This window comes from Amphritea balenae (genome assembly GCF_003858655.1).
Lineage (GTDB): Bacteria > Pseudomonadota > Gammaproteobacteria > Pseudomonadales > Balneatricaceae > Amphritea > Amphritea balenae.
Genome location: NZ_RQXV01000006.1, coordinates 1 through 230,686, shown reverse-complemented (window position 1 = coordinate 230,686; position 230,686 = coordinate 1). Strand labels below are relative to the sequence as shown.

General features: G+C 48.4%; 202 protein-coding genes and 3 tRNA genes (1 of these 205 cut by a window edge). 106 read left to right on the top strand and 99 right to left on the bottom strand.

Annotation, left to right across the window (positions count from 1 at the left end):
* The 3 genes in view from EHS89_RS12315 to EHS89_RS12305 are tightly spaced (at most 26 nt apart) and all read right to left on the bottom strand, a layout consistent with a single transcriptional unit that may run on beyond the window.
* Window positions 1–842, bottom strand: the 5' portion of a protein-coding gene (locus EHS89_RS12315; RefSeq protein ID WP_124926451.1) for a M14 family metallopeptidase. 136 nt of this gene lie to the left of the window's left edge; the window shows 842 of its 978 coding nt (coding positions 1–842); it begins with the start codon at window positions 840–842; its stop codon lies beyond the left edge, outside the window.
* A gap of 26 nt (window positions 843–868) precedes the next feature.
* Window positions 869–2,950, bottom strand: a complete 2,082-nt coding sequence (gene recG, locus EHS89_RS12310) for an ATP-dependent DNA helicase RecG (RefSeq protein WP_211340336.1) — start codon at window positions 2,948–2,950, stop codon at window positions 869–871.
* A gap of 1 nt (window position 2,951) precedes the next feature.
* Entirely contained in the window at window positions 2,952–3,860 is a 909-nt protein-coding gene (locus EHS89_RS12305; RefSeq protein ID WP_124926450.1) for a hydrogen peroxide-inducible genes activator, read from the bottom strand.
* Window positions 3,861–3,914: 54 nt separating this feature from the next.
* Here EHS89_RS12305 and EHS89_RS12300 point away from each other — a divergent pair, with 54 nt between their 5' ends.
* On the top strand, window positions 3,915–4,775 hold the full coding sequence (locus EHS89_RS12300; RefSeq protein WP_229753574.1) for an SDR family oxidoreductase: 861 nt from the start codon (window positions 3,915–3,917) through the stop codon (window positions 4,773–4,775).
* On the opposite strand, the gene EHS89_RS12295 is transcribed toward EHS89_RS12300, so the two are convergent.
* The 6 genes from EHS89_RS12295 to hemB form a co-directional block, all read right to left on the bottom strand.
* Window positions 4,772–5,521, bottom strand: a complete 750-nt coding sequence (locus tag EHS89_RS12295) for an ABC transporter permease (RefSeq protein WP_124926449.1) — start codon at window positions 5,519–5,521, stop codon at window positions 4,772–4,774. The genes EHS89_RS12300 and EHS89_RS12295 overlap by 4 nt on opposite strands.
* Complete coding sequence (locus EHS89_RS12290) at window positions 5,518–6,210, bottom strand: ABC transporter permease (RefSeq protein ID WP_124926448.1); 693 nt, start codon at window positions 6,208–6,210, stop codon at window positions 5,518–5,520. Before EHS89_RS12290 ends, EHS89_RS12295 begins: the two co-directional genes overlap by 4 nt.
* Before the next feature lie 47 nt (window positions 6,211–6,257).
* On the bottom strand, window positions 6,258–7,016 hold the full coding sequence (locus tag EHS89_RS12285; protein WP_124926447.1) for an ABC transporter substrate-binding protein: 759 nt from the start codon (window positions 7,014–7,016) through the stop codon (window positions 6,258–6,260).
* A 44-nt stretch (window positions 7,017–7,060) separates the two neighbouring features.
* Entirely contained in the window at window positions 7,061–7,834 is a 774-nt protein-coding gene (locus EHS89_RS12280; protein ID WP_124926446.1) for an ABC transporter ATP-binding protein, read from the bottom strand.
* Window positions 7,835–8,139: 305 nt separating this feature from the next.
* A complete protein-coding gene (gene ppk1 / locus EHS89_RS12275) occupies window positions 8,140–10,281 on the bottom strand; it encodes a polyphosphate kinase 1 (protein WP_124926445.1) in 2,142 nt (713 codons plus the stop codon).
* 64 nt (window positions 10,282–10,345) lie between these two features.
* A complete protein-coding gene (hemB, locus tag EHS89_RS12270; protein ID WP_124926444.1) occupies window positions 10,346–11,356 on the bottom strand; it encodes a porphobilinogen synthase in 1,011 nt (336 codons plus the stop codon).
* Window positions 11,357–11,710: 354 nt separating this feature from the next.
* Here hemB and EHS89_RS12265 point away from each other — a divergent pair, with 354 nt between their 5' ends.
* Window positions 11,711–13,834, top strand: a complete 2,124-nt coding sequence (locus EHS89_RS12265; protein ID WP_124926443.1) for an EAL domain-containing protein — start codon at window positions 11,711–11,713, stop codon at window positions 13,832–13,834.
* A 78-nt stretch (window positions 13,835–13,912) separates the two neighbouring features.
* On the opposite strand, the gene hisF is transcribed toward EHS89_RS12265, so the two are convergent.
* The 3 genes from hisF to hisB all read right to left on the bottom strand — a co-directional run bounded on the left by hisF (window position 13,913) and on the right by hisB (window position 16,021).
* A complete protein-coding gene (gene hisF / locus EHS89_RS12260) occupies window positions 13,913–14,692 on the bottom strand; it encodes an imidazole glycerol phosphate synthase subunit HisF (protein ID WP_124926442.1) in 780 nt (259 codons plus the stop codon).
* Window positions 14,693–14,779: 87 nt separating this feature from the next.
* Window positions 14,780–15,427: an imidazole glycerol phosphate synthase subunit HisH gene (hisH, locus tag EHS89_RS12255; RefSeq protein ID WP_124926441.1), complete on the bottom strand. Its 648-nt coding sequence runs from the start codon at window positions 15,425–15,427 to the stop codon at window positions 14,780–14,782.
* On the bottom strand, window positions 15,428–16,021 hold the full coding sequence (gene hisB, locus EHS89_RS12250) for an imidazoleglycerol-phosphate dehydratase HisB (protein WP_124926440.1): 594 nt from the start codon (window positions 16,019–16,021) through the stop codon (window positions 15,428–15,430).
* A 239-nt stretch (window positions 16,022–16,260) separates the two neighbouring features.
* Between hisB and EHS89_RS12245 the strand changes: the two genes are divergently transcribed.
* The 4 genes from EHS89_RS12245 to EHS89_RS12230 all read left to right on the top strand — a co-directional run bounded on the left by EHS89_RS12245 (window position 16,261) and on the right by EHS89_RS12230 (window position 20,039).
* Window positions 16,261–18,417 carry an AsmA family protein gene (locus EHS89_RS12245; protein ID WP_124926439.1) on the top strand — a complete coding sequence of 719 codons (2,157 nt, stop codon included), beginning with the start codon at window positions 16,261–16,263 and terminating at the stop codon, window positions 18,415–18,417.
* Window positions 18,417–19,466 (top strand): A/G-specific adenine glycosylase, encoded by a 1,050-nt coding sequence (gene mutY, locus EHS89_RS12240; RefSeq protein WP_124926438.1) that lies wholly within the window; start codon window positions 18,417–18,419, stop codon window positions 19,464–19,466. Before EHS89_RS12245 ends, mutY begins: the two co-directional genes overlap by 1 nt.
* A gap of 18 nt (window positions 19,467–19,484) precedes the next feature.
* A complete protein-coding gene (locus EHS89_RS12235; protein ID WP_124926437.1) occupies window positions 19,485–19,757 on the top strand; it encodes an oxidative damage protection protein in 273 nt (90 codons plus the stop codon).
* Window positions 19,758–19,963: 206 nt separating this feature from the next.
* A tRNA-Phe gene (locus EHS89_RS12230) sits at window positions 19,964–20,039 on the top strand.
* Between the two features lie 432 nt (window positions 20,040–20,471).
* Here the strand turns inward: EHS89_RS12230 and EHS89_RS12225 are convergent.
* From EHS89_RS12225 to EHS89_RS12200, 6 genes are all read right to left on the bottom strand, one after another.
* Window positions 20,472–20,681 (bottom strand): hypothetical protein, encoded by a 210-nt coding sequence (locus EHS89_RS12225; RefSeq protein WP_124926436.1) that lies wholly within the window; start codon window positions 20,679–20,681, stop codon window positions 20,472–20,474.
* 57 nt (window positions 20,682–20,738) lie between these two features.
* Window positions 20,739–22,592, bottom strand: coding sequence for a protein kinase domain-containing protein (locus EHS89_RS12220; protein ID WP_124926435.1), 1,854 nt, complete (start codon window positions 22,590–22,592; stop codon window positions 20,739–20,741).
* Window positions 22,593–22,664: 72 nt separating this feature from the next.
* Entirely contained in the window at window positions 22,665–24,284 is a 1,620-nt protein-coding gene (locus EHS89_RS12215; protein WP_124926434.1) for a dihydrolipoyllysine-residue acetyltransferase, read from the bottom strand.
* 13 nt (window positions 24,285–24,297) lie between these two features.
* Window positions 24,298–25,275 (bottom strand): alpha-ketoacid dehydrogenase subunit beta, encoded by a 978-nt coding sequence (locus EHS89_RS12210; protein WP_124926433.1) that lies wholly within the window; start codon window positions 25,273–25,275, stop codon window positions 24,298–24,300.
* A complete protein-coding gene (locus EHS89_RS12205; RefSeq protein WP_124926432.1) occupies window positions 25,268–26,452 on the bottom strand; it encodes a thiamine pyrophosphate-dependent dehydrogenase E1 component subunit alpha in 1,185 nt (394 codons plus the stop codon). Before EHS89_RS12205 ends, EHS89_RS12210 begins: the two co-directional genes overlap by 8 nt.
* Window positions 26,453–27,093: 641 nt before the next feature.
* A complete protein-coding gene (locus EHS89_RS12200) occupies window positions 27,094–27,990 on the bottom strand; it encodes a LysR family transcriptional regulator (RefSeq protein ID WP_124926431.1) in 897 nt (298 codons plus the stop codon).
* A gap of 211 nt (window positions 27,991–28,201) precedes the next feature.
* Between EHS89_RS12200 and EHS89_RS12195 the strand changes: the two genes are divergently transcribed.
* Genes EHS89_RS12195 through EHS89_RS12185 form a run of 3 tightly spaced genes read left to right on the top strand, consistent with a single transcriptional unit; the run spans window position 28,202 to window position 32,374 of the window.
* Window positions 28,202–28,567, top strand: coding sequence for an efflux RND transporter periplasmic adaptor subunit (locus EHS89_RS12195; RefSeq protein WP_124926430.1), 366 nt, complete (start codon window positions 28,202–28,204; stop codon window positions 28,565–28,567).
* Window positions 28,568–29,299, top strand: coding sequence for an efflux RND transporter periplasmic adaptor subunit (locus EHS89_RS12190; protein WP_124926429.1), 732 nt, complete (start codon window positions 28,568–28,570; stop codon window positions 29,297–29,299).
* The gene (locus EHS89_RS12185) at window positions 29,300–32,374 is read left to right on the top strand and encodes an efflux RND transporter permease subunit (RefSeq protein ID WP_124926428.1); all 3,075 of its coding nucleotides are present in this window, start codon (window positions 29,300–29,302) and stop codon (window positions 32,372–32,374) included.
* Window positions 32,375–32,587: 213 nt separating this feature from the next.
* Here the strand turns inward: EHS89_RS12185 and EHS89_RS12180 are convergent, their stop codons facing one another.
* Window positions 32,588–32,875 carry a DsbA family protein gene (locus EHS89_RS12180; protein ID WP_229753573.1) on the bottom strand — a complete coding sequence of 96 codons (288 nt, stop codon included), beginning with the start codon at window positions 32,873–32,875 and terminating at the stop codon, window positions 32,588–32,590.
* A gap of 122 nt (window positions 32,876–32,997) precedes the next feature.
* Here EHS89_RS12180 and EHS89_RS12175 point away from each other — a divergent pair, with 122 nt between their 5' ends.
* Both EHS89_RS12175 and yghU read left to right on the top strand, forming a co-directional pair.
* On the top strand, window positions 32,998–33,672 hold the full coding sequence (locus EHS89_RS12175) for a haloacid dehalogenase type II (protein ID WP_124926427.1): 675 nt from the start codon (window positions 32,998–33,000) through the stop codon (window positions 33,670–33,672).
* Between the two features lie 74 nt (window positions 33,673–33,746).
* Window positions 33,747–34,601 carry a glutathione-dependent disulfide-bond oxidoreductase gene (gene yghU, locus EHS89_RS12170; RefSeq protein ID WP_211340335.1) on the top strand — a complete coding sequence of 285 codons (855 nt, stop codon included), beginning with the start codon at window positions 33,747–33,749 and terminating at the stop codon, window positions 34,599–34,601.
* Between the two features lie 182 nt (window positions 34,602–34,783).
* Here yghU and EHS89_RS12165 read toward each other — a convergent pair whose 3' ends face one another.
* The gene (locus EHS89_RS12165) at window positions 34,784–35,557 is read right to left on the bottom strand and encodes a substrate-binding periplasmic protein (RefSeq protein ID WP_229753571.1); all 774 of its coding nucleotides are present in this window, start codon (window positions 35,555–35,557) and stop codon (window positions 34,784–34,786) included.
* Between the two features lie 87 nt (window positions 35,558–35,644).
* Here EHS89_RS12165 and EHS89_RS12160 point away from each other — a divergent pair, with 87 nt between their 5' ends.
* Window positions 35,645–38,737 (top strand): AraC family transcriptional regulator ligand-binding domain-containing protein, encoded by a 3,093-nt coding sequence (locus tag EHS89_RS12160; protein WP_124926426.1) that lies wholly within the window; start codon window positions 35,645–35,647, stop codon window positions 38,735–38,737.
* A gap of 60 nt (window positions 38,738–38,797) precedes the next feature.
* A complete protein-coding gene (locus EHS89_RS12155) occupies window positions 38,798–39,850 on the top strand; it encodes a response regulator (RefSeq protein WP_124926425.1) in 1,053 nt (350 codons plus the stop codon).
* A 46-nt stretch (window positions 39,851–39,896) separates the two neighbouring features.
* Here the strand turns inward: EHS89_RS12155 and EHS89_RS12150 are convergent, their stop codons facing one another.
* From EHS89_RS12150 to EHS89_RS12130, 5 genes are all read right to left on the bottom strand, one after another.
* Window positions 39,897–40,115, bottom strand: a complete 219-nt coding sequence (locus tag EHS89_RS12150) for a hypothetical protein (protein ID WP_124926424.1) — start codon at window positions 40,113–40,115, stop codon at window positions 39,897–39,899.
* Window positions 40,116–40,220: 105 nt separating this feature from the next.
* On the bottom strand, window positions 40,221–45,071 hold the full coding sequence (locus EHS89_RS12145) for an NAD-glutamate dehydrogenase (RefSeq protein ID WP_124926423.1): 4,851 nt from the start codon (window positions 45,069–45,071) through the stop codon (window positions 40,221–40,223).
* A gap of 93 nt (window positions 45,072–45,164) precedes the next feature.
* The gene (locus EHS89_RS12140) at window positions 45,165–45,596 is read right to left on the bottom strand and encodes a universal stress protein (RefSeq protein ID WP_124926422.1); all 432 of its coding nucleotides are present in this window, start codon (window positions 45,594–45,596) and stop codon (window positions 45,165–45,167) included.
* 120 nt (window positions 45,597–45,716) lie between these two features.
* Window positions 45,717–48,338 carry a TRAP transporter permease gene (locus EHS89_RS12135; protein WP_124926421.1) on the bottom strand — a complete coding sequence of 874 codons (2,622 nt, stop codon included), beginning with the start codon at window positions 48,336–48,338 and terminating at the stop codon, window positions 45,717–45,719.
* Window positions 48,339–48,497: 159 nt separating this feature from the next.
* Entirely contained in the window at window positions 48,498–49,487 is a 990-nt protein-coding gene (locus EHS89_RS12130) for a TAXI family TRAP transporter solute-binding subunit (RefSeq protein ID WP_124926420.1), read from the bottom strand.
* A 331-nt stretch (window positions 49,488–49,818) separates the two neighbouring features.
* Between EHS89_RS12130 and EHS89_RS12125 the strand changes: the two genes are divergently transcribed.
* On the top strand, window positions 49,819–51,420 hold the full coding sequence (locus EHS89_RS12125; RefSeq protein WP_124926419.1) for a sensor histidine kinase: 1,602 nt from the start codon (window positions 49,819–49,821) through the stop codon (window positions 51,418–51,420).
* A gap of 401 nt (window positions 51,421–51,821) precedes the next feature.
* Here the strand turns inward: EHS89_RS12125 and EHS89_RS12120 are convergent, their stop codons facing one another.
* Both EHS89_RS12120 and EHS89_RS12115 read right to left on the bottom strand, forming a co-directional pair.
* On the bottom strand, window positions 51,822–52,775 hold the full coding sequence (locus EHS89_RS12120; RefSeq protein ID WP_124926418.1) for a TAXI family TRAP transporter solute-binding subunit: 954 nt from the start codon (window positions 52,773–52,775) through the stop codon (window positions 51,822–51,824).
* A 253-nt stretch (window positions 52,776–53,028) separates the two neighbouring features.
* The gene (locus tag EHS89_RS12115) at window positions 53,029–53,964 is read right to left on the bottom strand and encodes a LysR family transcriptional regulator (RefSeq protein WP_124926417.1); all 936 of its coding nucleotides are present in this window, start codon (window positions 53,962–53,964) and stop codon (window positions 53,029–53,031) included.
* 195 nt (window positions 53,965–54,159) lie between these two features.
* On the opposite strand from EHS89_RS12115, the gene EHS89_RS12110 reads away from it, so the two are divergent.
* From EHS89_RS12110 to EHS89_RS12090, 5 genes are all read left to right on the top strand, one after another.
* Complete coding sequence (locus tag EHS89_RS12110) at window positions 54,160–55,131, top strand: TauD/TfdA family dioxygenase (RefSeq protein ID WP_124926416.1); 972 nt, start codon at window positions 54,160–54,162, stop codon at window positions 55,129–55,131.
* A 145-nt stretch (window positions 55,132–55,276) separates the two neighbouring features.
* Window positions 55,277–56,761, top strand: a complete 1,485-nt coding sequence (locus EHS89_RS12105; RefSeq protein ID WP_124926415.1) for an FAD-linked oxidase C-terminal domain-containing protein — start codon at window positions 55,277–55,279, stop codon at window positions 56,759–56,761.
* A 2-nt stretch (window positions 56,762–56,763) separates the two neighbouring features.
* Window positions 56,764–57,897 carry a glycolate oxidase subunit GlcE gene (gene glcE, locus EHS89_RS12100; protein ID WP_124926414.1) on the top strand — a complete coding sequence of 378 codons (1,134 nt, stop codon included), beginning with the start codon at window positions 56,764–56,766 and terminating at the stop codon, window positions 57,895–57,897.
* Between the two features lie 25 nt (window positions 57,898–57,922).
* Window positions 57,923–59,158 (top strand): glycolate oxidase subunit GlcF, encoded by a 1,236-nt coding sequence (gene glcF, locus EHS89_RS12095; RefSeq protein WP_124926413.1) that lies wholly within the window; start codon window positions 57,923–57,925, stop codon window positions 59,156–59,158.
* Window positions 59,159–59,213: 55 nt separating this feature from the next.
* Window positions 59,214–60,251: a TRAP transporter substrate-binding protein gene (locus tag EHS89_RS12090; protein ID WP_170167492.1), complete on the top strand. Its 1,038-nt coding sequence runs from the start codon at window positions 59,214–59,216 to the stop codon at window positions 60,249–60,251.
* 37 nt (window positions 60,252–60,288) lie between these two features.
* On the opposite strand, the gene EHS89_RS12085 is transcribed toward EHS89_RS12090, so the two are convergent.
* Both EHS89_RS12085 and EHS89_RS12080 read right to left on the bottom strand, forming a co-directional pair.
* Window positions 60,289–61,110: an AraC family transcriptional regulator gene (locus EHS89_RS12085; RefSeq protein ID WP_124926412.1), complete on the bottom strand. Its 822-nt coding sequence runs from the start codon at window positions 61,108–61,110 to the stop codon at window positions 60,289–60,291.
* 29 nt (window positions 61,111–61,139) lie between these two features.
* Complete coding sequence (locus EHS89_RS12080; protein WP_124926411.1) at window positions 61,140–61,739, bottom strand: LysE family translocator; 600 nt, start codon at window positions 61,737–61,739, stop codon at window positions 61,140–61,142.
* Between the two features lie 151 nt (window positions 61,740–61,890).
* Here EHS89_RS12080 and EHS89_RS12075 point away from each other — a divergent pair, with 151 nt between their 5' ends.
* From EHS89_RS12075 to EHS89_RS12060, 4 genes are all read left to right on the top strand, one after another.
* A complete protein-coding gene (locus EHS89_RS12075; protein WP_124926410.1) occupies window positions 61,891–62,172 on the top strand; it encodes a hypothetical protein in 282 nt (93 codons plus the stop codon).
* Window positions 62,173–62,341: 169 nt separating this feature from the next.
* Complete coding sequence (locus tag EHS89_RS12070) at window positions 62,342–62,677, top strand: hypothetical protein (RefSeq protein WP_124926409.1); 336 nt, start codon at window positions 62,342–62,344, stop codon at window positions 62,675–62,677.
* A 52-nt stretch (window positions 62,678–62,729) separates the two neighbouring features.
* Window positions 62,730–63,464, top strand: coding sequence for a HupE/UreJ family protein (locus EHS89_RS12065; protein ID WP_124926408.1), 735 nt, complete (start codon window positions 62,730–62,732; stop codon window positions 63,462–63,464).
* A 12-nt stretch (window positions 63,465–63,476) separates the two neighbouring features.
* Entirely contained in the window at window positions 63,477–64,130 is a 654-nt protein-coding gene (locus EHS89_RS12060) for a transmembrane anchor protein (protein ID WP_124926407.1), read from the top strand.
* A 72-nt stretch (window positions 64,131–64,202) separates the two neighbouring features.
* On the opposite strand, the gene bktB is transcribed toward EHS89_RS12060, so the two are convergent.
* Genes bktB through EHS89_RS12045 form a run of 3 tightly spaced genes read right to left on the bottom strand, consistent with a single transcriptional unit; the run spans window position 64,203 to window position 67,337 of the window.
* Entirely contained in the window at window positions 64,203–65,387 is a 1,185-nt protein-coding gene (bktB, locus tag EHS89_RS12055) for a beta-ketothiolase BktB (RefSeq protein ID WP_124926406.1), read from the bottom strand.
* A 25-nt stretch (window positions 65,388–65,412) separates the two neighbouring features.
* Entirely contained in the window at window positions 65,413–66,564 is a 1,152-nt protein-coding gene (locus tag EHS89_RS12050; protein ID WP_124926405.1) for an acyl-CoA dehydrogenase family protein, read from the bottom strand.
* 11 nt (window positions 66,565–66,575) lie between these two features.
* Window positions 66,576–67,337 carry an SDR family NAD(P)-dependent oxidoreductase gene (locus EHS89_RS12045; protein WP_124926404.1) on the bottom strand — a complete coding sequence of 254 codons (762 nt, stop codon included), beginning with the start codon at window positions 67,335–67,337 and terminating at the stop codon, window positions 66,576–66,578.
* 217 nt (window positions 67,338–67,554) lie between these two features.
* Here EHS89_RS12045 and EHS89_RS12040 point away from each other — a divergent pair, with 217 nt between their 5' ends.
* The 3 genes from EHS89_RS12040 to EHS89_RS12030 all read left to right on the top strand — a co-directional run bounded on the left by EHS89_RS12040 (window position 67,555) and on the right by EHS89_RS12030 (window position 71,498).
* A complete protein-coding gene (locus tag EHS89_RS12040; RefSeq protein WP_124926403.1) occupies window positions 67,555–68,565 on the top strand; it encodes an AraC family transcriptional regulator in 1,011 nt (336 codons plus the stop codon).
* Window positions 68,566–68,672: 107 nt separating this feature from the next.
* Window positions 68,673–70,256, top strand: coding sequence for a fatty acyl-CoA synthetase (locus tag EHS89_RS12035; protein WP_124926402.1), 1,584 nt, complete (start codon window positions 68,673–68,675; stop codon window positions 70,254–70,256).
* 39 nt (window positions 70,257–70,295) lie between these two features.
* A complete protein-coding gene (locus EHS89_RS12030) occupies window positions 70,296–71,498 on the top strand; it encodes an ABC transporter substrate-binding protein (protein WP_124926401.1) in 1,203 nt (400 codons plus the stop codon).
* A 62-nt stretch (window positions 71,499–71,560) separates the two neighbouring features.
* Here the strand turns inward: EHS89_RS12030 and EHS89_RS12025 are convergent, their stop codons facing one another.
* Genes EHS89_RS12025 through EHS89_RS12015 form a run of 3 tightly spaced genes read right to left on the bottom strand, consistent with a single transcriptional unit; the run spans window position 71,561 to window position 75,890 of the window.
* On the bottom strand, window positions 71,561–72,778 hold the full coding sequence (locus EHS89_RS12025; protein ID WP_124926400.1) for an efflux RND transporter periplasmic adaptor subunit: 1,218 nt from the start codon (window positions 72,776–72,778) through the stop codon (window positions 71,561–71,563).
* Window positions 72,779–72,785: 7 nt separating this feature from the next.
* Window positions 72,786–75,167, bottom strand: a complete 2,382-nt coding sequence (locus tag EHS89_RS12020; RefSeq protein ID WP_170167491.1) for an ABC transporter permease — start codon at window positions 75,165–75,167, stop codon at window positions 72,786–72,788.
* A 3-nt stretch (window positions 75,168–75,170) separates the two neighbouring features.
* A complete protein-coding gene (locus tag EHS89_RS12015) occupies window positions 75,171–75,890 on the bottom strand; it encodes an ABC transporter ATP-binding protein (protein WP_124926399.1) in 720 nt (239 codons plus the stop codon).
* Window positions 75,891–76,567: 677 nt separating this feature from the next.
* Here EHS89_RS12015 and EHS89_RS12005 point away from each other — a divergent pair.
* Window positions 76,568–79,648 carry an EAL domain-containing protein gene (locus EHS89_RS12005; RefSeq protein WP_124926398.1) on the top strand — a complete coding sequence of 1,027 codons (3,081 nt, stop codon included), beginning with the start codon at window positions 76,568–76,570 and terminating at the stop codon, window positions 79,646–79,648.
* 49 nt (window positions 79,649–79,697) lie between these two features.
* On the opposite strand, the gene EHS89_RS12000 is transcribed toward EHS89_RS12005, so the two are convergent.
* The 7 genes from EHS89_RS12000 to EHS89_RS11970 form a co-directional block, all read right to left on the bottom strand.
* Complete coding sequence (locus tag EHS89_RS12000; RefSeq protein ID WP_124926397.1) at window positions 79,698–80,513, bottom strand: mechanosensitive ion channel family protein; 816 nt, start codon at window positions 80,511–80,513, stop codon at window positions 79,698–79,700.
* A 329-nt stretch (window positions 80,514–80,842) separates the two neighbouring features.
* Window positions 80,843–82,927, bottom strand: coding sequence for an elongation factor G (gene fusA / locus EHS89_RS11995; RefSeq protein ID WP_124926396.1), 2,085 nt, complete (start codon window positions 82,925–82,927; stop codon window positions 80,843–80,845).
* 332 nt (window positions 82,928–83,259) lie between these two features.
* The gene (locus EHS89_RS11990; protein ID WP_188885241.1) at window positions 83,260–83,823 is read right to left on the bottom strand and encodes a phosphoribosyltransferase; all 564 of its coding nucleotides are present in this window, start codon (window positions 83,821–83,823) and stop codon (window positions 83,260–83,262) included.
* Window positions 83,824–84,041: 218 nt separating this feature from the next.
* Complete coding sequence (locus EHS89_RS11985) at window positions 84,042–84,464, bottom strand: c-type cytochrome (RefSeq protein WP_211340333.1); 423 nt, start codon at window positions 84,462–84,464, stop codon at window positions 84,042–84,044.
* 2 nt (window positions 84,465–84,466) lie between these two features.
* Window positions 84,467–85,036, bottom strand: coding sequence for a DUF411 domain-containing protein (locus EHS89_RS11980; protein ID WP_229753569.1), 570 nt, complete (start codon window positions 85,034–85,036; stop codon window positions 84,467–84,469).
* Between the two features lie 3 nt (window positions 85,037–85,039).
* The gene (gene cueR, locus EHS89_RS11975) at window positions 85,040–85,456 is read right to left on the bottom strand and encodes a Cu(I)-responsive transcriptional regulator (RefSeq protein ID WP_124926394.1); all 417 of its coding nucleotides are present in this window, start codon (window positions 85,454–85,456) and stop codon (window positions 85,040–85,042) included.
* Window positions 85,457–85,514: 58 nt separating this feature from the next.
* Entirely contained in the window at window positions 85,515–85,862 is a 348-nt protein-coding gene (locus EHS89_RS11970; protein WP_124926393.1) for a hypothetical protein, read from the bottom strand.
* Between the two features lie 146 nt (window positions 85,863–86,008).
* Between EHS89_RS11970 and EHS89_RS11965 the strand changes: the two genes are divergently transcribed.
* Window positions 86,009–88,225, top strand: coding sequence for a heavy metal translocating P-type ATPase (locus EHS89_RS11965; RefSeq protein WP_124926392.1), 2,217 nt, complete (start codon window positions 86,009–86,011; stop codon window positions 88,223–88,225).
* A gap of 77 nt (window positions 88,226–88,302) precedes the next feature.
* Entirely contained in the window at window positions 88,303–88,521 is a 219-nt protein-coding gene (locus EHS89_RS11960; RefSeq protein WP_124926391.1) for a hypothetical protein, read from the top strand.
* On the opposite strand, the gene nhaB is transcribed toward EHS89_RS11960, so the two are convergent.
* Window positions 88,514–90,022: a sodium/proton antiporter NhaB gene (gene nhaB / locus EHS89_RS11955; protein WP_124926390.1), complete on the bottom strand. Its 1,509-nt coding sequence runs from the start codon at window positions 90,020–90,022 to the stop codon at window positions 88,514–88,516. The two genes, EHS89_RS11960 and nhaB, sit on opposite strands and share 8 nt — an antisense overlap.
* 228 nt (window positions 90,023–90,250) lie before the next feature.
* Between nhaB and EHS89_RS11950 the strand changes: the two genes are divergently transcribed.
* Entirely contained in the window at window positions 90,251–90,985 is a 735-nt protein-coding gene (locus EHS89_RS11950; protein ID WP_124926389.1) for a glutathione peroxidase, read from the top strand.
* 108 nt (window positions 90,986–91,093) lie between these two features.
* Here the strand turns inward: EHS89_RS11950 and gcvA are convergent, their stop codons facing one another.
* Window positions 91,094–91,999: a transcriptional regulator GcvA gene (gene gcvA, locus EHS89_RS11945; RefSeq protein WP_229753567.1), complete on the bottom strand. Its 906-nt coding sequence runs from the start codon at window positions 91,997–91,999 to the stop codon at window positions 91,094–91,096.
* Window positions 92,000–92,213: 214 nt separating this feature from the next.
* Between gcvA and EHS89_RS11940 the strand changes: the two genes are divergently transcribed.
* The gene (locus EHS89_RS11940) at window positions 92,214–92,405 is read left to right on the top strand and encodes an RSP_7527 family protein (RefSeq protein ID WP_124926388.1); all 192 of its coding nucleotides are present in this window, start codon (window positions 92,214–92,216) and stop codon (window positions 92,403–92,405) included.
* Window positions 92,406–92,535: 130 nt separating this feature from the next.
* Here EHS89_RS11940 and EHS89_RS11935 read toward each other — a convergent pair whose 3' ends face one another.
* The 7 genes from EHS89_RS11935 to EHS89_RS11905 all read right to left on the bottom strand — a co-directional run bounded on the left by EHS89_RS11935 (window position 92,536) and on the right by EHS89_RS11905 (window position 99,032).
* Window positions 92,536–92,931 (bottom strand): ribonucleotide reductase subunit alpha, encoded by a 396-nt coding sequence (locus EHS89_RS11935; RefSeq protein WP_124926387.1) that lies wholly within the window; start codon window positions 92,929–92,931, stop codon window positions 92,536–92,538.
* Window positions 92,932–93,066: 135 nt separating this feature from the next.
* Complete coding sequence (locus EHS89_RS11930) at window positions 93,067–94,035, bottom strand: DUF3179 domain-containing protein (protein ID WP_229753565.1); 969 nt, start codon at window positions 94,033–94,035, stop codon at window positions 93,067–93,069.
* Window positions 94,036–94,197: 162 nt separating this feature from the next.
* On the bottom strand, window positions 94,198–95,478 hold the full coding sequence (locus EHS89_RS11925; protein WP_124926386.1) for an NAD(P)/FAD-dependent oxidoreductase: 1,281 nt from the start codon (window positions 95,476–95,478) through the stop codon (window positions 94,198–94,200).
* Between the two features lie 124 nt (window positions 95,479–95,602).
* The gene (locus tag EHS89_RS11920) at window positions 95,603–96,913 is read right to left on the bottom strand and encodes a TRAP transporter large permease (RefSeq protein WP_124926385.1); all 1,311 of its coding nucleotides are present in this window, start codon (window positions 96,911–96,913) and stop codon (window positions 95,603–95,605) included.
* 2 nt (window positions 96,914–96,915) lie between these two features.
* Window positions 96,916–97,503, bottom strand: coding sequence for a TRAP transporter small permease (locus tag EHS89_RS11915; protein ID WP_211340332.1), 588 nt, complete (start codon window positions 97,501–97,503; stop codon window positions 96,916–96,918).
* 110 nt (window positions 97,504–97,613) lie between these two features.
* Window positions 97,614–98,603, bottom strand: coding sequence for a TRAP transporter substrate-binding protein (locus tag EHS89_RS11910; RefSeq protein ID WP_124926384.1), 990 nt, complete (start codon window positions 98,601–98,603; stop codon window positions 97,614–97,616).
* A 75-nt stretch (window positions 98,604–98,678) separates the two neighbouring features.
* The gene (locus tag EHS89_RS11905; protein ID WP_124926383.1) at window positions 98,679–99,032 is read right to left on the bottom strand and encodes a RidA family protein; all 354 of its coding nucleotides are present in this window, start codon (window positions 99,030–99,032) and stop codon (window positions 98,679–98,681) included.
* A gap of 225 nt (window positions 99,033–99,257) precedes the next feature.
* Between EHS89_RS11905 and EHS89_RS11900 the strand changes: the two genes are divergently transcribed.
* Both EHS89_RS11900 and EHS89_RS11895 read left to right on the top strand, forming a co-directional pair.
* Window positions 99,258–100,187, top strand: coding sequence for a LysR family transcriptional regulator (locus EHS89_RS11900; RefSeq protein WP_124926382.1), 930 nt, complete (start codon window positions 99,258–99,260; stop codon window positions 100,185–100,187).
* Window positions 100,188–100,359: 172 nt separating this feature from the next.
* The gene (locus EHS89_RS11895; RefSeq protein ID WP_124926381.1) at window positions 100,360–101,259 is read left to right on the top strand and encodes a DMT family transporter; all 900 of its coding nucleotides are present in this window, start codon (window positions 100,360–100,362) and stop codon (window positions 101,257–101,259) included.
* A 31-nt stretch (window positions 101,260–101,290) separates the two neighbouring features.
* Here the strand turns inward: EHS89_RS11895 and EHS89_RS11890 are convergent, their stop codons facing one another.
* The 5 genes from EHS89_RS11890 to znuA all read right to left on the bottom strand — a co-directional run bounded on the left by EHS89_RS11890 (window position 101,291) and on the right by znuA (window position 105,155).
* Window positions 101,291–102,991, bottom strand: a complete 1,701-nt coding sequence (locus EHS89_RS11890) for an amidohydrolase (protein WP_124926380.1) — start codon at window positions 102,989–102,991, stop codon at window positions 101,291–101,293.
* A 5-nt stretch (window positions 102,992–102,996) separates the two neighbouring features.
* A complete protein-coding gene (locus tag EHS89_RS11885; RefSeq protein WP_124926379.1) occupies window positions 102,997–103,605 on the bottom strand; it encodes a TVP38/TMEM64 family protein in 609 nt (202 codons plus the stop codon).
* 291 nt (window positions 103,606–103,896) lie between these two features.
* A tRNA-Leu gene (locus EHS89_RS11880) sits at window positions 103,897–103,983 on the bottom strand.
* 80 nt (window positions 103,984–104,063) lie between these two features.
* Window positions 104,064–104,150: transfer RNA gene (locus EHS89_RS11875), tRNA-Leu, on the bottom strand.
* Window positions 104,151–104,225: 75 nt separating this feature from the next.
* On the bottom strand, window positions 104,226–105,155 hold the full coding sequence (znuA, locus tag EHS89_RS11870; RefSeq protein ID WP_170167490.1) for a zinc ABC transporter substrate-binding protein ZnuA: 930 nt from the start codon (window positions 105,153–105,155) through the stop codon (window positions 104,226–104,228).
* Window positions 105,156–105,230: 75 nt separating this feature from the next.
* Here znuA and EHS89_RS11865 point away from each other — a divergent pair, with 75 nt between their 5' ends.
* From EHS89_RS11865 to znuB, 3 genes are read left to right on the top strand one after another with little or no spacing between them, the layout of a single operon-like run.
* A complete protein-coding gene (locus EHS89_RS11865) occupies window positions 105,231–105,725 on the top strand; it encodes a Fur family transcriptional regulator (protein ID WP_124926377.1) in 495 nt (164 codons plus the stop codon).
* Window positions 105,722–106,501 (top strand): zinc ABC transporter ATP-binding protein ZnuC, encoded by a 780-nt coding sequence (znuC, locus tag EHS89_RS11860; RefSeq protein WP_124926376.1) that lies wholly within the window; start codon window positions 105,722–105,724, stop codon window positions 106,499–106,501. Before EHS89_RS11865 ends, znuC begins: the two co-directional genes overlap by 4 nt.
* Window positions 106,501–107,292 carry a zinc ABC transporter permease subunit ZnuB gene (znuB, locus tag EHS89_RS11855; RefSeq protein ID WP_124926375.1) on the top strand — a complete coding sequence of 264 codons (792 nt, stop codon included), beginning with the start codon at window positions 106,501–106,503 and terminating at the stop codon, window positions 107,290–107,292. Before znuC ends, znuB begins: the two co-directional genes overlap by 1 nt.
* Window positions 107,293–107,333: 41 nt before the next feature.
* Here znuB and EHS89_RS11850 read toward each other — a convergent pair whose 3' ends face one another.
* Window positions 107,334–108,209 carry a DMT family transporter gene (locus tag EHS89_RS11850; RefSeq protein WP_124926374.1) on the bottom strand — a complete coding sequence of 292 codons (876 nt, stop codon included), beginning with the start codon at window positions 108,207–108,209 and terminating at the stop codon, window positions 107,334–107,336.
* Between the two features lie 271 nt (window positions 108,210–108,480).
* Here EHS89_RS11850 and EHS89_RS11845 point away from each other — a divergent pair, with 271 nt between their 5' ends.
* Complete coding sequence (locus EHS89_RS11845; protein ID WP_124926373.1) at window positions 108,481–109,563, top strand: PQQ-dependent sugar dehydrogenase; 1,083 nt, start codon at window positions 108,481–108,483, stop codon at window positions 109,561–109,563.
* Between the two features lie 23 nt (window positions 109,564–109,586).
* Here EHS89_RS11845 and EHS89_RS11840 read toward each other — a convergent pair whose 3' ends face one another.
* From EHS89_RS11840 to prlC, 3 genes are read right to left on the bottom strand one after another with little or no spacing between them, the layout of a single operon-like run.
* Window positions 109,587–110,174 (bottom strand): DNA-3-methyladenine glycosylase I, encoded by a 588-nt coding sequence (locus tag EHS89_RS11840; protein WP_124926372.1) that lies wholly within the window; start codon window positions 110,172–110,174, stop codon window positions 109,587–109,589.
* Between the two features lie 35 nt (window positions 110,175–110,209).
* Window positions 110,210–110,467, bottom strand: coding sequence for a YheV family putative zinc ribbon protein (locus EHS89_RS11835; RefSeq protein WP_124926371.1), 258 nt, complete (start codon window positions 110,465–110,467; stop codon window positions 110,210–110,212).
* Between the two features lie 12 nt (window positions 110,468–110,479).
* Entirely contained in the window at window positions 110,480–112,516 is a 2,037-nt protein-coding gene (prlC, locus tag EHS89_RS11830) for an oligopeptidase A (protein WP_124926370.1), read from the bottom strand.
* 228 nt (window positions 112,517–112,744) lie between these two features.
* On the opposite strand from prlC, the gene EHS89_RS11825 reads away from it, so the two are divergent.
* Together EHS89_RS11825 and EHS89_RS11820 are read left to right on the top strand one after the other, a co-directional pair.
* Complete coding sequence (locus EHS89_RS11825) at window positions 112,745–113,281, top strand: gamma carbonic anhydrase family protein (protein ID WP_124926369.1); 537 nt, start codon at window positions 112,745–112,747, stop codon at window positions 113,279–113,281.
* 45 nt (window positions 113,282–113,326) lie between these two features.
* On the top strand, window positions 113,327–113,923 hold the full coding sequence (locus EHS89_RS11820; RefSeq protein ID WP_124926368.1) for a hypothetical protein: 597 nt from the start codon (window positions 113,327–113,329) through the stop codon (window positions 113,921–113,923).
* 98 nt (window positions 113,924–114,021) lie between these two features.
* On the opposite strand, the gene EHS89_RS11815 is transcribed toward EHS89_RS11820, so the two are convergent.
* The 7 genes from EHS89_RS11815 to EHS89_RS11785 all read right to left on the bottom strand — a co-directional run bounded on the left by EHS89_RS11815 (window position 114,022) and on the right by EHS89_RS11785 (window position 121,733).
* On the bottom strand, window positions 114,022–116,397 hold the full coding sequence (locus tag EHS89_RS11815; protein ID WP_124926367.1) for a Lon protease family protein: 2,376 nt from the start codon (window positions 116,395–116,397) through the stop codon (window positions 114,022–114,024).
* A gap of 121 nt (window positions 116,398–116,518) precedes the next feature.
* Window positions 116,519–117,349, bottom strand: coding sequence for a shikimate dehydrogenase (aroE, locus tag EHS89_RS11810; RefSeq protein WP_124926366.1), 831 nt, complete (start codon window positions 117,347–117,349; stop codon window positions 116,519–116,521).
* Between the two features lies 1 nt (window position 117,350).
* Entirely contained in the window at window positions 117,351–118,265 is a 915-nt protein-coding gene (gene hemF / locus EHS89_RS11805; protein WP_124926365.1) for an oxygen-dependent coproporphyrinogen oxidase, read from the bottom strand.
* A gap of 55 nt (window positions 118,266–118,320) precedes the next feature.
* Window positions 118,321–118,878: an L-threonylcarbamoyladenylate synthase type 1 TsaC gene (gene tsaC / locus EHS89_RS11800; protein WP_124926364.1), complete on the bottom strand. Its 558-nt coding sequence runs from the start codon at window positions 118,876–118,878 to the stop codon at window positions 118,321–118,323.
* A 5-nt stretch (window positions 118,879–118,883) separates the two neighbouring features.
* Window positions 118,884–119,396, bottom strand: a complete 513-nt coding sequence (purE, locus tag EHS89_RS11795; RefSeq protein ID WP_124926363.1) for a 5-(carboxyamino)imidazole ribonucleotide mutase — start codon at window positions 119,394–119,396, stop codon at window positions 118,884–118,886.
* Between the two features lie 133 nt (window positions 119,397–119,529).
* Window positions 119,530–120,657, bottom strand: coding sequence for a DNA-processing protein DprA (dprA, locus tag EHS89_RS11790; RefSeq protein ID WP_124926362.1), 1,128 nt, complete (start codon window positions 120,655–120,657; stop codon window positions 119,530–119,532).
* 32 nt (window positions 120,658–120,689) lie between these two features.
* Window positions 120,690–121,733, bottom strand: a complete 1,044-nt coding sequence (locus EHS89_RS11785; protein WP_124926361.1) for a LysM peptidoglycan-binding domain-containing protein — start codon at window positions 121,731–121,733, stop codon at window positions 120,690–120,692.
* 144 nt (window positions 121,734–121,877) lie between these two features.
* On the opposite strand from EHS89_RS11785, the gene def reads away from it, so the two are divergent.
* The 5 genes from def to EHS89_RS11760 are packed head-to-tail and all read left to right on the top strand — an operon-like array spanning window position 121,878 to window position 127,534.
* Window positions 121,878–122,384, top strand: coding sequence for a peptide deformylase (def, locus tag EHS89_RS11780; RefSeq protein WP_124926360.1), 507 nt, complete (start codon window positions 121,878–121,880; stop codon window positions 122,382–122,384).
* 10 nt (window positions 122,385–122,394) lie between these two features.
* The gene (gene fmt / locus EHS89_RS11775) at window positions 122,395–123,354 is read left to right on the top strand and encodes a methionyl-tRNA formyltransferase (RefSeq protein WP_124926359.1); all 960 of its coding nucleotides are present in this window, start codon (window positions 122,395–122,397) and stop codon (window positions 123,352–123,354) included.
* Window positions 123,355–123,360: 6 nt separating this feature from the next.
* The gene (rsmB, locus tag EHS89_RS11770; protein WP_124926358.1) at window positions 123,361–124,659 is read left to right on the top strand and encodes a 16S rRNA (cytosine(967)-C(5))-methyltransferase RsmB; all 1,299 of its coding nucleotides are present in this window, start codon (window positions 123,361–123,363) and stop codon (window positions 124,657–124,659) included.
* A gap of 37 nt (window positions 124,660–124,696) precedes the next feature.
* Window positions 124,697–126,073: a Trk system potassium transporter TrkA gene (gene trkA / locus EHS89_RS11765; protein ID WP_124926357.1), complete on the top strand. Its 1,377-nt coding sequence runs from the start codon at window positions 124,697–124,699 to the stop codon at window positions 126,071–126,073.
* Window positions 126,074–126,085: 12 nt separating this feature from the next.
* Window positions 126,086–127,534, top strand: a complete 1,449-nt coding sequence (locus EHS89_RS11760) for a TrkH family potassium uptake protein (RefSeq protein ID WP_124926356.1) — start codon at window positions 126,086–126,088, stop codon at window positions 127,532–127,534.
* A gap of 29 nt (window positions 127,535–127,563) precedes the next feature.
* Here EHS89_RS11760 and EHS89_RS11755 read toward each other — a convergent pair whose 3' ends face one another.
* The gene (locus EHS89_RS11755) at window positions 127,564–128,451 is read right to left on the bottom strand and encodes a lysophospholipid acyltransferase family protein (protein ID WP_124926355.1); all 888 of its coding nucleotides are present in this window, start codon (window positions 128,449–128,451) and stop codon (window positions 127,564–127,566) included.
* A gap of 100 nt (window positions 128,452–128,551) precedes the next feature.
* Between EHS89_RS11755 and EHS89_RS11750 the strand changes: the two genes are divergently transcribed.
* The 5 genes from EHS89_RS11750 (at window position 128,552) to EHS89_RS11730 (ending at window position 133,235) form a co-directional block, all read left to right on the top strand.
* Window positions 128,552–128,998: a YtoQ family protein gene (locus EHS89_RS11750; RefSeq protein WP_124926354.1), complete on the top strand. Its 447-nt coding sequence runs from the start codon at window positions 128,552–128,554 to the stop codon at window positions 128,996–128,998.
* Between the two features lie 107 nt (window positions 128,999–129,105).
* The gene (glyQ, locus tag EHS89_RS11745) at window positions 129,106–130,077 is read left to right on the top strand and encodes a glycine--tRNA ligase subunit alpha (RefSeq protein WP_124926353.1); all 972 of its coding nucleotides are present in this window, start codon (window positions 129,106–129,108) and stop codon (window positions 130,075–130,077) included.
* 2 nt (window positions 130,078–130,079) lie between these two features.
* Window positions 130,080–132,170, top strand: a complete 2,091-nt coding sequence (gene glyS, locus EHS89_RS11740; protein ID WP_211340331.1) for a glycine--tRNA ligase subunit beta — start codon at window positions 130,080–130,082, stop codon at window positions 132,168–132,170.
* Between the two features lie 83 nt (window positions 132,171–132,253).
* Window positions 132,254–132,799, top strand: a complete 546-nt coding sequence (gmhB, locus tag EHS89_RS11735; protein ID WP_124926352.1) for a D-glycero-beta-D-manno-heptose 1,7-bisphosphate 7-phosphatase — start codon at window positions 132,254–132,256, stop codon at window positions 132,797–132,799.
* A 130-nt stretch (window positions 132,800–132,929) separates the two neighbouring features.
* On the top strand, window positions 132,930–133,235 hold the full coding sequence (locus EHS89_RS11730) for a hypothetical protein (protein WP_124926351.1): 306 nt from the start codon (window positions 132,930–132,932) through the stop codon (window positions 133,233–133,235).
* 1,182 nt (window positions 133,236–134,417) lie between these two features.
* Here EHS89_RS11730 and EHS89_RS11725 read toward each other — a convergent pair.
* The 6 genes from EHS89_RS11725 to dnaA form a co-directional block, all read right to left on the bottom strand.
* The gene (locus EHS89_RS11725; protein ID WP_124926350.1) at window positions 134,418–136,421 is read right to left on the bottom strand and encodes a tetratricopeptide repeat protein; all 2,004 of its coding nucleotides are present in this window, start codon (window positions 136,419–136,421) and stop codon (window positions 134,418–134,420) included.
* On the bottom strand, window positions 136,421–136,609 hold the full coding sequence (locus tag EHS89_RS11720; RefSeq protein ID WP_124926349.1) for a hypothetical protein: 189 nt from the start codon (window positions 136,607–136,609) through the stop codon (window positions 136,421–136,423). Before EHS89_RS11720 ends, EHS89_RS11725 begins: the two co-directional genes overlap by 1 nt.
* 411 nt (window positions 136,610–137,020) lie before the next feature.
* Window positions 137,021–139,447 (bottom strand): DNA topoisomerase (ATP-hydrolyzing) subunit B, encoded by a 2,427-nt coding sequence (gyrB, locus tag EHS89_RS11715; RefSeq protein ID WP_124926348.1) that lies wholly within the window; start codon window positions 139,445–139,447, stop codon window positions 137,021–137,023.
* A gap of 19 nt (window positions 139,448–139,466) precedes the next feature.
* Complete coding sequence (recF, locus tag EHS89_RS11710) at window positions 139,467–140,555, bottom strand: DNA replication/repair protein RecF (protein WP_124926347.1); 1,089 nt, start codon at window positions 140,553–140,555, stop codon at window positions 139,467–139,469.
* Between the two features lie 39 nt (window positions 140,556–140,594).
* On the bottom strand, window positions 140,595–141,698 hold the full coding sequence (gene dnaN, locus EHS89_RS11705; RefSeq protein WP_124926346.1) for a DNA polymerase III subunit beta: 1,104 nt from the start codon (window positions 141,696–141,698) through the stop codon (window positions 140,595–140,597).
* Between the two features lie 27 nt (window positions 141,699–141,725).
* The gene (gene dnaA / locus EHS89_RS11700; protein WP_124926345.1) at window positions 141,726–143,297 is read right to left on the bottom strand and encodes a chromosomal replication initiator protein DnaA; all 1,572 of its coding nucleotides are present in this window, start codon (window positions 143,295–143,297) and stop codon (window positions 141,726–141,728) included.
* Between the two features lie 513 nt (window positions 143,298–143,810).
* Here dnaA and rpmH point away from each other — a divergent pair.
* The 19 genes from rpmH to EHS89_RS11605 all read left to right on the top strand — a co-directional run bounded on the left by rpmH (window position 143,811) and on the right by EHS89_RS11605 (window position 161,616).
* The gene (gene rpmH, locus EHS89_RS11695; RefSeq protein WP_124926344.1) at window positions 143,811–143,945 is read left to right on the top strand and encodes a 50S ribosomal protein L34; all 135 of its coding nucleotides are present in this window, start codon (window positions 143,811–143,813) and stop codon (window positions 143,943–143,945) included.
* Between the two features lie 23 nt (window positions 143,946–143,968).
* On the top strand, window positions 143,969–144,349 hold the full coding sequence (gene rnpA, locus EHS89_RS11690) for a ribonuclease P protein component (RefSeq protein ID WP_124926343.1): 381 nt from the start codon (window positions 143,969–143,971) through the stop codon (window positions 144,347–144,349).
* A 17-nt stretch (window positions 144,350–144,366) separates the two neighbouring features.
* Window positions 144,367–146,037, top strand: a complete 1,671-nt coding sequence (gene yidC, locus EHS89_RS11685; protein WP_124926342.1) for a membrane protein insertase YidC — start codon at window positions 144,367–144,369, stop codon at window positions 146,035–146,037.
* Between the two features lie 108 nt (window positions 146,038–146,145).
* Window positions 146,146–147,513: a tRNA uridine-5-carboxymethylaminomethyl(34) synthesis GTPase MnmE gene (gene mnmE, locus EHS89_RS11680; protein ID WP_124926341.1), complete on the top strand. Its 1,368-nt coding sequence runs from the start codon at window positions 146,146–146,148 to the stop codon at window positions 147,511–147,513.
* A 148-nt stretch (window positions 147,514–147,661) separates the two neighbouring features.
* Entirely contained in the window at window positions 147,662–148,705 is a 1,044-nt protein-coding gene (locus EHS89_RS11675; protein ID WP_124926340.1) for a DUF4172 domain-containing protein, read from the top strand.
* A 29-nt stretch (window positions 148,706–148,734) separates the two neighbouring features.
* On the top strand, window positions 148,735–149,172 hold the full coding sequence (gene trxC, locus EHS89_RS11670; protein ID WP_124926339.1) for a thioredoxin TrxC: 438 nt from the start codon (window positions 148,735–148,737) through the stop codon (window positions 149,170–149,172).
* A 992-nt stretch (window positions 149,173–150,164) separates the two neighbouring features.
* Window positions 150,165–152,054, top strand: a complete 1,890-nt coding sequence (gene mnmG / locus EHS89_RS11665) for a tRNA uridine-5-carboxymethylaminomethyl(34) synthesis enzyme MnmG (RefSeq protein WP_124926338.1) — start codon at window positions 150,165–150,167, stop codon at window positions 152,052–152,054.
* Complete coding sequence (rsmG, locus tag EHS89_RS11660; protein ID WP_124926337.1) at window positions 152,054–152,683, top strand: 16S rRNA (guanine(527)-N(7))-methyltransferase RsmG; 630 nt, start codon at window positions 152,054–152,056, stop codon at window positions 152,681–152,683. Before mnmG ends, rsmG begins: the two co-directional genes overlap by 1 nt.
* A gap of 2 nt (window positions 152,684–152,685) precedes the next feature.
* A complete protein-coding gene (locus EHS89_RS11655; protein ID WP_124926336.1) occupies window positions 152,686–153,489 on the top strand; it encodes a ParA family protein in 804 nt (267 codons plus the stop codon).
* 3 nt (window positions 153,490–153,492) lie between these two features.
* Entirely contained in the window at window positions 153,493–154,374 is an 882-nt protein-coding gene (locus EHS89_RS11650; RefSeq protein WP_124926335.1) for a ParB/RepB/Spo0J family partition protein, read from the top strand.
* A 208-nt stretch (window positions 154,375–154,582) separates the two neighbouring features.
* Complete coding sequence (locus EHS89_RS11645; RefSeq protein ID WP_124926334.1) at window positions 154,583–154,999, top strand: ATP synthase subunit I; 417 nt, start codon at window positions 154,583–154,585, stop codon at window positions 154,997–154,999.
* Between the two features lie 16 nt (window positions 155,000–155,015).
* Window positions 155,016–155,858: a F0F1 ATP synthase subunit A gene (atpB, locus tag EHS89_RS11640; RefSeq protein ID WP_124926333.1), complete on the top strand. Its 843-nt coding sequence runs from the start codon at window positions 155,016–155,018 to the stop codon at window positions 155,856–155,858.
* A 79-nt stretch (window positions 155,859–155,937) separates the two neighbouring features.
* Window positions 155,938–156,162: a F0F1 ATP synthase subunit C gene (gene atpE / locus EHS89_RS11635; protein ID WP_425424959.1), complete on the top strand. Its 225-nt coding sequence runs from the start codon at window positions 155,938–155,940 to the stop codon at window positions 156,160–156,162.
* 63 nt (window positions 156,163–156,225) lie between these two features.
* Window positions 156,226–156,696 (top strand): F0F1 ATP synthase subunit B, encoded by a 471-nt coding sequence (locus EHS89_RS11630; protein ID WP_124926332.1) that lies wholly within the window; start codon window positions 156,226–156,228, stop codon window positions 156,694–156,696.
* Between the two features lie 12 nt (window positions 156,697–156,708).
* The gene (locus EHS89_RS11625) at window positions 156,709–157,245 is read left to right on the top strand and encodes a F0F1 ATP synthase subunit delta (protein ID WP_124926331.1); all 537 of its coding nucleotides are present in this window, start codon (window positions 156,709–156,711) and stop codon (window positions 157,243–157,245) included.
* A gap of 15 nt (window positions 157,246–157,260) precedes the next feature.
* The gene (gene atpA / locus EHS89_RS11620) at window positions 157,261–158,805 is read left to right on the top strand and encodes a F0F1 ATP synthase subunit alpha (protein ID WP_124926330.1); all 1,545 of its coding nucleotides are present in this window, start codon (window positions 157,261–157,263) and stop codon (window positions 158,803–158,805) included.
* 73 nt (window positions 158,806–158,878) lie between these two features.
* The gene (gene atpG, locus EHS89_RS11615) at window positions 158,879–159,742 is read left to right on the top strand and encodes a F0F1 ATP synthase subunit gamma (protein WP_124926329.1); all 864 of its coding nucleotides are present in this window, start codon (window positions 158,879–158,881) and stop codon (window positions 159,740–159,742) included.
* A gap of 37 nt (window positions 159,743–159,779) precedes the next feature.
* Window positions 159,780–161,156, top strand: coding sequence for a F0F1 ATP synthase subunit beta (gene atpD, locus EHS89_RS11610; protein WP_124926328.1), 1,377 nt, complete (start codon window positions 159,780–159,782; stop codon window positions 161,154–161,156).
* A gap of 34 nt (window positions 161,157–161,190) precedes the next feature.
* The gene (locus EHS89_RS11605) at window positions 161,191–161,616 is read left to right on the top strand and encodes a F0F1 ATP synthase subunit epsilon (RefSeq protein WP_124926327.1); all 426 of its coding nucleotides are present in this window, start codon (window positions 161,191–161,193) and stop codon (window positions 161,614–161,616) included.
* Window positions 161,617–161,796: 180 nt separating this feature from the next.
* On the opposite strand, the gene EHS89_RS11600 is transcribed toward EHS89_RS11605, so the two are convergent.
* The 5 genes from EHS89_RS11600 to EHS89_RS11580 all read right to left on the bottom strand — a co-directional run bounded on the left by EHS89_RS11600 (window position 161,797) and on the right by EHS89_RS11580 (window position 166,233).
* Window positions 161,797–163,557, bottom strand: coding sequence for a flotillin family protein (locus EHS89_RS11600; RefSeq protein ID WP_124926326.1), 1,761 nt, complete (start codon window positions 163,555–163,557; stop codon window positions 161,797–161,799).
* Between the two features lie 12 nt (window positions 163,558–163,569).
* Window positions 163,570–164,232: a YqiJ family protein gene (locus tag EHS89_RS11595; protein ID WP_124926325.1), complete on the bottom strand. Its 663-nt coding sequence runs from the start codon at window positions 164,230–164,232 to the stop codon at window positions 163,570–163,572.
* Complete coding sequence (locus tag EHS89_RS11590; protein WP_124926324.1) at window positions 164,225–164,914, bottom strand: PspA/IM30 family protein; 690 nt, start codon at window positions 164,912–164,914, stop codon at window positions 164,225–164,227. Before EHS89_RS11590 ends, EHS89_RS11595 begins: the two co-directional genes overlap by 8 nt.
* Window positions 164,911–165,396 carry a hypothetical protein gene (locus EHS89_RS11585; protein WP_124926323.1) on the bottom strand — a complete coding sequence of 162 codons (486 nt, stop codon included), beginning with the start codon at window positions 165,394–165,396 and terminating at the stop codon, window positions 164,911–164,913. The genes EHS89_RS11590 and EHS89_RS11585 overlap by 4 nt, the downstream gene beginning before the upstream one ends.
* A gap of 96 nt (window positions 165,397–165,492) precedes the next feature.
* Entirely contained in the window at window positions 165,493–166,233 is a 741-nt protein-coding gene (locus tag EHS89_RS11580) for a TrmB family transcriptional regulator (protein ID WP_124926322.1), read from the bottom strand.
* Window positions 166,234–166,355: 122 nt separating this feature from the next.
* On the opposite strand from EHS89_RS11580, the gene glmU reads away from it, so the two are divergent.
* From glmU to EHS89_RS11560, 4 genes are all read left to right on the top strand, one after another.
* Complete coding sequence (glmU, locus tag EHS89_RS11575; protein WP_188885239.1) at window positions 166,356–167,738, top strand: bifunctional UDP-N-acetylglucosamine diphosphorylase/glucosamine-1-phosphate N-acetyltransferase GlmU; 1,383 nt, start codon at window positions 166,356–166,358, stop codon at window positions 167,736–167,738.
* 13 nt (window positions 167,739–167,751) lie between these two features.
* Window positions 167,752–169,581, top strand: a complete 1,830-nt coding sequence (gene glmS / locus EHS89_RS11570) for a glutamine--fructose-6-phosphate transaminase (isomerizing) (protein ID WP_124926320.1) — start codon at window positions 167,752–167,754, stop codon at window positions 169,579–169,581.
* A 141-nt stretch (window positions 169,582–169,722) separates the two neighbouring features.
* Window positions 169,723–172,257, top strand: a complete 2,535-nt coding sequence (locus EHS89_RS11565) for a PDZ domain-containing protein (protein ID WP_124926319.1) — start codon at window positions 169,723–169,725, stop codon at window positions 172,255–172,257.
* A gap of 193 nt (window positions 172,258–172,450) precedes the next feature.
* Window positions 172,451–173,941, top strand: a complete 1,491-nt coding sequence (locus tag EHS89_RS11560; protein WP_124926318.1) for an FMN-binding glutamate synthase family protein — start codon at window positions 172,451–172,453, stop codon at window positions 173,939–173,941.
* A gap of 85 nt (window positions 173,942–174,026) precedes the next feature.
* Here the strand turns inward: EHS89_RS11560 and EHS89_RS11555 are convergent, their stop codons facing one another.
* Complete coding sequence (locus EHS89_RS11555) at window positions 174,027–174,233, bottom strand: PA3496 family putative envelope integrity protein (protein ID WP_124926317.1); 207 nt, start codon at window positions 174,231–174,233, stop codon at window positions 174,027–174,029.
* Window positions 174,234–174,491: 258 nt separating this feature from the next.
* A complete protein-coding gene (locus EHS89_RS11550) occupies window positions 174,492–175,373 on the bottom strand; it encodes a MurR/RpiR family transcriptional regulator (protein WP_124926316.1) in 882 nt (293 codons plus the stop codon).
* Between the two features lie 222 nt (window positions 175,374–175,595).
* On the opposite strand from EHS89_RS11550, the gene EHS89_RS11545 reads away from it, so the two are divergent.
* Entirely contained in the window at window positions 175,596–176,729 is a 1,134-nt protein-coding gene (locus tag EHS89_RS11545) for a TRAP transporter substrate-binding protein (RefSeq protein WP_124926315.1), read from the top strand.
* A gap of 56 nt (window positions 176,730–176,785) precedes the next feature.
* Here the strand turns inward: EHS89_RS11545 and EHS89_RS21595 are convergent, their stop codons facing one another.
* Window positions 176,786–177,010, bottom strand: coding sequence for an IS3 family transposase (locus EHS89_RS21595; protein WP_373290060.1), 225 nt, complete (start codon window positions 177,008–177,010; stop codon window positions 176,786–176,788).
* Between the two features lie 730 nt (window positions 177,011–177,740).
* Between EHS89_RS21595 and EHS89_RS21130 the strand changes: the two genes are divergently transcribed.
* The 3 genes from EHS89_RS21130 (at window position 177,741) to EHS89_RS21120 (ending at window position 178,677) form a co-directional block, all read left to right on the top strand.
* Complete coding sequence (locus EHS89_RS21130; protein WP_170167488.1) at window positions 177,741–177,911, top strand: hypothetical protein; 171 nt, start codon at window positions 177,741–177,743, stop codon at window positions 177,909–177,911.
* Window positions 177,912–178,093: 182 nt separating this feature from the next.
* Window positions 178,094–178,264, top strand: coding sequence for a hypothetical protein (locus tag EHS89_RS21125; RefSeq protein ID WP_170167487.1), 171 nt, complete (start codon window positions 178,094–178,096; stop codon window positions 178,262–178,264).
* 242 nt (window positions 178,265–178,506) lie between these two features.
* Window positions 178,507–178,677: a hypothetical protein gene (locus EHS89_RS21120; protein ID WP_170167486.1), complete on the top strand. Its 171-nt coding sequence runs from the start codon at window positions 178,507–178,509 to the stop codon at window positions 178,675–178,677.
* A gap of 72 nt (window positions 178,678–178,749) precedes the next feature.
* Here EHS89_RS21120 and EHS89_RS11535 read toward each other — a convergent pair whose 3' ends face one another.
* Window positions 178,750–180,129, bottom strand: coding sequence for a TRAP transporter large permease (locus EHS89_RS11535; protein WP_124926314.1), 1,380 nt, complete (start codon window positions 180,127–180,129; stop codon window positions 178,750–178,752).
* Window positions 180,126–180,680 (bottom strand): TRAP transporter small permease subunit, encoded by a 555-nt coding sequence (locus EHS89_RS11530; RefSeq protein WP_124926313.1) that lies wholly within the window; start codon window positions 180,678–180,680, stop codon window positions 180,126–180,128. Before EHS89_RS11530 ends, EHS89_RS11535 begins: the two co-directional genes overlap by 4 nt.
* Before the next feature lie 190 nt (window positions 180,681–180,870).
* On the opposite strand from EHS89_RS11530, the gene EHS89_RS11525 reads away from it, so the two are divergent.
* The 9 genes from EHS89_RS11525 (at window position 180,871) to EHS89_RS11485 (ending at window position 191,419) form a co-directional block, all read left to right on the top strand.
* Window positions 180,871–181,464 carry a YjaG family protein gene (locus EHS89_RS11525; protein WP_124926312.1) on the top strand — a complete coding sequence of 198 codons (594 nt, stop codon included), beginning with the start codon at window positions 180,871–180,873 and terminating at the stop codon, window positions 181,462–181,464.
* A 2-nt stretch (window positions 181,465–181,466) separates the two neighbouring features.
* The gene (locus EHS89_RS11520; protein WP_124926311.1) at window positions 181,467–181,727 is read left to right on the top strand and encodes a hypothetical protein; all 261 of its coding nucleotides are present in this window, start codon (window positions 181,467–181,469) and stop codon (window positions 181,725–181,727) included.
* 60 nt (window positions 181,728–181,787) lie between these two features.
* A complete protein-coding gene (locus tag EHS89_RS11515) occupies window positions 181,788–182,216 on the top strand; it encodes a hypothetical protein (protein WP_124926310.1) in 429 nt (142 codons plus the stop codon).
* Between the two features lie 571 nt (window positions 182,217–182,787).
* Complete coding sequence (locus tag EHS89_RS11510) at window positions 182,788–183,609, top strand: response regulator (RefSeq protein WP_124926309.1); 822 nt, start codon at window positions 182,788–182,790, stop codon at window positions 183,607–183,609.
* Window positions 183,610–183,662: 53 nt separating this feature from the next.
* Window positions 183,663–184,025, top strand: coding sequence for a response regulator (locus tag EHS89_RS11505; protein WP_124926308.1), 363 nt, complete (start codon window positions 183,663–183,665; stop codon window positions 184,023–184,025).
* Window positions 184,026–184,035: 10 nt separating this feature from the next.
* Window positions 184,036–184,542, top strand: coding sequence for a chemotaxis protein CheW (locus tag EHS89_RS11500; protein WP_124926307.1), 507 nt, complete (start codon window positions 184,036–184,038; stop codon window positions 184,540–184,542).
* A gap of 68 nt (window positions 184,543–184,610) precedes the next feature.
* Complete coding sequence (locus tag EHS89_RS11495) at window positions 184,611–186,755, top strand: methyl-accepting chemotaxis protein (RefSeq protein ID WP_124926306.1); 2,145 nt, start codon at window positions 184,611–184,613, stop codon at window positions 186,753–186,755.
* A 38-nt stretch (window positions 186,756–186,793) separates the two neighbouring features.
* Entirely contained in the window at window positions 186,794–190,591 is a 3,798-nt protein-coding gene (locus tag EHS89_RS11490) for a hybrid sensor histidine kinase/response regulator (protein WP_229753559.1), read from the top strand.
* Between the two features lie 15 nt (window positions 190,592–190,606).
* A complete protein-coding gene (locus EHS89_RS11485; protein WP_124926305.1) occupies window positions 190,607–191,419 on the top strand; it encodes a hypothetical protein in 813 nt (270 codons plus the stop codon).
* Between the two features lie 10 nt (window positions 191,420–191,429).
* Here the strand turns inward: EHS89_RS11485 and EHS89_RS11480 are convergent, their stop codons facing one another.
* On the bottom strand, window positions 191,430–192,368 hold the full coding sequence (locus EHS89_RS11480) for an NADP-dependent oxidoreductase (protein ID WP_124926304.1): 939 nt from the start codon (window positions 192,366–192,368) through the stop codon (window positions 191,430–191,432).
* A 143-nt stretch (window positions 192,369–192,511) separates the two neighbouring features.
* On the opposite strand from EHS89_RS11480, the gene EHS89_RS11475 reads away from it, so the two are divergent.
* Together EHS89_RS11475 and cysZ are read left to right on the top strand one after the other, a co-directional pair.
* Window positions 192,512–192,736, top strand: a complete 225-nt coding sequence (locus tag EHS89_RS11475) for a hypothetical protein (protein ID WP_124926303.1) — start codon at window positions 192,512–192,514, stop codon at window positions 192,734–192,736.
* Window positions 192,737–192,802: 66 nt separating this feature from the next.
* Window positions 192,803–193,609 carry a sulfate transporter CysZ gene (gene cysZ, locus EHS89_RS11470; RefSeq protein ID WP_124926302.1) on the top strand — a complete coding sequence of 269 codons (807 nt, stop codon included), beginning with the start codon at window positions 192,803–192,805 and terminating at the stop codon, window positions 193,607–193,609.
* A gap of 86 nt (window positions 193,610–193,695) precedes the next feature.
* Here the strand turns inward: cysZ and phoR are convergent, their stop codons facing one another.
* From phoR to EHS89_RS11450, 4 genes are all read right to left on the bottom strand, one after another.
* Window positions 193,696–195,012, bottom strand: coding sequence for a phosphate regulon sensor histidine kinase PhoR (gene phoR, locus EHS89_RS11465; RefSeq protein WP_124926301.1), 1,317 nt, complete (start codon window positions 195,010–195,012; stop codon window positions 193,696–193,698).
* A 9-nt stretch (window positions 195,013–195,021) separates the two neighbouring features.
* Complete coding sequence (gene phoB / locus EHS89_RS11460; RefSeq protein WP_124926517.1) at window positions 195,022–195,714, bottom strand: phosphate regulon transcriptional regulator PhoB; 693 nt, start codon at window positions 195,712–195,714, stop codon at window positions 195,022–195,024.
* A 172-nt stretch (window positions 195,715–195,886) separates the two neighbouring features.
* A complete protein-coding gene (gene ubiA, locus EHS89_RS11455; RefSeq protein WP_124926300.1) occupies window positions 195,887–196,777 on the bottom strand; it encodes a 4-hydroxybenzoate octaprenyltransferase in 891 nt (296 codons plus the stop codon).
* Entirely contained in the window at window positions 196,777–197,343 is a 567-nt protein-coding gene (locus EHS89_RS11450) for a chorismate--pyruvate lyase family protein (protein WP_170167485.1), read from the bottom strand. The genes ubiA and EHS89_RS11450 overlap by 1 nt, the downstream gene beginning before the upstream one ends.
* A gap of 113 nt (window positions 197,344–197,456) precedes the next feature.
* Here EHS89_RS11450 and EHS89_RS11445 point away from each other — a divergent pair, with 113 nt between their 5' ends.
* Entirely contained in the window at window positions 197,457–198,020 is a 564-nt protein-coding gene (locus tag EHS89_RS11445) for a DUF1415 domain-containing protein (RefSeq protein ID WP_124926298.1), read from the top strand.
* Between the two features lie 283 nt (window positions 198,021–198,303).
* Here EHS89_RS11445 and EHS89_RS11440 read toward each other — a convergent pair whose 3' ends face one another.
* Window positions 198,304–199,833, bottom strand: a complete 1,530-nt coding sequence (locus tag EHS89_RS11440) for a diguanylate cyclase (protein ID WP_124926297.1) — start codon at window positions 199,831–199,833, stop codon at window positions 198,304–198,306.
* Between the two features lie 235 nt (window positions 199,834–200,068).
* Between EHS89_RS11440 and EHS89_RS11435 the strand changes: the two genes are divergently transcribed.
* On the top strand, window positions 200,069–200,353 hold the full coding sequence (locus tag EHS89_RS11435; protein WP_124926296.1) for a hypothetical protein: 285 nt from the start codon (window positions 200,069–200,071) through the stop codon (window positions 200,351–200,353).
* A gap of 70 nt (window positions 200,354–200,423) precedes the next feature.
* On the opposite strand, the gene phoU is transcribed toward EHS89_RS11435, so the two are convergent.
* The 5 genes from phoU to EHS89_RS11410 form a co-directional block, all read right to left on the bottom strand.
* Window positions 200,424–201,158: a phosphate signaling complex protein PhoU gene (phoU, locus tag EHS89_RS11430; protein ID WP_124926295.1), complete on the bottom strand. Its 735-nt coding sequence runs from the start codon at window positions 201,156–201,158 to the stop codon at window positions 200,424–200,426.
* A 17-nt stretch (window positions 201,159–201,175) separates the two neighbouring features.
* Window positions 201,176–202,009, bottom strand: coding sequence for a phosphate ABC transporter ATP-binding protein PstB (pstB, locus tag EHS89_RS11425; RefSeq protein WP_124926294.1), 834 nt, complete (start codon window positions 202,007–202,009; stop codon window positions 201,176–201,178).
* A 107-nt stretch (window positions 202,010–202,116) separates the two neighbouring features.
* Complete coding sequence (gene pstA / locus EHS89_RS11420; RefSeq protein ID WP_124926293.1) at window positions 202,117–203,802, bottom strand: phosphate ABC transporter permease PstA; 1,686 nt, start codon at window positions 203,800–203,802, stop codon at window positions 202,117–202,119.
* Between the two features lie 108 nt (window positions 203,803–203,910).
* Window positions 203,911–206,187 (bottom strand): ABC transporter permease subunit, encoded by a 2,277-nt coding sequence (locus EHS89_RS11415; protein ID WP_124926292.1) that lies wholly within the window; start codon window positions 206,185–206,187, stop codon window positions 203,911–203,913.
* A gap of 157 nt (window positions 206,188–206,344) precedes the next feature.
* The gene (locus EHS89_RS11410) at window positions 206,345–207,316 is read right to left on the bottom strand and encodes a PstS family phosphate ABC transporter substrate-binding protein (RefSeq protein WP_124926291.1); all 972 of its coding nucleotides are present in this window, start codon (window positions 207,314–207,316) and stop codon (window positions 206,345–206,347) included.
* A gap of 232 nt (window positions 207,317–207,548) precedes the next feature.
* On the opposite strand from EHS89_RS11410, the gene EHS89_RS11405 reads away from it, so the two are divergent.
* Entirely contained in the window at window positions 207,549–207,947 is a 399-nt protein-coding gene (locus EHS89_RS11405) for an acyl-CoA thioesterase (RefSeq protein ID WP_124926290.1), read from the top strand.
* Between the two features lie 64 nt (window positions 207,948–208,011).
* On the opposite strand, the gene uvrD is transcribed toward EHS89_RS11405, so the two are convergent.
* Window positions 208,012–210,234, bottom strand: coding sequence for a DNA helicase II (uvrD, locus tag EHS89_RS11400; protein WP_124926289.1), 2,223 nt, complete (start codon window positions 210,232–210,234; stop codon window positions 208,012–208,014).
* Between the two features lie 235 nt (window positions 210,235–210,469).
* On the opposite strand from uvrD, the gene EHS89_RS11395 reads away from it, so the two are divergent.
* The 6 genes from EHS89_RS11395 to EHS89_RS11370 are packed head-to-tail and all read left to right on the top strand — an operon-like array spanning window position 210,470 to window position 217,925.
* A complete protein-coding gene (locus tag EHS89_RS11395; RefSeq protein WP_124926288.1) occupies window positions 210,470–211,060 on the top strand; it encodes a GspH/FimT family pseudopilin in 591 nt (196 codons plus the stop codon).
* Window positions 211,045–211,536 (top strand): type IV pilus modification protein PilV, encoded by a 492-nt coding sequence (gene pilV / locus EHS89_RS11390; protein WP_124926287.1) that lies wholly within the window; start codon window positions 211,045–211,047, stop codon window positions 211,534–211,536. Before EHS89_RS11395 ends, pilV begins: the two co-directional genes overlap by 16 nt.
* Entirely contained in the window at window positions 211,533–212,585 is a 1,053-nt protein-coding gene (locus EHS89_RS11385) for a PilW family protein (protein WP_124926286.1), read from the top strand. The genes pilV and EHS89_RS11385 overlap by 4 nt, the downstream gene beginning before the upstream one ends.
* Window positions 212,586–212,587: 2 nt before the next feature.
* On the top strand, window positions 212,588–213,070 hold the full coding sequence (locus EHS89_RS11380; protein WP_124926285.1) for a pilus assembly PilX family protein: 483 nt from the start codon (window positions 212,588–212,590) through the stop codon (window positions 213,068–213,070).
* A gap of 15 nt (window positions 213,071–213,085) precedes the next feature.
* Window positions 213,086–217,510, top strand: a complete 4,425-nt coding sequence (locus tag EHS89_RS11375) for a pilus assembly protein (RefSeq protein ID WP_124926284.1) — start codon at window positions 213,086–213,088, stop codon at window positions 217,508–217,510.
* 13 nt (window positions 217,511–217,523) lie between these two features.
* The gene (locus EHS89_RS11370; RefSeq protein WP_124926283.1) at window positions 217,524–217,925 is read left to right on the top strand and encodes a type IV pilin protein; all 402 of its coding nucleotides are present in this window, start codon (window positions 217,524–217,526) and stop codon (window positions 217,923–217,925) included.
* Between the two features lie 15 nt (window positions 217,926–217,940).
* Here the strand turns inward: EHS89_RS11370 and EHS89_RS11365 are convergent, their stop codons facing one another.
* Window positions 217,941–218,900 (bottom strand): homoserine kinase, encoded by a 960-nt coding sequence (locus EHS89_RS11365; RefSeq protein WP_124926282.1) that lies wholly within the window; start codon window positions 218,898–218,900, stop codon window positions 217,941–217,943.
* A gap of 25 nt (window positions 218,901–218,925) precedes the next feature.
* Window positions 218,926–219,213, bottom strand: coding sequence for a DUF2782 domain-containing protein (locus EHS89_RS11360; RefSeq protein WP_124926281.1), 288 nt, complete (start codon window positions 219,211–219,213; stop codon window positions 218,926–218,928).
* Between the two features lie 98 nt (window positions 219,214–219,311).
* Between EHS89_RS11360 and polA the strand changes: the two genes are divergently transcribed.
* Window positions 219,312–222,065 (top strand): DNA polymerase I, encoded by a 2,754-nt coding sequence (gene polA / locus EHS89_RS11355; RefSeq protein WP_124926280.1) that lies wholly within the window; start codon window positions 219,312–219,314, stop codon window positions 222,063–222,065.
* A 264-nt stretch (window positions 222,066–222,329) separates the two neighbouring features.
* Here polA and yihA read toward each other — a convergent pair whose 3' ends face one another.
* Window positions 222,330–222,962, bottom strand: a complete 633-nt coding sequence (gene yihA / locus EHS89_RS11350; protein WP_124926279.1) for a ribosome biogenesis GTP-binding protein YihA/YsxC — start codon at window positions 222,960–222,962, stop codon at window positions 222,330–222,332.
* A 204-nt stretch (window positions 222,963–223,166) separates the two neighbouring features.
* Here yihA and EHS89_RS11345 point away from each other — a divergent pair, with 204 nt between their 5' ends.
* From EHS89_RS11345 to tatC, 9 genes are all read left to right on the top strand, one after another.
* Window positions 223,167–223,769: a c-type cytochrome gene (locus tag EHS89_RS11345; protein ID WP_124926278.1), complete on the top strand. Its 603-nt coding sequence runs from the start codon at window positions 223,167–223,169 to the stop codon at window positions 223,767–223,769.
* A gap of 134 nt (window positions 223,770–223,903) precedes the next feature.
* Window positions 223,904–224,527 carry a thiol:disulfide interchange protein DsbA/DsbL gene (locus EHS89_RS11340; protein WP_124926277.1) on the top strand — a complete coding sequence of 208 codons (624 nt, stop codon included), beginning with the start codon at window positions 223,904–223,906 and terminating at the stop codon, window positions 224,525–224,527.
* A gap of 169 nt (window positions 224,528–224,696) precedes the next feature.
* Window positions 224,697–226,241, top strand: a complete 1,545-nt coding sequence (locus EHS89_RS11335; protein ID WP_124926276.1) for a GGDEF domain-containing protein — start codon at window positions 224,697–224,699, stop codon at window positions 226,239–226,241.
* Between the two features lie 108 nt (window positions 226,242–226,349).
* Window positions 226,350–227,987, top strand: coding sequence for a ubiquinone biosynthesis regulatory protein kinase UbiB (gene ubiB, locus EHS89_RS11330; RefSeq protein ID WP_124926275.1), 1,638 nt, complete (start codon window positions 226,350–226,352; stop codon window positions 227,985–227,987).
* A 105-nt stretch (window positions 227,988–228,092) separates the two neighbouring features.
* Complete coding sequence (hisI, locus tag EHS89_RS11325) at window positions 228,093–228,482, top strand: phosphoribosyl-AMP cyclohydrolase (protein WP_124926274.1); 390 nt, start codon at window positions 228,093–228,095, stop codon at window positions 228,480–228,482.
* Between the two features lie 9 nt (window positions 228,483–228,491).
* Complete coding sequence (locus tag EHS89_RS11320; RefSeq protein ID WP_124926273.1) at window positions 228,492–228,824, top strand: phosphoribosyl-ATP diphosphatase; 333 nt, start codon at window positions 228,492–228,494, stop codon at window positions 228,822–228,824.
* A gap of 143 nt (window positions 228,825–228,967) precedes the next feature.
* Window positions 228,968–229,210, top strand: a complete 243-nt coding sequence (tatA, locus tag EHS89_RS11315) for a Sec-independent protein translocase subunit TatA (protein WP_124926272.1) — start codon at window positions 228,968–228,970, stop codon at window positions 229,208–229,210.
* Window positions 229,211–229,224: 14 nt separating this feature from the next.
* On the top strand, window positions 229,225–229,602 hold the full coding sequence (gene tatB, locus EHS89_RS11310; RefSeq protein ID WP_124926271.1) for a Sec-independent protein translocase protein TatB: 378 nt from the start codon (window positions 229,225–229,227) through the stop codon (window positions 229,600–229,602).
* Window positions 229,595–230,410, top strand: a complete 816-nt coding sequence (gene tatC / locus EHS89_RS11305; protein ID WP_124926270.1) for a twin-arginine translocase subunit TatC — start codon at window positions 229,595–229,597, stop codon at window positions 230,408–230,410. The genes tatB and tatC overlap by 8 nt, the downstream gene beginning before the upstream one ends.
* Window positions 230,411–230,686 lie beyond the last annotated feature (276 nt).

Sequence of the window (230,686 nt, the reverse complement as noted above, 5' to 3'; positions counted from 1 at the left end):
CGGCTAAAACGCTCAAAACCACTAACCGGTTCTGCAAAGCGGAATCGCTCAGTCTGCGCCTGAAGCACCCGGTCAATACGATAATGTCCGGCGCTTTTATCGGGTGCATAACCCCAGTCAGGGATCTCAACATCAGCATCCAGCATGCCATGCAGCGCAATGAAGTGCAGTGCGGTAGCCAGTGCCTGGGCACTGGTAGCTGCAGCAAAGTGCTGACCACACTCAGCCACTAGCGAAACACCGGCATCACTGTGCCGCTCATGCTCAGAAATCAGCATCCCGGTATGATAGCTGCCCAGATCATAAAGCAGATGAGGGAATGGATACTGCATACTATCGGCAAATTCCCGGTTACGAAGGTTATCCGGGTAGATCAGCATCGGCGCGACTGCATAAGTTGTTGAATGTAGATCCAACAGGCTGTCTGCATTCTCGATATAAGGTAATAGTTCAACCGCCCGATGACTTTCCCGACTATCAGGCCTTAGCAGACTCTCTGTCTGCCAGAGACGATTCATATCTTCGTCCAGACAACGGCTGGCAAAAGGCCGCTGCGGGTCAAAGGTCTGGTAGGCTGCAACATTGGCAAAGATCAGTGTCAGGGCACCCTTTACCGGCATAACACCATGTTCCAACAGCCAGATCAGCGTATTTGCACCACAGATTTCGTTACCGTGGGTCAGTGCCTGAATCACCAGTTCCGGGCCGGGCACCCCGGAATCAAGCCGGTGCACATATTCAGTCGAGCAATTACCCTGCCGCCAAGCGCTGATATCCTGGGGTAACAGCTCTAAAGGCGCATCAGATTCAGAGATAGAAAAACGACAGGGAGGCACAGACATAGAAAGCTCTTATGATAAAAAACACATTATACCGTAGCGTACTGCTCATCGCGCCCTAACCAGCGCTGAATTATTGCATCGGTAAGTTCGACATCTTCAGCAACCTGTCCGGCCACTTGCTTCACCCGGGTCAGGAGATCCGCATCCCGCTGCAGGTCCGCCACTTTGAACGACATCATACCGGTCTGCCGGGTGCCTAACACCTCGCCCGGGCCTCGTAGTTCAAGGTCTTTTTCGGCAATACGAAAACCGTCTGTTGTTTCTCGCATTACCGCTAAGCGTTCACGCCCCTGTTGTGACAACGGCGCATGGTACATGAGTAAACAAAAGCTCTCGACCGATCCTCGTCCGACCCGACCGCGTAACTGATGCAACTGAGCCAGCCCCAGGCGCTCGGGATTTTCAATAATCATGACTGAAGCATTGGGCACATCCACCCCCACTTCAATAACGGTAGTAGCCACCAGGAGATCCAGCTCAGCAGCCTTATAACTGGCCATTATCTCGGCTTTCTCAGCCGGTTTCATCCGCCCGTGTATTAACCCGATACGCAATTCTGACAGAGCTTCACGCAACTCCTCGGCGGTTACCTCTGCCGCCTGACACTGCAAAGCCTCCGACTCTTCAATCAGGGTACAAACCCAATACACCTGCCGCCCCTGATGGCAGGCATCCTGCACTCGCTGTACCACCTCCGCCCGCCGCTGATCAGAGATCACGACGGTATTAACCGGGGTACGGCCCGGCGGTAGCTCATCTATAACCGAACAATCCAGGTCGGCATAAGCACTCATCGTCAGGGTTCTGGGTATCGGTGTCGCCGTCATAATTAACTGATGTGGTGAGCGTTTATCCTGCCGGCCTTTTTCGCGTAACGCCAAACGCTGATGCACACCAAAACGGTGCTGTTCATCCACAACCACCAGCCCCAGATTGGCAAAACTCACTTCATCCTGAAACAGCGCATGGGTACCTACAACAATCTGCGCTGAACCATCGGCGATCATCTCCAGCTGCGCCTGTCGCTTTTTACCTTTGAGCTTGCCTGCCAGCCAGGCCACTTTTAGCCCCAGCGGCTCGAGCCAGGTACTGAAATTAATATAATGCTGTTCGGCCAGGATCTCGGTCGGTGCCATAACTGCCGCCTGAAAGCCCCCTTCTACGGCCTGTAGAGCCGCCAGTGCGGCGACTACCGTTTTTCCAGACCCGACATCACCCTGTACCAGACGCAGCATAGGGTAAGGCTGTGAAAGATCAGCGCTAATCTCTGCAGCAACCCGTTGCTGTGCACCGGTTAACGGAAATGGCAGCTGCTCTAGAAATGGCTGACAATACTGTCCGGTTGAAGTTAATAATGGCGCGCCCTGCTGTCGGGTACGATTACGTAGCTTCTGGAGTGACAAGTGATGCGCCAGCAACTCTTCAAAGGCCAGTCTGCGCTGGGCCGGATGCAAACCGTCAAGCAACTGCTCCTGATCTGCTTCAACCGGTGGCCGGTGCAGATACTTAACCGCATCATTCAGTGGTGGCAGACGCCATTGTTGTCGCAATGGTTCAGGAATCAGCTCAGTCAGGGAGCCAGCTTCAAGGTAGCCAAGGGCGGCTTCTGTGAGCATCCGCAAGCGCGCCTGATTTACCCCTTCGGTGGTGGGATAGATAGGTGTCAGGGACTCTTCAACCGGACTAATAACAGATTCATCTACCCGTCTGTATTCAGGATGGTAGATCTCAAGACCACTGGCACCGGTTCTGACTTCACCGAAGCAACGAATCCTCACTCCCGACTTAAGGTTATTCTTTTGCGCAGCTGAAAAATGAAAAAAACGTAATGTGATAGTGCCAGTACCATCTTGCAATCGACAGACCATACTACGGCGGCGCCCCATCGCAATATCAGTACCTTTCACTTCGCCTTCAATCACCCCCTCATCACCCGGCCGCAATGAGCCAATAGGTATAACCCGGGTTCGATCCTGATATCGGGAAGGCAGATGAAAGAGCAGATCCTGCAAATTCTGAATATCCAGTTTCTGCAGCTTCTGCTCTAACGCAGCCCCCACCCCCTTTAAATCAGTCACGGGCAGCTGGGCGAGTGAGAGGATGCTCATATCAGTGTTCAATATCCAGTACAGGGCAACTATTCAGTGCATCAATCAACAGATCTATTGCCTGCGGCCGAGGGAAACTGGCACGCCATGCCAGACCTACTGTACGGATAGGCGGCGGCGCCTTAAACGGCTTAGTTACGACCATATCCGACCGATAGTGCCCCCCGGTAGCAGATTTAGGAATCACACTCGAACCCAGGCCTGATGCGACCATCATACGGATAGTTTCCAGTGAGCTGCCTTCAGTAACCGTATGCCGATCCGATGATGAACCTGACAACGTAGGGCAAGCCTCAAGCACCTGATCACGGAAACAGAGGCCTTCGCCCAGTAACAGCAGATCCTGCTCATGCAAGGTTTGACTGTCTATCTGTTCTTTTGCCGCAAGCGGATGCTCTTTTGGCAGCAGCATCATAAACGGCTCATCATAGAGCGGTCGGGTCAGAATATCCGGTTCATCGAACGGCAGAGCAACAATGATCGCATCCAGCTCGCCATTGCGAATCTTTGGTCGCAGATTTTCAGTAAAGTTTTCTTCGATATAGAGCGGCATATTAGGCGCCCGCTGCTGTAACTGCGGCACCAGATGGGGAAACAGGTAAGGGCCTATGGTATAGATAGCCCCCACTCGTAACGGACTGGCCAACTGATCCTTGCCTTCCTGCGCCAGATCTCTGATTGATTCCGCCTGTTCCAGTACCGTTTGCGCCTGACGTACCACTTTTTCACCAACAGGTGTGACTCTGACCGCGTGTTTACTGCGCTCGAACAAGGCAGTACCCAGCTCCTCTTCCAGCTTTTTAACCGCAATACTAAGAGTTGGCTGACTGACAAAGCAGCGCTCTGCCGCACGTCCAAAATGTTGTTCCTGAGCTAAAGTAACGATGTAACGTAACTCGGTCAGAGTCATGCAGGAGCTTCCTTTGTTATGATGCTGTCTCAGTCCGGATACAGGAACATCAGCGTGAGTACAGATCAGATATTAATTGCCGGTTGCGGTGATATAGGCGGACAGCTTGGAAAGCTGTTAATAGCACAAGGTCACCAGGTTTTTGGCCTTCGTCGTAATATAAACCAGCTACCCTCTGGTATCCAAGGGATTAACGCTGATCTGGGTCAGCCTGACACTTTGTCTGCTTTACCACAACAGACAGATACCGTTTTTTACATTGTTGCCGCCGGCGGCCGGGAAGAGCAGCGCTATCGTCAGGCCTATCCGGAAGGCTTAAACAACCTATTAACAGCATTTAAAAAACAGAATATAAGGCCCCGGCAGCTGTTTTTCATCTCCAGCACTGCGGTATATAACCAGCATAATCACGAATGGATAGATGAAAACTCAGTCACTGAACCAGACAGCTTTGCCGGACAGATTACCCTTGAAGCAGAGCAGGTTGCACTCAATAGCGGCATTCCCGCCACGGTAGTACGCTTCAGCGGTATCTACGGACCGGGACGAAATATGTTGCTCAATCAGGTGATGCAGGGCAAAGGCTACCCTGCTGAGCCGCTGCGCTACAGTAACCGGATTCATCGGGATGATTGTGTCGGTGTTTTAATGCATCTATACCAACGTTCAAAGGAACAACCACTACAGCCGGTTTACCTGGCCAGCGATTCAGAGCCGGTTCCCTTGCATGAGGTCGCCGATTGGCTGGCACAAAAGTTGAACAGCCATATCAGCGATCGTACCTCACGCAGGGCTATCGGTAGTAAGCGCTGTAATAACCAGCAGCTATCTGACAGCGGCTATCAGTTTATATACCCTGGCTATCAACAGGGATACCCTGACTTAATCAGGGCGTTTTTGGCGGACATTGATTAACGATCGATATGGGGATCCCGCAACTGCGGATCCAGATCTTTTGGTGTATCGACGTGGTTGTAATACTGATACCGGTTAAAGCGATATTCCATAAACCGGAACAGCCCGATAATCAGTGCACTGATCGCCAGATAGATCACACCTGCAGCTAAATACATTTCCATATTGGTATAAGATCTCGCACTTATTGTACGTGCCGCACCGGTCAGATCCAGCAGCGTGATAGTACTGGCCAGCGCACTGCCTTTAAGCATCAGAATCACTTCGTTACCGTAAGCGGGTAAAGCGATACCAAATGCTCTTGGCAATACAATACGGCGGATCTGTAGCGACCTGTTCATGCCTACCGCTTCAGCCGCTTCCAGTTCTCCCACCGGGATCGCCTGAATCGCACTGCGGAACAGTTCTGCACTATAAGCGGCGGTGTTAAGGCTGAAGGCAATAATGGCACACCAGTAAGCCTCTTTAAGAACGGGCCAGAGAATTGACTCCCGAATAATATCGAACTGCGAAGCGCCGTAATAGACCAGGAAGATCTGTACCAGCAGCGGTGTACCGCGAAAGAAGTAGATATAGAGAAACGGCAGCGCTTTAACCCAGTAATTATCCGATGCCCGCATCAGCGCTAAAGGAATCGCCAACGCAATACCGATTAATCCAGACACCAGCACTAACTCTAAAGTCAGCCATGCGCCTTCCAGCAGACGTGGAAGATATTGCCAGATAACACCCCATTCCCAGCTCATGAGCGGTTCCCCCGGGCAGCAGGGTTACTCATACGCTCCATCAGCATGGTAAAGCTGGTCGCCGCCGCCGTTAGCAGCAGATAGATCAGCGCTGCCACCATAAAAAAAGTAAACGGCTCTTTGGTGGAGCTGATCGCCACTTGCGACTGACGCATAATATCGTTCAGACCGACAACAGAGACCAGCGCGGTATCTTTAAGCAGTACCTGAAACAGATTACCCAGCCCCGGAATAGCCAGACGCCATACCTGTGGCAGGATAATACGAAAGAAAGTTCGCGGCTTACTCATGCCGCAGGCCAGGCCTGCCTCCCACTGTCCCTTAGGAATCGCCAGCATCGCCATTCGAAACACCTCGGTTGCATAGGCGCCAAAAGCGATCGATAGCGCAGCAACACCTGCAGTAAACTGTCCTACCTCAATAAATTCATCATAACCAAACCAGCCCGCTATCCACATCAGAATCTGAGCACCACCGAAGTAAATTGCCAGCACCAGCAACAGCTCCGGCAAGCCACGCACTAAAGTGGTATAGCCGGTTGCCAGCCAGCGGGCAATCCGGTTATCCGATAATTTTGCCGCGGCACCCATCAAACCAAATACCAGACCCACCAACAAACTGGCAATAGCCAGCTGAATAGTAATCCAGGTACCGGAGATCAGGAGATGGCCAAAGCCTTGCAGATCCATGAGAACAGCCTGATAGAACGGGGCCGGTTTGCACCGGCCCGGTTAACTTAATAGATAGAGAACGGGAAGTATTTTTCGTTGATCTTAGCGTAAGTACCGTCGGCAACGATCGCTTTAATCGCAGTGCTGAACTTACCACTCAGAGCATCACCTTTACGTACAGCAATACCGATCTCATCATTGATATCGATATCTTCACCGGTAAATGCATAGCCGGCACCTTCTTCAGTACGCAACCAGTCAAACGCTGGGAATTTATCAGATAGCAGTGCATCCAGACGACCCGCCTGCAGATCAAGATATGCATTATCCTGAGTGTCGTACAGTTTAACGTCGACTACATCACCCAGATTATCTTCCAGGAACTGACCTGCAATCGTAGCACGCTGTGCACCAACAGTTTTGCCTTTCAGGCCTGCTTTGGTTACTTCAATGTTGCTGCCATCTTTGGTTACATAGGCCAGCACATTTGAGTAATACTTTTCAGAGAAGTCGACTACACGCAGACGCTCTTCAGTGATCGACATAGACGCGATGATGGCGTCGTATTTACGGGCACGCAGACCTGGAATAATACCGTCCCAGTCCTGAGCAACAATTTCGCAGTCCGCTTTCATCTCAGCACAAAGTGCCTTAGCGATTTCAACATCAAAGCCGATCAGCTCACCATTTGAATCAACCATATTAAAGGGTGCATATGCACCTTCGGTTGCGATACGGATCTTATCGCCAGCTGTTGCACTCTGAGCAGAAACCAGACTGCCGGCAATCAACGCTGCTACGGCAAATAACTTACGCATCTTCATCTTATTATTCCCTTCACTATTATTTTTTCGGGGTTTTAACAATCTCAGCGATGACTGGACATAAAGTCCTGGACCCGCTGGGATTTAGGATTATTAAACATCTGTTCAGGCGGGCCCATCTCTTCGATCTGACCCTCATGCAAAAATACCACCTGACTGGATACATCACGGGCAAAGCGCATTTCATGGGTAACGATGAGCATGGTACGGCCTTCATCAGCCAACCCTTTCATTACCGCCAGTACTTCATTAACCAATTCGGGATCGAGTGCCGAAGTCGGTTCATCAAACAGCAATACCTGTGGATCCATCGCCAGCGTCCGGGCGATAGCAACGCGCTGTTTCTGACCACCTGACAGATTATCCGGGTAGGCATTACGCTTATCAGCCAGGCCGACTTTTTCCAGTAATTGTTCAGCCCGGGCAATCGCTTCTGCCTTTGGCTGTTTCAATACCTGAACCGGCGCTTCGATAATATTTTCGAGAATTGTCTTGTGAGGCCAGAGATTAAAACTCTGGAATACGAAACCGATACGGGAACGCATCTGCTCAAGCTGCTTACGATTCGCAGCGATCAGATTACCATCCTTGCCCGGCTTCAGTTGTAGTTCTTCCTGGCCGACCAGGATTTGTCCCTGGCTTGGATTTTCCAGCAGATTAATACAACGTAACAGGGTGCTTTTACCGGAGCCGCTGGAACCAAGAATAGAGATCACATCACCGTCATTTGCAGTCAGTGATACGCCCTTAAGAACCTTCAGGTCACCAAAGGATTTATGTATATCTTTCAGCTCTAAAGCCGTTTGCGCACTGGCCATGGTAAGGCATCCGTTTCTATTCTTATTATTCCGCGGGTAGCGGTTAATCAATGTGCAGGATAGCACCTCTGACGTCAAGCGATGTTCAACAGGATCTACTGTTGCTATCCGATCAGGACAATCAACTTATCGTCATCTGTTTCGTATAAGAAACAAAAAAGCAGCGAGCCATTCTCCACAAAACTGAGTAAGAAGCAATCAGAAAAAAATCATACAGAAAATTTCACAGGTATCACCTGATCCGTATCAAAGCATAAAAAACAACTGAGGCCCCTCTCTAGCCGCTTTTTAAATAATTCACTGTATCAACTGGCAAATGAACTCAGTAGGGCATCCTGCGCACTGATCAGCGCTTCACCTTTCGCTGGCTGATTCAGAGTATAGCTACCATCGGAGTGTAGCTCCCAGCTATGGCTGTTATCGGCCAGATAGAGATCCAGATCTTGTTTAATCCGGGCGGCCAGTTTACCGTAAAGCGGAAATCCGGTTTCAACCCGGTTGAGCATGTTGCGTTCCATCCAGTCGGCACTGGAACAGAACACTTCTGGCTCACCCTTATTGCCAAAGTAATAGACCCGGGTGTGCTCCAGAAAGCGGCCAATTATGGAGCGTACCGTGATTGTTTCAGAAATACCTTCCAGCCCTGGCCGTAACCGGCACATACCGCGTACGATCAATTCAATTTTTGTCCCTGCCTGAGATGCTCTATACAACGCCCTGATCAGCTGCGGTTCGGTCAAGCCATTCACTTTGACGATGATATGACCATCTTTGCCATGTTTCGCTTCCCGGTTAATCAGCTCGATCATCCTGGAGTGCAAGGTAAACGGCGCATTTTGTAATTTTTTAAGGCGCAGGATTTTGCCCATACCGGTGAGTTGCTGAAAGATCTTATGTACATCTTCGCCAACATCTTCATCACTGGTCATATAGCTATAGTCGGTATACAAACGGGCAGTGCCGGAGTGATAGTTTCCCGTACCAAGGTGGGAGTAACGCACTAGCTTACCCTCTTCCCGACGTACCACCAGCATCATCTTAGCGTGGGTTTTAAAATCAACTACGCCATACACTACCAGCGCACCGGCTTCCTGCAATCGCCCTGCTAGCTGCAGGTTACTCTCTTCATCAAAGCGAGCCCGCAATTCAATCACCACGGTAACCTCTTTACCGCTACGCGCGGCATCAACCAGCGCATTGACAATATCGGAGTTAACCCCGGTACGGTACAGAGTCTGCTTAATCGCCAGCACTTTGGGATCTTTTGCCGCCTGACGCAGCAGATCGACAACGGGTGCAAACGACTGAAAAGGATGGTGCAGCAGCTGATCTCTTATACGCAGGACTTCGAATACACCGCCCTGTTTAAGCTTCTTAGACATACCCGGGGTATACGGCTTCCAGCGCAACTCTTTGCGATCGACCAGATCACGCAAGGCCATCATCCGGGTCAGGTTGACCGGCCCATCCACCCGATAAGTATGGGCTTCATCAAGGCTAAACTCCTGTAACAGAAAGCTGATCAGCGCCTCCGGGGTCCGCTGATCAACCTCGAGACGGACCGCATCACCAAATTTGCGGGAATGAAGTTCACCGCGCAGAGTCCGGGCCAGATCCTCAACCTCTTCAGAATCAAACGTCAGGTCGGCGTTACGGGTTATACGGAACTGATAGCAGCCTTCTACCGTCATCCCCGGAAACAGCTCAGCTGCAAACTCGTGAATAATAGATGACAGGAAAATAAGGTTCTCGCCGCCATCACAAAGGTTATCCGGCAGGCGAATCAGACGCGGCAGCGAGCGGGGCGCGGGAATAATCGCCAGGCCGCTTTCCCGCCCGAAAGCATCTTTACCATCCAGTTCAACAATAAAGTTAAGGCTCTTATTCACCAGCCGTGGGAACGGATGGGAAGGATCCAGCCCGATTGGACTGACCACCGGCAATACTTTTTCCTCAAAGTAGACCTTGATCCACTCACGCTGTTCATCGTCCCAGTCGCGGCGACGCAGGAAATGAATATCCTCTTTTTCCAGTTCAGGAAAAATAATATCGTTGAGAATCTTATACTGACGCTCAACATGAGCGCTGCAGATCTCACCGATCCGTTTCATTACGACCTGGGGATGAAGAGCGTCAGGACCAACGGTCTCCCGGCTGTATTTCAGCTGGCGCATCAATTCGGCAACCCGAATCTCAAAAAACTCATCCAGATTACTCGAGAAGATCAACAGAAACATCAGCCGTTCCAGCACCGGATGACTTTCATCCAGCGCCTGTTCCAACACCCGGACATTGAACTGCAGATGACTCAGTTCACGATTAATATAGAGTTCAGGGGCTTTCAGATTTACCGGCGGAGCCTCTACCGGTTCAGTGACAGCGATCGGCGCCCGACTTTCCACCAGCGCAATCGATGCTTCACTTTGCTCCGCTACTTGTTCCACCATTGTGTTACTCCCTTAATTGCCAAGCCCCTGCCCTGTTAAAAATCAAGGCTACACAGTGCTCGGTTTATTCGTTCAAAACCTGCGCAGCACGCTTGGCAAAGTACGTCAGAATACCATCGCAACCCGCTCGCTTAATGCAGGTCAGAGACTCCATCATCACACTACGCTCATCCAACCAGCCATTCTGGAAAGCGGCCATATGCATCGCATACTCGCCACTGACCTGATAAACAAAAGTAGGTACTTTCAGCTCCTGCTTAACCCGGCGTACGATATCCAGGTAAGGCATACCCGGCTTCACCATGACCATGTCAGCCCCTTCAGACAGATCCATCGCGACTTCATGCAGCGCCTCATCACTGTTGGCCGGATCCATCTGGTAATTAAACTTATTACTTTTACCCAGATTAGCTGCTGAGCCTACAGCATCACGGAAAGGACCGTAGTAGGCACTCGCATACTTAGCAGAATACGCCATTATTCGGGTATTCACATGGGCACTGATTTCCAGCTCTTCGCGGATTGAGCCGATGCGACCATCCATCATATCGCTGGGTGCAACAATATCGGCGCCTGCTTCAGCATGGGATAATGCCTGCCTGACCAGGGTATCCACGGTACGATCATTCAGAACGTAGCCTTCGGCATCTATAATGCCGTCCTGTCCGTGGGTGGTGAACGGATCAAGGGCAACATCTGTAATGACACCCAGATCCGGACAAGCGTCTTTCAATGCTTTTACAGCTCGCTGCGCCAGACCATCAGGGTTATAGGCTTCTTCGGCCAGCTCGGTTTTTGCACTCAGCGGGGTAACCGGAAACAATGCCACAGCAGGCACACCCAGCGCGACAAGCTCACGGGCTTCCTGAACCAGCAGATCGATACTCATGCGCTCGACCCCTGGCATTGAAGGCACAACTTCACGCTGATTCTCACCTTCAATCACAAATACCGGGTAGATCAGGTCGTTAGGTGTCAGAACCGTTTCACGCATCATACGCCGAGAGAAATCATCAGCTCGCATACGACGCATACGGGTTTCAGGAAAAAAACGCTGGCTATTATTAAATGACACGGAAAACTTCCTCCAGGAACGGTTATTTAACCAGAAAACAATTACAGCATTATGACAGAACAGCCTTACTAACGACTATAAATAAAGCACTATACTTAACGAATATTCATTCTTTCAGGAAGAGCCCTGATCATTGAACTCACAACGTAAATGGTTAAGACATTATGGCTTGCTTAATAACAACGAGTAGCCCCCATAAAACACTTATCAGCGACAGTTCGCAGCTTCATTAATACCTGATACTATGGGTAAAGTCGTAACCGAAGGGAAGCTCTATGACAGTCATTGATGTGAAACCATGCTAATGGAATCTAATCAGACCATATGGATTAGTTTTGCAAGAGAGTGCAACTGATGTCACGCTCGCTGTCTTTCCGATTCGGCTATATCATGGCGCTGGTTGCAGCAGCTATGGCTGCAATTCTGCTGTTAGCTACGCTGTTTTTCACCAATGATTTTTACGCCAGCTCCATTGCTAATGCCGAGCACCAACTGCGCCAGACAGTGAATACACAACTGGCAAAAGATACTGAGATTCTTGCCAATACACTCGCTGTACAATTAGCCCCCTCTGTGGCGAATAAGGATATCTCTGGCATTCAACATGGTCTGCAAACGCTATCGGGTCAGCAAGGCTTAAGCTATCTCAATATTTACGATCAACAGGGCAATATTCTCTACGCACTTAAGCCTTCAGGTAATCCTGAGCATAGACATAACCTGCCTAACGTCCGCATAACTCAACAAGATAATAAAATTCTTGCTAATGTCCCGGTGCTATTCAATGAGAAAAAAGTCGGCGCTATCAGCTATGCAATTTCCCTGTCCGGGGTAGAAAAAGATATCCGACAAAACTCGGCGATATTGACGCAAAAAGCTGACGATATTATGACCCGCATGCTGATGGGACTTATCGGTGGTTTTTTTGCCTTACTGCTTCTCATGCTACCCATTTCACAAATTCTGGCCAAACGGCTACTCAAACCGCTGGATGAGCTAACTGATCGCACCCGAAGCTTTAAGGTCGATGGTGATCCGATCTCATTCCGCCTTAATCGTAGTGATGAAATTGGTGAACTGAGTAATGCCCTGCAGGATATGCAGGAACACCTTTACGATAGCCATGAGCAGATGGCGCTGATGGCTTACCGTGACCCTCTGACCAGCCTGCCTAATCGCCGCGGTCTGTATCAGGAACTACGTAAGTTAACGCTCTGGTGTAAAGAGAATGAGAAAAAGGTCGCACTACTATTTATCGATCTGGACCATTTCAAGCAGATTAACGACTCCTCCAGTCATGAATATGGCGACCTTATTCTGAAAGAAATTGCTCAGCGTCTGTTAAAAACGGTCCGGTTACAGATGAAAGATAAGCACCTACCCTTTCCCGAGGATCTGCTGTTATCCCGCATGGGAGGTGATGAATTTGTTGCTATCCTTCCTGATATTGAGTGGCTTGAGGATGCAACAGACTTCAGCCAAAACATAATAGAAGCCTTACGACAGCCTTTTGTCATTAATGATAAATACTTCACACTCTCCTGTAGTATCGGCATAACCCTCTATCCTGATGATGCCAGCAGCGCTGAAAATATGCTTAAGCATGCAGATATCGCCATGTATGAAGCCAAGCGGAGCGGCCGTAACCGGGCCCGTTTTTTCCTGCCAGAAATGCACCATCAGGTACAAGAAAGAGTCACTATTCAGCAAGGTATCGGCGCTGCCATCACTGAAAACCAACTGTTTCTGGAATATCAGCCTATCTTTGACCTGAACACTCGCACCATGATTGGCGCTGAAGCGCTGTTACGATGGAAACATCCAGAAAAAGGTAAACTAGAACCCGATACCTTTATCCCTATCGTTGAAGAATCTGATCAGATCGGCAATCTGACCCGCTGGATTATTCAGCAGGTCTGCGATGATCTGCATAGTCAGCCGGTTCTATCAAAAGCGTTGAAACTCACAATTAACATTTCCTCGGTAATTCTCAATCAACCGGAGTTGGCTCAACAGTTGAATAACACGTTGAGGCATATCAGAAGGCCTCATCAACAGATCTGTCTTGAAATCACTGAAACCAGCCTGATGAAAAACCTGGACAATACACTGCCGCTATTAAAACAATGGAAGGAAGCGGGCTACAGTATCTGGATTGATGATTTTGGTACCGGATATTCATCACTAAGCTACCTGGCTCGGCTACCAATCGACGGGGTTAAGATCGACCGAAGTTTCATTAATGATTTTGAGAATTCGAAGCCGGTTATCGAAGCGATTCTGGCACTGGCAGAAACAATGCAGCTATTGGTAGTTTCTGAAGGCATTGAGGAGCCCACTCAACAACAGGCTCTGACTGAGATGGGCTGTACTTTTGGCCAGGGCTACCTGCTATCAGGACCGGTTGATTTTAGCCGTCTGAACGAAATATTCACTCATGCCGAAAACAGCAAATCTCCGTCAAATAATAAAATCTAACGACCTGCTGCCAGCATAACCCTGGTTGTGATACAAAAATCCCCACATATCAGCGGGGATTTTTTAAAACTGAATCAATCAGATATCAAGGCGTACTTCGATACCCCGGTCTTTCATATACTGCTTGGCTTCAGGAATACTGTACTCATTAAAGTGAAAAATAGATGCTGCCAGAACCGCATCAGCTTTACCTTCGATACAGCCATCAACCAGATGATCCAGATTACCCACTCCACCGGAGGCAATAACCGGAACATTAACCGCCTCACTGATTGCCCGGGTAACACCCAGATCATAGCCATTCTTCACGCCATCCTGATCCATAGAGGTCAACAGAATCTCACCGGCCCCCAGTTCAACCATTTTCTTAGCCCACTCAACCGCATCGATACCGGTAGGCTTGCGGCCACCATGGGTAAAGATCTCCCACTTATCGGTTTCACCTGGCTGAGAGACTTTCTTCGCATCAATGGCAACCACAATACACTGAGAACCAAAACGATCCGCAGCCTCGCGAACAAACTCAGGATTAAAGACGGCAGCACTGTTAATAGATACTTTATCAGCACCGGCATTGAGCATAGTGCGGATATCATCACAGGTTCGAATGCCACCACCTACCGTCAGAGGAATAAACACCTGAGATGCCATACGCTCAACCGTATGTACCATAGTATCCCGGCCTTCATGTGTTGCCGTGATATCTAGAAAAGTAATTTCATCTGCGCCTTGCTCATCATAGCGTTTCGCAACTTCAACCGGATCACCGGCATCGCGAATATCAACAAACTGAACGCCTTTAACAACCCGCCCGTTTTCTACATCCAGACAAGGAATAATGCGTTTTGCCAATGCCATGCTAATACCTATTAAATCTTGAATTCATTAGTTAGACCGATAATCCTCAACGGGATTCCCGGACTGAGCCTCAGTCTGATAGCCGAATCAGGCTTTACCATCCCAGTTGAGAAAGTTTTTCAGTAACTGCAGACCAACAGTATGACTCTTTTCCGGGTGAAACTGCGTTGCGAAAACATTATCGCGGGCAATGGCCACATCAAAGTCCACGCCGTAATGACAGTTACCTGCCACCAACGCTTTCTCAGCCGCATCCACATAGTAACTGTGGACAAAATAGAAACGGCTGCCATCAGCAATATTCTGCCACATCGGATGATCGATGCTCTGATGTACTTCGTTCCAGCCCATATGAGGCACTTTAAGGCGTTCACCATCGGTTTCCTTCAGTTCTTCACCGAAGAACTTAACCTCACCATCGAAATGCCCAAGACAATCAACACCACCGTTCTCTTCAGAACGCTGCATCAATGCCTGATAACCAACACAGATGCCCAGAAAAGGCTTACCGGAAGCGATCGCTTCGGCAACCTCCTGATCAACACCCAGACGGCGAATTTCCGCCATACAATCGCGGATAGCACCAACACCAGGTAATAGAACCCGGTCGGCATCACGGACTTTCTGCGGATCTGCCGTAACCAGCACTTCAACACCCGGCTCAACGTGCTCTAACGCTTTTGCGACCGAGTGCAGGTTACCCATACCATAATCAATGACTGCAACACTGCTCATTTACAGCGATCCTTTGGTCGATGGCATCATGTCAGCAGCACGCTGATCTATCGTCAGCGAACTACGTAGTGCACGGCCGAACGCTTTAAAAATAGTCTCGGCCTGGTGGTGCGCATTAAAGCCTTTCAGGTTATCAATATGCAGCGTGACGCCGGCGTGATTGACAAAGCCCTGGAAAAACTCCCAGAACAGCTGAGTATCAAAGCGCCCGATATTGGCACGGGTGAACTCTACATTCATATCAAGTCCCGCACGACCGGAAAAATCCACGACTACACGCGACAGCGCTTCGTCCAATGGACAGTACGCATGCCCATAACGCTGAATACCTTTTTTATCACCGACCGCCTTATGAAAGGCCTGGCCCAGCGTAATACCAATATCTTCCACTGTGTGGTGATCATCGATATGGTTATCACCTTTAGCATTAATATCCAGATCAATCAGACCATGACGGGCAATCTGATCCAGCATGTGATCAAGAAAAGGCACACCCGTTTCAGCATTTAGCTTACCGCTGCCATCCAGATTTACTGACACAGTAATCTTAGTTTCCAGGGTATTTCGGGTGACGGTGGCTTTACGCTCAGCCATGATGATCTCCGCGACAAGTTACAGAATAAGAATTCAAAGCAGGCATTATACAACCAATATTCACCGAATGCGCACCCCTGACTACGGCTATCTCAGATGTGGACCTAAGTCATTGCTATTATTCGCCAAGCTACTGATAAAAAAGCAGTTCAGCTGTTCTTAATAGTTCGTCATTATGATCAATCTGATACTATGCTGTTTATCACGTGCTTTGCTGATACATGGTCCAAGGAGGCGTCATGAAAGGTTTGTTCAAAATTGTCGGTGGTTTGGTTGCCCTGCTACTAATACTGGTTGTGGCAGGTGGAGTCCTGCTGGGTATGTTCTTTGACCCTAACGAGTATAAACCAGAGATAAAAAAGCTAGCCCTCGAACAGGGTGGTGTTGAACTTGAGATCAGTGGCGATCTTGGCTGGTCAGTCTTTCCATGGCTGGGTATCGAAATTAATCAGATAAGCGTGAACTATCCTGGTCAGCCGCAGCTGGCTGAACTGAACCAGGCCCAGGTCTCTGTTGAACTTCCACCATTGCTGTCCGGTAATGTAAAAATGAGCAGCATCCTGTTGGATGGCCTGACCCTGAATCTGGTTAAAACTAAACAAGGCACAACCAACTGGGCTGTATCAGGCGCCGGCCAACAGGCTTCCGGCTCAGTTGCACAAGACACACCCAGCAGTAGCGAAGCAGCGGGTGGCGCTGCCATTGCGCTGGATATCGAAAGCATTGCGATAACCAATGCGAATATCAGCTATCTGGATCAGATGACCGACAGTAAAGTACTGCTGAATAACTTCAGCATGACCTCCGGTAAAGTCGTTACCGGGGCGTTTTTTCCTGCTGAGTTAAGTTTTCAGGCAGAGCAATATCAGGCTGATCAGAAACAGCTAACAGTAGACGCAGCCTTAACTGCAGAGTTCTTCCTTGATCTGGCGAAGCAGCAGTATCAGATCAAAGGGCTGGAAAGTACCCTCGACCTTAAAGGCGCTCCTTTTAACGATAAGACTGTCTCAGTAAAACTGAACTCCGATATCACCTCTGATCTGAGCAATGAAACAGCCAACCTGAAAGGCATGAAGCTGACAGCAGCAAACCTCAATGCCAGTGGTGATATTACTGTAAAAAGTTTCAGCAAACCGGTGATTACCGGTCAACTCAAAGTGGATCAATTCAGTCTTCAGGACCTGTTGACAGCACTGAGACAGCCGGCCATAGAAACAACCGATCCGTCGGTACTTAAAGCGATTAGTTTCAATGCTGAGCTGGGCGGAGCACCCAACACAGTCGGGCTGAATAAGATGAGTCTGAAACTGGATGACACCTCATTCAACGGTAGTCTGGCAATGAATCTGGCAAACGGTTCTATCGCATTCAACCTTAAAGGTGATGAACTCAACGCCGACCGTTACCTGCCTCCATCAAAAGAACAACCCGCAGAGCAGCAAAAGCAAGCCAGTAACAGCCAGTCATCCGGCTACTCAAAAGAGCCTGTTATACCGGTTGAAATGTTGAAAGGGCTGGAACTGGATGTGAATCTGGGGCTGGCTAAGCTGCTCATAAATGGGCTAACACTGACCAATCTGCAACTAGAAACCAGCGCCCATGGCGGTCTGGTTAATATGAATAAAATCAACGCCGATATGTACAGCGGCACCTTACGTAATTCTGTTGTCGTCGATGTTCGCAAATCACCCACCCGCCTGACGGTGAAAAAGAACATTAAAGGCATTGCTATCGGCGACCTGCTTCAGGACATGGCCGATACCGACCGCCTCACCGGCACCTTTAATACTCAGTCAGCTATCACCGCACGGGGTGAGTCGGTACATGCGATTATAAATAGCCTTAACGGTAATGCCGCTGTCACTATGCCGAACGGCGAAATCAAAGGTATCGATGTTGCACAAACCATCTGTCAGGGCTTTAACAACGTCGCGGCACTGGGCGTTAATGCCGATCAGGTTGATCGATCCACACCTTTCGCTGATCTGAGCAGTAACTTCAAAATTACCAACGGTGTCGTCAGCAACAATGACCTGACCACAAAGCTGGATGCTATTACTGTACGCGGTAAGGGTAAGGTTAACCTGCCGGCGGAGAACCTGGATTATCGACTGGGCCTGACCATCGAAGAAAACCTGTTCAAAAAGACCTGTGCCGTTAATAACAACCTCGAGGGTGTTGAATGGCCATTAGACTGCAAAGGCAGTTTTAATACCGAGCCATCCAAGCTATGTCGCCCCGATGCCAGTGTATTGCAAGAGATCATCAAGCAGAAGGCTAAGAAGAAGCTGGAAGGCAAGCTGATGGAAAAACTGGGCGGCGGCAACGGCGATAGCGAAGGTGACAGTAAAGTTGAAGGTGCTAAAAAATTAATAAGAGGCCTGTTCGGTAACTGATGTCCACAGAGCAATTCTCCGACGCCGTGCTGAACTGGTTTGATCAGCACGGCCGTCACGATCTACCCTGGCAGGCCACTAAAACAGCCTACTTCACCTGGTTGTCTGAGATCATGTTGCAGCAAACTCAGGTCAGCACGGTTATCCCCTATTTCGAACGATTTCGGGATCAGTACCCAACCGTAGAAGACCTGGCCGCTGCCGACCAGGATGAAGTACTGCATCTGTGGACCGGGCTGGGTTACTACGCCCGGGCCCGTAACCTCCATAAAACAGCTAAAATTATCAGCGCAGAGTTTGACGGTCATTTTCCGCAATCCGTTGACGAGCTGGAGCAACTACCGGGCATTGGCCGTTCAACAGCTGGGGCTATTCTCTCTATCTCAACCGGTAAACGTGCTGCCATTCTGGACGGTAATGTTAAACGGGTGCTGGCACGGTATTACGCCATCGAGGGCTGGCCTGGTACTACAGCAAATACCAAACAGCTTTGGCTTTACGCAGAACAGAATACGCCAACGGCAAGGGCCGGCGAATACACGCAGGCGATGATGGATATGGGAGCCACTCTCTGCACCCGGTCTAAACCTGTCTGTTTGTTATGCCCTGTCCAGCAAGGTTGCACCGCATACAGACAAGGGCGGACAGCGGAATTACCCGCATCTAAACCTAAAAAAGTCATTCCCGTTAAACAGACAATGATGTTACTCATTACTGATACTGACGGTCAGATTTTACTACGCCAAAGACCACCCAGCGGTATCTGGGGAGGGCTCTGGAGTCTGCCTGAAACCTCTGATCTGCGCGATGCAGAACAGGAAACCGGACTGGCAATAGAGCTTGATACTGCTGAACCTATGGCTCCAATACGCCATACCTTCAGCCACTTTCATCTGGACATCACTCCGGTAAAGGTCAGACTGATAGATAAAGCCCCTACAAACCGTGTCATGGAACAGCCGGCAAGTCTCTGGTATAACTTACGCCAGCCACAGAAGGTCGGACTGGCAGCACCGGTCAAGAAACTGCTGGGAAAACTGAAGACCTGATTTAATCTGGAGAAAGATATGACCCGCACCGTAATGTGCCGTAAATACAAAGAAGAGCTGGAAAGCCTTGATAGACCACCTTATCCCGGTGAAAAAGGCCAGGTGATTTACGATACTATTTCGAAAAAAGCCTGGACCGAATGGACCAACCATCAAACTATGCTGATCAATGAAAAGCATCTGAGCCTGATGGACCCTTCTACCCGGGAATTCCTGCAACAAGAGATGCAGAAGTTTATGGATGGCGAAGACTACGAAAAAGCTGAAGGCTACGTACCTCCGTCTAAATAATTCCGCTTGTCTGAGTTCTGATAATTAAAGCTCCGGCCCGGAGAAATCGACTCCGGGCTACTTCCCGGCCACACTCATTAAGCATTCGGCGTCAAAAATTTATCCTCAACGCTCTTCCCAGAAGCAGTCTAATACTCCCAGAAAAAAATCTTCATTGGCCTGTTGACACAAGAGCATGAAACCAGTTTAATACGCACCTCTTAAGTGCCCGGATAGCTCAGTCGGTAGAGCAGAGGATTGAAAATCCTCGTGTCCGTGGTTCGATTCCGCGTCCGGGCACCACTTAAGAAATCATTTAAGCCTCGTTACTCTTTATCTCAAAGAAACGGGGCTTTTTTGTGTCTGGAATTTATTGAAAGCGTCCGTGGTTCGGCTAATTACAACTTCAGGCGTCCGGGCACCATTTAAGAATCATTGAAGCCTTGCTTTCGTTCTACGTAGCAGGGCTTTTTTGTGTCTAGAACTTATTGAAAGCGTCCGTGATTCGACCGGTTATAACTTCAGGCGTCCGGGCACCACTTAAGAATCAACTAAGCCTTGCTACTCTTTAACTATAAAGAAGCAGGGCTTTTTTGTGTCCGCAAGAAAGGACTATCTCCGGTCCGTGGTTCGGCTGGTTACAACTTCAGGCGTCCGGGCACCACTTAAGAATCAACTAAGCTTTGCTACTCTTTAACTATAAAGAAGCAGGGCTTTTTGTGACTGTAAGTTAATCTAACTACCTTTCTCAGAATTCATTTTATCGATATATGCCTGCATTGAGCTCAGATTCAACTGGTCCAGCTGCCCCTGAATTTGCAGTTTTACGTTCTCTCTGGCCGTTTCGGAATAGAGCCGGTACTGAACAAAGTTCATACCCAGGGACAAGATAAACAGCAAAATAACAACGATAAGCGCATCCAGATTCAGCTCAAACTTCTTCAACTGACTATTCCTTGTAATGGTTGGAAAGCCTGAGCATAACTGAATGACATTAATTCGTCAGACTTGATTTAACACTTCAGGCTGACGCTCATGCAGTATCTGTTTCGGGTTTTTCGGATAATATTTTTCAGGCAGTCGATCGATGTGGCTGAAAAAACGGGTGTCTCGGTAAGGCATCTTCATATAACCGGAGATTCCCAGACCTGAGATCTGCGGCACTGCTGCCAGAATACGCGCCAGACAGTCACTAAACTCCCCCTCCCTTGAGGGATCCAGCAGGCGGTAGTAACTATGAATTTTCAAATGAGTCGGCAGGCTTTCAAAGATAATCAGGCCGGTATGATGAATCTGATTAAGCAGTTCCAGGTCTTTAATAATGGACTGTGGCAGTTCAAGAAATTCTTCCGGATCCTTACCGTCTTCAAAGTATGAGTGCATCCGACTCTGATCTTCAAGTTCCGGTGCCGCTGAGACTTCGTATGGTATCTGCATGCCCTGAACCGGCTGGAAAGGAATTTGAGTATTTTCCCGCTCCATATGCAGGGTATCTTTAGCGTTGAACAGGCAGCTTTTGAATACCCCCTGTCGATAAATCGCCCGGGACAGGTTAACCATATTGTTAACCGAGGTGATAAAAGAATCCTTCAGCCGGTCATCGTTCAGGTTCAGGCAGGAATCGATATACACGCCATCCGGCTCCCAGCGTACAGCAATGCCACCGACCACCGGGTATTTAGCTAAGCGGCTGATACTGGCCAGAAACGCCTTTTCCGTTTCCCCCATACCCTGCAGAAAGTTCTTATAGTAGCGATCGAATTGCACCTCATCCATATCCTGAATCGGCTCTTCTATGCCCTCCTCCTTTAAGAAAGCCTTTCGGGATGTGTAGGCAACTGTATCGATATCCTGGAGCTCGGTATGGGACCAGACCGGAATCAGATGGGGCTCCGGCGGTTCATCCAGATCAACCATCACCGTACGGGCAATAGACGCCATATTATTCAACAGATAGTCACCGGCCTGAGCCCGGATATCAGGATTTTCATCCAACAGATTTTCCAGCACCCGGGCGAACTCTAATGGTAAGCCCAAAGAGGTCGGTGGTATCGCCCGATGACCAAAGCGACAGGACTGCCCTGAGGCCAAAGCGTAAAGCGTGCCTGCCAGTCCCTGCTCATCGAACCTGGGGGATGACAATGCGCCATTGAGCTGCTCTTCACCGATAAAATACACATCTCCCAGACGCGCGTTGGTGTTTTGCAAATCGCCGGACATCAGCTCCATCACATTGTTAGAGACAAACTGTTTATGGGTATCCAGTTGAGCAAATACAGACGAACCCCAGTCGATCAGTGCGACCGCTTCTGTTTCAGGATCAATCACAATATTGGAGGGCTTTATATCGCCGTGTACCAGTGGTCTGCCCGAGCGAATAGCGGCGGATCGTAAGCCTTGAAGTATATCCACCATCTGAGCAGCTATATGCACCACCAGGCGGGGTGATAACTTTCCCTGTTGCAGCGAGAACTGTTCCAGGTCCATTCCTTTAGCCCGCTCCATCACCAGAATAGCCTGACGGCGGATGCGCTGAAACTCGACCAGCTGCGGTACTAAACCGTGCTCTACCTCACCCAGAATAAAGGCCTCTTCTTCGAGTCGATCCTGAATATGCTGCGGCAGGGTAATACGGGAGAATTTAAACACCAGTCTGCGCCCATGTGCGCTGGTACCGCCGAACACAAAACCAAAAGCGCCCTTACCGATCATTGAAATGTCGGTGTAACCCAGCTGTTCCAGCTGTTCCTGACAGAGATTAACCCAGTCTTTAAGTTTCTTGGCGTCATCGTGACTGAGCAGATAGATAGACTGCTCTTCAGGGATATAAAACTGCTGTAAGTTAGGATAATCCATAATAATCGTCAGATACCTGAACCGGGAATCAACTTAAGCTTATCCCGGTTCAGTTCTCTATAGCGAGCAGTGCTAGCTCAGATCCAATAGCATTGAGGCCGGATCTTCCAGATAGGACTGCCACAGGCCACTGAAGCGGGCGATAGTGCCGCCATCAATCACCCGGTGATCACCGGACCAACTGATATTCATGATACTACGGGCTTCAACCTGACCCGCATCATCAAAGCGTGGTAACTGCTGCACCTTACCCAGCGCGACAATCGCGACCTCCGGCGCATTAACCACCGGTACTGCATAAGTACCGCCCAGCGCGCCAATGTTGGAGATACTGATAGTACCGCCCTGCAGATCCTGCTGTTGTACCCGCCCTTCCCGGGCAGCTTCTGTCAGCCGCTGAACTTCCGCTGCAATCTCAAGGATACTCAGTTTATCAACCCGCTTGATATTAGGTACCAGCAAGCCGATCTTAGAATCTACCGCCATACCAATATTGCAGTCCGGCAGATAATGGATCTCGGTGCAGTCGGCATTAACCCGACTGTTCAGAACCGGATACTGCTGTATCGCCATCGCCATCGCTTTCATAATAAATGGCATCAGGGTCAGACGCACACCCAGCTGCTCAGCTTTAGGCTTAAGTTGCTTACGCAGTGCTAACAACGCAGTGACATTCACCTCATCACCGAAAGTGAAGTGAGGAATGGTACTGGTCGCCAGGGTCATCTGTTTCGCCATCGCCGCTTTAATGCCTCGAATAGGCTCGACCCGGATCTCTCCGGATGCAACTACTGGCGCAGAGGCAGTCGTCGGCACTGTTGGCGCAGGCTGACTCTCAGGGGCAGTTGACAGGCCATCACGATAGGCGATGACATCTTCCTTCATCACCCGTCCGTCTTTACCGCTACCCGGTATAACCTGGATATCCAGACCAAATTCGCGACAGATTCTACGCACCGCAGGACCAGCCAACGCCTTGCCCCGGCCCGCGATGGAAGCCGCAGGAGCGGGCGCAGATGCCACCGGATTAGTCGATGCAGCCAGCGCACTGGCAGGCTCAGGCTTCGATTCAAGTGCATTGGATTGAATAGCTCTGGATTCAACCGACTTAACTTCCGGAGCAGTCTGATGATCCGGCTGGATCGAGAATAATGGCTGATGTACCTGCGCAATATCCCCTTGCGGATGATATAGCTTTAATACTGTTCCAGCTGTAGGCGCTGGTATCTGTACCACCGCTTTATCGGTCATCAGATCAACCACCGGCTGATCCTCTTCGATATGATCACCCTCTTTAATCAGCCATTCGACAACTTCGCACTCAACAATACCTTCACCGATATCCGGCAGAATAAAGTCTTCGCTCTGGCTAACCACAGCTTCAGGGGGCTGTGCTGCAACCGGTTCTACAGTATGTTCAGGAGCGGAAACTACCTCCGATACCGATTCAACCCCATTCAGCTCGATCTCAAATAACCGTTCATGTACTTTGGCGCTGTCGCCCTGCTGATAATAAAGTTTACTAACCCGACCCGCATATGGCGCTGGTATCTGTACCAGCGCTTTATCGGTCATGACATCAACTATCGGCTGATCTTCTTCAATCAGATCACCCTCTTTAATCAGCCACTCAACAACTTCGCACTCTACAATGCCTTCGCCGATATCCGGCAGGATAAAATCTTTTAACATCCTCACATCCCCCCTAGAAATTGACGCTTTGTTTGATTGCTTCATAAATCTTCAGATGATCGGCAATGTATTCCTTCTCCAGCGCAAGCGGGTAAGGCGTATCCATTCCGGCCACCCGGGCAATCGGCGACTCGAGGTGAAGGAAACAACGTTCCTGAATAGCGGCAGATATTTCGCCACCGAAGCCACCGGTATAGGGCGCTTCATGGGTAATCAACAGCCGGCCGGTCTTCTTAACAGAAGCGACTACAGTATCAATATCCCAGGGTACGATAGTGCGCAAGTCGATCAGTTCGCAGGAGATGCCATCCTTTTCGGCCAGTTGATCAGCCATTTCCAGATACTCCATCTGTGCGCCCCAGGCCAGCAGCGTAATATCGCTGCCCTCTTTAACGACTTCAGCACTGCCTAATGGCAACTGATAATCTTCATCAGGCACTTCGCCCACAGAGGCTCTGTAGATACGTTTGGGCTCAAAGAAAATAACCGGGTTCGGATCGCGGATCGCGGCCAGCAACAAACCTTTCGCCTGATGAGGGTTACGGGGGACAACGACTTTCAGTCCCGGTGTTTGGGCAAAGTAAGCCTCCGGCGACTGAGAGTGATAATGCCCACCGGCGATACCACCACCGTAGGGGGTACGGATAGTCAGTCCGCCTACATTGAACAGATCACCGGAGCGGTAACGGAACTTAGCCGCCTCATTCACAATCTGATCGAAGGCCGGAAAAATATAATCGGCAAACTGGATTTCAGCCACCGGTACCGAACCCTGAGAGGCCAGACCGTTAGCAAAACCGATGATACCTTGCTCAACTAATGGTGTATTAAAACAGCGATCCCGGCCGTATTTTTCCTGCAGGTTACTGGTTGCCCGGAACACACCACCAAAGCCACCAACATCTTCACCAAAACAGATAACTTTTGGGTTATCTGCCATCGCAATATCCAGTGCATTATTAACCGCCTGAAGAAGATTCATCTTACTCATTATCTAGTCTCCCTGCGGTCTTAGGATAGGCTTCCGGATATTTACGGATATGCTCTTTAAGCTGCTCCAGCTGCTCTTTCAACAGCGGAGGTGGCACATCGTAAACATCGGTAATCATCTCTTCGAGCTTTGGAATTGGGTGCTTCTCACACTCCTTCAACGTTGCCAGCACATCGCGACGATCAATATCGTACAACTGCTTGTCTTCGTCCTCAGACCACCACTCTTGCAGCAGTAACCACTGTTTCATACGGCTCAGTGGGTCTTTACTGGCCCAGTTCTCTTCTTCCTTCTTGCTACGATAGCCAGAAGGGTCATCGGAAGATGAGTGCGCAGCAAGACGATAGCTCATCGCTTCAATCAGCACCGGCTCGTTCTCTTCGACAGCGATTCGACGCGCCTCAACGGTGGCAGCATAAACCGCCAGAATATCGTTACCATCAACCCGGATGGTGTGCATACCGTAGCCTAACGCCCGTGGCGCTATACCATCGGCTGCGAACTGCTCGTTAGACGGTGTAGAAATTGCGTAGCCATTGTTACGACACAGGAAGATAACCGGTACTTTCAGCACCGAAGCCATGTTCAGCGCAGCATGAAAATCACCTTCAGACGCAGCACCCTCACCAAATACAGTAACTGTGCATTTACCATCACCGGCCAGTTTCTGGCCGTAAGCATAACCGGTCGCCTGAGGAATCTGGGTCGCAAGTGGGGATGAGATAGTCATGTAATGCAGCTTGCTGGAGCCATAATGAATCGGCATCTGACGGCCCTTGCCGTAGTCGCGTTCATTACTGAACAGCTGATTCATAAATTCTTCAAGGGTGAAACCACGGTAAACCAGGGCACCCTGCTCGCGGTACTGAGCCATGATCATGTCTTCATCATCAAGGGCTGCAGCAAAGCCGACTGTGGTCGCTTCTTCACCGGTGGACTGCATGTAAAAGCTCAGGCGTCCCTGTCGTTGGGCTGCCAGCATGCGTTCATCCAGCACCCGGGTACGGACCATGGCTTTATAAATTCGGAGTGCGGTGTGCTTATCCAGATCAGGCAGTTTTGCTCCCTTGTAAGGAGTACCATCCTGTTTCAAGACTTTGTAAGTCGGTATCTGGAGCTCATCACCACGGATAAATCGGAGCGAATGAATCGCCCGGTTCTTAGTATCCGCTGTCATAACTTCCTCTTCATTATTTTTATGAATTCTCTGGGTAAAAAGAATCCCTAAGTGGATAGTCATAGATCCCTTTTGGGGATTTATTATTTTTAATATAGACCCGTCCGGATAAGACGGGAAAACAGTTTTAACTTACTTTTAGCCCGAGGTAAACGAAAATACGACAGAAATATTAATCACCAATCGTTGATATAACAGGTTTATTTTCTGCAATTTAGCGATAGGAAATAGAAAAAACTTTAGACACCAAAATAAGGGATTTCCCTAGTTAAGTCTTATTATTTAAACAGTTAGGCGAAAATATTGTGAAATAGCCATCCAGAGATATTCTGGATGCTGGAAATGCCAGAAGTAAAATCAGCTATCATCAAATAAAGTAAAAAAAATACTCAGTGATGCCACTTATCCCTTCTGAAAGATGGCGATAAAATTTGCTGCACCTGCGCAAAAAGTAGGTTATTTGATGGCTTATCGATCAGCTTTAAGACGCTCGAAATAACATGCCTGAATACGCCGGTTACAGATTAACCCTTAGCCCGGAAATGACCCGTGCAGGCGCTCTGCACTATCCACACTCACCATATAAACAGAGTTACCCACAGCATCCGGGGATAACTTAAAACTGAGTGAGCGAATTAAAGCTATACCGGGGTTGTCATACTGGCTTCGGCAAAGGATTGCCACAGCATACTGGCTACCGGACCTAAACTATGCTCCTGTCGACGAACCAGCCTGATCTCTCCATCGATACTGTACTCAAGGTCTTCGGGCTGCAGCCTGACCAGATCCCCACGAGCCAGCTCAGTTTGTACCATATGTTCGGGGATAAACCCCCAACCCAGCCCGGCAAGCAGCATCTGCTTCAGGGTATTGGCATCCCGGGTTTTCCATTGCCTGACCCCCTTGATCAGCATCAGACTTTCCGTATCGAAACTGAGACCACTCTCTTCCACCATCAGATGAACCTGGGACTTCAGTTGCCCGGTACTCTGCACCTCCCCCGCTTTAAACAGTTCTGGCGCAGCCACCAGCTGGATCTTAAAGTGACTGATAGCCTGGGTGTCCAAATCACCCAATGCATATAGTGTTGGCCACCAGGGACTCACTACCAGATCAGCCTGACCATTCTGCAAAAGTTTCAGCGCGCCAAAACGAGATTTACCTAACACATGTAACTCAGTATCAGGAAATTGCTGCTGGCATTTTTTCAATACTTTTAAAATCAGAGAGTGTGGGCATGTCAGATCATATGCAAAACGCACCAACGGCTCATTCCCCACGCCCAGATGCTGCCCCATCGAGCTAAGTTGATCCGCATTTAACAGTAGCTCCTGAGCCTTACGATAAAACGCTCTGCCCGCTGGCGTCAGACTCAGCCGATAACTCTCCCGGTTCAGAATCTCAAAGCCATATTCCGCTTCCAACTTCTTAATCGCCATCGACAGTGCAGGCTGAGTTTTATGCAGGCTTTCAGCTGCTTGCTTCAGGGATCCGCATTCTACAATGCGACTAAGCGTACGTAGTTGCTCTAACGTCATTAAATTTAATTTAACCTGTTGGCAATATTTTGTGAATATTATTTAAGCAAAATCTATTCTATATTTCACTTATCAATTTCTCTGAGTTAAACCGATTCGGCATCATCTATTCTTATAACTCATCCGAGTTCGCCTGAATCCGTTATTTCAGTCCAATTTTTATAAATCACTATCCGATTTAATACAGATAAAACATCTACCGAGGTTTGCCATGCACGTTTTCTATCGGCCATTTCAGTTTTCTATTCTGGCGATGCTATTCGTTCTGGTCGGCTGTAGTGACAACAGCGATCAGGCCTCAACAGCGGAGGTTATTCGTCCGGCTAAAATCTTTCAGGTCACTGATCCAACTTTATCTGCAGTGCGCAGCTTTCCTGCAGAAGTAGAAGCCAATGCCGATTCAAAACTGGCTTTCAGAGTCAGCGGTCAGATTACTGAGCTGTTAGTCAGACCCGGTAGTGAAGTCGAGCAGGGGCAGATTCTGGCACGACTGGACCCTAAAGACTTCAAGCTGAATCTGGACGACCGCCAGGCCCGTTATGAACTGGCCAGATCTCAATTTGAACGAGCCAAATAGATACTCGCCCGTAAGCTGATATCGCAGTCTAAATTTGATGAAGCCCGCGCCGAACTGAAAGTCGCCCAAGCATCATTTAATGTGGCTAAAACTGACCTGGAATACACCTACCTGCGTGCCCCCTTTACCGGCAGCGTGGCTAAGTTAATGGTGGAAAAATATGAGAACATTCAGGCCAAGCAAACCGTGCTTTTGCTACAAACCCGGGATCAGATTGATATTTCAATCCAGATGCCTGAGAACATTGTTTCGCGGATAAAGAAAGACACCGGCTATCAACCAACCGTGGTATTTGATTCCCATCCTGGCCAACGTTTTCTGGTCAGTGTAAAAGAGTGGGATACCCAGGCAGATCCCTCGACCCTGACCTATAAAGTCGTGTTTTCCCTACCCACCCCTGAATCATTTAATGTACTACCAGGGATGGCAGCCAGCATCAGTATCGATCTGTCTAAAGTCACTGATCTGAGCAATACCCGCTTAATGTTACCTGTCGGCGCAGTCTTTGCTGCTGAAGGCGAACCCCTGTCAGACAGTACCCGCTATATTTGGAAATTTGATCCGCAAACCCAACGGGTTCATCGGTTGGAAGTCACTGTCGGCGAAATTAAGCAGCAGGGTATCGAAGTCCTGAGTGGTATTGAGCCCGGCGATCAGGTTATTGCGGTGGGTGCTGGTTTCCTGACAGAAGGTCAGCAGGTTCGCCCCTGGAATCGGGAAGAGGGTCTGTAAATGAAACTGACCGAATACTCGATTAAACGTCCGGTTACCAGCTGGATGTTTGCACTGTTGCTGCTTGTTGGCGGTATCATCTCTTACAACGGTCTGGGTCGTCTTGAAGACCCTGCATTCACCCTGAAGATGGCGATGATTACCACCGCCTATCCCGGTGCGGCCCCAACCCAGGTTGAGGAGGAAGTTACCTACCCTCTGGAAAATGCGCTACAACAACTCCCATACGTTGATTTTGTGACCTCGATATCCTCTGCCGGAATGTCACAAATCATTATCGAGATGAAAGGCACTTACCGTAAAGATGATCTGCAACAGATCTGGGATGAGTTGCGCCGTAAGGTCAATGATCTTGAAGCCCAGTTACCTCCCGGCACTATGAAGCCCCGGGTTATCGACGAATTTGGTGATGTGTATGGCGTCCTGCTGGCGATCAATGGCGATGGTTACTCCTACGAAGAACTGAAAGACTATGTAGACTATCTGCGTCGTGAACTGGTGCTGATCAAAGGCGTTGGCAAAGTAACCGTTGCTGGTGAGCAGCAGGCCCAGGTCGTCGTTGAGATCGCCCGAAATAAACTCTCTGCACTGGGAATTCCGGCAGAACGAATCTATCAGCTACTTCAAACCCAGAATCAGGTATCTAATTCCGGTAGTGTGAAAGTTGATAGTGAATACATCCGTTTACACCCATCCGGCGAATTTAACAGTGTCAAAGAATTAGAAGGATTACTGGTTTCAAATTCAGGCACTTCGCAACTGGTCTATCTGGGTGATGTTGCCGAGATCAGTCGCGCCTATGCTGAAGTACCGCAGAATATTATTAACTACAACAACCATCAGGCATTACTACTGGGCATCTCGTTCAGCTCGGGGGTCAATGTTGTCGAGATCGGTCAGGCGGTAGAACAACGCATGGCTGAGCTCGAGTATGTTCGGCCCATCGGCATGGAAGTCAGTAGTGTGTATAACCAGCCAGCAGAAGTTGATAAGTCGATGCAGGGCTTTATGCTAAGTCTGGCCGAAGCTGTCGCTATCGTAATTGCCGTACTGCTGATATTCATGGGGCTTAAAAGCGGCATCTTAATCGGTCTGATCCTGCTGTTAACGGTATTAGGCAGCTTTATCTTTATGAAGCTATTTGCCATCGATCTGCAACGCATCTCGCTGGGCGCACTGATCATCGCACTGGGTATGCTGGTCGATAACGCTATCGTTATCACCGAAGGGATATTGATCGGCCTGAAAAAAGGCCAGACAAAGCTTCAGGCTGCGCTGGATATCACCCGTCAGACAAACTTGCCGCTGCTAGGTGCTACCGTCATCGCTATCACCGCGTTTGCACCTATCGGCCTCTCGGCTGATGCTACCGGTGAGTTCGCTGGCAGCCTGTTCTGGGTGCTGCTTATCTCCCTGCTCCTCAGCTGGGTTACCGCCATTACCCTGACGCCTTTTTTTGCCGATCTTATGTTCAAAGAAAACACTCAGGTCAGTAATGAAGATGAAGCTGATGCCGCTCTCTATAAAGGTGCAATTTTTACCTTCTACAAAGCGTTGCTTAACTTTTGTATGCGTTTTCGTGTCCTGACAATGATCATGATGGTGCTGCTGTTTGTTGCGGCTATCGCAGGCTTTAGCCAGGTTAAACAATCTTTTTTCCCTCCCTCAAACACACCGATGTTCTATCTGGATTACTGGCGTTATCAGGGCTCAGATATTCGTGAAACCCAGAAAGATATTGAATCTATCCAAAGCTACCTGATGCAACAGGAACGGGTGGAGCAGGTGACCACCACCACCGGCCGGGGTGCACCTCGCTTCATGCTGACCTATGCTCCGGAAAAATCCTATGCCGCTTTTGGTCAGCTGATTATCCGGGTGCAGGACCGGGATTCATTACCCGGCGTTATGGCTGATCTGCGCGATCATATGATAGGTAACTATCCTCAGGCGCAGTTTAAAGTGAAGCGCATGGAGATCGGCCCCTCTACTGATGCCAAAATCGAAGCCCGCTTTACCGGCCCTGATCCTGACCAGCTTCGTCAGCTGGCCGGCCAGGCGATTGCGGTTCTACAGGCAGATGCCGGGGCACATAATATTCGTCACGACTGGCGCCAGCGCAGTAAAGTTATTCGTCCACAGTTCAATGAAGCGATGGGGCGCAGGGTCGGCATCAGCAAACAGGACCTTGATCAACTGTTACTGACTACCTTCTCAGGCCAACAGGTCGGCCTCTATCGGGAAGGTACTCAGCTACTACCGATCATCGCCCGGCCACCTCAGGCAGAACGCCTGACTATCGATAGCCTGCCTGAACTGCAGATCTATAGTCAGGCGGCTAACGACTATGTGCCTATTACACAAGTAACCACCGGTTTTGATACCGACTGGGAAGACTCGTTGATTCTGCGTCGTGACCGTAAGCGTACTATCACCGTAATGGCCGATCACGATGTCTTAGGTGATGAGACCGCTGCAACTCTGTTTAGCCGGATAAAACCGGGCATTGAAGCGATCCCGCTCCCCCCCGGATATAAGCTGGAGTGGGGTGGTGAATACGAGTCCTCAAGAGATGCTCAGGCAGCACTGTTTGGCGGACTGCCGCTGGGCTATCTGGGTATGTTTATCATTACCGTACTGTTGTTTAATTCAGTCCGGGCTCCCCTAGTTATCTGGGCCACCGTTCCCTTGGCAGTCATCGGAGTCTCTTTCGGCTTGCTGGTCATGGGCGCCCCCTTCAGTTTCATGGCGCTGTTAGGGCTACTCAGTTTGTCCGGGATGCTAATTAAAAACGGGATTGTATTGGTCGATCAGATAAATCTCGAGCTATCCCAGGGTAAAGACCCTTATCTGGCAGTATTTCACTCTGCAGTGAGCCGGGTTCGACCGGTAGCCATGGCGGCTATCACCACGATTCTGGGTATGATCCCGTTACTGTTTGACGCCTTTTTTGAATCAATGGCGGTCACTATTATGTTCGGACTGGGCTTTGCTACTATTCTGACACTAATCGTGGTGCCAGTGCTCTTCACCCTGCTATACCGGATCCCTTATCAGCCACAGATACAACAGTAGTTAAAAAGGGCAGGTATCTGGCTCAGATACTTGCCCCCAAAACCTGTGGATAACTCTGTTCGCAAGATGAGCACTACCCCACGAAAAGCCCATCCGTGTTGATTATAAGAGATCAGGGTGTTTTATGACCGCTGTGGAAGATAGCCAGACCGCACAGCTCTGCAGCGGCCTCTGCTACGCCAGGAAAAGTACGCTTAAAACAGGATCAAATTGTCATGTAAGCGCTCTTTCAACCCAATCCAGTCGATCCTGACCGAAGTAAATTTCATCATCGACAAACATAGTCGGAGCGCCAAATACACCTCGCTCTGCTGCTTCCAGGGTAGCCTGAATCAATGCTTGCTTGTTCTCGGGTAGTGACATCGCTTCCATCACCAGAGCGGCATCAAAACCTGCGTCACTCAGCACCTCAGATATAACGTCAGCCGATGAAAGATCTTTTCCGTCCGTCCAGGCGGATTTAGGCTGGTTATGGAGCTGCCAGTACGGTTTCCTGGACATAACAAGCTATTAACAGAGTTATCGATTAATCTGAATATAAATTTATAGCCTGAACTTATTGGCAAAAAACAGCTGCTATAGCAAATTAATAGCTCTGATACAGCCTGAAAAAGGATAGTGCCATGCCACAAACTATTGGTTTTGATGTCTATGGAACCTTAGTGGACCCGGTTGAAATGGGTACCCATCTGGAAGCCCTGATAGGCGATCAGGCTAAAGAATTTGGCCAGTTATGGCACGAGAAAAAAGTTGAATACGCATTTCGCCGGAGCCTGATGCAGCAGTATCAGGATTTCAGCGTATGTACGCTTCAAGCCCTGCGATATTGTATGAAGGTTTTTAAAATCGATCTGTCAGAACAGGCACAGCAAGCCCTGATGGCTGAGTTTGCCAATCTGGCGGCATTCAACGATGTAGTCCCGGGGCTTAAGAGTTTAAAGCAGCAGGGCCATACTCTGGCTGCATTCTCTAACGGCCCGGAAGCGGCAGTACATACTCTCATGGGCAATGCCGGTGTATTACCCCTGCTGGATGATGTGATCAGTGTCGATGACATCCGTATCTATAAACCCAGTCCTCGGGTGTACCAGTATCTGATGGAGACAACCGGCTCCACTGTCGATAACTGCTGGATGGTATCCGGTAATCCCTGGGATGTTATTGGTGCTAAAGCGGCGGGTTTAAAAGCCGCCTGGATACAGAGAGACCCGGCGAAAATATTTGACCCTTGGGATATCGAACCCGATCTGGTGGTTAACGATCTGATCGAATTCAGTGAACAACTCACCGATTTTTAAGATACATAAAAATTTAATTGTTTGTCTGTTACAACTTACAGAGACAGCGGTACCAACTGTCTGAAGAGGCGATAATGAGCGAATACCAACCCCCTAAAGTCTGGACCTTTGATAGTGAAAGCGGCGGCACCTGGTCAAAACTTAACCGACCAACGGCCGGCGCGACACATGAAAAAGCACTGCCGGTAGGCAAGCATCCCTTGCAACTTCACTCTTTAGCGACGCCGAATGGCCAGAAAGTCACCATCATGCTTGAAGAACTTTTAGCGGCTGGCGAATCAGGCGCAGAATACGATGCTCATCTGATAAAAATCGGTGACGGCGACCAGTTCTCCAGTGGTTTTGTCGGTATCAACCCCAACTCTAAAATCCCCGCCCTGCTGGACTGTTCAGACGATCAGGAAATCAGAGTGTTCGAATCCGGAGCAATACTGCTTTATCTGGCTGAAAAATTCGGCCACTTTTTACCTGCAACACTTTCTGAGCGCACTGAGGTAATGAACTGGTTGTTCTGGCTCCAGGGCTCAGCACCCTATTTAGGCGGCGGCTTTGGCCACTTCTACAGCTACGCCCCGGAAAAATTTGAGTACCCGATCAATCGTTTTGCCATGGAGACCAAACGTCAGCTAGATCTGTTAAATCAACAACTGGCTGCTAATGAGTTTATCGCTGGCGAACAATACAGTATTGCCGATATGGCTATCTGGCCCTGGTATGGCAATCTGGTACGTGGACTTATTTACGATGCTGGAGAATTCCTCAATGTACAAAGCTACAGCCATGTACAGCGTTGGGCCGAACAGCTCTGGCAGCGTCCGGCGGTACAACGGGGCAATATCGTCAATAAAACCTGGGGCGAGCCCTGGCAACAACTGCCTGAAAGGCACTCCGCTTCCGATATAGATAATGTACTGAAGTTAAAGCCCTGAAATTAAAGTCCTGAAGCCTAATCTCTAAAACTTAGGCCTTAAAACTGAAGCCTGATAACAACTCAGTTTATCCGCTGGGCAGTCAGCCATTTATGCCTCACTGCCCTATTCTTCTAACTGAACTCATCCAATTAAGTTCGTTCAACATACAAATACGTATAGGACTCAGCTAAACCCGAAATTTACTCCGTAGCCGGCTGACCACAAAGATACTTACAAACAATCTGATCCAGAGTACCCCGCTCTTCTAACAGTTTAAGGCTCTGGTTTATCTGCGCCAAAAAAGGCTGACGGGAGCGGTGCAAACGAATATGCACAGGATTACTGCTATAAGGCAGTGATATCTGATAATTCAGGTGTTCATCCCGCTGATAATGAATGGCGATTGCCTCTTTCATCAAACCTATCTTGTTCCAACCCCGATGTACTCGCTGAGCAATCTGCCAGGCATTCGAAAAATCTTCTCTGATCAATGAATCAGGTACCGCAGTTCCCCTCACTGTCGCCACCCTGATCCCTTTCAGGTCATTCAGAATAAACACCGGAAAAGACAGTTCGGGGCTATAAATAATTACCTCATTGGCAATGCCAAACGGACGGCTATAAAGCGAAGCTTGCTGCAGCGGCTCGGGCTCAACAAGATTGGTAGAAACCCCCACCTCAATATCAATCTCCTGGCCAATAAAGTGACGCCTTAACCGGGCCTGGGATAGAGCAATAAACTCGAATTCAATCCCCGTCTCTGCCGCTACCGCCCTTAGAGTATCAGCGTAGATACCCTGATACCGGCCACTGTCATCACGCCAGAAAAAGGGGATCTGTCCAGGTAGCGGCATCCCCACCCGCAGCGTTTCTGCATTGACAGCACCAGCAGGCAAACCGATCCAAACACCGGCGCAGATCATCAACCAATACCGGGCCAAACAACCAATGGCACGCAAGGAGGTTTTTCTCAATCTTTTTATGCTACTGTTCAATCTATACACACTTTTATTAATTAATCCTTACATGCCATTTTCAGATAAAACCTGCTGCTTATCATTATGCCTATAGCCACCGCATCTGCCATGCTAATGGAGCCGGTATTACAGCTGGCCCGCCACTTTCATCAACATAGTGGTCAGGAATTACATACCGAGCTGTTGCAGGCGGCAGGGCTGTCTGAAGATGAGTTTACCAAACCTGGTGCACGTTTTCCGGCAGACAACTTTCCTCAGGTACTAAAAACACTGGCAGACGCCGGACAAAACCCGCTGATTGCTCTCAACCTTGGTGAGGTTACTCAACCCCGTATGCTGGGCTCAATCGGCTTCCTGATGTCCACCGCAGCAACACTGGAGCAGGCATTTGAGGCACTGATTGATTACTTTCCCCTGCTGTTTGAAGGTGCGGTTCTGGAACTTGAGCATACCCTGGAAGGAGCTCAGTTTAGCCTTGAACTGAATCAGAATTCACCACAGGTTATCGAATACCTGATGGCCTGCCTTAATAACTGGCCTCGCTGGCTGACCGGTCACCAGATACCGGCCATCGCGATCAGGCTTTCCCGACCTGAGCCAGACAGTACTCAGCCGTTTCAGCAGTTTTTTGCCGCCGAAGTTGAGTTTGACGCCCCCCGTAATCAACTACTCTTGAGTAGCGATTACCTGAATCTGCTATGTACCGATGCTAACGCTGAAATGCATCAGTTACACCGGGAGTTTGCCGACTCCCTACTGAGCAAAAGCACCCAACAAGGTGCACTCATTGCACAAACCCGTAACCTGATTCGCCAGCAACTCAGCCAGGGAGCCGGTTCAATCCGACGTGATCAGGTGGCCAGCGAGCTAGGCCTCAGTCTGCGAACACTGCAACGTAAGCTTGGCATTCTGGGTACCAGTTTTCAGGATATTTATGACCAGACCCGGCGCGAGCTCTGCCTGCAGTTGATCCAGAAAGGCCAGCTAAGTTTCGGTGAAATAGCATTCCAGCTGGGGTTTTCCAATCAGTCTGCTTTTCAAAAAGCCTTCAAGCGCTGGATGACCATCCCGCCCAGCGAATATCGACAGCAGATCCGGCCTGCCAACCTGGAAAGCGTTCAGCAGTCCACACTACCAAGCGCCGATCAACACTGGTTACAGGCTGATAACCGGAATCAGATACTGCAACAGCACCTGTCTAGTCTAAGTGTATTTGGCCGGGAACTACTGGACTGCGCCAGTGCTGCGGGTATGTACTTTGATCTAAATCTGCTCGCACTGATTACCCATAATCCGGTAGCCCGGCTGGCAATTCACTTCTGGCCTGCTGAGCGTGCCGGTCTGATCATTCGCGATAAACAAAGTGCTGAGCAGACCGCATTCCATTTCGCTAACGCCGGTATACAAGACTTCATTTACCAGCAATTGAGTCAAACTGAACAGCAGCAACTCCATCATGACTACAGTGTTGCGCTACTAACGACACTGTCTGATTCAGCTGCATTGGCTGAACTGGAAAATGTACTGCAGCACCTGCAACTGACCGATGATCCTGATTTAGATCGTCAATACCAGCGATTGAGTATCCGGGCTGCTGAACTGGCCAGTCAGCAACAGGATTATCCGCTAGCCAGCCGGTATATGCAGTTAGCTGCAGAGAATCCTGCCTGCCTGCCTGAACAACAATCCGGGTTACTACTACGTAGCGCTGAGCTACAGCTACAAGCCGGCGAACTGTTTGCCATGGACAGATCACTGACTGCGTTGGGCTCACTAACGCTATCAGCTACGGAGCAGGGTAAAAAAGCACTGCTCAGCGCTTATCTGATGCAGCAGCAGGGTAATCTGTCCGAAGCACTTGAATGCCTGCTCGTGCAGCTTGCCCAACAAGATCATTGTCTGCCCCGAAATAACCAGGCGCAGCTTAAACTGTTACTGGAACAGTTCGGCTATATCAGCCAGCACTTCAATGCACAAACCCTGACCGCCATGGCTGGTAAACGCTTTGATAAGCTTTACACCCAGCTACGCTTGCTTGAACAGATCAGCCTGCTGGCCCGTCAACTCAGTGAACCACTACTGGCGGCCTGTGCAATCGGACGGATGACAGAGATCAGTCTGCGCTACGGGCGTTCGCCATTAACGGCCTTTGCCTATACCAGCTATGCCTGGGTCGCGGGTTGGTTCTGCGCCGATTACTCTCTGGCACAAACCTTCTCGGCTCAAGGGATGCAGCTGGCTCACCGCTTCGGCGGCCTCAACAGTCAGCATACTAGTGACTCCCTCATTTCGTCCGATGATAGTGAGTTGGCCAGTAGCGCAGTGTTGGTACAAAGCAAACAGGTTTTACACTGGTTTGCACCACTACCCCAGGTGATAGAACAGTTACAGCTAATCGAGCAACGTTGTACTGAGCAGGGTTTATGGCGACAGCAGAGCGAAGCCTGGCTGCTGCTGGCGCAATTCAGGTTCATCTCAACTGAGCCTCTGGATCAGCAACGGCAGAGGGTCGAAATACAGTTGGAACAACTGGCCAGCCGCAAGCTACTGCATCAGCAAACCCAGCTACAAGATTCAATGGTTAATCTGTTTGATCAGCTACAACAAGGACACCCGGCTGCCACAACAGAGTACCGAGATGGCTGGCAAGCAATAGGTACTATCATTGGTGCTCTATTACTTAACCAGAGCCAATGCTGGCCTGAACTGTATCGCTGGGAAGCTCTGCTGGAAAATGAGCTTCCGGGCTATTTCTGTATCAGTGAAATGTTGTTCTGCACGGCGCTGATGCGGCAGATTCAGGGATTACAGCGAGGCGCTATCAGCCACCGACATCGAATTAAAGTCGAGCAGACTATCTCCCGACTGGAAATCTGGCAGCGTCACTGCCCTGAAAACTTCAGTGTTCAACTACAGCTGCTCAGGGCTGAGCAGGCCCGTTTAGATAACCACAATCCGGCTCAGTACTATGAAGCGGCACTTCAGGCGGCAACTGAATCGGGGCCAGGCTATCACCTTGCATTAGTACATGAACGCTATGCGGACTATCTGGGTTCGCAAGGACAAACAAGTCTGGCCAGGTTTTGTCTGATGCAGGCGCAGGCATTCCACCAGCAATGGCAAGCCCATGCAAAGGTAAAACAGCTGGCACAAAGCCTTAGTTTGCTGGCAGAATAACGATGGTTTTATCTGTATTCTCCCTAACTAATAATAATTATTAAGACGAATCAAACACATATGACACCCTGGAAAGTACTGGTTGTAGACGACGAAGAAGGCATTCACGGCATTACCCGGATGATTTTCCGTGGCTATGAATTTGAACAGCGTCCAATAGAGTTGATCAGTGCGATGAGTGGCGCCGAAGCCCGGGACCTGCTGACCCAACACCCAGATACTGCCCTGGCACTGTTGGATGTGGTGATGGAAACCGATCATGAAGGTCTGCAGTTAGTTGATCATATACGTAACGACCTGAATAACCGCGATATTCGAATTATTCTACGCACCGGGCATCCGGGTTACGCCCCCGAAGCACAAGTCATCGTTAACTACGATATCAATGATTATCTGAGTAAGGCCGAACTCTCAGCATCCCGTTTGCTGACCTCGGTCGTAGTAGCGCTGCGCTCTTATCGGGATATTAGAAATGCTCAACTGCAGGACTTTCAACAGCCCGGTGATACCGGCGCTGAACAGCAATTACTGCCTGAAGCTGCGTTACAACTTAAGCAACAGGTTGAGCCGGTACTGCGTCAGACAGAACGTCTGCAACAGTTTGACCTGAATCCAATAGCGAAAGATCTGTGTGCCGATATGAGTGCCTGGCAGCAACGCTTGAATAATAGTATTCAACTACTCGATAGCAGTGCGACGCAGCAACCGGAAGAAGCGATAGATCCTGCCAGCATGATGGATCAGATACTGCATATTTTTCTACCGCAAAGCCGGCGCGATGGATGGCTGCTCGATTATCGGGTTGATCCCTCATTAGCCGGACAGATCAGCCTTAATCCCGCATTGCTGCAACAACTGATGCTGACAGCAACCGAACTGGCGGTACTACAAGCGGACGGCCATGATCTGAAGCTTGGCTTGCAGGTTGCAGACCAACCTAACCATCTACTGTTCAGTGCCGGACAACTGCAGGGACAGCCACGCTTTAGCAACAATGCCTGGAACAGCCATATGCAGCGGCAACTCAAACGCTTGTGTCAGCTGCTCAACGGCCACCTGCTGGAAGCCGACGAACAGGGCACCATCCGCTGCCTGCTGCCCCTGAAGCGTTAGCCATAGCTAGCTATAAAACCAGTTATCTATAAAGCTACTGATCAGATTAATTTTCAGACAGAAGGTAAACACTGGACTCCTGGCGTACGGTATCAATCCACTGCTCCGCAGCTGCCAGTGTTTTACCAAAGAAAACCACCCGGGAGGCCGTTTTCAGGGTACCGTTCTGGCCCATCTCATAGCGATACACCCACCAGCTGGCTTCGGCGACTTCCCGAATTTTAAACACACACTGAATCGGTTTGATCGGATTAAACGCTTTCATTTTGCTTATCATCTTTAACTAAATGTTTGTAAATCAATCGCTGTGACGGCGTTAACCGCCACAGCGATGCCCATTGCTTATGCCTTAATAACTCAGCCTTTGCAGTTACTTGGCCTGAGCCAGCTCCAACAGCTCTCTGATTGCCACGGTAAAGATGGCGAAGTCCTGTTGAGCGCTGGTACGAATTTCACTTAACAGACGCTGCCAGCGAGTCAGCAACAATTCATTACTGGCAAACCAACGTTCAACCAGAGCATCGCCCTGATCTTCGGAAGGTTCTGCTGAGCAGGCTTCAGATAATTGTTCAGCATGCTGCTCAATTGATACCGCACCACTCAATACACTGAATGTGATCGCCTGTTGATGGCTGGTCAGGTCTTCCCTGAAGCCATCCCGGGCCATCGATTCCCAGTGATTTTGTGCCTCCAGCTCTTTAACCTGATGATCAAACCAGTGCAGCTGCAATCGATCACCCAAACCAAAGTGAATCCGGGCAACCATCTGCAACGACTGACCGGTCTGTTCTGCCACATGGATCACACTTAACAAGCTATAAAGACTATCAGCACCAGCAACAACGGTTGCCAACTCACTTGGTACGCCGGCAGTCACCAGTTCATCATGCTTTAGTTGCCAGCGTTCGCGGGGCTCACCTTCAAGCAGTTCGGCAAAGGATCCTCTCAATTCAGTCACCGCAGGGCGGAACTGCTCTACTGCCTCAGCCACGTTCATCGCGGAACGCTGCTGTCGCAGAAACCAGAATGTTGCCCGACGCGCCATACGGATGAGGTCTGCCATCATCTGTTGCTGCAAAGCCGCATCAACCTGGTTATCCAATGCCTCAATTGCACGCCAAAGCTGTGGAATATCGAACACATCACGGGCAATAACATAGGCAGCAGCGACTTCAGCAAAGCCGACACCGGCAATCTGAGTAATCCGTTCCGCAAAGGTAATACCCATAGTGTTAACCATGCCATTTGCCAGCTGAGTCGCAATAATTTCACGCTGCAAACGGTGCTCTTTAACCGGCTGTGGATGCTCCTGTACTAACCGCTGAGGAAAAGCAGTAACCACTTCCCGGCTCAGATACTTATCTGATGTAACCCAGGAATCACTTAACAGCTCTTTCAGTTCAGCCTTAGCGTAGGAGATAAGCACCGACAGTTCCGGACGGGTCAAGCCGGTTCCTTTCTGTTTCAACTCTTGCAGAGCCTCATCAGAGGGAATAAATTCAAGCTCCCGATCCAGTTTCCCATCAGTTTCAAGACGGTTAATCAGACGGATATATTCATCCATAGATTTCTGTGCATGACGCTGCGCAATACTGATCGCCTGCGCCTGCTCATAGTTATTCTGCAGTACCAGTTCGCTGACTTCATCGGTCATCTCTCGCAACAGGTTGTTCCGCTGCTTCATGGTCAGGTCACCATTAGCGACCACTTCATTGAGCAGAATCTTGATATTTACCTCATGGTCGGAACAATCCACACCACCGGCGTTATCGATAAAGTCAGTATTAGACTTGCCACCCCTGGCACAGAACTCCATCCGTCCCTGTTGTGTAAAGCCCAGATTACCGCCCTCACCCAACACTTTACAGCGCAGTTCACTACCATTAACCCGCAGGCTGTCATTGGCTTTATCGCCTACTTCAGCATGGGTTTCATAACTAGCCTTAACATAGGTACCGATACCGCCGTTCCAGATCAGATCGACTGGCGCTTTTAGCAGCGCATGAATCAGGTCATTAGGTGATAAGCGGTCAGCCTGAATATCAAAACGAGTCTTCATTTCGGGGGTAATATCCAGCCACTTGGCCGCCCGGGAAAAAATTCCGCCACCGGCGGAGATCAGCTCAGCGTTGTAGTCTTCCCAGCTGGAACGAGGCAGCGCAAATAACCGCTGACGCTCTGCAAAGCTGGCCGCTGTTTCAGGCTCTGGATCAATAAAGATATGCAGGTGGTTAAACGCAGCACAGAGCTGAATATGCTCTGACAGCAGCATCCCGTTACCAAACACATCGCCCGCCATATCACCGACACCGATAACACTGAAAGACTGCGACTGGGTATCCAGTCCCAGTTCACGGAAATGTAGCTTGACCGACTCCCAGGCACCTTTTGCGGTAATACCCATCCCCTTATGGTCATACCCCTGGGAGCCGCCGGATGCAAACGCATCCCCCAACCAGAAACCCCGGCTTTCGGCTATTTCGTTAGCAATATCTGAGAAGGTGGCTGTGCCTTTATCCGCCGCTACCACAAAATACGGATCATCTTCATCATGACGTACCACATCTATCGGCGGCACGACCTCACCAGCCTCTAAATTGTCGGTGATATCCAGTAACGCACTGATAAAGATACGATAGCTGGCGATGCCTTCATTGAGCCATGCTTCCCGACCACCACTGGTCGGCAGCTGTTTAGCGACAAAGCCACCTTTCGCGCCAACCGGAACAATGACCGAATTTTTTACCTGCTGAGCTTTAACCAGCCCCAACACTTCGGTGCGATAATCTTCCAGACGGTCGGACCAGCGCAAACCACCCCGGGCAACTTTACCGCCTCGCAGATGCACGCCTTCCACCCGGGCAGAGTAAACAAACACTTCAAACATTGGCCGGGGCTCAGGAATTCCCGCAATATCCCGCGGACTCAGTTTGAAAGAGAAATAGTCTTTTGCCTCCCCCTGAGCATCGCACTGGAAGAAGCTGGTACGCAGAGTCGCCTTCATCAGCTCCAGGAATTTGCGCAGGATCTGATCATCGTTAAGGTTATCCACCTTATCCAGCGCATCCAGAATGCTGGACTCAATCCTGTCCATCAGTGCGGAGACTTTCTCGCTGCTCTGACGCTGCGGTTCAAACCGAGCCCGGAACAGAGCCACCAACAACCGGGTAACCTGAACATGGCGGAACAGAGTTCCAGCGATATAGGGCTGAGAGAAGCCTAAGCGGATCTGCTGACTATAACGGGCGTAAGCACGTAGCATCGCCACTTCACGCCAGTTCAGGCCTGCACCGATCACCAGCTGATTGAATTCATCATTTTCTGCCCGACCGTTCCAGATATTGGCAAACGCCTGCTGGAATACTTCCTGTACCTGCTCTAATACAACCGGTTCTGCACCCTGATAGATCAGAGAAAAATCATGCATCCAGAACTGCTGCCCATCATTGGCACGAATCGAATAGGGGTGTTCGCCCACCACCTGCATACCCAGGTTTTCCAGCACCGGAATAACATCGGAAAGAATCAGGGGCTGATCAGCGGTAAACAGCTTAAAGCGCAACAGATCCGCGTTCTGCTCCAGCACCCGGTAGAAACTCATACTGATCGGGTTAGCATCGCTCAGCGCTTCGATACGTTGCAGATCATAGACCGCACTGGCCGGACTGAAATGTTCCCGGTAGGCGCTGTTAAAGCCGTAGCGATAACGGTGTAACAGATTATTACCCTGTTCCTCTCCACAAGCATCCATCAGCGCAGAGTGCAGCTCATCACTCCAGTCTCTGGAGATATGAACAACTTCATCTTCTAAGCGTTTCAGATCCAGCTCGACCGGATTATCCGGATCGATACGCAGAATAAACTGCACCCGGGCCAACACTGATTCACTAAAGGTGGTGGTAAATTCTGACTCAAGGGCTCCGGTGGCTTTATGTAACAGCTCCTGCACCTGCAAACGCAGTTCGGTATTAAAAATATCCCGCGGTACATAGTAGAGGAATGTAATAAACTGGTTGCAACGGTCTGCCCGCATCAGCAACCGGGCTTTACGCCGCTCATTCAGGCTGAAGATACCCATCACTATCTCAAGCAGCTGCTGCTCAGTCGCCAGAAACAGCTCATCCCTGGGCAGATCATTCATAATTTGCAGCAGTTGCTTACCATTATGACTACGTCGATCAAAACCGATCTTCTCTAATACTGCGCGGGCTTTATTGCGTACTACCGGAATCGACGCCAGCGGCTCCGAATACATCGCAGAGGTATACAAACCATGAAAACGATACTTACCGGTAACATTACCTTCAGCATCAAACTGCTTGATAATAATCCGGTCAATATACGCCGGGCGATGCACCAGAGAGTTACGGGCATCTTTAGCAAACATCAGCGGTGATGGTTCAAACAGGAACTCCCGTTCAGCCTGACGCAGACCATTCAGCGAGCTGGCTGTAGCCTCCTCTTCACCGAGGCGGAAAATACCCAGTTCACTGTCCTGCACCGATACCAGCTGATCGTCTTCGATACGGATCTCGTCATAACCCAGAAAGGTAAAACGATCATCCAGCAACCAACTAAGAAACGCAGCTTCTTCACTATCCGGGTCCTGGCCATTCAACTGTTCTAGTAGCTCAGTCGCCCGGTGCTGCATAGCTGAATAATCAGACACTGAGATATCAACATGCTCAAGTACCTGTAGCAGCTCAGTCTGTATCTGCTTAAGCTCTGTTTCATCACTGGTGCGGTCTACTTCTAAGTAGATAACCGATTCAGCCTGCGCCCCAGAGTGATCAGCCGTCAGCAATCCGGTTAACCCACCGTTATCCCGTTGTGTATGAATAATCGCATTATGGATTGTGTGGATAACCCGGCCATGACGATTTAACGCCATCCGTACCGAATCCACCAGAAACGGCATATCCCGCTGCACTATTTCAATTACCGTGTGCTGCGCGCGCCAGCCATGCTGCTCAAGATCCGGATTATAGAGATACACTTTAGGCTCACCGGCACTGAATTCCTGCAAAAACTGCCAACAGGACATAGTAGCGCCGTAAAGGTTTTCCAGCGAACGCTCGCTGAGCTCCTCACGGGTGGCGGTCTGATAATAGTATCCGGCAAAGGTATTTACCCGCTCGGCAAGATCAGCCGGCAGACGTTGATGGAGAAGATCGGTAAGGGGTGACAGCAGTGCACTGTTGTCGCACAGTGAGTCAGTCATGGTATGTTTATTTTTAACCTGTCGTCAGGGTTAAGGATAATGATTACCGACTCAGAACAAGCCGGTAACCGGTCATTTTTCAATCAGTTACTTTTAATTCTTCAGCAGTAAAACAGAACAGGTCGACCGTTCTGCTACACGGGCCGATACGGAACCCAGCAAAAACTCATCAACCGGATTACGATGATGGGCAGACATCAGCACCAGATCAATCTGCTTACGTTTAACGTAATCGACTATCAGCTCAGCCGGTGAGCCTTCGTATACTTTCAGGACGGGCTTTACCTCGTCAGGTAGCTCTGCCACAGCAAACTTTTTAAACTTCCGTGCCACTTCAGTCACTGCTTTCTTATGCTCACTTTCGCTAAAAAAAGAGGCTACAAAGGAGTTACTAAATCCAGGTACAACGGTTATCAGATGCAGTTCGGCATCGTTATCCCGTACTTCGCGCAACGCCAGTTTCAACGCCTGCTTAATGAATTCGGGCTCTGTCAGATCTACCGGTACTAATACTTTTTTAAACATATCTCATTCCCCGAGATTACCCGACCGGTGTCGATCGGGTGTGTAAGCGCCTCATTCACTATATGAGCTCACTAGATAAACTCACTAAATGAACTCACTAAATAAACAAAGCACTCACAGTTAACAGGCTGCCGTCTGAGCTTTAGCTGGAGTACTCTTACGGCGTCGACGCTGAAGCATGACCAACAACCCCAATAGCATAAAGGTTGGTATATAGATCAATTGCTTAGCCGGCTGTGCCTGAGGGACTTCAACACCCACCACAACCTGATCAAACGCTAAGCCTGCTTTTTCAGCCGGGCTATCGAAGCCAACAAAATCAATCATTGTCTTGCCACCGGTAGTCAGTAACTCAAGTCCGGTTTCAGCCATACGATCAGCACCCGTGACGCCCTCACCCAGCTCAAGTTTCACCAGGAAGGAGCGCTGATTACCGACATCGTCTTCACCATCAATCCAGAAGTTCATTACCGTACCCGGATCCAGATTATCAGCCATCTGTACCAGTTCAGTCGGTGCAACCTGCTGATAAGGATCGACGATGCGATCCATCCAGAAACCCGGGCGGAACAACGAGAATGCGATCAACAGCATCACAGCGGATTCATACCAGCGATTGCGGGTGATGAAAAAGCCCTGAGTCGCAGCGGTAAAGATCAGTATCGCAATAGTCGCGATAATGAATACCTGAATACCCTCCAGCCAGGTGACACCAATTAACAGCAGGTCGGTATTAAAGATAAACAGGAATGGCAGTGCCGCAGTTCGCAGACTGTATGCAAACGCCACAAAACCGGTGCGGATAGGATCACCGCCAGACACCGCAGCCGCCGCAAACGAGGCAAGTCCCACCGGGGGTGTTACGTCAGCCATAATGCCGAAATAGAACACAAACAGGTGCACTGCGATCAGCGGCACTATTAATCCGGATTCCTGACCCAGTGAAACAACCACCGGGGCCAACAGCGATGACACCACAATATAGTTAGCCGTCGTCGGCAGTCCCATACCCAGAATCAGACTGAGCACTGCGGTCAGCATTAGCATCAATAGCAAGTTACCCATGGACAGGATTTCAACCAGATCAGCCAGCACTGAACCAACCCCGGTCTGAGACACTGCACCCACGATAATACCGGCAGTCGCAGTCGCAATACCGATACCTATCATGTTACGGGCACCGACAATCAGGCCATCAACCAGCTCATTCGCGCCCTGTCGCAGCCGGGCTGCAATGTCGCTATGACCACGGAAAAAGGCCAGTAATGGACGTTGAGTCACCAGAATAATGATCATCAGCACTGTCGCCCAGAACGCTGACAGGCCCGGTGACAAACGCTCGATCATCAAACACCAGACCAGTACAACAACCGGCAACAGGAAATGCAGACCCGACTTTACCGTAGGACCTACTTCCGGCAACTGCAGCATCGGTGCATTAGGATCATCCAACGCAAGATCAGGTACCTTAGCGGCGAAGCGAATCAGATATAGATACACCACCCCTAGCAACGCGGCAATAACCATTCCTGCATAAGTGCCGAATACCGGTTTGATCCAGCCGATACCGAAGTAAACTCCGGCAGCAATCGCTGCGGTGACCAGAAAACCCGTTAGCATGCCGATAATACGCATCTGCCATGGCTTAACCGCTGAACGGCGAGGCAAGCCCTGCATATCCAGCTTCAATGCTTCGAGGTGTACGATATACACCAGCGCAATGTAGGAGATCAGCGCAGGCAAAAAGGCATGGGTAATAACTTCAACATAGGAGATACCCACATACTCAACCATCAGAAACGCTGCAGCACCCATAACCGGTGGCATAATCTGACCGTTAACCGAGGACGCTACCTCAACGGCACCAGCTTTCTCTGAGGAGAAACCAACCCGCTTCATCATCGGAATAGTGAAGGTACCGGTAGTTACTACGTTGGCAATCGATGAGCCTGAAATAAGGCCGGTCAGGCCTGACGAGACCACCGCTGCTTTTGCCGGTCCACCGCGCATGTGGCCCAACAGAGAAAATGCGACCTGTATGAAATAGTTACCCGCACCGGCTTTATCCAGCAATGCGCCAAAGAGTACAAACAGGAATACAAAGTTAGAAGAGACACCAAGCGCAATACCAAAAACGCCTTCAGTGGTCAGCCACTGATGGTTCACAAGCTCTTTTAGTGTAACGCCTTTATGGGCAATGATTTCTGGCATATAAGGACCAGCCAGCGAATAGGTCAGAAACACTATCGCAACAATCATCAACGGTGGCCCCAGAGTACGGCGGGCCGCTTCCAGCAGCAACAGAATACCGACAACCGATACAATCAGGTCCTGCGAATTAGGCAGACCGGTACGGCTTACAAGCTGCTCGTAAAACAGGAAGATATAAGATGCACTAAAGGCACCCAGAAGACAGAGCGCGATATCCGTTGCGGGAATATGATGCCGTGGTGAACGGGCTAAAGCGGGATACGCGGTAAAGGCCAGAAAGGTTGCAAAACCCAGATGAATAGCACGTACTTCGGTGTCATTGAAAATACCAAAGCTACCAATAATCGGCCAGTCATAAAAAGGTAATGGCGAGGCTATCCACAGCTGAAACAGTGACCATAATAGTGCTGCAGCAAGCAGTATTTTGCCCTGCCAGCCTTCAGGAATTCGGGCACCAGTATCGGTAGCCGCGACCATGTCCTGGAGTTCTTGTTCGTCGACCTCAGCCTGACTGTTATGAGTATTTGTCATGTCGGCTCCAAAAAACAGGTATAAAAAAAGAGCCTCTGGTACAGCCATTCGGATCGCTCATTAAGACAGCTATCCTTGGGTGCAGACTGAACCAGAGCCTCCGGAGAGAGCGTACCTCCTATACAGGTACGCTCTCTATACAGAACTAAATGCTTATAATTACATCCAGCCTTGTTCTTTGTAGTAACGAACCGCACCTTCATGCAGAGGAGCAGAAAGACCACCAGAGATCATCTGTTTTGGTTCCAGGTTTGCGAAAGCAGGGTGCAGACGCTTGAAACGGTCAAAGTTATCAAATACAGCTTTAACCACCTGATAAACAGTATCGGCATCAACATCAGCAGAGCTCACCATAGTCGCAGCGTTACCAAAGGTTGCTACATCGTTATCAGAGCCTTTATACAGACCACCTTTGATCAACGCCTCAGCGTAGTAATCATTTTCAGCGATCAGCTTTTCGATTGCCTTACCAGTAACAGGGATTACTTTAGAATCACAAGAAGTAGTTGCTTCTTTAATCGCACCGGACGGATGGCCAACGGAGTAGATCATCGCATCGATCTTGTTATCACACAGCGCCTGAGCCTGCTCAGAAGCTTTCAGCTCTGCCGCCAGTTTGAAAGAATCACGGGTCCAGCCTTTCTCAGCCATGATCACTTCCATAGTACCGCGCGTACCTGAACCAGGGTTATTCAGGTTAACCCGCTTACCGACCAGATCGTCAAAGGTTTCAATGCCTGAATCTGCACGGGCAACGACAGTGAACGGCTCGTTATGTACAGAGAAGAGCGCGCGCAGGTTGTCATACTTGCCCTGGGATACAAATGTATCGTGCTTAGTACCGTTCATCGCGTGGAACTGCCAGTCAGACTGAGCCATACCCAGATCCTGCTGTCCCTGACGAATCGCATTGATATTCGCTACTGAACCCCCGGTCGAAGGAGCAGTACACTTAATACCGTGAGTATCCGTCTGACGGTTAACCAGGCGGCAGATAGACTGGCCTACAACGTAGTAAACACCTGTCTGACCACCGGTACCGATAGTGACATAGGTTTGTTGTGCGCTGGCAGTGCCTGCACCAAACGCAGCGGTCAGGCCAACGGCAGAGGAGAGTAAGCTGGTTGCAAGTTTATTCTTCAGAGACATGAGATTTCCTTGTTATCGTTATTTTGCCCTCTCGGGCATAAGCGAAGAGAGCAGTAATCTCTGGAAAATAGTCGTTTCATATTTTCCGGCGATTACTGCTCCTTCTCTCAGGAGACCGAAACAAAGTAATTTAAACAAACCCACAGCCGGGCCGCCTATCGCGCCAATTAAACCTCCCAGCGTGCCAAACACCTTATGAGACGCATTAACATCACATTTTTCAGACTAAAAAAGCTGTCTCGCTTTGCATCTGGCGCTATGATTGAGGGCTATTGAGCATAGAAAGCCAACAGACAATTCCATCTGCAGAATTTAATAAAGAACCAACAATATGACTCTGCTCCAGCGTATCAACCAACTGCGATATCAAAAACCTTTGGGCATCCGCCTGCTGGCGGCCATCTTGCTCTGTAGTTCAGCCATTACCCTGATAGCCACCGGCACCCAGCTATGGCTCGATTACCGCTATGAACTATCAGCTATCGATGAGCGTCTGTTACAAATTGAAGCCAGCTCATTGAACAGTCTGTCTACTAGTCTGTGGGAGATCAGTCCTGCCCAGATACAGGTACAGCTGAACGGCCTGCATCAACTACCCGATGTTCGCTTTTTAGAGATCACATCTCAGTACGGTGATTACTATGTTGCTGGCAATAAGCCTGAAACCGGCCCGATTGTTGAACGGCAGTACCATCTTGAGCACCTCAGTAGTGACGGCACCCCCTTTGAAGTCGGTCAGCTAACCCTGATTATCGGTCTGGATGAGGTATATCGACGGCTCGCCGATAAAGTGCTGGTTATTCTGGCATCCCAGGGCATCAAAACCTTTCTGGTTTCGATCTTTATCCTGACCATCTTCCACCGTCTGGTAACCCAACACTTGGGCACTATGGCCGATTATGCCCGCCGGCTAAAACTCGACCATCTTGATCTGCCACTCATACTGCAACGCAAAGAACGACACCGGGACGATGAAATCAGTCAGGTAGTCGATGCCATGAACAGTATGCGTGAATCGATGTTGCGGGATATCAGTAAAAGGCAGCAGGCCGAAGACTCACTCGCACAGCTTAATGCCGAACTGGAACAGCGGGTAACCGACCGGACCCAACAGCTGGAAGAGCGTAACCTTGAATTACACGAGACCCTGGAAAAGCTACAGGCGACTCAAAAACAACTAGTTGAATCTAAGAAACTGGCAGCTCTCGGCGGGCTGGTTGCGGGGGTTGCCCACGAGATAAACACCCCGATAGGTATCGGCTTTACCGCCGCCTCTTACCTGTCGGATCAGGCCAAACTTCGATTGCAACAGCATCCCGATGATCCGATGGCGGATACGGCTAACGAGAGCGCCCAACTGATCTGTCAGAACCTGGAGCGGGCCAATCAGCTTATCACTGCCTTCAAACAGGTATCGGTCGACCAGTCCAGCGAGCAACGCCGTCAGTTCGACCTGATCAAATATCTGGATGAAATACTACTGTCGTTACAACCGCGACTTAAGCGCTGCAAGCCGGAAGTGATAATCGAAGGCCCCGATCACCTGATATTAGATAGTTATCCCGGTAGCTATTATCAGATCTTTACCAACCTGATACTTAACTCCCTGTTACACGGTTTTGAAAACCAGCCAGGCGGAAAAATAAGTATTCAAATGAGTCTGACCGATCAGCAGTTGCTTATTCATTACCGCGATAACGGGGTGGGAATCCCGCAGGATTGGCATGAAAAGCTGTTCGAGCCTTTTGTCACCAGCAAGCGTAACCAGGGCTGCAGTGGTTTAGGTATGCATATCACCTTTAATTTGGTGAATCAGTTACTTAACGGGCATATCCAGTCTTTGCCGAATAGCAATGGCGCACATTTCTTTCTTGAGCTGCCATTATCAGAAAACGATACCGATCAGTCCAGCAACCCGATCTCTTTGAAATAGCGCTCACCCCCCGGATGAAGAGGCGCCGCCAGCGGTGCCTTTAATTAATAATGGCCGGAGTCAGGCGAGAAAACACCGCCTGCGTTCGCCTGAAAGGTACATACTGATTGTAAAAGTAACTCGCCAGAGAGTGAGACAGTAACGCTCCTCTTTCCGGAACTATCACTCATTAAAAACGATACAGATCAGTCCAGCAATCCGATCTCTTTGAAATAGCGTTCAGCACCCGGATGAAGAGGCGCCGCCAGCGGTGCCTTTAATTAATAATGGCCGGAGTCAGGCGAGAAAACACCGCCTGCGTTCGCCTGAAAGGCACATACTGATTGTAAAAGTAACTCGCCAGAGAGAGAGACAATAACGCTCCTCTTTCCGGAACTATCACTCATTAAAAGCGATACGGATCAGTCCAGCAACCCGATCTCTTTGAAATAGCGCTCAGCACCCGGATGAAGAGGCGCCGCCAGCGGTGCCTTGATTAAGAGATCTGGTGTCAGGCGAGAAAAAGCGGGATGCATACGTCGAAACTGCTCAAACTGGCCAAACAATGATTTCACCAGCGCATAAGCGACCTCGTCGGGCATATCAGCACGGCTAATCAGCGTGGCATTCACCCCGGCGGTCAGCACATCAGTACCCGACTGATCATACAGTCCGCCATCAATATTCATCGGCTGGTAAAAGTAATTACCCAGCATCAGACTATTAATATCGCTCTGAGCCAGACCAATCAACTGACTATCACAGTCCCTTAGCGCTTCTTTAACCGCCCCACTGGGGTGGCCGACAACATAAAACGTCGCATCGATAACGTTACTACACAACGCCTTAGCCTGCTCAGCAGGCGACAGCCGATGTACTTCGGAAAAATCAGTCAGTTGCCAGCCGCGGGCTTTCATCAACAACTTAAAAGTGACTTCCTGGCTACTATTCTCCAGGCCAATATTGATACGCTTATTCGGCAAGTCAGCCAGCGAAACTATACCGCTGTCCCGACGACTGAATACCGTAATAAACTCGGGAAACAGATTAAACAGAGACCTTAGCTCAGTACCGGCAGATTCAGATATCGCAGCTTCATAAAGCTGGCCCGATTCAGCGATCCCCAGATCAAGGCTACCCTCCATTACCCGGTTTATATTGGCGACCGAACCGGGCGATGTTTTCACCGCACAGCGGATACCATGGTCCCGCCGGGTCTGATTGACCAGCCGACAGAAAGCTCCTCCGGCAGGATAATAAAGCCCTGTGAGTCCTCCGGTACCTAGTGAAACGATACGATTATCAGTCGCTGAAACAGCACCCCCTGAATAACAGAGGAGCACACTACTGAGAAAAAGCGTTAACCAGTTTTTCATTATTATATTCGTGAGTTACTGCTTCTTTTATAAATAAGACAGCTAACAAAGCTATTCTGATAACAGCCTGATAGCCCACAATGAGTCTATCTTACATCAATGACCCGTCAGTAAAGGCATTTTTCAATTTATCACTCAAGTTTTAAAACTCTTCTACAGACTGATGTAACAAAGCTCAGCCACAAAAAACCGCATTTAGCGGGCAACAGGAGCATCAGGAGAACAACGCTGACCAGGGCTGTTGAGCGGGTTCTTACTCCGATTGAATCAGCGCCTCTCCATCAAGTAAATTCTGTTCACACAAGGTGCCAATCAACTCGATAATCAACCCTTCCAGTGCACGATATGCAGTGGTCACGGGGCGGTCTTTCAAACGCACCAGTGAGTGAATTCGATCGATCGAAGGCTGGATAACTTTAAGCGCATCAAGCTCACCCCGTTGCAACTCGGCGTGCATCACATCCCGGGGAATAATCGCATTGGCGATACCGTTATTAATCAGGCACCGTAAACCCAGCCCGGTATTCTGTTCGTACTGGATATCCAGCGGTCGCCGGGTTTCCAGCGCAGTCTGCTCAATATGCATACGGATGTTATGCGGTCGGGCTGGCGCAACCAGAGGATAGTCAGCCAACTCTTCAAACGTAATTGTCTGCTGACCAGATTCAGCGCCAAGATTCTTGCCCACCAGATACAGCGATTCACGGTATACCGGTAACACCTCAACTGCACTCAGGTCCGCCGCATTGGGGATCAAGCCAAAATCAACCTTGCCATCAGCAATGTGCTGCGCTGCAACCAGACTCATCGCATCTGATACATTAAGCTGTACTTCGGGAAAGCGCCGGGCCGCCTCGGTAACCAGCAGCGGCAGCAGGGAGTAAGCTTTGGAAGCATCGATCACCAATCGCACTTCCCCCCGGGGCGAGACTGCATCGGAAATCACATCGGCCCGGGCATTTTCAACCTGACGTAGAATCAGACCGGCGTGGTGCACCAGCTTTTCCCCGGCGGGGGTCAGCTGAACCCCTTTGACGGTACGGGTAAATAGCTCAATCTCAAGTTCTTTTTCCAACGCCGAGACCTGATTACTCAGGGCTGGCTGGGCGATAAACAACTCCCGGGCAGCGGCTGAAACGCTACCCAGCTCGGCGATCCTGAGGAAATATTTCAGCTGATTAAGTTTCATTTTCGCGCTCCCACAACGACACTAAAATCTATGATATATATTTTTATATATAGTTAGATATATTAATTATGTATTTTTTTTAATGGATGATCATGATTACAGTGATTTAAATCGCTTCCCATCTGGCTTGATATAGCCCTGTTGGTTGAGTCACCAGCCGTTGTAGACAGCATCAAATAATAAGAGGAATAGATAATGAGCGTCATTCTTAAAGAAAAAATTGAAACTCCATCAGCATGGAAAGGAAAGGATATAAAGGATGACGACTCATGGATTTATCATTGGTCTGATCAATCAATCAGCGTGCTCGAAAAGGCCTTAGAAAACGTCACACAAAAAGGACTACAAGTCCCCGACTTTACTAAAGAAGATTTCCCGATTACTGAACTCTCAGAAGAGATCAGCTTCTTCAATGACGAGCTGGAAAATGGCAAGGGCTTCATCGTCATTCGCGGCTTACCCATTGAACGATATACCGATGATGAGGCCGCCATTATTCACTACGGTCTGGGCCTGCATATGGGTACGCCTGTTTCGCAAAACCTGAACGGTGATATGTTAGGGGATGTGAGAAACATCGGCGCACTAGATACCAAGCAGGTTCGTGTCTATGAAACCAATGAATACCTGCCTTATCACGCCGATCTGTCGGATGTTGTCGGCTTACTTTGCCTGCGTAAAGCTAAAGCCGGCGGTATGAGCAGCCTTTCCAGTGCGATGACCCTATACAATGAGATTCTGGAAAAGCACCCTGAGTATCTGGGCCTTCTTCATCGCCAATTCCTGTTAGAGCACCTGAATGACGGTGACGTTGGATTAACCCCAATATTCAGTTATCACAAAGGCAAGTTGAGTGCCCGATATCTGCGCCAGTATATTGAGATCGCGCAGGACAATGCCGGATTACCACTATCGAATGTCGAAGTTGAAGCCTTAGACCTTATTGATTCGATTTTAAGTGACCCGGATATCCGTTTAGATATGATGATGGAACCCGGTGATATCCAATTCGCCAATAACTATACCATCTTCCATTCCCGCACCAGTTTCGAAGATCACGAAGAAATTGAACGTCGACGCCACCTGTATAGACTGTGGTTAAAAATGCCCAATGCCCGGGAGCTGGCTGATGATTTTCCTGGCCGTAACGGTATTTCCAAACGCTAACTAGCGGCTCTTCCAGATGGTTAGATTACGTTACCCCATATCGTTTAGATATGGGATGGCGTAACCCATCTGCTTTTTACTTATACAAAATCATGATCACCCTGATTTGAGTCGCTTTCCACCTAAAAATAACCCGGATCACGCCATGACACTCAGCACCGCAACCCAGCGCGATAACCTGCTGAACAGCCTCCTGCCAGAGCTGGGTCAGCTGATCCCTGCGCAATCCATCATCACCAAAGTTGAGCAACTGCACGCTTATGAATGTGATGCCTTCACCACCATGCGTCAGCTGCCACTACTGACAGTGCTGCCGGAAACTATCGAGCAAGTGCAACATGTAATGCGTTGCTGCCACCGACTGGAGATCCCGGTCGTTGCCCGCGGTGCGGGTACGGGCCTGACGGCAGGTTCCATGCCGGTCGAGCACGGTGTACTGCTAGGCATGAGCAAATTTGATCAGATCCACGACATTGATCTTGATAACCGCACCGCCCTGATCGGGCCCGGAGTACGAAACAAAGCGGTGTCTGATGCCGCCGCTCCCCACAATCTGTATTTTGCGCCGGATCCATCATCACAACTGGCCTGCTCCGTCGGTGGCAATGTCGCCGAAAATGCCGGCGGCATACATTGCCTGAAATACGGCCTGACCGTGCATAACATCCTTGAACTTGAGTTTGTCACCATCGAAGGTGAACTGATCACTCTGGGTTGTGCGGCACTGGATGCTGCAGGATACGACCTGACCGCCATCATGACCGGCTCAGAAGGCTTACTTGGAATCCTGGTTAAGATCAGAGTAAAGCTGCTGCCTGTTCCAGCCAGTACCCGGGTCATGCTGGCCGCATTTGCCACTATAGAAGACGCAGGTAACGCCATTGCTGCAGTCATCGGTGCCGGTATTATTCCTGCCGGACTAGAGATGATAGATCAGACAGGTATCTGTGCCATCGAGGAGCTAATGCATGCGGGTTACCCGGTGGATGCCGCCGCCGTAATCATTTGTGAGCTGGATGGCAGTATCGCAGAGGTCGAAGATGAGCTAAGCAGCGTGATCCGTATCTTCACCGACCTGAACGCAACAGACATTCAGATAGCAGAGACGGCAGAAGAAAGCACCCGAATCTGGGCGGCGCGTAAAGCAGCCTTTCCAGCCCTCGCACGACTGGCACCGGACAATTATATTATGGACGGCACCATTCCTCGCCGGGCACTGGCTCAGGTATGGAAACAGATTAACCAGTTGGCAGATCAATATCAGTTACAGGTGGTTAACGTATTTCACGCCGGTGATGGCAACATGCATCCATCTATTTTGTTTGATTCCTCAGATGACGATCAGCATCGACGCGCTTTCGAACTGGGTACCCGTATTCTTGAACTCTGTATCGAGGTCGGCGGAACCATCTCCGGCGAACATGGCATCGGTCTGGAGAAGATCAATCAAATGTGCCTACAGTTTTCGGCTACCGAGTTACAACAATTTCACGCCCTCAAGCAGGCCTTTGATCCAAAGCAACTACTGAATCCCGGTAAACAGATTCCTACCCTGGCCCGTTGCGCAGAATTCAATGCTATGCATGTGCATCATGGCGAAATGCCATTCCCCCATCTGGAGCGTTTCTGATTATGGAAACAGTCGCAGCACGACAACGACCTATCACTCAGGCCCAGAGTACGGACCTGACTATAGATCAGGCTACCAATCAAACTCAGGCATTGGTCGATCAGGTGCGCCATGCATATGTCCATCAACAGCCATTAATGATTACCGGTGGCGGCAGTAAAAGCTTTTATGGCCGCTCGGTCGAAGGGGACCAACTGTCCGTCAGTGACTATCGGGGGATTATTAATTATGAGCCTTCTGAACTGGTCATTACCGCCCGGGCAGGTACGCCACTGCATATAATTGAAGCGGTACTGGCAGAAGAAGGCCAGATGCTGGGTTTCGAGCCACCTCATTATACCCCTCATGCAACTCTGGGTGGCGCCATCGCCTGCGGTCTGTCCGGTCCTCGCCGACCTTATAGTGGCGCAGCACGGGACTTTGTCCTGGGCGTCACTATGATCAACGGCAAAGGAGAGCTTCTACATTTCGGCGGCCAGGTGATGAAAAACGTGGCTGGCTACGATGTATCCCGGCTGATGTGCGGTGCCCAGGGGACCCTGGGCGTACTGCTGGATATCAGCCTTAAAGTAATTCCACAACCAGCCTCTGAACAGACCCGTATACTCAGTGGCAACCAGAAACAGATACAAAACCTGTTAAGTAAGTGGGGCCGCCTGCCGCTACCGATCTCGGCCACCCTGTTTCATAATGATCAACTTTATGTCCGACTGTCCGGCACAGAATCCGGTACCCACTCCGCCGCTCTGAGTATTGGCGGAGATCAGATAATCGAAGATCAATTGTGGCAACAGGCCAAAGAGCTACAACACCCTTTCTTTACGTCTGAGCAGACCTGCTGGCGATTATCACTGCCACCTGCCGCACCTGAAATTCCCGAATACTTGTTCAAGAACCAGCTGATTGAATGGGCTGGCGCACAGCGCTGGCTCTATAGCGAAGCCGATCACTGCAACATTATCCGATGGGCAGAAAATAATGGCGGCCACGCCAGCCTCATTGATCGTAACACCAGCGATGGTTACACCTTGTTTCATCCAATGAGCACCGGCCTGATGGCACTCAGCCAGCGAATCAAAAAAAGCTTTGATCCAGCCGGAATCCTGAATCCCGGTCGGCTGTATCCGGATTTGTAACAACATATTTAGATGGAAGAGTACTGTGCAAACCAATATCGTTGAATCACTCAAACACAGTCCGCAGGGCAAGGAAGCGGAATCGATACTGCGTAAGTGCGTCCATTGCGGTTTCTGCCTAGCCACTTGTCCCACCTATAACCTGACGGGCAATGAGCTGGACAGCCCCCGGGGCCGGATCTATCTGCTGAAACAACTGCTGGAAGGAAAACCGGTTTCCCGAAGCACCCAGCAGCATCTGGACAGTTGTCTGACTTGTCGAGCCTGCGAAACGACTTGCCCTTCTAATGTTTCGTACCACCGTCTGCTGGAAATCAGTGTCCCTCTGGTAGAGCAGGAAGTGCCCCGTAATCTGAAGCAACGGCTGTTGCGCTCAGCAATTCTTAAAATACTACCGTATCGCAACCGCTTCACTCCGTTGTTACGTAGCGCTCAGTTACTGCGCCCACTGCTGCCCCCGGCACTGAGTCATAAAATTCCGACCAAGCAAAGCTCCACGCAACCCATTGAAAATAAACCGCCACCCTACGCTCAACGCACCATGCTGGTATTAGAAGGCTGCGTACAGCCAGGTATCGACCCGACTATTAATGCGGCAGCAACCAGAGTGCTGAACCATCTTGGTATCTCACTAATCACCGCACCCAAGGCTGGATGTTGTGGTGCGCTGAGCTACCACCTGAATCAGCAACAGGATGGCCTTAACTTTATGCGCCGCAATATTGATGCCTGGTGGCCTCTGATCGAGCAAGGTTGCGAAGCTATCGTCATGACTGCCAGCGGTTGTGGCACTACGGTAAAGGAATACGGCGAGCTATTAATAAATGATCCGGATTATGCCGAGAAAGCCCGACAAGTTTCATCACTAACTATGGACCTGGTAGAAGTGCTAGGTAACGAAACGGTTGAAAACCTGCCAATCACCCCCGCTTCCAGCCTGGCATTTCAGTGCCCCTGTTCATTACAGCATGGCCAGAGCCTGCCCGGCGCGGTAGAAGCACTGCTTAGCCGAATGAGGTTTGAACTGAAACCGGTCAATGACAATCACCTTTGTTGCGGTTCCGCAGGTACCTACTCCATTTTTCAACCAGAACTGGCCACCGAGCTACGCCATAGAAAACTACAAACGCTTAAGAACTCAAAGGCCGATCAGTTTGTTTCGGCCAATATCGGATGCATAACTCACCTGTCAGAAAACTCTGATAATCCGGTCCGGCACTGGATACAGATTGTCGATGAAGCCCTGAGCGTGGCCACCTGATTTATTCAAACCTAAGCCAGAATAAAGGCAAAACAATAAAAAGAAGGTAAAAACTATGATTAAAAAAATACAGATGAAGGATTTAATTAAGCCGGTCGCCAGCCTCGTAATAGGCATGGCGCTTTCCAGTAGTGTTTTAGCTGAAACTAAAATGCGGGTTGCTAGTTGGCTACCACCAACCCACCCACAAAATGCGGTGGTGCTGGACACCTGGGGCAAGTGGATCGATGAAGCCACCGAGGGCAGAGTCAAAATGGTCATCGAATATGGTATGGGCCATCCAAAGACCATGTTCGATCTGGTTGAAGATGGTGTAGTCGATGCCAGTTGGAGTGTCCACGGCTATATACCCGGCCGCTTCAAACTGACCGAGTCGGTAGAGCTTCCTAATCTGAACGCCAGTGCAGAAGCTGCATCGGTTGCCCTGTGGCGGGTTAGCAACAAATATTATAAGCAGGCCAATGAACATGAAGGCCTGACACTGGCAGCTCTGTTTACCCATGGACCTGGCCAGATTCATTTGGCAGAACCGATCAGTTCGCTGACCGAAATGGAAGGCCGGAAGATACGCCTGGGCGGCGGTATCCAGGGCGCGTTAGGTGAGCGTATGGGCGTCACCCCTGTCGGGGCTCCTGCACCAAAAGTGTATGAGATGATGCAGCAAAGAGTGGTTGATGGTGTCTTTATTCCGGCGGGTGAACAAAAAACACTACGCCTTAATGAAGTGACCAAACAACTGGTACTCCTGCCCGGAGGCATGTACACCATGAGTTTCTCGATGTTCCTGAATCCAGACTTTATGGCAGGTCTGAGCCAGGCGGATCAGCAGGCTATTATGAAAGTATCAGGTGAAAAACTATCCGCACTGGCCGGCCGGGCCTGGGATGCTGGTGATACCGAGGGTCTGAAGATAGCTAAAGAAGCAGGCGTTTCAATTCTCGAAGTTAAGCCGGGTGATCAGATTGACCGTGAGTTCCAGGCAATGATCAAAGGGATGGATGAAGACTATCTGGCCCGGGTTGCTGATCGGAATGTAGATGCCGCAGCGGCATTGAAGGAACTACGCGACATTGCCCGTAGTTATAAACCCTAAACTGCTTAATACTTAGCCCTGATTAACGCTCAGAGAGTTAACCTGAGAAAAACGCCTGGTACTGTTTTGGTGTAACCGCCAGGCGTTTCTTAAAGTTTCGTTGAAAGTGGCTCTGATCGGCAAACCCCAGCTGAGTCGCGGTATCAACCAGACTGCTCCCCTGTTGCAGCAATGCTTTTGCTTTTTTAATACGCTGATCCAACTGAAAAGCGTGAGGAGACTGACCGTAACGCGCTTTAAAGCTACGGATCAGGTGGTAACGGCTCAGGCCCGAGCACTCGGCAAACTGATCCAGTGAAAGGTTAGTGTCTAATTGATCCAGAATCAGTTCTTTGACCCTTGTGACCCGGTGCAAATCCGGAGATTTCACCTCTTTAGCGATTGAAGCCACTGGCCAGTACCGCTGCTCAAGAAACTGAATCAGCAAACTTTCGGCCACCAGTGATGAGCCATTATCCTTCAGACTATTAAACAGAAGATCGAAGCCCTGATAGCTTTTCGGATCAGTTTCATAGAGTTCCGGAAAAGGTCGATAATCCATGCCCTGTAAATTAAACATCTCTTGCTGCAACTGGCCGATCCAGTGGCTATCGACAAACAACATACGGTACGACCAGTTTCCGGCCTGAGGATTACAAGAGTGAGCATCACCGGGATTAATGGTAACTGTCGTACCCGCACCGATCCGGTTACTACGACTCAGATTTTGGTAATCTGCAACTCCCGCGTCGATAACGCCAAACGAAAACTCATCATGAGAGTGGGTGTGATAACAGGCACTGGAACGATCTGCACTGCGCATCTCAACAAATGGCAGCGCATCGCTTCTATTAAAAAACAGTGTCTGATCCCGGGTCATCAGCTATCTCCTCTGCCTCATTAGCAGGCTTAGTTGAGAAAAATAGTAATCACGCTGCAGCTAAGTAGCAACCCCATCACCCGATTAAAGGCAACCTGATAACGATCATTAGCCAGCAATTTACGGATAAGGTGGCCGATTGCTGCCCAGGTACCGACACCGATAAAACAAACTACAAAAGAGATCAGACAAAAGACCAGCAAGTAAAAACTAGCTGGGGAATTAGCCACGACAAACAGGCTGACACCCGACATTGATACCAGCCACGCCTTGGGATTCAGCCCCTGGGCTAGTGCACCCTGCACCAGATTCGGCGGTTTCTGTTCTACCTGAGTTTCAGTTTCTGAAGGCCGAGCAGTGGCTATCTTCCAGGACATATAAAGCAGAAAGCCCCCACCCAGATACTGCAGGGCTTCTGTAATTTGAGGATAAGTTAAAAGTACTTCATTCAGACCAATACCCACCAGAAACACAATCAGGGTATAGGCAATAGTCGCCCCCAGAACATGGGGTAAGGTTCGCCAGAAACCAAAATTAGCCCCTGAACCGGTAGCGATAATATTCACAGGCCCCGGAGAGATCGCACCGATTAAGGCAAATATAAACATAGAAAAAAATACAGTTATCACCTTCAAACCACCATTCAATAACCACTTAACACTCGAAGAATTCAATAATAGACGCTGGTATAACGAAGGTATTGAACAAAATTGCGCACCGTTTATAACTATGATGATATAGGCCTTTCACTGATAAAGACCGTCTATTAAAGAGAGCCTCATGCTTAAAGTCCGGGTTTGCCCCTCCTGCCTCAACAAACGCTCAGCTGGCTTCAGCCGTGTTAGTAAGGAGATCTGGAATAGTTGCCTTAATCACCTGCTTACATCAGACAGTGCCATTATCGATACTGAGGACGGGGTGACTCAAGCGTATAGCGACTCATCCCGAATAAGCTTATTAATGACTAATGAAGATGGCTTTAATATTGAGGATGGACTGCTGCAAGAAGCTATTCTGAGCGGTTTCAGTAGTCATCGTCTGGAACCGACCACAGCAGAATAATAATCAAATTAAATTACCCAAGCGGTGAACTCCCGCGCCATTTCCGAGTCGTACCTTAGTTCCGTTTTGTCGCATCAGCGCTAGTGCTTTAGCACTGGTTAAATTGTAAGCAATTGTGACCTGTTATAGGCTGCAAGCGGTACCCTTATAAACTGAAATACTGAGTCCGATGAACAGACTTTTTCGACATAAAACCAGCCTGCTATTACTACTGGCAATGCTGTTTACCCAAGGTGGACACTTGTCCAGCCTGACGGCTGTCGTTCATGGTCTGGAGGTTGATACTTCACACTCCCACGCAGAGCAATCATTCCATCAAACCGCAGGAATCTACCACCAACACCTGCAACAGGCGCCGGATCATGTGCATGATACGCCTCAGTTATCTTCCGGCAACGGTCCAACCATACAGACTCCGAAAACCGAACAAACCGACAATTATCTGTTTCACCCTCCCATTGAACCGCTTTATCGTATCGAACGCCCTCCCCGTTTAATGGCTTAACGGTTTAATCCACTCCTTTTACAACGCCATTTTTTAAACAAGGGCTATTTTTATGTTTCCAAACGTTTGTAACGTCTGGCGCGACGACCTGCGCCATCGACGTCTGTTTTTACTTTTATCCATCACATTGATGTTATTTGTCGCTGGGCTGGATTCTGCTTTTGCCCACGGGGTTGCCCAGGGCGATAAGGGCTTTATCCAGGAGAGCAGCGGCACACTATTACTGCCGTTTATCTATCTCGGCGCTAAGCATATGGTGACCGGTTACGATCACCTGCTGTTCCTGTTCGGGGTGATATTCTTCCTCTACCGGCTGAAAGATGTCGGGCTCTACGTCACGCTGTTTGCAGTCGGCCATTCAGTCACCCTGCTGTTTGGGGTGCTGAACAATATCAGTGTCAGCGCTTATATCGTCGATGCCATCATCGGTTTTTCGGTGGTATATAAGGCGCTTGATAACCTGGGGGCCTTCCGACGCTGGTTCGGCGTACAACCCAATACCAAAATAGCGACCCTGCTGTTTGGCCTGATCCATGGCTTTGGCCTGGCCACTAAGATACAGGACTTTGAGATCTCACCGGATGGCCTGCTAGCTAATCTGATCGCCTTCAATGTTGGCGTAGAGATCGGCCAGTTGCTGGCCCTCAGCCTGATTCTGATCGGCATGGGTTACTGGCGTCGCTCCGGTGGGTTCTTCCGTCACGCTTATAGCGCCAATGTATTGATGATGAGCCTCGGCTTTCTGCTGATGGGCTACCAGATCACTGGTCTGGCTCTCTCTGCTTAAGGATAAATGACAATGTATAACGCAAATATCTCAGATACACAGCAGTTGCCAACATCCGGACAACTGATCCGTTCCACCCTGATCGCCCTGGTTATGGCCATCGTTTTATTAATCACCGTGGTAATGCCGGCAGAGTACGCCATCGATCCGACCGGTATTGGCCGGATGTTAGGCTTGACTCAGATGGGTGAGATTAAGGAACAACTGGCTGAAGAAGCGGAAAAAGACGCAATGGCCCTGGCAGCAGCGCCTGATGCTAAGGTCGAGCCAGCGGCACAGATTGAAGCCCCTGTTGTAGCTGAAACAATCGCTAAACCTGTAACGCAGGAGAAGAAAAAAGGACTGACCCACGAAATCAGTTTCCGTCTGATGCCGGGCCAGCCGGCCGAGATCAAGCTGGAGATGATAAAGGGCGCCAAAGTTAACTACAGCTGGAGTGCCAACGGTGGCAAGGTCAACTACGATACCCATGGCGATCCGTTTAATGCGCCAAAAGGTTTCTATCACGGTTACGGAAAGGGCCGTTTTCAACCTGAAGACAACGGTGTTCTGGTGGCAGCCTTTGACGGTGTGCACGGCTGGTTCTGGCGCAATCGTACCGATAAGGAGATTACCATCACTCTGAAAACTGAGGGTGATTATCAGTTTCTAGAGCGAGTCCTTTAAAAAGTCCATTAAAAAAGCACTTTAACGACCAAACAGGCCGCGTAAGCGGCCTGTTTCTTTCAGATTACCGCATTATAACCGTTCAATAATCAAAGCAATTCCCTGGCCACCGCCAATGCACATGGTGATCAGGCCATAACGCCCTTCGATTCGATCCAGCTCCGCCATGGTCTTCACAATAATAATGGAGCCAGTCGCTCCAACAGGATGGCCCAATGCCACCGCACCACCATTCGGATTCACTTTATCCACAGGTATTTCAAGCAGGTCAGTGACTGCCATCGCCTGAGCTGCAAATGCTTCGTTGGATTCAATTACATCTATATCCTGCATTCGTAAACCAGCACTCTGCAACGCCTGTTTCACCGCTGGTACCGGACCCAACCCCATCAGTTCCGGTGCAACTCCGGCAAAGGCATAACTGAGAAGACGACAGCGGGGTTTCAGCCCTCTTTGCTCTGCTTCCTGTCGGGTGGTCAGCACCATCGCCGCGGCACCATCATTCAGCCCGGATGCATTCCCAGCTGTGACGATACCATCCCGTTTAAAAGCGGGGCGTAACCGGGCCAGACTCGCTTTGGTTGTTTCTGAGCGGGGATGTTCATCGGTATTAAAGACGAACTCCTTTCTGCCTCGTTTTACAGTTACCGGGACGATCTGATCGCGGAAATAACCTTGTTCAATCGCGTGACACGCCCGGCGATGGCTCAGCTCTGCAAACGCATCCAGCTCTTCACGCTGATAGCCCTGCTGTGCCGCCACATTTTCGGCAGTGATACCCATATGACCACTACCGAACGGATCGCTGAGAATACCCAACGTCATATCCACCACTTTACTATCTCCCATCCGGGCACCGTTACGGGCATCCGGTAACAGGTAGGCGCCACGACTCATACTCTCAGCACCGCCAGCCAAAGCGATCTTACTATCGCCCATCACCAGCAACTGAGCTGCGCTGATAACCGACTGTACCGATGAACCACAGAGACGATTAACGTTCAGAGCGGCTGAAGAGTCAGGCAGTCCGGCATTCAGCGCAATATGCCGTGACAGGTATGCATCCTGCGGCGCGGTGGTGATGATATGGCCAAAGACTGCATGGTCAATATCCATCGCCGGAATCGCTGAACGACGGATCGCTTCGGTGGCTGCTGCTGTCCCCAGTTCCGCCGGAGAAAGACCAGCAAGGCTACCGCCAAACGAGCCAATGGCGGTCCGGGCCCCATCAATAATAACTACATCGCTTAATTTCATAATCTGTATTCCCTGTTAATTCCGGTTAGCGACCCAGCATCGGGCGGGCGATCATCTCTTTCATGATCTCCGAAGTACCGGCATAGATGGTCTGAACCCTGGCATCAACATAGAACCGGGAGATAGGATATTCGGTGGTATAACCATAACCGCCAAACAATTGCAGGCACTGATCTGCAGCCTGACATTGCATCTCAGTGGAGCTGAGCTTAAGCAGCGCAGCTTCCTCAACGGTCATAGTGGCTGCAATATACTTGTCCATGCATTGCCGGTAGTAAGCCCTGCACAACTCCAGCTGGGTTTTCACCTCGGCCAGCTTAAAGCGAGTGTTCTGGAAGCTTCCTATTGCCTGACCAAAGGCCCTGCGTTGCTGTACATAATCCAGCGTCAGCTCCAGAGCACCATCGGTGGCATATATGGCCTGTGTTGCACAGCCTAAACGTTCTCTTGGCAACTCTTCCATCAGGTAGAAAAAGCCCCGGTTTTCCTCCCCCAGCAAAGCATCGGCCGGGAGTCGCAGGTTATCGAAAAACAGTTCAGCGGTATCGCTGCTGTGCTGACCTATCTTGCTGATCCCTTTGCCACGGGAAAATCCGGGCAGCGAGGTATCCACCAGAAACAGAGATATCCCTTTTGATCCTGCCGACGGATCGGTAGAGGCACAGACAATCACCAGATCGGCCTGCAAGCCGTTGGTGATAAATATCTTCGAGCCGTTTAGTACCCATTCGTCACCATCACGCACGGCACTGGTACGCAGTGCAGCAAGATCACTACCTGTACCCGGTTCAGTCATAGCGATTGCGCCCACCACATCACCACTGACCATACCCGGCAGCCATTGTTGCTTCTGGGCTTCAGTACCCTGGTGCAGAATATAGGGCGCTACGATATTGGAATGGATATTAAAGCTGCTGGCGAGTCCGCCGTATCCCATCCGGGCCATCTCGCCCAGTACAAGCTGAGACACCTCAAACGAGGCTCCGGCAGCGCAATACTGTTCAGGCAGATCGACACAAAGCATGCCGGCCTGCCCCAGGGTATACCAGATCTCACGGGGCATAATGCCGGCAGCTTCCCAGGCTTCGAAATAAGGCGTTACTTCCTGCTTAAGTGCCCGACGGGTCATATCCCGGAACAGTTCTAGTTCAGCAGTATCAGTATTTACAGAGTTCATTATCAACGGCCTCACTTAGGTTCCATCCGGATACCAGCATCGAGCCGGATCACCTCAGCATTGAGATAGGGGTTATTGATAATGTGGCAGCACAGATCGGCAAACTCTTCTGGCAGGCCAAAGCGTTTTGGACTCTGAACCATCTCGATCAGAGGTTCCCGAACTTTTTCCGGCAGCGACTTCATCATCGGCGTATCAAACAGCCCCGGAGCGATAGTCATAACACGGATATTATGCGGCGCCAGATCACGGGCCAGTGGCAGGGTCATACCCGCAATAGCAGCCTTGCTGGCACTGTAAGCGGCCTGCCCGGACTGACCATCAAACGCAGCAACCGATGCTGTATTGATAATCACACCCTTCTCCGTGCCATTCTCTTTAGCTGCCATTTTCTCAGCAGCAACCCGTAATACATTAAAAGTACCGTTGAGGTTGATATTGATCGCAGTGCTAAACTGCTGCAGGGGCATTGCCCCCTCACGGCCCAGCACACGCCCGGCAGCAACAATACCCGCGCAGTTAACACAGAAATCCAGCCGGCCAAGTTGATCAACGGCTTCGCTGATTGCTTGTTCAACTGCCGTCGCATCGGTTACATCAACCTGATAAAAACGTACCTGCTGCGGGTACTGCGCCATCAGTGTCTGTCCTGCATCATCGTTCAGATCCAGCACTATCACTGCTGCACCTTCATTAATCAGGCGCAGACTGGTTGCGAGCCCAAGGCCGGATGCGCCACCACTGACGACAGCTACTTTATTCGCGATATTCATAGATAATCGGACTCCTATAGCTTCTCTTATCGTTATTGTCAGATCAGTATCAGCTGTCAGGCGCTCGCGAGACTATGATCGATACAGACAATTTATTTGATAGAAATGACCAGCCATACCTGTCAACGATGTCCGCCAACTATGTCCTCCAATTACGTTTTGTACCCGGCAGTGCAACAAGGTATGCTTTTGGAACTAGGGAAAACCACTACTCATTATGAAAAAGAAACTGGTCTCCAATCACTACATTCAGGCTTGCCTGCATGGCGTTATCCAACAGGGCTTTGATCCTCAACCCCTGCTGGATAAAGCAGCCATACCTATCGAATTGATGCACAAGCCTAAAGCGCGCATCACCGAAGTGCAGCTGGCTAATCTGATCAGGGCTGTATGGCGAACTACCGGCGATGAGTTCATGGGGCTCACTGAACACCCTTGTAACAACGGTGTATTTGCGCTGATGATGGAATCTCTGTTCCAACTGAAAACGCTGGGGGCGATGTTGCAACAAAGCATTCGTTTCTATAACGCTGTGCAGAATGAGGTCGATTTTGCCATGACCATCGAGGCTGACCAGGTGGATATCAGTATTACACTGCGGCGACCAGAATTTGATCCGGACCATCTGTTACAGGAGTTTGTTCTGCTGATTTGGCAACGCTTCTGCAGCTGGCTGATTAACTCTCAGTTATCGATACACAGCACCCGCTTTAATTACCCGCCACCAACCCACTATGAAGAGTACCCGCCGATGTTTGGCGAACAGTTACAGTTCAGTCAACCCTCTTCAGGATTCAGTTTCAGTAGCAAACAACTGACGCTGCCCCGGGTACGAGATCCGATGGAACTAGAATGCTTTCTGCGTCAGTCTCCACTAGAAGTGCTTCGGCGGGTAGGTGAGAACAATAGCCTGAGTATTCAGGTACAACGGTTGATTCTCAATAAAGGGCTGGAACAGGCACCTGCTCTGGAGGAGGTCGCCTGCTGCCTGCATATGACCTCCCGCACCCTGCGACGTAAACTGAAAGACGAAGGGGTCAGTTATCAGCAGATAAAGGACCGTATCCGCTGCGATACTGCCATTCGTTTGCTCACCGAAGAATCCCTGACCGTAGCCGAAACCAGCGAACTCATTGGTTTCACCGAACAAGCCGCCTTCTGTCGGGCATTCAAAGGCTGGACCGGCGTCGCTCCCAGTGCATATCAAAGCGGTAAAGTTGAGCCCTGATCAGCTCCTGACCTTTTTTATCAAATGCTTTGGACAGTTTGATCATTGTCTCTTAAGCATCCAGCAGACACTCTTATTGCAAAACAACAATAAGAAGGCTGACGATCATGCTACCCGAAGTAGAAATTGCCACGCTAAACACCATTGGCGACGGTTTACGCCGCGCCGCTCAACGCTTTGCAGATAAAGAGGCTGTTATATTCCAACAACGTCGCTGGACTTATCAACAGCTGGATCAATCAGTCAATCGGGTTGCAAACTATCTACTGCAGAGCGGGTTGCACCAGGGCGATAGGGTGGCGGCTTACGGCAAGAATTCAGATGCCTACCTGATACTATTTCTTGCCTGCGCCCGTGCCGGCATAATCCATGTGCCTATCAACTTTGCACTAGTGCAAGATGAGCTGTTATATCTGTTAGGACAGTCCGGCGCTGTAGCCGTCTTTATGGATGAAGATCTAAGCGACAATGTTGCCGCGATACTACCTGACACATCAGTCACCATCAGCGGCACATTGCAGGCTCAGGGCAGATCAGTAACTAGCCCCGATATTCTACAGACAGCTCTCTCAAACGCAGACCACCAGCCGCCTGCAGTAACAGTGAAAGAGACCGACCTAGCTCAGATTCTCTACACCTCAGGCACCACCTCCCATCCCAAGGGAGCGATGCATACTCACAGAGGTTTTATGGCTGAATATAACAGCTGTATTCAGCACCTCTACCTGAGTTCCGATGACCGTTCACTCTGCGCTCTACCGCTATATCACTCGGCCCAGATGCATGTATTTACTATGCCGGCACTGATGATCGGTGCCACCAGCTATATTATGCAGGCACCACTGCCTCAGCTTGTATTCGAGGCTATCAGCAATGAAAAGCTTAACTCAGTTTTCGCACCACCAACCGTCTGGATAGGTTTACTAAGAGATGATGGCTTCGATCTGCACGATCTCAGTTCGCTGGTAAACATTTACTACGGTGCTTCGATTATGCCTGAGCCGATAGTCGCTGAACTGCAGCAACGCCTGCCCGGTTGTCAGCTGTTTAACTGCTATGGCCAGAGCGAAATGGCACCTATTGCCACCGTACTGGCTCCGGAAGAACAGGAAGGCAGACTCGCTTCTATAGGAAAGCCGGTAATGTCGGTGGAAACCCGCATCGTCGATCCGGTGACGATGCAGGATTGTCCGGTGGGCGAGCGGGGCGAAATTATCCACCGTTCCCCCCATGTGATGGTTGGTTACTGGGAAAAACCGGAGCAGACCGCCGAAGCCTTTAGTGGAGGCTGGTTTCACTCCGGTGACCTGGCCTACGCCGATGAAGAGGGCTACCTCTATATCGTTGATCGAATCAAAGATGTGGTAAATACCGGCGGCGTATTGGTCGCCAGTCGTGATGTCGAGGAAGCGCTTTATCTGCATCCAGCGGTTGCCGAAGTTGCAGTGATTGGCACGCCACATGAAAGATGGATAGAAGCGATCACCGCCGTCATCGTATTTAAAGCGGGCGAGGACGCTGACAGCGATGAACTGGTCCGGCACTGTCAGCAACATCTGGCGCCTTTCAAAGTCCCTAAGTCCTTTATTTTTACCGATGCTCTGCCCAAGAATACGGCCGGCAAGCTACTGAAGCGAGCCCTGCGTGAGCAGTATAACGAAGCCCAACTGAATGCGGCTCTGTCGATTTAACCCCTTCACAACAATAAGAAAGATAAGCAGGAGTAACACATGCTAAGAATAAAAAACCAGCTAATAGCTGCCTCAATAAGTGCCATTATCGCCAGCACAGCTCAGGCCGGTGCAATATCAGACGACGTGGTCAAGATCGGCGTATTAGGTGATATGGGTGGCGTTTACGCCGATATCTGTGGCCCGGGCTGCGTCATTGCGGCGCAGATGGCGGTTGAAGATTTTGGTGGAACAGTGCTGGGTAAGCCGATCGAATTGGTCAGCGCTGACGATCAGAACAAGCCCGATGTTGGCTCCGCGAAAGTACGCCAGTGGATTGAGGATGAGCAGGTTGATACCGTCACCGGTTTGGTGGCTTCATCGGTCACTGGCGCGGTAACGAAAGTGTTAACCGACAACAAAAAGATCGCCCTTATCGGCGCATCGGCTTCCCATGCTTTCACCACAAAAGCCTGCTCACCCTACAACGCCCACTGGACCTACAATGTCGTAGCCCTGGCAAACGGTACCGTTAAACCTATGGTCGATGCGGGGAAGAAAAAGTGGTTCTTTATTACCGCCGATTACGCTTTTGGTCACGCCCTTGAAGGTGTCGCTTCTAAGGTAATCGAATCAAATGGAGGTGAAGTAGTAGGGGCCGTTCGGGCGCCACTGGGCACCACTGATTTCTCATCCTATGTACTGCAGGCACAGTCTTCCGGCGCCGATGTTGTCGCCCTGGCAAACGCCGGCGCTGACTTTATTAACGCGCTGAAGACCTCAGCAGAATTTGGCCTGACTGAAACCATGGATGTTGCCGGTCTGCTGGTATTTACTCAAAGCGCACTAGCACTGGATCCTGATATTGCCGGCGGAATGAAACTCACTACGGGTTTCTACTGGGATATGGACGATGCGACACGGCAATGGTCAGCCCGCTTCAAGAGCCTTCACGGCGGTATCCCATCGATGGCTCATGCCGGTGTTTATTCTGCCACAATGCATTATCTTAATAGCGTCAAGGTTGCCGGAACTGATGCTTCAGATGCGGTGATGGCACAGATGAAGTCCAGTAAGCCGGATGACTTCTTTGCCCGTAATGCAAAGCTGCGTAACGATGGTCGAATGGTCCACGATATGTACCAGATGCGTATAAAAACAGCTGCTGAGCGTAACGGCGATGATGACCTGTTTGTGGTTGAGAATGTAATTCCTGGAGAAGAAGCCTTCGGCCCGATGCTGGCCGAATGTGACTTTAAATAACGATTCTGCTTGAGAAACAGAGCTTCAGCCCGCAACTGCGGGCTTTTTTATAAAGGCTAGATTCAGGGACGGGCACTCACCCGGCTGCCACTGTTTAATTCTGCAGGAGGGTACAGGACGACCTGTTCATTTTCACTCAGACCGCTGAGTACCTCAGCTTTACGACCATTATTGTGGCCGACTTCAACCCGCCTTAACTCCGCATTGCCCGACTCAAGAGTATACACGGCCCAGTCAGACTCATTACGAAATAGCGCACTGGAAGGAACGATTAACGCGTCGGACTGCTCCCATATAACGATCCGTGCTTCAACTCTGAAACCATGCCCCAGACTGGCGCGCTGCTGTGCGGGATTGGTGAAGTGGATAGTTGCTTTAACCCGCTGCTCTTCCACACCCAGTGCAGAAAACTTAGTGAAGCCCCAGGGCTCTACTTTGGCCACGCGGCCCTGTAACACTTCAGGACCTCCCCAGTTATCAATGATGACCCTATCATCAGTCCGAACCTTAACTGCATCGGTGGATAACAGCTCAACCACTACTTCCAGCTCTTTTGATATATCACCAATTTCCAGGATTGCCTGACCCGCCGGCAGGGTCGTTTCACTCTCCTGCAACACCCGCAGAATACTCCCGGAATGGGGCGCCAGTATATTGATCACATCATTATCGGTCGCGGTACTGGCAACTGCACCAGGGGAAAAGGTAATTAACTCGGCCCGAGCCTTTGCCAGTGATGCCTGACGCATAGAGATAGTCGCTTGAGCCATTTCAAGTTCAGCACTGGTCGTACGCCACTTACGCTGCGCCTTATCTAATGCAGAGACACTCACTGCACTACGCTTTTTCAGATCGGTAATACGCCTTAACTCGGCGCTACTCAGCTCGGTATCGGCAATCGCTTTATTCAGCTTAGCGCGCGCCAATCGCACTGATGCTTCGGCAGATGAAACCGCTGCACGAGCTTGTTCGCGGGTACGCTGATCCAGCACTTCTGGGTTGGCCGGCAACATCTGCGCGATAATAGTTTTGCCCTTTTCCACCCGGTCACCGGGTTCTACATCGATACGCAGTAATCGGCCGTTCACAGGGGTAGAAACAACGTAGGCATCCCGCACCCGGGTTTTACCTTCATCTTCAATCGTCAGTTGCATAGCCCCTCGTGTTACCTTACCGACGTCCACCAGCAGCGGCCGCGGCATAAATGCCCAGACCAGCAGAGACAGAACCAGTGCGATACTAATCAGCAGCAATCCCCGGTGCGACTGTTTCGATGCCATAATCCTGTTACTCCCTAATCTTTAACGCAGAAACCAGATCAATCCGGTCAATATCCCGCTTTACTAACCAGCCAGAAAACAGCGCAGCAATAATGACTGCCAAAGCAGCAAAACCATAACTCTGGGGTACAAATATCGCAGAGACCTGATACAGGTCCGTGCTAAAGCCTTTGGATATTGCAAACACCAGGTAATAACCGATCAACCCGCCTAAAGGCAGCGCCAATAATGTAATAATGGCTAACTCAGCCAACAATACAAACGCCGTTTCAGACCGGCTAAAACCGATCACACGCAAGCTGGCCAGATCCCTTGCCCGCTCAGCAAAGGCAATACGAGCACTGTTATATACGATACCAAAGCTAATAACACCGGCGATTGCTGCCATCAAATAACGCACCGCTCCGGCACTGTTATCAACCAGTGTCTGAAATGCTTGTCGCGCTTTATGTTTCAGACTAACGCCCGCAATAGCAGGTAAGGCTTTAATCTTACGAAAGATCTGATCCTGTTGACTGCTATCGATACGCAGATAAGCGCCTGTGACTCTGTTGGGCTCACGCAGCACCCGGTTCAATCGATCCAGCGCCATATATGCCGGCGATCCTATTAATGTCTCTGCAACAGCGGTTACCGGTATTTGTAATTTAGGCTGTCGCCCCTCCCGGACATTCACCGTCAGCATGTCACCGGGAGATACCTGTAACAGATCTGCCAATGCACTGCCCAGCACAATACCTTCATCCTGCATCGGTATCGCTTGTTGCTCAGCATCCAGGGCCCGGTTTAATCTGACCGACGCCGGCAAGCCGGTAATCGCTCCCCGATAGCTCTGATGTCCATGGCTAAATAGCACAGCAACCGATCGCACCGGCTCAACCTCAATGACGCCTTCGATACTTTGTAATTCATACAACACTTTGTCTGACAGAGACTCAATAAAGCTTACCTGCAGATCACTCCTATCGATCAGGGTAAAGCTCAGCGCCATAGTACGGTCAAAGGAACTCATGACATTTAACATAGCTACCGCCAGCGACATTCCCGCGGCGATACCGACAATCCCTCCGGCAGCCCTGCCCGGCTGACGTAATAATCGCCGTGCAACCATACGACCGGGCTGATCAAGCCCCCGCTTCAACCAGGCTGACAGTTTGGCTGAGCGACTATAATCTGAGGGAGCCGGTGGCTGCATTGCAACCGCAGGTGTTAAGCGATACACCCCGATCAAGACCCACATACCGCCTGCAGATGCTGCCAAAACACTCACCAGGGTGCCCAACAGAAACATTGCCGGATCAACCTGAAACACTAAGAAAGGAAACTTGTAATAGCTCTGATAAAACTGTGCCAAACTGCGGCCTGACAACACCCCTAACAGACAGCCCAGTAATGCACCGCTAACAGCAATCAGCAGAATAAACTTCAAATAATGAAGACTAATCTCGCTATCCCTGTAGCCAAATGCTTTGAGTAACCCGATCTGCTCTCGCTCAGCATGAATCATGCGGGAGATAACAATATTTAGCAGGAAAGCTGCTACCGCCAGAAAAATAGGCGGCACTATGCGATTTGAAACTTTAAGGCCATTGATCTCCTCTTCCATAAAGCGGTTAGAAACATGATCAGACAGCCCGTACGCGCCTAACCCACCATAAGGTTCAAGTAACTGATCAACCCTGTCTAATATTGCTTCCGACCGCCCCTCATCGACGACGCCCAGCAGAATCTGGTTTACTGCCCCGTTCATATCATAAACCGCCGCCAAAGCGGACTGGCTCATCCAGATCACCGCAAAACGGTTATCATCAGGAATAAACTCACCCGGCGGTGCTGAGTAGAGAAACTCAGGCGCCTGGGCTAAACCGACAATATTAAACACCCTGCGAGCACCATTCATAGTTGCCGACAATCGGTCTCCAGGGCTCAGTCCATGCGCTTTGGCAAAATCCTGCAACAGTACTATTTCACTCTCGCGGGTTGGATCAGGTCGCCTCCCCGACGTCAGATAAATATCATTTAACCGGGCTTCGCCCCGATCAGGTAGTGATACAGCCTGAGCGCTAAGCGGCAGATCCTCATCTGGTAAATTAATCAGCGCACTGCCTGTTACCCGGCCAGCGACAGCCGTAACGCCTTCCAACACCACCAGACGGGCTAGTATCGATTCAGGTGCTCGCTGAAGAGGCGCGAACACCTGAGCCAGACGATGCCGTTCGTAATATGCGCGCCGGGTTTCCTCTAAGGACTGAACCAGACCGCTCATCATCACCAGCATCAGAACCCCCAGCGCGATCACTAAACCTATTGCAATTGCCTGGCCTTTTATCCGCCAAAGGTCACGCAATAACTTGCGATTAAGTGGCGAAAGTCCGATTCGGCTATACATCACTTACCAGACCAGATCCCGGGCTGAACACTTTTCGCTGTTCAATACCGTTTCTCTGATTTGTCCGTCGGCAAAATGAATCACCCGATCAGCCATACTGGCTATAGTTGCCGCATGGGTGATAATGACAACGGTTGTGCCCAGCTGCTGGTTAACCTGTTGTAGCACCTCCATCACCTGACGCCCACTTTCACTATCTAATGCACCGGTGGGTTCATCACATAATAATACCCGGGGTTGTTTGGCTACCGCTCTGGCGATAGCAACTCGTTGTTGTTCACCACCCGATAATTGCGATGGAAAATGATCCATACGCTGATCCAGGCCGACCAGGGCTAATGCTTCTTCGGGACTGATCGGACTCTCGGCTATCTCAGTCACCAGTTCAACATTCTCCTGGGCCGTCAGGCTCGGCATCAGGTTATAAAACTGGAACACAAAACCTATATGATCACGCCGGTAGAGAGTTAAAGCGGCGTCATCCATCTCATTAAGGTTCTGATAAAAAAAGCGCACCTGACCCGCACTCGGCTTATCCAAGCCTCCCAGAATATTTAAAAGGGTCGATTTTCCACTACCAGAGGGGCCCAAAAGCACAACAAACTCCCCTGACGGAATGATCAGGTCAATGCCCCGCAAAGCATGTACCGCGGCACTACCTTCACCATATACCCTGGTGAGGGCTTCAGTGCTAAAAGCGACTTCAGTATTGTCGTTATTCATAGCAGAACTCATATAAGAGCGACTCTGTCTGATGCACTCATGTGATCGGTAGTTATTGATTAGCCGCTAACTATTAAGCATACAAAAGGAATGCTTGATTAGCCTCTACGCTATCCACAATCTCTACAAGGCCGCTGATAGCTATGGGACAGATGGAAACATTTAGCCGACTGCTGATCACTCAATCCACCAAATCAAAAATCATAACTACTGTTGGTGGCCACTACGTTGTAGTCGGTATCGATCAGCACCGCCGGATCATGATAACTATCCAGTACGTTGCACATTGTTATTAGCCAGCTGGCTCGGGTCATCTCTCTGGTCCGTCAATTCTGTCGCTGATAAGTTAATCATGACAAATTGATAATCTGATAACCAGCCATGGAATGGGTAACCTGGAAAGTACTGGACTTGTTCGCTGGTTCCTGACTATCCGCTTTCAGCAACCCTCCAAATGATTTGACGCAGATCAGTTTAGCGATCAAATACAGCCAAAAAGTACTTACTAAGTTAACCATACTGGGCAGCATTCAGCATTTGTAACACGTCTGGCGTGTTAAATTCAGTCATCTTTAATTTGCCTTCAATCCGGCCTGAATCAAAAGGAAAAAACCCTGGCTCTCCGTCGCAAAATCATACTGGCATTTCTATTTTCGATCATTTTCGGAGTAGTGCTGGTGTCTCTTTTCCTTGAGCGCAGTATTAAGGGATTTGCGATTGATAACTGGTCGGATAATCAGTCTCTGGTTGTGAACACGCTTAGCAATCAGATTGATAATGAGATTAATAACGCCAGAAATCTTTTGCAATATACGGCATCCATGCCGTACTTTCAGAATCTGACAGCTGCCGATAAAGTTGACCGACAAATTAATGGATTGCCTGAACAGTTTGAACCCATTAAACGCTCGGCGCTGAAACAGCTTACCGGTAGTAACGGTCCCTTTTCAGTCGTCTTTATTCTGTTCCCCAATGGCGATCATTACCTGTCCCACCCGTTTGACGTTCAGAAAAAGCTTAAGCGCTACAATCTGGCCGATCGGGACTATTTCAAAGCTACCACAAGAACCCTAACAACCAGTATTTCCGACAGCTTTATTGGCGCCGACGGCAAACTTGCGATCGCTATTAACACACCTGTTTTTGATATTGAGAATAACCTGATTGCACATCTTGGCGGTGTATTACACCTTCAGGATCTGTCTAAATTAATCGATGCTGATAAAATTGCACCTTTCGATCAGGCGATTATTCTGGATCGTCAGGGAAAGCTGATTGCCCACTCAGATCAGACCCAGATTCTGCCAGAAAACCGGGATACTTATTCAAATGACCTGCCGTTTAAAAGTAAGCTAGAAAAGCTCGCCCGACAGGCCGATCAAAGCTATCTGATAGAACCTAGCAGTAACAAGGACAAGCAGACCCAACTCAATCTCATTACTCAACTCGGCTCGGGCTGGACGCTGATTCTGGAGCGTAGCGAAAGTAATATTCTGAATCAGTTCACCGGACATATTAACAACACCACATTACTGGTCAGCGTTATCCTGTTCTCAGTTTCAGGTTTTGGCATCTGGGTTTCAACTATTCTCAGCGGACGTTGGGCCGATACGACCCTGAAACTACAACAGTCCAATGACTCACTTGAAGACCGGGTACAGCTTCGTACTGAGGAGCTGGAACAGACTCGTCAGCAGCTAAAGTTTGCCCTGAAGGGTTCCAACCTGGGTATGTGGGACTGGCACATTGATAGTGGCGAAACCTTATTTGACGACCAGTGGAAACTCTTACTGGGTTACGTTCCCGAACACCTGCATGTCTACAACTTCTCGGTCTGGTTGGGATTAGTTTATAGTGAAGACAGGCCTTTATTGCAAAACTTTGCCAAGCAGACCCGGCATCAAAGGCATTTCCAGTGTGAGCTTCGTATGCGCCATGCTAACGGTCACTGGTGCTGGTATGAGTGCAAGGGTATGGCGGTCGAGTATGATACTGATGACAGCCCTACCCGGCTCATAGGTACTCTCCAGGAGATCTCCGAACGTAAGCTGACTGAAAACCGTTTACGTCAGTCTGCCCGGGTTTTTGAGCATGCCCACGAAGGGATCATGATCACGGATAAAGATAACCGCATCATTGATGTGAACAGAGCGTTCACTGAACTCACCGGATTCACCCTGGAAGAAGTTAAAGGTCGACAGCCTAATATGCTTAACTCGGGATACCAGTCGGAGCATTTTTATAACGATTTATGGCAGGACCTGGAGAGTCAGGGTTATTGGAAAGGGGAGATCTGGAATCGCCGTAAAGATGGTGAGCTGTTTGCTGAACAGTTAACCATAACCGCGCTGACCAATGCTCAGGGAGTAACCGATCAGTACATCGGTATTTTCTCCGACATTACCCACATGAAAGAGCAGCAGAGCCGACTGGAACAGATGGCGCACTACGATTCTCTCACCAGCCTGCCGAACCGAATTCTGCTGGCAGATCGACTGGAACAGGCGTTGTCACATACCAACCGAATGCAAAATATGCTGGCGGTAGGCTATCTCGATCTGGACAATTTCAAACCAATTAATGATCAGTTAGGGCATGCAACCGGCGACCAGCTGTTGATTGCCGTTGCCAACCGCCTGAAACAATGTGTCCGGTCTGACGATACAATCTCCCGACTTGGCGGTGATGAATTTGTATTGCTGCTACCGGATCAGGATTCTGTAGAGCAGTGCAGCCTGACCTTTGATCGCATCATCGCTAAATTAGCCGAGCCTTATTATATAAACAACCATAAGCTATCGGTGTCAGCCAGTATCGGTATTAGTCTCTATCCTATGGATAATGCTGATACTGACACCCTGCTTCGACATGCCGATCAGGCCATGTATACAGCCAAACAAAGCGGCCGTAATCAGTATCATTATTTTGACCCTAATCTCGAACTGGCCGCCAAGCAACAGCACGATGCCTTAGATGAGATCAGCACCGGGTTAACAAAGAATCAGTTTGTCCTGCACTATCAGCCAAAAGTTGATATGCGCAGCCACAAAGTACTGGGAGTAGAAGCCCTGATCCGCTGGCAACATCCTGAACGGGGGCTGTTGTTTCCTGACAGTTTCCTGCCAGCCATCGAAAACAGTGATGTCTCCATCACGCTGGGCAACTGGGTGCTGCAACAAGCCATTCAACAGGTTAGCCAACTGCATCAGCAGGGACTGAAAATAAGTGTTGGTATCAACATTGCCCCTCGCCATCTGGAGTCAAAGAGCTTTGTTTCAGACCTGACGTCGTACCTGCAGGCGGTCCCTCAGCTACCTGAAAAAACCATAGAGATAGAAATTTTGGAAACCACCGCACTAGAAGAGATGAATGGTGTATCCGATATCATAAGCCAGTGTCATCAACTGGGCCTGAGTGTAGCTTTGGATGACTTTGGCACCGGATATTCATCCCTCACCTACTTCAAACGATTACCGGTGGATACAGTGAAAGTCGATCGTTCTTTCGTTATTGATATGCTCGATGATGAGGAAGATTACACTATCGTGGCAGGCGTCATTGGATTAGCCAAAGCATTTCAGCGAACCGTCGTTGCGGAAGGGGTTGAAACGGAGCAACATGGCCAGTCATTGATGGCACTGGGTTGCGACCAGGCCCAGGGCTATGGCATTGCTAAAGCGATGCCACCTGAACAACTACCTGACTGGATCAGAGAATACGAAAACGAGTCGGTTTCACAAATTAAAAAGCCCGCATAATGCGGGCTTTTTAACGTCAGCTTATCGCTAGTCCAGCTGCTATTGCTCGTTAGTGGTTGTAAAGATGTACATCCCGCTGCGGGAAAGGAATACCGATACCATTGCTATCCAGCGCCACTTTCACCTTCTCATTAACATCAAAATGAATATCCCAGTAATCTTCTACTTTAGCCCAGGGACGCACCACCAGATTGACTGAACTATCCGCCATTTCAGTAACCCCGACAAAGGGAGCCGGATCCTGCAATACCCGGTCATCAGACTGCAGTACATCCATAATGACCTGCTTCGCTTTAGCGATATCTGCGTCGTAAGCGATGCCAATGGACAGATCGACCCGTAACGTACCTTCAGCACTGATGTTAGTGATACTGCCGTTCGACATCGCACCGTTGGGAATAATAATCCGCTTATTTTCCACGCTGATCAGAATCGTAGTAAAGACCTGAATTTCTTTCACAACTCCCAGGTGGCCCTGAGCTTCAATCAGATCACCTACTTTATAAGGCTTAAACAGGATCACCAGCACGCCGCCAGCAAAGTTTGCCAAACTACCTTGTAGGGCCAGGCCTATAGCTAAACCAGCAGCACCCAGTACGGCGATAAATGAAGTTGTCTCTATCCCTACCATCGACGCCACGCTGATCAACAGCAAGGCTTTCAGCCCCCAGGAGAGCAGACTACCAATAAAGGACACCAGCGTCTGATCCGTTTTAGACCTGGCCATCCCTTTTTCAGACAGCCGAACAACCATTCCGATCAACCACAGACCAACGATCAGAGTGACCAGAGCCAATATTAATTTCGGGGCATAACTGATCGCCAATGAGATGGCCAGATCACTGTATCTATCTAACTGTTCCATATAAATAACACTCCCTTGCTACTGAATCTCAGTTATCTTAGTCAAATTGAGCCGTCAACACGCGCTCCAGATACTAACCCTAGCGCTCCGAACGCAGGATGAACAGCACTAACAATAAATGACAGACACAAAAAAGCCTGCATTTAGCAGGCTTTTTCAACAGAACCTCAGCAACAACTATTTGTTCGCTTTACGCTCTTTCTCTTCAGCAATTACTTTCTCAGCAACTGACTCGTAGGGATAAGTGGCATGCAAGTCTGCATACTACTTAACTCAGACACAAAAAAGCCCGCGTTAAGCGGGCTTTTTTATCAGAACGTCAGCAACAATTACTTGTTAGCTTTACGCTCTTTCTCTTCAGCAATTACTTTTTCAGCAACTGAGTTAGGACATGCAGAGTAGTGTGCAAACTCCATAGAGAACTGACCACGACCAGAAGTCATAGTACGCAGAGATCCGATGTAACCGAACATCTCAGACAGAGGCACGTCAGCTTTAATACGAACACCTGAACCTGCAGCTTCCTGACCCAGGATCATGCCACGACGACGGTTAAGGTCACCGATAACATCACCTACGTGATCTTCAGGAGTAAATACGTCAACCTTCATTACCGGCTCCAGCAGCTGTGGACCCGCTTTAGGCATGGACTGACGGAATGCACCTTTTGCAGCGATTTCAAACGCAACTGCAGAGGAGTCAACCGCGTGGTAGCCACCATCGAACAGTTCGATCTCAACGTCCAGTACTGGGAAACCAGCCAGAGGACCTGTATCCATCATGCTCTTGAAGCCCTTCTCGATAGCCGGGAAAAACTCCTTAGGTACGTTACCACCAACAACGGTAGAGGAGAACGTAAAGCCAGTGTTCTGCTCACCCGGCTTAATACGGTAGTCGATCTTACCAAACTGACCAGAACCACCAGACTGCTTCTTATGAGTGTAAGAGTCTTCCAGAGGTGCTGTAATAGTTTCGCGGTAAGCAACCTGTGGCTGGCCTACTTGCAGCTCAACGCCGTAAGTACGCTTCAGGATGTCTACTTTGATATCCAGGTGCAGTTCACCCATACCTTTCAGGATAGTCTCACCAGAATCTTCGTCAGTCTCAACGATGAAGGTAGGATCTTCTGCAACCATCTTACCGATCGCGATACCCATTTTCTCAGCGCCACCTTTATCTTTAGGTGTAACTGCAATAGAGATTACCGGCTCAGGGAATACCATGGCTTCAAGAGTACATTCGTGCTTAGGATCACACAGAGTGTGACCAGTCTGAACGTTCTTCATACCAACGATTGCAATAATGTCACCGGCTTGAGCAGAACTCAGTTCTTTACGCTCATCGGCTTCCATTTCACACATACGGCCAATACGTTCAGTTTTACCTGTAAACGAGTTCAGGATAGTGTCGCCTTTATTCAACACACCCGAGTAAACACGGATAAAGGTCAGGGCGCCGAAACGGTCATCCATGATTTTGAATGCCAGTGCGCGGAAAGGCTCATCAGTGGAAACAGTAGCAACTTCACCAGTTGCTTCACCGAACTCATCTGTCAGATCTTGTGGAATAACATCTGTTGGGCTTGGCAGGTAATCAACAACCGCGTCCAGAATAAGCTGGATGCCTTTATTCTTGAATGCAGAACCACAGTAAGTTGGGAAGAATGTCAGTTCACGAGTACCCTTACGGATACAACGCTTGATGTCTTCCATAGCCGGCTCTTCGCCATCCATGTAAGCCATCATCAGGTCATCGTCCAGCTCTACAGCTGTCTCGATTAGCTGCTCACGGTACATTTCAACATCTTCTACCATGTCAGCGGGGATTTCTTCAATCTTGAAGTTCTCTGGCAGACCAGAGTCATCCCAAACGAATGCCTGACGAGTTAGCAGGTCAACAACACCTACGAAGTCTTCTTCACGACCAATAGGAAGAACCATGATGAGTGGCTTAGCAGCCAGTACATTCTCAACCTGATCTACAACTTTAAGGAAGTCTGCGCCCATACGGTCCAGCTTGTTTACGAAGATGATACGGGAAACGCCCGACTCATCTGCATAACGCCAGTTAGTCTCTGACTGAGGCTCAACACCACCAGAACCACAGAATACACCAACACCACCATCCAGTACTTTCAGGGAACGGTATACTTCAACAGTGAAGTCAACGTGTCCTGGAGTATCGATGATGTTCATGCGGTGATCTTTCCAGAAAGTGGTGATCGCCGCTGACTGGATAGTAATTCCGCGCTCAGCTTCCTGTTCCATGAAGTCGGTCGTAGATTCACCATCGTGAACCTCACCAGTCTTATGGATTTTACCTGTCAGTTTCAGGATACGTTCTGTAGTGGTGGTTTTACCCGCGTCAACGTGGGCAAAAATACCGATATTACGGTAATGAGATAAGTCAGCCATTTCTTCACTCGAATAGGTAAGGGCAAAAATTGGGCGCCATTATACAAGATTTTACGGCGCTTGTAGATACATAAAAGCAATAAAATTAATCACGTCGCTTTTGGCAAAGGATTTAACCAGAGAAAAGCGGTTTAACCGTGATTTACAACCAGATCAACAACAAAAGACACCATATTATTCAGGCGCTGTACATTTTTTAGACATTAGCTCTGAATGCCTTATTGTTTCTGGATTAAAACAGTCTGCAGGCTACAGTATTGCGGCCAAATAAGCATATAAAAGCGTTATAAAAAGGCTCGCATTACGCAAGCCTTTCAACGATAAAACAATAATTACACGCCGTACTCATCGAAAATTGCCTGCAAACCTGGCTTGTTCGCGATCATTTCTTCTCGCTCCAGGCCCTGTAATTCATGCGGAAATACCAGCCAGTCTTCCGACTTATGCAGGTAATAGTCCGGTTCCAGATCGGTTTTGTTATTCGCCGGCTTGAACCATGGGGTTGCGATACGGATATCCTGTGGCGTGTTCAGACGCGCCTTATCTTTCAGGGTATCGATCACCGCTTTGATACTCAGTCCGGTATCAAAAACATCATCCACAATTAGCAAAGAATCAGGCTGATTCACGTTACGTATCAGATAATCCAGACCGTGCACCCGCACTTCTTTATTGCGAGTACCGATACCGGTGTATGACGAAGTACGAATAGAGATATGGTCGGTTTTTACACCCATGTTATCCAGCAGTTCCTGTACCGCGATACCAACCGGCGTACCCCCACGCCATACACCAACAATAAAGTCAGGGCGAAAGCCGCTTTTTAACACTTCCAGGGCCAACCGGAATGAGTCTTCCAGCAAATCCTGCGCACTCAAATATACTTTTTTAGTCATCACTCTGCCTTGCTTGCCCGCAATATAAAATGCCGGTTATACGAAAGGTCGCTACTGTACGGTTTATGATCAACCTCTGCAACTCCGGCTATCCAGAGAAGCGGTGAATAAACCCTGTCCAGATCAATGTTTAACGAACCCGTTATCTTAGATGAAAAAAGGCGCTTTGTTTCAGAAAGCGCCTTAGGTAATTACGTTGAATTCACCAGTTCAAGCCACTAATTCAAACCACCCCGGTCAAGCCAGGCCTGATAGATGGGCTGTGGCCATTTGCTCTGAAAAAAACTAATCAGCGCGTCGAGGTCAGCCTCATTCAGCTGATCACCAAAAGCAGGCATAGTGCCGCCTAAAGGAATCCCACCGATCTGGATTGTTTTCTTCAATCCTTTAAGTGGATGATGCCAGGCATGAGCAGTGCCATTTAAAGGCGGCGGTGGGTATTTACCATTGCTAAGAGGCTTATTCCACTCAGCTGTTCCCTGCGCTGCAGCCCCATGGCAACTGGCACAGTTAGCCAGAAACAGCTGTTTGCCCTGATCAACCTGCTTCAGACTGTACCAACGTCCATCGACCTTAGGTTCAGACTCAGTACAACCCGCTAACAACAGAAGAGAAAAGATGATACTAATAAAACGCATCATCTTCAGTAATCCTTATACTGCTTATAGCTATTCACCTGGTTCTGGCTATCAACCGAAAAAACCGTAAATGCATTTTTCGGAGCCCCCGTCATATCCATTCCCGGGCCACCGGAAGGCATGCCAGGTACAGCTAATAAGCGAATATCATTTTCCGTTGCTAATAAACGCTTAATATCCTGAGCCGGCACGTGCCCTTCAATGACTTTACCGTTCACTTCAGCGGTATGACAGGAAGCCGCTTGCGTGGGCACTCCCAAACGGGTTTTATGGGGATTAACATCATTTACGACCACATCTTTAACGCTGAAATTATGATCTTTCAGATGGCTAATCCAGCCCTTACAACAGCCACAACTGGCACTGCGATAAACAGTTATTTCATAGCTATCCTGAGTTTTACCTTCCAGCCATAGCGGATTTTCTGCATAGCTATTCAGTGACAAGCTCAACATACCAGCCAGAATCAAAAACATTTTTTTCATTGTTTTACTCCGGGAAGCTATCAGCGACAGCATCGACCCCATCAATGACAAGCCCAACATGCCTGTCAGTATCACTAATATTTTTTTCATTACTTACTCCAGGGTACTGTCAGCGACAGCATCCACCCCATTTAACTGGTCCAGAATCGGACAATCAGCACTCTCATCACCCCGACACTGGTCGGCCGACTGTTGCAACAGGGCGCGCATCTGCTGCAGTGCTTCTATTTGTTGATCAATACGTTGAATCTGCTGTTCTGCTTTCTGTTTAACCGTGGCACTGGTGCGGGAAGGATTTAATGAGATCTCTAATAACTCACGACTTTCTTCTAAAGAGAACCCCATATCCCGTGCACGTTTAATGAAACGCAGCATCTCCAGCTGCTGGTCGCTATAAACACGGTAACCATTGGCCGCTCGACTAGCAGCAGGCAGTAGCCTTTGCTGCTCGTAATAGCGTATTGTTTTGCTGGTTAATCCGGTTGCGCTTGCAGCCTGGGAAATATTCATCGTTTGCTCCGGCAAACAGTTTAGAAATACAGATTAAAGATAGGCAGAATTCAACAAATTAAGAAGACAGGCGGGGAGGGTGATATACCGGTGGAGAAGTAACTGACAGATAGCTGACCCCATATAAACTCTGAACAGTCTCAGAGAGTTGGTTCAGCTTTAACTCCGTTGTAAGTACAAACATCAGGGATGATGAAAAAGAGCAGCATTCAGTAACCAGATCACACTCTGTATCGCAGTTGACCATCTCGGTCATATCGCATTCACTACTTTCACACTGCATCATCATATGCGATTCAACAGGCTGCTCCGCCGTCGCACTGGTAGCAACGGCAAAGGGGCTCAGGCTCAACATACTGATCAGCAAAATAGAAAATAAACGTCGTAGTCGAGGCAGAAGCAACATAAGCGCAATATCGAATTAAATCCGGAATAAATATTCTAAGGGTTATAGGTTCCTCCGATCCGTAATAAAATGCAACCGACCTATTGACCTTACAGCCACTGGAAGCTCTATCCTGTTATCAGATAGGAATTAAAGGGGATAGCATCATGACCACCACATTATTACTGGAAAACGTCTCCTGTGCCGGTTGCGTGAAAAAAATTGAAAAAGGTATCAACGCACTGCCCGAGGTCGAGTTGGCCTGTGTCGACTTTCCTCAGCGACGTCTTAATGTCGAAGGCAGCATCGATAGTGAGCTACTGATCAGTCAGTTAGCAGAGATTGGCTACCGGGGCCGTCTGGCGAGTAACGAAGCGGAAGATCGTGCCCGCCAAAAAGCCCAACAGGCACAGCAGTACAAGCTTCATATTCGCAATACGGTGATTGCTCTCGGGTTAGGTATCCCGCTGATGATCGCCGGTATGCTGATGGACGAGATGAGCGTCCGTACACCGCAGGATCAAGTTATCTGGGGCAGCGTAGGGCTACTGACATTGTTAGTACTGTTATTTCCTGGTCGTCATTTCTTTAGCGGCGCCTGGAGTGCTCTGAAAAATGGCGGAGCCACTATGGACACCCTTATCGCGGTCGGTACCGGTAGTGCCTGGCTGTTCTCAACAGCGGTGGTACTATTTCCAGAATTCCTGCCAGATGGCTCCCGGCACGTTTATTACGAAGCCTCGGCGATGATTATCGGCCTGGTGAATTTTGGCCTGGCGATGGAGATTCGTGCCCGGGGCCGAACCTCCGAAGCAGTTGAACGGCTACTCAATCTGCAGCCCAAAACAGCACGGGTGATCCGCAATGACAAAGAACAGGATCTACCGCTAGAACTGGTTATTACCGGTGATCTTCTCCGTATCAGACCCGGCGAACAAATCCCGGTGGATGCCATCGTAGAACAAGGCCAGAGCCTGATCGATGAATCCATGCTCAGTGGTGAGCCGCTGCCGGTAAGCAAATCCCCTGGAGACACTATCAGTGCAGGTACCCTGAACCGATCAGGCGCACTGATTGTGAAAGCTGAAAAAGTAGGGGCCGAGACCGCCCTGAGTCGTATCATCGAAATGGTAAAACAGGCGCAGGCCAGTAAACCAGAAATATCCCGGTTGGCCGATACCGTTGCCGGTATCTTTGTCCCGGTTGTTATTATCATCAGTATTGTAACCGCATTAATTTGGTACCTGCTGGGCCCCGAACCCCAGCTGGCTTATATGCTGGTAACCGCAACCACAGTACTGATTATTGCCTGCCCCTGCGCACTGGGACTGGCAACACCGATGTCTGTCATGGTGGGAGTCGGCAAAGCAGCCGAGTATGGCATCCTGATCCGCAATGGTCAGGCACTGCAGAATACATCTGAACTGGATACCCTGGTGCTGGATAAAACCGGCACTATCACCGAAGGAAAACCTGCGGTAACAGACATGCTTGGCGATAACCCAGAGCAGCTATTACAACTGGCGGCCTCGCTTGAAAGCGCATCAGAGCACCCACTTGCAGAAGCGGTCGTGAGCTACGCCGCTGAACAACAGCTTCAGATACTTCCTGTTGATAACTTTCAAAGCTATAGCGGACGCGGCATTGCAGGCCAGATAAACGAGCACAAAATCTCACTGGGCAATAAAGCCTGGATGCTTGAGCAGAATATCAGTTGTCGCGCGTACGAAAGTGAAGCAGAACAACTGGCAAAGCAGGCTAAAACACCTATCTATGTCGCCATTGATGGGAAACTTGCGGGCTTGCTAGCGATCGCTGATCCGATACGCAACGACTCGGTTGCGGCTATAGCCCGCCTGCAAGCAGCGGGCATAAAAGTGATTATGCTAACCGGTGATAATCAACATACGGCGGCAGCTGTCGCACGCAGAGTTGCTGTCGATAGTTTCATTGCTGAAGTAATGCCCGATGAAAAAGCAGCGGAAGTCGAAAAGCTGCAACAACAGGGCGCCAAGGTAGGAATGTGCGGTGACGGTATCAACGATGCTCCGGCACTGGCTCGGGCCGATACCGGTTTTGCTATTGGCAATGGCACCGATGTAGCGATAGAAAGTGCTGATATGGTGCTGATCCGTAACAGCCTGCATTCGGTGGCCGATGCGATTGAGCTATCCCAGGCAACGCTACGTAATATCCGTCAGAACCTGTTTGGCGCATTTATCTACAATACGCTGGGTATACCGGTGGCGGCAGGTATCCTGTTCCCCTTCACCGGCATGCTACTTAGCCCGGTTATCGCGGGAGCAGCGATGGCATTCTCCTCAGTTACCGTGGTCAGTAACGCTAACCGACTGCGTTTGTTTCGGCCATCAACAGAGAAATAACCGGCTTTCAGGCTGAATTCAGAGAGACACTGCATACTGGGGCTATCTCAAGAAGATGGAAAGAAGAGGTCAGCCCTATGTGCAGCTCCCCTAAAGCCAGCCCTCGCAGCTCAAAAAGACGCAGCCCGCTCGGCCATTCAACCCACCTCAGCGCGCGCCAGCAGGCAGACTATGCAACCCGTGCCAATGCCGCATGGGAAAGAAGGGAAGCGCTACGACAGCAACAGGCACAGGCAATAGCTATCGTTGCACAGCCATCATTGTTGCAGCAGTTCTGGCAATGGTTACTTAGATAAAGTAAATAACCGCCAGTAGGCCCGTTGTCGTCAGTACGATAGTGTAGGGCAGCGCCATAAAGACCATTCGCATGTAAGACAACCGTACCAAGGGCGCTACTACTGAGGTCAACAGAAACAGAAATGCTGCCTGGCCGTTTGGCGTTGCGACACTCGGTAGGTTAGTGCCGGTATTAATTGCGATAGCCAGACTATCAAAGTGATCCCGGCTGACATGCCCTAAACGAAAAGCTTCGGCAACCTCATTTATATAAACAGTCGCCACAAACACGTTATCACTGATTGCTGATAACAGGCCGTTCGCCATAAAGAACATCGCCGGCTGGCTACGCAGATCCTGTTGCAGTACCCATTCGATTATCGGGGTAAACAGATGCTGCTCGTGGATAACCGAAACGATGGTAAAAAACACCACCAGCAGGGCGGTAAAGGGCAGAGATTCTTCAAAGGCCTTACCAATACGATGCTCTTCGGTAATACCGTTAAAGCTGGTCAGTAGAACGATGACTGTCAGACCGATAATGCCGACTTCAGCCAGATGAAACGCCAGACCACAGATCAGGAAAATCGCGACGGCAAACTGCACATAGAGCTCCGCCCATTGCTTCCAGCCCCAATTGGCTTGCTGTGATTCATCGAACTCTTTCAGAATGTTATATACAGGTTCAGGAATGAGAGAGCCATAACCAAACCAGCCGGTTTTTTCCAACACAACAGTGGTCAAAACACCGGCCACCAGAACCGGCATCGATACCGGTGCTACATAAGTGAAGAAGTCGATAAAGTCCCAACCCATCTTTTCACCGATTAGCAGGTTCTGCGGTTCGCCTACTAAGGTACTCACACCCCCTAGTGCAGTACCTACAGCGCCATGCATTAGTAAGCTGCGTAGGAAAGCACGAAACCGGTTCAACTCATCCCGATGATCATCATGCAGATGATCATCATTAGAGTGATCATGATCATCACCAGGGCGGCGGCCTGAGGCGACCCGATGGTAGACCGAGTAAAAGCCTACAAATGCACTGATCAGTACGGCAGTAACGGTCAAAGCATCCAAAAACGCAGAGAGCACAGCACCCATCAGGGTAAACAGTACTGAAAGCAGGACTTTATTGCGCACGCTCAGCAATATCTTGGTAAAGACAAACAACAGCATGCTTTTCATAAAGTAGATACCTGCCACCATAAACATCAGTAGCAGAATTACCGGCAGATTCGCCGCGATTTCCCGATATATATCCAAAGGCTCGGTCAGATGTATAGCCACTGCTTCTATTGCCAGAAGTCCACCTGGCTGTAGGGGGTAACATTTCAGCGCCATCGCCAGGGTAAAGATAAACTCAAAGATCAGCACCCAACCGGTAATAACAGGTCCTGAAACCATCAGAATCAAAGGGTTAGCAATCAGAAAGCTGATGATCGTCAGCTTATACCAGGTTGGCGAATTACCCAGAAAGTTCTTATAAAGGGCCTGAATCAAGGGGTGGAGCGATTGCATGATGAAAACCGGTATTAGTTATGGCTGTGCAGAAAGGCGCACACTTTAAGCGATTTAGCCGGGTTTAACCAGCCAGCTTGCCATTCTGGCGTAAGCTCACCAACATCTAGATTGCCTATAGCTATAAAACAATTAGCTTTAATTAATTTTATTAAAAACACCGATTTTGACAATATATACCCATCGAACGAACAAAGCCGAATTCAAGCTCAAACAGAGGAAAAGACAATGCTAGCGAATAAAGAAGGTCAGGCCATACCATCTGTTACTTTTCACACACAACAGAACAACCAATGGGTAGACATTAGCAGCGATGAGCTGTTTGCAGGTAAGAAAGTCATTCTGTTTGCGCTGCCAGGTGCTTTTACACCCACCTGCTCAACGACTCATTTGCCGCGCTATAACGAACTTGCACCGGTCTTTGCCAAAGAGGGCATTGATAGCATTATCTGTCTTTCCGTTAATGATACCTTTGTCATGAATGCATGGCAGGCGGATCAGGGTGCAGAAAACATCCGCTTTATTCCCGATGGCAGCGGTGAGTTCAGCCGGGGTATGGATATGCTGGTTAATAAAGAGACACTAGGCTTTGGCGATCGTAGCTGGCGTTATTCCATGCTGGTTGTCGATGGCGTAATCGAAAAACAATTTATTGAACCCGATCTGCCAGGCGATCCATTCCAGGTTTCCGATGCTGATACCATGCTCGACTATATCAACCCGAATGCAGAGCAGCCTAAACGGGTTAGCATTCTCACAAAACCAGGTTGCCCACACTGCACCCGGGCTAAGAAACTGCTAACCGAAAAAGGTTTCAATTACGAAGAGGTTGAACTGGGTAGCAACGGTATTAGCTATAGCTCACTCACGGCTATCAGCGGTCGGGGTACTACGCCACAGGTATTCATCGATGGACAGCTAATCGGCGGTGCCGATGAGTTAGAAAACTATTTTAATAAATAAACCGAATTAAGCTATATCCGAACACAGCCCGGTATTCCTGCCGGGCTGTGCGCTAAAGCGACGCTCTAAAGAGTGTACACAATAGTTCAATCCCCTTACTTCAATCCTTTATTTTACTCCTTCGCTTAACCCCATCACATCCAGCAACCAGTCTCTGAATACCCGCATGCCATAAGTTAACTGACGGCCCTTGGGGTAGATAAGATAGAACGCTTTACCGGTTAACAACTCAGCATCGACCGGTTTAACTAACTGGCCGTACTGTAATTCCCGACTGATTAGCGCTTTATCGGACAACGCAATCCCCAGCCCTTCCAAGGCAGCGCCCAACGCCAGCTGAGTGCTGGAAAAGGACAATCCCTTTTCATGCCCGGTCATACTTACATTGGCTTGCCGTAACAGACGCTGCCATTCATTACGTCGACTGGAAACATGGATCAGGGTTTGATTGCGCAGATCGGCAATACTTTCGACCTTCTGATCATCAAGCAAGCGAGGACTACAAACTGGCACCACAACCGAGCGGTGCACCAGGTGAGATTCAACATTTTCCAGGGGCTGATCACCGAAGAACACCGCCATATCCAGATCGCTGTGATCAAAATCGATATAACTGACACCACCCGCACTAAGCCGTAGCTCCACATCCGGGTATAGTGCCTGAAAATCTTTGATCCGCGGCATCAGCCACCGGTTAAGAAAAGCGGGAGGCGCTTCAAATGTTACCGCACTGGTATTAGGGGCAGACATCAGACGTCGGGTCGCACCATCCAGCTCATCCAGTGCATGCTGCACCGCCACCAGATACTTTTCACCCGCCACCGTAATCTGCACCTGACGCTTTTCCCGATGAAAAAGCTTAAGACCCAGATATTCCTCAAGTGACTTAATCTGATGGCTGATGGCAGAAGGAGTAACAAACAGTTCCTCTGCGGCACGATTAAAGCTACCCAGGCGGGCAGCAGATTCAAAGCTACGTAAAGCATTGAGCGGGGGCAGACGTCTGATAAACACCTCACTAGTGAATATATTTCACCATTAACCTGAAAAACTGTCGTTTGTTTTATAATCAGTACGACCTTAGTATAACCATCAAATCAGAGGCGATCTAGCTTAACTCTCTGTCTGACTAAGGTTTGAGAAAACTTCTAGTTAACCCGGCAGATTGAGTCGTAGATTTCCCATCGTATTAATGACGATGTTAGTTAAATATTTCTTGGTGTAAAAAATGCAGAATTACTACGTTGATATTAAGTTAGACAAGCACGACAACATCGATACCGACTACTACATCGGTCAGGCCCACACTCTACGCGGTGAAGCTCTGGCTGAATTAGGCACATCAATTTCCAGCTGGTTTAAAAACCTGAAAGCGAAGATGTTTGCCCGCCAGGGTTTTATTCACCAGGCATCAGTTTAACAGCACTCGTTCATTCGGGACCGTAACGGTCAAAACGAGACTCCTTTGGGCTACAGATTTGTAGCCCTTTTTTTATTCTGTAAAAACAAAAAAGGCCTCTAAGAAGAGGCCTTTTTTATTTCAATGACTATTACTCTTGCATCACAATCGGATTTTCATCCCGATCAAAGATCAGGTAACGGGACAGGTCTTCACCCATGGTCAGACCGTTAGCCATCTGGTTCAGGTATGGATCAGCATCTTCTGTCGTCGGTGCCTGACCATTCTCACCAGCCAATCCGGCTACAATGATGAAATTCCACTCTTTAGAGATGTTATCCGCTTCTGCTACCAGCGCTTTGAATGATTCGATCTCTTCAGGCAACTTATCAACACACATGACTGGCTCAATAGTACCGTGCTGCTGTTTACGCTGCTTCTTCGGGTTTGATGAACCACCTTCAGCCTTAGCAAACAGCATCAGTAAGCGCTGGGGTTCATCCTGAGTAGCTGCCATCTCCAGCAGATCGGAAAACTTGGAAATCATGTTTTTTACCTCTGTTTATCACTGTGCAACAGAGTACCTGCTCTGCACATCCATGGCTTGATATATATCACCTCTTACCCCAGAACCCTGAATTCATTGGAGGTATAGGAAGTCATCAATACTGGATATTGATTTTCAATCAGTCGGTTCAGCCCGGAATATTAGGGTTGCAGGGTTGAATGCATACCAGGCAAACCAGAACAAATTGGTTGTTACCAACTCCTCTCCAGCCAGAGAGACCTTGCCTTCACGCTGCTCAGCATCATATTCAATCAGGATGGGAACGCCGCCCAGCAGGTCATCAATTGTTCCGCTATCACCTCGCTTGGCCAATTCAGAAAAAGGGTAGGCTTTAGTAATACCATTCAGCTCGATACCAATAACCCGTTCTTTCGGATGCAAAGTATTACTCAGAAACTCAACTGGAAAAAGTAACTGTGGACTCTCTTCATAGCCGTAATAAGGGTTGCGCCGATAATCCCTGACTGCACCGGTATTACGGTTCAGCACGATAGTATCCGGATATTGCTCACGCCAAACCTCCCAGCGGACATGGGAAGAGGGCAGCTGCGTCAGACGAGAACCTTTCAAGGGACCCGATATCGCCTGATTATGCAGTTGCGACCATAAAGAATCGGTCTGTCTGTCATACAGCAGGATATCATTATTGTAGAGCAGCCCGGAGACACCAAAGCTAAGGACCCTCTCGCCATCACTGCCGCGATACACCACGCCGCTGCCACACAAGGGGCAATAAGTGATCACCACCGCCTCCCCGGCAAAACGATCATTGACTATCTCATGCCAGTTAAGAATCGCGATGGGGTAAGCCTTGGCAATACCGTTATGCACTACCCCCAGCACACGACTTTCTGGGGTCAGCCAGTCAGCCGCTTTGACCGTATCAAACTCAGGCTTATCAATGGCAGGGATACCATCTTTAGCGGGCCCCCCAGGCATTATATGTCCCGAATAGATAAGACTTTCCGACAGGTCAAAACCATTCAGAGATCGGGCAAATGTACCGACAGGCTGAAGCATCAATAGCAGAAACAGTATCGACACTTTATAAGCCCACAAGCAGGTAGATTTTTCACTCCGCATATTGCTCTCCCAACCCGGACATTTGCTAGAAATGCTAAGCCGTTAGAGTTTAATCTAGGTGAAAAATTCAAATCATGCCGTTATTTGAAGAAAGGAGCTGAAGCAAAGAGCTGGAGGTAAGATCTTAAAAAGGGGCTGTGGTAACAACCCCTTATGGATGATTCAGAAACGGCTGATACTGAAGGGGGTAAGATCAATATCAGGCTGTTCACCGGTGACCAGCTGAGCGATTAATTCACCGGTATGAGGTCCAAGTGTCAGGCCCATATGCTGATGTCCAAAGGCATAAAACACATTGCCATAATTCTGCGAACAGCCGATTACCGGCAAGCTATCAGGCAGGGATGGCCTATGCCCCATCCACTCGGTGTAATCTTCAGTATTGATCTGAGGAAACAAGCGTTTGGCGTGGTAAAACAGGCGGTGGCAGAATTCCTCGTTAGGCTCAGCTTCCAGGTCGCCAAACTCCACCAGCCCGGCAAAGCGAATACCATTTTCCATCGGCGTTGCCACCAATTTACCATCGGCAAACATAATAGGGCTATGCAGGGTTATACCCGGATTACGTACCTCAATATGATAACCCCGCTCCGACTGCAGTGGGATATCACGGTCCAGCTTAGCTGCCAGCTTACGTGACCAGACACCCGCTGCGATGACCAACTGTTTAACCGGTAAAGTTTCCTTATGGGTAATCAGAGCAGAAGGCTGGCCATCGGTAATCTGAATATCTCTGATATCCGCCAACTGAATCTGGCCGCCCTTGGCAACAAAAGAGTCGGCCAGGGTTTTGACCAGTTTCTCAGGACTACGAACAAAGCCATGGTTATGCAAAGACAACGCATAATTAAACTGATCAGAGACTCCGGGTTCCTGCTGATGTAGCGCTGAACCTTGTACTACATCATAGGAGATACCTCGGCTCTCTCGAGCATTCCAGGCTACGCTGTCCGCCTTAAAATTATCTTCATCCCGATACAGATAATAGTACGGCGACGCCTTAACCCAGTCTTCTGCGTTGTTCTCACGCGCCTGTTGCAGATGTTTCTGAGTCGCGTCACGCAGAATGCTATCCAACGCATCGGCAACCCGATTAAAGTGACGGGTACGGCTATTCCAGATAAACGATAACCCCCAGGGTGCCGCCTTATGCATGTAACTCATCGGAATTGATAGCGGGCCGTGAGAATCCAGCATCAGGCCTGGCACCTTCCAGGCAAAGCCCGGCAGGTTAACGGGAACACAACCACATTCAGCAATCACACCGGCATTACCGAAAGAGGTTCCTTCACCCGGCCCCAGCTTATCCACAACCCTGACACTCAAACCTTTTTTCTGCAGCGCCAGAGCACAGGATATTCCGATAATGCCTGCGCCTACGACAGTAACATCCGCCGCTGAACTCACGGCCGGGGCCGCATCTGGACTGTTTTGTTGGCTCATAACTCACCTTGATTATCTACCCCGGACAAACGGGGGCCTTATTCCCGAAACAGTCAGGAAATATAAAGTTTCAAATCAGAGAACAACGGGGCTCAGTAAGAACCCCGCTTTTTCGGGGACTAAATCAACCCGGTGCCTGGCGCATATTTTCAGGCAGATAAGTTGCCAGTTCAGGGAAGGTGATTAGGATACCCACCATCACCACCATGATCAGGAACATCGGGAAAGCACAACGGGCGATATAACCGATCGATTTGCGAGTCATCCCCTGCAATACGAACAGATTAAAGCCGATGGGCGGCGTGATCTGCGCCATCTCTACTACGACCACGATGAAGATACCAAACCAGAGCAAGTCGATACCCGCCTGACGAACCATCGGTTCAACGACCGCCATGGTCAGCACCACCGATGAAATACCATCAAGGAAACAGCCCAGAATGATATAAAACACCATCAGAGCCAGTATCAGGGTCAGTGGCGATAGTTCCAGGTCAGCAATAAACTCAGCAGCGACCGCTGGCAGGCCGGTAAAGCCCATCGCCAGTGCCAGAAACGCTGCACCTGCCAGTATCAACGCGATCATACAAGAGGTACGGGTCGCGCCCATCAGGCTCTGAATAAAGGTATCTTTGGTCAGTGAACCCTGGAATATCGCCAGCGTCATTGCGCCGACTACACCGAAGGCGGCAGATTCAGTCGCCGTTGCAGTACCGGTATAGATTGAACCGATCACCACACCGATCAACAAAATTACCGGAATCAGGAAACGCGATTCTTTAATCTTTTGAGCCAGGTTCAATTTCGACTCGCGGGGTGGTACCTGCTCCGGCTTAAAGTATGACCAGGCAGCGACATACAACATAAACATGCCAGCCAGGGTTATGCCCGGCAGAATACCCGCCATAAACAGCTTAGAGATCGACTCATTAATGGTTACGCCATACACAATCAGTGTCAGTGATGGCGGAATCATAAGCCCCAGAGTTGCAGAGCCCACCAGCGTACCGAAGATCATAAACTCCGGATAACCGCGCTTGTTCAGCTCAGGAATCGACATCTTGCCGACCGTCGTCAGTGTCGCTGCCGATGAGCCGGATACCGCGGCAAAAATAGTCGAGCCAACCACATTAGTATGCAGCAAGCCACCCGGCAGAGGTGACATCCAGGGCGCCAGACCGCGGAACATATCTTCCGATAGTCGGGTCCGGTACAGGATCTCTCCCATCCAGATAAACAAGGGCAGGGCGGTCAGCGACCAACCCGACGAGCTGGACCAGATCGCAGTGATCATGGCATCACCCACCGGACGTGCGGTGAACAGCTCCATGCCAACATAGGCCACACCCAACAGGGCCAGACCTATCCATACGCCGCTGCCTAACAGGAAAAACAACGTAAACAGAAAAATACCGGTTGCAAGTACTTCATTCATAATCAGAACTCCTCGCCTTCTACATGATGGTCTTCGGCAAAGGTGTCATCTCTGAACAGCAATGTACGAATAAAATGGTCCCACAGGGCGATCGCAAATACCACGCTGCCGATCGCGACAGACAGCTGAGGAATCCACAGCGGCATCGCATCCTGTCCCTGGGAAATATCATGGATCAGATGTGAGATATAAACGTTCTTACAGGCATAAAATGCCAGGTAAGAGGATAGAAAACAGGCGATGCCAAGACACCAGAGGTCTGCCAGGTGACGCGGCCAGCCTTTCAGTCTAGATAAAAACAGTGTGACCCGGATGTGTGCGTTATGATTCAGCGTATAGGCCAGGGCAAAAAAGGATGCCGCTGCCATGCAGTAACCCGCATAATTGGCTGAGCCGGGAAACTGAACCCCGCTCCAGCGGGCGACCATCTGCGCAATGATGATAAACAAGATCGCCAACAGAAACAGTGCAGCAATCGCACCACAACCTTTATACAAGCCATTCAGCACTTTGCGAATCATACGGGCAGGTCCTTTTAACCGGATTGAGGATTCAGATCCTTCCAGTTTAGTCTGTGTATGCATATTCATAGAAATACCCGATAGGAAAAAATGCCGGTTACTGCATTGTCTGGGTACAGTAACCGGCGAGGTTAAAGCTTTGGGAGGGTAATAAACGTCAGCAGTATGTAACTAATTAGTTACTTAGCTGCGTTATAGTCGTTGATGATTGCCTGACCGACTTCACCAGCGCTTTCCAGCCACTCTGCGGTCATAGTCTCACCCACTTTCTTCAGATCATCACGCAGTTGATCACCCGCTTCAGTCACTGTCATTCCGTTGCTGGACAGCTGCTCAAGATACCAGCCTGTCAGCTGCTCAGAGCGAGCTGCACCGGCCTTTTCAGCCATCAGAGAGATACCACGTACGATGTTTTGAGTCTCTTCATCCAGGCCATTCCAAGCCTGTTTGTTGACGAAGATGTAGTTACGCGGCAACCAGGCATTAACCACATAGTGATGGGTCAGCTGCTCCCATACTTTACGGTCAAAGCCGGTTGCACCGGAGGATACGAATGATTCAGCAACACCGGTAGACAGCGCCTGGCTCAGTTCAGAGGCTTCAACCTGTACCGGAATCGCACCGGCCAGTTCCGCCAGACGAGCGGTGGCATTGTTATAAGAACGGAATTTCACACCACCAAGATCTGACAATGAGTTCAGCTCTTTCTTGGTATAAATACCTTGTGGAGGCCAAGGCACTGAGTACAACAGTACCAGATTGTGTTTGTCTAACAACTTTTCCAGATGCGGACGGGCTGCTTTCCACAGCGTTTCAGACTCTTCAAAAGAGGTCGCCAGGAAAGGCACTGAATCAAAGCCGAACACCGCATCTTCATTGGCATGGCCTGACAAGATACGTTCGCCGATCGGCGCCTGACCAGTCTGCACTGCACGCTTAATCTCGCTACCCTTAAACAGTGATCCGCCACCATGTACTTTAACTTCCAGCTTGCCGCTAGTAGCCATCGTGATCGCTTCGGCGAAGGATTTGCCATTCTGGGTATGGAAGTTGGAGTCGGTATAAGCCATCGGCATATCCCACTTCTCTGCCGCCATGGACAAGGTGCTGGTTACAGCGATTGATGTGATCGCTACTGCTTTCGCCAACTTACGGAGTGAGTGTCGCATTTCGATTCCTCAATTATTGTTATTGTCTATTTTAAACGTTGTTATAGTTTTCAGGCAGGAATAGCTGTCAGTAGTCTATGCATTAATTGCAGCAACGACCGACATTTCTACTTTCAATTCAGGACGCGCCATCTGTGCTTCAACGCAGGCACGGGCTGGGGCAAAACCCGGTGCAACCCAGCTATCCCAGACGGCATTCATCTCGGCAAACTCAGCCATGTTGTTAACATAGATGGTGACCGACAAAATACTTTTCTTATCACTGCCAACTTCAGCCAGCAGATCTTCGATTTTTTCCAGGACGGTAATGGTCTGACCTGTCATATCGGCCGTTTCATCTTTCGGTACCTGGCCACAAAAATAAGCGGTGCCGTTATGGATTACCGCGCGGCTCATACGGGTACCTGTTCCGATACGATCTACAGCCATTATTTACTCTCCTGTTCAATTTTTCAGAAACCTAAGCGCTCAATTACCAAGTCACTCAGTTCTCTGTGTATTCTTATTCTCGCTGGCTAATTAATAACCAGACTGTCTCTCTTGCTAAACATTATTGACAGCTCGACCGATAATTTCTAATACAATATTTATATCGATCTATCAGCCAATGTTATAGGCTATAACGATGAAATATGAGCTAAGGCAGTTAACTCTATGAATGCAAAGCAGATCTCAGCATTTCGGGCGGTCATGATATCCGGCAGTATGGTTGGGGCGGCAAAGATGCTCTACATATCTCAACCCGCGGTTACCCGGCTGATAAAAGACCTGGAGGAAACCTGCGGCTTCGCACTGTTTGAACGGCGCAGCAGCCGCTTGTTTCCCACACCGGAAGCCGAGGCACTGTATCTTGAAGTTAAGCGCCACTTTATGGGGCTTGATCAGCTATCTCAGAGCGTCGATCAGATCAAAACACTGCGTACCGGTCGACTTCGCATCGCCGCGATGCCGGCGCTGGCTTACAGTATTCTGCCCCGTGTTGTTAGCGGCTTTTTACGTCAGCATGAAGAGGTTTCGCTGACACTAAACCCCTGCACATCCATTGAGGCGGCAAAACTGATCGGTTCTCAACAATTTGATCTGGGTATTGTCATGCTGCCGGTCGATACCCGTGAGATATCTTTTTATCGCTGCTACCGAACCGCCTGTAAACTTATCTGCCGAAATGACCATCGCTTTTCAGCACAATCCAGTGTCGACGCGACAGAGTTGAACAACGAACCTTTTGTTACCATCGGCGAACAGAACCCATTAACCCGTTATCGTATCGATGCGGCGTTTCAGGCGAATAACATTAAGCCGAATCAATTAGTGGAGACGCCGATGTTTAATACCGCGCAAGCCCTGGTCAGCGAAGGGTTAGGAGTATCCATTGTCGACCCTTACACCGCCCATATGTTTACTGAGCAGGGTGGTATCAGTAGAGATTTCAATGCCGATATTCCGTTCTATTTCGGCTTCATTTACCCAATAAACAAGCAGATCTCGACTCTGGCAGAAGAGTTTATTAATAGCTTTGAAATCCAGACGGCAAATATCACCTCGACTGAGCAGATCAGCCCGGAAGATATAGATCTGAAGTGAGCAGCACTTATACCCTTGCGGGTTTAAGCCTTCCGCAGCCGGGCTGAATGCTATACCATCATCACTCTCTCTTAGAGCTGAACAGGCTCTGAAATCTTATTCTCGGAGCGGTAAATCTAACCAGATTAAAGCTCATCACTGTCTCTCAACATTAATTGTTGAGGTAGTATCAATGCTTTCTGATTCACTTTCACGTCGTAAAGGAATTGCGTTCGGCCTGTTGGCGGCCCTCATCTGGAGTGGACACAGTATCGTGTCATCGCTGGGTCTGGCGGCCGGACTCGATGCCTATGATCTGACTGCTCTCCGGATCATGGCTAATCTGGTTATTTTTCTACCGGTCATCCTGTTCAGTAAACCGCATCAGCGCGCAGGCATAACCCTACCCCGAGGTTTAATGCTGGCTCTCTGCGCTGGCGCCAGCTTCAGCGTAGTGATTACCTCAGCACTGGTGTTTGCACCGGTAACCCATTCAGCGGCAATTAGCCTGGGAACAGTGCCCCTGTTTGCATTTTTGCTGATGCTTGTGTTTGGCAATAGCCGGTTTCAGCTCAGTTTTGCCCTGGCATTAGTTCTATTGCTCTCAGGTATCATCCTGACAACCGTTGCCAGCGACCAACCTGACCTCAGAGACGACTACTGGATTGGCGATCTGATGTTTATGTGTGGCGCAATGATGTGGGCCAGCTACGCATTTCTTGGCCGGCGATGGAACATTAGCGCCATTTACGGTGTGGCAGTAACCAATTTTCTATCCGCACCTTATCTGCTGTTTTATTTCTTCTATACCGAGCCCGGCCTGAGCCAGGCCTCAATACCCCAGTTGCTGTTCCAATTGCTTTATCAGGGCCTGTTAGTCGGAGGTGTTGCACTGATCTGTTATATCCGCTCAGTCACACTGCTAGGGGTAGAGAAAGGAGCGCTCTTCACCGCTCTGGCTCCTGTGGGAGTAATGGTGCTGGGTGCGTTGATATTAGGCTATCAACCAGTCAGCGCAGAAATAATCGGTATGATACTGGTAACTGCTGGCATGGTAACGGCCCTGCTGCAGGTAAAGCAGAAAACCGACTGATTGATCAAATTACTCTGGCTGGCTAGCCTTCTTACGGCGCACTATATACGGTGACGCCGCCAACGATGGTTTCCTCAACGCTGAGTTGACGAATATCCCCGGGGGCTAACAGAGGATTACCCGACAGAATAACCAGATCGGCAAGTTTTCCCGGCTCAATCGAGCCGCGATTGTTTTCCTGAAACACCTGCCAGGCGGCATCAATCGTTATTGCTCTGAGCGCCTGCATCACAGAAATACGCTGCTCACCGCCAATCAGCTGACCGGTGACCGAACGGCGATTAACGGTGCTCCACAATAGCCCCAGCGGATCTATTGGCGTCACCGGAGCATCCGTATGTACGCTGAATTTCAGTCCCATATCAAGAGCAGAGCCTGTCGGACTCATATTCGGCCCCCGTTCCGGGCCCATAAACTGACTCAGGTGCTGATCTCCCCAAAAGTAGGTATGGGTAGGAAAGAAGCTTGGCGTGATACCTAATTGACGCATTGCCTGTAACTGATCATCTCTGGCCATCTGCGCATGGACCAGAATCATTCGCGGATCTGTCACCGGGAAACCTTTTTGCGCCGCACTGAATGCCTGAATAATATTATCGATTCCGGCATCGCCGTTACCATGAATGGCTAACTGGAAACCGGCTCGGTGATACGCCCCGATTTTAGACGTCAGGTCTGCCTGAGATATAGCAGGGAAGCCCCGATAGCCGGGCTTATCATCAGGATTTTGATAGAAAGGTTCGGTTAAAAAAGCTGTTCGGCCCTGCACACTACCATCAGCAACGATTTTCACCGGACCTATATGAAAGCGACCAGAATTAAACTCTTCGACCTTAAGCGAACCTGCCAATAACTGCTGCCCGAACCCCCTGTCTTGTGGCAAAACCACCAGCCTGAAGGGTAACTGACGTAACTCCGCCGCCCAGTATAAAGCACGCGCCAGGGGTAAACTGATGCCTCCGCTTTGAGCTGTCGTAATGCCCTGGCTCACATACTCGTTAGTCGCCTTGTCAAAAATACGGTAATAATCGATCACTGAAAATTCACTGATCAGATCATTCAGTGTCAGCGCAGCCTGCTCTTGTAGCAGGCCATTTAACCGTCCGCTTATAAGATCTCTGCCGAGCACACCGCCGGGGGGATTGACTGCAGCCTCATCAATGCCTATTTTCTCAAGCGCAACACTGTTTGCGACGCCCATGTGACCAGAGCTGTGCCAGAGATATACCGGATGGTTCGGGGCTATTTTATCTAATTCCCGGCGTTCAGGATGACGCTGCTCTTTTAGTGAAGAGTCATCGTAACCAAAGCCCAGAATCCACTCTCCCGCTGCGGTTGATTCGGTCTTCAAACGGATCTGTTCGAGTAACAGATCCATGCTCCCTGTGCTACCGACCGGAGGAGGGCTCAGGTCTGCAGAAATCGCATTAAATCCGGCAACAGGAAAGTGACTGTGCGCATCGATAAAACCTGGCAACAGGGCTTTACCCTGCAGATCGGTTACCTGCGTATCCGTCATTATCAGTTGCTGAATATCCTGATTACTACCTACGGCCTCGATAACGCCATCACGGATCGATACCGCTTCAACCACAGCGTTATTTTCATCCATAGTCAGCACCGAACCATTGATGAAGACTCGGTGCTGAGGTGAAGCGGTGTAACCACTCAGAAAAGCCATTAAAAAAAGTATCAGCAATAGCGTCGTGACTGAGACCGCAGCTTTAACCATACTTTTCAGGCTCCGCTCTGCTGCTTATGTTTATGATATATCACCAGACAAAACAGAGCGGACAGCAATAGTAACCCTGCAGCAAACAACAGCTGCCCGGTAGACCCCATATTGAAACCGTGCCCGCCCAAAACAAAGATGGCTGTTTGAGGCAGGAAACCCAAAAAGGATGCACTAAAAAATACGCCGGCTGAAAGGCTGGTCGTTCCCGCCGCCAGATTAGTTAACATATTGGTTCCCAGAGGCAGAAAGCGAATAGTCAGTATCTTCAGAAACGGCTGCTGTTCGGTAAAGTCATCTACTTTAGATATCGCTTCAGGGTAACGTTGCAGTACCCAGGGGCGGGCAATAAATCGGGCAAACCAGAATGTTAATAAGGCCCCCAGGCTAATACTGCTAATAGCTAGCAAAACCCCATGCAACAGGCCAAAACTATAGCCTGCAATCAGCGCGACCAGTTGTCGCGGCAAACCCAATGATGCTGTCATCGCACCCAGTGCGACAAACATAACCATACCGATGAAGCCCTGCTGCCTTACCCAGCCAGCCAGACTCTGGGGGTCAATATACTGCTGAAGATATTGCAGCGGAGGATAGGCATAGCTTAGCCCCACTGCAGCCAGTGAGATCAGTAAGATAATGAATAGCAGTAATCGGTTAGTGGCAGTATTGATAACTCAGCTCCCCCTTATAAGACGTTGCCTGTTGTCTGAGAATAAAAATAAGAGGAATAGTTCAACGGAACATTGCCAGTAAGAAGATCAGCCAGCCAAAACTGACCAGGATGGACAAAGCAGATACCAACAGAAACACTTAATACGAGCGAACGAAGATATATTTTCTACAAACGAACAATAAACTATTGGGGTATCAAACGAAGAGGGTAATTCTTAAGGAGAGTAAGTTGGTGCAGATGGGGAGACTCGAACTCCCACGCCCTTGCGAGCACTAGCACCTGAAGCTAGCGTGTCTACCAATTCCACCACATCTGCATAACAACTTGTCACGTTTAAGGGCGCCCCCTTGCTATAAAGTATAGCTTTCTCTACGAAGCCCAATCACCGAAAGTGATTGGTGCAGATGGGGAGACTCGAACTCCCACGCCCTTGCGAGCACTAGCACCTGAAGCTAGCGTGTCTACCAATTCCACCACATCTGCTCCGTAAAGAGGGGCGCATTATAAGGACGGCTTCTCAATTTGTGAAGAGGGACAAGCCATTTTTTTAAAAATATTTTAATTTTTCTTCAGACAACCGGAGAAGCTATCTGCCAGTGATTGTAGGTAATCCGTGTAACCAGTTGCCCCGGTAGGCGATGTTGATGCCAGAGGATCGAGGCGGCCCACATCAATATTCAGCCCCCGAATCAGGTTTTCTACCACCGGCGCTTTAAACTGTGGTTCAACAAACACACAAACGGCTTTCTGTTGCTCCAGCGCCTGACGGATCTCAGACAGGTGTTTAGCACCCGGCTTACGGCCGGGATCAACGGTAAAATACCCCAACTGCTTTAACTGATAGTGTTCAACAAAGCCGGAAAATGCATCATGGAAAACAAAGAAACCCTCATCTTTAAGTGGCTTAAGCTGTTGTTTTAAAAGTTTATCTTTTTCCTGCAATCGACTTTCAAAACGCTGATAAGCTACTCCCAATACATCAGCCTGGTCGGGCTGTAACTGAATCAACCGGTCCCGAATCTCAGCAGCGGCTTCCAGCGCCCGTTCTGGTGCCATCCAGAAATGGGGATCCCCCTGATGCTGATGGCCATGCTCATCGTGCTCATCGTGCTCATCGTGCTCATCATGCTCATCATGCTCATCATCAGAATCTGTTGCTGGCTCTAATAACGCCAGCGCCGGTTGAGATAACTGGCTCACCGGCTTACGCAGAAACATTTCCAGGTCTTCACCACCCCAGATCACCAGATCCGCACTGTGCAACTGACTAATCGCTGATGGTTTAAGCGAATAATGATGCGGCGAACTTCCCGCCGGCAGCAGCAAATTAACGTCAGCCAGCTCACCCAACATCTCTTCGGCTATCAACTGAATCGGTTTAATACTCGCCAGCACAGTTATGCCTGACTCGGCTTGAGCAGGAACCGTCGTCCACAGGCAGGCACTAAATAGAGAAATTGAGCAATATCGGCTAAATCGGTTAGTCATCAGTTGTAATGTCGCTATGATTTTAAGAGATGCAAAGTTATAATATAACATTTACCAGTTCAACCGGTATTTCAAATGATTTCCAACACCAGCAGTAATATTGCTTATCAGCCCGACCATGACCATACCCGTTGTATCAGCTCGGCTTTACAGCGCGCTCAACAGCTGTGTAAAGCTAATGGCCAACGCCTGACGAAAATCCGTGAACTGGTACTGAAGCTGATCTGGCAAAGTCACAAGCCACTGGGTGCTTATGATCTGTTACCCGCTATTGCTAAAGCCGGATTTAACTCTGCCCCACCCACGGTATATCGCGCTCTGGATTTTCTTCAGGAACAAGGGCTGGTGCACCGACTTGCCTCCCTGAATGCTTTTATTGGCTGTAATCATGCCGGTGAAGTGCATCAGAGTTATTTTCTGATCTGCAGTGCCTGCGGCATTACCGCTGAGTTTGAATCAACAGAACTACAGCAGAGTATCCTGACCTGCGCCAATCAGGCTGGCTTTAGCGTTGAGCATGAAAATATTGAGATATTAGGCCGCTGCCCTAATTGCCGGGAGGCGGTATGAGCCAGACAGAGCTAATAAAAATCGACCAGCTAAATATTAACTTTGGTGAAAACCGGGTCATCAGTGATGTTTCCCTAAGCCTGAAACGGGGCGAAATTACCACACTGATTGGTCCCAATGGCGCAGGCAAGACCACTCTGGTAAAAGCTGTACTGGGGCTTTTGAACCCCAGTAGTGGCACTATCACCCGCAATGAAGCATTACGTATCGGCTATATGCCGCAAAAGCTTCATATAGATACGACCTTCCCCTTAACGGTCGAGCGTTTTCTAAAAACCGCAGCATTCTCCGGTACCGACGATCAGCTCGATGCACTGCGCTCTGTAAAAGCCGAAACCCTGCTTAAGCAATCAGTACACAGCCTGTCCGGTGGTGAGATGCAAAGGGTTTTGCTGGCCAGAGCACTGCTGCGTAAGCCCGAATTATTGGTTCTGGACGAGCCGGCTCAAGGCGTTGATATCAATGGTCAGGTAGAGCTTTATAACCTGATCGCCCGTATTCGTGACCAGTATAATTGTGCCGTACTGATGATCTCCCACGACCTGCATCTGGTGATGGCAGCGACCGATCAGGTAATCTGCCTGAATCGACATATCTGTTGCTCGGGACACCCTGAACAGGTCAGTAGTGATCCATCCTATATTGAACTCTTTGGCGTGCCTGGCTCAGAAAACCTGGCTCTCTACAGTCATCACCATAACCATCAACATAATGAGCATGGCGATATCGTCCCCTTAGCCGAAGACCAACACAGCAACTGCGGAGGTCATCACTAATGGCTGATTTCCTCATATTTGCCCTGCTCGGTGGTATAGGTGTCGCGCTGGTCGCCGGGCCTCTGGGTTCCTTTGTCGTATGGCGCCGTATGGCATATTTCGGCGATACACTGGCACACTCAGCCCTGCTGGGAATCGCAATCGGTGTACTCTTTGATATTAACTTCAATCTGGCCGTAGTCAGTTGCTGTGTAATACTGGCGCTGATTCTGGTGAGTCTGCAGCGTCAACGTATAGTCGCCACTGATACTTTATTGGGAATCATGGCGCACAGCAGCCTGTCACTAGGCCTGGTCGCCGTCGCACTACTCGATGACGTTAGGGTCGACCTTATGGAATATCTGTTTGGTGACCTGCTGGCAATCACGCCTACAGACCTGCTCTGGATCTACGCTGGCGGGGCCATCGTCATGCTGCTGCTATGGCGGCTCTGGAATCCACTACTAGCCATCACCATTAATGAAGAACTGGCTCAGGTAGAAGGGGTGCCGGTCACCCGCATCCGACTGGCACTGATGCTATTGATCGGTGTGGTAATCGCTATCGCTATGAAAGTGGTGGGGATACTGCTGATCACATCATTGCTGATCATTCCCGCTGCCAGCGCCAGGCGTCTGGCAACATCACCGGAGCAGATGGCCATATTCGCCAGTTTGCTGGGTGTCGTTGCTGTATCGCTGGGGTTATATGCGTCCTGGCATCTGGATACACCGGCAGGTCCATCGGTTGTGGTTGCAGCACTGGTTCAGTTTCTGCTGCTCTATAGCCTGCCAATCCGGCGCGCAGCTTAATACAGAAAAAGTAAGCTTTATAGAAAGCGGTACCGAAGCGTTCAACGTTTCCAGAGCACGTTGATCAATGCCCCGATGATAATCAGGCCACCACCTATCATTGTCCATAACGTTGGTATTTCACTAAAGAATACCCAACCCAGTAACAATGCAAAGATAACCTGAACATAAGAATAAGCGGTCGCCTTGCTTGCATCATCATGTTGCATCGCCTTAGTCAGGCCGACCTGACCTACCTGAGTAAAAATACCCACCAGCAACAGCAATAACAGCGCCTCGGTACCCGGCATCACAAAATTATCACCGAGCAAAGCGATCGAAAATGGCAACGCAATCATTGGAAAGTAAAAAATAATTACGGAGCTGTCTTCCGTCTGGCTCAGTCGACGCACGATGACATAAGCAATAGCGCTTCCCAACGCCCCAGCCAATGCCGCAAGCACACTGATTAAAGGTAGTTCGGAAACCGTGCCGAATAACAGGTCCGGCTTAACCATAATCACCAGACCGATAATGCTTAATAAGATGCAGATCAAAGTAGACCGCTGAACCGCTTCTTTAAGGAATAAAAATGCCAATAAAGCGGTAAATATCGGGTGCAGGTACTGCAGAATTGTCGCTTCCGCCAGTGGCAGCGTAGTCACCGCATAATAGACGCAGATCAGAGCAACAGCCCCCACAACACCCCGGGCTATCAACAGAGGCTTATGGTTACCCCACAAAGATATCCGTTTACGTTTAATGTCCAGATAACTGATAACCATTGAAACCAGCGCTCTGGCAGCCACTATCTCAAGCACTGGAATATCGTAGCGGCTAACCGCCTTAACGCAAACCGCCATCAGTGAGAAACCCAAAGCCGACAACAGCATATAACGTAGGCCTGGGGTCAGGTTGTAATCTAACTTCGATAGCATGGCTTTTCTTAACAGAGCAATAAAGGCAGAAGGGAGGTACGCAAGCAGTACCCTCACAGAATGCGGCCAGCCTATTATGAATAGGCCAGAAAGTCACATTAAAATAAATTCAGGCGGGCACTCAAACTGAAAACGGGCAACTCACTGCTATATGTCCAACTATGTTTACAAACAGCGGTCTATGCTTATTAACGCCAACCTCTGTTTGCTGTTGCCGATTTGGGGTAGCCAAAATAGATATTAACCATAGATAACAATATCAGGACAACCTATGCGCGCGCTGTTTTTATTAGCAGGTTTATGTATCAGCTCAATCACTCAGGCCCTGCCACTGGAAAGACTCAACCTTCCCGATGGTTATAGTATTGCAGTAGTGGCACAGCCCGATAACGCCCGTCAGATGGCGCTGGGTGAACCCGGAACCCTCTATGTTGGCAGTCGCAGAGAAGGCAAGGTTTACCGCCTCAAAGACAGTGATGGCGATGGTATTTATGAGCAACAACAAACCCTGATGCGACGACTCAACATGCCCACCGGCGTTGCCTATCGTGATGGTACTCTATACGTTGCAGCCGTTAACCGGATACTCATGGTTGCCGATGCTGAACTGCGCTCAGACCTGCCGGTAAAAGGCCAGTTGCTGACCGATGACCTGCCCGATGCTAATCATCATGGCTGGAAGTATCTGAAATTTGCGCCGGATGGAAAGCTATATTTCAATCTGGGGGCACCCTGTAACACCTGCCTTAGCGAAGATCCCCGCTTTGCATCTATCTTAAGCCTTGATCCGGAAACCGGTCAGCAACAGATTATCGCCCGGGGCGTCCGAAACTCTGTCGGTTTCACCTGGCAGCCGGAAACGGGAGAGTTCTGGTTTACTGATAATGGCCGGGACCATCTGGGTGATGATTTGCCCGACGATGAATTAAACAGACTTGATAAGACCGGGCAGCACTTTGGTTATCCCTATATCCACGCAGGAAACATTCCTGACCCCGATTATTATGACAACCAGACTTATGATCAATACCCTGCACCGGTACTGAAATTAGGCGCCCATGTCGCTCCGCTTGGCCTGACTTTTTATACCGGAAAGCAGTTCGCACAGACCGGCTCTCAACATCTGTTTATTGCCGAACATGGCTCGTGGAACCGATCGAAGAAAGTGGGCTATCGTATTATCCGGGTTGATACTTCACTGACACCGGTTAAATCAGAGGTCTTTATCGATGGCTGGCTAACAGGAGAAAAAGCCTGGGGCAGGCCGGTCGATGTAGTTACCGACCGAGACGGCAGCTTACTGATTTCAGATGATAAAGCAGGGGTGATCTATCGGATTAGTTATAAAGAATAAACAACCGGACTACAGACCTTCTTTTACAAACTAAAGGTCTCTCCCAGATCACGGCAAGGCTGGTAGCGGTGACAATCAATTTCATGATCATTAACCATGCCCGTCGCCTGCATGTAGGCATAACAGATCGTCGGCCCGACAAAGGTCATACCGGCTTTCTTTAAGGCTTTACTCATCGCCTGGGATTGTGCTGTTTCAGCCGGAACTTGTTTAAGGCTTTGCCAGCTGTTCTGTACCGGTCGTCCATCCACAAACTGCCAGATGTAGTTGGCAAAGCTACCGTGCTTTGCTGCCAACTCAAGAAAAGCCGCCGCCGTGCGTACTGAGGACTCCACCTTAAGGCGGTTTCGCACAATACCGGGATCCTGCAGCATCTGTTCTGTTTTTTCTGGCGTAAAAGCAGCAACGGTCGCAGGATCAAATCCTTCATACTGGCGACTATAACCTTCACGTTTCTGCAAAATAGTACGCCAGCTTAAACCCGCCTGCGCGCCTTCAAGTATCAGATATTCAAACAGCTGCTGATCGTTAATCTGGGGCACACCCCAGATCTCATCATGATACTGCTGTTCTAACTCAGTCGCGGTAGCCCAGGCACAACGTTGACACATATATCTTACGCTCCATGATAGTAAGTGCTCGCAGACTAGCCCTTATCAGAACCCGGATTAGGTACAAAATTTAGTGGCTGAGCCGGCTCCAGCTCAACTTTACCGCCCCGGTTAACCCGGGTTTCTATCTCACCCGCAGGCTGATCAGAGCCGTCCAGCGCCATTGAGTCGGCAAAATCACAACGAACACATTCCCGATGTTCGCGCGCATCATCCCGATACATTTTAAGGGTATCCATCTCTCCACAGCGGGGGCACACCGCCCCGGCAATAAATCGTTTTACTATGGTCATAATAATCTCAATTTAACCTGTAACACCCGAGTGACGCAGCAATGCATCTACTTCAGGCTCCCGGCCACGGAAGGCAGTAAACAGCACCATCGGCTCTTTAGAACCACCCATCTCTAAAATATTCTCACGGAAAGAGCGCCCGGTGTCCGTATTAAAAACACCTTCCTCTTCAAATCGGGAAAAGGCGTCAGCAGACAGCACTTCAGCCCACTTATAGCTGTAATAACCAGCTGCATAACCGCCTGCAAATATATGGCTGAAACCATGCTGGAATCGATTGAAAGCAGGAGGCGTGACAACTGAAACCTGGCTACGAATCCGGTCCAGTACATCCTGAACTACAGTAACACCGGCCTTAAACTCCCGGTGTAACTGGAAATCAAACAAGGAGAACTCCAGCTGGCGCACCATCATCATACCGGACTGGAAGTTTTTCGCCGCCAGCATTTTGTCTAATAGCTCAGTAGGCAGCGTTTCTCCGGCCTGATAATGACCGGATATCAGTGCCAGCGCTTCCGGTTCATAGCACCAGTTTTCCAGAAACTGACTAGGCAGCTCTACCGCATCCCAGGCAACCCCGTTAATACCGCTGACATCAGCATATTCAATGCGGGTCAGCATGTGATGCAGACCATGGCCAAACTCATGGAACAAGGTCGTCACTTCGTTATGGGTCAGCAACGCAGGATCATCACCCACCGGTGGATTAAAGTTACATACCAGATACGCCACCGGTAGCTGCAATACACCATCATCAAGGCGGCGGCGCACCCGGCAATCATCCATCCATGCACCACCACGTTTCTTCGACCGGGCAAAAGGATCAAGGAAGAAGCGGGCGATCAGTTCACCATCACGGGAAACGGAAAAGAGCCGGGCATCCTCATGCCAGCGATCAAACTCAGTGACTTCCTCAATCTCAATATCAAACAGTTTACCGGCAACCGTAAACATACCCTCCAACACTTTAGGCATTGGGAAATAGGGGCGAAGTTCCTCTTGAGAAATCGCATAACGGGCCTGCTTTAGCTTTTCGCCGAAGTAACTGATATCCCAGGCTTGCAGGTCAGGCTCACTGAACTCTTCCAAAGCAAAGTTCTGCAGTTCCTGGTATTCCTTTTGAGCCTGCTGACGACTCTTCTGTGCCAGATCCGTCAGGAAGTTAATAACCTGATCAGGGGTATCAGCCATCTTGGTCGCAAGGCTGTAATCGGCATAGCTATCGAAGCCCAACAACTGCGCCAGCTCTGCCCGTAGCGCCAGAATTTCAGTCATTATTTCACTGTTATCCCATTTACCGGCATGGGGTCCCTGATCAGACGCCCGGGTAGCAAAGGCTTCATAAATTTCGCGACGCAATGCCCGGTTGTCCGCATAGGTGATTACGGCAAAGTAAGAGGGGAAATCCAGACTCACCAGCCAACCGTCTTCACTTTTAGCTTCAGCCATCTGTTTGGCCGCCGCGACGGCACTATCCGGTAAGCCTGCCAGTTCAGCCTCATCGGTAATCAGCTTGCTCCAGCCATCGGTTGCATCCATTACGTTCTCAGAGAATTTAGTCGTTAACTCAGACAGTTTCTGCTGTAATTCGCCGTAACGTTTCTGATCAGCTTCAGCCAGGGCGATACCTGATAAACGGAAATCCCGCAGCGTATTGTCGATCACTTTTTGCTGAGCGCCGTCCAGTTGAGCATAAGCCTCACTGTCCGCCAGTCGTTGATAAGCTTTATACAAACCCTGATGCTGGCCCATCTCGGTCCAGAACTGCGACAATTTTGGCAGGCAGGCGTTATACGCATCCCGCAGCTCATCGCTATTTACCACTGAGTTCATATGGGACACCGGTGACCAGGCTTTTGCCAACCGGTCGCTGCTCTGCTCAAGCGGCATTACCAGGTTATTCCAGTCAGGTTCTGCACTACTTTCCATTACCTGCTCAACGGCGCTACGGCAATCGGCCAGTAGCTGATCTACCGCAGGCTCTACCTGTTCCGGACGAATTTCACTAAAAGGCGGCAGCAGATGGTTTTGCAGCAAAGGATTAGACATGAAAAACTCCTGACAAATCGATTATAGATGCCCCATATAAAGCGTACTAAAAAGGGCTGATGGCTTATTAGGTGGGGCTTAAATTCTGGTTTTCAATCAGGGAGCCTGCGAACAAGTCCGAAATGGACCTGGTTACACCTGCCTTCGCTATCCGTGTTTAGCCTTAACTACCCGCTTAACTAGGTTTATTATGGAGACTTCACTGATTAAACCGGATGAGAGCTGCCCATGAATATTCGTACTTACCAAAACATGACGCCTGAACTTGGCAACGCAGTGTTCGTTGACCCCAGCGCCGTGGTCCTGGGTGATGTGGTATTGGGTGATGATGTCTCTGTATGGCCATTAACCGTTATCCGGGGTGATATGCATCGCATCCGCATCGGTAACCGCACCAGTGTTCAGGATGGCTCCGTATTACATATCACCCACGCAGGCCCCTTTAATCCGGACGGTTTCCCCCTGATTATCGGCGACGATGTCACTATCGGCCATCAGGCGATGCTACACGGCTGCACTATCGGCAGCCGGGTTTTAGTCGGTATGGGCGCTATGGTGATGGATGGGGCTGTGGTAGAGGACGACGTCATTATCGGTGCCGGCAGTCTGGTCCCCCCGGGGAAGACACTAAAAAGCGGCTACCTCTACGTCGGTCGCCCGGTTAAAGAAGTACGGGAGCTCACCGAGAAGGAGATGAGCTTCTTTACTTATACCGCTGGAAACTATGTGAAACTGAAAGATAAACATCTGGCGGAAAACTACTAATCGTAGGACAATGCCGCACGTTTATTTTGAGCTGGAGATATAGCTTTGTCATTGGCCAATTGTAAGTCCATTCAGGTTATCTGGCTGCTGGTGGTTATCGTAGCCGGTTATTTTGTATATAACCTGGAAGACCAGATCACCATCTATAAAGAGAACGGCTTGCTGGAAAATCTGCAGGCGGGAATTCTGTTACTGACCTGCTTTTATATGGTTATCGTTGGTAGAAACCTGCAGGGCAGTTCCCGCTATGCCGCCTGGATGTTTGCCTGGATATGTCTGGCGTTTTTCTTCCGAGAATTCGATGTTCGTAAAACCGACTGGCCAGAGTTTGCCCATATGATCTTCGGTAAGCCGGGCCAATATATCTGGTTCCTGCCGTTAATGTTCATACTGGTTCAGATATTTCGCAACATCCGATTTTACCTGCGCAATATCCTGCTCTATCTGCTCTCACCAATGATGCTCACCATCATCCTGGGAGGCATCCTGATTGTCATGGGTGCAGTATTTGATAAACAGATCATCCCAACCGAGAACAAGTTCTGGGAAGAGTATCTGGAGGTGGCAGCCTACGCCTATCTGTTCCTGGCAGCGATGTTATCGCCCACCAGCTTCCGGTATATTGAAACCCAAGCAAAATAAAAAAACGCACCTTAAGGTGCGTTTTTTCTAGCAAGTCGCATTGTGTCATCTAGCTAGCAATGCAACTGCGTTCTGGCCTGAAATCTGTAACGAAGATTTCAGGCTTTAGCTTTGGCAATCTCGCGAAGTCGTTTAACTACTTGCGCATTAACTGAGCGTTGGGTGAAAGTGCCGTCCTCTTTCATCTGACCGGCCTTACGCCCCATTAACAACTCCAGCCCCTGATCGACGGTAGCGACCGCATGAATGCAGAACTGGCCATCGGCCACGGCATCCACCACTTCACGTTTGAGCATCAGATTACGAACATTAGCTTTCGGGATAATGACCCCTTGCTGACCGGTAAGGCCACGGGTTTTACAGAGATTAAAGAAGCCTTCTATCTTCTCGTTGACACCACCAATCGCCTGCACTTCACCATACTGGTTTATGGATCCGGTCATCGCAAACTGTTGCTTAATAGGGATATGCGTCAGGGCCGAAATTAAAGTACAAATTTCAGCCATGGAGGCGCTATCACCATCCACATAACCGTAAGATTGCTCCAATGCGATGCTGGCTGATAGTGTCAGCGGGAAATCCTGAGTGTATTTATGGCCCAGATAGCCGGACAGTATCAACACCCCTTTAGAATGAATCGGCTGACCTAAGGTAACCTCACGTTCGATATCCACGATACCCCGGTTACCCGGGTGTACCGTCGCAGTAATACGCGCAGGAAAGCCGAAAGACACATCACCCACACCCAGAACCGTCAGGCCATTAGAGCGGCCTGGCGCTTCGCCATCGGTATCGATCAATACCGTTTCATTGAGAATGCTATCAAGAATCTTTGATGAGATGCGACTGGTACGCCTCTCTTTAGCCTGCAGCGCCATTTCCACATGCTGATCGTTTATGACCTCATCTTTGTGCTTAATACGCTTGTAGTCAGCCTCACAGAGCAGATCCACAAGTTCACCTACGTGAGCAGAGAGTAGCTCCTGATCTTCGGTCAGCCGGGAGCTATGCTCCACCAGTCGCGCTACCGCCTGACGATTCAGCGGTGCTAAGCCTTCTTCATCAGCCAGCGTTTTCATCAGACGGGCATAGTTACGGATAGTCGCAGGTTCACGCTTCACATCTTCATCAAAATCAACCACCACCCGGAACATCTTCTCAAAGTCGTGATCCAGCTCCTGTAACAGGTAATAGGTTTCCCGGGTTCCTATCAACACCACTTTTACATGCAGTGGTATAGATTGCGGTGCCAGGGTAATAGTGCCCATGCCGGTCATTTCTGACATAGGGTTTTCTATGCGGATCTCATGGGATTTCAATGCACGCTTGAGTGCGCCATAGACAAATGGCTGCTCTAACAGCTTTTCTGATTCCAGTACCAGATAGCCGCCATTAGCCCGGTGCAGTGCCCCGGAGCGAATTAACTGGAAGTTGGTACTCAGTGAGCCCATCTCTGAATTATATTCCACCCGACCAAACAGGTTGTCGTAGGTAGGGTGGGTTTCAAATACGACGGGCGCTCCTTTGGTTTTCTGGTTATCCACCAGCATGTTTACACCAAAGGTGGTTTCCATATACTGACGCCGGGCTGAATCGGTACGTGTCTCACTCTGCTTATCATCACCGATAATATCGACAGCATTCTTGACCAGATTCGATTCAAGTTGAGTCAGGTAATCCGGCACACCGGAGTTATTGTGGTATTTCTCACGCAACGGCTGAATCAGTGGAGCTACTGCACTTCGCGCTGTATCCCGGTCCAGTGCTTTCATCCGATCACCGGCTTCCCGACGCCATGTAGGCATACTGGCCAGCTCTTCATTCAGGTGGTCTTCAAGCTTGGCGATATTGCTGGTGAACTCATCGCGAATCTCTTCCGGCAACTGTGAAAATGCCGCTTCATCCATACCCTGACCATCAGCAACCGGTGTAAAACCGATACTGCCAGCATCACGATACAGTGCGATACTGTGTTCCCGGGCAAGGCTGTCTACCAGCTCAATTGCCTGATCATAAAGACGGTTAAAATCCCGTTCAACTTTACTTTTTTTACGCTGATAAGCCGGACTCTCAAACGCCGCAGGCAGCTCGGTAAGTAAACCTTCGATCAGATGCTTGATATCTCTCTTTAACACCCACCCCTTACCTGCAGGCAAATTAATCGCCAACGGCGTGCGGCTTTCCTGCAGATTATTCAGATAACACCAGTCGCTGGTTTTCTTTAGCTCTTTCTTCGCAATGGCACGAATACTATCAATGGCAAAGGAGAATCGTCCGGTGTGGGGATTGCCCATGACAAACATGTTGTAACCAGGACGCTTCATGCCGATACCGAACTCCATCGCTTCGACAGCACGTTCCTGGCCAAAGAAACCGGTATAAGGCTCCAGTGTCTCAGTGGTTTTAAAAGGCAGTAGTTCAGTATTGCAGTGACGGTAAAGCTGGTCGGGGGAGAGTCGGGTCTCTTTTTCCATAACGGCTCATTCCTGCGTCAGTGAGAGATCTCCTCAGAGGGCTTATCCAAGACTTAGCTCAGAGGGCTGTCTTAGTTATAACCCTCTGGGGCAACAGGCGCAAGAATGATTTTAGTGGCCATTATTTAGCCAGTAGTTGATGCCTAAGCTCTTGAATTACTTCAGATGTATCTGGGCGTACACCGCGCCAGATCGCGAAAGACTCTGCAGCCTGCTCTACCAGCATACCCAGGCCATCCATCACCTTGGCCGCGCCATTTTCTGCAGCCCAACAGTTAAATGCTGTTGTCTCCGCAGAATACATCATGTCGTAACACCAGGCATTGTCAGCCAACAGGTCTGCAGGCAGGGGAGGCACTTCACCTTGTAGGCTTGCCGCAGTACCGTTGATCACCAGATCAAACTGCTGACCCTCAAGCTGATCAAAGCCACAGGCCTCTATTGCGCCATATTCACTGAACAAATTTGCCAGGGTTTCTGCTTTTGCCGGAGTCCTGTTAGCAATAACCAATCGAGCTGGCTGATGGACCAAAATCGGCTCGAGCACACCCCGTACAGCACCACCTGCACCCAGGATCAGAACGGTTTTTCCCCGAATCTCGCCACCGTTGTTCACCGTAATATCCGTCACCAGACCTAAGCCATCGGTATTATCACCACAGAGTTCGCCTTCGGCATTGCGATATAAGGTATTTACAGCACCCGCCAGACGCGCCCGGTCTGAATGATTCTGCGCTTTCTGCCAGGCTTCTTCCTTAAAAGGGATGGTAATATTTAATCCCTTACCGGTATCCGTTAAAAAGTTATCCACAGCCTCTGCAAAACCATCCTCCGGTACCAGAACGGCATGATACTCCAGATCCTGAACGGTTTGCTGAGCAAACGCTGTGTGGATAAGTGGTGACTTAGAATGCTTTATCGGATTGCCAAACACAGCATAGCGATCTGTCATTTCAGGACTCCAGCCAGTTTTGCGGCTTCAGATACGTATCATATAGCTCAGCTTCTTCAGAGCCAGCTTCGGGTTTCCAGTCATAACCCCAACGAACTTCTGGCGGCAGCGACATCAGAATCGATTCTGTACGGCCACCTGATTGCAGACCAAACAGTGTTCCCCGATCGTAAACCAGATTGAATTCGACATAACGCCCACGACGATGCAATTGAAAATCACGCTGTCGTTCGCCAAATTCCATATCTTTACGCTTAGCGATGATAGGGCAGTAAGCCGGCGCATAGGCATCGCCAATAGAGCGCATCAACGCAAAGCTTTGCTCAAAACCCAACTCATTAAGGTCATCAAAGAATAAACCGCCAACACCACGGGGCTCATCACGGTGCTTAAGGTGAAAATATTCATCGCACCACTCTTTAAAGCGCGGATAGATGTCTGCACCAAAAGGATCGCATGCATCTTTAGCAGCCTGATGCCAGGATCGACAATCTTCTTTATTGCCGTAATACGGGGTCAGATCAAACCCACCGCCAAACCACCATACGGGGTCTTCGCCTTCTTTTTCAGCGATGAAGAAACGAACATTGGCATGAGAAGTCGGTATATAAGGGTTGTGAGGATGAATAACCAGTGACACACCCATCGCCTGAAAATTACGACCCGCCAGTTCCGGACGATGTGCCGTTGCTGAACCCGGTAACTTTGAACCAAACACATGCGAGAAATTAACCCCGCCTTTTTCGATAATTGCACCGTTAGCCATCACGCGGGTGCGGCCACCACCACCCCCTTCACGCTGCCAGCTATCTTCCTCAAACTGACTTTGCCCATCAGCTTGTTCAAGCTGCTTACAAATGCGATCCTGTAAATCAAGAAGGTAGCTTTTTACCGCATTAATGTCCGGTGCTGACATTTTATTCACCTTATACTGTGACACTGGGTTTGTATTCACTAACCCGAAATTGATGTTAGCTTCTCACTGGTTCTTCACTATCCAGCCGCAGTATAGACGTTGGCCGATCTAGCTGACCAAGCCTACCAGGTACGATAGCAGCTACTTTATTCTTGAAGTGAATGATTACTTTCAACCTATCCCTTGCAGGAAGTTGATTTGAGTAATTAGCCGAAGTAGACACAATCATTGAGCCAAACTCTTCACAAAGGCTTCTAACATGATAGTGATCACTTACTCGCACAGCAACAGAGCTGTGATTTCCTTTTACCCAGGCAGGAATCAGGTTGTCTGGATCAGGAAGAATCCAGGTCACAGGTCCCGGCCATGAAGCCGTTACTCGCTGTAACTCCTCTGGCGCAAGATTGTCCAGTAGGGGTTTAACCTGTTGAATAGATGAAGCAACCAGAATCAGCCCTTTATGCATCGGCCGACGCTTGATTTTGAGGAGATGTTGAACGGCTGTTTCATTGAAAGGGTCGCAGCCAAGACCCCAGACAGCTTCCGTTGGATAGGCGATGACACCACCTTGGTGCATCGCCCTGGCTGCCTGACGGATATGCCACCAGCCCATAGCGCTTAGATTTCGCCGTTGGCCAGTTTTTCCTGCAGCGCTTTGTCTTTAGCAACAACCGCAGCGGTATTTGCCAGACGCTCTGCTTTAATACGCTCAGCCAGTTCAGCATCCTGAACAGCAACAATCTGAGACGCCAGATAAGCAGCGTTTTTCGCACCCGCTTTGCCGATAGCAACGGTAGCAACCGGAATACCACCAGGCATCTGTACAGTAGATAGCAGGGCATCCAGACCATCCAGTGAAGACTCAATCGGTACACCAATTACCGGCTTAGTAGTATTAGCAGCAACTGCACCCGCCAGGTGGGCAGCCATACCGGCAGCACAGATAAAGGCTACAGCTCCACGCTGATCAGCATCTTTCACATAATCGTGAGTCTGAACAGGTGTACGGTGAGCAGAGCTTACCTTCATTTCGAAAGGTACTTCCAGAGAACGCAGAACGTCGGCAGAAGCCTTCATAATTGGCAGGTCTGAGTCGGAACCCATCAAAATAGCAACAAATGGTTTTGACATGATTTTCTTCTAAATAAGTGAAGTTAGTCGGAAAGGTTGGCAAAATACTGTAAAACTGATCAACTTTCAACCACACAACAGTATGGTTTTTTCACCCTGAAAGTCAGATTTTATTATAGCTAAGCCCTAAAGGTCAGATTAACCGCAAATAGCCACCGGCTGTTTTCTCAATATAATTATTCAGCTCCATCGCAATCAACCGGGGCATTAACTCAGAAATATTCAGGTTCGTTTTAATAACAAGCTCCTCAAGGCTGATTAATTGGAACCCTATTTGATCCAGCAGCCAGGCCTCATCATCACTTAACCTGATCGAGTCTGCCCTGGTCTGTACCTCCTCCAGCTGATAACTACCAAGCAAGCTACCTAGCTGCTCAACAATGTGCGCTGTGGTTTCCACCAACTGAGCGCCCTCGCGAATTAACGTATGACAGCCGTGGCTTTGTGGATTATTCATCGCCCCCGGCAAGGCAAACACCTCCCGCCCTTGCTCCAGTGCTTGCCGGGCGGTAATCAGAGAGCCACTACGCTGACTGGCTTCTACCACCAACACCCCAGCACTCAAACCTGAAATAATCCGGTTACGCCTGGGAAAATGATACGGCAGTGGGGCAGCATTTAAGGGCAGCTCTGATAACAAAGCACCGCCACAATCAATAATCGCCCTCGCCAGCGCCTTGTGACGGCGTGGATAAAGATTATTTAAACCTGACCCTAGTACAGCGATCGTAGGCTTATTAAGCTCCACAGCAGCGCTGTGAGCTGCGCCATCAACACCCAGAGCTAAACCACTGGTAATCACTAGTCCGGCCTCTGTAAGCGAGCTGGCGAACTTTGAACTAAGTGATAAACCGCTATTACTAGCAGAGCGGCTACCAACAATAGCCAACTGCGGCAGATGAAGAATCTCAGGACTCCCCTGGAGATAAAGTAGTAGAGGCGGATCAGAGATCTGTTTAAGCAGAGTAGGGTAGCGCTCGTCACCGAATGTAATCAGATGATTTTCGGTCTCAAGCAACCAATGATCGAGTGAGTTCAGGCTTTCGGCATCTGGCCAGGTCCCTTGCTGCCAGGCCTTTAGCTGAGCGAGGCATTGATCGGGAAGATTAAAGGACTGAAGTTGAGCGGGGGAAGCCTTGAGCAACGCTAAAGGCTGAAACTCAAACTGTTCTATCAGTTTGAATAATGTTCGATTGCCCAGGCCCGTAAGGCTGACCAGGGCAAACCACTCTCTGTATTGAGCTTGAAATGGATCTGACATGGACACTCCTTGTCCACCGGCATAGCATTCTCTTAACCAGGGTTACGAATCTCATCACCTATGGCTATTACATTGGTTGCCTTAAGAATCAACGCATAGCTGACTTTTTCGTAGGCTTTGAAGATCATCATCTGACCTGACTTTTCTGCCGGTAATCTGATGACTTCTTTAGTCAGCGGATCTTTCAAACGTTCACCGGTGCGGAAAATTGTCAGCACATGGCCGGGCTCAAGACCTTCTCTTGCTCCCTGATTGATCGCCACTACATCATACTGACCGGCTTGACGTACGCCTCGCAGTACGGACAAAATCCTGCCATCGATAGCCTCCGCAGGGGAGGATGGGTAGAAGATAGACTGAATTGACTCTTTCTGGCTTGGGTAAACCCGATCCAGTGCAGAGACCTCTTCACGGGTTTTGCGCAGATCTAAAGTGGTAATATCATCATTCTTCGCGCCAACGACAGCATCACCTATCTTAAACAGCTCATAACCCAGGTGTTCCTGAGTAATCGGGTCTATATACTCACGGGCCGGACGATAGATATTTTGACGGGAATGCTGCTCAACCAGTTCACCGCGGGCATAAACCCGATCACCGGCACCGGCAACGATGCGGTTATTAGTGCTGCCAACGATATAGGGTGCCGCGGTCAGCTGATCACTGTCCATGACAATGTTTTCAGTCAGAAAGCTCATGATATCTTTGAGCGGAATCGCAGGAATAGCATCCCGCAAAGGCGTTACTTTAGCTTTAGGGCTAAGCCGTATTATGCCGTCATTCAAAACTAAACGGGGCTCGCCATTGATCCACTTCAGGGTTAGTACATCCCCCGGATAGATCAGATGCGGGTTCTCAATCTGTTGGTTGTAGCCCCATAAGCGTGGCCACTTCCAGGGTGACTGCAAAAACATCGCAGAGATATCCCAAAGAGTATCCCCTTTCACCACTACATAAGTTTTAGGGTGATTATCCCGTAGTGCCAGCGTGTCTTTCCTGACCTCAGCCTGAGCCGGAGCCAACAAACTCAGACATAACACCAGGCCGCCCAGAAAAACCGTTATCAGTTGCTTCATTATCAAATCCTTGTCTTCAGACCGCCGTCTTTTTGAAAGTCTATAACAGTATCGGCAATACATTGTGCATCTATATCAGTATAATAGGCAGATTATTGATTCTAGCGCGCCCTTTTTTCAACCTTTTCTTTTTTGAATGCGACTATGGCACTACTTCCTATACTTGAATTTCCCGATAAGCGTCTGCGTACTGTAGCCGAACCTGTCACCGAATTTAATGATGAGCTGCGTCAGCTAATCAAAGACATGTTCGAGACCATGTACGATGCACCAGGTATTGGCCTGGCAGCAACCCAGATCAATGTTCATCAGCGTATCATCACCATAGATACCTCTGAAGACAAAAACGAGCCTCTGGTGGTAATTAATCCTCAATTTGAGGTACTGGCTGACGAGACTGAAAAGATGCAGGAAGGCTGCTTGTCTGTTCCTGGCTTTTATGAAGATGTCGTTCGCCCCAATAAAATCCGCCTGACAGCTCAGGATGAACAGGGTGAAGAGTACAGTCTGGAGGCAGATGATCTGCTGGCGGTTTGTATTCAGCACGAGATTGATCATCTGGACGGTAAGCTATTCGTTGACTATCTGTCACCACTGAAACGCAACCGTATCCGTAGCAAGCTGGAAAAGCTGCATCGCCAACACGCCTGAGAACCCGTTTATGTCTGAGTCTGCACAACCTCTGCGCATTATTTTTGCCGGCACCCCGGATTTTGCCGCGTCAAACCTGCAGGCGCTACTTAAAGCCGGACATCAGGTCATTGGCGTTTATACCCAGCCGGATCGCCCGGCGGGAAGGGGGAGAAAACTCACCCCCAGCCCGGTTAAGAAAGTGGCTCTAGAGAATAATATCTCTGTATATCAACCACTTAACTTCAAAGAACAATCTGACCGCCAGACTCTCAACGATCTAAATGCAGACCTGATGATTGTCGTTGCTTACGGTTTGCTGTTACCTAAAGCCGTATTAGAAGCACCTCGTTTAGGCTGTATCAATGTACATGCTTCGCTACTGCCTCGCTGGCGTGGTGCTGCACCTATCCATCGCTCACTGCTGGCTGGTGATACTGAAACCGGCGTCACCATCATGCAGATGGATGAAGGTCTGGATACCGGTGCCATGCTGCTGAAAAAAAGCTGCGCCATTTCACCAACAGAAACCAGTGGTGAACTGCATGACAAACTGGCAGTAATTGGCGCCGAAGCATTATTAGAAAGTCTGCCGGCAATCGCTGACCAGAGCATAGAACATATCCAACAGGATAATAGCCTTGCCTGCTATGCACATAAGCTTGAAAAAGCGGAAGGGGAGATCAACTGGAATCTCCCGGCAGAACAGATAGTACGTCAGATCAGAGGCCTTTCGCCCTGGCCGGTTTCTTTTACCTGCCTGAACGATGCCACACTCAGGGTCTGGCAGGCTGAAACCACTGACCAAGCCTGTAGCGAAGCAACACCAGGAAAAATCATCGCAACCGACAAAAAAGCGATCTATGTTGCCGGCTCGGATAAAGCGGTGAAACTACTAAAAATTCAATTACCTGGAAGCAAGGCAATGGATACCTCTGCGGTATTAAATGCCAAACGTGAGTTATTTGCCGACGGCACTCAACTGGGTTAATCCATCATGAAGATCCGCGCAATAGCTGCCCGCACACTGGCACCGGTAATCGCTCGCAAAGAGTCTCTTAATACAGCGCTGCCTAAAGGACTGGCTCAAGTTTCAGATCAGGAACGCGCACTGCTGCAGCAGTTTTGCTACGGCGTTATGCGTTTCTATCCGCGCCTGAATCTGCTAGCAAAAAAACTCCTCAAAAAACCGTTTAAAGAATACGATCGGGACCTGGAAGCACTGGTGCTAATTGGTCTTTATCAGTTACTTGAAATGCGTATTCCGCAGCATGCGGCACTCAGTGAAACAGTCGATGCTGCCGTTGATCTGAAAAAAGACTGGGCCAAAGGCTTAATCAATGCGGTACTTCGACGCCTGCAAAGAGAGCAGGAATCACTCTGCCAACAGCTGGATGAAAACCCTGTTTTCCACTACTGCCACCCCCTATGGATGATTGATAAGCTCAGCCATAACTGGCCTGACAACTGGCAACAGATACTTGAAGAGAATAATCAGCATCCGCCGATGACGCTGCGAGTTAACCAGCATCGCATCAGCCGTGATGAATACCTGCAAGACTTGATTGCTGAAGGTATCGAGGCCAGCGCTTCACCGTTCTCCGGTTCGGCAATACAACTTGAGAAAGCCTGTGATGTTGGCCTGTTACCAGGGTTTGATGATGGCATGGTTAGTGTGCAGGATGAGGCAGCACAACTCAGCGCGTACCTGCTTGATCTCAAACCCGGCCAACGGGTTCTGGACGCCTGCGCAGCCCCTGGCGGAAAACTCTGCCACATTCTCGAGCATCAGCCTGATCTGGATCATGTCACCGCCATTGAACTGGAGGATAATCGAGCACTGCGAATAGATGAGAATCTGGACCGATTACAGCTCGATGCCGAAGTGATTATCGCCGATGCAGCCTCTGCAGACTGGTGGGATAAACAAAGCTTTGATCGAATCCTTGTTGATGCACCTTGTTCTGCCAGCGGTGTTATCCGGCGCAACCCGGATATTAAGCATATGCGCCAGAACGAAGATCTTAAAGTGCTGGCAGATATACAGCTGAGTATTCTGCAGAACTGCTGGCAGATGCTGGCGCCCGGCGGCACATTAGTTTATGCAACCTGCTCTGTATTTCCACAGGAAAATGAAAGGGTTGTAGCACGATTCTTGAAATTGCAGCACAATGCTATACATCAGCCAATTACAGCTGACTGGGGAACAGAGCGCCCGTTCGGGCGACAGTTATTTCCGCAGACTGAAGGGCACGATGGTTTTTATTACGCGGTATTGCATAAAGATCAGAGCTAACAACTGTTATGCCACCTGATCGGAGATCAATCAGACTATGAAGATTATTATTCTTGGCGCTGGTCAGGTAGGTGGCACACTGGCAGAAAACCTGGCCAGTGAAGCAAACGACATTACAATTGTTGATACAGACATGAGTCGCTTGCGTGAACTTCAGGATCGCCTCGACATCCGAACCGTCGAAGGCAAAGCGTCCTATCCCTCTATTCTCGACCAAGCCGGCGCCCAGGACTGCGACATGCTCATCGCTGTAACAAACAGCGACGAAGTAAATATGATCGCCTGCCAAATAGCACAAAGCCTGTATAACATTCCGACTAAGATAGCCCGGGTACGGGAACACGACTATCTGCAGAGTAAGAAGAAAATCTTCACCGACAAAGCAATTCCGGTAGACGTATTAATCAGCCCTGAAGAACTGGTAACCCGTCATGTTAAACGTCTGATTGAACATCCGGGCGCTCTGCAGGTGCTGGACTTTGCCGACGGCATCGCACAGCTGGTAGCCGTAAAAGCCTATTATGGTGGCCCTTTAGTTGGCCGGGAAATATCTTTTTTACGCGCCCATATGCCCTCCGTTGATACAAGGGTAGCTGCGATTTTCCGACAGGGCAGTCCGATTATTCCTAAGGGCGATACCGTCATCGAAGCCGATGATGAAGTATTTTTTATCGCCGCCAAACGTGATATCCGCTCAGTAATGAGCGAGCTGCGTCGACTAGATCGCCCCTACAAAAGAATCATTATTGCCGGCGGCGGTAATATCGGTGCCCGTCTGGCGAGTACCATTGAATCAGATTTCCAGGTAAAGATTATCGAGCGCGATATACGACGCTGCAATGATCTGGCGAAACGTCTTGATAACACCATAGTGTTACACGGCAGCGCTTCGGATAAAGAGCTATTGCTCGAAGAGAATATCGAAGACACCGATGTTTTTTGCGCTCTGACCAACGATGATGAAGCTAACATCATGGCTTCAATGCTGGCCAAGCGATTGGGTGCACGCACCGTGATGACCCTGATTAATAACCCTGCCTACGTTGATCTGGTGCAGGGCGGGGTAATCGATATTGCTATATCGCCTCAGCAAACCACCATTGGTAGCTTACTTACCCACGTTCGCCGTGGTGATGTAGCTGCGGTTCACTCTTTGCGTCGGGGCGCAGCTGAAGCGATAGAAGCGGTCGCCCACGGTGACAAGCGAAGCTCAAAAGTTGTCGGTAAAACGATTGAAGAGATCGATCTGCCGGCGGGTACAACCATCGGCGCTATCGTTAGAAATAACGAAGTACTGATCGCCCATGATGATGTTGTTGTAGAGAACGACGATCACGTCATTCTCTTCCTGGTAGATAAACGTAAGATCGGTGAAGTGGAACGTCTGTTCCAGGTTGGCCTTGGATTCTTCTGATCGGAAAGCACAATGCACTATAAAGTAATACTGCGTATCCTGGGTATTCTGCTGATGATCTTCAGCTTCAGCATGCTCCCCTCTATCGCCATATCTTATGCTTATGACGATGGTTCACATCTGGCATTTACTTCCGGCTTTCTGATCACCCTGATTACCGGCTTTATCATCTGGGCACCAGTTTACCGGGTACGCCAGGATCTTCGAACCCGGGATGGCTTTCTGATCACCGTGCTGTTCTGGGCTGTTCTGGGGTTGTTCGGATCTATCCCTTTTATGCTGTCAGAGTTCACCAATCTGAGCTTTGTTGATGCCGTATTCGAGTCTTTATCTGGCCTGACAACAACCGGAGCTACGGTTATCACTGGCATTGATTATCTGCCGGAATCTATTCTTTTTTACCGTCAGCAACTGCAGTGGCTGGGCGGCATGGGTATCATTGTTCTCGCCGTCGCCATTTTACCTATGCTGGGCATCGGTGGTATGCAGCTGTATCGCGCAGAAACACCCGGACCAGTAAAGGACAGCAAATTAACACCCCGAATTACAGAGACAGCTAAAGCCCTCTGGTATATCTATCTGTCCCTGACCGTTGCCTGTGCGCTGGGTTACTGGGCTGCTGGAATGACCCTGTTTGATGCGATAGGACACAGTTTTTCTACGGTAGCTATCGGCGGTTTCTCAACCCACGATGCCAGTATTGGCTACTTTGATAACCCAACGATTGAAGCGATCTGCATCTTCTTTATGGTTATCTCTGCGGTTAACTTTGGCCTGCACTTTTTCGCCTGGCGACAACGTAGCCTGACACACTATTTTCATGACCCTGAGTTTAAATTCTATCTTTCAATTTTATGCGGGATATCGGTACTGACAACTGCTGTATTGATTACAACCGGAACCTACGGAGCCACTGAGTCAATACGCAAGGCTGTTTTTGAAGTTGTATCTATCGCCACCACCACCGGCTTTGCAACAGCGGATTTTGCCCAATGGCCAGTCATGCTGCCATTTCTACTTTTCGTTGCCGCCTTTGCCGGCGGCTGTGCCGGCTCAACCGGTGGCGGCATGAAAGTGATTCGAATCCTATTGATCCTCAAACAGGGCCAGCGAGAAATTAAACGTCTGATACACCCGAACGCAGTCATTCCGGTTAAGTTTGGCAGCAAACCTATACCTGACCGCGTCTTAGAAGCCGTATGGGGCTTTTTCTCGGTCTACCTTATCGTATTTATTATTATGCTGATAATACTGCTGGGGACAGGCCTTGATCAGGTTACAGCCTGGTCAGCCGTCGGCGCCACACTAAACAACCTTGGCCCGGGGTTAGGGCAGGTTTCTGCTCACTACGGCGATCTGAATGAGCCTGCCAAATGGGTGCTCTGTTTTGCCATGCTACTTGGCCGACTTGAAGTATTTACCCTTCTGGTTCTTTTCTCCCCGGCCTTTTGGAAGCGCTAAAAACAAACAGGGGCGATGAGCCCCTGTTATTAATCATAACCTCGCTTGCCATCCCGCAAATGATCGAAACGTTTATATTCCCACTGATATTGTTCTGGTACTTCACGCACACAGCGCTCAACTTCTGCATTCATCGCCGCCGCTGATGCAGCCAGATCTTTACTATTTATCTGCTCATCTGCACGACTAAAAACCAATTCAAAACCCTGACCATCGGGTAATCGTTTAGCGTAACCAGACACCACCGCAGCACCGGTTTGTGCAGCTAGCTGAGGCAGTAGCTTCATCGAGTAAGCGTCTTTACCAAAGAACGGCGCAAACACACCGCTCCCCTGATCAGCTTCCTGGTCTGGCAAAATACCTAAAACCTCGCCCGCCCGCAGTGCTTTCATCGCCATTCGCACGCCTTTCACATTAGCGGGTGCCAACTTCGAACCCAACCGAGCGCGCTTTTTTCTTATCAGACGATCCATCATTTCAATTTTCGGTGGGCGGTACATGGAGGTTATTTTGTACTGGGTGCTCAAAAACAAACCCAGCACTTCCCAGTTACCCAGATGCGGAGCCAGCAAGATAACACCATTACCTTCGGCCAAAGCATCATCCAGAACCGCCTGATTATGGATTTTTTCTATCTTGCCCAGCACCCGTTCAGGCGACCAGATCCAGGCCATCCCCATCTCTCCTGCAAGCCGTCCCGTTTCGATCAAACTAGTTTCTACCAGCTCACTTTTCTCTTTATCACTTAACGCTTTAAAGCAGTACTCAATATTCTTTTTGGTCACTTTTAATTGCCTACCTGCTTTTTTCAACGCTCGCTTACCCAGCATCTCACCAATTTTTCTGGCCAGAGGGAGGGGCATTAAAGCCAACAGATACAAGACTGAAACAGCAAGCATTCCTTTTATATGTTTCACGTGAAACCTTTTACATAATGAGAACGGAAGGGTAGCGCCAGAGAACGCTCAACATTATATAATGCTGTGCAAAGTAATAAATAACTTCTGAGGCACCAAGATGAAATATACCGTATATCTGTCGGGAGAGATCCATACAGACTGGCGTGAAAAAATTAAAAACGCAGTTAACGAGCAGAAACTGCCGTTAGAGATTCTAACGCCTAATACAGACCACGAAAGCAGCGATGAATGCGGTGTAAGAATTCTGGGCGGGGAAGACAACAACTTTTGGAAAGATAACAAAGCGGCAAAAATAAACAGCATTCGACACATGACCGCACTGCAACGCGCTGATATTGTCGTGGTACGTTTTGGTGACAAATATAAGCAGTGGAACGCAGCCTTTGATGCAGGTATCGCAGCAGCACTTGGCAAATCGCTTATCGTTGAGCATGCAACTGACATTACTCACCCACTTAAAGAGATCGACGCTGCAGCCATGGCAACTGCAGAAAATACCGAACAGGTCATCGAAATTCTGGAATATCTCTGCCGCGATTACTAAAAAGCACAGTGGCAGTTAAAAAAACCGCCACTCCTCTCCACTGAGCAGACTCACCCCTATAGAATTCGTGTATAATTTCGCTCTATTTTTGTACAAACAGATTCATAATGGTGATCTCAGTGACAGACAAAGCGAGACAGGATGCCAGCACTTTTCAGGGGCTGATCCTGGCACTGCAAGAGTATTGGTCAGGACAGGGCTGCGTTGTAACACAGCCCCTGGATATGGAAGTAGGCGCGGGCACGTTTCATCCAGCTACCTTTCTACGCGCCATAGGTCCTGAAACATGGAACGCTGCATACGTTCAGCCAAGCCGACGTCCGACCGATGGCCGATACGGCGAAAACCCGAACCGGCTGCAGCATTACTACCAGTTCCAGGTAGTAATGAAACCATCACCAGACAACCTTCAGGAGCTCTACCTGGGCTCCCTTGAGCGCATGGGCCTGGATCTTAATGTTCATGACGTACGCTTTGTAGAAGACAACTGGGAGTCTCCAACACTTGGGGCCTGGGGTCTTGGCTGGGAAGTTTGGCTGAATGGCATGGAAGTAACTCAGTTTACATATTTCCAACAAGCCGGCGGTTTAGAATGCTACCCGGTTACCGGTGAAATTACATACGGCCTTGAGCGTATAGCGATGTACTTACAGAACGTAGACAGCGTTTACGATCTGATATGGACATACAATCCAGACGGCACCGCCGTGACTTACGGCGACGTTTATCACCAGAACGAAGTTGAGCAATCGACCTACAACTTCGAGCATGCCGATGTGCCCCAGCTATTCATAAACTTTGACCATTACGAAGCCGAATGCAACAAGCTGCTCGCACTTGAGACACCGCTACCACTACCTGCCTATGAGCAGGTTTTGAAAGCATCACATACTTTCAATCTGCTGGATGCACGTCACGCGATATCTGTAACAGAGAGACAGCGCTACATATTAAGAGTACGAACGCTGGCACGTGATGTAGCTCACGCATACTTCAACGCCCGCAAGGCATTAGGTTTCCCATTGGCGAAAGAGGGCATTCGCAATGAAGTGCTGGCCAATTGTCAGGAGGAGAAATAGTGATGGCTAATGCAATAACCCGTCAGGATTTCCTGTTCGAACTCGGCACTGAAGAACTGCCGCCGAAAGCGCTTAAATCGCTTTCACAAGCACTCGAAAAAGAAGTGGTTAACGGTCTTAAAGAACTGTTTGGCAAGCAAGCTGCTGATGTTTTTTCTGACACTACTGTTAATTCATATGCAGCACCACGACGCCTGGCTATCGTCATAAACAACCTGGCTGATGAAGTACCAAGCAGCACTTTTATGATGCAGGGCCCACCCGCTCGCATCGCCTTCGATGCCGATGGTAATCCAACCAAAGCCCTTGAAGGCTTCGCACGTAAGTGCAGTACAACCGTTGATCAGCTAGAAGATGTTGACGGCAAAATGAGTTTTCGTCAGGAACTCCCGGCTAAAGCCATCAGTAAAGAGCTGCCATCGATTGTAGAACAGGCCCTCAGCAAACTACCTATTCCTAAGCGTATGCGCTGGGGAGACTCCCGTACAGAATTCGTTCGCCCGGTAAAATGGCTGGTTATGCTACTGGGAGACGAGGTGATTGATTGCGAGATACTAGGTCTTAAATCTGGCCGGGTAACACGTGGCCATCGCTTCCATTACAACCAGGAAATTGAGCTAAACAATGCTAACGAATACCTGGAAAACCTGGAAAGCGTTGGCAAAGTAATGGCCGATTTTGAAGAGCGTCGTGAAAAAATTCGCGCCCAGGTTATTGCAGAAGGCGAGTTGATTCATGGTATTGCCCAGATAGACGAAGACCTGCTTGATGAAGTAACAGGCCTGAACGAATGGCCTGTTGCATTAACCGGCCGCTTCGATCAGCGCTTTCTTGATGTTCCATCACAAGCACTGATTTCATCCATGAAAGAACATCAGAAGTACTTTCATGTCATGGATAATAGCGGCAAGCTGATGCCGTTTTTTATCACCATAGCCAACATCGAGTCTACCGACCCGCAACAGGTTATTCATGGAAACGAGAAAGTAATTCGTCCGCGTCTGGCCGATGCAGCGTTCTTCTTTGAAACCGATAAGAAGCGCACACTCGAATCACGCATCGACGATCTGAACAATATTGTCTTCCAGAAAGACCTTGGCACTTTGCATGACAAAGCAGTACGCGTTGCAGCACTAGCTAAACATATTGCCGCCACACTGGGACAAGATGAGAGCAAAGCTGAGCGTGCAGCCATGCTTGCAAAGACCGATCTGATGACAGATATGGTGTTTGAGTTTCCCGATCTGCAAGGCCTGATGGGTTACCATTACGCACTTAATGACGGCGAAGATGAAGGCGTAGCGCTAGCTCAAAACGAGCAGTACATGCCACGTTTCGCTGGTGACGTACTACCGGAATCTGAGCCGGGTATCGCAGTCGCTCTTGCTGATCGCCTGGATACACTCACAGGCCTGTTCGGTATTAACCAGCCACCAACAGGTTCAAAAGACCCCTTTGCTCTGCGCCGGGCATCTTTAGGTATCTTGCGTATTATCGTCGAGCGTAAACTGGATCTTGATCTTGCTGACCTGATTCAAGTAGCAGCAGACAACCACAATGACCTCCCAGCACGTAAAGGCATAGAAACTAAAGTTACTGACTTTATGCTTGAACGTTTCCGGGCCTGGTACGACGACGAGGGCATTGCGGTTGAAGTTTATCTGGCAGTGCATGCCCTTAAGCCGACTAAGCCATTAGAGTTTGATCAGCGTGTACAAGCGGTTAGTCACTTCCGCACACTAAGTGAAGCTCAGGCATTGGCTGCAGCTAACAAGCGTGTCTCAAACATCCTAAGCAAGCAAGATAGCGAAGTAGGTGATAGCGTCTCTGAAGCACTTCTGCAGGAAGATGCCGAAAAGGCTCTTGCTAAAGCAGTAGCCGCCAAACAGAGCGAGCTCGCACCATTAGTTGCTGCGGGTGATTTTAAGTCGGTACTTGAGCAACTTGCCGAACTACGCCCAACCGTAGACACTTTCTTTGACGATGTCATGGTTATGGCCGATGACGAGTCTGTACGAAACAATCGTCTGGCACTACTTAAACAGCTCCGCAATCTGTTCCTGGGCGTGGCAGATATATCAGCACTCAGCTAATATTTCATTGAATTTTTATTCACTGAATAACAATACAAAAGCCGGTCTATGACCGGCTTTTTATTAACTCTGGATTTACTATTATGAGCAAACTGGTCATTCTGGATCGTGATGGCGTAATCAACTACGACTCCGATGAGTATGTAAAATCTGTTGATGAATGGCAGCCTATACCCGGCAGCATTGAGGCCATCTCTGAACTCTGTAAAGCTGGTTTCAAGGTTACTATAGCTACCAATCAATCTGGGCTAGCTCGCGGCTATTTTCAACAATCAGACCTTGATCAGATGCATGACAAACTGCATCTATTGCTAGAAAAGCAGGGTGGTTCTATAACACAAATTGAGTTTTGCCCACATGGACCTGATGACAACTGCAGTTGTAGAAAGCCGTTAGCTGGTATGATTAACACAATTTTATCTAGCCATCCTGACACTGCCCCTGGCGATGTTTTTGTTGTTGGTGACTCACTGAGGGATCTAGAAGCCGGCATCTCAGCTGGTTGTAAACCTCTACTCGTGGAAACAGGTAAAGGCAAAAAGACACTCGCAACAGGTGGCTTACCCAGCAATACTATTGTTTGCAAAAGCCTTAGTGATGCACTCGATACTATTATTCAACTGACATAAAAGATATTGATGTTTCACGTGAAACATTTGCAATATTAACTTCATACTGAGCGTATCTCTCTAGAAACATATTCATAAAAACAAATTGGAGAGTACAGTTGTCAAAGACCCTATTGAAAGAAGTAACAGCATGAAGCCCGATACGACGACAGCGATGAATGACCTGATTGCCCAGATAAGGGAAACGATACCCTTTGATACGCCGATGTCAGAACTCTGCAATGGACCCTGTACAGGCTGCTCAAAGAAGCTATTGGACTTTCTGGATACAGAAGTAGAAGAGTGGGAAACTAATATTGCAACAGGCACCACACCCAGTCTGGGAGAAATACACAGTCTAGCAAAAACCAGCAGGAAGATTTATGCCGTTTTAAAGAAAAACGGACTGATAAAAAACAAAACAACTAACACGATTATTCATTCAACAAACGCTTAATTGTAGCCAAAACCAGTTATTGCAAAAGAGCCCTTAAAGAGAAAATAAGTCCAGCTTAACCTGCCCACTAAGACCAACTCCTCTTACCGCTTCCTTCTATTACACAACAGACAAACCAGGCAAAAAAGAAGATGCTGTAATAAAACACCTAAGATTCAGCGCAAACTTAACTACACTCAAATAGTGAAATATCTACAGAGAGTCGACTCTTTAATACCCAGCCGACAAGATAAAGCATCGAAACGTCAGATCCGATAAGGCTGACTATCTCCCCCCAGACCCGACAACAAAACGCCAACTAACACAGATCTGAAATCATAGCCTCAACTCAAAATCTAAACTCACTACCTAAACTCACTACATAAACTCACTACCTAAACTCACTACCTAAACTCACTACCTAAACTCACTACATAAACTCACTACCTAAACTCACTACCTAAACTCACTACTTAAACTCATTGCCTAAATTCACAACAAAGCATCACAGACTAAATGAATAAGTAGAAAACGTTGAATTTATCTTTGATAGCAAAATTGTTTTATCTCAGGCTGAGGTTAAAGATACAAAACGACAGCAGCGAAGAGGGGGAGTATAAAACTGAAGCATTAAAAGCATAGCCGTCATGAGGTAAAAAATATGACGAACTGAAACCACTTCAGCAATGAGTGTGGAAATAAATAAAGGTTGATAGAGGAAATAACTAAACGAACTGGAACAAGAAAAACCTGAAAAAACAGCAAATTTACAACAAAAACAACCTTCTGAGAGGCCGCCCAAGGGTTTTTCACACCTATAGCAATGCAGTTGGGTGCATTCATAACCTTTGCCTACTGAAGGCGCCTGACGCCTCCTCAAGCGCACGTATAAAAAAAGCAGCCCGAAGACTGCTTTTTAAATCATTAATCATTTCACATGAAATGATTAATAGCATGTCCTTCTGAAAAAATTGTCATCTCTCAAATAGAGTGAAATGGTATACCCGTCAGCCGTAAGCTATTTCACGATGAATGAGAATCCTGATTCCCCTCAATTTCTCACATCAAGTGAAATGAATCGAGAGAATTCTCATTTGAAATAAAACCGTTATTACGGAAATGGGAGGGTTAACTATCTTGAATCATCGGATTAGAAGAGTTGCAGAAGTGGCGCCCGGCTAGCCATACCAGGCGCTTTAAGCGTTAGTGCTGACTGGCCTCTATGACATAATCCCAGCTTACTTTCACTGCTTTGGTATACTGGTGTTCACTACCAAGTCGCTTTTCAAGGGTCTGATAGGCCATTTGGTACAGCGTCTTGGCACGCTCGTAGTCGCCTAAACGTCTGTAAACCCCCGCCAGATTATTGCGGCGAATGGCCACTACTGGATGGTCTTCTCCGTAGGTCTTTAAATCACTGTCTAATGCCAATTGGTGCAGCGTCTTGGCACGCTCGTAGTCGCCTAAATGTCTGTAAACCCCCGCCAGATTATTGCGGCGATTGGCCACTTCTGGATGGTCTTCTCCGTAGGTCTTTAAATCACTGTCTAATGCCAACTGGTACAGCGTCTTGGCACGCTCGTAGTCGCCTAAGCTTTTATAAACCAGCGCCAGGTTATTACGGCGAATGGCCACTTCTGGATGGTCTTCTCCGTAGGTCTTTAAATCACTGTCTAATGCCAACTGGTACAGCGTCTTGGCACGCTCGTAGTCGCCTAAGTGTTCATAAACACTCGCCAGATTATTGCGGCCAATGGCCACCTTTGGATGGTCTTCTCCGTAGGTCTTTAAATTACTGTCTAATGCCAACTGGAACAGCGTCTTGGCACGCTCGTAGTCGCCTAAGCTTTTATAAACCAGCGCCAGGTTATTACGGCGAATGGCCACTTCTGGATGATCTTCTCCGTAGGTCTTTAAATCACTGTCTAATGCCAACTGGAACAGCGTCTTAGCACGCTCGTAGTCGCCTAAGTGTTCATAAACCAGCGCCAGATTATTGCGGCGATTGGCCACTTCTGGATGGTCTTCTCCGTAGGTCTTTAAATCACTGTCTAATGCCAACTGGAACAGCGTCTTGGCACGCTCGTAGTCGCCTAAGCTTTTATAAACCAGCGCCAGATTATTGCGGCGAATGGCCACTTCTGGATGGTCTTCTCCGTAGGTCTTTAAATCACTGTCTAATGCCAACTGGTTCAGCGTCTTAGCACGCTCGTAGTCGCCTAAGTGTTCATAAACCAGCGCCAGATTATTGCGGCCAATGGCCACCTTTGGATGGTCTTCTCCGTAGGTCTTTAAATGACTGTCTAATGCCAACTGGTTCAGCGTCTTGGCACGCTCGTAGTCGCCTAAGTGTTTATAAACCAGCGCCAGGTTATTACGGCGAATGGCCACTACTGGATGATCTTCTCCGTAGGTCTTTAAATCACTGTCTAATGCCAACTGGTTCAGCGTCTTGGCACGCTCGTAGTCGCCTAAGCTTTTATAAACCAGCGCCAGATTATTGCGGCCAGTGGCCACCTTTGGATGGTCTTCTCCGTAGGTCTTAAGGCTTATTTGGAGTAGCTTTTTATAATATGCAAAGGCTTCATCGTAATGACCTAGCGTTTTTAGCATACTGCCGTAGGCATATAAATAGCTGGTATTTTCAGGTTGTAACGCAGCAGCTTTGGAAAAGGACCTTTCTGCTTGCTTGTACTTGAAACGTAACTCTTTAACCCGGCCACGTTCGTAGTGGGTTGCTGCTAACTGACGATCTTTTTCAGCCAGCTGTTCAGCCTGTTGGTCAACTAGTACCTCTGCTTCCTCTAGCTTACCTTCAGAGACCAGTGCTTTGACTTCAGGAGAAATATCAGCGTCTTCTAAGACCTCCTGAACCCTTTCTACCTGTTCTTGTAACTGAGTCTCTAAGTCAGTGATAGTTTGACGATGGGTGCTTATCTTGGCCCTAGATTCATTGAGCAATGTGGTGAGCAAACCTATGGTTTGCAAGCTATCAAAGCCACCCAATGCTTCTTTAAAAATAGCAAGTAAGCGTTGTTCGTCTGTTTGGCTAAGTCCCTGACAGTTTAGAGTGATGTTGCCTGACACATCATTAATAGCTGGGCTACAGGCCCCTTGTGTCTGCTGCTGAGTATCGTTAAGCGCGTAACTGGCCGAAGGGAAGAGTAACAGTAACAGAGCGACTGTATATCCTAGAGAGCGCTGCATTACTGTCCCTCCAGATCACATGACTGATCACTGTTGATGGTGACATTCCCTTCGACATTAGCTACGGCAGAGCCACATGCAGTTTCTTGCTGAGTTGTAGGAGTTGAGGAAAGGGTAAAAAAACCTGTAATTATGGCTGACAATATTGTAGCGGCAGCAGCTATCCATACTTGCTTTGCTGTTGTCATCGTGGGGCCTCCTTACCCGAAAACAGTAGTTATGGTATAACAGCTATACATTAGTTAAGTCAAAGCAGTCTACATTATTTTCCATGTTTATAGCGCCTGCAAGCCCCTATTAGCAAAGCTAAAGACCGTCTAACGGGGGAGGTCCAGATTAACTAACTAAGTGTCCACCGATACAAGAGAAGTCCAACAACTTTTTATCAATACTTTTTAAACTTTTCATATAGCCATAGCGTCTTGCTTTTAGCGCTTATCTAACCCTTTTTCATCTTAAGTGAGACATTATTTCAAATGAGAAACCATATAGCGTTCGAGGACTTCCTAACGTAACCCTATTAAGTGCGAGAATAAAAAAAGCAGCCTAATCCGGCTGCTTTTTTATTCGCATTTCATTTCAAATGAGAAATGAAAAAATCAGACATCAAGGTTAGAAACATTCAAAGCGTTGGTTTCAATGAATTCACGACGCGGCTCTACTTCATCACCCATCAGAGTGGTGAACAGCAGGTCTGCAGCGATCGCATCATCGATGGTAACCTGCAGCATACGACGTTGCTCCGGATCCATGGTGGTTTCCCACAGCTGCTCTGGGTTCATCTCACCCAGACCCTTATAGCGCTGAATATAATGACCCCGTTTTGACTGATCCATCAACCAGTTAAGGCCTGTGGCAAATTCAGTCGTCGCAAGGGTACGTTCGCCCCGTTTAAAGTAAGCAGTCTCTTCTAACAACCCCATCAAAGTGTCACCTAAGCCAGCCAGTGCCGCATAGTCTTTCGATTCAAAGAATGACATATCGAAGGTGTAATGATGGCTAACGCCATGTTGCATTACTTTCACACTTGGCAGGAATACGCCCTGGTGTTCCATATCCTCAGCAGCTGAGGAGGTATACACATCACCGCCATCAAGTGAATCACCCAGGCCATCACAGACCTGATCGATCCACTCAGCCACAGCCTGCTCATCTTTCAAACCCTCAGGAGTCAGGCGCGGAGTGTGAATCATCTGACGCAGAATCGGCTCAGGATAGAGACGCGACAAGCGTGCCAGCATGCGATCAACCGCACGGTAGCGATTGACGATCTCTTCAAGGCCTGTTCCGCTGATAGGAGGCGCATCAGCCGACACATGCATAGACGCACCTTCCAACGCACCCTGAAGCAGGTAGTTATCAAGGGCATCATCATCTTTAAGGTACTGCTCCTGCTTGCCTTTCTTAATCTTATAAAGCGGCGGCTGAGCAATAAACACATGGCCACGCTCAATAATTTCCGGCATCTGACGGAAGAAGAAGGTTAGCAGCAGGGTACGGATGTGTGATCCATCAACGTCGGCATCGGTCATGATAATGATCGAATGGTAACGTAACTTATCTGGATTAAACTCTTCACGGCCAATACCGGTACCCAGTGCGGTGATCAGGGTACCAACCTCAGCAGAGGAGAGCATTTTATCAAAGCGGGCTTTCTCTACGTTAAGGATCTTACCCTTAAGCGGCAGAATCGCCTGTGACTTACGGTCACGACCCTGCTTGGCTGAACCGCCAGCAGAGTCACCCTCCACCAGGTATATTTCAGAGAGGGCTGGGTCTTTTTCCTGACAATCCGCCAGCTTTCCCGGTAGACCGGCAATATCCAGCGCGCCTTTACGGCGAGTCATCTCACGGGCTTTACGTGCAGCTTCACGGGCACGGGCAGCATCGATCATCTTCGAAACAACCGCCTTAGCATCCTGTGGATTTTCCTGCAGGTAATCATTCAGCTGCTCATACATCGATTGCTCAACCGCAGTCTTCACTTCAGAAGAGACCAGTTTATCTTTGGTCTGGGAAGAGAACTTAGGATCTGGCACCTTAACAGATACGATAGCGGTCAGACCTTCGCGGCAATCATCGCCGGTAGTGCTGCCCTTACCATTCTTATTCAGGTTTTCAGATTCGATGTAGTTATTCAACGCCCGGGTAAGAGCGGTACGAAAACCAGACAGGTGAGTACCACCGTCGCGCTGAGGGATGTTGTTGGTAAAAGAGTGAATGCTTTCCTGATAACTATCATTCCACTGCATCGCCACTTCAACACCCACACCGTTGTCGTGCATCACGTTGATGTGGAACATCTTATTAACCGAGTTCTTATTGGTGTTGAGGTAATCAACAAACGAACTCAGGCCACCTTCGTAAGCAAACAACTCTTCATCACCGCTGCGCTCATCGATCAGACGGATAGCTACGCCGGAGTTAAGGAAGGAAAGTTCACGCAGACGCTTCGCCAGAATATCGAACTTAAACTCGAGCTGGTTGTGGAAGGTATCTTCGGAAGGCCAGAAACGAACCGCCGTACCGGAAGTTTCAGTTTGGCCTACTACTTTCAATGGCTCGTCAGGGACACCATGACGGTAGGTTTGTTCAAACACTTCGCCTTTACGGCGAATCGTCATTTTGAGCTCAGCCGAAAGGGCGTTTACAACCGAAACACCCACGCCGTGCAAACCACCGGAGACTTTATAGGAGTTATCGTCAAACTTACCGCCGGCGTGAAGCACCGTCATGATTACCTCTGCAGCAGAGACACCTTCCTCCTCATGCAGATCGGTAGGAATACCCCGGCCGTTATCTGAAACTGTGACACTGTTATCGCCATGGATGACCACTTTGATTTCACTGCAGTAACCCGCCAGCGCTTCATCGATAGAGTTATCAACAATCTCGAAAACCATATGGTGCAGGCCGGTACCATCATCTGTATCACCGATATACATGCCCGGGCGCTTACGAACCGCATCAAGGCCTTTTAAGACCTTGATACTGGAAGAATCGTATTCCTGATTTTCGCCGCTCATTAAGTTCTCCTGGTTGTTACTAAGGGGTGCTTAACGCACCCTCATGTAAGTTGAAAAAGCTCACCTCAGTCTCGCTGGACCAATATTCACTCAGCACTGTTTTATCAACACAAGTAATAAAACACTGACTGGCGGCTTTCTCTAAATAATTACAAAACAGCCTACTGTGCTGCTGGTCTAGTTCTGACGGCAGATCGTCTATCAGATAAATACAGGACCGGCTGTTTAGCTTATAAAATAAAAAACCCTGGGCTAACTTAAGCGCGCTCACTACTACCTTTTTCTGCCCTCTGGAGAGCCGTTCAGCAGCAGTATGGCCATCTATCTTAAGTCGCAAGTCAGCACGCTGTGGACCCGCGCTGGTATAACCCTGTTTGAGATCTCGCTCAAAGTTATCATTCAGCACCTGATCCAGGCCGCGCTTTTTATCCCAACCCGAGCTGAAAGACAGATCTAACTTCATACCATCCAGCAGGTCGTTCAGGATCTTATCAAATTCGGGTTTTAACAAATCAATATAGGATTCTCGAAGGGTATTAAGTTGCTCAGCATGGCCGATAAACTCCTTGTCCCAGACCGCTCGAATCCGATGGTCAATTTTACCATATTTCAATAAAGAATTACGCTGTTTTAATACCCTGCGAAAGCCTCTCCAGAGCCTTATAAATGAAGCATCTGCATGAAACACACCCCAGTCGATAAATTGCCGGCGAATTGCCGGACTGCCATCAAGAATCTGGAAGGTTTCTGAATTAATAACCTGGATAGGTAACAACTCAGCAAGGGTCGTAATATCAATATTATTACCGGCATAACGGATCCGGTTATCACCCTGAAGACTTCGTTCAACACCGACAGGTTGATTAACGCCACTGCCCATTGCATCAAGCTGTGCAAACACTGTACAAAGCGACTGATCGGACTGAATCAGGTGATTAAGCTTATTGGTTCTGAAAGAACGACAAAGACCAAGCATATGAATAGCTTCAAGAAGACTGCTTTTACCGCTGCCATTGATGCCATGAATAATATTGATCTGGGGTGAGGGCGACAGGCTTAACTCTGTCAGATTGCGTATTGCTTTAACACTAAGTTGGGATATCGGCATAAAAGGAGGATAGGGGCCGGCAGGCGACCCCTGACAGGATCACATCCGCATCGGCATTACGACATAAAGTGAATTTGCATCATCAAGTCCTTCAATCAGCGCACTGCTGTTCGAATCAGACAATGTAAAGCGCACCACTTCGGAATTAACAATCGACAAAACATCTAACAGATAATTAACGTTAAAGCCGATCTCCAGGGTATCGCCTTCGTAATCAACCGCAACAGTTTCTTCTGCCTCTTCCTGCTCTGGGTTATTTGCCATTACCTGCAGATAACCGTTAGTCAGTGAAAGGCGAACGCCGCGATACTTTTCGTTAGACAGGATCGCAATACGACTAAATACCTGACGCAGCTCTTGCCGCGTACCCAGCATAAACTTGTCGCCACCTTGGGGGATTACGCGCTGATAATCAGGGAACTTGCCATCAACCAGCTTAGACGTGAAAGTAAAGTCTCCGGCATGGGCACGGATATGATTCGCACCAACCACCAGTTTAACTTCATCATCACCGCTCTGAAGCAGGCGCGCCAGCTCAAGGATACCCTTACGAGGTACAATAAACTGATGATTCGCAGGACCGCTGGTATCCACTTCAGCATGGCTGGTAGCCAGACGGTGACCGTCGGTCGATACCGCACGCAGGCTATTCTCAGAGATCTCAAGCAACATACCATTCAGGTAGTAACGAACATCCTGTTGAGCCATTGAAAAGCCGGTCTGATCGATCAGATGGCGTAACTGGCTCTGCAAAATATTCAGTTCAAATGCTTCGGGGCTATCCTCAACATTTGGGAATTCTGCAGCAGGCAGAGTAGAGAGAGTGAAACGACTACGTCCGGCCTTGATAACCATCTTCTGACCGGTCAGAGTCAATTCGATCTGAGCCGAGTCCGGAAGCGATTTACAAATATCCATCAGCTTACGGGCAGGCACTGTGATAGAGCCTGGCTCAGCAGGCTCATCAAGCTGTACACGACCAACCAGCTCCACTTCGAGGTCAGTACCTGTCATCGCTAGCTGATCACCTTCGGCAACCAGCAAAATATTAGACAGCACCGGCAGAGTCTGACGACGTTCTACAACACCAGCGACCAGCTGCAATGGTTTAATTAGCGCTTCACGCGAAATAACAAATTTCATCTTTTGCTACCCTTATTGATCAGTCTGTTACGCGGTCAGATGACGCAACAGATTCTGATAGTCCTCTCTTATATCCGTATCGGTTTCACGCAGTGAAGCCACCTTACGGCAACCATGCAGGACCGTTGTATGATCCCGACCGCCAAATGCATCACCAATCTCAGGCAAACTATGATTGGTAAGCTCTTTCGACAAGCTCATTGCCACCTGGCGGGGGCGGGCCACAGAACGACTGCGTCGCTTTGAAAGCAGATCCGATACTTTGATCTTATAGTAATCGGCTACAACACGCTGAATGTTATCAATACTAACCTGTTTATCCTGCAATGCCAGCAGGTCTTTCAGCGATTCTTTAATAAATGGCGTAGTGATCGCATTGCCGGTGAAATGAGCATTGGCAATAACACGTTTCAATGCACCTTCCAGCTCCCGAACATTGGATCTGATTTTTTGCGCCAGGAAGAAAGCAGAGTCATCCGGCAGGCGCACCTGGGCTTCTTCAGCTTTCTTCATCAGGATAGCAACCCGGGTTTCCAACTCTGGCGGCTCAATGGCCACTGTCAGACCCCAGCCAAAGCGCGACTTAAGCCGTTCTTCAACGCCGTTAATTTCTTTCGGGTACCTGTCACTGGTCAGAATCATCTGCTGACCACCTTCAAGCAATGCATTAAAGGTGTGGAAAAACTCTTCCTGTGAACGCTCTTTGCCGGCAAAAAACTGAATATCATCGATCAGCAAAGCATCAACAGAGCGGTAGTAACGCTTAAAATCATTGATGGCGTTTAGCTGTAATGCTTTAACCATGTCAGCTACAAAACGTTCTGAATGCAGATAAACAATTTTAGCATTCGGATTACGTTGCAACATCTCCATGCCAACCGCATGCATCAGGTGGGTTTTACCCAGACCAACACCACCATATATAAACAGTGGGTTATAAGAACCACCCGGGTTATCGGCTACCTGCTGTGCAGCGGCAAGTGCAAGCTGGTTAGACTTACCTTGTACAAACGAGTTAAAGGTAAACGACTGATTCAAGTTCGACTGGTGGCGCAAGCCGCCTTCAACATCAACCTTACGCGAAGGGACAGCCGGGGTTGGCGGCATGATAGGTGCAGAAGCGGCCGTCAGAACCTGACGGTGATTAAGGGGCTGAAAGCTACTATCATCAATAGCCAGCTGAGTCGGCGCTACTGCAACAATATCAGCAGCAGTTTGTGCAGTAGCAAAAGATTGCTCAACAACAGGCTGATGGGGAGCAGGTTCCGGATCAGCAAAGCGATTAACCGGTTGCCGTGGTGGAGCAGGGGGAGGCGTTGGTCGCACAGGACGCTGACTAAAACCAGCTGCACTTCGTCCAGCTATATCTATCTGCACTTTGGCAGCAAGATCACCGGTAACGGTATTAACAATTTCGCGAATACGATTTAGGTATTTATCGCTGACCCAGTCTTTAACGAATCGGTTAGGAGCCAGAAGCGTTAACCCCGCATCAGAATCTGGAGAAACTTTTAGCGGTCTGATCCAGGTATTGTACTGCTGCACAGGAAATTCATCCTGAAGGTTTTGCAGACACTGTTCCCATAACTCAACCGACATAGTTAATCCCTACACTCCTTCTGCGGTTTTTCACCGAATTACTGGCCCAGGCCATGACTCTATTAAGACAAAAAATTATAGTGCGATCATACCTTGTATCTGCAGCCTTATCCACAGTTATGCACAATCGATGACTAATTCTTTTTAGGCCTAAAATTCAAGCAATTAGATGCAGAATCGCAGCAATTACAAGCGACAACCAAGATCTGACAAAACTATCCAAAAGTTAAATACAGCTAATATTCAGACTTACAAACAAGCTAACCTAATGATTTTTAGATAAACATTAAACTTATACACAGAAAACTCATCTGTACGCTTGTATGATATTTCTATTTATAGCCTGAATCATTCTTACTACCTGTAGAAAAATAATAGGCAAATAATTAGTAATCAGTGCAATTATTGATTGCAAAGCGCGTTTCTTTTCTCTAGAATTCCGCGTCTGTTTTTGACCGTGGGATTCAGCCAATTTACTGATACCACCATACTGTATATTAGTAGGACTGAACGATGAAAAGAACATTTCAACCAAGTAACCTGAAGCGTAAACGTACTCACGGTTTCCGTGCTCGTATGGCAACTCCAAGCGGCCGTGCACTAATCAACCGTCGTCGCGCTAAAGGCCGTAAGCGTCTGGCAGCATAATTTTTGCCCGTCAGGCTCTCTGAATGAATGAATTCAGCTATCCCCGCCAGTTGAGACTTTTAACTGGCGGGGATTTTAAACAGGTATTCAGCCGAGCCAGTATCAAGGTCTCAGATAAACATCTGTTGATTCTTGCCTGTCCCAACGATCTCGATCATTCCCGCATCGGTTTCGTCATTTCAAAAAAAAATATCCGTTTAGCTGTTAATCGCAACCGCGTTCGACGTATCATTCGCGAGTCTTTCCGACTTAATCAGCATACTCTTCCAAATGTCGATATTGTTATCCTTGCCAGAAAAGGTTTGGGTGATCTAGACAACCCGGAAGTTCAGACGCTCATTTCGCGTAGCTGGTCACGCTTGATTAAACGGGCCAAGGCAAAACCTAAAACATCACATAAATAACTAATGGTCCAGAAACCATGGATGTACAGCGCATAATTCTGATCGGTGCACTAGCTATTATCTCATATATGCTGGTGCTGCAGTGGAACCAGGACTACGGTGTTCAACCGGAGCCTGTTGCTCAAACTGAATCTGTTTCCGCATATCAGTCAAACACTGACACCCCTACTGAAAGCAGTAGTGATCTGCCGCAAACAGCGACAGCAGGAACAACTGACGTACCGGGTGCTAAAGCAGTAGTTAACAATCAGCAAAAACAACTGATCAGTGTTAAAACTGATGTGCTGGAACTGTTAATTGATTCCAAGGGCGGCGATATTATTGAAGTAGCATTGCCAGAATATAAAGCCGTTCTGGGTTCAGATCAGCCATTTGTTCTGCTTGAGCAAAATGGTAATCGTACCTATGTTTCTCAAAGTGGCCTGATCGGTACCAATGGCCCTGATGCAGATCCAGCAGGACGCCCTACTTATACGACTGCTGCAAACAGCTACTCTCTTGAAGGAGATGAACTGGTTGTTGATCTGGTTCATACCGCTGATGACGCTGTAACTATCACTAAGCGCTACCGTTTTACACCGGGCAGTTATGAAGTAACCCTGGAATATCTGGTTAATAACGGTTCTGCCGAAAACTGGCAGGGAAAGCTGTTTGGTCAGATCAAGCGTGACGGATCTGGTGACCCTTCAGAAACAACTGATATGGGTATGCAGTCTTATCTTGGAGCAGTATTTTCTACAACGGAAAACAGCTACGAGAAAGTTGATTTCGATGACATGCGCGAAGCAAACTTCAAGGCAGTAAGTCAGGACGGCTGGGTAGCTATGTCCCAACATTACTTCCTGAGCGCATGGATCCCGGCAGCCGGAGCTGAATACAGCTATAGCAGCCGCGTTAGCGGTGGTAACCATATTGCCGGCTTTGTTTCCCCTGGATTTGACGTTGCACCGGGCGAAACCAAGACAGTAAGCGCTAACTTTTATGCAGGCCCTAAAGTAACAGAGCTGCTTGAAGCTGCTGCCCCTGACCTGGAGCTGACCGTAGATTACGGTATCCTCTGGTTCATTGCATCACCAATGGCAATGGTACTTAAATGGATTCAGGGATTTGTCGGTAACTGGGGTGTTGCAATCATCTTCATCACAATTCTGGTGAAGGCTCTGCTATTCCAGGTTAACGCTAAAGCCTTTAAATCGATGGCTAAGATGCGTAAGTTTGGCCCTGAGATGACTCGCCTTAAAGAGCTTTATGGTGATGATCGCCAGAAGATGTCTCAGTCGATGATGGAGCTTTACAAGAAAGAGAAGATCAACCCATTAGGCGGTTGTCTTCCTATCGTAGCTCAGATGCCTGTATTCATCTCTCTATACTGGGTACTGCTTGAATCGGTTGAACTACGTCACGCGCCGTTTATGCTATGGATTACCGATATGTCGGTGATGGATCCATACTTCCTGATGCCAATCCTGATGGGCGGAACTATGTTTATTCAGCAGCTGCTGAATCCAACACCTCCGGACCCTATGCAGGCTAAGATCATGAAGATGCTGCCAATTGTCTTCACGTTCTTCTTCCTGTGGTTCCCAGCTGGTCTGGTACTGTACTGGCTGGTGAACAACGTACTGTCTATCGCTCAGCAGTATGTAATCAATAAACAGATTGATGGCGAAGGTCCTAAGAAAGCCTGATCTATTACTGGATATAAAGCTCTTAGGAGCTGCAAACAAAAAGGCCTCTTCTGAGGCCTTTTTTAATATACTAACGCTACACAGAAATTCCCCCTTACCGAGGCCAATATGACTCTCACTGATCAGGATACTATTGCAGCACAAGCAACGCCTCCGGGACGAGGTGGCGTCGGTATTGTCAGAGTCTCAGGTAAGCTATCTGCCACTATTGCTGAGCAAGTGTTGGGGTTTATACCAAAAGCCCGTTACGCTCATTATGGCCCTTTCTACGACTCTGAAAGAAATCAAATTGACCAGGGCTTAGCCCTGTACTTCCCTGGACCGAACTCCTTTACCGGTGAAGATGTACTCGAGTTGCAAGGTCATGGCGGCCCGATCATTATGGATTTCATCCTGCGTCAGGTAGTCGAGTTGGGTGCCAGACTGGCAAACCCTGGTGAATTTTCTGAACGGGCATTTCTCAATGACAAGCTCGATCTGACCCAGGCTGAAGCGATTGCTGATCTGATTGACTCAAGCTCCGAACAAGCTGCCCGCTGTGCCCTTAAATCGCTTCAGGGAGCATTCTCAGAACGCATCCATCAATTAGTTGAATCGCTAACATTACTAAGAATTTACGTCGAAGCAGCTATCGATTTCCCCGAAGAAGAGATCGACTTTCTGGCAGATGGCAAAGTCGCTGGTGATCTACAACTAATCATTGATCAGTTAAGTGAAGTTAAACAGGAGGCCCGCCAGGGTAGCCTGATCCGGGAAGGTATGAATGTAGTTATTGCCGGACGTCCTAATGCAGGTAAGTCCAGCCTGCTTAACGCCCTGGCAGGAAAGGACTCAGCTATTGTAACCGACATTGCGGGTACGACCCGGGACGTATTGCGCGAGCATATCCATATTGATGGAATGCCGCTGCACATTATTGATACTGCCGGCCTGCGGGATGCCCCAGATGAGGTTGAGCGCATCGGTATCAGTCGTGCCTGGGATGAAATTCAGAAAGCTGATCGGGTCTTGTTAATGGTCGACGGTACTACGACAGCCACAGATGATCCTGAACAAATCTGGCCAGAATTTGTTAGCCAGTTGAATGATAAAGACAAAATTACGGTGATTCGTAATAAATGTGATCTGACTACTGAAACAGCGGCCATCGGCGAACATCAGGGCCATACCCTGATATCACTGTCTGCTAAAGAAAATGTAGGTGTCGATAATCTGCGCCAACATCTTAAAGACTGTATGGGATACGCCAATACTACCGAAGGGGGATTCCTCGCGCGTCGCCGTCATATCGATGCACTTAATCGGGCCGAAAGCCTGTTATTAACCGGACAGGATCAGCTTCTTTACGGTGGGGCAGGCGAACTACTGGCGGAAGATTTGCGTCAGGCGCAACAAAACCTGAGTGAAATCACTGGCGAATTCAGTTCAGATGATCTGCTAGGTCGTATCTTCAGCTCTTTCTGTATCGGTAAGTAATAACCTCTTTCATAATCAGCTCCCCCAAAAAATAACTAATAAAATAATCCATTAATAACAATGAGATAATTATAGTAATATTTATTCGGCTTGATAATTAAGCCTTTTATTAATAATATTCAGCTTAAATAATAAGCTGTTTAAGATTATGTGTAACGATATTCAATGGTTATGGCAACAAGCTGACTGGCCTGATTTACACTGGCAGCAAGAGATTATCGATCCGGTTATCAGAAGGCTACACTATCAGGCGGGCTCATTAATGGGTCATGCCGCGCAGTTAAATACTAAAAACCGACAGACACTTAAGCATCAGTTATTAATAAGCGCTGTAGACCCGGATACTAATAGTCAACGGGTTAGTTTATCGAATTCACTAGGTAATCAGTTAGGCATTACCGTAGCTGAAGATGCTCCCCATTCAGCATACTCAGATAAACTGGCGAATAATCTAATCAATTGCTGTACAGATACAGAGCATGATCTGACACTCGAACGGTTACTGGAATGGCATCAGGCTTTGAAACCTGACACCAAGAGTGAACTACGAAAACCAGGAGATGCTCAGCTTCCACCTCAAACCTTCTTCGAACTTCTGAATCTAATCGAATGGTTCAATTCAAGTCATCAAAAACAGAGTACAGACCCATTAATCCGGACAGCAATAAGTTACCTTAGAACCATCGCTATTCAGCCTTTTGATCAAAGTAATGACGATATTGCTCGTTTTATTAGCAGTTTGGCGTTGAACCAGGCATATCCAGACAAACCACTGATGCTGTTTCTGACAACTGATTGCTTTAGTAAAAGTGAAACTAATAAGCAACTTCAGATGTCACTTAAAAGCAATACTGATATTACCGACTGGCTATTCTGTTTCTTAAACATAATCGAAAAATACTTAGATAAGACTCTGACGCTTGTCCTACAAAATCAACAACAGACTGCATTCTGGCTAAGAATGGCTGAATCGGGACTCACCGCTGCACAATCGGCAATTTTAAAACAGATGCTCGATCAGCATCAGGGTAGCAATACTATCAGTGCTTCAGAGTACCAACAGATATCCGGCTTAAGTAAAGCCAGCGCAACCCGCCACCTGAGCGAACTTTTACAAAAAGGCTGTATTGAAAAGTTATCCAGTGGCGGCAGGAGTACCCGCTATAAGGTAAATATTACCGGTCGTACTTAACACTAAACACTATGCACTAAGGATACATTATGACTATTAATATCAGCTGCCCTCACTGCGCTGTAACGAATAAATTACCCGAAGATCGCCTGGCAGATGGGCCTAAATGTGGTAAGTGCAAACAACAAATATTCAGCGGTAAAACTACCGATCTGAATGCAGCTAACTACAACAGCATGTTGAAGCGAAATGATATACCGGTGTTAGTTGATTGCTGGGCCAGCTGGTGCGGTCCCTGCAAACAGTTCGCGCCAACCTTTGAACAGGCAGCTCAGCAGTTTGAACCTAAAATACGGCTAGCAAAGCTGGATACTGAAGCCGAACAAAGCATAGCCTCACAATTACAGATACGTTCGATCCCTACGCTAATTTTGTTTCGTAATGGCAAAGAAGCAGCAAGAGTCAGTGGAGCACTGCCTTTGGGACAACTTAAGCAGTGGTTGAACCAACAGGGTGTTGAAGTCTGAATTATATTGATGGGGCAGGGAATATTGCCAACTATTCCCGCTTATCAACAACAAAAATGATTGTTACTAGTCAGCTGAATATAGAATGACACAGAGTTCTGTGGATATTTTATATAATATTTACAATTCAACGTCATTCATTACCCTTTATACACTTTAATAAATTATATAAACTAATGATTTATATATATTATTCTTAAATAAACACAATCGTTGTAGATATAAAAGTTACACACACAGGAATGTGGAAAACACTTTAACAGCCTATTAATAAGCTATACATAAGCTGGCTCTGTTTATCGGTTCATCGAGCTGATATACCGATTACGTCCCCCAACAATCTAAACCTAGCTGCTCCAATGCTTATAATAAGCAACACTCAGACTTACAAAACAGTTAACTCCTGCCTTTAGCCCTTGTAGACGACCATAATAGAAAAGACCAACCTCTACTCTTAATGAATTTCCCACTTTAAAGACCAGAAACAAGAACTGGTAGAGCCTTTTTATAAACAAGAGTCGTGAGCGGGTCGTTAACAGCCTCAAATCGGAGCTATTTTTATCCACACAGGCCTGTGTGTTTGTTGTATAAGTAGCCGGGTATAAGCTACCTATAAAGTTGTGCGTAACTCTCCCTGTGCATATCTAGCCTCTTTATACACAGGTCTTATACAGAATACACAGTCGTTACAAGCAGCTAAAATACAGCCTTTGTAGCCATATAACTAACTGATTTAATAGAAATTTATAGAGTTAACAACAGAAAACTGGTTGCTTAATAATAGTAACTAAAATAAAGAACATATATATAAGTACATAAATTATATTACTTAATTAAAAGAACGTTAACAGAGAAAAAGATCTCTGCTCAAAGTTTAACCATTTCTATATCATCCCCTTAGGTTTATACTTAGCTCCCTTTTTTTGAGCCCATATGTCATCAGGCATTTACTCTGGGTTCTCTATAACAGCAATACTTACGAGGTTATGTGAGTGGACTATCCTGACCACTTTGATGTGATTGTAATTGGTGGTGGCCATGCAGGTACTGAAGCTGCACTGGCTTCTGCCCGAACAGGCGTTAAAACACTTCTGTTAACTCATAACATTGAAACCCTGGGACAGATGTCCTGTAATCCTGCGATTGGTGGCATTGGTAAAAGTCATCTGGTGAAAGAGATTGATGCTCTTGATGGTGCTATGGCAGTGGCAACGGATAAAGGGGGTATTCAATTTCGCACACTGAATTCGCGAAAAGGCCCGGCTGTTAGGGCTACCCGTGCCCAGGCAGACCGTATTCTATATAAAGCGGCAATCAGAGAAATTCTGGAGAACCAGCCTAATTTACAAATCTTTCAACAATCTGCAGATGATCTGATCGTAGAAGGTGAAACGGTTAAAGGTGTTGTTACACAATCGGGGCTACGTTTTAAAGCTAATAACGTGGTACTAACGGTGGGCACTTTCCTCGGTGGTAAGATTCATATCGGTATGGACAACTATTCCGGTGGTCGTGCCGGAGATCCCCCCTCGATTGCTCTTGCACACCGTTTACGAGAACTGCCATTAAGGGTTGATCGTCTTAAAACAGGTACCCCGCCACGTATAGATGCCCGTAGTGTCGACTTCAGAGTGATGCAGGAACAGCCAGGTGATACGCCGACGCCGGTTATGTCGTTTATGGGATCCTCTGCGGATCAGCCTCGTCAGATTAGTTGTTACATTACCCATACCAATGAACGAACCCATGAAATTTTACGTTCTGGTTTAGATCGTTCACCGATGTATACCGGTGTAATTGATGGTGTAGGGCCGCGTTATTGCCCGTCGGTAGAAGATAAAATTATGCGCTTCGCCGATAAGACCAGCCATCAGGTATTTGTTGAGCCGGAAGGCCTGACGACTCACGAACTTTATCCGAATGGAATATCGACCAGTTTGCCGTTCGATATTCAGCTGGCAGCTGTACGCTCAATAAAAGGCTTTGAAAACGCCCATATTACCCGTCCGGGTTATGCTATTGAGTATGATTTCTTTAACCCTCAGGATCTGAAACACACCCTGGAAACAAAAGTTATTAATGGTCTGTATTTCGCAGGTCAGATCAACGGCACCACCGGTTATGAAGAAGCGGGAGCACAAGGCCTGCTGGCCGGTGTGAATGCAGCATTACGGGCCCAGGATAAAGACCAATGGTATCCGCGTCGGGATGAAGCATATCTGGGAGTACTGGTTGATGATCTGATTACTCTGGGAACCTCAGAGCCTTATCGAATGTTTACCAGCCGGGCTGAATATCGTCTGATTCTCCGGGAAGATAACGCCGACCTGCGACTTACCGAAAAAGGTCGGGAGTTGGGATTGGTTAGTGATGTTCGTTGGCAACGTTTCTGCGAAAAACGGGAAGCGATTGAGCAGGAAAATCAGCGCTTAAAAGAAACCTGGATTCAGCCGGGCACGACAGAAAGTGAAGTGTTGAACGCTAAGTTGCAACAGCCTATCAGCCGTGAGTATAACCTTCAGGATCTGGTCAAGCGGCCTGAGCTGAATTATAGCGATGTTGCCACGCTGAAAGGTGAAGCTGTTAGCGATCCTCAGGTTGCTGAACAGGTTGAAATTCAGATTAAATACGCCGGTTATATCGATCGCCAGAAAGATGATATTGAAAAAGTTCGCCGACAGGAAAATACACCGTTACCGGTGGATTTTGATTACCAATCCGTTGGTGGCTTGTCGAATGAATTGAAAGCCAAGCTTGAAGATGTGCGTCCGAATAGCATTGCTCAGGCGTCGCGTATCCAGGGAATGACCCCTGCAGCGATCTCATTACTTTTAATTCACCTCAAGAAAAAACAGATGTTACAGAAAAAGGCCGATCGTTAATGGAACAAGAGTACCGTCGTTTGCTAGAGCAACAGTGCCAGCATATGGAGCTTGAACTGAGTGGCCAGCAGTATGAGCAGTTACTGAAGTACCATGCTTTGCTAATTAAGTGGAATAAAGCATTCAACCTGACTGCGGTTCGTGCACCGGAAGAGATGATCAATCGGCATCTGATTGATAGTTTGAGTGTTTTGCCTCATATCGACGTAGAACGTTTGATCGATGTTGGTAGCGGGCCTGGACTGCCAGGTATACCGTTGGCCATCTGTCGTCCCGATCTGCCAATTACTCTGTTAGACAGTAATATTAAAAAGAGTCGTTTTCAGTTTCAGGCAAAAGCTGAATTGAGTTTAGACAATGTTGATGTAATACATGAGCGGGTTGAGAAATTTCAGCCGGAACAGTTGTTTGATGGTGTTATATCAAGAGCCTTTGCCTCATTACAGGATATGATCCATTGGACTGATCATCTGTGTTCCGAGAAGGGTATTTTTCTTGCAATGAAAGGCATGTATCCTGTTGAAGAAATTGAGTTATTACCCGAATCTATTAAATTACGTCAGAGTATCCGGTTAAATGTGCCTGGTACGGATGGCGAACGGCATCTGCTGATGTTGGGGAGATCCTGAACGTGGCAAAAATATTAACCATCACCAACCAGAAAGGTGGCGTAGGTAAAACCACGACCTGCGTAAACCTGGCGGCGTCGTTGGCGGCGACCAAAAAACGGGTATTGATGATTGATATGGATCCCCAGGGTAATGCAACCATGGGTAGCGGCGTTGATAAGCATCATCTGAAGAACTCGGTATATGAAGTTCTGACCGGTGATGCCAGTATTGAAGAATCGATTATAAGCGATAGTCCGGCAGGCTATGATCTGGTGGGGTCTAATGGGGACCTTACGGCCGCTGAAGTAGAGCTGTTACAGATGCCGCGCCGGGAATTTCGTATGAAAATGGCGCTGGCGACGGTTAAAGAAAATTACGATTTTGTACTGATTGATAATCCTCCCTCGTTAAACCTGTTAACCGTAAATGCACTGGCAGCATCCAGCGGGGTTATTATTCCAATGCAGTGCGAGTATTACGCGTTGGAAGGTATCAGTGCTTTGATTGGCACAGTTAATAAAATTAATAAGCGACTCAATCCGTCACTAAAGATCGAAGGTATCTTGCGCACCATGTTTGATCCGCGCATGAGTCTGACCAAAGATGTATCAAATCACCTGGTAGAGTATTTTGGTGATCAGGTATACCGCACGGTTATTCCCCGTAATGTAAGACTTGCAGAAGCACCTAGTCACGGCTTACCAGCCCTGATGTATGATAAAAATTCTCGAGGATCGGTTGCCTATCTGGCATTGGCGGGTGAGCTCATTCGCAAAACCGATCTGGTATCAGAACAGGCAGAGATTCAGGAACAGGAAGGCTGATTGATGGCGGCTAAGAAAAGAGGCTTGGGGCGCGGGCTGGATGCTCTGTTGTCCACTACAACAAACTTTGAAGAAGAAACGGTAGCAAAAGCCACCTCTGAAGGAGGGGACGGCTACCGTATGATGCCGATAGATCAGGTACAACGGGGTAAGTATCAGCCGCGGCGTGATCTTGAGCCGCAGGCGCTCCAGGAGTTGGCTAACTCGATTAAAGCCCAGGGTGTTATGCAACCGATCGTAATTCGACCGGTATCAGATAATCTATACGAAATTATTGCCGGTGAGCGTCGCTGGCGTGCCAGCCAGATGGCTGGCCTGGATGAAATTCCGGCAGTCATTAAGGATGTACCTGACGAAGCTGCCATTGCGATGGCGTTGATTGAAAATATTCAGCGTGAAAACCTGAACTCGATGGAAGAAGCGATCGCTCTGGATCGTTTAAAAACTGAATTTGAACTGACACAACAAGAAGTGGCTGATGCGGTAGGTAAATCCCGTTCAGCAATTACCAACTTGTTACGTCTGATGAATCTTACCGATGATGTAAAGCGGATGCTTGAATACGGTGACCTAGAAATGGGACACGCCCGTGCACTGTTAGGTATGGAAGGCGAAGAGCAGGTAAGTGCAGCAAAAGAGGTGATTGGTAAGAATCTGTCGGTTCGTCAGACTGAAGATCTGGTGCGTAAACTGCAACAGAAGAAAAACGAACCGCCAAAAACACCAAAACAACCGGATCCACTTCTGAAAGATATGTCAGAGACATTATCCAGCCGTTTAAACAGTAAAGTTTCTATCTCTGAAAATGCGGCAGGTAAGGGAAAAATAACTATCGCTTATGAGAATCGTGAAAAGTTTGAAGCGATTCTTAAAGCTATACAATAATTTGTGTTTTAGAGAGTAAGTAAATACAAGATATACCTATATCAGGGTATTTACTTACTTCTTGGTCTCTAGCCGGCATAATACAATAGTGCAAAACTGATCGAATCATATTGAAGCAGAGTCGTTATGCCCCTATAATGCGCAGGCTGTTGGAAACGTAGGTACGTTTTCTGATGGCTGATGAAGGGGAATTGGGGCTGAAATTAATATGAGAAACGAACACCAAAAGCTTGGAGTTCACGCTCGTATCGCCCTGCAGCAGTTTAAAAAAATCTTCCTGATTCAAGTAGTTAGCTTAGTTGTGATTGCTGGAGTATCACTTCTGCATAGCCCTACTGCGGCCTGGTCTTCTCTCTTTGGAGGGGTGATTTTTCTGCTACCGGCTTATGTTTACGCACGACGAGTGCTGCACGCTCGGAATGCTAAAAGTTCTCCTGGTGCTGTTGTTCGACAGCTGTATTCGAGTGAAATATGGAAAATGGGGATATCCATCGCACTCTTCTCTGCGGTGTTCATCCTGATTCAGCCTCTGAATCCATTTTCCTTATTTGGTACTTATATATGGTTGCAACTGGTCGGTTTTGTCGCTCAGTTAAAGCTGAATAACAGATTCTTAAAACTTTGAATGAGAGAGATAGTAAATGGCTAGTGAGATGACTTCCTCAGCCTATATATCCCACCACCTGACGAACTGGACGTTTGGTGCGCACCCTGAAAATGGGTTGTCGTTTGCTGCGACTGCACAAGAAGCAGCAGAAATGGGATTTTGGGCAATTCATGTAGACACAATGTTGTGGTCTGTAGCTCTGGGTTTCTTCTTTATCTGGATATTCCGTAAAGTTGCTAAAACTGCAACTTCCGGTGTTCCTGGTAGCACTCAGAACTTTGTCGAGACTATCGTTGAGTTTGTTGAAGATAACGTAAGCAGCGTATTCCATTATAAGAATGCACTGATTGCACCACTGGCCCTGACAATCTTTGTCTGGATCTTCCTGATGAACACCATGGACCTTATTCCGGTTGACTGGATTCCGTTCCTGACTCAGAAGATCGGTGAAGCGTTTGGCGCAGATCCACACCACGTTTATATGAAAGTTGTACCAACAACTGATATTAACGCAACACTGGGTATGGCGTTTGCTGTATTTGGTTTGATCCTGTTCTACAGCATCAAGATGAAAGGTCTTGGTGGATTCCTGGGTGAGCTGGCATTCCAGCCACTGGGTAAGTGGATGCTACCGTTTAACCTGTTCCTGGAAATAGTAGGCCTGCTGGCTAAGCCGGTATCTCTGGCGCTGCGACTATTCGGTAACATGTATGCAGGTGAGATGATCTTTATTCTGATCGCTCTTCTGCCGTTCTGGGCGCAATGGTTGTTGTCTGTGCCTTGGGCTATTTTCCATATTCTGGTAATTACACTGCAGGCGTTTATCTTCATGGTACTGACAATTGTCTACCTGGCTATGGCGCATGAAGACCACTAAGTGGTTGTAATACTGAATAACTAATTAAAACTTTTTAAATTTAACTTTAACTTTAGAAATCGGAGAAAAACTGATGGAAATGGCATTGCTGTACATCGCTGGTGCACTGATGATGGGTCTGGGTGCTGTAGGCGCCGCTGTAGGTATCGGTATCCTGGGTGGTAAATTCCTGGAAGGTGCTGCGCGTCAGCCTGAGCTGATCCCTCTGCTGCGTACGCAGTTCTTCATCGTAATGGGTCTGGTTGATGCCGTACCTATGATCGGTGTTGGTCTGGGTCTGTACGTACTGTTCGCTGTTGCATAAGTAGAGCTACATACGATCCCTTATGGGTAACTACTTTTTTAGACAACCGCGAGAGGTAATGGCGTGAATATTAATCTAACCATCATTGGTCAGATCATCGCATTCACCTTCTTCGTTGTATTTTGTATGAAATACGTCTGGCCACCAATTACTGGTGCCCTGGCTGAACGTAAGAAGAAGATTGCAGAAGGTCTGGACGCTGCTGACCGCGCTCAACGTGATTTAGAGCTGGCTCAAGAAAAAGCCATGTCTGATATGCGTAAGAGTAAAGAAGAAGCAGCCGCCATCATTGAACAGGCTAATAAGCGAGCTAACCAGATCGTTGATGAAGCTAAAGAGAAAGCACGTGAAGAGGCGGATCGCCTAGTTACTGCAGCTCAAGCTGAAATCGATCAGGAAGCTAATCGTGCGAAAGAAACTCTTCGTGCACAAGTTGCTGCTTTGGCAGTAGCTGGCGCTGAGAAGATTCTGGAAGCGTCTGTAGACGAAAGCGCGCATGCACAGCTTGTTGAAAAACTAGCTGCTGAGCTTTAAGCGAGGTTTACGATGGCTGAACTCAATACAGTTGCTCGGCCTTATACCAAAGCCGCTTTCGAGCACGCTGTCGATAAGGGTAACCTGGACCAGTGGTCTGAAATGCTAGTAACTGCAGCTGCAGTTACACAGCACGAGACGATGACACTTGTATTAGGTAACCCTGGTCTGACCAGTGAGCAGAAAGCTGATGCGATGATCTCTGTCTGTGAAGAACAGATGGATGATACTGCTAAGAACTTTATGGTTCTGCTGGCAGAAAATCAGCGTCTGGCTTTGTTACCAAAGATCTCTGAACAGTTCGATCAGTTGAAAGCGAGTCAACAGCATTCTGTTGAAGTAAACGTTACAACTGCCTTTGATCTGGGCGAGCAGCAGCAACAAAAATTAACTCAGGCACTTAGCTCTAAGCTGGGCCGCGAAGTGAGTCTGACTGCCGAAGTGGACAAGTCCATTATCGGTGGTGTGATTGTTCGAACCGAAGATATGGTTATCGACGGCTCAATTCGTGCTCGACTGGCAAAGCTGGCCGAAGCAATGAATTCCTGAGTGTGAGGATTAAACATGCAGCAATTGAATCCATCTGAGATCAGCGAGATTCTGAAGAGCCGCATCGAGAAACTTGATGTCTCTTCTGAAGCCCGTAATGAAGGTACTATCGTCAGCGTTTCTGACGGTATCATCCTGATTCACGGTCTTGCTGACGTAATGTACGGGGAAATGATTGAATTCCCTGGCGGTATCTACGGTATGGCGCTTAACCTTGAGCGCGACTCTGTAGGTGCTGTAGTACTGGGTGACTATCAGAATCTGGTAGAAGGTATGACCGCGCGTTGTACTGGCCGAATTCTGGAAGTACCTGTTGGTCCGGAACTGCAGGGACGTGTAGTAGACGCCCTGGGTAACCCGATCGACGGTAAAGGCCCTGTTGAAACAACTCTGTCTGACGCAGTTGAGAAGGTTGCACCTGGTGTAATCGAGCGTCAATCAGTAGATCAGCCAGTTCAGACTGGTCTGAAATCTATCGATGCCATGGTGCCAATCGGCCGTGGTCAGCGTGAGCTGATCATCGGTGACCGTCAGATTGGTAAATCTGCGATCGCGATTGACGCTATCATCAACCAGAAAGGTACCGGCGTTAAATGTGTATACGTTGCAATCGGACAGAAGCAGTCCACTATTGCCAACGTAGTACGTAAGCTGGAAGAGCACGGCGCGATGGAACACACCATCGTAGTAGCAGCCGGTGCATCAGATCCTGCAGCGATGCAGTTCCTGGCGCCTTATGCTGGTTGTACTATGGGTGAATACTACCGTGACCGCGGCGAAGACGCTCTGATCGTATACGATGATCTGACTAAACAAGCTTGGGCTTACCGTCAGATCTCCCTGTTGCTACGTCGCCCACCGGGCCGTGAAGCATACCCAGGTGACGTATTCTATCTTCACTCTCGTCTGCTGGAACGTGCAGCACGCGTTAACCCTATCTATGTTGAGAAGTTCACTGACGGTGAAGTTAAGGGCCAGACTGGTTCCCTGACTGCGTTGCCAGTAATCGAGACACAAGGTGGTGACGTATCTGCATTCGTACCAACCAACGTTATCTCCATCACCGATGGTCAGATCTTCCTGGAAGCGGACCTGTTTAACTCAGGTATCCGTCCAGCGATCAACGCTGGTCTGTCTGTATCCCGTGTAGGTGGTGCAGCTCAGACTAAGATCATCAAGAAGCTGGGTGGTGGTGTACGTCTGGCTCTGGCTCAGTACCGTGAACTGGCGGCATTCGCACAGTTTGCATCTGACCTGGACGATGCGACCCGTGCTCAGCTTGAGCATGGTCAGCGTGTAACCGAGCTGATGAAGCAGATGCAGTACTCCCCAATGTCAGTAGCTGACATGGGTCTGAGTCTGTACGCTGCGAACGAAGGCTTCCTGAACGATATCGAACTGAACAAGATCCTTGATTTTGAAGCGGCTCTGATCTCTTACTTCAACGGTGAGTACGCTGACCTGATGAGTAAGATCAATGAGGGTGGCGACTACAATGACGAAATCGCGGCTCAGTTCAAGGCTGGTATCGAAAAGTTCAAATCTACCCAAACTTGGTAATAACTCGTAAGAGTAGGGGGCTGCATACTCGTTATGCAGGCCTGAACTAAGTAAAGGTTTAATAGGTGGAACTATGGCAGCCGGAAAAGAGATAAAGACGCAGATAGCCAGTATTCAGGGCACACGTAAGATTACCAGCGCTATGGAAATGGTGGCTGCATCTAAAATGCGTAAAGCTCAGGATCGCATGCAGGAAAGCCGTCCTTACGCCCGGAGTATCCGTGGCGTAATTCAGCACCTGGCGAAGTCCAACCCTGAATATAAGCATCTGTATCTGCAACAGCGCGAAGTAAAGCGTGTCGGTTTCATTGTTGTAGCAACTGACCGTGGTCTCTGCGGTGGCTTGAACATTAATGCGTTCAAAGCAGCGATTGCCAAGATGAAAGAGTTCAGTGATCAGAATATCGAGATCGATATCTGCGCGCTGGGTTCCAAGTCGGTAAGCTTCTTTAAGACGTTCGGCGGTAACGTAACCTCGGCGAAATCTGGTTTGGGCGATAAGCCTGAAGCAGCTGAGCTGATCGGTAGCGTTAAAGTAATGCTGGACGCTTATGATGAAGGTACGCTGGATCAGCTGTTTGTGGTATCTAACGAATTCGTTAATACCATGACGCAGGAGCCACAAGTAGAGCAGATTCTTCCGCTTAAAGCAGAAGACGATGATGACCGTCTTAACCATCACTGGGATTACATCTACGAGCCAGATGCAAAAGAGCTGTTAAACGGCTTACTGGTTCGTTATATAGAGTCCCTGGTCTATCAGGCCGTGGTTGAGAACAATGCCTGTGAACAGGCAGCACGAATGCTGGCGATGAAGAATGCAACTGACAACGCCGGCGATCTGATCGATGAGCTGCAGATGATTTACAACAAGGCTCGTCAGGCTGCGATTACTCAGGAAATTTCTGAGATCGTTAGTGGTGCTGCTGCTGTATAAGGCAGTTAACAGGTTTAAATGTTAAGAGGATCCGAACATGAGTAGCGGACAAATTGTTCAGATTATCGGCGCAGTTGTCGACGTGGAATTTCCACGTGACAGTGTACCGAAGATCTATGATGCACTGACCGTTGATAAAGCCGGTCTGACACTTGAAGTTCAGCAGCAGCTGGGCGACGGTGTTGTACGTGCAATCGCTATGGGTCAGACGGAAGGCGTTAGCCGCGGTCTGGACGTAGTAAACACTGGTGCGCCAGTTTCTGTACCTGTAGGTACAGCGACTCTGGGTCGTATCATGGATGTATTGGGTAACCCAATCGATGAGTGTGGTGAAATCGGCGAAGAAGAGCGTATGCCTATTCACCGTGCTGCACCTTCCTATGCTGATCAGGCGGCTTCTAACGAGCTGCTGGAAACCGGCATCAAGGTAATCGATCTGGTATGCCCATTCGCGAAGGGTGGTAAAGTTGGTCTGTTTGGTGGTGCCGGTGTAGGTAAAACCGTAAACATGATGGAACTGATCCGTAACATCGCGATCGAGCACTCTGGCTTCTCCGTATTTGCGGGTGTAGGTGAGCGTACTCGTGAAGGTAACGATTTCTACTACGAGATGAAAGAGTCCAACGTACTGGACAAAGTATCTCTGGTATATGGTCAGATGAACGAGCCTCCGGGTAACCGTCTGCGTGTAGCGCTGACTGGCCTGACTATGGCTGAGAAATTCCGTGACGAAGGTCGTGACGTACTGTTGTTTGTTGACAACATCTACCGTTACACACTGGCAGGAACAGAAGTATCTGCACTGCTGGGTCGTATGCCTTCTGCGGTAGGTTACCAGCCTACACTGGCTGAAGAGATGGGCGTTCTGCAGGAGCGTATCACCTCTACTAAGACTGGTTCTATCACTTCTATCCAGGCGGTATACGTACCGGCGGATGACTTGACTGACCCATCGCCAGCGACCACCTTCTCGCACCTTGATGCGACAGTTGTACTGTCTCGTCAGATTGCTGAGCTGGGTATCTACCCTGCGGTAGATCCACTGGATTCGACTTCACGTCAGCTGGATCCACTGGTAATCGGTCAGGAGCATTATGATACTGCCCGTCAGGTGCAGGGTGTACTACAGCGCTATAAAGAGCTGAAAGACATCATTGCAATCCTGGGTATGGACGAGCTGTCTGAAGAAGACAAGCAGGTAGTAACCCGTGCTCGTAAGATCCAGCGATTCCTGTCTCAGCCATTCTTCGTAGCTGAAGTATTCACCGGTTCTCCAGGTAAGTACGTTTCTCTGAAAGACACCATCAGCGCGTTCAAGGGCATCCTTGCAGGCGATTATGATGAGCTGCCAGAGCAGGCGTTCTACATGGTTGGCGGTATCGACGAAGTGGTTGAAAAAGCTAAGAGCATTTAATTGCGCTTAGTTAACCTTTTAAAAGGATAACAAGATGGCTATGACTGTTCATTGTGACATCGTAAGTGCTGAAGAAGAGATTTTCTCTGGTCTTATCGAGTTCGTTTCAGTGACAGGTAGCCTGGGTGACCTGGGTATTTACCCGGGTCACGCTCCGCTTCTGTCGGAACTGAAACCAGGTCCTGTAGAGCTTAAGAAACAGGGTGGTGAGCAGGAGATCTTCTACGTTTCCGGTGGTTTCATTGAAGTTCAGCCACACAAAGTCTCTGTCCTAGCGGACGTTGCACTGCGTGCGGGTGACATCAACGAAGCAGCCGCAGAAGAAGCGAAGAAGCATGCTGAACATGCAATGGCCGATCAGAGCAGCGAACTGGATTATTCCCGTGCGACTGCTCAGCTGGCTGAAGCTGCAGCTCAACTGCGTACTATTCAGCAGATTCGTAAGAAGATGGGTAAATAACCCACGCTTACAAACTGCTACTCGAATAAAAAGGCGACCTTTGGGTCGCCTTTTTTTGTGCATAATAAAACATCGTGCTTACTAGCCCAATTACTTGTTTGTTATGAGTTTAAACGGGCGTTTAATAAACTTGCATTATTAGATTTTAAGCGATCTTACGATCGCTTTCTGAGTAGATACTTATTTATCTACGTCAGTTACTGCAGCAGTAAGACCATTCAAGCTATTACCTTTAAGGCCGATTTCTTCCAGAAGATTATCCACTAATGGGCCCTGGGCTTTATAACGCAGGGCACTGTTAACAACCTGATCAGCCAAGCTTGAACTATTTTGCTCGCTTCCTGCAACAGCAGTTTGGCCACCGTTTAAGCCATCTACCTGATAAATCTTAATGCCATCAATTTGCTCCATGGGCTTAACGCTTTCACGAATTATTTCAGGGAGTTTATCAATTAGTGCCAGCCTTATCTGACGTGCGATCTGGTCGGGATCCAGGAGATTCTCAGCTTCATTGAGCGCACGTTTACCCTCTGCATCGACCCCGTAACGGATCTCTGAAGCTTCTGCGGTAAGTTTTTCTGCGATGGCTTCTGCCTCGGCATTTATTCGTTGTTGATCAGCATTTGCCTGAGCGGTAATTCGGATCGAATCGGCATGATCCTCAGCGACTTCTTTTTCAGCTTCAGCAGCAACTTTAATACTAATTGCCTGGCGTTCAGCTTCTTTGGAGGCTTCTACCAGTTCGATCTGTTTCTCTCGTTCAGCGATCTCAGTTTGCTTAACAGTGGTAACCTGTTCCTCTGCTTTTACCGCCTCAGAGCGGGCTCGACTAGCTTCGGCTTCGGCAACAGATTGCTCTCTGGACTTTTCTGCTATGGCTACAGACTTATCCTGCTCTGCTAATTCGATTACCCGTCGTTTTTCGATAGAAGCATTCTCGATTATCTTTTCTTTATCGATAGAAGCGGTTTCAATCGCTTTATTCTTTGCGATCTCTTTTTCTTTTATCTGCCGCTCCATGTCGATACGCTCTTCTTCAACTGCACGATCAGAAGCGATTCGCGATTGCTCTGTTTGCTGTGTAGCAAGTATCTGGGCTTGTTCAGCGGCACGTTGATTTTCGGCCTGTTCCCGTGTAATTTCAGCGTCGATTAAGGCTTTACGGATTTCTACTTCACGGGATTGCTGTAGTCGAGCATATTCCTGATCACGGGTTATTTCTAACTGCTGTTTCTCTGCATCAAGGTTTTTGGTTGCTATGCTGACTTCGGTTTCCTGCTCTATTTCATTACGGCGTTTGCGGCGTTCTTCAATCGCCTCGGTTAGTTTTGTTAAACCTTCGGCATCAAAGGCGTTATCCGGATTAAAAAACTCTTTGCTGGTTTGGTCCAGGCCTGTAAGGGATACAGACTCAAGCTCGAGACCATTCTTAAGTAGATCTTCAGAAACTACCTGTTGTACTTTCTGGACAAAATCGACTCGCTGTTCATGTAGCTCGATCATCGCCATCTCTGCAGCTACGGCTCGTAAAGCATCAACAAATTTACCCTCAACTAGTTCTTTGAGTGCTTCCGGTTCCATGGTCCGCATGCCAAGAGTTTGTGCGGCATTAGCTATGGACTCAGAGGTAGGCTGAACCCGGACGTAGAATTCAGCCAGTACATCTACCCGCATCCGGTCCCGGGTAATCAATGCCTGTTCATTGGCACGTTTAACTTCGAGACGGAGTGTATTCATATTTACCGGAATAACTTCATGAAGTACCGGTAGCACTAATGCACCTCCATTCATAATAACTTTTTGGCCACCGAAGCCGGTGCGCACGAAGGAGGTTTCTTTTGAAGCCCTGCGATAAAGGCGTGTCAGAATCAGCCCGATGGTGATTAGTCCAATGACTATCACGCCGGCAATCGTACCGATCTTGGTTAAATCTAAAAACATTATTAAGTCCTTTTAATTGTTGATCAGATTGGGATTTGAGTTAGGTATAACAATAAAGACAGTGTTCTTTTTCCTGACCAGAAGAACATGGGATCCTTGTTCTATCTGCGATTGATTGAGATCAGGTTCAACCATAATGTAGTGGTTCAACCCATGTTGATCACGCACCTTGGCCTGAGCCGGATAATCGTGCTTTGCAGTACCGGTTGTGATCTTTGCAACACGACCGATAAAACTGTCACCGGACACAGCTTCTGTTTCTGTTTCAGGAATAAAGCGGATAGTTAACGTGGTAATTTGTCGGGTTATAGGTAAAGCTGTAATCAATGCAGGAATCACGGCGATCCAACTAGGTAGTAATACTCCTATCAGTGTCTGGCAAGCTGCTTGAATCAGTAGTCCGCATAAGCCAAAGAACGTTAGTAGGAGTATCAGTACAATTAGAAAAGGTACCTTGCCGATATAGAGCCAACCAAGCAGGCTACTGATCATGCCGGGTGCTGTGGTATCCGGACCATCGACGTTAATATTGATATCGGGGATCAGGGTTTCCAGAATTGATGAAAAACCCATACCCAGTATCAGTGCGACGCCCTCTAAAACTGCTAGTAGTAGCATGATGGTTAACGATACGGTAAATGGCAGGTTGTCAGCTAGAAGCAAAAATTTAATCATTAGAGCTGTCTTCTTGTGTTGCCCGTATCATAGCTAAGCGTTCCTTAATTCGATTGTTGTGGTTTAACTCTTCTAGTTCTGCCAGTTTTATCTGTTGTTCATGAGAAGGGCCTGTATCTCCGTTATATCCGGTACGGCTTTCTAATAGGCGATTAAAAGCGGACTCTGCTTTTTCGACTTTATTGGCTATTTCTGAGTGGCTGTTCTGACCTGTTTGATGATCAGGTATCGCCGTATTTGATTGAGCATCAAGTAACCGTTTTAGTTCTGTTTTCATCTCTCGTTTTTTGGCGGTTAGTGCCTGGATGTAGCCATTTAGCTCCTGTTCTTTTTCAGCAGCTTCCGCAATCGCTCTTTCAAGTACGGGGATCTGAGCTTCTATATCCAGTTGCTGTGCAACACCTGCCTCGGCCAGATCAACACGATTCTGTTCCAGTGCGACTTTTATTTTCCCTGTTAGCTCTTCATGTTTGTTGTTCTCTTCGAGTAAACGGCTGCTTGCCATATGCTTTCTAGCTCCGACCTGCCCCAGCTCATGACGAACTTGGTCAATAGCACTATCGACTTCTCTTAAGGCCTCTTCGAGTACAACCTCAGGTGCAGAATTTTCTACAGCGCTGATAACGGCATTCAGACTACCACTGATAATGCGGCCAACCCGGCCTGTGAGTGTTTCATTCATGAGTCGCTCCTTTGACTAGAAATGGAATTGAACTTTATTTCAGCTGTTTCAATGAGTGTTGCTAAATCACTAGTAGCTATTGAGGAGAGTGAATGCTGCATTTGATCAATTAGATTTTTAAGGAGCAGAATGCACTGTTCTTCATAATCACTAACGGATTCAGCTGAATTGTCGATTTTTTTTGAAAACAAAATTAGCGTGGCCAGACTTCTTTCCAGCCAATAGTGGTGGGCAGCAAGGATGGTAGAGGAATTCTTATCCTGCATTTCAGCTAACTCTATGGGGGCTAGCAGAGGGGTGATGGTCTGATGAGCTTTATCCCTGGCGCTGGAAAGATTTTTAGGTTGTTTTGCTGAGTCTCGTGCCTGGCTGATGATATAGCGAAGCTTATCACTTGGTGTAACAGCAGATGGGGCTGATATATGAGCAATAAAGTCAGCTTCGTCCTGAGTTAGACGTACGCTGATGGGGATCGATTTCATCACAAGTTCCGTTTGTTAAGTTTGTTCAATCCATGAACAGGTACTTTTATATCAGTATACAAATGTAAACAGCAAGTTTTTTCGTCTTTGTTCCTGTTAGAGAAGCCCCCACAAGGTATCGAAAATAATCTTCTGCGCTGCTGCAACCTCCTTAGAGTCGATTACAACGGCGGTAGGGTAGTTGGCTGAAGCTAGTGAGATAATGGCGCATTTGGGTGGATAAACAGCGATATAAGCGGCATCGACCGGGCCTTCAGTTTTAATCCACTTACGTTCACTCAGTTCTGCATCTTCACCACCATCGCCGATGGCGATAACTTTTACATCGATGCCTTTCTGGATCCGCTGTGCGGTAAAGTTTGGAAAAGGGCGATACAGGTGCTTGCGAATAGGTTTAGATGAGAATATTGAGTAACTTTTTGATTCCTGTCTCGAGACAGTATTGAGAATATCTCTCAAAACCTGTTCGATTCCGCTATCGCCTTCGTAATAGCTGACATTCGCGGTATTAAAGTCAGGCATCAAGTGGTGCATATCTGGGATGATACGGGTTTTAAGCTGATCAATCGCTGTATTCAGGGACTCCTGACGTTCTTCTGCCAGTTGTAGCAGTACATCCGGTTCCCGCGCACTGAACAGACGTCGTTTACCTTTCGGGAGATAAGTAACAATGCCTTTCTCTTGCATCACTTTCAGACAGTCGTAGGTGGTACCCCGATTAATACCTGCTTTCTCGGCAATTGTACGGATAGCGCTGGGACCAAGAGAGAGTAGAGCCCGATAAATATCAATCTCACGTTTTTCCAGGCCCAGTAGTTTAAACAGTTCGTCATTCATATTTGTCAATTATTCTCTGACATTGCGTATTGCATCTGATTACAGTTAGATTAAAGTTCGTTTAATTCTAAACTTATGTCAACTAAAACAGGCCGCAGGATGCGGTGTTGTTTGATTAAACCATGGATGCTATCGCATTGAATAACCTAGACATCGTAATTCTAGCTGCTGGCCAGGGCAGCCGTATGAAATCCTCTTTGCCAAAAGTTCTGCACAAAATCGGCGGCAAACCGATGTTGCAGCATGTTATTGATGCAGCTTCTCTCATCGGTGATAACCAGGTCCATGTTGTGGTTGGCCATGGTGCTGAAAAAGTAGAAACTGAACTGACAGGCCAGGGAGTAAAGTTTGCCCTGCAGGCTGAGCAACTGGGAACGGGCCATGCAGTCGCTCAGGCGATGCCAAATGTAACTGCAGAAGCTGTGGTATTAGTGCTCTATGGAGACGTACCACTGACTCGAACTGAGACGATGCTGGATCTGGTTAAGATCGCTGCGCAGGGGGATTTCGGCTTGTTGACAGTGAGCCTTGATAATCCGACCGGTTATGGCCGTATCGTGCGCAATGACGCTAGTGATGTTGTAGCGATAGTTGAGCAGAAAGATGCCAATCCTGAGCAATTAGCAATTACAGAAGTAAATACCGGAATTCTGGCGGTTCCGGCTGCACTGTTGAATCAGTGGATACCTGAGTTATCTTCGAATAATGCCCAGGGAGAATATTACCTGACCGATATTATTGCGATGGCGGCAGCTCAGGGTGTCAGAGTTCAGGCGATTCAGCCTCAGACTGAGCAAGAGGTACAAGGTGTTAATAATCGTATGCAGCAGGCGGAACTGGAACGCTGGTATCAGCTGCGTCAGGCCCAAGCTCTGATGATCGAAGGTGTCACTTTGGCAGACCCTGCACGTATTGATATTCGTGGTGAGGTAACGGTAGGTCACGATGTTGCTATCGATATCAATGTGATCCTGGAAGGTCAGGTAAGTATCGGCGATAACGTCACTATTGAATCTAATTGCATCATTAAAGATTCTGTTATCGGCTCCGGTTCACATATTAAGGCTAACTCGATGCTGGAACAGGCCGAGCTGGCAGGTAACTGCGAGATTGGACCTTTTGCCCGTCTTCGCCCCGGTAGTAAGCTGGCTAACAAGGCTAAGGTTGGTAACTTTGTTGAAACCAAAAAAGCTAATATCGGTGAAGGTAGTAAAGTAAATCATCTAACCTATATCGGCGATGCTGAAATAGGTGCTGGCGTGAATGTAGGTGCCGGAACTATTACCTGTAACTACGATGGCGTAAATAAGTCCAGAACAGAGATCGGTGATGGTGCCTTTATCGGTTCTAATTCTGCGCTTGTAGCGCCGGTGAAAGTCGGTGCTGGTGCAACTGTCGGTGCGGGTTCAACGATTACAAAAGATATTGAGACGGATCAGTTAGCGGTGACCCGGGCGAAACAGATTAATCTGAAAAACTGGCAGCGCCCGGTTAAGAAATCTTAAAGGAATATAGGTTATGTGTGGAATTGTAGGCGCAATTGCCGGCCGTAATATTTCGGCTATCTTACTGGAAGGCCTGAAGCGACTTGAATACCGCGGTTATGACTCAGCTGGTATGGCGGTCTACAACGCTGAAACCGACCTGCTTGACCATGTTAAGCGTCTGGGTAAGGTGGCTGAGCTTGAAGCAGGGCTGAAAGAACACCCACTACCGGGCTGTTTGGGTATCGCACATACTCGCTGGGCAACTCACGGCAAACCAGAAGAGCGTAATGCACACCCTCACTTATCCTCTGATCGTATAGCCATCGTCCATAACGGTATTATTGAGAACCATGCTGAACTTAAGGATGAACTGACCGCGGACGGTTATGTCTTTTTGTCAGATACAGATACCGAGGTGGTTACCCATCTGATTCATCGTGCGGTTGTCGCTGGAAATAGTCTGGAACAAGCGTTAAAAGCAACGGTTAAGCGTTTAGAAGGTGCTTATGCGTTAGCGGTCATTGATCAATTGAAACCAGATCGGATGCTAGTTAGCCGAATGGGTAGTCCCCTGGTTATTGGTGTAGGTGTCGAAGAGAATTTCATTGCTTCTGACCCGTTGGCTTTGCTGCAGGTAACCGATCGTTTTATCTACCTGGAAGAGGGAGATATGGCGCTGATCAGTCAGGGCCAGATCGCTATTGAAGATAGCGCTGGTAATCTGGCAGTACGCGAGATTAAGCAGTTTGAACACGGTCAGGGTACGGCAGATAAAGGCGAATATCGTCACTATATGTTGAAAGAGATCTATGAGCAGCCGCAGGTTATTAATAACGTGCTGGAGGGTCGTATTCATCAGGGACGGGTACTAGAACAGATTTTCGGGACCAATGCCTCTGAATTATTTGATCAGGTTAAAATGGTACAGATAGTCGCCTGTGGCACCAGTTACAATGCCGGGGTTGTGGCTCGTTACTGGATAGAAAAGCTGGCTGGTATTCCCTGTATGGTCGAGGTTGCCAGTGAGTTTCGCTATCGGGCTACCGTATGCATGCCTGGCACACTATTTATTACAATTTCACAGTCCGGTGAAACTGCGGATACTTTATCGGCTCTGCGCGAAGCGAAAGAGCAAAACTATCTGGGGTTCCTGTCTATCTGTAACGTACCGGGAAGTTCCCTGGTACGGGAATCAGACCTGTCATTGATGACTAATGCGGGCCCTGAGATTGGCGTAGCTTCGACTAAGGCCTTTACCAGTCAGCTGGTAGCGTTAATGCTGACAACGCTTATTCTTGCCCGGCGCAATGGTTATGCTGAAGAGGAGCAAATGGTTGCTAATCTTGAGAAACTATCAGGCCTTTGTGAACAGGTATTGGCGCTTGATCCAGCTATTCAGAGTATGGCTGAGCATTTTGTTGATAAGCACCACACTCTGTTTTTAGGGCGGGGCACTATCTATCCGGTAGCGGTAGAAGGGGCACTGAAGCTGAAAGAGATCTCTTATATACATGCGGAAGCTTATCCTGCCGGAGAGCTTAAGCACGGTCCTCTGGCGTTGGTTGATGACGATATGCCGGTAGTGGCAGTGGCGCCAAATAATTCGCTGCTTGAAAAATTACAGGCTAACCTGGAAGAGGTTCGGGCGCGTGGCGGCAAGTTATTCCTGTTCGCAGACAGCCGGGCAAAAGTAAAACCAGGCAATGATCTTCAGTTGATAACCCTGCCGGATCTGGCAACTGAGATGGCACCTATTATTTATTCCATTCCTTTGCAGCTGCTGTCTTACTATGTCGCAGTATTGAAAGGTACCGATGTTGATCAGCCAAGAAATCTGGCTAAATCAGTGACTGTTGAGTAGCTGAGGTCTCAAAAAGTTAACCGGTTTTTGGTTAAAAGCTGTAAACCGGTTATTTCTTTTGTACCGAGGTGCTGAAGTTACTATTCTAAGTAGTGTCTATCATACTGGCCGAGAGACTTTTCAGGTTTCAGAGGATTGGTGATGAGCAACTACTTCAAAATCCCCACTATCTGTTTTCTGCTGCTGTGTTTTCTGTCAGCCTGTACACAGATTAAGACGCAAACGATTGTCAGACAAAATTCTCCAGGCTCTCTGGGGATATTAATTTCAGCTCAGCCAATTGAAGGAAGAACACCTGCTTTGGCCTTTGTGAGAGTTGCTGCTGTACTACCTGATTCTGCCGCAGATAAGGGCGGACTCAGGATCGGTGATGTTTTAACTGAGTTGAATGGTATCTCTCTCGAAAAGCCTTCTACCGAAGCTGTGTCTCACTTCAGAGAGCTGCTCAAAGGTAAGGGGGCTGGAGAGAAACTGACATTACAGATCCGACGCAGGGTAGTTTCCACTGATACCTTTCTGGATAATTCAAAGCAAAGTACGCCTCAAGCTTACCCTTTAGCTGATCCGTTAAGTACGCTTGATCGGTTGCTCGATCAACACCCGGATCAATTAGTGGAATTACGTACGAAGGGCTTGGAGCAGAAGCAACAGATTGAAGTGGTCCTGACCTCTCGATTCAATACTGCTGAACCCCTGCCTTTAGATAGCTCGGCGGTGGATCCACAACTGAACCAGCAATCACTGCTTCCGGAGGCTGAGCTAACAAAACGAATACTAGGTATCGCTGAGACGGATCGTGGCTCTGTACAGGAACAGTTTGACCAGCTACTTGAACGGTTTAATCAGGATGAGAGGATTGATGATCCATTCCGGTTAAGGACAATTCGTTACCTGCATCGCAAACCACTCAAGTTAGCTAACGCGACTCATAACCTGGGTAGTGCTCTTCGTTCAGTTCACAGCAGTGATTCAAAGGGACCGAATTTTTCATTAATGCTGGAGACTGTTCGCCGTCACCTTGATTCACCTAAAGAAGTTCTTTCTGATTCGGAAGTGCCGGTTCGGCCGGTAGCAGGTGGATCGGCGGAAGAGCATGGTCGTTACCTTCTTGCTCTGATCAATCAGACAGAATTGCACGTTGCCCGGGCTTTTAGCCGTCTTTCGGAGCCAGAGCGTAGCCGCTTAAAAGACTCTCTTCCGACGCTTGCTGATAAGTTTGCTCAGCACCTTTACCTGCATGTGGATAATAACAGGCTACGTTGGCAGCAACATATGGAGGTAATACAGCTACTGCCAAAAATTGATCGAAGCGAACTTCTGACAGGGTTGGAGGTACTATTAGAGTCAGTTAAGCCGGATTACCTTACTCAACTGAAAACAGACCTGAAGAGTCATGAGAGCAACGTTGAGCAGACTAAACCGGTGGAGGGTATAAACGGTAGGGTCCTGTGGCATTCCGGTCAGGACATTGTGATCGGTGGTAGCGGTGATAACGTTTATAAATCGGATTTTTCGGTGGTGATCGATCTGGGGGGCGATGATCGCTATCGTGCTGCGATTGGAGCTGGGCGTCCCTATCGGCCCGTCGCACTGGTAATTGATCTGGCCGGTAATGATCGATATCAGTCCGATAAACCTTTCTCGCAGGGGACAGGCTTTATGGGGATTGGTGTGCTCTACGATCTGGAAGGTGATGATAGCTATACCAGTAATCAGAGCTTTGCACAGGGGAGTGCCCTGGCCGGAGCTGGATTATTAATCGATCGTGCAGGTAATGATCGGTATCGTGGCGTTCGATATGCGCAGGCCAGTGCTCTCAGTCAGGGGATTGGTGCGGTTCTGGATGGGGCTGGGCAGGATAGTTTCAGCGCTGGAGCTTTTGCCCAGGGCTTTGCTGGCCCGGGCGCTTTTGGCGCCTTGATTTCCCGAGGCGGTGATGACCGTTATGTAGCATTAGGACTAGATCGTTCCAGTTATCCGGATGGGGTGGGTATCTATAAAGGTATGTCACAGGGGGTCGGGGTTGGTTTCAGGTTTATTTCTTCAGGTGGAATAGGAGTATTGCTGGATGATGGCGGTACAGATTTTTACGAGGCGGGAAACTTCTCCCAGGGGGGAGGATACTACTTTGGATGGGGGCTGCTGATCGATATGGATACTGGTCCTGATCGTTATGAAGGGGCTAGATATGCACAAGGTTTTGCTGCCCATTCGGCTCTGGGATCATTTTGGGATCAGGGCGGCAACGATATTTATCAGGGCTGGGTCGGTGCCGCTAACAGTGCAGCCTGGGATCTGTCAGCGACGGTTTTCATTGAGGAAAGTGGAAATGATACCTATCAGCCTGGTCCGGGCTTCTCTTTAGGGGCATCGGCTCATAATGGCTTTGCACTCTTCGTTGACCATAACGGGAAGGATCTTTATCGGTTCACACCTGGGCGGTCAGGACCCAACAGTTATCATGGCGGGTCGAGTATTTCTGTCTTTATTGACGCAGGGGGGCAAACAGATCGCTATGAAAGCGGAGGGCTATCCGATGGCCAGGGCAAGGTTAAAGGGGAAACAGGGATCCTGCTGGATCTACCCGGAGCGATAGAAAGCGTCGATGATCTATTTCTTGAACGTTCACTCTCAATCGAAGAAATTCAGGCTTCTGAGTTTATTGGATCGGAATAGCGCCTGAGAGAAAGTTATGATCAGATATTTTTCCATTTTTCAGTTTCAGTTCCACAAAACGGGTAACAATAGCGATTAATTCCAAACTCTTACCGTATTCTATCGCCGGTAATCGTAGGCATTGTTGATACAACGGGTTAGGATTAAAAAATAACGCTTATACCCTCTAGAACAACAACTAAGGAGAGTGGATATGATTGATCCGATCAGCAGCTTTGCGATCAATTTTATTGCAATACTGGGCGGCATTCTGCTGTTTATTTTCATTGCGGGTTTGATTGCGGCTTTGATTATTTATCAGATTGATAAGCACCAGACTCAGCAAACGATTCGTCGTAACTATCCTTTGTTTGGTCGGTTTCGTTATCTGTTTGAGCATATTGGTGAATTCTTCCGCCAGTACTTCTTTGCTCAGGACCGAGAGGAGATGCCCTTTAACCGGGCTCAGCGCAGCTGGTGCTATAGGGCGGCAAAAGATGTGGATAATACGATCGCTTTTGGTTCTTCCCGTGATCTGCGAATCCCTGGCACCTATTTTTTTCTTAACTGCCCATTTCCAACCCTCAAAGAGGATGCGGTTAAGACTCAGCCGTTTCGTATAGGCCCACATTGTCGTCAGCCTTATGATGCTAAATCTTTCTTTAATGTATCGGGTATGAGCTACGGTGCGCTATCAAAGCCTGCGGTACTGGCTCTGGCTAATGGTGCCCGGGAAGCGGGTTGCTGGATGAATACCGGCGAAGGGGGGCTATCGCCTTACCACCTTGAAGGCGGTTGCGATATCGTATGTCAGGTGGGTACTGCAAAATATGGTTTGCGGGATGAACAGGGTCGTCTGAGTGATGATCAGTTGCGCGAAAAAGCGGCTTATGATCAGGTCAAAATGTTTGAGATTAAGTTGAGTCAGGGGGCTAAGCCGGGTAAAGGCGGCATGTTGCCAGCAGAGAAAGTCTGTTCTGATATCGCCAGAATCCGGGGGATACCGGAAGGTGAAGCGTCGATCAGCCCTAATCGTCATCCTGAGATCGGTTCGATCGATGATCTGCTGGATATGATCGTACATATCCGGGAAGTCACGGGAAAACCGGTGGGCTTCAAGATGGTTATTGGTTCAACTGACTGGCTGGATGATTTTTGTGAAGCCATTATCAGCCGTGGTATAGAGCATGCACCAGACTTTATTACGCTGGATAGCAGTGATGGTGGTACCGGTGCCGCACCCATGCCTCTGATGGATAGTGTCGGTCTGCCACTGCGTGAAAGTTTGCCTGCATTGGTTAATAAACTGATTATGCACGATCTGCGTGATCGGATCCGGATTGTCGCTTCAGGTAAGTGTATTAACCCGACAGATGTTGCTGCAGCGCTTTGCTTAGGTGCGGATTTCTGTGTCAGCGCGCGGGGCTTTATGTTTGCCTTAGGTTGTATCCAGGCTCTGCAATGTAATAAAAATACTTGTCCGACTGGTATTACAACCCATGATAAGGATCTTCAGCGTGGCCTGGTACCTGAAGATAAAGCGGTACGGGTAATGAATTATCATAACCATCTGGTTAATGAAGTGGCGATGATAGCGCATTCCTGCGGCGTATCAGAGCCCAGAAAGCTGAAGCGAAAGCATGCAGCTATTGTTATCGATAGTGGCCGTTCAGTACCCTTGGATATTCTTTATCCAGAGATGTGATATTGATTTCTTGAAACGTTTTTTTGTTTCTATTCCATTAAAAAGCCTGCATTAGCAGGCTTTTTAATGGGTGAAATATGAGGTTTCAAAGATCATCAAACCAGTGCTCATCACTAATCTCATATTCCAACTGTTTTTTTTGCTTCAGTTCTTCAACCGCCCGTCGGGCAGTGAGACTTTTCTGACAGGCTTTTTTTTGCTGTTCCTGTTTTTTCTCATCGTCTATACCGACGATAATATCGAATATCTCGGTTTCTAACTCGTTTAGATCCTGATCCTTTCGTATCAGCATAGCAGGCGCTCCTATACTCATTTATAGAGTGACCCGATAGCGATACGTAGATCAGATGCCAACAGGTCCTTTGCTTAACCAATTAACAGGTACATTCTTTTTTATAACAGATGAAATAGAAATTCAATTAGAGAACCAGCTAACAAGCCCAATGTTTATAAGTGGACAATCAATCGACTTAATGGGCGAAAGGTAGCACAGAGTAAAGGTTAGCGCTGTGATGATGATGCTCAGATGATAGGCAGGAAAAACGCTTAACTAGTCGGCAGGCTTTCTTAAGGGGAGACGTTTATCGTTCTGACGAAGGCTCTTCAGACTACGTTTAATCGTTTTCAGATGATCAAGTAAACCGGGTCCAAGTTTCATCGCTACACCCACGGCTAGTACATCGATAACTACTAAGTGCACCACACGGGAAGACATAAGCGTACTGAGATCTTTATCTTCTTCGAGATCGATATGGATCGATATACTGGCAAGATCTGCCAATGGAGTATTACTCGGACAGAGAGAGATAACAGTTACACCGGCATCTTTAACCAACTTTACAGCGTGAAGCAGGTCTTTGGTTCGGCCGGTTTGAGAGATGGCGATGACAACATCCGTTTCGGTCAGGGTGGTCGCCGAAATCATCTGCATATGCGGATCTGAATAGGCTGATGCTGCTATTTTTAAGCGGTGAAACTTATGCTGAGCATCGTCACAAACAGGAGCCGAAGCGCCAAAACCATAGAGCTCCAGGCGGTTGGTACTGGCGATGGCATTGATCGCGGCTTCGAGGGTATCGGAATCTAATTCCTCCCTTACCCGCATCATATTGCCCACGGTAGAATCAAAAATTTTCTGCTTAAACTCACTCACAGTGTCTTTGCTGTTTAGTGAGAACTGTTCGAAGTTAGCATTGCTGGCCAAACCTTGTGCCAGAGTCAGTTTAAAGTCCTGAAAACCATCATAATTGAGCGCCCGACAAAAACGGACCACAGTCGGCTCACTGACGTTTGCTTCAGATGCCAGATCGACGATACGCATATGAATAACGTCGGAAGGGTTTTCCAAAACATAATCGGCTACTTTCTGCTCTGATTTACGCAGATTAGATTTAGCATCAGCAATGGATTTTAGAAGGTTTAACGACTGCAATCTGGTTCTCTTCTTTAGTTTAAGCGCTTCGGCATGAGTATATCAGTAAAACTGACGAATAGAATAAATGCGTTGTGCTTTATATTGCAGTGAAATAGATACTTTTTATAAGGAATTATCCAAGCTTACTAATTGAAATTGCAGCGATTATCACTTGGTGCTATGTTCATTGGGTTGAATGGAAAAATAACAAAATAAAAGAGACGATAAGGGAGATGCCTTGTGAAACGTCGTGAAATAGTTAAAGTCCTGGGTCTTGGTGCTGCTGCGGCAGGTTTAGCTGCTTGTACAGAGCAGAAAGCGCCACCAGCTGCTGACTGTAAGCCAACCGCAGATGCCGCGCCAGCAGCACCTGCCAAGCCTGAAACCATCGAATGGAAGATGGTTACTACCTGGCCGAAGAATTTCCCGGGTCTGGGTGTTGGTGCAAATAATCTGGCTGAGTTGATCGGACAGATGTCTGGTGGCCGTATTAAAGTTAAAGTTTATGGCGCAAAAGAATTGGTTGGCGCACTGGAAATCTTTGATGCAGTATCCCGTGGTACAGCTGAGATGGGTCATGGTGCGGCTTACTACTGGAAAGGTAAGACCCGTGCGGCACAGTTCTTTGCAGCTGTCCCTTTTGGTCTGACGGCGCAGGAGATGAACTCCTGGTTGTACCATGGCGGCGGTATGGAGCTGTGGGAAGAGATTTATGCTGAATTTGGACTGATCCCTGGTGCTGCTGGAAATACCGGTGTGCAGATGGGTGGTTGGTTCAATCGTGAGATCAATAGTGTGAAGGATCTTGAAGGTCTGAAAATGCGTATCCCAGGTCTTGGTGGTGAAGTGCTGAAGCGTGCCGGTGGTACGCCGGTATTACTGCCTGGTGGTGAGATCTTCCCATCGCTGCAGTCAGGTGCTATCGATGCGACTGAGTGGGTAGGTCCGTATAACGATATGGCGTTTGGTCTGCATAAAGCGGCTAAGTTCTATTACTACCCGGGCTGGCATGAGCCAGGCACCACACTGGAATGCTTTGTTAATAAAGAAGCGTTTGAGAAGTTACCTGCAGATCTGCAGGTAATTGTGCGTAATGCTATTCGAGTGGCGAACCAGGATATGTTGGCTGACTTCACAGCGAAGAACAACCGTGCTCTGGAGCAGTTAGTTAATGAGCATGGAGTTGAGCTACGTCAGTTCCCGGATGAAGTACTGAAACAGATTAAGGACCTGTCTGATGCTGTTGTAGCAGAAGAAGCAGCTAAAGATCCGATGTCTCAGAAAGTGTTTGATTCCTTTGTGAAGTTCCGTGATCAGGCAACTAAATGGCATGCTGTATCTGAGCAGGCTTACCTTAACGCCCGTACTTTATAATTAGAGGGTTTACTACAAAAAAGCAGGCTTTGAAGTGACCCCATAAAGTTGGACACTTATTGCAAGGCTACAGATAAGGTCTGATTTCGGTACTCGACCGGGGTCAGGCCTTCTAGTTTCATCTTAATGCGTTTCGTATTGCAATAGTCGATGTATTCATCTACCTGATTTATCTGATCATCAGTATTATTGAACCCATGCTGATGATAAATCTCTGTTTTGAGTATTGCGAAAAATCTTTCTGCGACTGCATTATCCAAACAATTACCTTTTCTCGATATGCTCTGTACAAGGTCTTTGTTAGACAGAATCTTTTGCGCAATAGGGTTCCGATATTACCACCCTTAATCACTATAAAGAACGGACATTTACTTTCATCTAGGCCGTTACCGCCTCTTCGAGCATATCTGTAACCAAAGATGCGTGCTGTTTTAAATGTTACGCCTTCCTGGTTAAACAGATCAATGATTGGAGAAAGGTAAATCTTTTGACCTTTGATATTAAATTTAGTGACATCCGTGACCCACTTCTCATTTGGCCGCTGTGCGGAAAAATCACGTTGTAGTATATGCGGGGCAGCTTTCCCCATTTTACCTATTTAGATTGGTTGCGTTTAGATCGAGCCGTCGATTTTAGATATAATTTTGTCATCAGGCGTAGAGCTTTCATGTGGTTTAGCCACGTGCCTAAACATGATCCTTCGGTAACCGTAACGGCCTTTATGTTCATGAAAGATTTGGCTAATCAGTACTTTCTCACGTGCATAGCTATCAGGCTTTTGTAGCGCTTGAGACGGATAAGAAAAGACGCTACCTGGCAACTCGCAGGCTTTAAAAGATCCCCAGTATTGGTTGTCCACTATTGAGGGGGATTTCACTTTTATACCTGCTTTTTATTGCTTTTAAAAAGTTGTAGATATCTTTTTGTTATAAAAAAAATAAAGACTTTCAGGATCATTTCAGGTTGGACTCATATAGTAAAGCTGTATTAAATATAACCGAGGACATGACCATGAACAAATTAATTACAGGTTTCGCTCTGGTTCTGATGATGGCTTTTTCAAGTGTATATGCTGCAACTGATGATATGTCTAAATCTATGCATCCAGACACTGGCCCACAAGCTAATGGCTTTTACTTACAGCATGATGGAGATGAAGGTTATACCGGTGGTTGGAAATAATATTCATCTGATTAAAACCTTATAGTTTCTAGGCTATAAGGTTTTTTTGTTTATAAAAAAGTAGTTAATAGATACAAGCTGAAAAATTAACTTTGGATGTTATTAAATTACTCCTAAGTTTCAGGACTGTTTCTGAAAGGGCTTATATAGTAAACCTATTTTCAAAAAACGAGGTTAAGACTATGAAAAAGATAATTACAGGTACAGCTCTGGTTCTGATGCTAGCATTCTCAAATGTGTATGCTGGTACTGGTGATACATCGAACTCAATACATTCAGAAACAGGCCCTCAGGCAAATGGCTTCTTCCTGCAACATGATGGTGAAGAGGGCTATACAGGTGGTTGGAAATAATATTTATCGGTTTCAAATAAAACCTCATGACTTTTTAGTTATGAGGTTTTTTTCGTAAAACACTTAGATAATACTTTACAGCTACATAGTTAGTAAAATTTTTCATATTCAATTGTAGTGTTATTTCTTGTGCTGATATTAATAGTAAACTTTAAATTTATATTGTTAATATGATTATATTCAGAATGATTTCAGGAAAGGCTTATATAGTAAACCTATCTTCAAAAAACAAGGTAAAGACTATGAAAAAGATAATTACAGGTACAGCTCTGGTTCTGATGCTAGCATTCTCAAATGTGTATGCAGGTACTGGTGATACATCGAACTCAATAAATTCAGAAGCTGGCCCTCAGGCGAATGGTTTCTTCCTGCAACATGATGGTGAAGAGGGTTATACTGGCGGCTGGAAATAATATTTACTGGTTTAATAAAAACCTCATAGCCGTTAACCATGAGGTTTTTTTCGCCTTTAATAAATCAACGTTTTAGCCGTATACCAGTGTTGGTAGCCAGGTTGCCAATGCAGGCCATTGTGCCAGTGCGATCAGTATTAACAACTGGATAAAGATAAACGGAATAACCCCGCGATAGATCTGCATAGTTGCGATATTCTCAGGTGCTACGCCCCGTAAATAGAATAATGCAAAGCCGAACGGTGGGGTGAGGAATGATGTTTGCAAATTAATCGCAATCATAATACCCAGCCAGACAGGATCTAATCCCATCGCTAACAATATTGGCGCAACTATAGGCACCACCACAAAAGTGATCTCGATAAAGTCGAGAAAGAAACCCAGTAGGAAGATAACCAGCATCACCAGTAAAACGGCACCAAAGACACCACCAGGCAGATCTGACAGGAATTCCCGTACCAGATCATCACCGCCATAGCCTCGGAATACCAGTGAGAATATTGAGGCGCCAACCAGAATGATGAACACCATTGAACTCACCTGAGTGGTGGTACGCATCACATCTTTGAGTATCTGCAGAGTAAAACAGCGTCGGGCTATCGCCAGTAGCATAGCGCCAACAGCACCCACAGAGGCTGCTTCCGTTGGGGTTGCCCAGCCTGCCAGGATTGATCCCAATACCAGGCCTACCAGAAGTACCGGGGGTACCAATGCCGATGCGACCCGTTGCCACATATTGTCCATCGCATCGCGCTCTTCTTTTGGAATAGCCGGCACAGAGGTCGGATCAAAGATAGCCTTGTAGACCAGATATAGAATATAAGCGCCGACCAGTAACAGCCCGGGTATCAGCGCACCAAGGAAAAGATCGCCTACGGTGACTGTTTCAGGGGAATAGATTCCCTGATCCAGTTGTGATTGCTGATAGGCTGAGGAGATGACATCGCCCAGCAGTACCAGAACGATGGAAGGGGGTATTATCTGTCCCAGCGTACCTGAAGCACAAATTACGCCGGTAGCAACCTTTGGATCGTAACCACGACGTAGCATGGTTGGCAGAGACAGTAAGCCCATGGTTACAACCGTTGCCCCAACAATACCGGTACTGGCTGCAAGCAACATGCCTACAATAGTGACGGAGATACCCAGTCCACCACGAATAGGGCCAAACAGGGCGGCCATAGTATCCAGCAGCTCTTCGGCGATCTTGGATTTTTCCAGCATCACACCCATAAATACGAACAGGGGTACAGCGATCAGTACCGTATTGTTCATAATGCCGAACAGACGGTTGGGCACCGCTTCAAGGAAACTAGCCTCAAAGTGTCCGGTCATGATGCCAAAAGCCGCAAAAATCAGGCCTGTTCCGGCTAGTGAAAAGGCAACAGAGTAGCCCAGTAGCAGTACAACAATCGCGCCGAGGAACAGGAATAATGGTAGAAGTTCGATCATACTGGGTGCTCCTGTGAATCAACCTCTAACAGGTGTGCGTGGCCACCCAGTACCAGAAAGCTACGTAGTAGTTCTGCAATGCCTTGTAAAATCATTAGCATCGGCATCACAATTAGTGAGGTTTTTAAGATAAACAGAGCCTCTATACCACCGGCTTCTTGCGAGCCTTCCAGAGTACTCCAGGAGAACATGACATAATCCCATGAGACCCAGAGAATAAAGACTGAAACGGGAAACAGTAATAGTAACGTTCCCAGAATATTGATAATTGCTTTGCCTTTTTCACCCATTGGGCGATAGAAGATATCGACCCGAACATGACCGTCATGCTTCAGTGTGTAACCTGCAGCCAGCAGGAATACAAAACTGTGCATATAGATCACAGATTCCTGCATCGGAATATTTCCAACATTGAACACATAGCGCATTACGACGATAACAAAGGTAACCAACACCATCAGCAGGGTAAGCCAGGCAATAGTACGCCCGGTCCATTCGCTGAAAGCATCGAGACCCTGAACAATCGATGCGACAGGATTGTTATTTTTCATGGTTCTCTTATCCATTCAGAACTTGAATCACTTCTGAGTATACCAGTAATAATTGAATTGAATCAGGCGATTAAACTGCATTTTTGTCTTAGTAAAACCTGGTTGTATAGATGGGTATAGGTGCTTAACTGCTGCAAAATCATCTGTGCTATGTACAATAGGGCAACCACCGTATTCTGGAGATTTACTGATGTCACAATGGTTTTTGGATAAAGAGCTCAAGGCCCTTAATGGCTGGCAGCTGACCGCGTTTTCTGTTGCTGTTACAGAGCGTATGTTTCCAAACTTTGCTCTGTTTTCTAACCTGCTTGAATTTGGTGACAGGGATCAGGTGCGCAGTATTCTCGACGGTATCTGGAATAAGCTGGGTAACAGTGGCGCGAAAATGAATTTTGAGGTGCAGCAGGCAAATATTGAAGCCAATATGCCAGACCTTGATCAATTTGATATGTACGGTGCTTCTCCGGCACTGGATGCGATGGTCGCACTATACTCAACGGTAAACTGTTTGTTAGAACCAAACTCAAATGAAGCTGCAAACGTCGGTAATCTGGCACTGGAATCTGTCGCGACTTTCATCGAAGTGACGGCTGATTCTGATATGTCTGATGAGCAGTTGCTACGCCATATCAGTCAACACGATATGATGCTGCAGGAAGAGGGTTTTCAGGAAGAGCTGATCCGTCGTATCAGTGCTTTGAAAAACCCAAGCAGCGTTTTCATCGATGAACTGAAATTGCTGGCTGCGAATGATGGGGTAAGTAATATCGGAGTTAGTGAATAGTCATGTTACGTCTTGGTTTGTTATTACTGATTATTCCCGGGTTGGTTTTAATGGGTGCGTTCTGGTCAGAGCTTAGCACTGTTAACGAGTGTGTTGCTGCCGGTGGCTCATATGACTACCTGAATGGACTCTGTGATATGCAGTTGAATCACCGCTTTGTACCTTATTTTGAGCGCAATCCAATGTTTGTAAATATGACAATGCTGGCTTCAGGACTGGGCTTTTTGTTGTGCCTGTTTGGCCTTTATGTAAAAGCCCGTTAGCTAAGCCCCGTTAACTAAGCCCCGTTAACTAAGCCCCGTTAATTATCTGGAATCTTTACTATGCGTCGTTTTTGGCTTGGTCTTTTACTTGCCCTGATTATTGGAGTGATCTATAGCTGGTTGCAGGCCCCTGAGTGGCTGGAAAACTGGAATCAGGAGCACCAACAGATGATCGAACAGCAACGTCAGGCGGGTGTTGATCGTGGTGAACTGACGGATCAGCAGGGCTGTCTTGATAATGCCCTTGAACGTCTTAAAAACTGTAAAGGTACCGAGTACCAGTGCACCGTTGGTGGGGGTATGTTTTTAAAGTCCTGTTGGAGTAAAAGCGGTCCTACAGAGCGCTTTTGTCAGGGGATTCCTCAGTACAATGAAACAGCCACTGAGGATGATAAGGCCTGGGTGAAGGATCGCTGCTTTGAACTGGGTATTGACGCTAAAGGTTGTCGGCTTATGTTGAGGCAACAGCAACAGATCTGTAGCCAGTAATAACACTTTAATCTTCGCTGGAAAGTCCTTTCAGTGCTGTGATTCACAGACAGAGAGCGTCGGTTGCCATCTACCGCTGACAATTTTTAGCCGTATTATTTAGCCATCATATTCTGGTAACAACCTAGCCTACCTATACTGACCGCAGTCGATCAGCATTAAACTTTGGTCTAATCTTTTGGGCTCGTAATAAAAAAAGCCAGCAAAGGGCTTGTCAATACTTAACAGTATAAGTAGTTTAATACAGCTGTTTGATTTAGGGGGAGCTTTCCCTTTCAGGCAGAGCACAGGTCAGTGCTTACAGAGAATAAATATAACAAAGGTATGTTGGCCCTGCTGTCACCAGTCAGGCTTATTAAGTATGCGAAGTTACCAGTATTAACGTACTTGGGTGAGTAGTCTCACATATTAAAGGTACAGAGCGCCCTCTGTGGTGCTGTTATATATTTTGGTTTTATCCGCATCTATCTATATGTTCCTAAAAGATTTTTAGGAAATGTTCATATCCCTGTTATATCTGCTCTGAGTTGAACTGACAAAATATAAGATATTTTGTTATTCAGGATTTTCCATGAACATTGGCACCATTGGTTTCCCTCAGGATCAGCAACAGAAGCTTGCCAGGATTCTTGGTTTATCAAAAAACAACCGCTATGAATTAGTGGATTTTGATCTGCAAAATTTGCCGGATCTGCTGCTTATGTTTGGTTTTCCATCGGAATCGGATTCACCTTTGGTGCAGCTGCCTACGGGCTACCGTTCGCGTATTATTCAGGTCAGTAAGGAACAGCCACAAGAGTCTGGCCTGGGGCATATTCGTTATCCATTGGTGTCTTCGCGCGTGATTCGTACTCTGGATGAGATGACATCGGAAAATGAAGAGCTGGATGGCTCTGAATTACAGGAAGCAGAACAGGCGGCTGAGCAGCGCTTCAGTAAATATCAATCTGCTGACTCAGTAAGCGTTTCAGGTGCGAAGAGTAGAGATAGCTTTAGAGAAAATTACCGGGTGCTGGTGGTTGATGATAACGCCGCTATGCAACAGGCACTGAGATTAGAGCTGGAAAAGCTACCTACACCGGTTGAAGTGACTTATGCCGATAGCGGTGAGCAAGCATTGCAGCAAGTGACCGAACATAACTTTGATTTTATTTTCCTCGATATTCTGATGCCGGGCATCGACGGCTTTGAAACTTGTAACCGAATGCGTGAGAACCCCGCGCTCAAAAAAATCCCGATTATTATGCTGACCTCAAAAACCTCTCCGCTGGACGAGGTGAAAGGCATAATGGCGGGCTGTTCAACCTATCTGACAAAGCCGATCGATCAGGATGAATTTCAGAAAGTCATTAACCGGGTATCGAACTGGGTTGATGAGTTTAAGCAGGCATAAATGAGTAATGACTAGTGAGAATAAACACTAGTCAGTTTAAAAATGGAGTAGTAATGAGTAAGAAAATCCTTGTCGTAGATGATGACCCGGTACAACAAAAGCACATCTGTAATCTGCTTGGTGAAGTTGATGCAACGGTAATTCTCGCGGCAAATGGTCAGCAGGGTGTGGACAAAGCCCGTCAAGAGATGCCGGACCTGATTCTGATGGATGTGGTTATGCCTGAAGTCGATGGTTTTGCTGCCTGCCGTCAGATCACCACTGCTGCAGAAACTAAAGCGATCCCCGTCGTGATTGTGTCTAGCAAGAACCAGGAAGCGGATAAAGTATGGGCGCAGTTACAGGGTGCCAAGGCGATGATTTCAAAGCCTTTTACTGATCAGGATCTGCTTAAGCAGGTTAATCAGTTTTTGTGAGGGCGCTGTGATGGTGGAGCGTATCCCTGATTCAGAGACAATCGTTGAAACGGCTGAAACATATGATCTCCGGCATGGTTTTAACGTGGGGTTCTTGCAGTTGCTATTGCAGGCTCAGACCCGTGCAGAGCTGATTAAAATCGGTCATCTTTGTTCTATTCCGGATACACCTGACTGGTTTGCCGGCTTTATCAATCACCGTGGTGATGCCGTGCCTGTGTTTGATCTGGCAGCCTGTCTTGGACTTGAGCCTGTTACCTACAGTAAAGGTTGGTTGCTACTGTTAGATGAGCAACCCACCGTTGCAGGATTATTACTGGCTGAACCTCCGCAAGGGGTTACCGACCCTGTTTTGTTAGACGAGCATGAAAGGCAGCCTGAGCTGAACCTGCTTCAGGGGATCAGCAGTGGTCAGTATCGGCATCAGAACGGGGTCTGGTTTGAGCTGGATCACCGGGCGTTCTTTACGGCTCAGAAACAGCGCTTTATTGATATCAATGCACAGCCCCCGGTCTGAGTACCGGATTTATCTTTTAAACTTTAATCATTCACACTCAGTAGTCACACCATAATAGGGAAAAAAGAATGAGCTCATTCTGGCAGATGAAAACGATCAATGACCGGCATATCTGGGAATTCCGTAATATCCGTATGCCCTTCAAGTTTGCCATTGCCGGCGCTCTACTGGTGATGGGACTGGTCTTTATGGCGGTGTCGTACTATCAGACTATCGCTATTGAAGAGCAGGCTCAGAAACGTGCACAGAACCTCAACGGTTTCCTGCTATTGGTGAGTAATATTCAGTCCAATATTGCCCAGGCCCGTTACCATGAGAAGAGTTTTCAGGTCGATAAAAATATGGGTCAGCTGACCCTGTTTAATGAAACGATGGCGCAGGTTGATAGCGATATTCAGCAGATGAAGCAATATCTGCGAACTCAGCAAGATCAGGCGTTGGTAGAGCAGTTTCAAACGGTTGTAGATAGCTATCAGGATACTTTTTATGACGCCTCAGAGTCTGCAATTGCGGCGGGTCTGACTTCTGATACGGGTTTGTCTGGCGAGCTGAATAAACTGATGTGGGCCAGTGATGCGATGATTGTATGGATCAAGCGAGACTGGCTGCGGAGCCAGTTTGATACGTTACAGGGGAGTCTGGCGGAGTATATTGCCAGTGGTGGTCGTACGCTGACGCGAGAAAAAGTGGCTAAGCAGATTTTGGTGATGACTAATCAGCTACAGGCCATTAACGTCGATAAGTTTCCACAGAACCGGGTTGCTGTGTTGGAAAATATGGCTGAAGCGGATGTGTTGTTTGGTCAGCTTGCCGAGGCCGTTGATCACAGTACATCACAGTATGATCAACTGCAGACCATTATCTCGGAACTTGATCCCCGCATCATGCAGGTAACGGCTCTGGCTGATATCTATAAACAACAAAATGAAACCATTCAGGCCGATGAAACCCTGGATATGGTGACTTACTTCTTTATCTCGATGGGCTTGATGATTGTCGCCCTGGCCGTCGCGCTTTCGATTGTAAAATATATGGTAATCGATCCGGTGACCCGGTTGCAGGCGACGGTAGACAGCGTACGTGAAGGCGATGTTGAAGCCCGTAGCCATCTTGAATCTAAAGATGAGTTAGGTCAGCTGGGCGCGGTACTGGATAGCTTGCTGGACGAGAAAGAGCAGGCGCTAACAATCAAAGAGGAAGAGAACAGTAAACTCAACCGCTCGATAATTGAATTGATTCAGAACGTATTCCTTATCAGTCAGCGTGACCTGACGGTGCGCGTGCCTGTGGCGGAAGATGTAACCGGTGCCATCGCCGACTCGATCAATCAGCTGGCATCGTCGATTGAATCGGTATTGCATGATGTTAATGCCGTTTCCGGGCGGGTTAACAGTGCTTCTTTACAGGTGCGATCGCAGTCTGAAACGGTACTTAACTACGCCAGCCGTGAACAGGAAGAGATCATCGAGACATTGCAGGGCCTGGATTCTGCAATTAAAGCGATGGAACTGATTTCGAAGCTGGCGGTGCTGTCTAATAACGCTTCCCAGAAAGCGATTAAAACCTCAGAAACGGCGATGGACTCCGTATCTCAAACAATCAACAGTATTAACAAAGTCCGTCAAACCATTCATGAGGCCGAAAAACGAATTAAACGCTTGGGCGAACGTTCTCAGGAGATCGGCGGTATTGTCAGCCTGATTAATAATATTTCGGAACGTACACACCTTCTGTCACTGAACGCGAGTATGCACGCGGCTTCCGCTGGTGAGGCAGGTCGTGGTCTGATGGTGGTGGTAGATGAGGTACAGCGTTTAGCTGAAAACTCCCGCGAAGCGACCTCCGAGATTGAGTCGTTAGTGAATAATATTCAGCTAGAAACCGCTGATACGATTAACGTTATGAATACGGTAATTACCGATGTAGTCGAGGGTACCCGACTGGCTGAAGAAGCGGGTGAACGTATGGATGAAACCCGTGTTACTACTCAGACACTGGTTGAATCGGTCGTTCGTATTGCACAGAACTCTGCACGTCAGGCCCGGGTAGCTAAAGATCTGCGTGAGCGTGCCGGTAAAATCGATGAAACAACCTTAGCAACCAACAAAGAGATGCAACAGCAGGCTGAACTCTCTGATGAACTGGTAAATGCTGCGCAGGATCTGCAACGTTCGGTGAGTGTATTTAAACTGGCCCAACCGGCCGTATCCTGAATAGTCACTTCAGTACTTACATCGAACAGGCAGATAGCATGAAGCCAGACAGTATTGTTGTAGCAGAGCCTTTTCTGGCGCTGCTACAAGAACAAATTGATAATCAGCCAGATGCTGAACCGCTTATATCGGCTCTACAGCCATTGATTGATCAGTATAGCGATCTTGAGCTAATGGGTTTAGCTGATAGTCTGGCGTTGTTTTCTGAGCAGCTGGAACAACTGGACCAGATTGAAGATGAAGCCGCACCAACGCTGCTGTTGATCGATTTTCATAAAGCGCTACAGGATATGATCAGTTCGCCAGCCCCGGGTGTCTGGCAGTATCTACTGGCTTGCCTGAGCGATAGCCACTGGCCTGAACCCCTGGCAGAAGAGGACTGTGAGTTTCTGGCAGAGTTACTCGAGTTGGACTGTAACAAACTTCAGACGTTATCAGGCGGGTTGGAAGGCTGTGCAATAAAAGAGACTAAGGTTGAAGCAGATACGGTGGAAACCGCGTTGTCTCCTCCGGTAAGTCCATACTTGTCGGCGTTGCGTGAGGTGATCAATGGTAAGCCTGCCGATGTAGTGGATGCCCTGCATCAGTTAATGGATCAGGCTGGTGAAGAAGATCTGTCAGGTTTTGCGGACCTTTTCGCTCTACTGGCAGAGATCTGGGAAACGGAAGAGGGTGGAGAGTCTCTGAATGCTTTGCACCAGCCGTTGCTCATTTTACTGAGCTCTTTCAAGCCAGAAGATGCTGACAGGTTATTGAGCCTGATGAGCGAGCCTTGTTGGCAATCACCATTACCCGGTGATGACCGGGCGTTTCTGGCTGAAATACTGCTACCAGATCTGCAGCAGCTTGCGTCGCAGAACTGTGATTACAGGCAGATTGAGCGTAACAGTTGTGATGACAATCCTGTCGTTATTTCTGATGCAATTTCTGAAGTTGAAACCGATAAAACAACGGACTCTTTTACGACAGCTACGCCAGCTGAAGTACCAGCGTTTTGTCCTGTTGATTTAACGTTGCTGGAACAGCCGGGACCTGAACTAGAGCCAGAAGTATTGGCTATGCTGACCAACGAGCTACAACAGCTGCAGGATCTTTGGTGTCAGGATCTGTCGGATATTGATCAGTTATGTAACGCCAGTCTGCAACAGATGACACCTATAGTCCGGGCGATGGATAGTCTGCATCTGCTGGGCGCCGGATTTGTTGTGAAAGGGCTACAGAACAATATTTGTTGGTTACAAGATTTTCCTGATCAACTACAGCCAAGGCTACAGCTGCTGATAGCTAATCTGCTGGCGGAACTGAACGGCTATCTGAAAGATATTACCGATGTTAAAGCGCAGCAGGCAGTGTTAGATCTGCTTGAGGTTGCAGATCTGCCGGCATCAGCCAGCGAAGAACAGATCAGTTTTCTGGCCGGTTTGTTAGCGCTTGCTAGCCTTAAGTCACCTGATTTATTAGTGCAGGAACAAGCAGCTAGTCAGGATGTTGAGCTACAGGTTGCCGATGATATCGATCCACAATTGTTGGAAATGCTGTTTAATGAACTGCCGCAGCTATCAGAAATATTATCTGAACAACTACAGAGCAGATCGGCTCTGAATAGTGCTTCTCTACGGGAAGCGCAACGGGCGGCTCACACCATTAAAGGACTCGCTAATATGGCGGGTATTGTGGGTATTGCCAACCTGACGCACCGGTTGGAAGATATTCTTGAGCTGTATACGGAAGCAGAACAGCTGCCCGGCACCGATCTCCGCAATGACCTGATAGCAATAACCGATACTATCGCCATAATGTGCGAGGCGGTTGTGCTTCAACAGAGTGCGCCGGATAGTGCTCAGGAAATGTTGCAACGGTTAATGGACTGGCATTACAGGCTGCGAAGTGAGGGCCTGGATAGCGGATCTTTAGATAACACCGCTACAGTGGCTCCCCTCCCGATACCTGAGGATCTTCCCGCGTTTGATCAGCCGGAAAAAGAGCTAAACGGAAAAAAATCTACGGAACAAAAATTACTTGAGCAGACAACGTTCAGAGTGGCTCAGCCGATACTGGATAATTTATTGCGACTGGCCGGTGAAGGTACCACCCTGAATACACAGTTGGATGAAGAGATTACCCAGCTGCGCAGTTATACCCGCCTTAGTCGGGACCGGCAGCGGGCATTACAGCGGGTTCTGTTTGAGCTGGAGCAACAGTTGAATGAGCAGTTTACACTCCAGCCCGAGCTGCAACATGAAGATGATAGCTTTGATCCGCTAGAGATGGATCGCTATAACGAGATGCACACCAGTTTATCCCGCTTACAGGAAGCGGCTGCTGATATTCAGGAAGTTGAGCAGTCGATGGAGCGACATATCCGTCGTACGAGTGAGTTGCATCTGGCGCAGTCAGGTATACAGAAAGAAACTCTGGATCGGGTACTCAGTACCCGACTAGTCGAAGTGAAGTCTATCTCAAGTCGCTTACAGCGGGTGCTTCGTCAGGCGTGTAGAAGTACAGGTAAACAGGCTGAACTGCTGCTGGAAGGCGAACATACCCGAATCGACAGTAATATCCTCAATCAGTTAGCTGATCCGTTGATGCATATTATTCGGAATGCGATTGACCATGGATTGGAAAGTCCTCAACAACGACAACAATCAGGTAAGCCGGAACAGGGTCAGATCAGGCTCAGATTCATCCTGGATAATGATCTGATTCGGGTTACCTGTAGTGATGATGGCGCAGGTATCAATACCGGTAAAGTACGCCAGATAGCTATTCAGAAAGGCCTTATTGAAGCTAATGCTCAGCTTGGACAGCAAGAGATTGAAAGGCTAATCCTGATCCCTGGTTTCTCGACCCGTAATGAGATCAGTCAGTTATCCGGCCGGGGTATCGGTATGGATGTTGTGCATCAACAGATTATGCGACTTCAGGGTATGTTGAATATTCGTTCTGAAACCGGCACTGGCACCACCCTGGAATTGTCGATGCCTTCCAGTTCGCTAATGATTAAAACCTTGCTGGTTCGGGTGGGCAAGCAGATTTATGCGTTAGCCAGTCACGGCCTTGAACAGAGTATTATTTCGCTCGATGGTCAGTTGCTTAATACTGATCAGGGGCTGTTGTTTGATTATCAGGGAGAGCAATATCCCGCTTATGCCCTCGAATCGTTATTAAGTGAACCGGGTTATCAGTATGAACAGGGGCAGGTACATCCTGTGCTGCTGATTAATCTGGGGCAGGGGGAGCGGGTTGCGGTGATGGTTCGGGAGGTGATTGCCCACCGGGAATTAGCATTTAAGCAGATGGGTGATTACTTGCCGGATATCCCGGGTATACCGGGCCTGACTATTCTGGCAAATGGTGATACGGCGGCGGTTATCGATCTGCCTGCCCGTATTCGCTATAAATCTATCGGTCAGAGTAATCTGTCTGTGCCCCGGGAAATTGCGCCTGAACATGAGCTGCCAAAGCTGTTAGTTGTTGATGATTCACTGAGTGCACGAAGTTCTTTGTCGGTTTTACTGCGGGATACAGGCTATGAAGTCAGCACCGCTATTGATGGTCTGGATGCAATGAATCAGATCCGTAAACAACGCCCGGATATGGTGCTAACGGATCTTGAGATGCCACGTATGTCGGGAATGGAGCTCACCAGCATGATGAGGGGGCGAGAGGAGATGCAGGATATCCCGGTCTTGATGATTACTTCCAGAACCACTGACAGACATCGGAATGAAGCGCTGAACGCCGGGGTCTCTTCTTTCCTGACTAAACCATGGACTGAAAATATGTTGCTGGATCAAGTCAGTACCTTGTTACAGCCCGAACCTTCAATTGCCTGATTAAGACAGTATTAAATGAGTAAAATAATAATAAAAATTTCGCTTCTTAGCCTGCTATTGATAACGATAGGTGGCTCTCGGGCGGTGATGGCTACCAACGCTGTTAATGACGCAATCAATAGCGCAGCTGAAGCGGTTTATATCGCGACAGAACAGCGCAGCCTGAGCCAGGCTATGCTGAAAAACTATGTGCTATCCGGCTTAGGTGTGCGATCACGTAAAGCCGATAAAGCGCTTATTCAGGCGATGGCAGATTTTAATCAACAGCAACAGTTACTTGACCGCTTCATTACCGATACTCAGGTGCGACAGCAACTGGCAATCATGGCGCAACGCTGGCAGCAGGTCGAGGTGCATTATAAACAGACACCCTCTAAACAACATTTATTGGCGTTATATGCCGCTAATGAAAGTCTGTTGATACAAGCGGATGAGGTGTTGAATGCGATGGCGACGGCAAATTTGAGCAGGGTTACACCTATGCTCAATTTTGCCGGACAACAGGCGTTATTATGTCATCGGCTATCAGCCCTGTACGGCATGATGGCCTGGGGCTTCAGAGCCGAAGCGGAGCCCTCCTACAAGCAGGTATACAGTCAGTTTAGTGATACCTTGCAGGCCCTGGAATCAGTCGGGGAAAATACGCCGCTGATTGGACATAATCTGAAGTCATTACAGCGTCAATTGGAACGAACCCAGGCTACAGCAACTGCAAGTCAGGATACTTTTCTACCCGGGCTGGTGGATCGATCGGCTGTCAATATGCTGAAAAAGGTCGATGAACTGCAGGCCGAATATCTGGTATTAGCCCGCAGTCTGGATCAATAGTTAGCTAAATCTAATGATCGAAAGTCAGTACCAGTTTGCCGCAGACATGGCCACTACGGCTCTGTTCCAGTGCTTCTGCTGCCCGGGCAATGGGGAAAGTTTCGGTCATATGTAATCTTAATTTATCATCAGCTACCAGTTCGGCGATTTTACTTAGCTGCTCTGCCGAGGATACGCAAAGAATGGGCTCTACACGTCGTCGCTGAGCTTCTCCTGCGTGGATAACCTGCTCTTTCGTAACGGATGGCAGGGTTACCAGAACGCCATCAGGTTTGAGACAAGACAGAGCCTCAATACCGGTTTCACCACCGATACAATCGATTACAACATCAACATTGCTGACGTAATCGGTAACGTTTTCACTGTGGTAATCATAGATATGATCACAACCCAGTTCAGCCAGGAATTCATGATTACGCCGTGAAGCAGTACCAGAAACATGGGCTCCAGCCCATTTTGCTATTTGTACTGCCAGGTGGCCTACGCCACCCGCAGCACCGAGCACCAGCACCTGCTGGCCAGATTGCAGGTCGGCCTTGTCAAACAGGGCTTGCCAGGCGGTAAGGCTGGCAGTCGGTAAGCCACCGGCTATTTCAAGATCTATTGCGTCAGGCAATAGTGCTATCTGATCAGCGGGCGCTGCGATATATTCAGCGTAGCAGCCTGCCGGTTGGGGAAATCGGATCATACCAAACACCGGTTTACCGGTGCTGAGTTGGGTGTCGCCGGCATCTTCAATGACACCTGAAAACTCCCAGCCCGGAATAAATGGCATCTCATTGATAAAACCGCTGGCACCGCCGCCGGAACAGGTTTTCCAGTCGATTGGATTGACCCCGGCAGCAGTCGTACGAATTAACACATCACCGGTATTAAGCTGAGGTTTAGGCTGATCACCATAAACTAGCTCATCAAGTTCGCCAAACTGGTGTATCGAGATCGCTTTCATAATTAACTCCGCTGCAGTGTGAGTACTTGAAAAACAGAAATAGGACTGCATATTCACATAAAGTTATAGGCTAAACCAGCCACTTATGCAGGCTATTTCTGATACTCTTAGTCACCTGAATATGAACTGATGGAAGCTTTGCGATGTTTCTGGTAATTGCTGAACAGCTATTGATGCTGGCTGGTTTGAGTGTATTTGTTGTGTCTTTGGTGCTCTATGTTGTCCGTACCAGGGATATTAAATCGATTCTGGTGTTCTGGCAGTCGACTATAGAATTTACCAAACGTGAATTTTTGATAAACCGGGTGGGTTTGTCGATGATGGTGGTTGCAGTACTACTGCGTTTCTACAATCACTTTGTCGCTTAAGGAGCCCACAAAAGGCGTTTAGGGCTTGTCCGCAGGCTCCCTGGTTACTGTTTTACTGAGGAAAATATGAAAGGAAATCCATTGCGCGGTGCAGGCTTTTTTCTGCGCGGGCTGTCCATGTTACCTGAGAAAGGTATACGGCACTTTGTGTTGGTACCATTGTTGATCAATATGTTTCTGTTTAGCGGCGCTATCTGGCTGTTATTTGATCAGATGGGCGTTTGGATCGATTATCTGCTTAGCTCAATTCTGCCGGACTGGGACTGGTTACAGTTCCTGCGCTATATCCTCTGGCCGATGGTCGCCATATTGGTGGTTATAGCGGTGTATTACAGTTTCAGTGTGGTAGCGAATATTATAGCGGCACCTTTCAACGGGATATTGTCGGAAAAAGTGGAGCAGCGTTTAAGAGGCGTCACTATTACTGACAGTGGATGGAAAGAGATTCTGGCTTTGATTCCACGCACCGTCGCCCGGGAAGTATCTAAACTTCTGTATTACCTGCCCCGCTTATTGTTTTTAATGGTTCTGGCGTTTATCCCTGTATTAGGATGGATTGCACCGTTCTTACTGTTCTTGTTCGGTTGCTGGATGATGGCGATTCAGTACTGTGATTATCCTATGGATAATAACAAGGTTAGTTTTAAAGATATGAAACAGTCGCTCAAGGAGCGCCGTATGACTTCGGTAGGCTTCGGTGGACTGGTTTCAATCGGTATGATGATTCCATTGGTAAACCTATTGGTGATGCCTGCTGCTGTTGTCGGGGCGACTATCTTCTGGGTTGAAGAATATGCCAACGATCAGGGTGAAATAGTGATAAATCCAGCCATTGATTCATCAGAGAGTCCCGATAGGCTTGAATCCAAATAATCCTGCTTAAAGCTGTTCTGGACACTCAATAAAAAAGCACCGCTATTTAGCGGTGCTTTTTTATGATTAATCTTCAGTGAGTAGGGCTACTCTTCTTCTGTTTCCTCTGGTCGGGTAACTGAAGCCATCAGCTCTAGGGGGAAGTGGCAGGTAAAGGTGCTTCCTTTGCCTGGCTGGCTTTTAATCGATAGCTTACCGCCGTGGCGCAGCATCACATGCTTTACTATGGCCAGCCCCAAACCGGTACCACCACTATCGGATGAGCGGCTTTCGTCAACCCGGTAGAACCGTTCCTGTAACCGGGGCAGGTGGAGACTATCGATACCCGGGCCGTTATCCTTAACCGAAAAGTGAGCGCCTTGCTTATCGGTCCACCAGCGTATCTTGATGTTACCTCCGGCCTGAGTATAGCGAACCGCATTAAATACCAGATTTGAAAAAGCGCTGTAAACTTCAGCTTCCTGGCCTAATAAGGTGTTTTCCGGTTCCAGCTCTAACTGAATCTGCTGCTGTTTTTCCTGGCCCAGCACTAAAGCATCTTCACGAATGCGGCCAATAATTGAATGTACCGGTACCGGTAACTCATCTGAGAGATGGCTGCTGGCTTCGAGTCGGGATAACAGGAGCAGGTCTGAGACCAGGTTTTCCATCCGACGGGACTGATTTTCCATCTGACTCAGGCCGCGCTGAAGAGGTCGTGGCAGGTTCTGGTCAAGAAAGGTCTCTAGGTAGCCGCGAATAACGGTAAGTGGTGTACGTAGCTCGTGAGAGGCGTTGGCGACAAAATCCTGCCGGGTCTGCTCAAGTTGTTTTAGTCGAGTGATATCACGTGCCACTAAAATACGATCGCCGGCACCGAATCGGGTGATTCGATATTCCAGAATCACATTGTTATCCAGAGGTGAGGCCAGCTGCAGAGGGTCTTCGTAATTGCCTTTATGGTAATACCGGACAAACCGGGGATCACGTAACAGGTTGATAACTGAACGACCGCGATCGGTCTGAACTTTCATCCCCAGAAGTTGTTCCGCCGCCCGGTTCCACCATTCGAGGTAGCTTTGGCCATTAATAATAACGATGGCATCGCTCAGTGCCGCAGATGATTGTCGAAACCGGTGGATAACATTACGGAGAGTCTGGCTGCGTTGCTGTTGGCGCTTCTGATCGCGGGATATCTCATCAAAGAGTTCCCCCCAGTGTCCCTCACCTTCAGGTACATCATCGGGTTTACTGCTCATCAACCACTGTTGTAGTCGATTAAACTGTTTAACCTGATACAGCGCCCAGCCCAGCAGAGCAAGGGACAGAGTCCAGCCGGGATAGCCAATGATCAGGCCGAACAGTAGTGCAACGACCACTGTCAGCAGCAGGTTGCTTGCTATCGAATGGCTGGTGTTATACATAACTCTGGCTCAGGCAACCTGTGATGAAAAACGATAACCGGTACCGCGTACAGTCTGAATAAGATAATCATGTCGTTCACCAAGCGCTTTACGAAGACGGCGAATGTGCACATCAACTGTACGCTCTTCAACGTATACGTTACCGCCCCATACCAGATCAAGCAACTGACTACGGCTGTAAGCCCGGTCCTGATGGGTCATGAAAAACTGTAGCAGGCGGAACTCTGTCGGCCCCAGCTCCAGAGGCTTCAGCTCAGAGCTGACCCGGTGAGAGACAGGGTCCAGCGTCAGACTATCAATAGTAATCGGTTCTTCAATGCCTTTAGGTGTTGCCCGACGCAATACGGTTTTTAGTCTGGCAACAAGTTCCCGTGGTGAGAATGGTTTGGTGATGTAGTCATCGATACCGGTTTCAAGCCCTTGAATTTTATTATCTTCATCGGCTTTAGCGGTGAGCATGATGATCGGAATATCTGCGGTCGTTTCATCTTTGCGCAAGCGACGGGCAAATTCGATACCGCTGGTACCTGGCATCATCCAGTCCAGCAAAATCATATCTGGTTGATTATCAATGATCATTGGGTGGGCTGCCTGAGCAGAGTCTGCTTCCTGACATTCATAGCCGGCCATTTCCAGTGCCACTGCGATCATTTCCCGAATAGGTGCCTCATCATCAACAATCAGAACCCGTTTACCCGACATCATGACCTTTTCCTCATTGATTCGATAAATTAGGGAAGCTGCGAATAAACCCCCAGACTTTCTCCGTGGGTCTTAAATCGACGTGTTCGCAAATTCCTCAGACGATCATATTAGATTATGAAACTGTTACAGGAATATGACAGAACCATTGATCGTGCAAGAGTATTTAAGATCAAAGGGTCAGATAGTGAAGAAATAAGCTTATAAACAGGGCCATACCGGCGTAATGATTGTTAAGGAAAGCTTTGAAACAGGCATCCCGTTGACGATCCCGGATCAGGTATTGCTGATAAACAAAAAAACCACCCATCATCAGAATACCCATATAAAACCAGAGTGAGAGTCCCAGTTGCACTGCCAGCAGAGCAAATATAGACAATGTCAGTAGCTGTAGAATGCCGATAATGACTTTGTCCATATCACCGAACAGCACTGCGGTGGATTTAACACCGATTTTCAGATCATCGTCACGATCGACCATGGCATACATGGTGTCGTAAGCAACGGTCCAGAGCACGGTGGCGATATACAGTAGCCAGACCTGATTCGGAATACTATTGAGCGTTGCAGTGAAGGCCATAGGAATCGCCCAGGCAAACGCCATACCTAATACCACCTGTGGCAGATGAGTATAGCGCTTCATGAAGGGGTAGCAGGTAGCGAGGGCAACAGCACCAAACGACATCAATACAGTCATCTGGTTGGTGAACAGAACCAGAATAAAAGCCAGGATCAACAATCCAGAAAACAGATAAAGGGCTTCTTTGGCGCTTATCAGGCCTGCGGGAATAGGGCGTTGTGCTGTGCGTTTTACGTGGCCATCAATCTTGCGATCGGCATAGTCATTGATCACGCAGCCGGCAGAACGCATCAGGAAAGTGCCGAGACAGAAAATCAGTAACAGGTCTAAATCTGGTATACCTTCAGCAGCAATCCAGAGCGCCCATAGCGTCGGCCAGAGTACCAGATAGGTGCCTATCGGTTTTTCCACCCGCATTAGCTGCCCACAAGCCTGAAGCTTTAACTGCCAGGGTGAGCGGGATTCTGGTGTTGTCGATTGCATTACTGAGATTCCGTTATTCCGTTGTTCAGATAGTTTACCTTTTGCAGCGCTGGCAGGAAAACCTCGGCCACCAGTAACGGCTTGCCCGACAGGAGAAACCGGGAGCGGCGCGCCCATACGGTTTCGCCACTGAGCAATCGGAGCTTACTAATCTGAAGGGCACCCCGTTGCATAGTGGGATCTTTAAATAAGACAGTGCCGAGTGAACGACTCCCCAGGTAGTTAAGTTCACGTTGTTTGCCGGTAAGCGTGGATGCGGGAATGATGGTACGGGCAAAGACCCAGGGTTGACCATTGCCAATCAACTGAACTTCGCGGATTAACGCCATCTGACGGTGCGGTATGCCCAGCTCTCTGGCTTCTGAGCGGGTCGGACGACCCCATAGCTGACGTACGACTTCAACCCGGAAGTCGCCTTTGCTGGCCTGGATCAGACGCTGAGTCAGTGAGCCACTGTCTAATAACCATTTTCGCCAGCAAGCCGGTGCATCGGGCGAAGCGGGGCGGCGCAAGGTATACCAGCGGACGTCAAAGCTATTTTGATTCAGAGCAGCAGGGATTGGCACAACAATTTCTCAGCATAAAAACTGGCCGTATAGTACCCTAGCTACCGTCAAATGTATTGGTTTCAGATCAGGGTTTATGAAGGCCTGGTGGTGAAGGAGAGCGGTGAAGGGTAATGCAAAAATATTCAGTTGAGCAGGTCGAACAAATTTCCCGGCAATGGGTAGAAGCAATGGTGGTTGGTCTTAACCTTTGCCCCTTTGCAGCACCGGTCGTCAAGGATAATAGTTTGCGCTATAGCGTGATTGAAGAATCCGATACCGAAAAGCAGGCGGCACTTTTTTTGGCTGAGGTCGACAGGCTGTTGAACGCCGATGAACAGGATATTGCTACGACATTGTTCATCGTACCCCGAGGGCTGGAAGACTTTTATGACTATCTTGATCAGCTGGCTTATTTTGAGGAGTTGCTGGAGCAAGCCGGCCTGAGCGGTATTTTACAGCTGGCCAGTTTTCACCCTCAGTATCTGTTTGGCGGAGTGGATGAACAGGATCTGAGTCACTGGACTAACCGTTCACCCTGGCCAACCTTTCATATTATTCGTGAAGCCCAAATGAGCCGTGCGCTGGCAAGCTATAAAGATCCGGAACAGATCCCAGAACGTAATATGGCGTTACTGCGAAAACTGGGGCGGGAAGGGCTTATTAAACGGTTTCCGCCACTAGCAGACTATTGCTGAATGGCTGAATGAAAACTCAGTACGAGCCATGTTCCGGTTCACTATAAAGATCTGAGAAAGGTTCAGGAATGTAATATGGCACTCTTGTGAAAACTGGGGCGGGAAGGGCTTATTAAACGGTTTCCGCCACTAGCAGACTATTGCTGAATGGCTGCATGATAATTCAGACGAGCCATGTTCCGGTTCACTATAAAGATCTGAGATAAATTCAGGAATGTAATATGGCACTCTTGTGAAAACTGGGGCGGGAGGGACTTATCAAGTGGTTCCCGCCACTTGCTGATTATTGCTGAGTTTCAGTGCTGAATATCTCAGTTCGGTTTCGACCGTTGTCTTTAGCTTTATATAACGCGGTATCTGCCTGTTCAAGCAGTTGCCGTGGTGATAACCCTTTATGGCTGGGCACAACAGAGGATATACCCAGGCTAACCGTGACAGGCTGATCTTTAAAGCTCGGACAGTGACGAATATTAAGGTCATTGATCCGCTTACGAATATTTTCAGATAGCACCTGAGCGCCGGCAAGGTCTGTTTCCGGCAGTAACAGGCAGAACTCCTCTCCGCCGTAGCGACTGACGATATCCTGAGCCCGACGGGCTGATTCCTTGACCGCTAATGCAATTCTGCGCAAACAATTGTCGCCGTTAAGATGGCCTTTTTTGTCGTTAAATGCTTTGAAGTGGTCGATATCTAGCAGAATAACCGATAAAGGAAGTCTGGAACGCTGACCCCGTCGCCACTCTATTTCAAAGCTTCGCTCAAATTCCCGGCGATTAAATACCTGGGTCAGTGTATCGATACTGGCCGCTCGCGCTAACAGATCATGAGAACGCTTTAGTTGTAACAGGAGATTGATACGGGCCTGAATGATGGCCGGCTCACGGGCCTGTAATAGGTAATCGGCCACGCCTACATCATATAGTCCTGCTTCTTCACCATCGCTGATCGGTTGACCAATCACCGCAAGCGGTACCTGTTTTTCCCGCGTTATATGAGACATCTGCCGGCACAGATCGGCTAAATTATCCTGTAGGCCATCGTTATGCAGTAACACCAGGTCCGGGCAGCGTTCATCGGATAGCAGCAGTTCCTGCAGGGCCGGTTGTGACTGTGGCAGTAGTATGTTGCTTTCATCACGCAGAGAAGAGAGTACGCCCCACAGGTCAGCAACCTGATCACCGCCAAAAATAGCGATGGTCATCCTTTCCTGATAGCGGGAGCCGCTGTTCATATCAACGGGGGTTACATCTTCCCCTTGGAGAAAGCTAAACACGGATTCGGGATTAAGTAAGCCAACCAGATTCCGGCCGTCAGCAGCGACAAGAGCGGGCGTGCGCAGACCAAAGTTGCCTCGTTCCCATTCGGTTTGCCAGCGGGTTAGTGTCTCTTCGCAGATACCATCCGTTTCAAGTTCTGTTGGTAGATCAGCTTCCTCCAGGCAGTGGAAAATGACCGATGGGTTGGCGATATCTTTGCCCTCAATCCACAATGCCTTATACAAACTACGCAGGAAAGTCGTTGCCTTATCCGGATCAATCAGCTGTGTTGCGATCGCGCATAAAGAGGGGAAAAAACTGTCACCACGTTCAAGGGGCAGCGAGATAGCTATATCAGGAGCCCGGTTGCGAATACTGAAAATATCACTGGCCAGGTCGGCCATACTTTCGGCAGATCCAAGATACGAGCCCACCTCTGATGTGTGTTCTACCAGTCGCCACTCGACTTTATGCAGTAAGTTCTGACTGCAGAGTATTTCATAGAGGGTGTAACTGAATGGGCAGTTCAGATCTCCATATACAATGTAATCTGCCATTTTAGGACCTTAATTCACTGATTTATATAGATTATAGCTGATCTATCGGCTGGTCAGGGTTTTTACTTAAGTTGGAATTCTTTAGCTGCACATGTAAATCAAAAAAAACGTACTACAACACTCTTGTTAGTTAGGATAGAATCGCTAGCAGCGACAAAACAGCGCAGTTTTTGTCGTCTCGGGAGTGCGGTCAATGTTGTACGCAGGAACTTAGTACAGATCAGATGGTGGAAGTGTGTTAGCAGAGCGCAGAGGGAAAACGCCGGGAAAGCATGGGCGCAGAGCAGGTGATAAAACTGGTGAAGCGGTATGTGACATGAAAGGGGATCTGTGGGAAATCGATGCCGCATTTCTGCTTTATATGAAACAGATGGTACCGGGCTGGTGTGGTGGTGCTATTCCTGAGGAAGTGATGGAAGGGCTGAAAAATACCGGCCGTTATCAGGATCAGGGTATTGAGTTGAAAGCGCAGCCAAAAGATAACGGTAAGATTATTCTGCAGGTGCGGGATATCGGCTAAGCCGGATAGAGAATTTGAAAAGGCAGCCTGTGGCTGCCTTTTTTATTTATCCTGTGGTGAAAGGCCGGGTTTATTGTCTTTCCTCAACACGTTTCACCGTCTTTTTAATCTCTTTCAGGCTACTGTGGCGCACATCGGTGCCACTTACCAGATAGATCAGGTGCTCGGCCAGGTTACGGGCATGATCACCGATACGCTCAAGGCTTCGTAGTACCCAGATAACATTCATTACGCTGGATATATGGCGTGGATCTTCCATCATATAGGTCATCAGAGAACGCATAGCGGTGCGATACTCCGAGTCTACTTCTTTGTCCTGTTTAGCAACTTTATAAGCCAGCTCTGCATCACTACGGGCAAATGCGGTCAGGCCGTCTTTCAACATATCCCGTACCAGGTTGCCGATATGACGGACTTCCTGATAGCCCTGCATATTTTTACCTTCACTCGCCAGCTCCATCGCATAGCGACAAATACGGCTGGTTTCATCGCCGATTCGCTCAAGGTCGTTAGTAGCTTTGCTGACTGAGATGATCAGTCGCAGATCGGCTGCGGCAGGTTGGCGACGCGCAATGATCAGGGTGCATTGTTCATCAATCATCAGCTCCATATCGTTGATGACAGAGTCAATTTTAAGCGCCTGTTCTGCCTGATCTGTATCTCCGCCGACCAGCGCGTTAACCGCATCGCTCAGCTGGCGCTCAACGACACCGCCCATGGTTAGTAGTTCGGTACGGATCTGCTCCAGCTCTTCGTTGAAGCTCTGGGAGATGTGTGTGTTGTGGTGCTCTGATTCGTAACTCACTGTGTATACTCCGCTGCTTAACCGTAACGACCGGTAATGTAGTCTTCAGTTTGTTTCTTTTCCGGGTTTGTGAAAAGGTTATCTGTTACACCAAATTCAATCAGATCACCCATATACATAAAGGCAGTGTAATCTGAAACCCGTGCCGCCTGTTGCATGTTATGGGTAACAATGACGATAGTGAAATCTTTCTTCAACTCGTGAATCAGTTCCTCGATCTTCAGTGTTGAGATGGGATCCAGTGCTGAAGCTGGCTCATCCAGTAGCAGTACTTCAGGCTTTACCGCAATGGTGCGAGCAATAACCAGACGTTGCTGCTGACCACCAGACATGCCTAACGCACTTTCATGCAAGCGATCTTTAACTTCGTCCCAGAGTGCGGCAGATTTTAGCGCCCACTCGACCGTTTCATCGATCACGCGTTTCTTTTTAATGCCCTGAATACGTAAGCCATAAGCAACATTTTCATAGATGCTTTTTGGAAACGGGTTGGGCTTCTGAAATACCATGCCAACGCGACGACGCAGGTCAGCAACGTCGACACCGCGCTCATAGATATTCTCACCATAGAGGCTCATCTGGCCTTCTATTTTGCAACTATCGACCAGATCATTCATGCGGTTAAAGCAGCGTAACAGGGTGGACTTACCGCAACCCGAAGGCCCGATGAATGCGGTCACCCGGTTTTTGGGGATGTCCATGTTGACCCCGTGCAGGGCACGTTTGTCACCGTAATAGAGTTCTAGATCGCGTACTGTCAGGGCGATAGTTTCATCTTCCAGACGCAGGCTCTGGTGCTGGCGCTGCATCGAAGAGATATCGATTGCGTGGGATTTAGCTTCCATAGTCATTATCTAACCTATTAAGTATTCGGCTTACATCTAAAGCGCGTTATATATTTTACCAGGCGATGGCTATCGCATCGCCATGGCGTAGTGAAGACAGGTGCCTTCATTGCTTACATTTCCAGCGCTTTATATTTTTCTCGCAAATGGTTTCGAATCGCAATGGCTGACAAGTTCAGCAGGGCGATAACGATAACCAACAGCATGGCGGTGGCATAGACCAGCGGGCGTGCTGCTTCAACGTTCGGACTCTGGAAACCCACATCGTAGATGTGAAAGCCCAGGTGCATAAATTTCTGATCCAGATGAATAAATGGATAGTTACCATCCAGAGGCAGGCTTGGTGCCAGCTTAACGACACCGACCAGCATCAAGGGAGCAACTTCGCCGGCGGCGCGGGCAATAGCCAGAATGACACCGGTCATCATTGCCGGGCTAGCCATCGGCAGTACAACTTTCATCAGGGTTTCAAACTTAGTTGCACCCAGAGCCAGGCTACCTTCACGGACCGAACGGGGAATACGGCTCAGGCCTTCCTCCGTCGCGACGATAACGACCGGTACGGTTAGCAATGCGAGAGTCAGTGATGCCCACATTAAGCCAGGTGTTCCAAAAGTGGGAGCGGGCTTTGCTTCAGGGAAGAACAGATCATCGATATTTCCGCCCAGGAAGTAGACAAAGAAGCCCAGACCAAATACACCGTATACGATCGAAGGGACACCGGCCAGGTTGTTTACTGCAATGCGAATGACCCGGGTGATGAAACCCTGTTTGGCATATTCACGTAGGTAAACTGCCGCAACTACACCAAATGGGGTGACCAGAATAGACATCAGGATAACCATCATTACCGTACCAAAGATCGCCGGGAAAATACCGCCCTCGGTATTGGCTTCACGGGGATCCTCGCTGACGAACTCCCATAGTTTGGCGAAGTAATGACCAGTTTTCTGCAGTATACCCATATCATTCGGTCTGAAAGCCCGGACTATCTTGGATATCTGAATTTCGACCTGCTGACCGGTGGCGACTTCTGCTGTAATTGAGTCCCGGTTAATCTCAGCATACAGATCCAGCAAACGTTGCTGTAACCCCTGATACGCTGTGTCCAGCTCTTTACGGCGCTGATTAATGGTTTCGTATAGTGCAGGGTCGGTTAAATCTTTAAGCTGCAAACTACGTTCTTTGAGGCGTAGTCGTTCCAGTTCATGGTTAATTTCACCGATCTCATGTTTTTCAATCTCAAGAATATCTTCACGAATGTCCAGTGCGCGTTCGATACGTAGCTCAAGGTCATCCCAGAGGGCCAGATACTCGGCCGATTTATCGTAACCATCATAACGGCCAACTTCCTCACCGGACTGTTTTACCGAACGCAGGTAGCCGTACAGGTTACCCCACTCACGGCGCTCCGCATTAAACAGCATTTCCGGTGTCTGGCGATCACTCAGGTAATGTTCCAATGCCCAGGTGAAGTCGGAGCCGTTAACATCACGGTTACCTATTTTGATCAGATAGCGAGTTGAGAACTCATCCGTTGTCGGTATTTTTATACCGGCTTCGATCAGCTGCTTAGTCAGCACTTCATTGGTTTCGACAATTTCACCGACCAGAACGGTTTCGCCGTCCTGGGTGTATTGTCCCTGGATAATGTCAGCCGGCCAAAAATGGCTCAGGCCTCGAATGGCGATCAGGCCCAGCAGACCAATAACCATAATCATACAAATGGCAACTGCCCCTGCATTCATCCATACCCATGGGGAACCGGATTTAAACCATTCACGTACTGAGATGTTCATAATCAGTATATCCTCAACAACTCATGTTAAAGGGAGCCGTACTTCTTGCGCAGCTCACTGTGAGTCGGATGCTTTCCATTTTGATTGTTTGAATAATCATTAATCAACTTAAAGTGAACCGTACTTTTTGCGCAGCCGTTGACGGATTACTTCCGCTAGGGTGTTTACCACAAAGGTAAACATAAACAGCACAAAGGCAGCTAAAAACAGGATACGGTAGTGTGTACTACCCACTTCGGACTCAGGCATCTCAACCGCGATGTTGGCTGCCAGGGTACGCATCCCTTCGAAAATATTAATATCCATGATCGGTGTATTACCGGTCGCCATTAGTACGATCATAGTTTCACCTACAGCCCGGCCCATACCGATCATTACCGCAGAGAATATACCCGGACTTGCGGTTGGCAGAACGACGCGGGTCAGGGTCTGCCATGGTGTTGCGCCCAGTGCCAGGGAGCCGAAACTCAGATGCTTAGGTACTGCGAAGATTGCATCCTCAGTGATGGAAAAGATGGTAGGGATGACAGCAAAGCCCATGGCGATACCGATGACCAACGCATTGCGCTGATCGTAAGCGATCCCCAGGTCATTAGTCAGCCAGCTACGCATATTGCCATCAAACAGAACCAGCTCTATTGCCGGGCTGATGAAAATGCTGAACCAGGTCGCCAGAATAATCACCGGAATCAACAGAATAGAATCCCAGCCATCGGGAATCAGCCAACGGATCTGTTTTGGCATCTGCGCCCAAACGAAGGCAAAGCCAAGTACTGACAAAGGCAATAGCAGCAAGGTTACAAAGATACCCGGCAGGTTTTCTTCCATAAACGGCGCCAGCCATAAACCGGCCAGAAAACCCAGAATTACAGTGGGTAGTGCTTCCATCAGTTCGATAACTGGTTTTACCTTGCGACGTAGAGCCGGCACCATAAAGTAAGCGGTATAGATTGCACCACAGATCGCCAAAGGCGTTGCCAGCAACATGGCATAGAAGGCGGCCTTCAGGGTACCGAATGCCAGAGGCATAAGGCTGTATTTAGGTTCGAAGTCATTGTTAGCAGCAGAAGATTGCCAGATGTACTTAGGCTGTTCGTGGCCCTCGTACCAGACTTCTCCCCAAAGCGCGCTCCAGGAAACTTCCGGATGCTCATTATCAATGTGCAATAGGGTTAACATACCCGCTTCTTCAATCAGTATGGCGTTAGCACGCGGCGCCAGGGCGATCATTGAAGCGTTGGCCTGAGCGACTCTTTCAGCCAGAACGTTAGCGTTAGCTGTCGTATTATAAATTCGCAGCTCGCCAGCCTTGTCGATGGTGGCGAAGCCTTTCCGACGATGTTCTATTGCCAGATCAGTAATGGCAGCCTGACCCGTTTCAAATTCACGGATCTTGGTCATGGTCCATTCTAATTTTTCATTTCGCACCAGAAACCACTGTGCAACCTGACCTGCTTCATTACCGATCAATAGAGCGTTTCCGCCTAGTAGCAGGTCAAAAGTCGTTATCGGGGTGCTTGATGCATCCAGCACCTGAGTAATGACCGGGTGGTTCTGATTTTGTAGATTAACAACGGCCATTTTGCCGTTTTCACCGGCGACCAGTAACCAGCTCTGATCGGGCATAAGCAGCATTTTCTGTATATCCAGACCCAGATCAGGTAGCGAGGTTGAACTCAATTCCTGTTCAGTTTCGCCGGTAAACAAATTTTCATTTTGCGAAATAAAGGTCGCCTGCATTGTGCTCTGATTACCCCCGATCAGGGCAAAGCTGCCTTCGCTGCCGGCAAAGGTAAGTTGATCAAGGGCGACTGAAGCGACATCCATGGGCTCTTCGCCCAGTGGGTAGCTGATGGCTGGCAGAATAACCCGCTTACCTTCAGGGTAAGTGGATTTGTAATCATGTTTGAATACCAGCGCCTGGCCATTACTCAGTCCCAGCGCAAACATCCGGCTGTTCTCTGATGCCAGAGCGAAGCTGGAAATAGTGGTGTCGGCGGGCAGAGGTATCTGTGTGCTTTGCAACGGCTGACCGGTGAGGGTGCTAAAGAATACCAGCTCTCCCAGATCGGTAACCCGCAGGCCGATCTCAGCCTGCTCTTCCATTGCCAGATACAAGGTCTTGCCTGACCCGGGAACGGCATAAGGCTCGACGACTTTTTCATTATGCTGCCAGGCGCTAACGTCGGCAGAGCGAAACATGGGCAGCACTTCATAGAGCAGATAGAAAAATATCAGCAGGATTGCGATGATAACGCTGACACCACCCAGACCGATGCCTACCGTAGCTATTTTATCTCTCATGGCCCGGAATTTTCGACTACGGCGAGCCGCAGCGGTATCGAAATCCAGTTCAGGAATAGCGGAGCTGTTTTCAATGTTCATGACAGATTTCTACAATGATAAAAGTTATGACGATAAGATAAACGCAATTGATGACAGAAATGTTACAGGGCTGTAATAATGCGGCTATAAAAAAGAGCCCCGTAGGGCTCTTTTTTGTTTCAGATCATTATGATTCTGGTTTTGATATCTGAAATTTTTACAGACCTAGTGCAGCCATCTGTTTTTCAACCAGTGTAGCGGGCAGTGGGATATAACCATCCTTTACCACAACTTCCTGACCTACTTTAGACATAACCATCTTCAGGAATTCACGGTCCAGTGGTGCAAGCTCCTGGCCGGGCTTCTTGTTTACATATACGTACAAGGCACGAGCCAGTGGGTAAGAACCGTTCAGTGCGTTTGCTGGTGTCGCTTCAACGAATGGAGTACCTTCTTTCTTAGTTAGTGGCAGGGCACGTACTGAAGAGGTTTGGTAACCGATACCAGAGTAACCGATGCCGTTAAGCGACGTAGAGACAGACTGAACAACAGATGCTGAACCAGGCTGCTCATTTACATTGTTACGGAAGTCGCCCTTGCATAACGCTTTTTTCTTGAAGTAACCGTATGTGCCGGATACAGAGTTACGACCAAAGATCTGAAAGCCCTGAGATGCCAGAGAGCCGCTAGCGCCAACATCACCCCACTTGGTTGTTTCTTTCGCTTGTCCGCATTTGCGGGTAGAAGAGAAAATTGCGTCAACCTGAGGAATCGTCAGGCCGGTAATTGCATTGTCTTTGTTTACAAAGACTGCCAGAGCGTCAATCGCTACTGCGACAGGGGTTGGCTTGTAACCGAATTTTCTTTCGAACGCTTCCAGCTCTTTATCTTTCATCTTACGGGACATAGGGCCCATATTAGCGGTGCCTTCAGTCAGTGCTGGTGGTGCAGTTGAAGAGCCTGCCGCCTGAATCTGAACGTTAACGTTTGGGTAGTTACGTTTAAACTCTTCAGCCCACAGGGTCATCAGGTTAGCCAGAGTATCAGAGCCAACAGAGGACAGGTTGCCGGATACACCAGAGGCTTTCTGGTAAGTTGGCAGGTTTGCGTCCAGCAGATCAGAGGCGGATGCAGTCAGGCAGGTTGCTGTCATGGCAACCGCAGCAATAATTTTCTTCATTGGTTTCATTACAAGCTCCAGGGCGTATGAGTTGAATACTTTGATTTCTTAAAATCTTTATTTGATGGGGAGTAATATAAGAGGCTTGTGTGACAGCTATGTGACAGCCATCAAGTTTTTATTGTTGTTATCTCTGATAAGCAACAAAATTTTCGACAGGGCGGGTTTTTAACTAGACTAATGACTGGGGGTTGGTAGTAGAATATCGGCTGCCTAAATTGATCCGGTAACGGAAGTAAATATGAAAACCGATGACAAACTGATAAAGCCAGAGGGCGAATTAAGCCTGCGTGGTCCTGCTGCCGGTGCAGCGGCTAACATGTTTGGTGATGTATATGGGGGCTGGGTTGCGTCTCAGGCTGTATTGGCGGCGGAAATTCGTGCCGCTGAGGAAGCTGAAGGCCGTGTTGCTACTGTTTCTATTGGTGCAATGAGCTTTATGGCTCCAGTGCTGGAAGGCACTCTGCTCAGTTTTTATACCCGGGTAATCGAGCAGGGCACCAGCTCGCTACGTATTAAGGTTGAAGTCTGGGGTTGTTGTCCGGATGGTCGCGACCTGCGTAAAGTCACTGAAACCGAATGTGTGCAGGTGGCTATCGACGGCCACGGCCATATTCGTGCGCTGGATTTTGGTCAGTAAAAACCTGAAACAGGTCAGAAAAAAGGCAGATCATAGATCTGCCTTTTTTGTTTTAAGCCGGTGATTATCCTAGAGGTTGAAGATTAGCGTAGCCGACTACCAGCCACTTGCTACCCTCAAAATCAAAGTTAACCTGTACCCGGGCTTTAGGGCCCTGACCCTCGTAATTAATCACAATACCTTCACCAAAAATCGAGTGAGATACCCGCTGTCCCAGCACTATTTGAGTATCGGGCACTTCATTGCCGCCGAACATCGGTGACTTAGATACTGGCTGCCGAGCGGTTACCGGTCTGCTCACGGAAGCATTGAGACGGACTTCTTCCATACACTGATCAGGTATCTCCCGTATAAACCGGGATGGTCGGTTAAAGCTTTCATTACCGTGTAAACGACGGGACTCTGCATAAGTGATAAATAGCTTTTGCATCGCCCGGGTGATGCCGACATAGCAGAGGCGACGCTCCTCTTCTAAGCGCCCCGGTTCCTCTATCGACATGCTGTGAGGAAACAGGCCTTCCTCCATGCCCCCCAGAAATACCAGTGGGAATTCCAGTCCTTTTGCTGAGTGTAGCGTCATCAGTTGTACGCTGTCCTGGTGCTCATCGGCCTGTGCTTCGCCAGCATCCAGTGCCGCCTGATCCAGAAATGCTGCCAGTAGTGTGGTGTTCTGGTTTTCCTCTTTTTCAGGCTCCCAGGTTGACAGATACTGTCGGGCAGCGCTGACCAGTTCCTCAAGGTTTTCGACTCTGGCCTGACCCTTTTCACCTTTTTCTTTCAGATGGTGGTCGATCAGTCCTGATGTTTTAATCGCATGTTCGGTTTGTTCATGAAGGTCAGTGCCTTCAGTACCCTGATCCATCTGGTTTACCAGATCGATAAAGGCTTGCAGTGCATTGGCTGCCCGAGCGGTGAGCTTACCGAGTTCGATCACTTCATTTGCAGCACGCCACATAGAAACCCCTTCGGTACGGGCATGCAGGCGAACTTCTTCCAGAGTCTTTCCGCCAACGCCCCGAGTCGGCACGTTAATCACCCGCTCCATAGCAGTATCGTCTTCACGATTGCTGATCAGACGCAGATAGGCCAGGGCATTTTTAATTTCCAGGCGGTCGTAGAAGCGTTGGCCGCCGTAGATACGATAAGGCATACCGGCTCTGATCAGCGCCTCCTCAAGTACCCGTGACTGTGCATTGGAGCGATACAGAATAGCCGACTCACTACGCAAATTGCCCTGCTGTACCCAGCTATCTATCTGATCAACAATAAAGCGGGACTCATCCTGTTCGTTAAATGCGGCGTAGAGGGAGATCTGTTCACCATCGGGCTGATCGGTACGCAGTTCTTTACCCAGTCGCCCCTGATTGTTCTGAATAACACCGTTGGCTGCTTGCAGAATGGTGTTAGTGGAGCGGTAGTTTTGTTCCAGCTTGACCACTTTGGTTGCGACATAGTCATCACTAAAGCGCTGAATATTTTCGATTTTAGCGCCACGCCAGCCGTAGATAGACTGGTCGTCATCGCCTACCGCCATCAGCTTTTCCGGGATTGGCTTGCGCGGGTCCAGAGGCTGACAGAGAAGTTTGAGCCAGGCATATTGAATCGAGTTGGTATCCTGAAACTCGTCAACCAGAATGTAGCGGAAGCGCTCCTGATAGTGCTCCAGCAGATGAGGGTTATGGTCTCTTAACAGTTCAAGAGAGCGCAGTAGTAGTTCACCAAAATCGACCATGCCGCCCCGGTCACAGGCATCTTCGTAGGCCTGATACATGTTTACCATCATCTGGGCGTATGGGTCGCCTCCAGGGTCAATATGGCGGGCCCGCAGGCCTTCGTCTTTCTGGGCGTTGATATACCACTGAAACTGACGGGCCGGCCAGCGGCTGTCATCCAGATTCATCTCTTTGCCTAAGCGTTTGACCAGACGTAGCTGATCGTCGGAATCCATGATCTGGAAATTTTCCACCAGCCCGGCATCACGCCAGTGTGCGCGGAGTATCCGGTGAGCCAGACCGTGAAAGGTGCCTACCCACATGCCGCTGGGATTAATACCCATCAGCTCTTCGATCCGACCACGCATCTCTTTAGCGGCTTTGTTGGTAAAGGTCACCGCCATAATGGAGTAAGGCGACAGCCCTTCAGTCTGGACCAGCCAGGCGATCCGGTGTACCAGTACCCGGGTCTTACCGGAACCTGCACCGGCCAACACCAGCATGTTACAAACCGGCGCAGAAACCGCTTCACGTTGAGGTTCATTGAGTGAATCGAGAAGGTGGGAGACGTCCATAATGGCTCACATGAATTGCTGTATAAATAATCAGTAGGAGAGTATAGCAGCTCATGTTACTGCTTCCGAGAATATTTAATGCTCTCTTTTATTAAGTGGCACGTGCTTTACATCCTTAAATAATCGTGTAATCTTTATTGTCAATAGAGCACTGCCCATTATGGGTATGTTCTGGGTCGTCAGACCCTCGTTAGACAGGGATTGTTAAACGCTAATTTCATCGAAAGAGCTGTTCATGGAAGAGACGCTGCAGTACGACAAATCTACCAACTCATATAGCCGTGGTTTCAGTCTTATAGAGCTGATGCTGGTGCTGACCATCCTATCGATTCTGCTGTTTATTGCAGTGCCTAATTTTTCTGGATTCGTGTCTCAAACCCGACTCAGTGGGGCTAAAGACCGATTAATTTCCAGTCTTTCCTTTGCCCGAACCGAAGCCATTAAACGGGGTTCTCCTTCGATCATCTGTCGTAGCGTTGATGGCATTAACTGTGCTGGAAACATCGTTATCGCCGCTACCCGCGACTGGGCTGGGGGTTGGTTAATCTTTTCAGACGAAAATGAGAATAATCTTTTGGATAACAATGAGTTGATGAGGATGGAAACGGATCTGAATAGTTCTTTGACCATTGAATTTAGTCGCGGTGATCTGATTGTGTTTAATCATTTAGGTGTGTTGCAAAATGCGGCAGTGAATGAGCAGACGTTTGTGTTAAGTGATGCCGGTGATAACGCTGCTGTCACTGCGTTATCAGTGCTGGCCACGGGTCGAATACGCAGCTGTAAGGATTGGAATAGTGGAGGTGGGTCATGCAACGACAGCTAGGCTTTAATCTGATTGAGGTAATGGTGGCGCTGGTCATCCTTACCATTGGGCTGCTGGGGATGGCGGCGTTGCAGTTAACCGCGGTAAAGCAAAACCAGAGTGCGTATATGCGTACCCAGGCGAATCAACTGGCGTACGATATTATTGATCGGGTCAGGGTTAATAAAGGGGCATTAAGCGGTTATCTGGATCAGGACGAAGGAACGGAGAATTCCAACTGCATTAGTTATAACGGCAATGTTAGCGGTTGTTCTGAGGACGAAATGGCAGCTAATGATCTGTATGAATGGCTGCAATTACTAAACCAAAAGGTTCCGTCTGGTAGTGGACGGCTTTGTCAGGGGACGCTGACATTTAACGCTTTGAACATGCCGGGCTGTAATTCCGATGATGATGCGCCTCTGTCAGTGTATATCTGGTGGGAGGATAGCCGGGATGGGTCTTCTACCCGATTAGTCATGAGTAGCCGCTTATGAATAATCGAATAAAGCTTAATCAGCGAGGTTTATCATTAGTTGAGCTGATGATTGCGATGGTAATTGGTTTGATGTTAACCGCTGCTGTTTTGCAGGTGTTTGTTAGCAGCAGAGTGAGCTACTCAATGCAGACGGGTCTGGCTCAGCTACAAGAAAATGGTCGTTTTGCCCTTGAATTTCTATCGCGGGATATACGTCAGTTAGGCTTTCAGGGGTGCTCGGTTGAAAACAGCCTTGCAAATGTTGTGAATGATGGGAGCGGGGTGGATCCTTTTATCAACCTGTCCCGACCGTTAGATGGGCAGGATAATATAGGTAATGCAGTTGCTTTCAACGGTCGTAACGCTATTTCAGGTAGTGATGTTATGCATATTAAATATGCTGAAGCATCAGGCGCCTGCAGGATTGAATCCCATTCAAGCAGCAATAGCCGGTTGTCTTGCGAAGGCCCCCATTCATTCAGCCAGGGGGATGTGCTGATCGCTTCTGATTGTGGTCATAGCGCTATTTTTCAAAAATCGAATCTTGACGTAGCAGGCGCAAATAAGCTGATTTTCCATGCCAGTGATAAGGGCAAGCCAGGCAATTGTGTGCCCGGTTTGGGCGGGCCTGTGACCTGTAGCGGAAGTGGTAAAGGCTATAGCTTCACACCGGGTTCCTTGGTTCAGCGCTTGCTCTCTTTCCGATATTTCATAGCTCTTAATAATTTTGGCCGACCTGCGCTCTATCGTCAGGGGATTATCATCACCGGGGCGAAATTTGGCACTGGTAATCAGGAGTTGGTTGAAGGTGTTGAGGATATGCAGATTCTTTACGGCGTTGATACCGATGCCGATGGTCGGCCCGACAAATATGTGGATGGTGCCGTAGCCGGTGCTGATTTTAATGCGGTAGGTGCTGTGCGGATTAGTCTGTTGCTCAGAAGCACAGCAGCCAATCTGGTTAAGGAAGGGCAAACGTTAAACTTCAATGGTGTTAATCGTCAGTTCAACGACGGCTACTTACGCAAAGTGTTTAGTACAACGATTCAGATACGGAACAGGTTATAGCGATGGCAAGGATAGCTGAACGGGGAATGGTACTGGTTGTTAGTCTGATCATATTGCTGGCGATGACTGTGATCGGTTTGGCAGGTATGGAGATAACCAGTCTGGAAGAGAAAATGACCGGCAGTATGCGTGATCGAAATGTTGCGTTTCAGGCGGCAGAGTCGGCTCTCAATGAGGCGGAAAATTTTCTGGAAAATACCCGGCCATTACCCGACTTTACAGATAAGGATGGATTGCTTTCGGAGACCGGTAACTGGCAAACCGTTAATTGGGAAAATAATCTTGCCGTTGCGCTATATGAAGGCCCGGGTTTTGACAACCTGGCTTTACCTTCCGCTTATGTAATAGAGAAACTGGACTATATCAGTCATGGGGTGGAGCTTGGTGACGCGGTAACGACTGATGAGTACTTTCGGATAACGGCCCGGTCTCAGGGATTGAGCGGTTCTGCGCAGGTTATTTTACAGACTGTTTATAAGCGTTAATAAAGGGATGTTGTAATGTGCTTTCTCAATAAGAATAGTCTACTGATGTTAGTTATCGCTGGTCTGCTGGGCAGCACTAATAGCTTTGCCGGTATTGCTCAGACACCGTTATATCTGTCCCAGTCTGCCGCGCCACGCATATTGTTTGCTATGTCCAATGATCATCAGCAGTTTGTTAAAGCGTATACCGACTATACCGATCTGGATGATGATGGAGTTCTGGATTTTACCTATCAGGACAGCTTCGATTACTACGGCTATTTTGATAGCGCTAAATGTTACCTATATGACAGCACAGATAAACGTTTTGAGCCGGATGGTACCGCCGGTGGTACTAATGGACACGAGTGTAATGGTAATAACAAACAGTGGAGCGGTAACTGGCTGAACTGGGCTACCATGACCCGCATGGATATAGTGCGTAAAGTGCTTTATGGCGGCAAGCGCTCTACCGATACTGCTGATGAAACTGTATTAGAGCGCGCTTATTTACCATCTGATGTCCACTCGTTTGCCAAAGTATTCAAAAAAGAAAAGGCTTCACAGGTACATAAGTTCACCCCGTATGACGATAAGAGTATTACCGTTTGTAACACGAGTTTTGTATCAAACACTGAAACCAGTGGGTCAATATCCACACTGGATTATCCGCCTTTGATGCAGGTTGCCATTGGTGATTTTCCGCAATGGGCCCTGTCTGAAAAACATCAGTGTGGCTTCAGGGGAAATGATAATACAGCGTCCGAGATGACCCGTCCGCATAAAGACAACGATAAAGATAAAGATCTTGGGAGCGATTTTGTGGTGCGGGTTCAAGTGTGTGATGCAAGCCTGCCGGAGGGCAATTGTAAAGCCTATGCTAGCTTAAAGCCGACCGGGTTATTGCAGCAGTATGGTGAAGATAGTGCTGCGCTGAAAATGAACTTTGGATTGATAACCGGTAGTTATGAAAAGAACTTATCAGGAGGGGTGCTGAGAAAAAATATTATACCTTTTGCGGGGAATGACGATGCCGATCAGGATGAGATTGATTCAGGCAGCGGAATTGTTAAATATTTAGTCTCAGACACCGCCGTCAAAGGGATTATTCACAGCCTTGATTCTTTTCGTATCTATGGTCGCAAAGGCGGGTCTTATAATACACGGGTAAATGACTGGGGTAACCCGTTAAGTGAAATCTATCTGGAGGGCCTGAGGTATTTGTCTGGACAGCGCAAAAAAGCTAATGTCGATTTTGCCGCAGACGATAGTGGTTTTATCACCGCTTTGCCTACCGCTGCAGAGATGCCAGCCTGGGTTGATCCGCTTTCTGAGGACGAATGGTGTGCCGATCTATCGGTTATTACACTGTCAACCGGGCTTAATTCTTTCGATACCGATGATCTATCTAGTGATATCTCTGGGTTGGATATTAGGGCGATGACTAATGAAGTTGGCCGTTTGGAAGGGATGAACGGGAACGATTATTACATTGGTGAAAATCTGTCGGACAGTAATCGCAAATGCACTGCTAAAACTATCCATAATCTGGCTGATGTAAAAGGTATTTGCCCTGAAGTACCAGGTAAACAAGGGGGGTATCATATTGCCGGCATGGCGCATTACGCCAAGACCCATGATATCAGGCCGGATATTACTCCTGAAGATGGTGAGGCCAGGCAATCAGTTACCACTTATGCGGTTGCTCTGGCTGAGACAATGCCGCGGTTTGAAGTACCGGTAGCGGGTGGGAAAGTGACTATTATTCCTTACTGTACTGACCGTAAAGATGATGACACTAAGCCGTGGGCAGTGCCAAAAGATTGTACTATGACTGGTCTGAGGGTGTTATCTCTGAACCCTGAGGGAACGCGGGGTGAAATAGATGTTAGCTGGGAGGATAAGCCTCGGGGGGCTGACTATGATATGGATGTTATAGCCCATATCGCTTTTTGTGCGGAAGACGCCTGCGATGATAATCCGGGGGCGGGTAAGCTAAGGGTTAGTACTGAAATTCGACTGGTTAAGACAACTGCACCTAAGTGGCTGGGCTATTTTATTGAAGGTACTACTGATGATGGAAGACACCTCCCTCTAACAAGGAATGGTTCGGGGAATGAGGATGAGCGTCAAGATATTACTCCTTATATCACCTCTTCTACGCCAGGCTATCCTGATCCTTACATTTATCCGGCTAATGATTCAAATAATCTCGCCTATGAAGACCCAAATGTTTTAGTCAATACACAAGTCTTCTCTCAGGGTAACTCGGTAGGGGCGTTTCTCGAAAACCCGCTCTGGTATACCGCTAAATACGGTGCTTTTATCGAACAGAATGATCTGGAAGACCCTAAACCAGATTTGGCTGAAGAGTGGGATATAGATAGCGATGGGGTGCCCGATGGATTTTTTAATGCCCGTAACCCATCAAAGCTATTCAATTCTCTCAGTAATGTGATTGCAGATATTGTTAAGCGGGAATCTTCCAATACCTCAGTTGCGGCTAACTCAACGCAATTAGGCACAGACTCTAAAATCTATCAGGCCCGCTTTTATAGTGGGGACTGGAGCGGTGACTTATTGGCCTTTGCCCTTGATCCCGAGAGCGAGAGTTTAGTTTCATTTAGTGAACCTGTCTGGAACGCTGCGGATCGTATCCCCGACGCGAATAAGAGAGCGATTTTCACATCCACCGGTGCTTTTTTAAAAAGCGGTGTGTCCTTTAAGTACGGGAATCTTTCTGAGGATCAAAAAGTATTTATTACAGAAGCCCAGGTTGACTATCTTCGGGGCGATCGAAGCCGGGAGCAGGATCAGTTTCGTCAGCGTAGTTCGGTGTTGGGGGATATCATAAATTCTAACCCGCTTTATGTTGGCCAGGATAATTTTAATTATTATCAGTTGGAATTAGCAGCGGATAAATCCTCGACCTATCGTAACTATCTGACGGGTACCGGATCACTGGATAAAAATAGTCGCCAGGATATGATCTATGTGGGCGCTAACGACGGTATGTTACACGGGTTTTTAGGTAAGGGTGAGCAAGGAAACTGTACGCCTGGGGCTAAGCTCTGTGAGGGTGAAGAGTTATTTGCTTATATACCTAAAGGATTGTTTAACCAGCCATATGCTGGAGATAGTGGTTTAGCATCTCTGACTCAGCCGGCTTATCAGCATCGATACTATGTGGATGGGTCGCCGCGCCATGGTGATGCTTATATTCGTTATGAGGAGACGATAGCTCGCTGGGGGACTGCATTAGTGGGTACCCTTGCCGGTGGAGGAAAAGGTATTTTTGCGCTGGATGTTTCTAATCCGGACAGTTTTACTGACGATGATGTGCTTTGGGATCTGGATGAAACTGATCTGGGCAGCAACCTGGGCTATACCTTCGGCCAGGCGTCTATCGTTAAGCTAGCCAATGGTAAGTGGGGCGCCGTATTTGGCAATGGCTATTATAGTGAAAGCCGTGATGCGGTGTTGATGATTGTTGATCTGGAAACCGGCGAACTGATTAAAGAGATAGCAACGCAGAGCGTTCCCTTCGGTGCTGAAGCCAATGGCTTATCATCGCCCCAGGTGGTAGATACAACAGGCGATAAAATTGCCGATACCGTTTATGCCGGTGACCTACAAGGCAACCTTTGGAAGTTTGATATCTCCTCAAATGAGTCAGACAACTGGGGTGTTTGGAAACCGGATGCGACTTCACTAGAGGAACCTCTGTTTACGGCTTGTGCAGCGGTTAGCTGTGGCTTGAATAATCGTCAGCCAATCACGACCCGCCCCCGGGCAGTTAAGACGCCGAGTGGCGGTCTGATGCTGCTGTTTGGTACCGGTCGATATATGGAGCTGACGGATACTGAAGACAGTTCTGTACAGAGCTTTTATGGCATTTATGACGATGATATTTCGGTTCTTTCCGGTCGAAGCAAATTGGTAAGCCAAACCATCATAAAAGAATATTCTTCGGAAGACCTTCTACTGCTGACCCCGCCAGTCGTATCCCCAAATGATTTGCGGGTTACTTCGGATAATCAGATTAGTTTAAAGACTGACAGAGGTTGGTATATGGACTTTAAACAGAGTGATTATCCCGGCGAACGTATTGTTTCTAACCCACTTATATTGGGTGATAGTGTAATTTTCCCAACAATTGTTCCTGAGCCCGGCGCTTGCAGTGATGGTGGGAGTAGTTGGTTGATGGAGCTAAATGCGCTATCGGGTGGAAGGCCGGAGATAACCGATGTGAATGGTGACGGGGTAATTGATGATAAAGACCTGGTTGAGGGTGTGCCGGTATCAGGTAGAAAATATGATGCACTCATTAATGAGTCGCTGGTGCTGGATGAGGGAGAGAATTTGGTCATTCTCACGCCAGATACTGAGCTAAACCTTAATGAGCAAGTCAGAGCTAAGGATAAGATATCAGGCCGCAAGTCCTGGTTGCAGATAAAGTAGTAGGAGAGCAGGGATGAAGGCAGTAAAGGGGTTTACATTGATTGAGCTTATGATCGTCGTGGCGATTATCGGTATTTTGATGACAATTGCCTATCCGTCCTATCTATCCTATATGCAGGATACTCGTCGGGGCGTGGCCGAAGCCGATTTGATGGAGTTGTCACAATGGATGGAGCGAAACTATACCGTGAGCGGCCGTTATACCAACGTGAGTAACGCCGCACCCGCGCTTCCCTTTGATAAATCCCCTAAAGATGGCGCGGTCCGTCATTATGGTCTGAGCATTGCTGCAATCACCGCTAATAACTATGTATTGACCGCAACCCCTGTGCCAGGCAGTGCACAATCAACCGATCCTTGTGGTGTAATACGGGTTGACCAAACCGGCAACCGGGTATTTGTCGGTGGCTGTTAGGCTACAGGCTACAGGCTATACCGGTGCCAGGCTGGCTGCATTTTTAACTCTGTATTGTAGTATCCGACGAAACTCATCCGGATCTTTTATCTTCTGTGTCGAGTCAGGATCTAACGCTGGAATCAGGCGTGACAGCCAGAAGCGCATCGCCGCAGTACGGGTAAGTTGAGGCCAGGCCAGGTACTCGTTGTCTTCGAACGGCCGCACGGCATTATAGGCAGCCAATAGGGCCTGCTCCCGTTCGGAATCGATACTGCCGTCAGGGTTTACACACCAGTCATTGGCGACAATCGCCAGATCAAACAGCAGATAACCGGTACAGGCGTTATAAATATCCAGAATAGCGCTGAGCTGGTCTCCGTCGAACAGGGCGTTATCAAAGAACAGATCACCGTGGATCGCTCCTTGAGGTAGTTCCCAGGGTTGCTCTCTAAGTTGATCAAACAGAGTCACTTCCTGGTTCAGCAGTGCAGCATCTTCGGCATTTAGTTTACGACTGATCTGTTGAGACTCTCGGCGCCACCAGAAGACCCCCCGATGGGCCTGACGTTGCAGATAAAAGTCGCTACCCGCTTTATGAAACTGCGCCAGAGCTCGGCCGATCTGAGCGCAATGATCGGGTGTCAGCTTATCAAGATGTCGGCCTGCAAAGCGGGGCTGCAGTAGGGCGGGGCGGTTATGCATCGATTTAAGTGCAATACCGTTACGGTCTTTAAAGGGAAACGGCACCGGGCAGTTTCGTTCAGATAACCAGGTGGTAAGCTCAACAAAGTACGGCATCTCATCCTGACTGAGCTCTTCAAACAGGGTCAGAACATACTCCTGTTGCTGGCCTGCACTGTCGCGCAATGAGACAAAATAGTTGGTGTTTTCGATGCCACCCTCGATGCCCTGGAAATCTACCAGTTCACCGAGGTCAAAGTCCTGTAGCAGGGTTTGCAGATCATCTCTGCTAACGGAGGTGTATACAGCCATAAAATCTATCTTTCCAACGTGCTGGCTACCAGCTAAATAGAATCCACTTCGGTAACATCAGGCTAGAGTTATCAAAGCGTTGAAATTCCCCCTCATCGGTGGGAACCAGATAGTAAGTCTTACCTACGACAGGTTCCACCTTTATCTCTTTTAGTTGGCCATTTATACGATATTCGTAATAGGTGGCTTTCTTGCCCTGGCGGATAGTAACGGCGGGTTCATTTTCATCAAATTCGGGTAGCACTTCTGCAACAGCAACCGGTACGGTGGAAAATGAGAGTAACAGGGTGGCCAGTAACAGTGATTTTTTCATAACAGCTCCATGAACCGGGTGTGCCTCTTCAGTGACAGAGGGTTATCGCATATGATGGTGCACTACACTATCTCCTGACGGACAATGACTGCAATACCATGACCGCAAATACTTCACCTATTATTCTAGTCGATGGCTCCTCTTATCTGTATAGGGCCTTTTTTGCATCTCAACAGGCTGATATGCGTACCTCTGAAGGGGTGCCAACGGGTGCAGTGCGACTGGTCACCAGTATGCTGCGTAGCCTTATAAAACAGTATCCTGATAGTCCGGTTGCTGTGATATTTGATGCCAAGGGTAAAACCTTCCGTGATGAGATATACCCGGAATATAAAGCGCAGCGGCCGTCGATGCCGGATGATCTGCGCACTCAGATAGAGCCTATTCATAATATTGTACGGGCGATGGGGTTTCCGTTAATCGCAGTCGAAGGTGTTGAAGCTGATGATGTAATCGGTACCTATGCACGGGAAGCCAGTGCTAAAGGGCTGGATACTGTGATATCAACCGGCGATAAAGATATGGCCCAGCTGGTGGATAAGCACGTTACCCTGATTAATACCATGAATGACAGCTATATGGATGTGGAAGGGGTTAAAGATAAGTTTGGTATTCCTCCGGAACTGATTATCGATTTTCTGGCCCTGATGGGCGATAAGGTCGACAACATTCCCGGCGTTCCCGGCGTTGGTGAAAAGACAGCGCTGGCATTGTTACAGGGTATCGGTGGTATTGCTGATCTGTATGACAATCTGGATAAGATCGCTGCACTGGGTTTCCGTGGCTCTAAAACCATGGCCAAAAAGCTGGAAGATAATCGAGAAGGCGCTGAGCTGTCGTATCTGCTGGCGACCATCAAAACTGATCTTGAGCTGGAACTGCCAATTGAAGATATTCCGGTACCGATAGCCAATAATGATCAGTTGATGCCGCTGTTTAAACAGTGTGAGTTTCGTACCTGGGTGCGGGATCTTGATGATACCGCCGATGGTTCAGGCGGCGATGCTACAGGGGGAGAAAACGAAGCTCCTCCGGCACCTGTAGAAGTAGAATATGAAACTATTCTCAACCAGCAGGATTTTGATCGCTGGCTGAAAGCATTGTCTGAAGCTGATCTGTTTGCGTTTGATACCGAAACCGACAGCCTGAATTATATGGAAGCAAACCTGATCGGGCTGTCGTTCTCAATTGAGCCGGGCAAGGCCGCTTATTTACCGGTTGCTCATGATTATATGGGCGCACCTGACCAGCTGGATCGTAAGTCAGTGCTTACTCAGTTGAAGCCGCTATTGGAAAGTGAGCAGCATAAAAAAGTGGGGCAACATATCAAGTACGATATGAATGTTCTGGCCCGCTACGATATCGAACTGAAAGGTGTTGCCTTCGATACGATGTTGGAATCCTATGTACTGAACTCCACCGCGACCCGTCATAATATGGACGCCATGGCTGATCATTATCTGGATCTGAAAACGGTTAAGTTTGAAGAGATCGCAGGCAAAGGTAAAAAGCAGCTGACCTTTAATCAGATTGAGATGGAGCAGGCGGCACCCTACGCCGCAGAAGATGCGGACATTACATTACGTTTGCATCAGACTCTGAATAACCGGTTAGAAAATGACAGTGCTTTAGAACAGGTTTTTAGTGATGTTGAGCTGCCGTTAATCCCCGTGTTGGCCCGGATGGAACAACAGGGTGCGCTGGTGGATGCTACACAGCTGGCACAGCAGAGCCTGGAGCATGGCAAGCGTCTGGCAGAGCTTGAAATCAAAGCCCACGAGCTGGCGGGTGGGCCATTCAACCTGAGTTCGCCTAAACAGCTACAGGAAATTTTATTTGAGCAACAGAAGTTGCCGGTCATTAAGAAAACACCCAAAGGTGCACCTTCAACTGCAGAAGAAGTGCTACAGGAACTGGCGCTGGATTATCCATTGCCGAAGCTGATTATTGAACATCGCAGCCTGAGTAAACTGAAAAGCACTTATACGGATAAGTTGCCACAGATGATTAATCCTGCGACTAAGCGGATTCATACCTCTTATCATCAGGCCGTGACAGCGACGGGCCGGCTTTCATCATCGGACCCTAATTTACAAAATATCCCCATCCGTACCACTGAAGGTCGCCGCATCCGACAAGCCTTTGTTGCGCCGGAAGGTTATAAACTGGTGGCTGCCGATTACTCTCAGATCGAGCTACGTATTATGGCTCATCTGTCGCAGGATAAGGGCTTGCTGAATGCTTTCGCCGGCGGCGAAGACGTCCATAAAGCGACGGCGGCTGAAGTCTTCAAAGTTGCCCTGGATGAGGTCACCATTGATCAGCGCCGTAGTGCTAAGGCGATTAACTTTGGCCTGATCTATGGTATGTCAGCATTTGGGCTGGCTAAGCAGCTGGGTATAGGTCGGAACGAAGCACAAAAGTATATTGAACATTACTTTGAAACATACCCCGGTGTGCAGCGCTATATGGATGATATTCGTCTGAAAGCGTCTGAAGATGGCTATGTTGAGACCCTGTTTGGTCGCCGGCTCTATCTGCCTGAAATTAAAGCCAGCAATGGTATGCGGCGACAGGCGGCTGAACGTACTGCGATCAATGCGCCGATGCAGGGTACTGCTGCGGATATCATCAAAAAAGCGATGGTCAAGGTTGATGACTGGCTAGAGAGCAGCGCTACCGAAGCCCGAATGATTATGCAGGTACACGATGAATTGATTCTGGAGGTGCCAGAAGCCGAGGTGGAAAGCGTCTCTGCTCAGCTGGTTGAGTTAATGCAATCTGCGGCTGATCTGGATGTGCCGTTACTGGTGGAAGCGGGTATCGGTGATAACTGGGATCAGGCGCATTGATGCTATCGAGCTGTAGTTACCTGGCCAGGGGAACTTTTACCAGATAATTCGCTCAGAATAATTGAGGGTCATTTTCACAGTCCTTGCCAAGGGTGGCTCTCATAATAACAAGCATGCGTTCAAGCTCTCGCAATCATTTTGTTCCCCTTTATGATTCCGGGAGCTTCTTTTTGTAGCACTGAGTGATACAGCGAGTAATAAAAACGGCCGACATTCTGAGAATGTCGGCCGTTTTTGTTCGGAGTCTCTGGCGAGTTGTAATAATTACTCTTCTGAGTCGCCGGAAGCCTCTTCTAATAACCAGTTGTTCAGTCTGTCACGAAGTTGTTCAACGCCGTTTTTTTTCAGCGCAGAAAATGACTGGATACTGATCAGAGGATTGTTTTTAGCATCAAGATCCCGTTTCAGCTTTAGTACTGCATTCTGGGCCGGGCCTTTTTTCAGTTTGTCCGCCTTGGTCAGGAGTATATGCAGCGGCATATTTGCCTGCTGACACCACTGAATCATCATCTGGTCAAATTCTTTGAGTGGGTGACGGATATCGACCATCAGAACAACTCCTTTGAGGCAGTCACGATTCTGCAAATAGTCATCAAGATGCTTTTGCCAGTGAACCTTCATTGCGATGGGTACTTTGGCGTAACCATAACCCGGAAGGTCGACTATACGTGCGCCTTCGACATTGGTGTCAAAGAAATTGATCAGCTGCGTACGGCCAGGTGTTTTACTGGTGCGGGCCAGCTTTGCGTTAGTTAAGGTATTGATTGCGCTGGATTTACCCGCGTTGGAACGACCGGCAAACGCAACTTCGGCACCGCTATCTTCAGGGCACTGGCTCAGCTTGCTGGCGCTGGTATTAAATCGGCTCAAATGGTACTGAATCTGGGGTTGGGACATATACTTTTTGCCTATGCGCCTGTAAATACAGACATTATCGTTCCAGTTTGTATGGATATTAGGTTATAATGCCGCCGGAATTCTACCTGTGGCTGGTTTATTACGCCAGCCCAGGAGTTGGTGAGGTCGCCCTGTTTCAATCTGATGAGGGTCAGGTTGCAGCAGAAACCGTTCGCAATTTATAGCAAGAGTCTGGATTAGTCGATGAATAAACTACTGATCGCCTTACTGGTAAGCGTAGGTATCACGGGTGTTGCACATGCGGCCGGTGATGCTGCTGCAGGAAAAAGCAAAACAGCTATTTGTGCAGCTTGTCATGGTGTTGATGGCAACAGCGCAATTGGAAACTTTCCAAAGCTGGCTGGCCAAAATGAGCGTTACCTGCTGAAACAGATGCAGGAAATTAAAGATGGCAGCCGTCCGGTTGTTGAAATGACAGGTATGCTGACTGCCCTGAGTGATCAGGATATGGCAGATATCTCAGCGTATTTCGCATCTAACACTGTTCAGATCGGAGCAGCCAAAGCCGACCTGGTCAAAGCGGGTGAGAAAATTTACCGCGCCGGTATTGAGTCAAAAGGTATTTCTGCCTGTACAGCTTGTCACGGCCCTAACGGAGCAGGTCTGGCATCTGCTGCCTTCCCACAGTTGGGTGGACAGCATGCACAGTACACAGAGAAGCAGCTGAAAAACTTCCGTAATGAGGAGCGTAACAACGATCCTGGCAAGATGATGCGTGATATCGCTGCTAAGATGAGTGATAAAGAAATTCAGGCTGTTTCTAGCTACATTCAGGGTCTGAACTAAGCGTTCAGCTCAGGATAAGGAAAGGCAGCGTAAGCTGCCTTTTTTATTGCTGAAAATAATTTGCTCTGAGGATGAACTTGGTGCAGATAGACCGGTCATAAGAGATTGATTTGTTAAGGTTCTGGAGAGATATCATGTTTAAAAAGCTGGGTTTTGGATTAATGCTAATGGTCAGCGCTGTGTTTGCACAGGCTGAAGGCTACCTGGCAGGCACCCATTATGAAGAGATCGCACGACCAGTGCCGACGGTTGATAAAGGCAAAGTTGAAGTGACAGAAGCTTTTGGTTACCTCTGCCCACACTGTGCCAGCTTTGAGCCTATGTTGCATAGCTGGAGCCAGCAGCAACCAGAAGATGTTGCTTTTGTTCGGGTTCCGGTTGTCTTTTCACGTTCATGGGAGCCGTTGGCGCGGGCATACTATTCTGCGGATCTGATGAATGTTATCGAGAAGACCCATCAGGCAACCTTTGATGCGCTGCATAAAGAGCGCCGTCGTTTCCGCAGCCTTGAAGATCTGGCTGACTTTTATGCGGATCTGGGCGTCGATAAAGACAAGTTCACTAAGATGAATCAGTCATTTGCGGTTAATATGCGTATGAATCAGGGCGCTGCTAAATTGAATGGTTACGGTATTCAGAGTGTGCCAACGCTGATCGTCAACGGTAAGTATCGAATTACTGCTGAAACAGCGGGTGGTCATGTGGGTATGTTGAAAGTTGCTCAGTTCCTGATCGAAAAAGAGCGTGCTGCGCTGTAATTAGCGCCTGCTGTTAAAAAGTCGCTAATGCGGCTTTTTTTATGTCTGGGTGTTGGGGGTTGGGTGTTTTTTCAGCACTATGGGTATTGTCTTTGTTAAGAGGGCTGGCTTGCTCCCCCCTCATTGGCCTAACATGGGCTGATAGTGTTAGTTCGTTGGAAGGTACGAGATGGAACAGGACGACTGGAAAGAGAAGTATAAACAGTTGGCGGCTGATATGGATGCGGTTCAAGAGCGGCTGAATGATAGGTCACTTGATCATCTTGTTTATCAGATGTCCGGGGCGCTTGAAGGACGGTCTGAACTGTTGGATCGCGCTTTAGCGGCGCTTTGTGAACAGCTAAAGAATGGTCAGGACGTGCAGAATGAAGATACTTTCCAGTTGGTAGAAAAACAGCTACGCACTGTAGGTATAGAGCATGAGAAGCATAATACCGATCTGTTACAGGCACTGCATAAGTGGATTCGCCAGTTACGCCTGCAATTAACCACCGAGTTGAGTATAGAGCGTCTTACAAAAGCTGAATCTGCGCTGGTGTCTCTACGAGCGAAGGAAGGCGCTTTACCCGGCATTCTCAACGATCTGGTTGCCCTTCAGGCACCGCTTTTAACAACAGATCTGAGCGAAACACTGAATGTTACAGCCAACAGCTCTGATGCTGCACATGCTGATGACAGCAAACTGCTGCAACAAATAGGTGTTGAGTTGCTTAGCTTGCTAACGGGCTTATGTATCAGTAAGGATGAGACGCCAAAGTCTCGCGACCTTGCTAGACGAATTGAAGAGGGGCTCACGCTAGCCGGATTGCCAGAGATTATTCAGGATCTGGTTAAACTTATTGCTACCTTAAGCAACAACAATAGTGCGGACTTCGAAAACTATCTGCTTAATCTTACCGGGCAGTTGGCTGAAGTTCAGGCTTATCTGATTGAAAACCAGAAAGAAGATCTGGCAAACGGTCAGGCCGCTAAGCTTAGTCAGGATATTCATCATGATGTTCAGGCTATTAGTCTGGCGGTTAGTAATTCCCATGACCTGCATGAACTGAAAAATGAAGTGTCATCGCAATTGCTAAATATTGTTGAATCTGTCGATGCGTATAAGCGTAATGAAGAAGATCGCGAGAAACAGCTTCAAAAGCGATATGAGCAGATGAACAGCCGTCTTGAACAGATGGAGCAACAGACTCAGTTAATGACGGAGCATATCGAAACTGAACGGCAGCGCGCCATGACCGATGCACTTACATCGCTGCCAAACAGAGCCGGATATGATGATCAGATTGAGGCTGAGTTCGAACGGTGGAAGCGCTATCAGCACCATTTCTCAATAGTGGTGGCGGATCTTGATCATTTTAAACGTATCAACGACAGCTTCGGTCACCAGGCCGGGGATAAAGTGCTAAAACTTATCGCAAATGTTCTGACCCGTAAATGCCGGACGACTGACTTCGTTGCCCGTTATGGCGGAGAGGAATTTGTTATTCTGATGCCTTCAACCAATGCCGAGAAGTCGGCTCAGGGTGTTGATAAAATTCGTAAAGCGATTGAGAGCAGTCCGTTTAATTTTCATGGTAAGCCGGTACAAATTACAATGTCGTTCGGTGTTGCCGAAATTCAGGAAGGTGATACCGTTGAATCTCTTTTCGCCCGTGCAGATAAAGCACTGTATAGCGCAAAAGGTAATGGCCGCAACCGGATTGAGCTGGGTTAAAGATTTAGTGGTTAGACTCGGGTATGATGCAGCTCTCAACCTAACGGGTCGTAACCGGCGGCATTACCAGCCCAGGGCCTGAATAACTCACAACGGAAAACACCTGTAGTGCGACGTCTTCTCCGAATTTCAAAAATTGTACGGGTAGTTGCCAAGTACCGGCTTGATACCTTTTTCGATCAGCTGAACCTGCGTTGGTATGTTCGTTTTCTACTGGCGTTAATGGTATGGCGTTATCTGATCCCTGTAGGGGACCGGTCTGAAGGTGAGCGGTTACGTCTGGCATTAGAAGAGCTTGGGCCGATTTTTATTAAATTTGGTCAGATGCTTTCAACCCGCAGGGATCTGTTGTCAGATGACCTGGCATTGGAGTTGAAGAAGCTTCAGGATAATGTGCCGCCTTTCTCAGGAACCTATGCACAGCAGCTTATTGAGCAATCATTAGGTTCTCCGGTGGAAGAGCTGTTTGCTGAATTCAGTGCTGAGCCGATGGCCTCAGCCTCGGTCGCTCAGGTCCATGCGGCATTGCTTTACAATGGAGAAGAGGTCGTTGTTAAGGTTATTCGCCCGGGTATCGAGCGTACCATTAAGAAAGATGTAGCTCTGCTATTTACCCTGGCTCATCTGGTTGAAAAACTATGGGCAGAAGGGCGTCGCTTGCGGCCAGTCGAAGTCGTAGCGGACTATGAAACTACTATCTTTGATGAATTAGATCTACGTAAAGAAGCGGCTAACTGTTCTCAGATTCGACGTAACTTTGATAATTCGCCGATTCTCTATGTGCCAGAGATTTTCTGGGATCTGACCCGTCAGAATGTCTTGGTTATGGAGCGTATCCACGGTATTCCAGTGGCTGATGTTGATCAGTTGAATGCTCAGAATACGGATATGAAGAAGCTGGCAGAGCAGGGTGTTGAGATTTTCTTCACCCAGGTATTCCGGGACAGTTTTTTTCATGCTGATATGCATCCGGGCAATATTTTTGTTTCCCGTAGTAATCCATCCTCACCGCAATACATCGCAGTAGATTTTGGTATTGTTGGCTCGCTGACAGCAGAAGATCAGAGCTACCTGGCGCGAAACTTCCTGGCCTTCTTTCAGCGGGATTATCGTCAGGTGGCACAGCTGCATATAGATTCGGGCTGGGTACCGGAAGATACCAATGTCTACGCATTCGAAACTGCGATACGTAGCGTCTGTGAGCCTATTTTTGAAAAGCCACTGAAAGATATTTCCTTTGGTCTGGTATTGATGGGGCTGTTCCAGACGGCTCGTCGTTTCAATATGGAAGTGCAGCCACAGTTAGTACTGCTGCAGAAAACACTACTTAATATTGAAGGCTTGGGGCGCCAGCTGTATCCGGATCTGGATCTTTGGCAGACGGCACAGCCGTTCCTTGAGCGTTGGATGAAAGAACGTATGGGGCCAAAAGCTGTCTACCGTTCAATGAAGCAACAGGCACCGGACTGGCTGGATAAAATGCCACATCTGCCTCAAATGGCCTATGAAGCTCTGCATCAGTTGAAAAACCTGGATGATGTCCGACGCCGGGATATGCTGGCACTGAGTGTTGCCCGTCAGGAGCTGAAACAGCAAGGCAATCAGCGCGGGCGCTGGGTGGGAGTAGCGTGTCTGGTATTGGCCGCAGGCTTTGCTGTTGAGGATCCGACTATGCTTGCTAATGACCTGCCCGCTATAACCTGGTTATTTGGCGGAATTGCAGCGGTTTTATTGTTACGTCGTTAAACTGAAACAATAAACAATTAGACTTTTTGAGCCCCATATTTCGGGGATAGCAGAGCGTGCAGGGATCAGGTATCCTTGCCTGCTTAGTTTTTAAAGAAGATAGATATGTCAGAACAGTGGTTAGAGCAGATTAAGTGGAATGCTGATGGTTTAGTGCCGGCAATCGCCCAGGATCACCAGACAGGCCGTGTACTCATGGTTGCCTGGATGAATGCTGAAGCACTTTCTCTGACTGTTCAGGAAAATCGGGCTATCTATTTTTCACGTTCTCGTCAGAAGTTATGGCGTAAGGGTGAAGAGTCTGGCCATGTTCAGCAACTGCATGATATCCGTCTGGATTGTGATGATGATGTGATCTTGCTTAGTGTTGAGCAGCTGGGAGGCATTGCTTGTCATACCGGTCGGGAGAACTGCTTTTATAAAACCCTGAAAGAGGGTGAGTGGGTGGCTGTAGAGCCGGTATTGAAAGACCCTAAAACGATATACGAAAAGTAAGGTCTTAATATGAGTGATGTACTGAATCAGCTAGGCGATATTCTCGAACAACGTAAAATCGCGACAGCCGAAAAATCATATGTTGCCAGCTTGCATGCTAAGGGTCTGAATAAGATTTTAGAAAAGGTTGGCGAAGAAGCGACTGAAACCATACTGGCGGCAAAGGATGCGCAAAGTAGTGGTGATAATAGTGATGTTATCTATGAGACTGCAGACCTGTGGTTTCACACATTAGTTGCGTTATCGCACCTGGGTGAACGTCCTGAAGCGGTAATTAATGAACTGGCACGTCGATTTGATATGTCTGGTCTTGAAGAAAAAGCATCAAGAGCAGATAAATAGCATCTAATTGACCGCTGGGATGATGATCATCAATTGTATCTATGCTTGATGTTGTATAGTCCCGGAATAGAAAATTGTTTTTGTAATAATTCATTTAATAGGTAGCGCTAAGCTACCTGAGATGTAAAACGGAGAAAAAGAATATGTTAGGTGGTATCAGTCTTTGGCAGCTGGCAATCATTCTGGTAATCGTTGTACTGCTGTTCGGTACTAAAAAATTACGTAATCTGGGTGGTGATGTAGGCGGTGCCGTTAAAGGTTTTAAGAAGGCTATGAATGACGAGCCTAAAGAAGACGCAAAGCTAGAAAATGATGCTGAATTTACTGCAGCAGATGATGCTGAAGTAAAAGAAAAGGCGAAAGAAGAGCCTAAAGCTGACAAATAACAGGTAGCTGGCAGATGTTTGATATCGGCTTTGCAGAGCTACTGATTATTGCTGTTGTTGGTCTGGTCGTCTTAGGGCCGGATAAGCTACCTATTGCTGCGCGAACGGTAGGTCTGTGGGTGGGAAAAGCCCGACGGACACTTGGCGGTATTCAGTCTGAGATCAGTGAAGAGCTGCGTCTTGATGAAATGAAGCGTCAGGTGGCAATGCAGAAAGATGAGCTTGATAAAGAGCTTAATGAGATGCGGCAGCCATTTAATGAAGCGCTGGGTGAGGATTCTCCCTTAGCGAATAGTGTAACTACGCCTCCAGAAAGTTCGCAGCCCACTGAGCAGAGTTCCACAGTAAAAGCGGCAGCTAAAGAACAGGAAAAACCAAAGACTGATGATTGATCCTAACCACGACCTGCCAGAACAGGATGCGGAACAGCCTTTTATCTCACACCTGGTAGAATTACGTTCTCGCCTGATGCGGGCACTGTTAGTCATACTGGTTATCTTCCTGGGCCTGTTTTATTTTGCCAATCACTTATATGAGATGATCTCTGCACCTCTGACAGCCTTGCTGCCAGAGGGGACCAGTATGATTGCAACGGATGTCACCTCGCCGTTTTTTGCGCCGTTCAAGCTGACACTGGTATTGTCGTTGTTCCTGGCAATGCCATTTATTCTGCACCAGATCTGGGGGTTTATCTCTCCAGGACTCTACAAGCACGAAAAGCGTTTAGCTGTACCGCTACTGGCATCCAGTATTGTGTTGTTCTATTCAGGCATCGCATTCGCTTACTTCGTTGTATTCCCGCTTATCTTCGGCTTCTTTACCAGTGTTGGTCCTGAGAATGTAGCGGTAATGACCGACATAAGTAGTTATCTGAATTTTGTACTCAAGATCTTTTTTGCATTCGGTATAGTGTTTGAAATTCCTATTGCGACGTTGTTATTGGTCTGGAGTGGCGTGACTAATGTGGAGAGCCTGCGTGGAAAACGGGCCTACGTTATTGTTGGCTGCTTTGTTTTGGGTATGCTGCTGACACCCCCTGATGTTATTTCTCAGACACTATTGGCATTCCCAATGTGGCTGCTATTTGAGTTGGGTATCGTGTTGGCGGTACTGACAAATAAGAAAAAGCCTGGCGATGAAGAGTTGGACGATGAGTTCGACGAGGCAGTAGAAGAAGACGAAGAAAATAAGGGCGCATAAAGAGTAGAGCGTCATAAGTTGACTCACTAGAAAAGCTTAAACAATAAAACCGCCGTCAGGCGGTTTTATTGTTTAAAGAGAAAGTGCTCGTAGTTAATGCGCATACGAAGTGCGCTTTCACATAGCTATATAGAAGGCTCTGCAAGCGATAAGTGGCGTTTGGCGGCGAGCCACCTCGAAATTCGGACTTTTTCATAAAAATTCCACTATTTTCGTGCCTCCCTGTTGACTCCCAGCGCCCCCAGTGTAGAATGCGCTTCCTCGCTTGAGACAGCC

Excerpts from the sequence above, each read along its gene's own strand:
- EHS89_RS11395 (WP_124926288.1), top strand. The coding sequence starts at position 210,470 with ATGGAAGAGACGCTGCAGTACGACAAATCTACCAACTCATATAGCCGT.
- hisB (WP_124926440.1), bottom strand. The coding sequence starts at position 16,021 with ATGGCTGAGCGTAAAGCCACCGTCACCCGAAATACCCTGGAAACTAAG.
- znuC (WP_124926376.1), top strand. The coding sequence starts at position 105,722 with ATGAGCCAGACAGAGCTAATAAAAATCGACCAGCTAAATATTAACTTT.
- EHS89_RS11730 (WP_124926351.1), top strand. The coding sequence starts at position 132,930 with ATGAAGCCCGATACGACGACAGCGATGAATGACCTGATTGCCCAGATA.
- EHS89_RS12015 (WP_124926399.1), bottom strand. The coding sequence starts at position 75,890 with ATGAATAACGACAATACTGAAGTCGCTTTTAGCACTGAAGCCCTCACC.
- EHS89_RS21130 (WP_170167488.1), top strand. The coding sequence starts at position 177,741 with ATGAACAAATTAATTACAGGTTTCGCTCTGGTTCTGATGATGGCTTTT.
- EHS89_RS11925 (WP_124926386.1), bottom strand. The coding sequence starts at position 95,478 with ATGAGCCAACAAAACAGTCCAGATGCGGCCCCGGCCGTGAGTTCAGCG.
- EHS89_RS11415 (WP_124926292.1), bottom strand. The coding sequence starts at position 206,187 with ATGAACATTGAAAACAGCTCCGCTATTCCTGAACTGGATTTCGATACC.
- atpA (WP_124926330.1), top strand. The coding sequence starts at position 157,261 with ATGCAGCAATTGAATCCATCTGAGATCAGCGAGATTCTGAAGAGCCGC.
- EHS89_RS11375 (WP_124926284.1), top strand. The coding sequence starts at position 213,086 with ATGTGCTTTCTCAATAAGAATAGTCTACTGATGTTAGTTATCGCTGGT.
- EHS89_RS12070 (WP_124926409.1), top strand. The coding sequence starts at position 62,342 with ATGAACAGACTTTTTCGACATAAAACCAGCCTGCTATTACTACTGGCA.
- EHS89_RS12035 (WP_124926402.1), top strand. The coding sequence starts at position 68,673 with ATGCTACCCGAAGTAGAAATTGCCACGCTAAACACCATTGGCGACGGT.
- EHS89_RS11380 (WP_124926285.1), top strand. The coding sequence starts at position 212,588 with ATGGCAAGGATAGCTGAACGGGGAATGGTACTGGTTGTTAGTCTGATC.
- EHS89_RS11980 (WP_229753569.1), bottom strand. The coding sequence starts at position 85,036 with ATGAAAAAAATATTAGTGATACTGACAGGCATGTTGGGCTTGTCATTG.
- EHS89_RS12175 (WP_124926427.1), top strand. The coding sequence starts at position 32,998 with ATGCCACAAACTATTGGTTTTGATGTCTATGGAACCTTAGTGGACCCG.
- EHS89_RS12120 (WP_124926418.1), bottom strand. The coding sequence starts at position 52,775 with ATGAAAAACTGGTTAACGCTTTTTCTCAGTAGTGTGCTCCTCTGTTAT.
- EHS89_RS12305 (WP_124926450.1), bottom strand. The coding sequence starts at position 3,860 with ATGACTCTGACCGAGTTACGTTACATCGTTACTTTAGCTCAGGAACAA.
- yihA (WP_124926279.1), bottom strand. The coding sequence starts at position 222,962 with ATGTCCCAACCCCAGATTCAGTACCATTTGAGCCGATTTAATACCAGC.
- EHS89_RS11815 (WP_124926367.1), bottom strand. The coding sequence starts at position 116,397 with ATGGAAAAAGAGACCCGACTCTCCCCCGACCAGCTTTACCGTCACTGC.
- znuA (WP_170167490.1), bottom strand. The coding sequence starts at position 105,155 with ATGACTAACCGATTTAGCCGATATTGCTCAATTTCTCTATTTAGTGCC.
- EHS89_RS11585 (WP_124926323.1), bottom strand. The coding sequence starts at position 165,396 with ATGAAATCGATCCCCATCAGCGTACGTCTAACTCAGGACGAAGCTGAC.
- EHS89_RS12110 (WP_124926416.1), top strand. The coding sequence starts at position 54,160 with ATGAGCGTCATTCTTAAAGAAAAAATTGAAACTCCATCAGCATGGAAA.
- EHS89_RS11495 (WP_124926306.1), top strand. The coding sequence starts at position 184,611 with ATGAGCTCATTCTGGCAGATGAAAACGATCAATGACCGGCATATCTGG.
- dprA (WP_124926362.1), bottom strand. The coding sequence starts at position 120,657 with ATGTCAGATCCATTTCAAGCTCAATACAGAGAGTGGTTTGCCCTGGTC.
- atpG (WP_124926329.1), top strand. The coding sequence starts at position 158,879 with ATGGCAGCCGGAAAAGAGATAAAGACGCAGATAGCCAGTATTCAGGGC.
- EHS89_RS11650 (WP_124926335.1), top strand. The coding sequence starts at position 153,493 with ATGGCGGCTAAGAAAAGAGGCTTGGGGCGCGGGCTGGATGCTCTGTTG.
- EHS89_RS12130 (WP_124926420.1), bottom strand. The coding sequence starts at position 49,487 with ATGTCTCTGAAGAATAAACTTGCAACCAGCTTACTCTCCTCTGCCGTT.
- rnpA (WP_124926343.1), top strand. The coding sequence starts at position 143,969 with ATGAATGAATTCAGCTATCCCCGCCAGTTGAGACTTTTAACTGGCGGG.
- pstA (WP_124926293.1), bottom strand. The coding sequence starts at position 203,802 with ATGAACATCTCAGTACGTGAATGGTTTAAATCCGGTTCCCCATGGGTA.
- tsaC (WP_124926364.1), bottom strand. The coding sequence starts at position 118,878 with ATGGGCTGGTGGCATATCCGTCAGGCAGCCAGGGCGATGCACCAAGGT.
- EHS89_RS11895 (WP_124926381.1), top strand. The coding sequence starts at position 100,360 with ATGCTTTCTGATTCACTTTCACGTCGTAAAGGAATTGCGTTCGGCCTG.
- EHS89_RS11520 (WP_124926311.1), top strand. The coding sequence starts at position 181,467 with ATGTTACGTCTTGGTTTGTTATTACTGATTATTCCCGGGTTGGTTTTA.
- EHS89_RS11865 (WP_124926377.1), top strand. The coding sequence starts at position 105,231 with ATGATTTCCAACACCAGCAGTAATATTGCTTATCAGCCCGACCATGAC.
- EHS89_RS11950 (WP_124926389.1), top strand. The coding sequence starts at position 90,251 with ATGCTAGCGAATAAAGAAGGTCAGGCCATACCATCTGTTACTTTTCAC.
- fusA (WP_124926396.1), bottom strand. The coding sequence starts at position 82,927 with ATGGCTGACTTATCTCATTACCGTAATATCGGTATTTTTGCCCACGTT.
- tatA (WP_124926272.1), top strand. The coding sequence starts at position 228,968 with ATGTTAGGTGGTATCAGTCTTTGGCAGCTGGCAATCATTCTGGTAATC.
- hisF (WP_124926442.1), bottom strand. The coding sequence starts at position 14,692 with ATGGCATTGGCAAAACGCATTATTCCTTGTCTGGATGTAGAAAACGGG.
- recF (WP_124926347.1), bottom strand. The coding sequence starts at position 140,555 with ATGCCGATATCCCAACTTAGTGTTAAAGCAATACGCAATCTGACAGAG.
- znuB (WP_124926375.1), top strand. The coding sequence starts at position 106,501 with ATGGCTGATTTCCTCATATTTGCCCTGCTCGGTGGTATAGGTGTCGCG.
- EHS89_RS12075 (WP_124926410.1), top strand. The coding sequence starts at position 61,891 with ATGCTTAAAGTCCGGGTTTGCCCCTCCTGCCTCAACAAACGCTCAGCT.
- gmhB (WP_124926352.1), top strand. The coding sequence starts at position 132,254 with ATGAGCAAACTGGTCATTCTGGATCGTGATGGCGTAATCAACTACGAC.
- trkA (WP_124926357.1), top strand. The coding sequence starts at position 124,697 with ATGAAGATTATTATTCTTGGCGCTGGTCAGGTAGGTGGCACACTGGCA.
- recG (WP_211340336.1), bottom strand. The coding sequence starts at position 2,950 with ATGAGCATCCTCTCACTCGCCCAGCTGCCCGTGACTGATTTAAAGGGG.
- dnaN (WP_124926346.1), bottom strand. The coding sequence starts at position 141,698 with ATGAAATTTGTTATTTCGCGTGAAGCGCTAATTAAACCATTGCAGCTG.
- EHS89_RS11475 (WP_124926303.1), top strand. The coding sequence starts at position 192,512 with ATGTTTCTGGTAATTGCTGAACAGCTATTGATGCTGGCTGGTTTGAGT.
- yghU (WP_211340335.1), top strand. The coding sequence starts at position 33,747 with ATGAGCGAATACCAACCCCCTAAAGTCTGGACCTTTGATAGTGAAAGC.
- EHS89_RS11850 (WP_124926374.1), bottom strand. The coding sequence starts at position 108,209 with ATGCTATCGAAGTTAGATTACAACCTGACCCCAGGCCTACGTTATATG.
- EHS89_RS11515 (WP_124926310.1), top strand. The coding sequence starts at position 181,788 with ATGCGTCGTTTTTGGCTTGGTCTTTTACTTGCCCTGATTATTGGAGTG.
- trxC (WP_124926339.1), top strand. The coding sequence starts at position 148,735 with ATGACTATTAATATCAGCTGCCCTCACTGCGCTGTAACGAATAAATTA.
- EHS89_RS11900 (WP_124926382.1), top strand. The coding sequence starts at position 99,258 with ATGAATGCAAAGCAGATCTCAGCATTTCGGGCGGTCATGATATCCGGC.
- EHS89_RS12145 (WP_124926423.1), bottom strand. The coding sequence starts at position 45,071 with ATGACTGACTCACTGTGCGACAACAGTGCACTGCTGTCACCCCTTACC.
- EHS89_RS11890 (WP_124926380.1), bottom strand. The coding sequence starts at position 102,991 with ATGGTTAAAGCTGCGGTCTCAGTCACGACGCTATTGCTGATACTTTTT.
- rsmB (WP_124926358.1), top strand. The coding sequence starts at position 123,361 with ATGAAGATCCGCGCAATAGCTGCCCGCACACTGGCACCGGTAATCGCT.
- rpmH (WP_124926344.1), top strand. The coding sequence starts at position 143,811 with ATGAAAAGAACATTTCAACCAAGTAACCTGAAGCGTAAACGTACTCAC.
- EHS89_RS11970 (WP_124926393.1), bottom strand. The coding sequence starts at position 85,862 with ATGTTGCTTCTGCCTCGACTACGACGTTTATTTTCTATTTTGCTGATC.
- EHS89_RS12050 (WP_124926405.1), bottom strand. The coding sequence starts at position 66,564 with ATGAACTCTGTAAATACTGATACTGCTGAACTAGAACTGTTCCGGGAT.
- EHS89_RS11910 (WP_124926384.1), bottom strand. The coding sequence starts at position 98,603 with ATGCGACACTCACTCCGTAAGTTGGCGAAAGCAGTAGCGATCACATCA.
- EHS89_RS11985 (WP_211340333.1), bottom strand. The coding sequence starts at position 84,464 with ATGATGCGTTTTATTAGTATCATCTTTTCTCTTCTGTTGTTAGCGGGT.
- EHS89_RS11675 (WP_124926340.1), top strand. The coding sequence starts at position 147,662 with ATGTGTAACGATATTCAATGGTTATGGCAACAAGCTGACTGGCCTGAT.
- EHS89_RS11440 (WP_124926297.1), bottom strand. The coding sequence starts at position 199,833 with ATGGCAGATTACATTGTATATGGAGATCTGAACTGCCCATTCAGTTAC.
- EHS89_RS12060 (WP_124926407.1), top strand. The coding sequence starts at position 63,477 with ATGTATAACGCAAATATCTCAGATACACAGCAGTTGCCAACATCCGGA.
- EHS89_RS11825 (WP_124926369.1), top strand. The coding sequence starts at position 112,745 with ATGAATATTCGTACTTACCAAAACATGACGCCTGAACTTGGCAACGCA.
- prlC (WP_124926370.1), bottom strand. The coding sequence starts at position 112,516 with ATGTCTAATCCTTTGCTGCAAAACCATCTGCTGCCGCCTTTTAGTGAA.
- EHS89_RS11645 (WP_124926334.1), top strand. The coding sequence starts at position 154,583 with ATGAGAAACGAACACCAAAAGCTTGGAGTTCACGCTCGTATCGCCCTG.
- EHS89_RS12285 (WP_124926447.1), bottom strand. The coding sequence starts at position 7,016 with ATGAAGATGCGTAAGTTATTTGCCGTAGCAGCGTTGATTGCCGGCAGT.
- EHS89_RS12185 (WP_124926428.1), top strand. The coding sequence starts at position 29,300 with ATGAAACTGACCGAATACTCGATTAAACGTCCGGTTACCAGCTGGATG.
- EHS89_RS12105 (WP_124926415.1), top strand. The coding sequence starts at position 55,277 with ATGACACTCAGCACCGCAACCCAGCGCGATAACCTGCTGAACAGCCTC.
- EHS89_RS12280 (WP_124926446.1), bottom strand. The coding sequence starts at position 7,834 with ATGGCCAGTGCGCAAACGGCTTTAGAGCTGAAAGATATACATAAATCC.
- cueR (WP_124926394.1), bottom strand. The coding sequence starts at position 85,456 with ATGAATATTTCCCAGGCTGCAAGCGCAACCGGATTAACCAGCAAAACA.
- EHS89_RS11965 (WP_124926392.1), top strand. The coding sequence starts at position 86,009 with ATGACCACCACATTATTACTGGAAAACGTCTCCTGTGCCGGTTGCGTG.
- EHS89_RS11505 (WP_124926308.1), top strand. The coding sequence starts at position 183,663 with ATGAGTAAGAAAATCCTTGTCGTAGATGATGACCCGGTACAACAAAAG.
- EHS89_RS12155 (WP_124926425.1), top strand. The coding sequence starts at position 38,798 with ATGACACCCTGGAAAGTACTGGTTGTAGACGACGAAGAAGGCATTCAC.
- ubiA (WP_124926300.1), bottom strand. The coding sequence starts at position 196,777 with ATGCAATCGACAACACCAGAATCCCGCTCACCCTGGCAGTTAAAGCTT.
- pstB (WP_124926294.1), bottom strand. The coding sequence starts at position 202,009 with ATGACTATGGAAGCTAAATCCCACGCAATCGATATCTCTTCGATGCAG.
- EHS89_RS11605 (WP_124926327.1), top strand. The coding sequence starts at position 161,191 with ATGGCTATGACTGTTCATTGTGACATCGTAAGTGCTGAAGAAGAGATT.
- hisI (WP_124926274.1), top strand. The coding sequence starts at position 228,093 with ATGTCAGAACAGTGGTTAGAGCAGATTAAGTGGAATGCTGATGGTTTA.
- EHS89_RS11750 (WP_124926354.1), top strand. The coding sequence starts at position 128,552 with ATGAAATATACCGTATATCTGTCGGGAGAGATCCATACAGACTGGCGT.
- EHS89_RS11940 (WP_124926388.1), top strand. The coding sequence starts at position 92,214 with ATGCAGAATTACTACGTTGATATTAAGTTAGACAAGCACGACAACATC.
- polA (WP_124926280.1), top strand. The coding sequence starts at position 219,312 with ATGACCGCAAATACTTCACCTATTATTCTAGTCGATGGCTCCTCTTAT.
- EHS89_RS11565 (WP_124926319.1), top strand. The coding sequence starts at position 169,723 with ATGAGCAACTACTTCAAAATCCCCACTATCTGTTTTCTGCTGCTGTGT.
- EHS89_RS12220 (WP_124926435.1), bottom strand. The coding sequence starts at position 22,592 with ATGGATTATCCTAACTTACAGCAGTTTTATATCCCTGAAGAGCAGTCT.
- EHS89_RS11960 (WP_124926391.1), top strand. The coding sequence starts at position 88,303 with ATGTGCAGCTCCCCTAAAGCCAGCCCTCGCAGCTCAAAAAGACGCAGC.
- EHS89_RS12150 (WP_124926424.1), bottom strand. The coding sequence starts at position 40,115 with ATGAAAGCGTTTAATCCGATCAAACCGATTCAGTGTGTGTTTAAAATT.
- atpE (WP_425424959.1), top strand. The coding sequence starts at position 155,938 with ATGGCATTGCTGTACATCGCTGGTGCACTGATGATGGGTCTGGGTGCT.
- rsmG (WP_124926337.1), top strand. The coding sequence starts at position 152,054 with ATGGAACAAGAGTACCGTCGTTTGCTAGAGCAACAGTGCCAGCATATG.
- EHS89_RS11335 (WP_124926276.1), top strand. The coding sequence starts at position 224,697 with ATGGAACAGGACGACTGGAAAGAGAAGTATAAACAGTTGGCGGCTGAT.
- EHS89_RS11915 (WP_211340332.1), bottom strand. The coding sequence starts at position 97,503 with ATGAATATGCATACACAGACTAAACTGGAAGGATCTGAATCCTCAATC.
- EHS89_RS11560 (WP_124926318.1), top strand. The coding sequence starts at position 172,451 with ATGATTGATCCGATCAGCAGCTTTGCGATCAATTTTATTGCAATACTG.
- EHS89_RS11625 (WP_124926331.1), top strand. The coding sequence starts at position 156,709 with ATGGCTGAACTCAATACAGTTGCTCGGCCTTATACCAAAGCCGCTTTC.
- hemF (WP_124926365.1), bottom strand. The coding sequence starts at position 118,265 with ATGTCAGCACCGGACATTAATGCGGTAAAAAGCTACCTTCTTGATTTA.
- gyrB (WP_124926348.1), bottom strand. The coding sequence starts at position 139,447 with ATGAGCGGCGAAAATCAGGAATACGATTCTTCCAGTATCAAGGTCTTA.
- EHS89_RS11990 (WP_188885241.1), bottom strand. The coding sequence starts at position 83,823 with ATGACTAAAAAAGTATATTTGAGTGCGCAGGATTTGCTGGAAGACTCA.
- uvrD (WP_124926289.1), bottom strand. The coding sequence starts at position 210,234 with ATGGACGTCTCCCACCTTCTCGATTCACTCAATGAACCTCAACGTGAA.
- EHS89_RS12180 (WP_229753573.1), bottom strand. The coding sequence starts at position 32,875 with ATGTCCAGGAAACCGTACTGGCAGCTCCATAACCAGCCTAAATCCGCC.
- EHS89_RS12140 (WP_124926422.1), bottom strand. The coding sequence starts at position 45,596 with ATGTTTAAAAAAGTATTAGTACCGGTAGATCTGACAGAGCCCGAATTC.
- EHS89_RS12025 (WP_124926400.1), bottom strand. The coding sequence starts at position 72,778 with ATGGCATCGAAACAGTCGCACCGGGGATTGCTGCTGATTAGTATCGCA.
- phoB (WP_124926517.1), bottom strand. The coding sequence starts at position 195,714 with ATGTCGGGTAAACGGGTTCTGATTGTTGATGATGAGGCACCTATTCGG.
- purE (WP_124926363.1), bottom strand. The coding sequence starts at position 119,396 with ATGTCAAAACCATTTGTTGCTATTTTGATGGGTTCCGACTCAGACCTG.
- EHS89_RS12290 (WP_124926448.1), bottom strand. The coding sequence starts at position 6,210 with ATGGATCTGCAAGGCTTTGGCCATCTCCTGATCTCCGGTACCTGGATT.
- EHS89_RS11445 (WP_124926298.1), top strand. The coding sequence starts at position 197,457 with ATGCAAAAATATTCAGTTGAGCAGGTCGAACAAATTTCCCGGCAATGG.
- EHS89_RS11760 (WP_124926356.1), top strand. The coding sequence starts at position 126,086 with ATGCACTATAAAGTAATACTGCGTATCCTGGGTATTCTGCTGATGATC.
- EHS89_RS11525 (WP_124926312.1), top strand. The coding sequence starts at position 180,871 with ATGTCACAATGGTTTTTGGATAAAGAGCTCAAGGCCCTTAATGGCTGG.
- hisH (WP_124926441.1), bottom strand. The coding sequence starts at position 15,427 with ATGAGCAGTGTTGCAGTCATTGATTATGGTATGGGTAACCTGCACTCG.
- EHS89_RS11405 (WP_124926290.1), top strand. The coding sequence starts at position 207,549 with ATGAAAACCGATGACAAACTGATAAAGCCAGAGGGCGAATTAAGCCTG.
- EHS89_RS12160 (WP_124926426.1), top strand. The coding sequence starts at position 35,645 with ATGCCTATAGCCACCGCATCTGCCATGCTAATGGAGCCGGTATTACAG.
- EHS89_RS11480 (WP_124926304.1), bottom strand. The coding sequence starts at position 192,368 with ATGAAAGCGATCTCGATACACCAGTTTGGCGAACTTGATGAGCTAGTT.
- EHS89_RS12210 (WP_124926433.1), bottom strand. The coding sequence starts at position 25,275 with ATGAGTAAGATGAATCTTCTTCAGGCGGTTAATAATGCACTGGATATT.
- EHS89_RS11485 (WP_124926305.1), top strand. The coding sequence starts at position 190,607 with ATGAGTAAAATAATAATAAAAATTTCGCTTCTTAGCCTGCTATTGATA.
- glyQ (WP_124926353.1), top strand. The coding sequence starts at position 129,106 with ATGGTGATCTCAGTGACAGACAAAGCGAGACAGGATGCCAGCACTTTT.
- EHS89_RS21120 (WP_170167486.1), top strand. The coding sequence starts at position 178,507 with ATGAAAAAGATAATTACAGGTACAGCTCTGGTTCTGATGCTAGCATTC.
- EHS89_RS12135 (WP_124926421.1), bottom strand. The coding sequence starts at position 48,338 with ATGACAAATACTCATAACAGTCAGGCTGAGGTCGACGAACAAGAACTC.
- def (WP_124926360.1), top strand. The coding sequence starts at position 121,878 with ATGGCACTACTTCCTATACTTGAATTTCCCGATAAGCGTCTGCGTACT.
- glmS (WP_124926320.1), top strand. The coding sequence starts at position 167,752 with ATGTGTGGAATTGTAGGCGCAATTGCCGGCCGTAATATTTCGGCTATC.
- EHS89_RS12020 (WP_170167491.1), bottom strand. The coding sequence starts at position 75,167 with ATGTATAGCCGAATCGGACTTTCGCCACTTAATCGCAAGTTATTGCGT.
- glcE (WP_124926414.1), top strand. The coding sequence starts at position 56,764 with ATGGAAACAGTCGCAGCACGACAACGACCTATCACTCAGGCCCAGAGT.
- EHS89_RS11835 (WP_124926371.1), bottom strand. The coding sequence starts at position 110,467 with ATGACCATAGTAAAACGATTTATTGCCGGGGCGGTGTGCCCCCGCTGT.
- EHS89_RS11410 (WP_124926291.1), bottom strand. The coding sequence starts at position 207,316 with ATGAAACCAATGAAGAAAATTATTGCTGCGGTTGCCATGACAGCAACC.
- EHS89_RS12115 (WP_124926417.1), bottom strand. The coding sequence starts at position 53,964 with ATGAAACTTAATCAGCTGAAATATTTCCTCAGGATCGCCGAGCTGGGT.
- tatB (WP_124926271.1), top strand. The coding sequence starts at position 229,225 with ATGTTTGATATCGGCTTTGCAGAGCTACTGATTATTGCTGTTGTTGGT.
- EHS89_RS11785 (WP_124926361.1), bottom strand. The coding sequence starts at position 121,733 with ATGAAGCAACTGATAACGGTTTTTCTGGGCGGCCTGGTGTTATGTCTG.
- EHS89_RS12065 (WP_124926408.1), top strand. The coding sequence starts at position 62,730 with ATGTTTCCAAACGTTTGTAACGTCTGGCGCGACGACCTGCGCCATCGA.
- pilV (WP_124926287.1), top strand. The coding sequence starts at position 211,045 with ATGCAACGACAGCTAGGCTTTAATCTGATTGAGGTAATGGTGGCGCTG.
- EHS89_RS12200 (WP_124926431.1), bottom strand. The coding sequence starts at position 27,990 with ATGACGTTAGAGCAACTACGTACGCTTAGTCGCATTGTAGAATGCGGA.
- EHS89_RS11320 (WP_124926273.1), top strand. The coding sequence starts at position 228,492 with ATGAGTGATGTACTGAATCAGCTAGGCGATATTCTCGAACAACGTAAA.
- EHS89_RS11535 (WP_124926314.1), bottom strand. The coding sequence starts at position 180,129 with ATGATCGAACTTCTACCATTATTCCTGTTCCTCGGCGCGATTGTTGTA.
- yidC (WP_124926342.1), top strand. The coding sequence starts at position 144,367 with ATGGATGTACAGCGCATAATTCTGATCGGTGCACTAGCTATTATCTCA.
- mnmE (WP_124926341.1), top strand. The coding sequence starts at position 146,146 with ATGACTCTCACTGATCAGGATACTATTGCAGCACAAGCAACGCCTCCG.
- EHS89_RS12030 (WP_124926401.1), top strand. The coding sequence starts at position 70,296 with ATGCTAAGAATAAAAAACCAGCTAATAGCTGCCTCAATAAGTGCCATT.
- EHS89_RS11360 (WP_124926281.1), bottom strand. The coding sequence starts at position 219,213 with ATGAAAAAATCACTGTTACTGGCCACCCTGTTACTCTCATTTTCCACC.
- EHS89_RS11845 (WP_124926373.1), top strand. The coding sequence starts at position 108,481 with ATGCGCGCGCTGTTTTTATTAGCAGGTTTATGTATCAGCTCAATCACT.
- tatC (WP_124926270.1), top strand. The coding sequence starts at position 229,595 with ATGATTGATCCTAACCACGACCTGCCAGAACAGGATGCGGAACAGCCT.
- EHS89_RS11935 (WP_124926387.1), bottom strand. The coding sequence starts at position 92,931 with ATGATTTCCAAGTTTTCCGATCTGCTGGAGATGGCAGCTACTCAGGAT.
- mutY (WP_124926438.1), top strand. The coding sequence starts at position 18,417 with ATGTCCACAGAGCAATTCTCCGACGCCGTGCTGAACTGGTTTGATCAG.
- fmt (WP_124926359.1), top strand. The coding sequence starts at position 122,395 with ATGTCTGAGTCTGCACAACCTCTGCGCATTATTTTTGCCGGCACCCCG.
- EHS89_RS11370 (WP_124926283.1), top strand. The coding sequence starts at position 217,524 with ATGAAGGCAGTAAAGGGGTTTACATTGATTGAGCTTATGATCGTCGTG.
- EHS89_RS11600 (WP_124926326.1), bottom strand. The coding sequence starts at position 163,557 with ATGTTTTTAGATTTAACCAAGATCGGTACGATTGCCGGCGTGATAGTC.
- EHS89_RS11530 (WP_124926313.1), bottom strand. The coding sequence starts at position 180,680 with ATGAAAAATAACAATCCTGTCGCATCGATTGTTCAGGGTCTCGATGCT.
- phoR (WP_124926301.1), bottom strand. The coding sequence starts at position 195,012 with ATGTATAACACCAGCCATTCGATAGCAAGCAACCTGCTGCTGACAGTG.
- EHS89_RS12000 (WP_124926397.1), bottom strand. The coding sequence starts at position 80,513 with ATGGAACAGTTAGATAGATACAGTGATCTGGCCATCTCATTGGCGATC.
- EHS89_RS11590 (WP_124926324.1), bottom strand. The coding sequence starts at position 164,914 with ATGAATGAAACACTCACAGGCCGGGTTGGCCGCATTATCAGTGGTAGT.
- glmU (WP_188885239.1), top strand. The coding sequence starts at position 166,356 with ATGGATGCTATCGCATTGAATAACCTAGACATCGTAATTCTAGCTGCT.
- EHS89_RS11555 (WP_124926317.1), bottom strand. The coding sequence starts at position 174,233 with ATGCTGATACGAAAGGATCAGGATCTAAACGAGTTAGAAACCGAGATA.
- ppk1 (WP_124926445.1), bottom strand. The coding sequence starts at position 10,281 with ATGGTGGAACAAGTAGCGGAGCAAAGTGAAGCATCGATTGCGCTGGTG.
- EHS89_RS12215 (WP_124926434.1), bottom strand. The coding sequence starts at position 24,284 with ATGTTAAAAGATTTTATCCTGCCGGATATCGGCGAAGGCATTGTAGAG.
- EHS89_RS12040 (WP_124926403.1), top strand. The coding sequence starts at position 67,555 with ATGAAAAAGAAACTGGTCTCCAATCACTACATTCAGGCTTGCCTGCAT.
- dnaA (WP_124926345.1), bottom strand. The coding sequence starts at position 143,297 with ATGTCGGTTGAGTTATGGGAACAGTGTCTGCAAAACCTTCAGGATGAA.
- EHS89_RS11920 (WP_124926385.1), bottom strand. The coding sequence starts at position 96,913 with ATGAATGAAGTACTTGCAACCGGTATTTTTCTGTTTACGTTGTTTTTC.
- EHS89_RS12125 (WP_124926419.1), top strand. The coding sequence starts at position 49,819 with ATGACTCTGCTCCAGCGTATCAACCAACTGCGATATCAAAAACCTTTG.
- EHS89_RS12235 (WP_124926437.1), top strand. The coding sequence starts at position 19,485 with ATGACCCGCACCGTAATGTGCCGTAAATACAAAGAAGAGCTGGAAAGC.
- EHS89_RS12295 (WP_124926449.1), bottom strand. The coding sequence starts at position 5,521 with ATGAGCTGGGAATGGGGTGTTATCTGGCAATATCTTCCACGTCTGCTG.
- EHS89_RS11385 (WP_124926286.1), top strand. The coding sequence starts at position 211,533 with ATGAATAATCGAATAAAGCTTAATCAGCGAGGTTTATCATTAGTTGAG.
- EHS89_RS11720 (WP_124926349.1), bottom strand. The coding sequence starts at position 136,609 with ATGACAACAGCAAAGCAAGTATGGATAGCTGCTGCCGCTACAATATTG.
- EHS89_RS11510 (WP_124926309.1), top strand. The coding sequence starts at position 182,788 with ATGAACATTGGCACCATTGGTTTCCCTCAGGATCAGCAACAGAAGCTT.
- EHS89_RS11905 (WP_124926383.1), bottom strand. The coding sequence starts at position 99,032 with ATGGCTGTAGATCGTATCGGAACAGGTACCCGTATGAGCCGCGCGGTA.
- EHS89_RS12090 (WP_170167492.1), top strand. The coding sequence starts at position 59,214 with ATGATTAAAAAAATACAGATGAAGGATTTAATTAAGCCGGTCGCCAGC.
- EHS89_RS12265 (WP_124926443.1), top strand. The coding sequence starts at position 11,711 with ATGTCACGCTCGCTGTCTTTCCGATTCGGCTATATCATGGCGCTGGTT.
- EHS89_RS11725 (WP_124926350.1), bottom strand. The coding sequence starts at position 136,421 with ATGCAGCGCTCTCTAGGATATACAGTCGCTCTGTTACTGTTACTCTTC.
- EHS89_RS21125 (WP_170167487.1), top strand. The coding sequence starts at position 178,094 with ATGAAAAAGATAATTACAGGTACAGCTCTGGTTCTGATGCTAGCATTC.
- glyS (WP_211340331.1), top strand. The coding sequence starts at position 130,080 with ATGGCTAATGCAATAACCCGTCAGGATTTCCTGTTCGAACTCGGCACT.
- nhaB (WP_124926390.1), bottom strand. The coding sequence starts at position 90,022 with ATGCAATCGCTCCACCCCTTGATTCAGGCCCTTTATAAGAACTTTCTG.
- EHS89_RS11365 (WP_124926282.1), bottom strand. The coding sequence starts at position 218,900 with ATGGCTGTATACACCTCCGTTAGCAGAGATGATCTGCAAACCCTGCTA.
- EHS89_RS12085 (WP_124926412.1), bottom strand. The coding sequence starts at position 61,110 with ATGACCCGGGATCAGACACTGTTTTTTAATAGAAGCGATGCGCTGCCA.
- atpD (WP_124926328.1), top strand. The coding sequence starts at position 159,780 with ATGAGTAGCGGACAAATTGTTCAGATTATCGGCGCAGTTGTCGACGTG.
- cysZ (WP_124926302.1), top strand. The coding sequence starts at position 192,803 with ATGAAAGGAAATCCATTGCGCGGTGCAGGCTTTTTTCTGCGCGGGCTG.
- atpB (WP_124926333.1), top strand. The coding sequence starts at position 155,016 with ATGGCTAGTGAGATGACTTCCTCAGCCTATATATCCCACCACCTGACG.
- EHS89_RS11490 (WP_229753559.1), top strand. The coding sequence starts at position 186,794 with ATGAAGCCAGACAGTATTGTTGTAGCAGAGCCTTTTCTGGCGCTGCTA.
- bktB (WP_124926406.1), bottom strand. The coding sequence starts at position 65,387 with ATGAAATTAAGCGATGTAGTTATTATTGATGGGGCCCGGACCGCCATT.
- EHS89_RS11580 (WP_124926322.1), bottom strand. The coding sequence starts at position 166,233 with ATGAATGACGAACTGTTTAAACTACTGGGCCTGGAAAAACGTGAGATT.
- EHS89_RS11930 (WP_229753565.1), bottom strand. The coding sequence starts at position 94,035 with ATGCGGAGTGAAAAATCTACCTGCTTGTGGGCTTATAAAGTGTCGATA.
- EHS89_RS11840 (WP_124926372.1), bottom strand. The coding sequence starts at position 110,174 with ATGTGTCAACGTTGTGCCTGGGCTACCGCGACTGAGTTAGAACAGCAG.
- EHS89_RS12045 (WP_124926404.1), bottom strand. The coding sequence starts at position 67,337 with ATGAATATCGCGAATAAAGTAGCTGTCGTCAGTGGTGGCGCATCCGGC.
- EHS89_RS12205 (WP_124926432.1), bottom strand. The coding sequence starts at position 26,452 with ATGACAGCGGATACTAAGAACCGGGCGATTCATTCGCTCCGATTTATC.
- EHS89_RS11340 (WP_124926277.1), top strand. The coding sequence starts at position 223,904 with ATGTTTAAAAAGCTGGGTTTTGGATTAATGCTAATGGTCAGCGCTGTG.
- aroE (WP_124926366.1), bottom strand. The coding sequence starts at position 117,349 with ATGACAGATCGCTATGCTGTGTTTGGCAATCCGATAAAGCATTCTAAG.
- EHS89_RS11500 (WP_124926307.1), top strand. The coding sequence starts at position 184,036 with ATGGTGGAGCGTATCCCTGATTCAGAGACAATCGTTGAAACGGCTGAA.
- EHS89_RS12245 (WP_124926439.1), top strand. The coding sequence starts at position 16,261 with ATGAAAGGTTTGTTCAAAATTGTCGGTGGTTTGGTTGCCCTGCTACTA.
- EHS89_RS11595 (WP_124926325.1), bottom strand. The coding sequence starts at position 164,232 with ATGATTAAATTTTTGCTTCTAGCTGACAACCTGCCATTTACCGTATCG.
- EHS89_RS11345 (WP_124926278.1), top strand. The coding sequence starts at position 223,167 with ATGAATAAACTACTGATCGCCTTACTGGTAAGCGTAGGTATCACGGGT.
- EHS89_RS12195 (WP_124926430.1), top strand. The coding sequence starts at position 28,202 with ATGCACGTTTTCTATCGGCCATTTCAGTTTTCTATTCTGGCGATGCTA.